Source organism: Herbaspirillum rhizosphaerae (assembly GCF_001189965.1).
Classification (GTDB): Bacteria; Pseudomonadota; Gammaproteobacteria; order Burkholderiales; family Burkholderiaceae_D; genus Herbaspirillum; species Herbaspirillum rhizosphaerae.
Genome location: NZ_LFLU01000002.1, coordinates 1 through 226,830 on the forward strand (window position 1 = coordinate 1; position 226,830 = coordinate 226,830).

Here is a 226,830-nt window from a genome sequence, read left to right on the forward strand (position 1 = left end):
CACGGTCGTCCGAAGAACAAACGATACAAACTACCAACAGAAGGCAAGTCGGAACAAAACACAAAGCAAAACACAAAACAAAAAACCAATCACCCCCCCATACTCTCCCTCCGAAACTCCTTAGGCGACACCCCCACCTGCCGCTTGAACAAGCGACTGAAATAAGCCGGATCCTGAAACCCCAGCTCATAAGCAATCGTCGCCACACTGGACGGCACATACGTCAGCTTGCGGCAAGCCTCCAGCATCAGCCGATGCTGCGTCATATCGAACGCCGACTGCCCCGCCAGCTTCAGGCACAGCCGATTCAGACGGCTCGGCGTCACATGCAACTGATCCGCATACGCGCCGACCAGCCACTGTTCCTTGTAATGCGTCTCCACCAGCGTGCGAAAGCGGCTGAACAGTTCAAAGTCGTTGCGCCCCGACAAATCCGCAGAACGATGATCCGCATCCAGCCGCACCAGCAGCAGCAGCACGCTGCGCGCCAGCCATTCCAGCATCAGCGTGTGGCCGAACAGCGGCCATGCGGATTCGGCGATCAGATGGCGCAGGATGGCTTCGATGCGCTCGCGGATTTCCGGCACGCCCGACAGGTCGATCGCCAGCGGTTGCAAAAACAGCGCCGAAAAAATGTCGCTGTGCAAACCGGCATCTTTGCGCTCGCCGACCGAAAACACCACGTTCTGATCCACCGTCAACACGAAACCGACCGCTTCTTCCGAGAAGTCGAAACCATGCTCGACCGAGGGGTGCAAGGTGATGACCACCGGGCCGTCACGCTCCCATACCTCGTCCTCGACCTCGGCGCGCACATGGCCTGACATTAAAAAAAGTACCTGAAAAAGGCCGCGATGCGTATGCCGCGCGATATGCCAGTCGTGGATGCGGCTGCGCGTTTCGATCAGTTCGATGTGGACGAACTCGGCGCCCTCGGCACGTACAGCCTCGCCGTAGAGAGAGAACTGAGGGACCTCGCTTGCGCGTGTTGCGGACTTCCTGGTTGCCATGCCGACACCGTTGGGAGAATTGTGAGTGTCAAAATAGTACAAGTAATTTTCGGATTCATCCATTCTTTCCCGATGCATCGGGGACTACGATGCAGGCATATAAAAAAGATTACTAACAGGAGATATGCCATGCGTACCCAAGTCGCCATCATCGGCGCCGGCCCCGCCGGTTTGCTGTTGTCCCATTTATTGCATCTGCAAGGCATCGAGTCCGTCGTGCTGGAAAGCCGCAGCCGCGCCGATATCGAAGCGACCATTCGCGCCGGCGTGCTGGAGCAGGGCACCATGGATATCCTCACCGAATCCGGTGTCGGCGAACGCATGCGCAAGGAAGGCGCCTTGCATCGCGGCATCGAACTGGCCTTCGGCGGCCGCCGCCATCGCATCGACCTGACCGAACTGACCGGCAAGGCGATCACCGTCTACGCCCAGCATGAAGTCATCAAGGATCTGGTCGCTGCGCGCCTGGCGGCGCAAGGGCAATTGCTGTTCGAAGTCAGCGAGGTCGTGCCGAAGGATGTGCAGACGGAGCAACCATCGGTCAGCTTCATGCACGGCGGGCAGGCGCAGCAATTGCAGGCCGACTTCGTGATCGGCTGCGACGGTTTCCACGGCGTGTCGCGCCCGCAGATTCCGGAAGGCGTGCGCCTGGACTATCAGCGCATCTATCCGTTCGGCTGGTTCGGCATCCTGGTGGAGTCGGCGCCGTCCTCGGACGAGCTGATCTATGCGCAACATGAGCGCGGCTTCGCGCTGGTGAGCACGCGCTCGCCGACGGTGCAACGCCTGTACTTCCAGTGCGATCCCAAGGACGACGTCAACAACTGGTCCGACGACCGTATCTGGAACGAGTTGCACACGCGGCTGGAAAGCAGCGACGGCTGGCGTCTCAAGGAAGGAAAGATTTTCCAGAAAGGCATCATCGGCATGCGCAGTTTCGTGTCGACGCCGATGCAGCACGGCCGCCTGTTCCTGGCCGGCGATGCGGCGCACATCGTGCCGCCGACCGGCGCCAAGGGCATGAACCTGGCCGTCGGCGATGTGAAGCTGCTGTCGCGCGCGCTGGATGATTTCTACAAAAAGGGCAGCAGCGACCAGCTCAATGCGTACTCGGAAACGGCGCTCAAGCGTATCTGGCGCGCGGAGTATTTTTCATGGTGGATGACCAGCATGTTGCACACCTTCGACGATGCCTCGCCGTTCCAGCAGCAGATCCAGCGCGCCGAACTGGAGAACGTCGTCAACTCGCGCGCCTTGTCGACGGCGCTGGCGGAGAACTACGTCGGGGCGTTCTAGCAAACAAAAACGGCGCATGCATGATCGCTCATGCATGCGCCACCACCTCAAGACCGAGGGACTTCACAACATCAGAAGGTGTGGCGGACGCCAGTCATCACACCGAACTGATTCATGCCGGTGCCGACGGTGCCGCCGACATCCAGAGGGATTGCCGCCGTACCGCCGTTCTTCATGTAGCCCAGCGAGGTGTACAGCGCAGTGCGTTTGGAGAGGTTGTAGGTCAGGCGCGCAACCGACAGCGTCGACTTGTTGGCAGATCCCTTGATATTCAGGCGCGCGACCTGCGCGTCCAGCACCAGCGCCGCGCTGAACGGCATCGAGAACCCCAGGTAATACAGATCGGAATTGGTGTTGACCGCTGCCGCTGCGCGCGTCTTGCGATCTATCACGCCGCCGCCGATCTTGGTGTCGCCCAGCATCGCATAGCCGTTCAGGGTAACGCGCTGATCCGTGTTGTCGCTGCTGGTGAGACCGTTGGCGGCGCCGGTATTGCCGTACATGATGTCGTAGGAGCTCGACACGCCAAAGCTTTGGCTGTCATAGGCAAGCATCGCGGTAACCTGGCGGCAGGCTTTCGCATTGCCCGCCACTTCGCCAGCACAACCGGTCGCGCTGGCGCCGCCGGCAGTGGAGGTATCGCGGCCGAAGCTGTAGGTCGCGCCTACCGTGACGCCCGAGAAGGTGCCGAGATAGCCGATGGCGTTGTCGCTGCGCGCATTCGGGATATAGGAATCGATGCTGCTGATCGAGAAGATGTTCGGTCCCATGACGTCCGACTTGGCGGTGACCAGATAAGTCATGTTGACCTGGCGGCCCAGCATCACGCTGCCGTAGTTGTTCTTCAGCCCGACGAAGGATTGGCGGCCGAACAGGCGATTGCCTTGTCCCATGCCGCCGGTGTCGACGGCAAAGCCGGACTCCAGCACGAACATCGCTTGCAGGCCGCCGCCCAGGTCCTCGCTGCCCTTGAAGCCGAGGCGCGACGGAAACGATGCCGTCAGCGTCGGCATCTTCATCACGGAGTTGCCGGCGGCATTGGCGTTGGTGGTGTAGACGACGCCCGTGTCGATAATGCCGTAAATCGTTACCTGGCTTTGCGCCATCGCCTGATGCGAGCACGCGGCGCCGAGCAGAACCAGGGTGCTGCAGACTGACTTGTTCATGATCTTCCCCATTTAAATGAAATTGCAGAATTAATGTCGGCGCCGCTGATGCCGTTGCGGGCCATTGCCGCCCGCGTTCGCCGCGCCGCCGCTATGCATCGGGCGATATTCGTCTCCATGCGCCGATGCAATGTTGTGCAAGGATTTCTGTTTTTTTGCGCTGCGTGTTGTGTGCTGCGTGCCTGCGCAATGTCGTCTCTTGTCGAAGCGATCTTAGATAAACGGGAGGATGAAAAATATCCGCCGCTTGCACGTCGGGGGCGCGCCAGTATCCGTTTTTTACGCAGATTTCAGCGCCGATGCATGGCGGTGCAAAATGTGATTTTTATGGTGCAGGAAAAAGGAAAAAACCGGTGTACGACATCAGGCTGCCGTCAGCAGCGCGACCGGCGTCTGCGCCAGCGTCAGTTGATGCAGGCGCGCATCGGACACCTTGAACGCCGACACCGAGTATTTCAGCCGCCCCGCCTGTTCCTCCAGCGATTGCGCTGCAGCGGCGACCTGTTCCACCATGGCCGCGTTCTGTTGTGTGCTCTGGTCCATCTGCGCAATGGCGGCGCCGATTTTTTCAATGCCGTGCCGCTGTTCCACCGATCCTGCGCTGATGGCGTTGACGATGTCGGAGACGGCGCTGATCGATTGCTGCACTTTGTCGACCGTGGTGCGGACATCGTGCGCCTGGCGCAAGCCGTCCTGCACCATGCCGACGGACGCATCGATGAGCACCTTGATTTCCTTCGCCGCTGCAGAAGAGCGATGCGCCAGATTGCGCACTTCGCTGGCGACCACCGCGAAACCGCGTCCCTGCGCACCGGCGCGCGCCGCTTCCACGGCGGCGTTGAGCGCCAGGATGTTGGTCTGGAAAGCGATGCCATCGATCAGCGCGGTGATCTCGGAAATCTGTTTCGAGCTCGCATCGAGTCGGCCGATGGTCTCGCTCATGGTTTGCATCGACCTGCTGCCGGACAGCGCCAGCGCGTGGGCGTCGTCGGCCAGGGTGTTGGCGCGCAGCGCGTTGTCGGTATTGCTGCGGATGGTTTCGGTCAGATGCCGCATGCTGTGCGCGGTCTGCTCCAGCGAGGCGGCCTGTTGTTCGGTGCGGATCGACAAATCCATGTTGCCGGCGGCGATCTCGCGTGTTGCGGCGGCGACCGAGGTGGTGGCGTGGACCACCTCGACCACCACGTCTTCGACGCGCTGGAGAAAGCCGTCAAAGGCGCGCGCCGAGGTGCCGAACTCATCCTTGCGCGGACTGGCGGAGCGCTTGGAAAAATCGAGGAACGACGCCATCTCGCCGAACTTGCCGGTCTGGCGATGCAAGCCGCCGCAGACCACCGTGATGAGATGGCGTGCGGCGATCAGCGCGATGCCTGCGCCGACGGTCAGGCCAGCGACGGCGACCCACAGCATCAGCGCGGCGAGCCGCCGGCCGTTTTCAGCCGCCTCGCTGGATAGGCCGGCCAGGTCCGCCGCCATCGCATGCGTGATGAAAACGGCGCAGGCTCCCAGTCCGGACAAGACCAGCGTCACCAGCAGGAACGCCAGCGTGACCTTGAATTGAATGCTGCGAAAGTAAGTGTGCATCGCGTGGTTTCCGTTCTTGTCTGATCGCGTCCTTGCCGTGGACGGCATGACGCCGCTCGTCGCCACGGACGATACAAGGGGGGTATCGTCGCGCTGATCTTAGAAGGAGTGCGCGGAAAGAAATATCCGGCGTTTGCAGATGCGTGGGGAGGCTTTGTCCGTTTTTTGCTCTTGCCTTGCTCTTGCGGGGAGTCGCGCGGAAATAAAAAATGGCATCTCGGCGATGCCATTTTTTCAAAGCGAAGATGCGCAAGAAATCAGCGCACGCAACCGCGCGTCTGCTTCGGCAACTCGCCGAAGCGTTCACGGTAATACGCCGAGAAGCGGCCGAGGTGGCCGAAGCCGAATTCGAAAGCGGTTTCGGTGATGTTGGCGCCCGGATGCGTGAGCAGGCGCTCGCGCGCGGCGTCGAGACGGATGTTGCGCAGCAGGTCCATCGGCGCCACGCCATGGTGTTGATGGCACAAGGCGTTGAGCGCACGCACGCTGACGCCGGCGGCATTGGCCAGATCGGCCAGCGCCAGCGGCGCGCACAGACGCGTGCGGATGTATTTCTCCAGCATGTCCAGGCGCTGCAGCTTGCCGGCGCCGACCAAGCCGTCGGCCGATTCGTCGGCGGCGATGCCGGCGGCAGTCGGACCGGCGGTATACGTGCTGGTCAGTTGCGACAACAGGAATTGCGCGGCGCCGCGTTCGAAATGGCTGATCCATTCGCTGTGGCCGTCGTTCTGTCCCGGCAGCGCCAGTACGCGCAATAGCGACTGGATCAGTAGATCCCAATGCGGCATCGCTTGCTCCGGCAGCAGGAACAGCGACGGCATGTTGGCAGGGCCAGGCTGGCCCTGCGCGCTGAGTTCTTCAAACAAGGCCAGCGGCACCTTCAGGATCAGCTGTTCCGAGCCTGCCTGCCACCACAGGCGCAAATTCCGTTTTGGTGCAATCAGCGCCGTCTTGCCTTGCGGGATGCACACTTTTTGGCCGTCGGATTCGATCTCGGCGGTGCCGCTCAAGGTCATGTGGACCAGTGCGAAACCGTTGAACAGGCGCGGCCGCACGATCACCTCGGCGCCGTATTTCAGCATGAAGATCTGCAACTGCCGTATCGCCGCCTTGAAGAGCACCGTATCGACGTCGTCGCCCTTCCAGAACAAATCGTGTTCCGACAATTCATTGGCGACCTGAGCGTGGCAATCCACCTTTCTGGTCGACTGGAATACACGATGTCGATAGAGCGGGGCCAGGCTGAGCGATTGGCTTATGTTCTGCATGTTAACCTCTTAACGATGTCCCGCCGAGTGGGATGGGAGGACGATAGAGACCGGGTGTTGCCGGATTGCCGGCGCGATATTTTCTGCGCCTGATCCGGGAAACGAAGATTGGATCGATGGCCGGTTCAGGTGTTCAACGACAACTGATCACGTAAAAATCAATCGGCAATCAGCCAACTGTCAGCAATTTTCATGCCCGGATTTTCGAGGGATCCCTGTGCGGGAATGGCGCACCGACCGGATTTGCGTCCGGGTGCGCGCCTGTGCGGGGAATCTGAAAGCTGCTTTTTTCCATGCTTGTCTCCTGAATGATTTTTCTTGTACGGCATTTTTTAAAACGTCGCCGGCGGCCTTGCACTGTCTTGTGCTGTCTTGTTATTGTCCATGCAGCGTTTAGATTTTATGCGCGGGTCGGTAAAACGTACAATATCAAATCGGCATCCCTGTATGCTCCGGAGGTATATTGGAACTTCGTCATCTCAAGTATTTCAACGCCGTCGCCAGCACGCTCAGTTTCAGCCGGGCGGCCGAATTGCTGCATATCGCCCAGCCGCCGCTGAGCCGGCAGATACGCCAACTGGAAGAACTGCTCGGCGCCGAACTGATCGATCGCGCATCGCGGCCGATTGCGCTGACCATGGCCGGAAAATTCTTCTACGAGCAGACCGTACAGGTATTGTCGCGGCTCGACCAGATCGAGGAAGGCACGCGCCGCATCGCCACCGGCCAGCAGCACTGGTTCAATATCGGCTTCGTGCCGTCGGCGCTGTACGGCCTGTTGCCGGAACTGATCAAACGCTTTCGCACCGAGTTGCCGGACATCGAAATCGGCTTCTCCGAAATCATGACCATGGAGCAGGTCGAGGCACTGAAGTCCGGGCGCATCGACGTCGGCTTCGGCCGCTTGCCGATCAACGATCCCGACATCGTGTGCGAAACCATCATCGAAGAGCCGCTGATGGCGGTCTTCCCGCTCGGCCATCCTTTGCTGAAAAAGACCAAGGTCGGGCTGGCCCAGCTCGCCGAAGAGAAGTTCATCCTGTATCCTGCCCGGCCGCGTCCCAGCTATGCCGACCAGGTGCTGGAAATCTTCGCCAGCCGCGGCCTGAAACCCACCATCGTCAAAGAAGCCAACGAGATGCAGACCGCCATCGGCCTGGTCGCCGCCGGCGTCGGCGTGGCCCTGGTGCCGCGCTCGGTGCAAGGTCTGCATCGCGCCGACGTGGTGTACCGGCCGCTGGCGAACAAGGGCGTGTTCTCGCCCGTCATCATGAACTTCCGCGCCAGCGACCGTTCCGTCTTGCTGGAAAAACTGCGTTCGACCGCAGCGCATATTGTGCAGCAGGACGTGCCGCAGGAGCGCGAGCAAGGACCATGACGCCCGGGTTCGGCGTGCTCAGGCCAGGAATCTTTCCAGACCCGCGGTGAATTCCTCGCTCGCTTCAACATTGGATAAATGCGAAGCCGCCAGTTCCAGATACTCCGCGCCGGCAATTTTGTCCTGCAGGAAACGGGCGTCGGCCACCGTCGTCACCGGATCGTGACGCCCGGCGACCAGCAAGGTCGGCGCTTCAATCCGGGACACCTGGTCGCGCAGATCGGCAACGGCCAGCGCCGTGCAGCAGGCGGCGTATCCGCGCGGCGAGCAATGACGCAGGTCGCTCACCATGGCGTCGACCAGAACCGGCGCACGGGCAATGAATTCCGGCGTGAACCAGCGTCCGGCGGCGCCGTCGGCGACACCGTCCATGCCATTGCCGGCGACTTGCGCCGCGCGGCTGCGCCATCCTTCTTCGGCGCCGATGCGCGCAGCGGAATTGGCGACGATCAGGCGCTGCAGGCGATCACCTGCATGGATGCCCAGCCACAAGCCGATGATGCCGCCCATGGAAATACCGCAGAAATTCACCTTGTCCAGTTTGAGCCGGTCCAGCAGATCGATCACGTCCTGCCCCAGTTGCGCCAGCGTCAGGGAATCGGCGGCGCCGGGACTTTCGCCATGGCCGCGGGTGTCGTAGCGCAAGATCCGGTAGTGCGCGCGCAAGGCGCGGGCCTGGCTTTCCCACAGCGACATGGTGGTTCCCAGCGAGTTGGAGAACATCAGGACCGGCGCATCCGGCGGGCCTTCCAGGGTATAAGACATCAGTGCTGCGGGCGTAGTCGTCATGGCTTTTCCTGCGTGCTGCTTTCATGTAAAACAAATCAGGCCATGCGCGGGCATGGCCTGATGTCGTATCGTGTGTTTTCCGTCCGGCTTATGCCGCGGCGCGATCGCGCTGGATCTCCGCCTTCGGCAAATCCGCCTGTTCGGCATGCAGCATGAAGTCGAAGTCGATGGAGTAAAACGGTGTATCCACTTCCTGCTTGCGGATCGCAGCAGGATCGGTGACATGCGTCATCTCCGGCACCAGGCCTTCGCGGGTGGCGAACGCGAAGTCGTCCCACAGGTATGGATCGCCGGCGATGTTGATCTGGGTGGTCAGCTTGCGATAGCCGGGGGCGGAGACAAAGAAATGGATGTGCGCAGGGCGGGTGCCGTGGCGTCCCAGTTTCTTGAGCAACTGATCGGTGGCGCCGCCCGGAGGAACGCTGTAGCCGACCGGTACGCGACTGCGCAAACGGTAGCGGCCTTCCGCATCGGTGCGGATGCTGCTGCGCAGATTGAACGGCGTCTGGCTCGGATCGAAGAAGGAATAGCTGCCCAGGTGATTGGCGTGCCAGACTTCCACCAGCGCATGCGCCAGCGGCTTGCCGTCCTTGTCGCGCACCTGGCCCTGCATGAACAGCGTCTCGCCCGGTTGCTCATCCTGGTCGAGGCGCGCAAAGCCTTTCTGCTCCGGCGCGCCGGCTACGTACAGCGGACCTTCGATGGTGCGCGGCGTGCCGCCGGCGATGCCCTGGCGCGCTTCCGCCTCATCCATGCGCAGGTCGAGGAAATGCTCGAAGCCCAGGCCGGCTGCGATCAGGCCGTATTCGCCGGATTGTCCGGCAGCGGTCAGATAATGAACGGCAGACCAAAATTCTTCAGGCTGGACATCAAGCTCTTCGATCGTGTGGAACAGATCGCGCACAATGCGGTTAACAATCTCTTTGACACGCTGGTCTCCTTGCCCGGTCTCGGTGCTTTCGATTTTTTGCAGTACGGCGTCTATCGTTTTCTTGTCCATGTTGGTCTCTCTCGTCTCTGATTGGCTTTTGGCTTGGTGCAGCTTGGTGTCTTGATCTCAGCGTTCGTCATCGTGAATCGAAGACGGGTGGCGGCACAGCGCCTCGACTTCGATTTTCATGTAGGGAAACAGCGGCAGGCTCAGCAGCAGCTCGTGCAGCTCGGTCGAACTGGCGACGTCGAAGATGCTGACGTTGGCGTAGCGTCCCACCACGCGCCACAGGTGACGCCATTTTCCGGCGCGCTGCAGACTCTGCGCCAGCTCGCGCTCGCGGCTCTTGAGCGCATCGGCGGTTTCCTTGGGCATGGTGTGCGGCAGCTGCACATCCATCGTGACTTTAAACAGCATATTGTCTCCTGTTCAGTGTAATGGGTGATGTCGGGGCGGCGCTCAGGACAGCGACACCAGCGTGGCTTTCCGGTCGCGCCGCAGGAAATTCACGCGCTCTTCGTCCAGCGTGATGCCAAGGCCGGGCCCGTCCGGCAGCTCCAGCGAAAAATCGCGATAGCGCAGCGGCACGGTGAGAATTTCTTCCGTCAGCAATAGCGGACCGAACAGTTCGGTGCCCCACGCCAAGTTGGAAAACGTCGAAAACAATTGCGCCGAGGCCATCGTGCCGATCGCGCCTTCGAGCATGGTGCCGCCGTACAGATCCACGCTGGCGGCCGTCGCGATGGCGGCGACCTGCTGGGCGCCGGTCAGGCCGCCCGACTGCGTGATCTTTACCGCAAAGACGTCGGCAGCGCCGCCTTGTGCGACCTTGTAGGCGTCGACCGGGCCGTGCAGGGTTTCGTCTGCCATCAGCGGAATCCGGTTCTTGTCGCGCAGGCGGCGCAGGCCGTCGAGATTGCCGGCGGCGATGGGTTGCTCCACCAGATCGACGCCGGCGTGTTCCAGCAACTGCATGCCGAGCATGGCGTCGGCTTCGCTCCAGGCCTGGTTGACGTCGACCCGCACGCTGGCGCGATCGCCGACGGCGCGCTTGATGGCGGCGACATGGGCGGCGTCGTCGCGCACCGCGCGCGCACCGATCTTCAGCTTGAAGATGTTATGCCGGCGCAGCGACAGCATTTTTTCCGCTTCGTCGATATCGCGTGCGGTGTCGCCGCTGGCCAGGGTCCAGGCAATCGGAAGAGAGTTACGCACACGGCCGCCGAACAGGCTGCTGAGCGGCACGCCGAGCCGCTTTGCCAGCGCATCGCTGAGCGCAGTTTCAATCGCACATTTGGCGAAGCGGTTGCCTTGCACGTTGTCATTCAGCGTCTGCATGCGTGCGGCGACCTGGTTGGCGTCGGCGCCGGTCAGCAGTGGCGTCATGTAGGTATCGATGTTGACCTTGATGCTTTCCGGGCTTTCTTCTCCATAGGCCAGTCCGCCGATGGTGGTGGCTTCGCCGCATCCCGTCACGCCGTCGTTGCCGGTAATGCGCACCAGCACCAGCGTCTGGCGATGCATGGTGGTCATCGACAGGCGATGCGGCCGGATGGTCGGGACGTCGAGCAGGATGACGTCGACGGTTTCGATGGAGGCGGGTGACAGGCTCAAGATAAAAATCCGGTTTCAGGTTGTTTGCCGAATCATAGGAACAAACCGGCGCGGCTGTCCAAGACCGATTTCGATACCTTGCATACCTGTTGGGTATAACGTGCACAGCCGGAACGCTTGCGGCGCTGCGCCGCGGTGCAGCAATAAAACCGGCGCTGCCGGCGCCTTGCAAGAAACGGATAGCGTAAGGGCCCAAGCTTGCAAATGGCGGATATTGCGGGGGAAGTGCTTTCCCTATGATGGGGCATCTGCTGGGTCAGGCATGGCCCGGTGTTTACCCAGGAATGAGGACACGCTTCATGAACAATACACCCCGGCTTGAGCAGCAAGGCTACGCCCCATTGCTGCAGTTCCCGCGCACGGACGGCTCGCGCACTCCTTATAAAGTGTTCAGCTCGCAGGAGGTCTACGACCTTGAGCAGGAGCGCATCTATCGCGGCGAGACCTGGAGCTTTCTCGCGCTGGAAGCGGAGATCCCCAACAACGGCGACTATAAAAGTACCTTCGTCGGCGACACGCCGGTAGTCGTCACGCGCACCGAAGACGGCGCGCTCGCGGCCTGGGTCAACAAGTGCGCGCACCGCGGCGCCATCGTCTGCCGCACGCCGCGCGGCAACGCCACCTCGCACAGCTGCGCCTATCACCAGTGGAGTTTCGACACGCGCGGCAACCTGCTGGGCGTGCCGTTCCGTCGCGGCCAGAAGGGCGCCGCCGGCATGGCCAAGGATTTCGATCCGAAATGCCACGGCCTGCGCCAGTTGCGCGTAGAAAGCTATCGCGGCCTGGTGTTCGCCAGCTTCAGCGCGACCGTCGAACCGCTGGCCGACTACATCGGTGCCGAAATGCGCCCGTGGATCGATCGCATCTTCCACAAGCCCATCGTCTACCTCGGCTGCACGCGCCAGTACTCCAAGTCGAACTGGAAGCTGTATCTGGAAAACGTCAAGGATCCCTACCACGCCAGCCTGCTGCACCTGTTCCACACCACGTTCAACATCTTCCGCGTGGGCATGAAGGCGCGTTCGATCGCCGACAAGCATCACGGCCTGCACAGCATCATCACGGCGACCAAGAACGAAACCGAAACTTCGGACGCCTACAAGCAACAGGCGATCCGTTCCTTCGATGAAGGCTTCCAGCTGGAAGATCCGTCGGTGCTCGGCCAGATCAAAGAGTACGAAGAGATGACCACCAACCACATCCAGCCGATCTTCCCGCAGCTGGTGGTGCAGCAGATCCACAACACGCTGGTGGCGCGCCAGTTGCTACCGAAGGGGCCGGGCAACTTCGAACTGATCTTCCATTTCTTCGGCTATGCCGACGACACGCCGGAGTTGCGCGCGCTGCGCATCAAGCAGGCCAACCTGGTGGGGCCGGCCGGTTACATCTCCATGGAAGACACCGAGGCAACGGAGCTGGTGCAGCGCGGCACTGCCCGTGATCCCAATGATTGCTCGGTAATGGACATGGCGAAAGACAGCCCCGATCAGGAAGACACGTTGATTACCGAGAGTCTGATTCGCAAGTTCTGGCTCGGCTATCAGAAGCTGATGGGCTTCGAGAGCATCGAAAAAGCATAACGACGCACAACAAAGCATTCACAGTATTCAGAGTATTAGCGAGGCATACAAGATGGAAAAAATGACACTGTGGTTTGAACTCCACCAATTGCAGGAAAACTATATCCACGCGCTCGACAACGACCGCCTGGAAGACTGGCCGGAATTCTTTACCGACGACTGCCTGTACGAGATCGTCCCGCGCGAGAACGCCGACGCCGGCCTGCCGATCGGCATCATCTATTGCGACAGCAAGAAGATGCTGCGCGACCGCGTGCTGTCGCTGCGCCACGCCAACATCTACGAAGAGCACACCTACCGCCACATGACCTCGGGCCTGATCTTCAAGCCGGTGGACGACAACACCGTGGAAGCCGAATCGAGTTACGTCGTGATCCAGACGCTGCAAAACGGCGAGTCTTTCGTGTACCAGGCCGGCCGCTATCTCGACCGCGTGGTCAGGACCGACGCCGGTTGGCGCTACGCCAGCCGCCGCGTGATTTACGACACGCTGCGCGTGCCGACTTTGCTGGCCACGCCGATCTGAGGAACGTCATGAGCGATTGGTTCGATGTCGGCAATGCCGATGATTTCGGCGATGGCGAGGTGGCGCCCGTCGTGGCCGGCGGCCAGCCGGTGGCGCTGTTTCGTCTCGGCGAGGATTTGTTTGCCCTGAAAGACCTGTGCACCCACGGCAACGCCAAATTGTCCGACGGCTATGTCGAGGACGGTTGTGTCGAGTGCCCGTTGCATCAGGGACTGTTCGACATCCGCAGCGGCGCGCCGCGCTGTGCGCCGGTGACCGAAGCGGTGCGCAGTTTTCCGGTGCGGGTGGTGGCAGGGCGAGTGGAGATCGGCATGGGCGCCGCCGCGCAGCAAGAGGCCGCTCCCGCAGTGCAAAAAATGCAGGCGACGATTTACGCCATCACGCGCGCTGCGCCGGATGTGGCGGTGCTGCAGCTGCGCTGCGACGGCGCCGAGCTGGCCTATCAGGCCGGGCAGTACATCGACGTACTGCTGGCCGACGGCCAGCGCCGCAGCTATTCGATGGCCACGCACGCTGACGGCAGCCCCGACATGCTGGAGCTGCATGTGCGCCATTTGCCGGGCGGTCTGTTCACCGACCGCGTCTTCGGCGGACTGCAAGAGGGCGAGATTTTGCAGCTCGAAGGACCGGGCGGCAATTTCTATTTGCGCGATGGCGCGAGCCCTGTCATTCTACTGGCCAGTGGCACGGGATTTGCTCCGATCAAAGCGCTGGTCGAAGAGGCAATCGCAAAGAACAACAACCGGCCGATGCGTCTGTATTGGGGAGGACGCAGACAGGCCGACCTGTACATGGATGCGCTGTGCCGCGACTGGGCGGCGCGCCTGCCGTGGTTTGAATACGTGCCGGTGCTATCCGAAGCGGACGGCGCCTCCGGCTCCGGCTGGAATGGGCGCACAGGCTTCGTTCATCAGGTCGTCATGCAAGACATCCCCGATATGCAGCAATACCAGGTCTACGCCTGCGGTGCGCCGGTGGTGGTCGAATCGGCACGGCGCGATTTCACCGGCAGTTGCGGTTTGCCTGAAACGGATTTTTTTGCAGATGCATTTTTGTCGAAGGCCGACAGCCGGAATTGACGGTTGAAGATTCACGGTTCTGCGTGCAAGCGCGTCTGCGAAACAGATTTTTACCACGTATCTTTCATCCACCATGGGGAGTTTTGGCATGAATCGAATAACAACAATGGCAGGCGCGGTCTTACTGGCGCTGGCGGCAGGTGCAAGCGTCGGCGCGCAGGCGGCGGACGTCGTCAAGATCGGCTTTCTGACCACCTTGAGCGGCCCGGCCAGCGCGCCCGGCGTCGACGAACGCGACGGCTTCATGCTGGCGTTGAAAACCCTGGGCGGCAAGCTCGGCGGCGTGCGCGCCGAAGTCATCACCGTGGATGACCAGTTCAGCCCCGACGCCGCCAAGCAAGGTGCGGATCGTCTGCTCAAGCGCGAGAAGGTCGATATCCTGACCGGCTTCGTGTATTCGAATATCTTGCTGGCCGTGGCGCCGGCGGCGTTCGCCAGCAAGACCGTGGTGATCAGCGCCAATGCCGGTCCGGCCCAGTTCGCCGGTGCCGGTTGCTCGCCGTATTTTTTCAGCGCCAGCTACCAGAACGACGCTACGCACGAAGCTGCCGGCAAGCTGATGGCCGACAAAGGTTACAAGCGCGTCGCCGTCATCGCGCCGAATTATCCCGCCGGCAAAGATGCCTCGGCCGGCTTCAAGCGCTTTCTGAAAAAGGAACCGGCGATCGAGTTGTTTCCCAAACTCGGCCAGCTGGATTTCGCCACTGAAATCGCCCAGCTGCGCGCCGCCAACATCGACGCCGTGTATTTCTTCCTGCCGGGCGGCATGGGCGTCAACTTCGTCAAGCAATACGCCGCAGCGGGCATGGATCCCAAGATTGTGCGCGTGATGCCGGCCTATGATGCCGACCAGCAGATGCTGTCCAATGGCGACCTGCTCGCGGGTGTGGCCAACACCGGTCAATGGTCGGCCGACTTGCCGAACGAACAGAACCGTGCATTCGTGGCGGCTTTCGTCAAGGAATACGGCCGTCAGCCGTCGATGTATTCCTCGCAGGCGTATGACGCCGCGATGCTGATCGACAGCGCCGTCAAGGCCGTCGGCGGCAAGGTGGAAAATCGTGAAGCGCTGATCGCCGCCATCAAGGCTGCCAACTTCAAGTCGGTGCGCGGCGGTTTCAAGTTTGCAGCCAACCACTATCCGATCCAGAATCAATATGCCCGCGTGATCACCAAAGCCGCCGACGGCAAATACATCAACAACATGACGCAGACGCTGATGACAGATCACGTCGACGCCTATGTCGGCGAATGCAAGATGCAATAAGGGACGATCTTGGCCAATCTGATTTTTGAGCAAGTGCTCAACAGCCTGCAGTTCGGCGTCATGCTGTTCCTGATCGCCTCGGGATTGACGCTGATCTTCGGCGTGATGAACTTCGTCAACCTGGCGCACGGCAGCTTCTTCATGATCGGCGCCTATCTGGCGGCGTACATCGCAGGTGCTACCGGTTCGTTCTGGCTTGGCTTGCTGGGCGCACTGCCGGCCACGGCCGCGATCGGCTTCCTGCTGGAGTGGCTGGTGTTCCGCCGGCTCTACAAGAAGGACCACATGGTGCATGTGCTGGCGACGTTCGCACTGATCCTGATCTTCAACGACGGCGTGCGCATGATCTGGGGGCCGCAGCCGCTGCCGCTGAATATGCCGGCGGCGTTTGCGGGTCCGGTGATGCTGTTCGGCTTGCCGTACTCCAGTTATCGTCTGCTGGTGATGGCGGTGGGCATCGTGGTGGCGATCGGCTTGTATCTGCTGATTAACCGCACCCGGCTCGGCATGTGGGTGCGCGCCGGTTCCAATAATCTGGAAATGGTCACGGCGATGGGCATCAACATCCGCCTGCTGTTTCGCCTGGTGTTCAGCTTCGGTCTGGTGCTGGCAGCGCTGGCCGGCATCATGCTCGGCCCGCTGGTGGCGGTGCAGGCCGGCATGGGCGACGACGTGCTGATCCTGGCCTTTGTGGTGGTGGTCATCGGCGGCATCGGTTCGGTGCCGGGGGCGGCGGTCGGCGCCCTGATCGTGGGTGTGGTCGACACGCTCGGCCGCGGCCTGCTGCCGCAACTGTTCGCTCTCTTTCTCAGCGCCGACGCCGCCGCATCGGTCGGTCCGGCGCTGGGCTCGATGATGATTTATCTGGTAATGATCGCGGTGCTGTTCTGGCGTCCCAGCGGTTTGTTCCCTGCTCGTTCCTGAGGATGTCCATGCAACGTTTGTTTTTGCTGTTCTTTGTCGTGCTGGCGGTGCTGCTGCCGGTGCTGGCGCAGGCCGCCGGGATGGAGTATTACATCGGCGTGCTGACGCGCATTCTGATTTTTGCGATTGTCGCTTCCAGCCTCAACTTCATCCTCGGCTACGGCGGCATGGTCAGTTTCGGCCATGCGGTGTTCTTCGGCCTGGGCGCTTATGTGACGGCGATCGCCAGTTTCCACGGCGTCACCAGCGCCTGGGTGATCTGGCTGTTCGCTGCGGTGGTGTCGGCGCTGGCGGGGCTGGCCATCGGCGCTATCGCACTGCGTACGCGCGCCGTTTACTTCATCATGATCACGATGGCGCTGGCGCAGCTGTTCTATTACTTCTTCGTCGGCTTCCGCTATTACGGCGGCGACGACGGCATCCAGATCAACGGCCGTCCGGTAATCGGGCTCGGCCTCGACATCAGCGGCGACAATGGCTTTTACTGGCTGGTGCTGGCCTGGCTGCTGGCGGTGCACGTGTTGCTGGCGCGCTTGCTGAAGTCGCGCTTCGGCCTGGCGCTCAATGCGATGCGCGAGAACGAGCGGCGCGCACAGGCCATCGGTTACCCGACCTTGCGCTACAAGCTGGCGGCATTCGTGATCGCCGCCGTGATCGCCGGCATCGCCGGCAGCCTGATCGGCATGAGCAATCTGTTCGCCAGCCCCAAACTGTTGCACTGGTCGCAGTCCGGTATTTTGCTGGTGATGGTGGCGCTGGGCGGCGTCGGTTATTTCTACGGCGGCCTGCTCGGTGCGGCGGTATTCCTGCTGCTGGAAGAAATCCTCTCCACGCATTTCGAATACTGGCAAATCTATGTCGGCCTGATCTTGCTGCTGGTGGTGATGGTGGCGCCGCGCGGCGTCAGCTCATTGATGAGCATCGGCAAGTCCTTGAAGCAGGGAGAACAACATGGCGCATGATGCATTCTTTGCCTTGTCTGTAAAGGGACTGAAAAAGAGCTACGGCGGCCTCGCCGCCACGCGCGATGTGGAACTCGATATCGCACAAGGCCATGTCCACGCCATCATCGGCCCCAACGGCGCCGGCAAGACGACCTTGTTGTCGCTGCTGTCGGGCGCGCTGGCGGCGGATGCGGGCGAGATCTTCCTGTTCGGCGAAGCGATGCACGGACGCGCCGAGCAATCGCGCGTCGGCGCCGGCCTGGCCCGTTCATTCCAGATCACCAGCGTGTTCGACGAACTGAGCGTGCTGGAGAATCTGCAAGTCGCCGTGCAGCGCCGCCAGCATGTCAGCTATGGATTCTTCCACAGCAGCGCGCAGGACCAAGAAGCACAGGAGACGGCGCTGATGGTCGCGCGCCGCGTCGGCCTGGAAAAATTCGCGCATCAGTTGGCGTCGCAGTTGTCGCATGGCGCGCGCCGTCGTCTCGACGTCGGCCTTGCCATCGCGTGCAAGCCGCGCGTGCTGCTGATGGATGAGCCGATGGCAGGCATGGGCCACGAAGAGTCGGGCGAGATGATTGCGTTGATCCAATCCCTGAAGCAGGAGCTGACCGTGGTGCTGGTCGAGCACGACATGGACGCCGTGTTCGCGCTGGCCGATCGCATCACGGTGCTGGTGCAGGGCGCGGTGCTGGCGACCGGCAGCGTGGACGAGATTCGCGCCAATGCCGAAGTCAAGCTGGCCTATCTCGGCGAAGAGGAAGGGGACGAAATGCGAGGGGAAACAGCATGAGCGCACTGTTGGAAGTGTCCGGACTGACCGGCGGCTATGGTTCCAGCCAGGTGCTGTTCGGCATCGATATGCGCGTCAACGAAGGCGAAGTCGTCACGCTGCTCGGCCGCAACGGCATGGGCAAGACCACCACCCTGCGCACCATCCTCGGGCTGAACCGTCCGACCGGCGGCGAGGTCTCGTTTCGCGGCCAGCCCATCCACGCGCACAGCGCCGACAACATCGCGCGCCGCGGCATCGCCATCGTTCCGGAAGGGCGGCAGATTTTCAAAAACCTCAGCGTCGAAGAAAACCTGTCCGCTTTTGCGGCGCGTCGCAACGGTCGCGACAATCCGTGGACGCTGGAGAAGATCTATCAGCAATTCCCGCGCCTGAAAGAACGCCGCAGCAACGGCGGCGCGCAGCTCTCCGGCGGCGAACAGCAGATGCTGGCCATCGGCCGCGCGCTGATGACCAATCCGCATCTGCTGATCCTGGATGAAGCCACCGAAGGCCTGGCGCCGCTGGTGCGCGAAGAAATCTGGTCTTGCCTGAAAGCCTTGCGCGAGTATGGCCTGACCATCATCGTCATCGACAAATACATCAAGCGCCTGATCGGTTTTGCCGACCAGCATACGATCCTGGAAAAGGGTAAAGTCGTCTGGCAGGGCGATTCGGCGCAACTCTCGGCGCAGCCGGATTTGTGGGATCGCTACCTGAGCGTTTAAATCATTTCAAGCCATGCAAGAGCGAGGAACAAGCGCATGAATCAAGCCGCAACGAAAGTGGAAACCGACGCCGTGCGCGTCATCTGCGCCGAGCAGGACTGCGAGGCCGGTTACAACCTGAAGGCGGCTTTCCCCGACTTCCCGCAAGTCTTGCAGGGCTGGCAAAAGGCCACCGCGGCGATACGCGAATCCATGCTCAGCGATGCAGACATCGCCTGCGGAGCGGGACCGCTGCAGAACTTCGACGTCTACCGCGCCGCCGGCGCCGATCGTCCTTTGCTGGTCTTCATCCATGGCGGCTACTGGCAAGGCGGCGACAAGAGCGATATCGGCTTCATCGCTGCACCGTATGTGCGCGCCGGCATCAGTGTCGCGGTCATGAACTATTCGCTGGCGCCGCAGGCGAGCATCGAGCAGATGGCGGAAGAGGTGCATGCCATGCTGAAGAAAATCAAGAGCATGGCCGGAGAATTGAATATCGATGTCCGGCGCATTTCGCTGATGGGGCATTCTGCGGGCGGGCATCTTGCTGCATACGTCGCTGCGCAACTGAAGGATGATCCGGTGCAGGCCGTATTCGCCGTCAGCGGCCTGTTCGATCTGGTGCCGCTGATCCCGACTTCGCTGAACAAGGCGCTGACGCTGGATCTGCAACGCGCCGAAAATCTGAGCCCGGTGTTGATGGATGGCCCGCCAGCCACGCGTGTGCACACCATCATCGGTGAACACGAAACCGGGCAATTCCACGTCCAGGCCGCGGTCATCGCCAACTGCTGGCCGCAGGTTGTGGCGCACCATGTCGTGCCGGAAACGCATCACTACACGGTGTTGTGGCCGCTCGCCGATGAGGGCAGTCCGGTTTGCAAGGCGGTGATCGCCGAGATTCTGCGCTAAGGAAGAGTACACATCTGATGCGCCTGCGCCAGCAGTTCGAATGAGCGCAGGCGATCTTGCAGCGCATAAGTCCACGCCGTGACGCCGATCTCGTCGGCGCCGGCGTTGTCTGCCAGGCGATGCAGCTTGCGCATCACGTCGTCGGCGGTGCCGACAAAGTTGCGTTCCAGCTGCAGTTCGATACGTTCCCGTTGCTGTGCCGTGTAGGCATAGGCCAGTGCCGTCTCAGGCGGCTCCAGCGGTTCCCGCACGCCGTCGTCGAGACGCGTGCGCCATCGGCCGCGCGAGGCAAACAGGCGGCGTGCTTCTTCTTCGGTATCCGCCGCCAGCGCCCACGCCATCATGGCGGCATACGGCGCTTCGCCGAACGCACCCGGACGAAACGCCGCGCGATAGGCATCGAAGGCCGCTTCCGAAATCCCTGCGCTTTGTTCCGCCGAATAGTTGAAGCACATCGGCAGGCCGAGTTCGCCTGCTGATCTTGCTCCGGCTACGGAGGTCACCAGTAACCACGGCTGTGGTTTGCCCGGATTGTGCGGGAGTGTCTTCAACCCGGCCAGTTTGTCGTCGTTGCCGGGAATGTCCTTGTTCAGCCACGCACACAGCTCGCGGATCTTCTGTTCGAACTTCAGGCGGTCGCCATCGCCGCCGGGATTGAGCGCACGGAAGGCATTGCCGTCGCCGCCCGGCGAGCGTCCCAGGCCGAGGTCGACGCGTCCCGGCGCCAGGGCTTCCAGCACGTTGAATTGCTCCGCCACTTTGAACGGTGCGTAGAACGGCAGCAGGATGCCGGCCGCACCCAGGCGGATGCGCGAGGTCAGCGCAGTGAGTGCGCCGAGCAAAATCTCCGGCGCGCTGCCGACGATGGCGGGATTGTTGTGATGCTCCGAGACCCAGAAACGGTGGTAGCCCAGGCGTTCGCAATGCTGCGCCAGCTGCAGCGTATTGCGCAGCGCTTCGGCGTGTGTCGTGCCGGCGGAGTATGCCGATTGGTCGAAGGCGATCAGGGGTTTGCGGGATGTACTCATGATTCTGTGGAGGCGCGCAGGGGAATCACGTAGGGAATATCGCCGTCGCTGCCGATACGCGCACTGACGCCGTAGACGGCTTCGATATGCTGCGGCGTGAGCACTTCGCGCCAATGTCCTTGCGCGACGATGCGTCCTTCTTTTAGCATCACCAGACGGTCGGCAAAGCGGCTGGCCAGTCCCAGATCGTGGATGGCGATCAGCACGCCGCTGCATTGGATGTCTGCGATTTCGCGCGCAGCGCTCATGGCTTCAAGCTGGTGATGCAGGTCGAGATCGCTGGTCGGTTCGTCCAGCAGCAACAGACGCCCTTGCTGCACCAGCGCGCGCGCCAGCAGCACGCGCTGGCGTTCCCCGCCGCTGAGCTCGTCGTAGGAGCGCAAGGCCAGCGTGTGCAGCTTCAGGCGCTCGATGACATCGAGCACGATGCGGCGATCCTGTTCGCTGCTGTTCCAGCTGCGATGCGGTGCGCGGCCGAGCGCGATCATGTCGGCCACGCGCAGCGACATGGCCGAGCCGGTGTGCTGCGGCACGTAGGCGACTGCACGCGCCAGATCTCGGCGCGACATGTCCTGCAGGTTTGCACCGTCGAGCGTCATGCCCGTGTGCTGCGACGACAGGATGCGGTTGACGCACTTGAGCAGCGTGCTCTTGCCGGCGCCGTTGGGGCCGACCAGGCAGACGATTTCACCGGCGCCGACTTGCAGGTCGATGTTGTCGAGGATGAGGCGATTGCCGTGGCGGTAGCGCAGTCCGGAAATAGTCAGCATTACAGCACCGCCTTGTGCCGGCTCGACAGCAACAGATGGAGGAATAAAGGCACGCCGACATATGCCACCACGATGCCGACCGGGATGATCACCGGCGCAAACAGCAGGCGTCCCGCCATGTCGGATAGCAGCACCAGCAGCGCGCCGACGATGGCGGAAAAGGGCAACAGCCAGCGATGGTCGCCGCCGATCAGCAGGCGCGCGATGTGCGGCGCCACCAGGCCGACGAAGCCGATCACGCCGGTGAAGCTGACCACGGCGGCGGTCATCATGACCGCGACGATGGTCACCACTGCGCGCACGCGGCCGACCGCAAAGCCGAGCGAGGCGGCGATGTCGTCGCCGCCGGCGGCAAACGCATTCAATGCCCAGGCATGCCATTGCAGCAGCGGCGTACCGAGCAACAGCACGCCGCCGGCGATGGCGACTTCGTTCCAGGTGCTGCCGTTGAGCGAGCCGAAGGTCCATTGCACGATGGCCGAGAGTTGCTGTTCGGTGGCGACGAACTGCACGCTCGCCGTCAGCGCGCTGAACAGATAAGTCAGGCCGACGCCGCCTAGCACCAGCATGGTGGCGCTGACGCCGCGCAAGGCCGAGAAGGCCAGCACCAGCGTCGCGCACAGGACGGCGCTGGCGAATGCGGCGGCGACCGTGAAATAGGGGCCGCTCCATGGATTGGCGGCGCCGGAGAGGATCGCCAGCGAGGCGCCGAAAGCGGCGGCGGGAGAGATGCCGACGGTATAGGGACTCACCAGCGGATTGCGCGTGATGCCTTGCATGGCGACGCCGGCCAGCGCCAGCCCGGCGCCGGCGATGACCGCCATGACGATGCGCGGCAGGCGCAGCTGTTGCAGCAGGCCGATCTGCCACGCCGGAATATCCGCCAGCCAGGCCGACGGCAACAGGGGCGCAAACAGGCCGCGCAGGCTGGTCGCGAGACTCAGTTTTTGCACGCCCAGTGCGCCCGATACGGTCATCGCGGCAATCAGCAAGAGCACGCCGGCCAGCATCGCCAGACGATTGCGCCAGCGCTGGCGCTGCAGCGCGTGCAGCAAGACCTGCCGCGATACCGGCGTCATGGCGTCGCTCACTTGCGCAACTCCGCCAGCGATGCGGTATAACCGCCCGGCGCCGGTACCTGTTGGAAGTCTTCCAGCCAGGTGCGCATCACCCGGTCGGGATCGATATCCCTGAAGCGATCCGGATACAGCCATTTGGCGATCTGCAGCGCGCCGATGATCTTGGAACAGCCGCCCGCCAGGTAATAACTGATGTGATACACCTGCCCGTTGCGCACCGCCGGCAGGCGGTCGAAGCCGGGTCGCGCGGCCAGCGCTTCCAGCACCTGCGAAGAGAAGGCGCGGCTGTGCGGTTCGTACTGTCCCGGCTCCAGCTTGACGATGACGTCGGGACGGCGTGCGATGATTTCTTCCGGATCGATGCTGAAGCCTTGCACGCTGCCGCGCGCCGACGATTGATTCAGGATGCGCACGTCGCCGAACACATTGATGCCGCCGCCGATCTCCACCATGTCGTGCCAGCCTGAGCCTTTGAGCAGAGTCTTGTAGGCGCCGACTTCTTCGATGTAGACGCGCTTGCGTTGCGCCATCGGCAAATTCTGCAGGCGCTGCGCCAGCAGGTCGCGGTAGCGGCGATAGAAGGCATTCAGTTTGGCCGCGCGTTGCGGCTGCCCGAACAGCTGGCCGAACAGCGTGACGTTTTCTTCATGCTTGAGCACGTCCCAGGCGGTGACCACCACCACCGGAATGCCGAAGCGTCCCAGCACCGTGGCCGCTTTTTGCCAGTCGCTGTTGCGCGGGAAAAAGACTGCATCCGGCTGCATCGCGACGATGGCTTCATAGTTGGGGCTGGTCTGGCCCTGGCCCGCCAGCATGGACGGCGTCACCGTCGGCCAGTAGCTGCGGCTGCGCGCGGAGTCGATGTCGACGCCGACCACTGGCTGCATGCCGGCGACGGCGCGCACGAATTCGGTGGTGTAGCGGTTGAAGACGACCACGCGTTTCAGCGGCGTCCTGAGCGTCAGTTCGCGGCCGACGTCGTCGCGGAAAGTGAGACTGTGACGATCGGTCTGCGCGTAAGTCAGCGTCGCCCATGTCAGCAATATCAATAGGAAAAGCAACCGCAAAGGCCGCAGCCCCTGCAGTTGTTGTCCATGATCAAATCGATCAGAACGCATAGTTCATGGTCATGGTGTAAGTGCGCGGCGCACCCAGGATCCACTGCGTCGCCGTACCGGCATAGGTCGATGCGGCGTAGACCTTGTCGGCGATGTTGTCGATGCGGAAGTCGAACTTCAGCTTGGGCGACACCTTCCAGGCCAGGCCGGCGTCGAGCACGGTGTAGGCCGGCAGGCGCGACTGGTCGGTGTTGTCGGAGTAGCGGTCGCTGACGTAATGGGCGCCGGTGCGGGTTTCCCACTGCGGCGTGACGTTCCACAGCACGAACAGATTGCCGGTGCGTTTCGGCACGAACTGCGGACGATAACCGGCCAGCGAGGTCGCCTTGCCGTTGACCGTGGCGACGAAGTTGTCGAAGCGCGCCTGCAGCACCGAGGCGTTGGCTTCCACGCGCCAGTCGTCGTTCAGCTTGAACGTCAGCGAGCCTTCCAGGCCGCGCGACGACTGCTGGCCCACCGTATCCGAGATGGTCGGCGTATTGATGTTGGGCGCCAGCAGGTTGTTCTTGATGATGCGGTAAGCCGCCAGCGTCCATTCCACGCGGCCGTTCCACAAAGCTTGCTTGACGCCGACTTCGGCTTGCTTGCCTTTGGAAACGCCGTACTGCATTTGCGCCGCGCTAATGCTCGCCAGCGAGGTGACCGGATCGGAGGCGACCGCATATTGCGCATACAGCGAGGTGTCGGCGACAGGAGTAAACACCACGCCGGTATTCCAGGACACTGCGTTCTGGTTGCCGTTGGCGCTGGTCAGCGTGAGGAAGTCGTCGCGCCTGGTCTGGTAGTTGTCGCCGCGCAGGCCGCCGGTGACGGCCCATTGCTTGCTCAACTGATAGCGGTCCTGCAGGAACAGGCCGGCCTGGTCGACCGTCACGCGATACAGGGCGCGGATGGACGGCGCGTTGCCTTGCGAGAAAACGCCGGGATTGAAATTGAGCGCGTTGACGGTGCTCGATCCGGCGAAGTTGCCGGCGGTGTTGGTGTTGTCGTTGCGGTCGTACAGCGAGCGGTTGAAGTCGAAACCGACCACCAGCTGGTTCTTGTTGCCGAACAGTTCGCTGTCGATGGCGGCGTAGCCGTGATCGCCGTACTGCGTCTGCGCGCCGACGATGTCGCGGTAGTTGGAGCGTGCGACGTTGCCGGTGGTGGGGTTGTAAGTATAGGTATAGGTTTCCTTGTAGCGGCGGTCGTGCTTGATCAGGTAGAGGTCGTTGCTGAGCACGACCTGGTCGCTGAGCGCGTAGCGCGCGCGCAGGTAGGTGCGGTTTTCGGTGAAGCGCACCTGGGCATCGTCGACGTTGTAGTTCTTGAAGCGCGTGCCGGGCACGATGGCGCCGTTGACGATGGGTGTGCCTTCGTAGCTGCCGGGATGGATGTCGGCGTAGTCGTTGGCCAGGGTCAGGGTCAGGTCGCGTGTGGCTTTCCACAACAGCGAGCCGGAGACCGTCAGGCTGTCGCTGCGGCCGCGGTCCATCCAGCCGTCGGAATTGATGTGGCTGACGTCGAGACGATAAGCCAGCGTGTCGCTGAGCGGGCCGGTGCTGTCGAAGGCCTTGCGATAGGTGCCGAAGGAGCCTGCCGAAAATTGCACTTCGTTGGATTGCTGCTTCAGGTCGGGGCGCTTGGGCACGACGTTGACCGCGCCGCCGACGAAGCCGGTGCCGTACAGCACCGATGCCGGGCCGTTGAGGAATTCCACCCGTTCTACGTTCCATGGGTCGACCGGGAAGGTCACCACGCCGCCGGCGTTGTACAGCTGCAAGCCGTCGTACAGCTGAGAAATCGAATTGGGACCGTAGAAGCCGCGCGCCGACAGCGAGTTATTGCCGTTGCCGGAGAACGGCACCGAGGTGATGCCGGGGGCGCGCGTTTCGGCGTCGAGCAGGGTTTGATAGCCGCGCTCGCGGATCGTGTCGCCCATGATGACGGCCACGCTGGCCGGCGTTTCCAGCGGCGTCAGGTTGAGCCGGCCGCCGGCGGTGGACGGCGTCTTCAGGTTGCCGCCGTCTTGTGCGGTGACGTTGATTTCGGGCAGCGTGGCGTTCGCGGTTTGATTCGTTTGATCCGCCGTCTGCGCCGAGACGGCGCCGGCGTTGATCACGGCGAATGTGCCGAAGGCGCTCGCGAGCGCGTACGACAGGTGGCGCAGTTTGCCCGCGCGCAGTGATGCAGAGTGTTTCATGAGACTTTCCCTTTGATGACCGCCATCTCCGTGTCGTGTGATGGCAGTCTGTTTTTGTACGGCGCGCATCCCCGCGCGCCGTGATCAAAGGAAGCCGGCAAACAAGAGTAAAAGTGAAAAGCGAAGAGGTGCGCAACGGACACCCGAGGCGACAAGCGCAACGGACCGGCGGCCTCGGGCGGGAGCCGGAGGGCAGGTGCGGCGGATCTCGGATTCGGTAGTCGTGTGCAGTGCTTCGCAGTTCACGGCATACCCCGGCCGTTCGCTTCCATCCGTTCTGGCCGGTATCCGGGCTAACAGGACCGATCGCCTCGCCTTCCCATGCCTGAAACGAGCGCACAGTGGACTATGGAGGCAATCTGCCATGCAACAACATCCTGCACGGCGCCTGTTTTACCGTTGCGGGGACAGCACACGTTTGCCGCTGCAATCATCGGATGGTTACCTGACTGGAGCGCGTGTTTCCCGTTTAACTGCAATCAAGGAATCTGATTGCGAGCACCAAAACTCCGCCATGATACTTGCGCAGGTGGGTTCCCGCAATCGCGGCGTCGGGCTTGTACGGGCCCGAGGGCGCGGTGGCTGCTTCGTGTTTTCTGTGCATTTTGTCGGCCCTCGCTATACTTGTCGTCTTTACAGGGAAGGACATCATGACTTCGCGCAATCGCTTCAATCTCACATACTCATTGCCGTTCACCATCGCTGCGGCGACCCTCGCTCTCGGCGCCGGCAGCTTTTCCGCCGCCGCCTCGGCGCAAGCCACCATCAAGATCGGCGAGATCAACAGCTACAAGGCGCAGCCGGCTTTTCTCGAGCCCTACCGCCAGGGTTGGGAAATGGCGCTGGAAGAAATCAACGGCAGCGGCGGCGTGCTGGGCAAGAAGCTTGAAGTGATTTCGCGCGACGACAACGGCAATCCGGGCGACTCGGTGCGCGTGGCCGAAGAACTGGTCAAGCGCGAACAGGTGTCGCTGCTGTTCGGCGGCTTTCTCTCCAACACTGGTCTGGCGCTGACCGACTACGCCAAGCAGCGCAAGATTTTCTTCCTTGCGGCCGAACCGCTGACCGACAAGATCGTCTGGCATAACGGCAACAAGTACACCTATCGCCTGCGTCCGTCGACCTACATGCTGGTGGCGTCGCTGGTGAAGGATGCCGCCAAGTTGAAGAAGAAGCGCTGGGCCATCGTCTATCCGAATTATGAATACGGCCAGTCCGCCGTGGCCAGCTTCAAGACGCTGATGAAAGCCGCGCAGCCGGACATCGAATTCGTCGCCGAACAAGCCACGCCGCTGGGCAAGATCGACGCCGGCGCCGTCACCCAGGCGCTGGCCGACGCCAAGCCGGACGCGATCTTCAATGTGCTGTTTGCCACCGACCTCGGCAAGTTCGTGCGCGACGGCAATACGCGCGGACTGTTTGAAGGCCGCGAAGTGGTGTCGATGCTGTCGGGCGAGCCGGAATACCTTGACCCGCTGCGCGGCGAAGCGCCCAGCAACTGGCTCGTCACCGGCTATCCCTGGTATGCCATCAACACGCCGGAACACAAGAAATTCGTCGACGCCTATCGCAAGAAATACAACGACTATCCGCGCAACGGATCGCTGGTCGGCTATAGCACGCTGATGTCGATCGCGGCGGGTCTGAAGAAGGCCGGCAGCGCCGATTCCGACAAGCTGGCGGCGGCGTTCTCCGGGCTGAAGGTGGAGACGCCGGTGGCGACGATCACCTATCGCGCGCAGGATCACCAGTCCACGCTGGGGGCCTTCGTCGGCCGCACCGGCGTCAAGGACGGCAAGGGCATCATGAGCAGCTTCGTGTACGTGGACGGCGCCACCCTGCAGCCTTCGGATGCGGAAGTGAAGAAGCTGCGTGCAGCGGATTGATCAATGCATGAATGAGGTACAGGCCGGCGCAGCGATTGCGTCAAGCCTGTGCCGCATTGTCGGTGCCGACGTTGCAGACCTGCTTGCCGTCGTTCGCCGGCAAGGAATTTTCTCCTGACGAAATCCGGTTGCGCCCGCTGTTCTTGGCGAGATAGAGCGCGCGGTCGGCGCGCGCGCTGAAGCGGTCCAGGCTTTCTTCGCGGATCGCCGTGGCGATGCCGATGCTGATGCTGTAGCGGCAGACGCCGAACTCGCCGCTCACCGCCTGTTGCTCCGCTTGCCGGCGCAAGGCTTCCGCAATGTGTGCGGCGTCCGTCAGCGGCGTGGCCGGCAACAGCAATCCGAACTCTTCTCCTCCCAGCCGTCCCAGCGTGTCGCCGGCACGCAGGCAACCGTGCGCCATCGTCACGAATGCGCGCAGCACCTGGTCGCCGCCGGCGTGGCCGTAGCTGTCGTTGATGCGTTTGAAATGATCCAGGTCGATCAGCAGCAGGCTCAGCGGGCTGGCCGGCTGCGCGCTTGCCAGTGCATCGCGCGCACCGCTCTCGAATCGCATGCGCGACAGGGCGCCGGTGAGGTGATCGTGATGCAGCGCGTGTTCAACCTTGGACAGCATGGCGTCGTGCACCATCATCACCGCAACCATGGTCATGGTCGGCATGACCACGGCGCCTACGGTCAGCAGGCCGATGTTCCAGATGTTGTTGAGCATTGCCGCCGACTCGTCCGGCGTCATGATCAGGAAGTACGCGCCGCGCGTCAGTTGGGTGGCCGCAAACAGCATGGCCAGCGCGGCAGCGAACCAGAAATTATAGGGACTGCGATTGGCCGGACGATGGCGCACCAGGATCACGCTGACGGCAGCGCAGACCGTGCCGTTGAACGCGGTGCTGGCCGCCACGCGCATGGCCAGGTTCTGGTCGACGTAACGCCAGATCACCATGGCGACGCCGACCAGCACCACGCCTGCGCCCATGCGCAGCCACGGTATCGGACGACCGAGAAAACGCGCGCAACCGGCGTAATAGAGTGCTCCCGCCATCGACAGCACGATGTTGGCGACGACGATGGAAATGAAATCCGGAATCGCGCCGCGCAGCGCCAGCAAAGGCAGCGACACCACCATCGCCAGGTTGGCGAAGAACCATTCGCGCACGCCGGCCACCGGCGAGCGCAGCAGCGATCCCAGCACCAGCAGCATGGCCAGGCTGAACAAGGCGGTGGTGGTCAGAATGGAGACGACGGTGAGCATGATAAGGGGCGGAAAAATGCGGCAGGGAACTGCACGGCCGCGTATTGTAATGCGCAACAACGGCGCGGGGCGCGCTCATACATTCTTTGCATGGCGTCGCCGGCGGATCTGCGCCAGATCCGTTTTCCTTGGGCAATATTTTGGCGCGCCATGTTGATGCGATTCTTGATGCGATTTTTGATGCAATTCAGCAACCTTGCCTGCGGTCGCGAAAAAAATCGCAAGACGGTGCCGCAGGCAAATCCTATGAGGCGGCGATGACGCACGCATGACATGGCTGCCGCCAATCAGGAGCGCGCGCGTATACCCGATTTTTTTGCGAGTGATTGTTTCTATTTATGGAATAACGTTTTTCCCTTGTCGCCATTTATTCTCGTATTGGCAAAGATTAAAGTACGGCCATCGATGAGCAGCACTAAACTCCCTTCATCGACAGGCGGCCCGAAGGGTGTTCATGTCCGTCGGACCGCCGTTCCTTAATCATCGTCAATCAACGAAAGAAAAAAATGGCTATCCATCCATTGGCGGCCGCTCTCTTTTTGACCGTTCTCAGCGGTTCCGTACTAGCAGAAGCGCCCAACCAACAATTCGCAACTCCCAAGACCCGTGCCGAAGTCGTGGCTGAACTGATCCAGGCCCGCGCCAACGGCGAGCTCAACATCAGCGACGCCGATTACCCGTCCACGCCGAAATTCGTCTCCACCAAAACCCGCGCCCAGGTCGTCGCCGAACTGGAGCAGGCCCGTGCACGCGGTGAGCTCAACGTCAACGATGCCGACTATCCGTACGCGCCGCCGTTCGTCTCCACCAAGACCCGCGCCCAGGTGCTGGCCGAGCTGGTCGAGTACAACAAGCATCCTGATCCGCAGGGCTTGTATCACGGCTATTGAGCAACGCGGGACACAAGACAGACAAGCAGCAACGCAAAAAATCCGATGACCTCGTCCATGCGCACAGCGCCCGACGACGCCGCAGAGGAAAAGCCGTCACGACGCCGCACAAGCCGCTGTCGTCGTGAGGCAGGCGGAGACAAGAATTCTTCCGAACACACAAGAAAATCGAGGTAAGCATGTATTCCCTGAGCGCAAACTATCTGGCCGGTCATGTCGATGAAGTGCTGGAGCTGGCCGGCTCCGATGAAATCCTGGTGACACTCGATTCCAGCGACAACCTGATGATCCTGAAGGAATCCACCTGGCGTTCGCTGCAAGACATCGTCCACCTGTTCGCCACCTCCGTGAACGCCGAGCGGCTGCAGCAGAGCCTGCAACAGGTGCGCGCCGAATATCTGGTCGAGGCCGTCGTTGAGTGAGCCCGCCATGAAGCTGCTCCTCACGCCGGGCGCCGCCGAAGACCTCGCCTACTGGGACGCCAGCGACAGCGCATTTGCCGGCAAGATCCGCCAGGTGCTGCACAAGCTCAAGCACGGCGAAGCCCTGCCCAGCCATCAGGTGACCAGCTTGCCGCTGAGTCTGAAAGGACTCAGCGCAGTGCGTTTGTCGGCCGAACATCGGGTCGTGTTCGAACGCCTGAACGGCGACATCATCGTGCACCAGTGCCGTTTCCACTACTGATTGCGGTCCCGCCTTTTCTCCTTAATCCCATGCATTCGCATCGGGCAATGCCCCTTCCTTCCGGCCGGGGCATTGCTGGTTTTGCTGAACACGCATCGTTGTATAAAAGATACAAATAACGCTGTTATCAGAGTAATTTAAAAATAAATCTTTGTTTTAAATTCCATTATTTGTTTAAATAAATAAAGTCTTCTTGCAATTTCCATCGAGAAGCATCGATTTCGACGTGTTTTCGCCACACCGCGATCGATCAATACTGGATGTCATTTCAACAATCTTTGGAGTTCTAAAAATGAGAAAGTCTCTTCTGGCGCTGGCCGTTATCGGTTCGCTCGGCTCTTTTGCCGGCATCGCCCATGCACAAAGCTCGGTCACGATCTACGGCATCATCGACGCCAGCGTCGGCTACAACAGCAAAGTGGCGACCGGCACAGGCCGCGTAACCGGCAACCGCGCCGGCGTCGATTCGGGCGCCATCAAGGGTTCCCGTCTGGGCTTCAAGGGTAGCGAAGACCTCGGTGGCGGCCTGAAAGCCCTGTTCAACCTGGAAAACGGCTTCAACGTCGACACCGGCGCCGCGGCGCAAAACGGCACGCTGTTCGGCCGTACCGCCACCGTCGGCCTGTCCGGCAACTTCGGTGCAGTGCTGCTCGGCCGTCAGAAGGATTTCATCGACGACATCGCCGCCTTCACCACCATCGACGATCTGGGCGGCATGGTCAGCAATGTCCACGCCAAGGATCTGGATCGCACCAACGGCGAGCGCGTCAACAACTCCATCCGCTACAACACGCCTAACGTCAACGGTTTCTACGGCAGCGTGATCTACGGCTTCGGCGAAACCGCCGGTTCGACTTCCACCGGCCAGTCCTACGGCATCGGCGGCGCCTACGCCAACGGTCCGTTCGGCATCGGTCTGGGCTACTTCCAGGCGAAGAAGGCCAGCAACGCCACCGGCGCCGTGGCTTCCAGCGACGTCAATTCGTCGTCGGCAACCACTTGCGCGACCGGCGCCGGCAATGTCGGCGACACTTGCCTGAAGACCTGGACACTGGCAGCCAGCTACCAGCTCGGCGCAGCCAAGCTGCACGGTTCGTGGTCGCAAGTGAAGCTGCCGCTGGCGCAAGCCGGCAGCGCGTCGTCGTTCTCGGCGGCATCGGCAGCCAGCTTCACGGGTGACACCACGGCGCAGTTCGCCGTCGGCGGCATCAACAACGACAAGACCAACATCTTCGACGTCGGCGTGAACTATGCGCTGACACCGTCGCTGTCCTTGCTCGGCAGCGTGCAGTATGCCCGCGTGAACTTCGTCAACGCCGCCAACGGCAAGATGACCCAGCTCAACCTCGGCGCCAAGTACGCCTTGTCCAAGCGCACCACGCTGTACGGCATCTACCGCAACCTGCGCGCATCCGACATGTATAACGTCGGCGTGAACAGCTCCAGCGTGCCGGGCGCGGACAACAGCCAGAACGCCCTGAACGTCGGCATCATCCACAACTTCTAATATAGAGGTGGAGGAAGAGCGCTTATTGATTCCCTCAATAAGCGCCTTCGTCAGGAGCAGAGGCGAGCGCAGCATCTCGCATCCCAAAAGCGCCGGTCTATCCCTGACCGGCGCTTTTTTCTGCCTGTTTGCAACTATTTCCGGCCATGTTTGCCGGGATGCCTGTGTGCAATCCGCTGCAAGCCGCGCGCTGCCTGTGTACCGGTAAAAAGCTATTGAATTGATGAAGACTATCAATTTTCCCTAAAGATTGAATTTCCCTAAGATTGCTCCATGTCCAGATCCAGCCACGCAGGAATGTGGACCGCAGGTAAGAAAAATACTGCGCCGGTCATCGGGCCGGCGCCAAACTTCAGGGAGCTTCACATGAACAATCCATCTCAGCCTGCCAAAGGAACCGCCGTCAGCGTCGCGGCCCGCCTCGGCATCAGCTTCGCCATCGTGCTGGCCATGATGCTGGCGCTGACCATCCTCAGCATCATGAAGGTCAACTCCATCGAAGGCAGCCTCAGCACCATCAGCGACGACAACAACGTCAAGCAGCGCTACGCCATCAACTTCCGCGGCAGCGTGCATGACCGCGCCATCGCCCTGCGCGACCTGACGCTGGTCGGCGACGGCGAAGTCAAAGACGTGATCGGCCTGATCAACAAGCTGGACAACGACTACCAGCAATCGGCCAAGCCGCTGGACGCCATCTTCGCCGGCGAACAGGGCAAGAAAGTGCGCGCCGAAGAACGCGCCGACCTCGACGTCATCAAGGCCATCGAAGCACGCGCCATGCCGCTGGTGCAAAAAATCATCGCCGCGCGCACCGCCGGCGACATCGACGGCGCGCGCCAGCTCATGCTGCAGCAAGGCAAACCGGCCTTCACCGAATGGCTGGCGTCGATCAATAAACTGATCGATCTGGAAGAACAGATGACGCAGGCAGAATCGGCCCGCGCACGCAGCCTGGCGCACGGCTTCCAGGCGCTGATGCTGACTTTCCTGGCGGTGGCGATGGTGGCCGGCGTGGTGCTGGCGACGCTGATCACACGCTACATCCGCCGCGCGCTGGGCGCCGAACCGGATGACGTCAAGGAACTGGCCTTTGCGGTCGATCGCGGCGAGTTGTATCACGCCGTTGACCTCAGCAAGGACGGCGTCGCCCGCAACAGCATCATGGCCGCCTTGTCGGAAATGAGCAGCAACCTGCGCAACACTGTCAGCGAAGTACGCGACGCCGCCGCCGGCGTGACCGAGATCAGCAGCCAGATCGCCGAAGGCAACCGCGACCTCGCCGCCCGCACTGAAGACCAGGCCGCCTCGCTGGAAGAAACCGCTTCGGCGATGGAGCAACTGACCTCGACCGTGAAGCAGAACGACGACAACGCACGCCAGGCCAACCAGCTGGCGCACAATGCCTCCGAAATCGCCCAGCAGGGCGGCGCCATTGTCGGCCAGGTGGTGCAGACCATGGATTCGATCAACACCTCCTCGCGCCGCATTGTCGACATCATCGGCGTGATCGACGGCATCGCCTTCCAGACCAATATCCTGGCCTTGAACGCGGCAGTCGAAGCAGCCCGCGCCGGCGAGCAGGGACGCGGTTTCGCGGTGGTGGCGACGGAAGTGCGCAGCCTCGCGCAGCGCAGCTCGGCCGCCGCCAAAGAGATCAAGCAACTGATCGACGACTCGGTGGAAAAGGTCGATACCGGCACCAAACTGGTCGAGCAAGCCGGCGACACCATGGAACAGATCGTCTCCAGCGTGAAGCGCGTGACCGACGTGATGGGTGAAATCTCCGCCGCCAGCCATGAGCAAAGCATAGGCATCGAAGAAGTACACCGCGCGATTGCGCTGATGGATCAGGTCACCCAGCAGAACGCCGCCCTGGTGGAGCAAGCCAGCGCCGCCGTCGGCACCTTGCAGGACCAGGCCGCCAGCCTCAACCATGCGGTCGGCGTGTTCAGCCTGGAAGCGCCGGGGGCGCAAGTTGTTTCACCGGTGAACATCGGCAACATCGTGCCGCTGCGTCCGCTCGGCGCCACGATCGTCAATCCTGCCCCGCAACTGAACGACCAGCGCAAACGCGCCTGATCGCCCGGCTCCCCACCCCGGCCCCGCCCGCCCCATGCAGTATGGTGGCCGGCGGGGCATCTTTTTGCGTGCTGAAAATTTCCTTCCGGCATCACTTCATTTTGCACATCCTGCTGCCGATAATCTTGGTGTGGGGCATTTGCCTGCCAAGCTTGCACAACATCAAGAATCAATAGAACAGAAATACAGACAGGGACGGCCCATGATTCATATACTCCGCTCATCATCGTCGCTGGCGAAGGTGCTGATTCTGCCGTTTGTCGTCCTCATCCTCGCGTTGTCGCTGCTGGTCGGATTGCTGTCTTATTTCGCCGGCCGCCATGCTGTCGTGTCGGTGGCCGAGCAAATGCTCGATCAGACCGCCGATCGTGTCGCGCTTACGGTGCAGCGCCATATCGATGGCGCCACGTCCGTGCTGGAAGCGGCGTTCCCGCGCGGCCTGCCGGTGACGACCGACATCAATACCGACCTCGATGGCATCCGCGCCCGCTTCTGGATCGCCACCTCGATGCATCCGGAACTGAACAACTACGTCTTTTACGGCAACCGCAGCGGCGACTTCGTCGGCCTGTTCCGCTATGGCGTCGAGGATGCGGAATTGCGCGTCAAGCGCGCGACGGTCAACTACCGCAGCGCCTATCGTTTCGACCGCATCGGCGGCCAGCTCAGCATGCCCAAGAACGACGAGACCAAATTCGATCCACGTACGCGGCCCTGGTACGCCGCCGGACAAAACAGCGACCGCGATGCCTGGAGCGAGATTTACATCAACTACTGGGACCGGGATCTGGTCGCCACCCGATCGCGGCGCGTGCTGGCGAAGAATGGCCAGTTCGAAGGCGTGGTCGCCACCGACGTCTCGCTCAAGGTGCTCAACGACTTCGTCCGCGATCTGCATGTCAGCGCGCGCGGCGTCGCGTTCATCATGGAGGCCAACGGCAACCTGATTGCCTCCTCCAGTGGCGAGAGCATCTTCACCGGCCAGCAAGAGCAAGTCGACCGCTTGCGCGCCGACGCCAGTCAGAACGAAATCATTCGCGACGCCTACGTCACCTTGCAACAGCATCTCGCCGAAGAAGAAAATCTCGGCGGCGCCAACACCACCTTTACGTTCGAGGGGCCGGGCGGCGAGACGATCTACGCTTCCTACTCGTGGGTGCGCGACAGCGCCGGGCTGTCCTGGATCACGGTGGTCGCGGTGCCGCGCGGCGACTTCCTCGATATACTCGACAAGAACGCACGCTGGACCGTCGTGATCGCCGTGTTGGCCGTCATCATTGCGCTGCTGCTGGGTTTGAGCGTGGTGCACTGGGTGGTGCGCGATGTGCGCCGGCTGTCGCGCGCGGCGGCGCGCATCGGCAAAGGGCAGATGAACGTCGCGCTGAAGATAGAGCGGCGCGACGAGATCGGCCAGCTTGCCGACAGTTTCATGCAGATGCAGAGCGAACTCAGCACCGACAAGCTCACCGGCGTCACCAGCCGCGCCGCTTTGCTGCGCTATCTGGATGCCGCCGTGCACAAGCGCGGCCGGCGCGCCGCCGAGTTGTTCGAACAGTTCACCGTGATGTTCATCGACCTCAATCGTTTCAAGGCCATCAACGACAAGCTCGGCCATGAATACGGCGACCTCACGCTGATCGAGGTCGGTCAGCGCCTGCGCACCATCATGCGCGAGGACGACGTGGTGGCGCGCTTCGGCGGCGATGAATTCGTGCTGGTGTTCTGGGGCATTGCCGAGGCCGCATTCGCCGACAAGGTGCGAAAGAAAATCGAAGATGTCCTCGCGCCGCCGCTGGAATGCCTGATGGAAGTCGAAGGCGCCGAAGGCATGACGGTGGGCGCCTCGATCGGCGTGTCTTTTTATCCGCAAGACGGCAAGGATGCGGAAACGCTGATCAAGCTTGCCGATCACGGCATGTACGAAGACAAGGCCGCCGGCCGTAAGAACGAGAAGGACGGCGGGCGCGATCATCGCTGACGGCGTGCAGGCGGCGTCAAGTAATGGCACACTGAGCGCCATCCGCCTGGCCATCCTTCAGGAAATCGTCCAACCATGATCGTCAACAATCTCTTGCGCCGGCTTGATCTCACCACCTTGCGCCTGTTCGTCTCGGTGCAGGAAGAGGGCACGCTCACGCGCGCCGCTGCACGCGAGGCCATCGCCGTCTCCGCGGCCAGCAAGCGCCTGGTGGAGCTGGAGCAAGCCATCGGCGTGGCGCTGTTCGTGCGTCATGCACGCGGCATGGAACTGACGCCGGCGGGAGAGACCTTGTTCACGCATGCGCGGCGCGTGCTGCTCAGCGTCGAGACCATCGGCCTCGAACTGGCCGAGCATGCGCAAGGGGTGCGCGGCTATGTACGCATGGTGGCGAACTTGTCGGCCATCGTCGAATTCCTCCCCGAAGACCTGATGGCGTTCACGCAATTGCACGAGCAGGTCAAGCTGGATCTGGAAGAGCGCCCCAGCGGCAGCGTCGTCAAAGGCGTGCAGGACAGCTGGGCCGACCTCGGCATCTGTTCCGGCGACACCGAGACCTACGATTTGCACACTACGCTGTACCGGCGCGACCGCCTGGTGCTGGTGATGCGCGACAGTCACGCATTGGCAAAACGCAAGAGCGTGAGCTTTGCCGATACGCTCGACTACGATCACGTCGGCCTGCATGCCGATAGTTCCATCAACGCGCGCACGCATCTGGCGGCGCGCTCCGGCGGCAAGTCGCTGAAGATGCGTATCCACGTGCCGGGCTTCGATGCCGTCTGCCGCATGGCGCAGGCGGGTATGGGGCTGGGCGTGATTCCTTCCGGCGTGTATGAAGCCATCGGCCGCTCGCTCGGTCTCACTGCGATGCCGCTCAGCGACGACTGGGCCAGCCGCGAATTGAAGATCGTGGTGCGCGATCCCAAGGGTTTGTCGCCGGTGTCGCAGGCCTTGTACGACTATCTCTGCGGCGCGGAAGAACGCGCTGCCGGTAACCTCAACGTCAAACTTAAAACAAGAAAAGCACAGTAACGACGAGCGTTCGCGTTTGGCGAACGCTGCTTGCCGACTTACGGTTGGACGTCGCAGGTATTCCCTTCTTATCCTGTAAAAAAGGAAGAAGGAGACTGCAATGAGTGGACCACTCACAGGAATACGCGTCATCGAAATCGGCACCCTCATCGCCGCGCCGTTTGCGGCGCGCGTGATGGCCGAGTTCGGCGCCGACGTCATCAAGATCGAAGCCCCCGTCAACGGGGATCCCATCCGCAAATGGCGCAAGCTGCACGAGGGCACCTCGCTGTGGTGGTACCTGCAATCGCGCAACAAGAAATCGCTGTCGGTCAATCTGAAATCGCCGCAGGGCATCGCGCTGATCAAGCAACTGGTGGCCGATGCCGACGTGCTGATCGAGAACATGAAGCCGGGTGCGCTGGAAAGCCTGGGTCTCGGCTGGGACGAGCTCAGCGCGCTCAATCCCAAACTGACGCTGGTGCGCATTTCCGGTTACGGCCAGACCGGCCCGTACAAAGACCGTCCCGGTTTCGGCGCCATCGGCGAAGCCATGGGCGGCATCCGCTACACCACCGGCGAACCGGACGGCGTGCCGGCGCGCGCGGGCATCAGCCTGGGCGACTCGCTGGCGTCGCTGCATGCAGTGATCGGCGCGCTGATGTCGCTGCTGCGCGTGAAGACCGGACAAGGCCTCGGCCAGGTGGTCGACGTGTCGCTGGTCGAGAGCGTGTTCAACCTGATGGAAAGCCTGGTGCCGGAATACGATCTGCTCGGCCACGTGCGCGAACGCAGCGGCGGCACCTTGCCCGGCATCGCGCCGTCCAATACCTATCCGACGCGCGACGCCGGCTACGTCGTCATCGCCGGCAACAGCAACCCGATTTTCAAGCGCCTGATGCACGCCATCGGTCGCGCCGACCTGGCTGAAGATCCCGCCTTCGAACACAACGACGGCCGCGTGCAGCAAGTTGCCCTGCTGGACGCCGCCATCGCCGGCTGGACCTCGCTGCACGGCATGGACCATGTGCTGGCCGTGCTGGAACAGGCCGGCGTGCCGTCCGGCCGCATCTATTCCGTGGCCGACATCGTCGCCGATCCGCACTACCAGGCGCGCGACATGATCCTGTCGGCGCAACTGCCCGGGGGCGTCAACGTCAAGATGCCAGGTATCGTGCCGAAGCTGTCCGACACGCCCGGCGAGATCCACTGGCAAGGTCCGGCGCTCGGTGCGCATACGGTGGAAGTGTTGTCGGGACTCGGACTCGGCGCAGAAGAAATCCGCCGTCTGCAGGAAGAAGGAGTGGTGCAATGAGTGCGCTTCAGAACCAGGCTTCCGAGCGTCTGATCGTGCAGGAAGTCTCGCCGCGCGACGGCTTGCAGATCGAACCGAGCTGGGTGCCGACCGAGGACAAGATCGCGCTGATCGACGGCCTGTCGCAGGCCGGATTCACGCGCATCGAAGCCGGCTCTTTCGTCTCGCCGAAAGCCATTCCGGCGCTGCGCGACGGCGATGAAGTATTCCGGCGCATCGCACGCAAGGATGGCGTGATCTACGTCGCATTGATTCCCAACGTCAAAGGTGCAGAACGCGCGCTGCTGGCCGGCGCCGACGAACTCAACATGGTCATGTCCGCCAGCCAGACGCACAACCGCGCCAACATGCGGATGAGCTGCGAAGCATCGCTGGCCGGTTTCAGCGATATCGTGGCTTTGGCCCGGGGCGTGGACGACGTGTCGCTCAACGCCACCGTCGCCACCGCCTTCGGTTGCCCCTTCGAAGGCAGGATCGACGAGGACCGCGTCATGCGTATCGTCGACGACTACCTGCAACTCGGCATCACCGGCATATCGCTGGCCGACACCACCGGCATGGCCAATCCGCGCCAGGTGGCGCGCATCGTAGGGCGCGTTCTGAAACGCCTGCCGGCAGCGGCGCTGACGCTGCATTTTCACAATACGCGCGGCCTCGGGCTGGTCAACGTGCTGGCCGCGTATGAAGCCGGCGCGCGCCGTTTCGACGCCGCGCTCGGCGGTCTCGGCGGCTGTCCGTTTGCGCCGGGAGCATCGGGCAACATCTGCACCGAAGACCTGGTCAACCTGTGCGAGGAAACCGGCATCGAGACCGGCATCGATCTGCCGCTGCTGATCGGCATGTCGCGCAAGTTGCCGGCGCTGCTGGGGCATGAGGTGCCGGGCCAGCTGGCCAAGGCGGGACGCAACTGCGACCTGCATCCGATACCGGCTGCCTTGCAGACCGCGGTTGAGAAGACATCCCCTGCGCATTCGCAATAACACGCAACAGCACGCACAAGAACAAGAGCACATCGCCTTTAACCAAGCGCGCGCCGAAAGTCTCAACAGAACATTCGGACGCCAACAGGAGACAACATGAACACCCATACCGCCGCGGGGCAGACCCCGCAAGAACTCGTCGCGCCTCAGGCCGACAGCAATCCCGCCGACATTGTCGCCATCGTGCGCAAAGCCGCCTGGCGCATCATGCCGCTGATCATGATCTGCTATCTGTTCGCCTTCTTCGATCGCATCAACATCAGCTTCGCCAAATTCCAGTTGCAGGGCGACCTCGGCCTGAGCGACACCGCCTACGGTCTCGGCGCCAGCCTGTTCGTGGTCGGTTACGTGCTGTTTGAAGTGCCGAGCAACATGTTCCTCTACAAAGTCGGCGCGCGCCGCTGGATCGCCCGCATCATGATTTCGTGGGGACTGGCGACGGCAGCCATGGTGTTCGTCTCCAGCGAGTGGCAGTTCTACGGATTGCGCTTTGTGATCGGCGCGATGGAAGCCGGGTTTGCGCCGGGCGTGCTGTATTACCTGACGCTGTGGTTCCCGTCTTCATATCGCGGACGCATCACCTCCATGCTGTTCCTGGCGTCGGCCTTCGCCGGGCTGATCGGCGCGCCGGTGTCGGGCATGATCCTCGGCCATATGGAAGGCGCCTTCGGCATCCGCGGCTGGCACTGGCTGTTCATGCTGGGCGGCTTGCCGTGCATAGGCCTCGGCCTGGTCGTGCTGTGGCAGTTGAAGGACAAGATCGAAGACGCCGGCTGGCTCAGCCAGCGCGAGCAGCAGATCCTTGCCGCCAACGTGTCGCGTCCGACGTCGCACGAACGCGGCCACTCGCTGCTGGGCGCGATCAGGACGCCGGGCTTCCTGATGCTGGGACTGGTGTACTTCCTGATCCAGGTCGGTTCCTACGGTCTCAACTTCTGGGCGCCGCATCTGATCCGCACCGCCGGCACGCAGAATCCGACCGTCATCGGCCTGCTGACTGCCGTGCCTTATATCTGCGGCGCGGCGGCGATGATCATCGTCGGTCGCTTATCCGACGCCAACGGCGAACGCCGCCGCTTCGTCATCGGTTTAATGATCCTGGCAACCGTCGGCTTCTTTGCCGCCGGCGTGTTCGAAAAGCAAACCGTCTTGCTGATCGTTGCACTGGGCGTCATGGGTGCCGGCGTGGTTGCCGCCATCCCCGCCTTCTGGGCGCTGCCGCCCAAACTGGTGACCGGCGCCGGCGCCGCTGCCGGCATCGCGCTGATTAATACGCTCGGCCAGCTCGGCGGCATCGTCAGCCCGGTGATGGTCGGACGCATCAAGGACCTGACCGGCAGCACCACGCCGGCCCTGTATGCGATAGGCGGCATGACCTTGCTGTGCGCCTTGCTGCTGATGTATGCGATGCCGGCGGCATTGCGCGAGAAGGAGTAAGTTCCGGCTGCCGATGCAAAGCCCCGTTCCCTTGAGCGGGGCTTTTTTCATGCGGCAATTTGTCTTCTAAAGTTATGCGAATTCCTTCTTGGACTCGCTTGTATCCCGCTTCCTATAATTGATCGCACCCACCATATCCGGCTGCCGCGATATGGTTTACATCGACGACCGGAGGCGACATGAACGCAATTGCAGGCAAGACTGTTCCGACTTACGAAAAGATTCGCGTAAAACCGCAGGCGGTGCATATCGGCGCAGAGATTTCCGGCGTCGATCTGCGCGCGCCGCTCGACCCGACCGCCGTCGCCGAGATCCGCGCGGCGCTGCTGCAATGGAAGGTGGTGTTCTTCCGCGATCAGCCGCTGGACCACGCGCAGCATGTGGCGTTCGGCAAGCAATTCGGCGACCTGACCGTGGGACATCCGGTGTTCGGTTATGAGGCGGGCCATCCGGAAATCTATTCGGTCGGCCGCGATCGTTTCAAGAGTCGTTTCGACGGCCCACGCCTGGTGCGTCCGTGGACCGGCTGGCACACCGACGTCACCGCCGCGGTCAATCCGCCGGCGGCATCGATACTGCGCGGCGTGACGATTCCGCCTTACGGCGGCGACACGCAATGGACCAATCTGGTGGCGGCCTACCAGGGTTTGTCGCCGGCGCTGCGCGCCTTCGTCGACACCTTGCAGGGCGAGCACCGCTTCACGCCGCCCGAAGGTAATCGCGCCACGCAGGACTTCGTCAACAAGGTCGCAGCGACGCCGCTGGTCAGTCATCATCCGCTGGTGCGCGTGCATCCCGAGACCGGCGAAAAGGCGCTGTATGTCAGCCCCGGTTTTCTCAAGAACATTGTCGGCCTGCATCCGCGCGAGAGCGAACAATTGCTGGCGCTGCTGTTCGAGCATGTGGTGCGTCCCGAGTACACGGTGCGCTTCAAATGGGAAGAGGGCTCGCTGGCGTTCTGGGACAACCGCTCCACCGCGCATCTGGCGCCGGTCGATATTTATGACACTGACTTTGAACGTCAGCTGTATCGCATCACATTGGTCGGCGATGTGCCGGTCGGCCCTGACGGCAGGTCTTCGGTCAGTATCGAAGGGCAACCGGTCGTCGCGCATAGCGTCGAGTAGGAGCGCCGATGCCACGCATTGAAATTTCGCCGCGCTCGGTGGCCATCATCGGCGGCGGCATGTCGGGAACGTTGGCGGCGATTCGCCTGATTCGCCAGGCGCGCAGCCCGTTGGTGATCCGCATCTTCGACCCCAATCCGGAACTGGGACGCGGCGTTGCCTATGGCACCACTGATTTCAGTCATCGTCTGAACGGGCCGGCCAAGGCCTTCAGCCTGCGGCCGGACGACGCCAGTCATTTTGCCGACTGGCTGCAGACACGCGCCAATCGTTCCGGCTGGCGCGATTTCGACGACCGGTTGCTGGCGTTTGCACCACGCTGGTTATATGGCGATTACATTCGCTCTGAACTCGCCGAAGCACTGAATGCCGCAGCGCCCGACGTCGAACTGGAGCATGTACTGGCGCGTGTCGACGACATTGTGCAGGAGCACAATCGGGTGCGCATCAAGGTCGATGCGCGTCGTGAATTTCTTGCCGATCATGTCTTGTTGGCGCCTGGTGTATTCAAGGCAAAACCGGGGTTTGCCGTTACGCCGGATCTGCACGATGACGGACGTTATCTCGCCGATCCGTGGCATCCCGAGGCGCTCGACAAATTGAGGAATGTCGAGGATGTGCTGCTGGTCGGGAGCAGTCTGACCATGATCGACGCGGTGGTGTCGCTGGAAGCCCGCGGCTATCGCGGAAACTATCAGGTTGTCTCGCGCCGCGGCCTGGTGCCGGTCGGACGCAATGAGGCGCAGGCATGGCCGGAATTCCTGACGGATGTGGCTGCGCCGGTTTCCGTACGTGCAGTGTTGCGCGCGGTGCGTGCGCAGATCGCCATAGCAAAAGCCCAAGGCGAAGACTGGCAGCGCGTGGTGCTTGCAGTACGGCCGCATCTGACGCGCCTGTGGCAGGGGGCGTCGCTGATCGAGCGACAACGTTTCATGCGTCATGTGCGTGCCTACTGGGACATGTTCCTGCACCGCGTGCCGCCGCCGAGCGCAGCCGTGTTCGATGCAGTGCGCGCAGCCGGTCGCGTGCGTTTGCATACGGGTACGCCGACTGCGGTTCATTCCGCCGAAGACGGCAGGCTGGATGTATCGGTGCGCCTGCGCGGGAAATCCGCAGAAATTGTCTTGCGTAGCGATGCCGTCATCAACTGCACCGGCTTTGAATATGTATGGAAGCGCGTGAGCGATCAGCCTTTGCTGGCGCGATTACTGGAAAAGGGATACGTGCGCCCGAGCGCGCTCGGACTCGGCATCGATGCGGATCCGCAGACGCTGGCGGTAATCGGCGTCGACGGCAAAACGTCGGACAATATTTCCACCATGGGTTTGCCGTTGCGTGGCGTGCTGTTCGAATCAGGCACCATTGCCGAATTGCTGCGGCAGGCGGTATTGCTGGCGCCGCTGCTGGATGCGGCTGGACAGTATGCGGATGAAGAGGCGCGCGACGCCGCCTGATCATGACAAATCCGAGCATGCATACTCGGATTGATTATTGGATGCGTTGAAGCAAGAGCGATATAGTGGAGTCTCTCCTCTCTGCTTCATGATTTGTGATGTTGCAATGTAGTTGCAGGAAGGACGGTGCTTACTCCCGCAGCATCGTCCTCATGTCGGCAGCGTCGACATGTGAGCAGATTCAAAGCGCGGCCACTTTGCAGATAGCACTGGGCCGCGCGAATCTACTCATGTGTCGGCGCTGTATTTTTTCGTACTGTATTTTTCTGCACCACAAATTCAAAAAGCCCCTCACGGCAACGTGCGGGGCTTTTATTGTTGAGCCGGACCGGCTCAAAGAAAATAATTTATTTTTTGTAACTGTAGATACCGATGCGCGCGTTCGGATCGATCTGGCGGATGTAAAGCTGATACGTATCGCCGCTGCTGGTTTTCAGTTTTGCCATCTTGCTTTGTTTGCAACACGACGGGCAGGCCACTTTCTTTTCCTGTATCGGGCGCGCGTCCGGAGACAGCTGCAGCATGAGCTGTCCGCAGTGCGGGCATGCCAGGCTGATGTCTTGCGCGAAGATGCTTGCGTGGGCGGGAGCTTTGCCGCCCGGGGTGTTCGATTTCATCGTCGATTATTCTTATAAGGGTTGCCGGTTATAACCAAAGCCGGGGAGCATAACTCCCCGAATCCAGGTGGAGCAAGTCGGTGAATGTATCACACTTTTATCGGCGCGCCAGCGAATCGCCATCGGCAATTTTTTGCACAATTCGTCACGTCATTTTTTCTGTGTGAACGGATGTCCAGGCGTTCGTGCGCGCACAGCGAGTATAAAAATCCGGCGTGATATTGGGAACGACTGTTTACGACTTTGCTTACGCGAAAAACGGAGAAAAAGAGAAGAAAAAACACGGGAGGAAAATCGGATGCGCTTGTTGCAGATAGCGTCACTGCAAGAAGGCGTACGTACGCATCTGCGCAAGACTCGGCAGACGGCGGCAGAAGAACAGGAAAAAGAAATCAACAAAGACAGTTCGCCGGCGGCATTACGCCGGGAGCGAACTGTCTGTCATCGACATGTGATGCAACCGATTAGTGTGTGGTGTCGAGGTAGTTGGCGCGGGCGATGTTACCGCCGCGGCCGAGTTCTGCGACGACTTCAGCACGGGTCTTGGACGACGCGACAGGTGCAGGGTTAAAAGTTTCCTGATAGTTGCGACGGCCCAGATCGCCACCGGCTTGCTTGACTTCAGCGACGACTTCGGCGCGAGTCTTGGTGGAAACGAAAGGCTTGTCGATCGGATATTGGGTTTCAGCAAAAGCGGAGCCGGCGGCGGCGATCAGGGCTGTAGCGGCGATAATTTTAGCGATGTTCATTTTATTCTCTCTGAGTAAATGGTTGATGCAAATGATGTAAATGCGGCAAAAAAGTGAAGCCATGAAGTGAAACCGGAAGGGTTCATCTGGGCTCACTACCGATCTGGGATCGGAGTTTTGTTTTGCAACCAGATATTTCAGCGATATCCGAAAATAGAATGACTGATATAAGCAGATCGTCTAACTGGAAGGCGCCGGCGGATGAGAAAAATACCGCCCGCGATAAGGGATATGTCGCCGCGATGCCTTGCCGGATAAGGCATTGCGGCGATCATGCTCAGAGGCTGACAACGATGCGCGAGAGCTGCATTCCCGATTGTTCCAGAAAGGCGAATACAGAATCTGCGCCGATGGTCTCTATGCGATCGCTGAAACGTTTCTCGTTGGGATGATCATCGAAGGCAATGTTGGCCTTGAACATCCTTGCGCCCAGCCGCGTCATCGGACCCAGCGTCAGCACCGTGGGCTGGTAGCCTTTGAACTTCAGCCACGCCTGTGCCTGCTCGCGATTGCGGATGGAAGATTCTTGCGCCATTGCCAGCGTTTCCAGCACCCATTGATTGGACTGTTGGTATCGCGTGCTCCACACATAGGACAGCATGTTGTAGTTAGGCGTATGTTCGGCCAGGACTTTCCGCGGATCGGTAAGCACGGCGCGCAGGCCTTGCTGTATTTCCGGTGTCGGCACCGCAATGGTCGTCTCGAAGCGGTACGGGTCGTCAAGGAAGAACTGGCCCATTCCCTGTTCATAAATATTGCTGAGCGCCGTGTCGCATTCGTTGAGCTTGTGCACGATGGTCCAGCTGCCGTTGTCCTTGTAGGCGAAGCCGAGATGTGAGTAATGCTGCTTGTATTTGCTCAGGTCCTGCCCGGCGCGCCCGATGATCACGACCTCGGCGCCGCTGGCGTCGAGTTGTTCGACGGTCTTGACCGCCAGCGCAATGCCCTGGGTGACCATGCCGGCGGCGGGCGGTTTCTGCTCGCATCCCTGTCCGGCATGGCCGAGCGCCGGCAGCAAGAGTGCGAGGGCCGTTGCGGCGGCGAGCAAGAGTTTCTTGTACATGTTGTTCTCCCTGTGGTGTGGCAGATGGCGACGATCGGCGATCAGGAAATTTTCCGGCTCTTCATGAGCGCCTTGCCCAGTTCATTGGGAATGATCGCCAGCACTTGTCCTGCACTGACCAGCAACATGCCGGCCGATGTCGCCGTAACCTTGATGCTGGCGCCGACGCCGACCGACACCGCGCCGCTGACATTGGTGCTGACGGTGACCGAGCCGCGCACGCCGGTGCCGATTTTTTCCAGCACGTAGACCGAACCCTTGCCTGATGCTTCCACGCCCTTGACCAGGTATTCGCCGCCTTCGGAAATGAACATCGCCGGCGCCACCACCGATGCCACGACCGAAATGGCGGAAGCGTCGCTGGCGGTCGATTGCGCAGCGGCCGGATTGGACAGCAGGCTGAATGACAGCGCGCAGCTCAGTGCAAGCGTGCGGAGGAAAGAAAAAGAAGAGGATGGATTGCTGCAGGACAGTGTCGGCTTGTTCATGTTGTTCTCTCTTGTTGAGTTATCGGGAAGCGCGTCGTTGAACGCAGGCGGACTGTAGCAGCGGTATTGGAATATGCGGAATTGACGCGAATGGAATCGTTAAATAATTAATTAAGTATTGGAATACGATACTATCGACAGATCGCTCCCCATTCACTGTCCAGAGAGAACGACATGGCCCAGGCAGACGCGCTCGTCGGCGCATTGAAAAACGTATTGAAAGCACGCGGCGTGACCTACGCCAAACTGGGGAAGGGGCTGGGGCTGAGCGAAGCCAGCGTCAAGCGCGTGTTCGCCGAAAAGAGTTTTACGCTGGAGCGCTTCGACCAGATCTGTTCGCTGCTGAACATACAGATCAGCGACCTGGCGCGCATGGTGGCGCACGAGTCCGCCGTGCCGGTGCAACTGACGCACGAGCAGGAGAGCAAGCTGGTCGCCGATCCGCGGCTATTGCTGATGGCGGTGCACGCGGTCAACCACTGGACTCTGGAAGAAATCATCGACGCCTTCGCCTTCACCAAGGCGGAATGCATCCGGCTGCTGGCGCGGCTGGACAAGCTGGGCATCATCGAGCTGCTGCCCAACAACAAGATCCGGGTGCGCGTGGCGCCGGATTTTCAATGGCTGCCGGGCGGCCCCATTCAGCAGTATTTCCGCGCGCAGCTGAAAAACGATTTCTTCAATTCGCGCTTCGACGGCAAGGGTGAACGGATGATGATGGTCAGCGGCATGCTGTCGCAGACCAGCAATGAGGTCATCCAGCAGCATATGCGCCGCCTGGGCGCCGAGTTCTCGGCGCTGCACCATCAGGATCTGGAACTGCCACTGGAACAGCGCTTCGGCACCAGCCTCATCGTGGCGCTAAGGCCCTGGACGCCGGAAGCGTTCAAGGCCTTGCAGCGCAAGCAAGGAAAATAATCCGGGCGACGAAGATCGGCTGCGACGGATATCAGTAGTTGATCGTGACGACTTTCGGCGCGCCGGCTCGCCGGTTTGGCGTCGCGGCCTGGGGGGGCGAGTTCGGTGTCGCCATCGCCATCGATTCGGGCACACGATCGAGATAGTACGGGTCGGCGCTGGCGTCCACGGCAATCAGTTCGCCGAGAACGTTGCTGGCTTTTTCCGATGCCTTGACGTCGATGCTGGAGCACGACTGGAAGTAATCGGCGCTGCCTTCGCTGAAGTCGACCCGGCATCGTTCGGTCACCATGGCCGATACGCCGAGTTGTCCGGATGCCGCGGCATGCACTGCCTTGGCCCAGTTCAGGTAGCCTCCTGCGAGGATCACAAGTGTTACTGCAACATGGATTTTCTTCATGGTTTTTCCCTCCGTTGAACCAACTCTAATTGAGCTGAAAAATCAACAAAATCAGGGAAATCCTGATGAGAAGGTTGGTAAGCGGCAGGGTGAGTCCGGGGGGCAATATTGTGCCGCCGGGTGCGTGCTGTCGGTCGGCCTGCAAGCCATGCTGGTGGCGGGTTTTGCCGTGATGAAACGGTCGTGCTAAATGATTGTCCGGGCGTGCATCCCAGCCAACAATTTTTCCTATCGGGTCGATAGCAATTGTTCAACATAGGCTATGAAGGCGCGCGCCTTGGCGCTGGCCATGCGTCCGCCCGGATAGACCGCCCACAAGTCGACCGGCGGCAAGGCCCATTCCGTCAGCACGCGTTGCAGCTCGCCGCTGGCGAGTTCCGGTTCGAACATCCATTCCGACGAAATCGCCAGCCCCATGTCCGCCAGCACGGCGGCGCGCACGCCTTCGGCGGCGTTGACCTTGATGCGGCCGCTGACGGCGACCGACACCTCGGTGCTGCCGCGCCGGAATTCCCAACTGCCGCCGCCGGCCTGGCCGTAGATCACGGCGCTGTGGCAACTCAGATCCGCCGGCGTGGCGGGCATGCCGTGTCTGGCAAAGTAGGACGGCGTGCCGACCACCGAGCGGGGGCTCTGCGCGATCTTGCGCGCCGTCATGCCGGAGTCGGTGAGCGCGCCCATGCGCAGCGCAACGTCGATGCCTTCTTCCAGCATGTCGATGTGGCGGTCGTCGAGCACGATGTCGAGGCTCAGCTGCGGATGCAGGTCAAGGAAAGGCTTGAGATAGGGCAGGATGCGCAGCCGGGTAAACGTCACTGCCGCACAGATGCGCAAGGGTCCCGACAAGCCGGTGCCGGCGTCGCGCGCGCTGCGCTCGGCTTCGTCGGCGTCTTCAATCGTGCGCAGGGCGCGTTCGTAAAAGCGCTGGCCGGCTTCGGTTGGCGTGAGGCCGCGGGTGGAGCGCAACAGCAGCCGCACGCCGAGGCGTTCTTCCAGTTGCGCGATCGTTTTGGATACGGCCGGCTGGCCTATCTCCAGCCGGCGCGCGGCGCCCGAGAACGAGCCCGATTCGACCACGTTGACGAAGGTTTCCATCGCATTCAGCCTGTCCATTTGTATTCCTCCATGGAATTCATCATAGCACCGGGACCGGCGATTTCGTTCTTGTCCGGCCTTCTGTATTCCTTGTGGGAATGAATCATATGCCGTCCGCCTGCGTTCCCAGGCTTGCCCGATTGGCAGAAGATGCCTCCGTCGATTGCATTTTCGCAATCCCGATCCCTAAGCCGGAGACTCACCATGACATTGCAAGCCAGGCTGGACGCCTTCAAAGCCGATTTCGTCGCCGGCAAGCCGCCTTACAACGCGCCCGCCGCCATCCACCCGGTCATGGCCCGCGCCACCGCCGAACTGATCGCCTCCGGCCAGGCCGGCCGCGCGCTGAAGGCCGGCGACAAGGCGCCGTCCTTCACGCTCAAGGATCCCGACGGCAAGCCGGTGTCGTCGGCGGCGTTGCTGGCGCAAGGTCCGCTGATCCTCAGTTTTTATCGCGGCGTCTGGTGCCCGTACTGCAATATGGAGTTGCAAGCCCTGCAGGAAGCATTGCCCGCCTTTCAGGCGGCCGGCGCGCAGCTGGTCGCAATCTCGCCGCAGACGGCGCCCAACAGCCGCAAGTCGGTGCGCAACAACAATCTGGAATTTCCCATCCTGAGCGATACGCACAACGACGTCGCTGCCACCTTCGGCCTGCGTTTTGCGCTGCCCGACTATCTGATCGAGTTGTACACCATGCGCAAGAACGACCTGCCGGCTTTCAACGGCGACGACAGCTGGACCTTGCCGATGCCGGCGCGCTACGTGATCGCCCAGGACGGCGCCATCCTGTACGCCGAGGTCAACCCCGACTACACCCAGCGTCCGGAACCGCAAGACATGCTGCATGTCCTGCAGGCCGCCTGAACGTTGCCGCATTGAACCGAAGGACGCCTGCGCTGCTGCAAGCGTCCCGATGAAGAAAGGAAGCATCATGAACATCATTCCCCTGGACACCGGTTTCGGCGCCCGCATCAACAACGTCGACCTGGCCCGCCTGGATGAAAATCCGGAGGCGCAACAAACGCTGCAGAACGCCTTGCTGGAATACGGCCTGCTGGTCATTCCCGGCCCGGTGCTGACGCCGCAGGCGCAGATCGCCGCCTCGGAAGTGTTCGGCGCGCTGGAAGAGTTTCCGCCGACCGCCAGCCAGATTCCCGGCTATCCGCAAATCTTCCGCGTCGCCAGCCGCGCCACCGAAGGCTACACTGGCGTGGGCCGCTACTGGCATTCGGACGGCTCCTTCCGCGCGGTGCCGACGCCGATCTCGCTATGGCATCTGGAAGCGCGTCCCGATGTCGGCGGCGATACTTTGTTCACCGATCTGCAGGCGGCTTATCGCAGCTTGCCGGACGAACTCAGGGCGCAAGTCCATGGCTTGCAGACCACGCATCGCAATCACGTGGTGCATCCGCTGGTGATGCCGCATCCGCATACCGGCGTGGAAGCTCTGTATCTGAACGTCGGCCTGACCGACAGCATCGTCGGCATGCCGCGGGACGAGACGGAAACGCTGATCGCGGCCATCGACCGCCACTTCTCGCGTGAAGGTGCGGTGTATCGTCATCAGTGGACGGAAGGCGACTTCGTGGTGGCGGACAATTTCCGCGTCGCGCATCGGGCCACGCCTTTGTCGCCGCTGCAGCGCCGGGTGCTCAATCGCACCACGGTGCGCGGCGACGGCGCGTTCTGGGAAGCGGAGCACGCCGATGCTGATGCCAGGCAGGCAGTCGCAGGCTGAGAGGGAGTGTCTGCCGGTTTGTACGTTCAGTCGGCGCGATCGAATTCGCGCCGTTCGACCTGGTCTTTGGCGATCTGTTTGATGAAGAAGCGAAACAGCAGCGCCACCAGCAGGCAGATGGCGCCGCTGATGGCGGTGCCCACGCTTTTCAGCGGAATGGCCGCCGCGATCGCGAAGACGGCGGCGGTGGCCGGAATCCAGAAGATCGTGGCCATGGCCAGGGAACAGAAAAATTCTTTCATGCGATTGCTGTCGGATGCTGATGCAAGAGAAATACGTCCGTTACTGTAACGGATCATGCTGCTTCTTGCCAGACGCATGTGCCTGAAAGCCGGCTTAAGCAAATCTCACTGCAGCATCCCGCTGCCGCTCCTCGGCGTCTGCTGCACGCCGCTCGCCATCACCGCCGCTGCCGACCTGGTCTCCACTCCGAGTTTGACGAAGATGTGTTCGAGGTGCTTGTTCACCGTGCGCGGACTCATGCCGAGGATGTCGGCGATGTCGCGGTTGGTCTTGCCTTTACCCAGCCACATCAGCACATCGCTTTCGCGCGGCGTCAGATGAAAGCTTCCCGGCGCCGGCGGATTGGCTGAGCCCTCGTTGGCAAGCGCCGGATGCATTGCCGCTACCGGCGTGCTGGTTGCGGCATCGGCGGCAAGGTTCTTTTCTTCCAGCAGCAAGGTGATCTCGTGACCCTGGCCGGCGGCGGAGAGGGCGATGCGCAGTTCGCAGCCGCCTTGCGTCATCACCAGCGGGCGGATGTCGCCATTGCCCTGACGCTGGCGCACCAGGCTTTCGTTGAGCCAGGATTGCAGCGTCATCGGCAATTTGTGCGTGGCGCCGGCCCCGGCGGGGAAATATTTCTCCAGCCACAGCGAAGCCTTGCTGGTCTGCCACAGCGGCAGGCCGTTGCCGCTCAGGACGATGACGGCATGCGCGGCGTGTTCCAGCATGCCGCGCGCCTGCGACATCATGCGCGCGGTCTTGATGTGGGCGCCGATGCGGGCTACTACCTCCTGCGGCTTGATCGGCTTGGTGACATAGTCGATGCCGCCGACCTCGAAGCCGCGCACCACATGTTCGGTTTCGGTCAGCCCGGTCATGAATACCACCGGCACGTGGTTGACGCTCTTGATCAGCTTGATGCGCTTGCAGGTTTCGAAACCGTCGATGCCGGGCATCATGGCGTCGAGCAGGATCAGGTCCGGCGTAATGTAGTCGAGCCGCTCCAGCGCGCTCATGCCGTCGGTGGCGACCAGCACGATGTGGCCGCTCTCGTCGAGCGAATCGGACAGCATGGCGAGGTTGTCGGGCTTGTCGTCGACGATCAGGACGACATGCCTATCGAACGTTGTTGACATCATGACGAATCATCTCCTTGATACGGGTGACATATTCATTCAGGCGAAACTGTTTGACCAGTTGCCGAAGTTCCGTGGTGAAGGGCAGGTAAGCGGAGTTCTGTTGTTCCATGTCGTCGAGCTTCTTGAGGATGCCCTTGGCGTAACCGATGTCGCCGAGCTCCAGCAGCGCCTGCAGTTTTTCCTGCGAGGGCACCAGCATCATCGGCTGGGCCGTGACGGCTTTTTTCTCAAGTACGGAGGGCGTGGAGAACGGTATGGGCGGCGGCGCCGATTCCGACGTCCCGGGCGACGACACCCAGTCGATGCGCAACTGCTGCTTGATCTTGGACAGCAGCTCGTTGTACGACACCGGCTTGACGACGAAGTCGTTGTACAGCGGCGGATCAATGCCGTCGTTGCTACGTTCGTGTCCGCTCTCAAAGGCGTTGGCCGAGACGATGATGATCGGCAACTGCGTCAGCCCGCGCGCACGGATGGCGCGCGCCACCGACCAGCCGTCCATCAGCGGCATGGCGATGTCGAGCAGCACCAGGTCCGGCGTGCGCCGTGCCAGCTCTTCCAGGCAGGCGATGCCGCCGTCGGCTTCCACCACGTCGAAGCCCAGCGGCAGCAGCATTTCCTTGAGCAGCAGGCGCTGCGAGGCCTGGTCATCCACCACCAGCACGCGTTTCGAGGGACCGATGTAGCCCGACATCTGGTCTTCCAGTTTCAGGCGCGGACGCGGCACGTGCACTTCCGGCAGGTAGATCTTCAGGTGGAAGCTGCTGCCGCTGCCGACCTTGCTCTTGACCGCCAGCTCGCCGCCCATGATGTGCGTGAGCATGCTGCTGATGGCAAGGCCCAGGCCGGTGCCGATGTCTTCCCGCAAATTGGCGGCGTTGCTGCGTTCGAACGGCAGGAAGATGCGTTCCAGATCGTTGTCGGCAATGCCGATGCCGGTGTCGATGATGTCGAAGTAGGCGATCTCGCGCATGTAGCGCACGTGTACCGTCACGCTGCCGCGGTCTGTGAACTTGACGGCGTTGCCGAGCAGGTTGATCAGGATCTGGCGCAGGCGCTTCTGGTCGGCGTGCACGATGTGCGGGATGCGGCCGGTTTTTTCGAAGCGGAAGCTCAGGCCTTTTTGTTCGGCTTGCGGGGCGAACATGCCGGCGATCTGTTCGAGGAATTCCGACAGCGCCAGTTCGTCCGAGGCCAGGCGCATCTTGCCGGCTTCGATCTTGGCGATGTCGAGCAGGCCGTCGATCAGGCTCAGCAGATGTTCGCCGCTGCGGCGGATCACGGCGATGGCATCCTTGCGCGCCGGCGGAATCGTCGCATCCACATGCAGGATTTGCGCATAGCCGAGGATGCTGTTGAGCGGCGTGCGCAGCTCATGGCTCATGCCGGTGACGAAGCGGCTCTTGGCCAGGTTGGCGGATTCGGCGGCTTCCTTGGCGCGTTGCAGTTCGGCGTCGGTCTGTTTGTGCGCCTCGATTTCCTGCAGCAGCAAATTGGTCTGGCGTTCCGATTCTTCATGCGCCACGCTGCGGCTTTCGTTGGTCAGGATCAGCCACCACGATCCGACGCCGATCAGCACCAGCAGCGTACAGAACAGCTTGATGAAAATGCTCTGGATGGAATCGGGACCGCTTGGCGTCAATCCGGAGATGCCGGCCATTTGCTGGAAATACAGCATCCACAGCACCACCGCCAGCCCGCCCGAGATCAGGCCGAACACGATCAGGTAGTGGCCGATGCGGGTGTTGAGCTTGAGCGTGACGCGCGCCGGCAGCAAGGCCTGCAAGGCGCTGAATACCTGGTTCGGCAGGCGCGCCGCCGGCGTCTTGCAGCGATCGTTGCAGCGCGCGTCGAGCGAACAGCACAGCGAGCAGATCGCGCCCTGATAGGCCGGGCAGTGCGCCATGTCCGGTGTTTCGAACTGGTTGCCGCAGATGACGCATTCGAGTTCGGCGTGATGATGATCCGAATCTTTTCCCGTATGAAGATGTTCAGGCAATGTGTCCTTGCGCGCGATGTAATAACGGCTCTTTGTCGCGAGGGCGATCAACGGCGCCATCAGCAAGGCGGTGCCGAGCGCGATGAACGGCGACATCGCCGCCGCCAGTTTGCCGAGCACGCCGGACATGGCAATCGCCGACAGGATGGACGCAATCGCCATGGCGCCGACGCCGACCGGATTGACGTCGTACAGATGCGCGCGCTTGAATTCGATGTGCGGCGGGCTCAGCTTCAGCGGCTTGTTGATCACCAGGTCCGACACCACCGCGCCGATCCACGAAATCGCCACCAGGCTGTATAGCGCCAGCACGTGTTCCAGTGCATTGAACACGCCGAGCTCCATCAGCAGCACCGCAATCAGCACATTGAACACCAGCCACACCACGCGGCCCGGATGGCTGTGCGTCAGCCGCGCAAAGAAGTTGGACCACGCCAGCGAACCGGCGTAAGCGTTGGTGACGTTGATCTTGATCTGCGACACCACCACGAACAGCGCGACCGCGCCCAGCACCAGCGCCGGATTGGAGAACACGTATTGATAGCCGATCAGGTACATCTGGGTCGGCTCCACCGCCTTGCCCATCGGCACTTCATGCTGGATCGCGAGGAAGGCCAGCAGCGCGCCGCCCAGCATCTTGGCGCCGCCCAGAAGGATCCATCCCGGCCCGGCCAGCAGCAGTGCGGTCCACCAGCGGCCGCGGTTGGCCGGCGTTTTCTCCGGCAGGAAGCGCAGGAAGTCGACCTGTTCGCCGATCTGGGCAATCAGCGAAAAAGCCACCGTCGCCGCCGCGCCGAACAGATAGATGTTGAAAGAACCGCCTTCCTCGGCGCGGCCGGCGAAGGTGATCAGGTTGGTGAGCGCTTCCGGTTCTTTATAGAGCACGCAGATATACGGCAGCGTCAGCAGCACGATCCACACCGGCTGCGTCCACATCTGCAGGCGGTTGATCAGCGTGATGCCGTAGGCCACCATGGGGATCACGATCAGCGAGCACAACACATAGCCGTACACCAGCGGCAGGCCGAAATAGATTTCGATGGCCTGCGCCATGATGGCCGCTTCCAGCGCAAAGAAGATGAAGGTGAAGCTGGCGTAGATCAGCGAGGTGACGGTCGAGCCGATGTAGCCGAAGCCGGCGCCGCGCGTAAGCAGATCCATATCGACGCCGTATTTGGCGGCGTAGTAGCTGATCGGCAAACCGGTCAGGAAGAACAGCACCACCACGCAGGCGATTGCCCAGAAGGTGTTGGTAAATCCATAACTCAGGGTGATGGCGCCGCTGATCGCTTCCAGCGCCAGGAACGAGGTCGCGCCCAGGGCCGTATTGGCCAGGCGGAACTCCGACCAGCGCCGGAACGAGCGCGGCGTATAGCGCAGCGCGTAGTCTTCCAGCGTCTCGTTGGCGACCCAGGTGTTGTAGTCGCGCCGGACTTTGACGATGCGTTGTATCGCGGGGTTGGTCACATTTTGCTCGCGTTCATGGTGGCGGCCGTCATCGCTGGGGCCATTGCCGTCTGCCGTGCAACATGGCGGCAGGACGAAACCCTTTGCAGGGCAGAGCAACATCCTTGCGACTGCCGCTCCGTGAAAGCAATTTTCAAACCAATCGGTATGTGAGGGCATACGTCAAATGACGTATGCCGCAACGCCGCTTCTGCCCCGATTCACCAAAACGCAGCACTCTTGCGGTCTCCAGGCAAGAGCCCGCAGACAGCGTCGCCGCAAAAACGCACCAATACCATGCCGCACGTGGGCAAAAGCTGTGCGGGTGGGCATGCTGTTCTGCGCCCGGCAGTCGTCGATTTTTACGTTAAACGACGTATTGTTGCGCCGCACCGCAAAACCTATTCTCCATCCCAGAACGAACGGAAAGAACCACCGGCAGGGAGAAAAAACTCGCATGCACTGCACTGAGATGCAATGCGCATGCGATGGCAACGGGCCGGCCTTTCCACTCGTTTTGAGGCCCTATGTGTTCTCTGACTTTTCTCTGACCAGCACAACAACCAATAACGCTCGAAAGGAGTACCGCATGTCGCACCATTCCTCTTCCAAACCGCCTTCATCGCAACGCCGCAAGATCATGATGGGCATTGTTGCAGGCGCCGCCGGTGCTGCCATGGCGCTCCCGGGCCTGGCCATGGCGCAGCAGTTCCCGACCGCCAAGGTCAACACCACCAAGCTCGCCATCACCGATACCGAAGTCACCGTCGGCCAGTTGCACTCGGCCACCGGCACCATGGCGATCAGCGAAACCGGCTCGATCCAGGCAGAGCGCCTGGCGATCGACCAGATCAACTCGATGGGCGGCATCCTCGGCCGCAAGATCAAGATCATCCAGGAAGACGGCGCCAGCGACTGGCCGACCTTCGCCGAAAAAGCCAAGAAGCTGCTCGAGAACGATCACGTCGCCGCCGTCTTCGGCTGCTGGACATCGGCCTCGCGCAAAGCCGTGCTGCCGGTCTTCGAAAAGGACAACGGCCTGCTCTACTACCCGACTTTCTATGAAGGCCTGGAGCAATCCAAGAACGTTTTCTACACCGGCCAGGAAGCCACGCAGCAAGTGCTGGCCGGCCTGAACTGGGTGGCCAAGGAGAAGAAGGCCAAGACCTTCTTCCTGATCGGTTCCGACTACATCTGGCCGCGCACCTCCAACAAGATCGCTCGCAAGCACATCGAAAACGTGCTCAAGGGTTCGGTGGTCGGCGAAGAGTACTACCCGCTGGGTAATACGCAATTTGGCTCGCTGATCAACAAGATCAAACTGAAGAAACCTGACGTCATCTTCGCCGACGTGGTCGGCGGCAGCAACGTCGCGTTCTACAAGCAACTGAAGGCAGCCGGCGTCACCGCCAAGACGCAGAACCTGCTGACCATCTCCGTGACCGAAGATGAAATGCTCGGCATCGGCGGCGAAAACGTCGAAGGCTTCTACGCCTCGATGAAATATTTCCAAAGTCTCGACAACCCGAACAACAAGAAATTCGTAGCCGAGTTCAAGGCCAAGTTCGGCGCCAATTCGGTGATCGGCGACGTCACGCAGGCAGCCTACCTCGGCCCATGGCTGTGGAAGGCTGCGGTTGAGAAGGCCGGCAGCTTCGACGTCGACAAGGTCGTCGCCGCGTCGCCAGGACTGGAGTTGAAGACTGCGCCGGAAGGCTACGTCAAGGTCCACGCCAACCATCACCTGTGGAGCAAGACCCGTATCGGCGAAGCGCAGAAGGACGGCCAGTTCAAGGTCATCTATGAATCCGATCTGATCGAGCCGAATCCTTTCCCTAAGGGTTATCAATAAGCATCCTCCGTCGTCCTGACGAAAGTCAGGACCCAGCGTCGTGAAGAAGGCGGTAGCGCAGAGCAGTTGGATGCGCTACCGCCACTGGGTCCCAGCGTTAGCTGGGACGACGGTAGTAGGGCAGCGGTCAATTGATTCTGATTTGTTGGCAGTAAAGCGGCGGCGTCTGTAGTGACATGCGGGCGCTGCCGCCCATGCAGTTGAGTAGTTGAAGTACCCAGACATTGTTTATCAATCACCCAGGGCGGGAGTCAACATGGTCTCACTAACGGAATTTTTCGCCATCTTCGCCATGCAGGGCTTCAACGGCCTGTCGGTGTTTTGCGTGTTGCTGCTGATGGCCCTGGGCCTGGCGATCATCTTCGGGCAGATGGGCGTGATCAACATGGCGCACGGCGAATTCCTGACCATCGGCGCTTATATCACCTACCTGCTGTCGCACCTGACTACGACCTACGCACCGAGCCTGCAGCCTTACTATTTCTTCGGCGCGGTGGTGCTGTCCTTCCTGGTCGCTTACGGTTTCGGCTACCTCACGGAATTGCTGCTGATCAGCCGCCTCTACAAACGCCCGCTCGACACGCTGCTGGCGACCTGGGGCCTGAGCCTGGCGATGCAGCAGACCTTCCGTTCCATCTTCGGCGCCAAGGAAGTCAGCGCCACCTTGCCCGACTGGCTGCTCGGTTCATTCAAGCCGACCGACGCCATCGACATCCCGATCAACGGCCTGTTCATGATGTGCCTGACGGTATTGCTGACCGGCGGCATCTTCATCCTGCTGTTCCGCTCGCGCTGGGGTTTGCAGGTGCGCGCCACGATGCAGAACCGCGTCATGAGCGGCGCCGTCGGCATCAATACCCGCAAGGTCGACCGCACTACCTTCGCCCTTGGTTGCGGCGTGGCGGGTGTGGCCGGTGCAGCTTTCACGACGATCGGTTCGACCGGTCCCACCAGCGGTTCGCTGTATATCGTCGACACCTTCCTGGTGGTCGTGTTCGGCGGTGCGCAAAGCCTGATCGGCACGATTGCCTCGGCCTTCTCGATTGCGCAGACGCAGTCCACCGCCGAGTTCTTCCTGACCGGTTCGATGGCCAAGGTGCTGACGCTGTCGGCGGTGATCCTGATCCTGATGCTGCGTCCGCAGGGCTTGTTCTCGGTGCGTGTACGTAAATAAATCGTCTTACAGATCTCTTCAGCGAGGCTCAACAATGAATGCAGCATACGAAAAAATATTGGGCGGCAGATCCGGATTGACCGGGTTGCTGATACTGGGCGTGCTGTTGCTGGTGATCTTCCCGCTGGGGCTGGACATCTTCCGTCTCAACCTGGTTGGCAAATATCTGTCCTACGCCTTCGTCGCCGTCGGCCTGGTGCTGTGCTGGGGCTACGGCGGCATCCTGAGCCTCGGCCAGGGCGTGTTCTTCGGCGTCGGCGGCTATTGCATGGCGATGTTCCTGAAGCTGGAAGCGTCGGACCCGATCAGCACCAAGATCCAGTCCACGCCCGGTATTCCCGACTTCATGGACTGGAACCAGATCACTTCGCTGCCGGCCATGTGGCAGCCCTTCCATAGCTTCAGTTTCACCGTGCTCGCCGTGCTGGCGGTGCCGACCTTGCTGGCGCTGATCATCGGCATGGCGATGTTCAAGCGCCGCGTCGGCGACGTGTACTTCTCGATCGTGACGCAGGCGATTGCGGCGATCCTGTCGATCCTGATCATCGGCCAGCAAGGCCTGACCGGCGGCGTCAACGGCATCACCGATCTGAAGACGCTGATGGGCTGGGATATCCGCACCGACAGCGCCAAGATGATCCTGTACTTCGTCAATGCCGGTCTGCTGTTCGCCTGCATCCTGTTCGGCCGCTACATCCTGACCTCCAAGCTCGGCCGCTTGCTGATGGCGATGCGCGACAAGGAAGAACGCGTGCGCTTCTCGGGCTACGACGTCGCCAGCTTCAAGGTGTTCGTGTTCTGCGTGGCGGCGATGTTCTCGGCCATCGGCGGCGCCATGTTCACCTTGCAGGTCGGCTTCATGTCGCCGTCCTTCGTCGGCATCGTGCCCTCGATCGAGATGGTGATCTACGCCGCAGTCGGCGGGCGCATGTCGCTGCTCGGCGCGGTGTACGGCACGCTGCTGGTCAATTTCGGCAAGACCTATTTCTCCGAAACCTTTCCCGAGCTGTGGCTGTTCCTGATGGGCGGTCTGTTCATCGCGGTGGTGATGTACTTCCCCAACGGCCTGGCCGGCGTGTATGAAAAGCAGGGCAAGCGACTGATGGAAAAATTCTCGCGCAAGCCAAAAAAGGCGGCAGAGCCCGAACCGGTGAAACCGAAAACCGTCATCAAACCTGATGCGACCGATATCGCCATCGACGGCGCCAACCTGGAGGCTAGCAAATGAGCAACGCACCTATCGGATTCGAATCCACCGATCACCCCGTGCTGGCGATCGAAGACCTGACGGTTTCCTTCGACGGTTTCAAGGCGGTCGACAAGCTCAACCTGTACGTCCAGCGCAATGAAGTGCGCGTGGTGATCGGCCCCAACGGCGCCGGCAAGACCACGGTGCTGGACCTGATCTGCGGCAAGACGCAGGCGACCTCGGGCAGCATCCGCTTCAACAACCACGAACTGACCAAGATGAGCGAGCACGCCATCGTGCGCGTCGGCGTCGGGCGCAAGTTCCAGACGCCGTCGATCTACGAAAACCTCAGCGTGTTCGAGAACCTGGAGATGTCCTTCCCTCGGGGACGCAAGGTGTTCGGCGCGCTGACCTTCAAGCGCTCGCCGGACGTGGTGGCGCGCGTGGAATCGGTGGCGGCGGAAATCTTCCTCGACCAGCATCTGTACACCCAGGCCGACCTGCTGTCGCACGGCCAGAAGCAGTGGCTGGAGATCGGCATGCTGCTGATGCAGGAGCCGGAACTGCTGATGCTGGATGAACCGGTGGCCGGCATGAGCGTGTCCGAGCGCGAGAAGACCGCGCAGTTGCTGGGCCGCATCAGCCAGGGGCGCTCGGTGGTGGTGATCGAGCACGACATGGATTTCGTCAAGAGCATCGCGCACAAGGTGACCGTGCTGCATCAGGGGAAAATTTTGGCCGAGGGCAGCATGGACAAGGTGCAGTCCGATCCAAAAGTTATCGACGTCTACCTGGGGCACTGACAGGAGTGACTGGAAAAACGCCGCTGGACTGCGTTGCTGCCTCCTTGCCGTGCTCACGCACTGTCTGCGTCGGCGCGCCTTGCCAGCGACGTTTTGCCAGCCACTCTGAGAATATTTGAGGAGAGCTTTATGTTTAACGTATCGAACCTCGCTTCAGGCTACGGCCAGAGCGCCGTCATCCATGACATCAACCTGTCGGTGGCGAAGGAAGAAATCGTCGCCGTCATGGGGCGCAACGGCATGGGCAAGACCACGCTGTTCAAGACGCTGATGGGCATCCTGCCGCTGCGCGACGGCAGCATCAAGATCGAGGGCATCGAACTGGGCGCGATGGAAAGCCATCAGCGCGTCTCGCGCGGCGTCGCCTATGTGCCGCAGGGCCGCATGATTTTCCCCGGCATGACGGTGCTGGAAAACATCCAGACCGGGCTCGCCGCCGATGCGCGCGGCAAGGTGCCGGACGAGCTGTACGCGCTGTTCCCGGTGTTGTACGACATGCGCAGCCGCAAGGGCGGCAACCTGTCGGGCGGGCAGCAGCAGCAACTGGCGATTGCGCGCGCGCTGGCGACCAATCCGCGCGTGCTGCTGCTGGACGAGCCGACCGAGGGCATACAGCCGTCCATCATCAAGGACATCGCGCGCAGCTTGAAAGAGATCCGCAAGATCCGCGAGCTCACCATCATCGTGTCGGAGCAGGTGCTGAGCTTCACGCTGGAAATCGCCGACCGTTTCCTGGTCATCGACAAGGGGCGCTTCGTCTACGAAGACACGCGCGCCAACGTCGATGCGCCGACCATCAGCAAGTATCTGTCTGTCTAATTTTGTGATTAGCAAAGTCTTTAAGGAGGAGCAGCACCATGAGGCACGGAGACATATCAAGCAGTAAAGACGCGGTGGGCGTGGCGGTTGTCAATTACAAGATGCCGCGCCTGCATAACCGCGCTGAAGTGATGGACAACGTCAACAAGATCGCGGCCATGCTGGTCGGCATGAAGCAGGGCTTGCCCGGCCTCGATCTTGTCATTTTTCCGGAGTACTCGACGCACGGCATCATGTACGACGAGAAGGAAATGTACGATACCGCCGCCACCGTGCCGGGCGAAGAGACGCGCGTGTTCTCGGAGGCCTGCCGCATCGCCGACGTCTGGGGCGTGTTCTCGCTGACCGGCGAACGCCACGAAGAACATCCGCACAAGGCGCCCTACAACACGCTGATCCTGATCAACAACCACGGCGAGATCGTGCAGAAGTACCGCAAGATCATGCCATGGACGCCGATCGAGGGCTGGTATCCGGGCGACACCACCTATGTCTGCGACGGCCCCAAGGGATTGAAGGTCAGCCTGATCATCTGCGACGACGGCAACTATCCGGAAATCTGGCGCGACTGCGCTATGAAGGGCGCCGAACTGATCGTGCGTTGCCAGGGTTACATGTACCCGGCCAAGGACCAGCAAGTGCTGGTCGCGAAGGCGATGGCCTGGATGAACAATGTCTACGTCGCCGTCGCCAACGCGGCCGGCTTCGACGGCGTGTATTCCTATTTCGGCCACTCGGCGATCGTCGGTTTCGACGGCCGCACGCTGGGCGAATGCGAGACCGAAGAGATGGGTATCCAGTACGCCGAACTGTCGGTCAGCGCGATCCGCGATGCGCGCCGCAACTGGCAGTCGCAGAACCATCTGTTCAAGCTGCTGCACCGCGGCTACACCGGCAAGATTAATTCCGGCGAATCGTCGGCCGGCGTGGCCGATTGCCCTTTCGACTTCTACAAGACCTGGGTCAACGATCCGCAGGCGGCGCGCGTCCAGGTCGAAGCGATCACGCGCAAGACCGCCGGCACGCCGGAGTGTCCGGTGCCGGGCATTCCCAACGAATAGCAAGGTTTTGCAGTTCATTCCAACGCAACAAAACAGCAAGCCAACACCAGGCACCAACACCACTAAACGAGAAGGAGAGTCGCATGCAACACTTCAAGATCAAGCCCGGCGTACCGCTGGCAGAGCAGCCTGAACTCGGACACAACCGCTGGCATCCCGACCTGCCGTTCCTGTCGTCGGTCAAGCCGGGCGAAGCGATCCTGATCGAATCGCTGGACTTCCTCGACGCCCAGATCAAGGACACCGACGACGTCGCCGACGTCAAGAACGTCGACCTCACGCGCGCCCATCCGCTGACAGGTCCTTTCCATGTCGAAGGCGCCGAGCCGGGCGACCTGCTGGTGATCGACCTGCTCGACATCAAGCCGGTGACGCCGGTCGGTTTCTCGGGCGTGTTCTCCAAGGAAAACGGCGGCGGTTTCCTGGCCGATTATTTTCCCGATGCCGACAAGGCGATCTGGGATCTCAAAGGCCTGTACGCCACCTCGCGCCACATCCCCGGCGTGCGCATCGCCGGTCTCACGCATCCGGGCCTGATGGGCTGTTTGCCGTCGCATGATTTGCTGGCCGAGTGGAATCGCCGCGAAGCGCCGCTGGCCGCCAAGGGCCTGGCCAAGCCGCCCGATCCAAGCACTGCGGTGTTGCGCGGCCTGACCGGCGCCAAGTTCGACGAGATGGCCAAGGTCGCTGCGCGTACCGTGCCGCCGCGTGAGCATGGCGGCAATACCGACATCAAGGACTTGTCGGCCGGCACGCGGATCTTCTTCCCGGTGTATGTGAAGGGGGCGGGTTTCTCGATGGGCGACCTGCACTTTTCGCAAGGCGACGGTGAAATCGGTTTCTGCGGCGCGATTGAAATGGACGGCGTCAGCCACGTCGGCTTCGACCTGATCAAGGGCGGCATGGCGAAGTACAACATCACCTCGCCGATCTTCATGCCGAGCGTGGTCAAGCCGCACTACGAGCAATGGCTGACCTTCGAAGGCATCAGCGTCGAAAACGGCGTCAACTATTACCTCGACGCCACCGTCGCCTATCGCCAGGCTTGCCTGAAAGCGATCGATTACCTGACCCACTTCGGCTACACCGGCAGCCAGGCCTACATGCTGCTGACCGCCGCGCCGGTGGAAGGACGCATCGGCGGCATCGTCGACATTCCGAACTGCGCGTGCACGGTGTCGTTGCCGACCTCGATCTTCGATCAGGACATCACGCCCAAGGGGATGCTCAACGACAAGTCGTATTGGGGTAGAAAGCCTTAGCCGTTCAGTCCGGTCGCGGGCGGAGATTTGTCTCTGTTCGCGATCCTCGCATCAAAGTCCTTTTCACACCGGAGCAGAACATGCCCTTATACGATATCCGCTGCAGCCACTGCGAAGGCATCTTCGAAAAATTCCTCAATATGCAGGCCTTGCATGGCCAGGTTGCGTGTCCCTATTGCAAAACGGATACCGTTGCTGCGCCATTGCTGACCGGCGGCCGCGTCGGCTTGCAGGTGACGGAGCGCTGGCGTCCGCGCAACGGCGCCGAGCAGCTGGCAGGACAGGGCGCAGCGGGGCCGGGTGCGCATGCGGGCGCGGCGCGCAGCAGCGTGCTGCACAATTGCAAGGGACACAGCTGCAGCATTTGCCTGACCTGAGCGTAGAGCGGCTAACAAAACGCCGCTCTCAATGTGAGGAGACAAACTGCGCGCCGTCATCCTGCGGCGGCAGTGCAAAACTCTTGCGCATGCGATCAACCTCGTCGACCGGCGTGCGGCCGAACAGGCGCTTGAATTCGCGGCTGAACTGCGATGCGCTTTCATAGCCGACCTGCGCACAGGCGGCGCCCGCCGTCATGCCATTACGCAGCATCAGCAGGCGCGCCTGGTGTAGCCGCGTTGATTTCAGATATTGCAGCGGCGAGGTGTCCGTCACCGTTTTGAAATGCGCGTGGAAGGTCGGCACGCTCATGCCGGCTTCCCTGGCCAGTTGCTCTATGCCGAGCGCTTCGTCATAGCTGCGATGGATCATGCTGATGGCGCGCGAGATCTTGCCGAATTGTCCTTGCATGGTCAGCGCGGCGCGCATCGATCCTCCCTGCTGGCCGGTCAGCACGCGAAAATAGATTTCGCGCCTCAGCGACGGTCCCAATAGCTCCGCTTCCAGCGGATTGCTCATCGCCTCGAGAAAGCGCAGCACCGAAACGCTCAGCGCCGTCTCCATCGGCGTCGACACCATGCCGCGCGGTTTGGCGGCGCTGGGGCCGACACAGTCGTCGATCTGCATCATCAGTTCGGCGGCGACCTTGAAATCGAGACGCAGGTAAATCGCCAGCATCGGCTCCTTCTCATTGGCATCGGTTTCCATCGAAAACGGCACCGGCACCGACACCGCCAGGTAGTGCTGGGCATCGTACAAATACACTTCCGAACCGAGATAGCCGCGCTTGCGTCCCTGCGCCACGATCACGATGCCGGGCTCGTACAGCACCGGCATGCGTTTCAACGGACGGTTCGAGCGCAGGAAACGGACGTCGGGCAGCGGCGACAGGTTATAGCCTTCCAGCGGCGTCAGCGCCGCCAGCAGCTCGACCATACGTTCGACCATGCGGCGGTTTTTCTTCGGTGTGCTGAGCGACAGGGCGGTTGGCATCTCATTGAATCCGGCTATTGGCGATGTCGCTACTGTGCCATTGTTTTCGTGTATCCGCAGACGACTCAGAGAATCAGGCAAACATGCGAGAACAACTGGCAACTGCAGTGTGCGTGGAAATCGATAATGGCCTTGTCGATTTTTGTTCTTGATTTTCACGCACAGCAAAGGAATTGCCATGTCCACATCCAAAACTTTTTTCATCACCGGCGTCAGCAGCGGCTTCGGCCATGCGCTTGCCGAGGCCGCCGTCGCGGCGGGTCATCGTGTGATCGGCACGGTGCGTACGGAGGACGCACGCCGCGCCTTCGAGCAGCAATTCGCCGGCCGGCCGGGGCAGGCGTTCGCCCGCCTGCTGGACGTTACCGATTTCGCCGCAGCGGAACGCATCGCCGCCGACGTCGAGTCTGAGATCGGCGCGGTCGACGTGCTGGTCAACAATGCCGGTTACGGTCATGAAGGTGTTTTCGAAGAATCCGGCATGGATGCGCTGCAACGCCAGTTCGACGTTAACGTGTTCGGCGCGGTGGCGGTGACGAAATCCTTCGTTCCCTTCATGCGCCGGCGCCGGCGCGGCCACATCATCAACATCACGTCGATGGGTGGTTTCATCACGATGCCGGGGATTGCGTATTACTGCGGCAGCAAGTTTGCGCTGGAAGGCATTTCAGAAACGCTGGGCAAGGAACTCAAAGCCTTCAATGTATATGTCACCGCCGTCGCGCCGGGATCGTTTCGCACCGATTGGGCGGGCCGTTCGATGGTGCGTTCGCCGCGCAGCATTGCCGATTACGACGCGCTGTTTGATCCCATCCGCAACACGCGCGCCGAGCGCAGCGGCAAGCAACCGGGCGATCCGCGCAAGGCGGCGCAGGCGATGCTGACGCTGGCGGAGAGTGCAGAGCCGCCGGCCCATCTTCTGCTGGGCAGCGATGCGCTGGAATTGGTCAGAAAGAAACTGGAAACAGTGCGTGCGGAGCTCGACAAATGGGAGAAGCTGACGCGTTCGACGGACGTTGCAGATGTCTGACAAATTGCTGAATCCGCTTACAGATTAATACAACTTTACAGTCTTCATTTTGCGGTCTCTCCCCGTTAAGTGGGTAACAGCCTTGTTGCGTCCGGCGTTTGTCCGGGTGCTCGATATGAGGCTGACATCATTATCCGATTTCCTAACGAGGAGCAAAAAAATGAATACCAGAATGATCAGGATCGCAGGCCTGTTGTCGGCCGCCGCGGCAGTGGTCGCCGTCAGCGGCTGCGTGGTGACGCCGCCGTCGGTGCGTCCGGCTTATGTCGAACCGGCTTACGCCGCGCCACCGGGCGTGGTGTATGTGCAGCCGACCTATGCATCGCCCGGCCCGGGCTATGTCTGGGAGTATCACGCGCACTACGGTTGGGGCTGGCATCATCCGCAATACGGCTGGCATCGCGGCTGGCGTTGAGTCGACGACGATGGCCTGAGCGCCGTCGCCGGTCTTGCGCCCTGCATTTCATGATTGGAATGCAGGGCGTTTTCATTTCTGATTTACTTTGCGGTCTTGCTATCCGCTCTCTGATCGAACTCGCGGCGCGCCTGTTCGATGCTTTGCAGGTTTTCCGCCGCCCAGATCCACACGCCGCAAAACGCTGCGCCCAGGCTCATGCCAAGTTCCGTCAGCTTGTATTCCACGCGCGGCGGCACCACCGGATGCACGCTGCGAATCAGTAAGCCGTCGCGTTCCATCTGGCGCAGCGTTTGCGTCAGCATCTTCTGGCTGATGCCGCCGACCAGTTCGCCGATGCGCGTGAAGCGCGACTCGCCGTGTTCCGACAACACTTCCAGTATCAGCATGGTCCACTTGTCGGCGACGCGGCCGATCACGTCGGTGACGAGCGCTTCCAGGCGCGGATCGATTTCTTGCGGCGGCGCCTGCGTGGCGTAGTAGTGCGCCTTGGCAATCTGTTCCTTGGTGGGCGGTGCGATCTTCATCTTCTTATTCCTTACTCTCTTTTTGGTAACTCTCGCACTTGATAGTGCCTACTTTCTAAAAGAGAGTGTAGTCCATATACTGGGTTTCAGCGGGTTTTCTGGCAAGCGAAACTTGCCGCTTATCTACCCCTTATCCATCGATCATCCATTGATTCAAGCAAGGACTTACATTCGGGAGCAGTCATGAAACTGAAGAATAAAACTATCCTCATCACCGGCGGCGGCAGCGGTATCGGCCTGGAACTGACGCGCCGTCTGATCGCGCTCGGCAACACCGTGATCATCACCGGTCGCGATATCGAAAAGCTGCACGCGGCAAAGCGCGCATTGCCGCAAGTGCACACCATACAGAGCGACGTCAGCGACGCCGGCGCGATCGCCGCCTTGCACGCACAGGTGACAGCGCAGTTTCCGGCGTTGGATGTATTGATCAACAACGCCGGCATCATGCGCAATCTCGATCTCAACGACACGCGTCACGGCGTTGCCGACATCACGCGCGAAATCGATATCAACCTGAGCGGACCGCTGCGCATGGTGCAGCAATTCTTGCCGCATCTGAAAACGCAGAAGGACGCCGCCATCGTCAACGTGTCGTCGGGACTGGCGTTCATCCCCTTCGTTTCTTCACCGGTGTACAGCGCCGCCAAGGCTGCGTTGCATTCCTATTCGCAAGCCTTGCGCGTGCAATTGCGCGGCAGCAGCGTGACGGTGATCGAACTGGCGCCGCCGGGGACCGAGACGCCCTTGTTCCGCGACGAGTTCAAGAAAGAAGTGAAAGACATGAAAGCGATGGACGTGAAAGAACTCGCCGATCATGCGATCAAAGGCATCGAAGCAGGAAAACTGGAAATCCGCCCGGGGTTGAGCAACGTGCTCAAGCTGATGAGCCGGCTGGCGCCGGAATTCATGCTGAATCAGCTGGCGAAGAGTTTCAGGCCGGCCCGGGTGTGAGGTGACGCGACCCGGGCGGCGCTGAAGAGGAGGCGCCGAAGTACGCGGGGATGCTGCGCACTTCGGTTTGCATCATGACGCCGATCAGACTATCAGAATGTGTAGCGGCCTTGCACGTAGATTGTGCGCGGCGCGCCGACCATGCGGCCGGGGTTGCCGTCGATGTTGCGCGTGTAGTAGCGGCGATCGGTCAGGTTGTTGACGCCGGCCATGACGTCGAAGCCCTTGGCGTTCGGCATCTTCCAGCTGACTTGCGCGTTCCAGGTGCGGAAGCCGGGGATCTCGCCGGTGGCGCCGTCTGCGCTTTCGGCGATGGTGTTGGCGACATCCATGAACTGGCGGCTCTGATGCGTGGTCGACAGATTGAATGCCCACGGACCTGTTTCGTAACGCGTGCCGATGGTGTCGGTCGTGCGCGAGTAGAACGGCACGTCGAGACCGGAGGTCGCGCCTGAGCGCTGCAGGGCGCGCGTGTAGGCATAGGTGGCGTACACATTCAGGCCGCGCAATGCGCCGTCCTTGTCGAAGCTGTAATCGACCGAGGTTTCCACGCCGTCGTGCTGGGTCTTGCCGATGTTCTGGAACAGCGCCGGATTGGTGCCCGGGATCTGTGAGATCTGGTTGTCGAAACGGATATCGAAAACGGTGACTTCAGCCGACAGATTGTTGCCCTTCCAGCGCGCGCCGGCTTCGACCGTTTTCGCCAGTTCCGGCGACAGCGGATTGCTGGCCGACAGCGAGTTGAGCTGGGTGTTCTGCACGACGCCGAAGGAAGTGTTGTAGTTGGTGAACAGCGTCAGTTCGGGTGAATACAGATATGCGATGTTGACCGATGGCAGCGGCTTGTTGTTGGTGACTTCGAACTTGCCGTTGGTGGTCGAATCGATGCGGGTGGAATTGATGTGCTCGTAGCGCACGCCCGGCGTGATGCGCCATGCGCCGATGGAGATCTTGTCGTCGAGGTAGACCGCATGCGCATCGGTGCTGTTCTTGAAGGAAGAAACTGCGCCGTTGACACCGGTTGCAATCGATTCGTTGTAGCTCTTGTCGGTGCCGCGCTCGCCGATATAGCGATAGCCGACCGTCACGTCGTTTGCGACCTTGCCGGCGATGAAGCGCTGCGTGTAGCGCGGCTCGATGCCGGTGGTCTGGTAGTCGCGCGGCTGATGCTGATAATTGGTGGTGGAACTGCCGATCAGCACGCTTTGACGGAAGCTCTCGACAAAGTAAGTGCGGATTTCAAATTCCTTGGTGTCCGAAATCGTATTCAGGTAACCGAAATCAACGGCCTTGCGATTGCCCGACCAGAAATCATGTTTGCGGGTGTTCTGGAACGGATTGGCATTGTATTGCGCGACGGTCAATCCACCCGGTGTACGCGACAGCACGTCGTAGTAGGACACCTTGCCGTAGATCTCGGAGTTCGGATCGATTTCAAAGCGGAACTTCAACGCGAAATCGTTCAGGCGTTCATTGCTGTTGTCGCGCCAGCCGGATCCTTCCGTACCCGAATACAACATCGCCAGGCCCAGGCCGTTGTCCAGCTGCGTGCCTGCGAAAGCGCTGTACTGCGTGCTGGAGCCGCCCTGGCCGTAGCTGTTGTAACGCACGCTGGCGTCGCTGGTCAGGCCCGGTTTGGTCGGGATCGAGCGGGTCTTGAAGTTGATGATGCCGCCGACGTTTTGCGGACCGTAGCGCACCGCGCCGCCGCCGCGTACCACATCGATTGCTTCGATGTTGTTGAGGCTGACCGGCGCAAACGAAATTTGCGGCTGGCCGTAAGGCGCGACCGACATCGGCAGGCCGTCGAGCAGGATGGTCGAACGCGGCGAATAGCGTCCGGTCAGGCCGCGCACGCCGATGTTGAGCGAGATGGCGCTGCCGGCGGTGCCGGAATTGTCCGTTGCCTGCACGCCGGGAATGCGGCGCATCACGTCGCCGATGTTGACGGCGCCGGTGCTTTCGATCTCGGTTTTCTTGACCACGGTGCGGGCGCCGGGGAAGGTCTTCACGCTGGTTTCCAGCGTATTGCTGCCCAGCCAGTCGCCGCTGACCTGGATCGATTCCAGGGTGTTGGGCGTGTCGCCGGCGGCTTGTTGCGCATACGACGCGCCGGACAGGGACAGCAAAGCGGTGGCAATGGCGACGGCGCAGCGGCTCGGCGTCGCGACGGTGCGCGGAAGAGTAAATAGAGTCATGGCGGTTTCGGTTGATATAAAAGCGAGTCGTGCTTCCGGCAGGCAGGGATGCGGCGCCGGCAAACAGGTAAAAAATTCTTTATAGATGTAACTAAATAAGAATCATAACCATTTGCGATATCGATACCAAGGGAAACATGCGGTTTGGTATGGGCTGGAAGGTCTTGCGGCGCCTGCTGTTGGTGGAAGTGTTGTTAAAAAATCACAGGCCTAATACGCGAGTCAAACGCAATTGTGGAAAACCGCAGGCCGCATTGCCGGGGTGAAAGACGAGGTCCGGCAAACCGGCCGACGATCGTGTACGCTGTCGCCTTCGACCGCAGCAGGCGGATCCCGCGAATTTCAGAAAGACGGAGCAGCAATGAACACAACAACCTCTGTAAAAACAGCCCTGGTCATCGGCGGCGGCAGCGGCATGGGCGCCGGCGTGGCGCAAAGACTGGCGGCCGACGGCTTCGGCGTCGCCATCCTGTCGTCGTCAGGCAAGGGCGAGGCGCTCGCCAACAGCCTCGGCGGCGTCGGCGTGACCGGCTCCAACCGTTCTTCGGATGATCTGCAAAAGGTGGTGGATGCCTGCCTCGCCCGCTGGGGTCGCATCGACGTGCTGGTCAACAGCGCCGGCCACGGACCGAAGGGAAAAGTGCTGGAGCTCACCGACGAAGAATGGCTGCTCGGCATGGAGGTCTACCTGATGAACGTGGTGCGCACCGCGCGCCTGGTCACGCCGCTGATGCAACAGCAGGGCGGCGGAACCATCATCAACATCTCCAGTTTCTCGGCGGTGGAGCCGTCGCAATCCTTCCCGACGTCGAGCGTGTTTCGCGCGGGGCTGGCGGCCTACACCAAGCTGTTCGCCGACAAGTACGCCGCAGAAAACATCCGCATGAACAACGTCCTGCCGGGTTTCATCGACAGCCTGCCGGAAAAGCCGGGCATCAGGGAACAGATCCCCATGGGCCGCTACGGCAAGGTCGCGGAGATCGCGGCGCTGGTGTCGCATCTGTCGTCGGATGATGCAGCGTACATCACCGGCCAGAATATCCGTATCGACGGCGGCATCACCCGCTCGCTGTAACGGGACGAAAATCGCCGCCGTCCGGCAAGGACGACGCGGCGCAGCTATCATGGTCTTCTTCGAAGAGGAGGTGCGCCATGGACAGCCAGACACTGAACGCCTACGACAACAATGCGGCCGCGTTCGCCGACGACTGGCTGGCGCAGCCGGCGCCGGACGACATGTACGCGTTGCTGACCGAACATTTTGCACCCGGCCCCACGGCCGACATCGGTTGCGGCGCAGGGCGCGACGTCGCCTGGCTCAATGCCAACGGTTTCGACGCGGTGGGTTATGACGGTTCCGCCGGCTTGCTGGAAGAAGCGCAGCGGCGTTATCCGACACTGACCTTTGAAAGCGCGCTGTTGCCGGCGCTCGACGGCGTGCCGACCGGACAGTTCCAGAACGTGCTGTGCGAGACCGTCATCATGCATCTCGAGCCTAGCGATGTTCCTGCTGCTACTGCGCGTTTGTTGGCCTTGCTGCGGCCGGGGGGAACTCTGTACCTGAGCTGGCGCGTTACCGACGACGCCTCGCAGCGCGACAAGCATCAGCGCCTGTACGCGGCCTTCGATGCGCAGTCGGTGCTGGATGCCTGCAGCGGCTATCAGCTGTTGTTCAACAAGACCGAAACCAGTCTGTCTTCAGGGAAAACGATTCAAAGGCTGATTGTCAGGAAGCCCTGAATCAGGAAAGGCCGGATGCAGGCGTACGCCGAGAGTCCGGACGCTGACGCAGCCCTGACACGCGGCTTGCGAACCCGCTTGTCGGGCATTGCTGCGATCCCGGCGACTTGCGGTCCTTTGAAAAGCCGTTAAAACGCCCCTTACACGCGTGGTTTGCCCTCTTGCCAGCGTGATATGATTTTCCTCTCTGTTTTCCCGTGTTGATGCGTGCCGGTCGCCATATTGCGGCACTGCCAGGCCACGCGATCGGCGTTGACGGAAGCGGAGCGAATACGATTCAATCCCGGGCGATCTGCAGCCCGGAGCACAAAGCCACGGAGGGCTTATGGCGGTACCGGAGTCGAACTCCTCATTGGATCCTGCAAACTGGAGCGAACTCCGGCAGCAGGGGCATAAAATGCTGGACGACATGTTCGACTACCTGGAGGGCGTCAGCGAACGCCCGGTGTGGCAGCCTATCCCGGATGCCGCGCGCCTGCCTTTCAGCGAACGCCTGCCTGCGCAAGGCAGCTCGCTCGACAGCGTCCATCAGGTCTTCATGGAAGGCATTTTGCCCTATGCGGTAGGCAACGCCCATCCCGGCTTCATGGGCTGGGTCCACGGCGGCGGCACGCCGGTCGGCATGCTGGCCGAGATGCTGGCCGCCGGCCTGAACGCCAATCTCGGCGGCCGCAACCAGATTCCCGTTGAAGTCGAACGCCAGATCGTGCGCTGGATGCGCGAGCTGTTTTCTTTTCCTGACAGCGCCAGCGGCTTGTTCGTCACCGGCACTTCGGCTGCCAACCTGATCGGCGTGCTGATCGCGCGCCGCCGCGCCTTCGGCGTCGAGGTGCGCGACGACGGCACGCAGACCAGCAATAACGTTGTCGCTTACACCTCCGCCGCCGCGCATGGCTGTATCGAACAGGCGATGGACATCGCCGGCCTCGGCCGCAAGCATCTGCGCAAGATTCCGATCCTGGCCGACGGCACCATGAACCTTGCGGTGCTGCAGCAATCCATCGCCGCCGACCGCGCCGCCGGGCTGCAGCCTTTCCTCGTGATCGGCACCGCGGGCTCGGTCGACATCGGCGCGATTGACGACCTCGAAGCCATTGCCGCACTGGCGCGTCGCGAGCAACTGCATTTCCACGTCGACGGCGCGTTCGGCGCGATGGCCATGCTGTCGCCCACGCACGGCGCCAAGCTCAAGGGTATCGAGCTCGCCGACAGCATCGCCATGGATTTCCACAAATGGCTGCAGGTTCCTTACGACGCCGGCTTCCTGCTGGCGCGCGACGGCGAATTGCACCTCAGCACTTTCGACGACGAGCAAAAGACTTATCTGGCGCGCGACACGCGCGGCATCGCCGCCGGTTCCCCCTGGCCCTGCGACCTCGGTCCAGATCTGTCGCGCAGCTTCCGCGCGCTCAAGACCTGGTTTACCTTCAAGGTCTACGGCGCAGGCAAACTGGGGCAGGTGATCGATCACAGCTGCGAACTGGCGCGTTATCTCGAACAACGCATCAAGGCCGATCCGACGTTGGAGATGATGGCGCCGGTCAACCTGAACATCGTCTGCTTCCGCCTGCGCTGTCCGGAAGAGGTGGCCGACGCGGTCAATCGCGAATTGCTGATCGCCATCCAGGAATCAGGCGCTGCGGCGCCGTCGTCCACCAAAGTCAACGGCCGTCTCGTCATTCGCGCCGCCCTCTTCAACCACCGGAGCACCACCGCGGATATGGATAAACTGCTGGCCGCCATTGCGCGACTGAGCCCGGGCATCCTTGCTGCGCATACACCTATGAGCCAGAACAGCCAGAGTACCCTGCCGTCCCTGCAAGACCTCACGCCGCAGTTCGATCCGGATTCTCCTTATCTGATCGGGTTGGCGAAGTTGCTGACGGCGGCCTACTTCGACGTCGACCTGGGCCCGATCGGCAATACGCTGATCCAGCACCTGCAGTCGGCGCCGGACGATCACAAGGCCATGATGGACTTGTCGACGATCCTGTACATCCGCGGCAACGACGAAGTCGCCGCCGCGACCCAGCTCGACGCCATCCAGATGCAGCAGCTCTACCATCTGCCGACCGCCGCGGGCGGCAAGCCCGGCCTGCGCCTGCTGGCGCTGATGGTGACCGGCGACTTCATGGCCAATACGCCGCTGGAGTTCATGCTCACCGGTTCCGACGTGGCGCTCGATGTGTTGTACGTCACGCCCTACGGCGACCTGCCGGCAGAATTGCCGCCGCACGACGTGCTGTTCGTGGCCGTCGGCGAATCCGACATGACGCGCGACCTGCTGGAAGAGTTGTGCGAAGCCGTGGAAGGCTGGGACACGCCGCTGCTCAATCATCCGCGGCCGTCGCTCAACCTGTCGCGCGACCGCGTGGGCGAACTGCTGCAAGACAAGCCTGAACTGTCGATTCCGCTGACGGCGCGCATCGATCGTTACGACCTGGAAGAGTTGCAGAACGGCGCCGCCGGATTGACGAGCTTCCTGTCCGACGGCGAGTTCCCGCTGATCATCCGTCCGATCGGCTCGCACGCCGGCAAGGGCCTGGAAAAGCTGCTCGCGCCTGCCGACATCGCCGCCTATCTGGAAGCCCACGACGGCGACGAGTTCTTCATCTCGCGCTTCGTCGACTACAGCAGCCCGGACGGCCTGTTCCGCAAATACCGCATCGTGCTGATCGAAGGTCGTCCGTTCCTGTGCCACATGGCCATCTCGGAAAACTGGATGGTGCATTACCTCAACGCCAACATGACCGGCGAGAACAGCTTCAAGCGCGACGAAGAAGCCGCCGTCATGCGCAATTTCGATCAGGATTTCGCCGAGCGCCACCAGGCGGCGTTCGACGTGCTGAACCAGACTTTCCCGCTGGACTATTACGGCCTCGATTGCGCCGAAACCAAGGACGGCCGTTTGCTGATCTTTGAAGTCGACACCGGCATGATCGTGCACGCGATGGATCCGGTGGACATGTTCCCTTACAAGCAGGACAACATGCGCAACGTGTTTGCCGCTTTCCAGAACATGCTGCACAAGGCGAAAGATTCTGCCAACGATTCGGCCGGATAATCCGGTAACCCCGATGCCAGCAGCCCCAGCCAAGCCGGGTAAGCTCTCTCCGATTTCCACCTTGTTGCTGCAGGGTGGCGACGACAGGATTCGTCTGCTCGACGGCGCGGCATTCAATAAATACGGGTGCCGTCCCTATCCGGTTGCGGGCTGCGTCGACTTCAGTTCATCGACGGCGTCGCATGTCTCGGCGTCCGCTTACGATGCGCTGGAGTTGCTCCGGTATCGTCTGGAGGAGGCGATCTCCGCGTCTTCTCCTGAGCAGGTGTACGCACGCGAGCTGCAGCAACTGCGCACGCGCTTTCTGTCGCTGTGGAATGTGCCGGCGACGACGGAGATGATCTTCTCCGCCTCCGGCACCGACGCGCATCTGATCGCAGCGAGTCTGGCGCAAACGCTGCATGAGACGCCGCTGTGCGCCATCATGATCCAGTGCGAAGAAAGCGGCAGCGGCGTTGCCGCGGCGTTGTGCGGCCAGCCGTTTTCTTCGCGTACCGCCACCGGCGATATTCCGCCTGCATGTGCGGCCGGCGATACATCCACGATCCATATCGACCTGCGCGCACCCGGCGGCAATGCGCGGTCCGCTGCTGAGGTCGATGCCGATTTCGAACGCGCCGCCGATCGCATTCTGGAGCAGGGTTTTCCGGTCTTGCTGGTCGCGGTGGACGTGTCGAAAACCGGCCTCGCCGCGCCCGGCATGGATGCGCTCGCCAGATTGAAGACTCGCTGGGGCCGGCAATTGACGGTGCTGGTCGACGCCTGCCAGTTCCGCCTCGACAGCGCCGCCTTGCATGCATATCTGGAGCTGGGCTGCATGGTTGCCATTACCGGTTCCAAGTTCTTTGCCGCGCCGTCCTTCTGCGGCGCCTTGCTGGTTCCGGCGGCGCTGGCGCAAGCAATGCAAGCACGGCCGATGCCGGCCTTGCTGCGCAGCTATTCCAGCAGCGCGGAATGGCCGGCGCACTGGCCGGGTGCCGGCGAACTCACGCGCGTTCCTAACCTCGGTTTGCTGTTGCGCTGGGAAGCCGCACTGCAAGAGATGCACGACTTCCTGCAAGTGCCCGCGGAGGAAGTGCAGCGCATCGTGTCGGCATGTGCAGAGGCGGTGCAGGGCAGACTGGCGTCGGATCCGCATTTTCAGGCGCCGGACGACAGCGCCGCCGTATCGGCATCGAACAAGCCGCCCACCATCCACGCCTTCATTCCCTGTAGACCGGCTCCGGATCGCAAGATGCTGGAGCGCAGCGAAGTGGAGCGTCTGTACCGGAGCTTGCAAAGCACGGTGCAGGCCGACGGTCGCATGTATCTGCTGGGGCAGCCGGTGCAGTGCGGCGGCTCAGGATCGTCCCCGGCATGGGCATTGCGCCTGTGCCTGAGCGCGCCGTTGATCGTCAATGCCTATCGCGGCGGCGAGGTCGGTCTGAGCACGCTGATCGAACAGGCGCTGGCTTGCCTGACGGCAGTGGCGGCGACCATCGATCAGTTGTAAGTGCTGGCCATCGACAAGGCCGCAAGAACGGATTCACCCCAGCATATCGTCAGGCCGGAATTTTTCTTCTTTCATGAACATGAACCCGTCACCCATTCACACCAGCGCATCGCCTGCAACAGAGATGCCGGTCGAAGTGCTTAACGAGGTACTTAAAGCCGTCGGCCTGCATTCGGTGCGCGCCGGTCCATATTCTTTCGCGCTCGCGCGCGGCCGCTGCCTGGTGGTCAGCGGCCCGTCCGGCGCCGGCAAAAGCCAGTTGCTGCGCATGATCGCCGATCTCGATGAGAATGCCGGCGAGATCAGTTTGCACGGCGTGCCGCGCGAACAGATGTTCGCCCCCGACTGGCGCCGTCAGGTGGTCTACCAGTCGGCTGAGCCGGCCTGGTGGGAGATCCATGTCAAAGACCATTTTCAGCAAACGCAACTGGCCGAGGCCCGCGCCTTGCTGGCGCAGCTGAATCTGCCGGCGGATATGCTCGACGCCGAAGTGTCGCGGCTGTCCACCGGCGAACGCCAGCGCATGGCACTGATCCGCTCGCTGCTCGTCAAGCCGGCGGTGCTGCTGCTGGACGAACCCACGGGCGCGCTCGACGAGAGCAATACGGCGGCGGTAGAAGCGGTGCTGAAAGCCCAACTGCAAGCCGGGCTGGCGCTGATCCTGGTGACGCACTCGACAGAACAGGCCGAGCGCCTGGCTGACGACAGGTTACACATTACCCGCCGGGAGGCCGCATGACTTTGCAGCCGATTTCCGCCGCCGATCTCGCCATCGCCTCGGTGCTGGTGATCATCAACGCGGTCATTTCCGTCTCGCTCGGCCTGCGCCTGCACAAGCCGGTGCTGCTGGCTGCGGCGCGCATGGTGGTGCAATTGCTGCTGGTCGGTTTGTTGTTGCGCTACGTGCTGGAATCGAAGTCGCCGCTGCTGACCACGCTGGTGATCGTCGCCATGATTCTGGCGGCGGCAAGGGAAGTTGCGGTGCGGCCGAAATGGCGCCTGAAAGGCTGGCAAAGCTACGGCATCAGCACCGCCATGGTGAGCGCGACATCGATCGCCACGGTGCTGCTGGCGCTGCTCACGGCGATTCGCCCCTCGCCCTGGTACGACGCCCACTACGCCGTGCCGCTGATGGGCATCGTGCTCGGCAGCGTGCTCAATTCGGCCAGCCTGGGACTCGATATTTTCTTCAGCGGCGTCATTGCGTCACGCAATGTCGTCGAAGGCCGCCTTGCACTTGGTGCCACGCGTTACGAGGCGCTCGCGCCCTATATGCGCAACGCCATCCGCAGCGGCCTGATTCCCGTGATCAACCAGATGTCGGCGGCCGGCATCATCACCTTGCCGGGCATCATGTCGGGCCAGATCCTGGCCGGCGTCGATGCGGTCGATGCGGCGAAATACCAGATCCTGCTGATGTTCATCCTCGCCGGCGGCAGCGGGCTGGCGGCAACCGGCAGCGTGTATCTGGCGGCGAAGGCAGTGACCGATGAGCGGCATCGCCTGCGCTGCGACCGGTTGAGAAATTAGTCAGCGCACGGTGCGTGGTGCTCAGGCACTGCCTCTGCCGAACATCGGCGAGCTGTTGCTGGCGGCGGCCAGTTCCGTTGCTGCCGCGAGCAGGGCGGGGCCGAGTTCCTGCATGCGTTTTTCGCTCAGCCGCATCAGCGGTCCTGCAATGCTGATGACGCCGATGGTGGGATAGCCCTTGCGCTGGATCGGCGCCGCCATGGCCGTCATGCCCGGCGCAAAGACTTCATTGATCATGGCGTAGCCGCGCTTTCTTCCTGCCTCCAGAAATCCCAGCAAGGCCTTGACCGTGGTCGGCGCATTCGGACCAAAGTCTTTGGGTTTGCCGAATCCTTGGCGCGACACCAGTTCCAGCGCACGCTCGTCGGACATGGTCAGCATCCAGGCGTGGCCGGTGGCGGAGCACGACAGGATCGTGTCCATCCCCATGTCCGGATCGTAGCGCAGCCCCTTGCGCGCACCCTGCGCCTTCGCGACCCAGGTCAGCCTGTCGCCGTCGACGATGGCCAGTCGCACCAGTTCTCCCGATAATTCGGCAAGGCGATCGAGCGTCGTCTGTGCAATGTCGACGATGCCCGAGGTCGCCAGAAAACTCAGCCCGAGACCGACCAGTTTGGTCGTCAGCACATAGTCGCCATGCTCGCGCACCTGGCGCACATAGCCGCAGCGCACCAGATCCGTCAGCAGCCGATGGCAGGCGCTGCGAGGGATTTCCAGTTCGTCGGCCAGCAGCGCAAGCGGTGTCGCCTCTGCCTGTGCGGCGAGGTATTCGAGTATTCCCAGGGTTCGTTCCAGCACGCCGTTCATGTGTCTCCATCATTCTGAAATTGGTCTGCAATTGGTTTGCGGATGCATGCAGATATGTTCTTTTAATTCATATTGTGAAATTAAATTCCAGTCTGGAATCCTGTTCTACATGCGTTGATATGATTCTACGCCAGCAGTGCAGGAATTCGTAAAGCAAACAAACGCAATACGCTGAACGCCAATGCCGACCTGCGTTTTCGTCCTGCTGGCGAAGACGGTGCAGATCAATGGCGCAATGCGAACGGTGCAGAAATATCTAATTGACTAGCGGGCCATAAGCCGCAGCATATTCTTACAGGAGACAACAATGGATACAGGAGTCAACGGCGCCGCTCATACCGCGATGGGGCCGCGGGCGGTGACCGCCGCCACCATCGGCACCGCGCTGGAGTGGTTCGATTTCACCTTGTACGGCGCCGTGTCGGCGACCGTGCTGCCCAAGCTGTATTTCCCTTCCATGGACCCGACCAACGCCCTGCTGGCGTCGCTCGGGACCTTCGGCGTCGGCCTTGCGGCGCGTCCGCTCGGCGCCATCATCTGCGGCCACCTCGGCGACAAGCTGGGGCGGCGCAACCTGATGCTCGGCACCGTCACCATCATGGGCCTGGCGTCGGTGCTGATGGGATTGCTGCCGACCTATGCGCAGATCGGCGTGTGGGCGCCGATCCTGCTGGTGCTGCTGCGGATCATCCAGGGTTTCGCGCTGGGCGGCGAGTCTACCGGCGCGCAACTGATGGCGCTGGAGCATGCCGCCGCCGATCGCCGCGGCAAGTATTCCGGCCTGCTCGGGTTGTGTTCGCCGCTCAGTCAGATCATGGCCAATGGCGTGCTGTTGCTGCTGGCTTCCATCCTGTCTGCGGACGCCTTTGAAAGCTACGGCTGGCGCATCCCCTTCGTGCTCAGTTTCATCCTCGTGATCGTCGGCATCTACATCCGCCTCAAGGTCAACGAGACGCCGGCCTTCGTCGAACTCAAACGCACGGCCGTCGCGCAGGCCGGCAGTCCGTTGAAGGATGCCGTGAAGTTCCACTACAAGACCGTGCTGCGCCTGATGTTTTTCTTCTGCGGCCCGGCAGCGATCTTTTATCTGATCGTGGTGTTCTCGCTGAGCTACATCACCAAGACGCTGGAAGTACCGAAGCAAACCGGCTTCCTGCTGCTGATGGGCGCCAACGTCTGCGCCATCTTCGGCGCGCTGGGCGGCGGCATCCTGAGCGACAGGATCGGCCGCAAGAAAGCGCTGGCGCTGGGCTCGATCGCGACCCTGCTGATCCTGTTCGTGTACTTCGCGATCCTCGACACCAAGAGTTTCGTGCCGATGCTGATCATCATGGGATTGTTTCTCGGCTTCACGCAATTCCAGAGCGGCATCCAGCCGGTGGCGTTTGCCGAAGCGTTTCCGACCAACGTGCGCTACTCCGGTTCGGCGCTGGCCTACACCGGCGCCAACCTGCTGACCGGCGGCCCGATGCCGGTGGTGGCAGTGTGGCTGCTCAGCGTATTCCACGGATCGCCGTGGGGCGTGGTGGGCGTGTGCGTTGCACTGAATCTGCTGTCGCTGGCGATGATTTTGATCGGACCGGAAACCAGGGGCATCGACATGAACCGGGTCGATCCGGTTGCGCAAGCCGGTGACACACATGCCGGCAACGTGATGTCCGCCGATGTGCACCGTCATCGCGCCACCTGAACCCTGTTTCGATTCACCGCACGCACTACATCTCTGAAGGATTGCATTTCATGACCAAGCTCGTTTATGTACTCAACGGCGCCAATCTCAACATGCTCGGCAAGCGTGAGCCGCATATCTACGGCACCACCACGCTGGCCGAAATCCAGCAGCGCACGCTGGCGACGGCGCGCGAGCTGGGTCTGGAATGCGAATTCCGCCAGACCAATCACGAAGGCGTCATGGTGGACTGGCTGCACGAAGCCTTCGAACGCGAAGCCGGCGTGATCATCAACCCGGCCGGTTTCTCGTTCTCGTCGATACCGGTGCTGGACGCCGTCAAGCTGTTGCACACGCCGGTGATCGAACTGCACATCACCAACATCCACCGGCGCGAAGAAACGCATCGCCACTCGCTGATTTCGCTGGCGGCGACCGGCGTGATCTGCGGGCTGGGGGCGGCCGGTTATCCGCTGGCGGTGCGCGCGATGGCGCAGGCTCTGGAGGATGCCGGCTGACACCTCGTCGCGGTGTCCGATTCTGTCCCAAGCTTGTCCGCCCGGCGTCTTGCCGCCGGGGATGGGGATCGTAAGATGAATGCCTGGCCGAAACGCAGACGATGAAGTCGGCACGGCAGAGGCGGGCGGTTTTTTGTAGAATGCCCGCTTCCCCTTCATTTTTGCATTCACCTAAGGCCCCTCATGCAAGCCCACCCCATGCGTTCCTCCCATCTGGCGCTCGTGCTGCTCGTCATCCTGGTCTGGGGCGTCAACTTCGCCATCATCAAGGTTGGCCTGAATGGTGTGCCGCCGATGCTGCTGGGCAGCCTGCGTTTCATCCTGGCGGCGTTTCCGGCCTTGCTGTTCCTGCGTCCGCCCAAGGTGCCGCTACGTCTCTACCTGGCCTTCGGTCTGACCATGTCGGTCGGCCAGTTCGCCTTCCTGTTCAGCGCGATTCATGTCGGCATGCCGTCCGGGCTGGCGTCGCTGGTTCTGCAGTCGCAATCCTTCTTCACGCTCTTGCTGACCGTATTGTGGCTGCGTGAAAAATGGCGCGCCAATCAACTCGCCGGGCTGTTGCTGGCGGCCGGCGGCCTGATGCTGATCGGCAGCGCGCACGGCGCTTCCATGCCCTTGCTGGGTTTCCTGCTGACGATTGCGGCGGCCGCCATGTGGGCGTGCGGCAATATCGTCAGCCGCGCGGTGGGACGTTACGGCCCGATGAATCAGCTGGCCTTCGTGGTGTGGGCCAGCCTGGTGCCGCCGTTGCCGATGTTCGCGTTATCGTGGGTGATGGAAGGCCCTGCCGCCATCGGCTCGGCGCTGCAGCACATGAGCTTGCAGTCGTTTGCGGCGGTGGCCTACATCGCCTGGGCGTCGACCTTGTTCGGCTATGCGGTGTGGAATTTCCTGATCGCGCGCTATTCGGTCAATCGCGTGGCGCCGTTCACCTTGCTGGTGCCGCTGGTGGGTTTGACCACCGGCTGGCTGGTCTTCGGCGAAGCGCTGCAGGCGATCCACTTTATCGGCGCCGCGCTGCTGATGGTGGGGCTGATCGTCAACCTGTTCGGCGCATCGCTGTTCGCGCGCCTGAACTGGAAAACCCGTCAATCCTGAGCGGGCTCATTCAATCTCATTTGTTCCAGAACGGACTCTGCCAGGCATCCAGCGCGTCGAGAAAGACGCGCAGCCTGGCCGGCAGGAACTTGCGCGTCGGGTAGAGCGCATGCACCGGGATCTTCGGTGAACTCCACTTCGGCAAGACGCGTTGCAAGCGGCCGTCGGCCAGCATCTCGTCGCAGTAATTGAAGGGCAGCAGGCCGATGCCGTGGCCCTTGTACGTGAAGTGGCTCACGCTGTTGAAATCGCGACTGGAGATCGCGCCGGAGACATGCACAGACGCCTGCTTCTTGCCGCTGACCAGATCCCACTTCGCCTCGTTGTTTTTTCCGTTCATCAGCACGCACTGATGCGCGCGCAGGTCTTCCGGCTTTACCGGCAGCGGCCGCCCCTCCAGATATGACGGCGTCGCCACCAGATAGCGGATGTTGGTACCCAACTTTTTCGCAATCAGGCTTGAGTCTTCCAGCTCGCCGAAGCGGATCCCGACGTCAATGTTCTGCGCAACGAAATTAACGAACTCATTCGTGATGAACAGATCGATCCGGATGCGCGGATAGTTCTTCAGAAAATCCGACACGAAGTTCAGAAACGCCTCTTCCCGCAGCACCACGGGAACGGTGATGCGCAGGATGCCTTCCGGTTTCTTCTGCGTCTGCGTCAGCACGCGCTCGGCATCGGCCAGGATGCTCAGCGGCTCCTGGCATTGATGGAAATAATCCAGTCCCTGCACCGTCAGCGTCAGCTTGCGCGTGGTCCGCTGCAGCAGGGTGACGCCCAGTTGCTGCTCCAGTTCCGAGATGCGGCGGCTGACCGTCGACACCGGCATGCCCAGCGCGTGCGCAGCCCGGCTGAAGCTCTCGAACTGAGCCACCTTCACAAATATCGCAATGTCGTTGAGATCCGCCATGCCGCGATATTTCCATAAATGGAAAAGAAATTCCACATATTTCCATCTAATCAGGCAAGCGCATTTGCTTCATTCTCCTGTCTACGCCATCCGGCATCCCCGCTGACGCAACACCGATAACCCTGAGTTTCTCCATGAAAACCCTGAAACCGCTCACCATCGAATCCGTGCCCGATAACGCCAGGGCGAGCATGGCGTTCGTGAAAAAACGGCTTGGATCGATTTCCAACCTGATGGCCACGCTCGGCAATTCGCCGGCGATGCTCAATGGCTATCTGGCGCTGGACGCCGCATGGGACACCACCGTGCTCACGGCGCGCGAGCGGCAACTGGTGCTGCTGACGGCCTCGGTCGAGAACAAATGCCTGTACTGCATCGCCGCACATTCCACCACGCTGGCCGGCATGCGCGTCGATGCGGAAATCATCAAGTCGGTGCGCAATCGTACGCCCTTGCAGCATGGCGGCCTGGACGCACTGGTCGGGTTGACACGCGAGCTGGTCAACGAGCGCGGCTTTGTCGGCGAGATCGCCAAGCAGAAATTCTTCGCAGCAGGCTATGACGAAATCGTCCTGATGGAAATCCTGATCGGGGTCGCGCTCAAGACCATGAGCAACTACCTCGATCATCTCAATCCCATCTCGATCGACACGGTCTTCCAGGAACAAGCCCAGGTGCGGTAGGGCCGGGGACGACAAGAACTTTTGCTTCACACACGCAGTTAGTCATCTACTTATTCAGTTATTCACAAGGAGCACTACCATGAGCACGAACAAAACCATCATCATCACCGGCGCATCGCAAGGCATCGGCGCCGGCCTGGTGCAGAACTTTCTCGACCGCGGGTACAACGTGGTCGCCACCTCGCGTAGCATCGTCCAGCGCGGCGCCTTCACGGCATCCGCCAATCTGGTGCTGGTTGACGGCGACATCGGCCAGGAAAAGACGGCGGCGCTCGTCGTCGCTGCCGCGCTGGAAAAATTCGGCCGCATTGACGCGCTGGTCAACAACGCCGGCATCTTCTACACCAAGCCCTTCGTCGACTACACGGAAGAAGACTTCCAGGCCTTCGTCTCGACCAATCTGCAAGGCTATCTCTACATCACCCAGCACGTCGTGCGCCAACTGCTCAAGCAAGGCACGGGCGGCAGCGTGGTCGGCATCACCACCTCGCTGCTGGAACATCCTATCGCCGGTGTAACGGCGTCGGTGCCGATGATCACCAAGGGCGGCATCAATTCGCTGTCGACCAACCTGGCGCTGGAATACGCCAAGGACGGCATTCGTTTCAACCTGGTCGCGCCCGGCATCGTCGACACGCCCATGCATGAAAAGAATCCAAAAGATTTCCTGAAGACCCTGTCGCCGATGGGCGTGATTTCCGACGTGCAGGACATCGCCGACGCCGTGGTCTATCTGACCGAAGCGCGCACCGTTACCGGAGAAGTGTTGCACGTCGATGGCGGCGCACACTCGGGCAAATGGTAAGCGCGCGCGGTATGGATACGCCGCCGGGCGGCGCGGAGCAACGCCTGAAGGAGCTCGGCATCGTGTTGCCGGCGGCGCCTTTGCCTCTCGGTGCTTACGTCGAAGCGGTGCAGACCGGCAAGCTGCTGTTCCTCAGCGGCATCCTGCCGGTGGTCGACGGTAAGCCCAGGCATGTCGGCCGGGTGGGTGTCGAGCTCGATCTGGAAGCCGGTCGCGACGCCGCTTTCACCGCCTGCCTGAATGCACTGGCGGTGGTGCGCGACGAGCTGGGTTCGCTCGACAAGGTGAGTCGGGTCGTGCGGCTTGCCGTCAGCATCGTGGCCGAGCCCGATTTCCGTTCGCACCCGCTGGTGGCGGACGGCGCATCGGAACTGCTGGAGGCAGTCTTCGGCAAAGACAAGACGTCGACGCGCAGAGCGCTCGGCGTGGTCTCGCTGCCGCTGGGCGCACCGCTCGAGCTGGAGCTGATCTTCGAAATCGGGCAGTAGGCAATCAAGTCACCAAGCAACCAAGGAGCCGAACATGAAAGACGCACTTGCCGTCGCGAGCAATTCCTACGCACGCGACAACGCCCTGCACTGGAAGCGCAATCTGATCGTCTGCGTGTTCGGCTCCTTCACGACGCTGGTGAGCCTGACGCTGTTGTTGCCCTTCCTCCCGGTCTACGTGGAGGAGTTGGGCGTCAAACAGAATTCCGCCATCGTCTGGTGGTCGGGGATCGCCTTCGGCGCGACCTTCCTCGGCACCGGCCTGACGGCGCCGCTGTGGGGCTACCTGAGCGACCGCTTCGGCCGCAAGCCCATGCTGGTGCGCGCCGCCATCGGCATGGCGATCTTGATGCCTCTGATCGGTTGCGCGCACAACGTCTATGAGCTGAGCTTGCTGCGTCTGCTGGCCGGTGTGATCGGCGGCTATGCATCGTCATCGACCTTGCTGATTGCCACCCAGACGCCTGCCGATAAATCCGGCTGGGCGCTGGGCATCCTGTCGACCGGCGCATTGGCGGGCACCTTGACCGGGCCGTTGATCGGCGGTCTGCTGCCCGGCTTGATCGGCATCCGTCATACTTTTTTTGCGACCGGCGCCATGATCGCGGTGGCAGCGCTGCTGACCATCGTGTTCGTGAAGGAAAACTTCGTACCGCGTCCGCGCAACAGCAATGCATCGGCGCCGGCAGCAACAAAGCATCTGCGTCTGGTCGTCGGCGCCATGTTTGCAACCGCCATGCTGGTGCTGTTCGCCAACATGTCGATCGAGCCGATCATCACGGTCTACTTGCAGGACATCCACGTTGACCGCAGCCATGTTGTGCTGGACGCCGGCATCGTGATGGCGTCATCCGCGCTCGGCAGCATCATCATGGCCGCGCCGATGGGCAGGCTGGCCGATCGCATCGGCGGCTGGCGCGTGATCGTGTATTGTCTGACGGCGGCCGGCTTGTTGATGATCCCGCAGGCGTTCGTGTCGGCCTGGTGGCAACTGGGGATCCTGCGATTCCTGCTGGGCGCGGCGCTGGCCGGATTGTTGCCGTCGATCGCCAAGCAGATCCGGCAATCCGTGCCGGAGAGCGCCTTGGGCAAAGTGCTGGGTTATTCGCAGTCGTCGCAATATGCAGGACAAGTGCTCGGCCCGCTGGCGGGCGGCGCGATGGGCGGCACGGTCGGCATGCGCTCGGTATTTTTTCTGACGAGCGGCATGTTGTTGTGGGGCGCCGCCGCCAATTTGTGGGCTTGCCGCAAGGTGCGCCTTTGATCCATCCGGGACACGCTGCCGCAATGGGCCGCTTCTACAGATCGCGGCCGAGAAACCGGGTGCCCGGAACCGGGTTGAAGGTGAACGGCGTTGTTTCGGTAAAGCCGAACGAGGCATAGATGTGCTGCGCGGCAGCAAACTCCGGCAACACGTCCAGACAGATGCGGACATACCCGGCGTCGCGCGCTTCCTGCAAAATGCGCTCGACCAGACGCCGGCCGAGTTGCTCGCCGCGCGCCTCCGGACGCACATAGACGCGTTTCATTTCGCAGATCCGGGCATCGACTTTGCGCAAGGCGACGCAGGCAAGCACGCGGTCGCCGCGCCAGGCGAGCAGCAGCCTGCCGTCGGGTGCGGCGTATTTTCCCGGCAGTGCAGCAAATTCGGTTTCGTAATCCTGAAAGCCGAGATCGACGCTGACGCTGGCTATGTATTCGCGAAAGATGTCGACGACGGCATCGCGGTCGTCAGGGAAGTGGGCGTGTCGGATTTCTGTCATGCAGGAATTTTAGCGCAGCTTGTCATCCCGGCATCTTTTTCGGAATCGATGAAATGCCGCCACAGAAAAAGCAGTTCTGGAAGTAGAATTCTCCGCAGCAGGCTGATCCGAAAGCATCACGTCTTTGTATGTCCTTTCAGGAGAACCGTGTCATGAATCTGTCCAAATTAAAAGTCGCCAGCCGTTTATATATCGGATTCGGCCTGGTCCTGGCACTGTTGCTGGGGATCGCCTTCTTCAGCTTCATGCGCATGGCGGTACTCAACGACAACATCAACTTCCTGGTGAACGATCGCTACGCCAAGATCGCGCTGGTGGATACGGTTTCCAATAACGTCAATCTGGTGGCGCGGGTGGTGCGCAATGTCGCGCTGTCCGACGACGAAGCAACGTCGAAGCAGGAGCTGGCGCGCATCACCAAAGCGCGCGCAGAAAACGACGCGACGCTGAAAAAACTCGGCGATGCGATCGTCACGCCCAAGGGCAAAGAGCTGATGGCGGCGCTCGATCGCACCGGCGCCGACTACTATGCAGAGCAGCAGAATCTGTTGAATCTGCTCACGCAGAACAAGATGGACGAAGTGAAGAAGTTATTGTTTGGCGCCATGCGGGTGAAACAGAATGCGATGTTCGAGGCGCTCAGGAATTTGTCCGATTATCAGCATGCCGCCATGGACAAGACCGTCGCCGACAGCCAGGACACTTATCACCACACCACGGCGCTGTTGTTCGCCGTCAGCGCTGCCGCATTCTTGCTGAGCCTGGTCGCCGCCTTGCTCATCACGCGCAGCATCATTCGCCAGCTTGGCGGCGAGCCCGATTATGCGATGGCGGTGGCCAGCGATATCGCCAACGGCAATCTGGCGACGTCGATCACCTTGCGCCAGGGCGACCAGACCAGCCTGATGGCATCGATACGCGTCATGCGCAACCGGCTGGCGGAGATCGTCGGCCACGTGCGCACCGGCACCGACACCATCGCCACGGCATCCAGCCAGATCGCCATGGGCAACCTGGATCTGTCGACGCGCACCGAGCAGCAGGCCAGCTCGCTGGAAGAAACTGCATCGGCGATGGAACAACTGACCTCGACCGTGAAGCAGAACGCCGACAACGCGCGCCAGGCCAATCAGCTGGCGGCCTCCGCCTCCGAAGTGGCGATCGCCGGCGGCGACGTGGTGGGCAAGGTGGTGGAAACCATGGGCACGATCCACGAGTCATCGAAGAAGATCGTCGACATCATCAGCGTCATCGACGGCATTGCCTTCCAGACCAATATCCTGGCATTGAATGCAGCGGTGGAAGCGGCGCGCGCCGGCGAACAGGGACGCGGCTTTGCGGTGGTGGCTTCCGAAGTGCGCGGACTGGCGCAACGCTCCGCTGCAGCAGCCAAGGAAATCAAGGCATTGATCGACAACTCGGTGGCGCAGGTCGACGCCGGCAGCAGGCTGGTGGAGCAGGCCGGCACCACCATGACCGACGTCGTCAACAGCGTCAGGCGCGTGACCGACATCGTGGGAGAGATCAGTTCAGCCAGCGAAGAACAGAGCGACGGCATCGAGCAGATCAACCTGGCCATCACGCAGATGGATGAAGTGACGCAAAAGAATGCGGCGCTGGTGGAAGAAGCGGCCGCAGCGGCGCAATCGATGCAGCATCAGGCCGGGACCTTGCTGGAAGTGGTGAGCATTTTCAAGCTCGGCGCTGAACACGGTGCTGCGCCGAAGCTGACGCATCAAAAGACGACTGTCGACATTACTCCCGCCGCGCCCAAGCTTCCGGCGCAGGCAGCGGCTAAACCGGCAGCAAAGCCAGTCGCAAAAGCAGTTCAAACCCCCGCTGCCGTTGCACAAGACAGCGAGGCGTCATGGGAGCAATTCTGAGCGTCGCTGCCGGGCCGGCCACACCAGCTTAGCTGTTCCAGCCCAGCCCCAGCGCCTTCTGTATGGCGACGAAGTTGCGCGTCAGATTGGCTTCGGCCTGCAGCAGGTTCTGCTGTGCGCTGAGTTGCTGGCGCGTGGTATCGAGCACGTCGACAAGCGTCGTCGTGCCCGCACGGTAGCGTTGCTGCGCCAGATCCAGCGCCTGATCCGCCGACACTTTGTTGCGCGCCAGCGTCGCCACGGTGATGCGGCCGTTGCGGAAGCGCGAGAGCGAATCTTCGGCGTCTCGCAGTGCTTCCAGCACGGTCTGGCGATATTTCATTTCCGCTTCATTGCGCACTTCTTCGGCTTGCGTCACGCGCGCGGCATTGCGGCCGAAGTCGAGGAAATTCCAGCTCAGCATCGGCGCCAGGATGGTGGCGAAATCATCCAGCTTGGTCAGGTCGGATGCGTGCGTGCCGCCGAGGCCGATCACGCCGAACAGCTTCAGGCTGGGGTAACGCGCGGCCTCGGCCTGGCCGATCTTGGCGGTGTCGGCGGCGAGCGTGCGTTCGGCGGCGCGGATGTCGGGGCGATGCCGCAGCAGCTCGGTCGGGTCGCCCACCGCCACCGCGGCCGGCGGCAAGGGCAGCGGCGTGGCGGCGCTCAGTTTGTCGTCGAGCGCGCCGGGTTCTTCACCCACCAGCGTCGCCAGCTGATTCAGATACGACTCCATGTCTGCACGCAGCGGCGTGAGATCGGCGCGTGTGCCTTCCAGTTGATTTTGCAGGCGCAGGATGTCGAGGTTCGACGCCGTGCCGCGTTCAAGACGCTGGCGCGCGAGCGTGATCATCTGTTCCTGCGCTGCGATCGATTGGTCGCCGAGTGCAATGCGTTGCTGGCGGTCGCGCAGGCTGATGTAGGCATTGGCGACTTCGGCGGCGAGGCTGACCTGGACATCTGCCAGCGAGGCTTCGGCCGCTTCCGAGGTGGCGCGCGCGGCCTGGATGCTGCGCTTGTTGGCGCCGAAGATATCGGCTTCCCACGAGGCGTCGAAACCGAGGTTGTAGAGATTCGTGGTGGTCGACGAGCCGCTTCCCGACAGCGACGGCAGCTTGGCATGCGCATACAGCGCCGATCCGCTGGCGCTCGGCATGGCGTTGGCTTGTTCCAGGTTCAGCGCCGCGCGCGATTGCTGCAGTCTGGCTTTGGCGATGTTCAGATTGGGATTGGCGGCGAGCGCGCGTTGCACCAGCTCGTTGAGCAGCGGATCGGACAAGCCTTCCCACCAGTTATTGCGTTGCGTGGCAGCTGTCTGCACGGCGTCGCCGCCGCGCAGGAAATGGCCGTTTTGCGCGGCGTGCGGTGCGACGTCGGGCGGGCCGGCGTATTCCGGACCGAGGGTGCAGGCCGACAGCAGTGCTGTCGCCGCGAGCGGAATGAGGTAAGAAGTAGGGCGCATAAGATTCATCAGTGAGTCGTAACCGGAGGCGCGTTGGTTGGCAGCGGGCGCAGGAAAAAGACGAGCGGCATCACGCAGAGAATGCCGACGCCGAGCAGCCAGAACAGATCGGCATAGGTCATCGTCAGGGCCTGCACCTGGATCGTGGCGCCCAGCGCCTGGAATGCGGTAGCTTGTCCGCCCAGCGCCGCGCTTTGCGAGGTCATGAAGGATTGCACCAGGTCGGAGTTGGCGGAGAGGCTCTCTTCGAGACGACGGCTGTGCAGCCAGATGCGCTGATCCTGGATCACCGCGATGCCGGCCAGCGCCAGCGAGCCGCCGAGATTGCGCGCGGCGCTGTACAGGCCGGCCGCATCGCCCGCCTGTGAGGCGGGCACCGAACGGATCGCCGCCTGGTTCAGGAAGATCATGGCCAGCACGGTGCCGAGGCCGCGCAGCAATTGCGACGCGATGAACGAGCCGCCGCTCGACAGCGGACTCAGGTCGGTTTCGATGAAGGCGCTGAAGGCCAGCATCAGCAGCCCGGCGCCGACCGCCAGGCGGATATCCACACGCCGCATCAGCATCGGCGTGAACGGCATCATCAGGATCATCGGCACGCCGGATAGCAACACGATCTGGCCGGATTGCAGCGAGTTGTAGTCGGCGATGCCGGACAGGAATTGCGGGATCACGTAAGCCGTGCCGTACAAGGCCACGCCGACCACCATCGCCATCGCCACCACCGAACCGAATTGCCGGTCGCGCAGCAGCCGCAGCTGGATCACCGGATGGCGCGCGCGTATCTGGCCGATCGCCAGCAGGATGAAGCCGATCACCGAAACCAGCGTCAGCCAGCGGATGTCGGTCGAGGCAAACCATTGCTCGCGCTCGCCTTCCTCCAGCACTACGGTCAGGCCGCCGAGCCCGAGCGCCATGCCGAGGATGCCGAACCAGTCGGCTTCGCGCAGCAGGTCGAATTTCGGTTTTGCATACGGCATCGCCACCAGCAACAGCGTGATCAGCGCGGCGCCGACCGGCACGTTGATGAAGAAGGAATAATGCCAGCTGACGTTCTCGGTCAGCCAGCCGCCCAGCACGGGTCCCAGCACCGGGCCGAGAATCGCCGTGGCGCCGAACATCGCATTGCCGACCGGCTGCTGCCAGCGCGGCAGGCGCGTGGCGATGATGGTCATCGCCGTCGGGATCAGCGCGCCGCCGGTGAAGCCCTGGCCGACGCGGCCGATGATCATCATCGGCAAGCTGTTGGCGAAGCCGCACAGGATGGAAAAGCCGGTGAACAGACTCGCCGCCAGCAACAAGAGCGTGCGCAGTCCCAGCAATTTTTCCAGCCAGCCCGACAGCGGGATGATGATGATTTCCGCGACCAGATAGGCGGTGGCGATCCACGTGCCCTCGGTGCCGCTGGCGCCGATTTCACCCTGGATGGTGGGCAGCGACGAGTTGACGATGGAAATGTCGAGCGTCGCCATCAGCGCGCCCAGCGTACCGGCGGCGACCGCCAGCCACGCGGCGGCGTCAGCGCGCGCAGGCGGCTGCAGCGGAGCCTGGGCCTGAGGCGTGCTCAAAGGTGCTTCCCTTCGCTGTCTTTGGCATTGATGGTGTTGACCTTGGCCGTCACCGACAGGCCGGCGACGAACAGGCGGCGCGTTTCAGGACCGACGTCGACGGCGATGCGCACCGGCACGCGCTGGACGATCTTGGTGAAATTGCCGGTCGCGTTTTGCGGCGGCAGCAGCGAGAACTGGGCGCCGGTGCCGGGCGAGATGCTCTCCACATGCGCCTGCAATTCCTGACCCGGCAGGGCATCGATTTCCACGGTTGCCGGCTGGCCGACGCGCATCAGGCCGATTTGCGTTTCCTTGAAATTGGCGACCACATAGAACGCCGTCGGCACCACCGACATCATGCGCGTGCCGGCCGAGACGAACTGGCCGACGCGCACCGACTTGTCGCCGATACGGCCGTCGGTGCTGGCCTTGATTTCGGTCGATCCCAGATTGACGTTGGCCGCGTCGAACTGCGCCTGGGCGTTTTCACCCTGGGCATGCGCCTGGCGGATTTGCGCCTGCATCGAATTCACCCGCAGTTGCGCGGCTTCCAGTGCGGCGCGGCGGGCCGCCACGGTGGCGCGCGACAAGGCCGCCTGGTTGCGCAGCGAGTTCAGCTTTTCTTTCGTCTCCGCGCCGGTGGCCGCCAGCGGCGTGTAGCGGTCGACTTCGCTGGCGGCGAAGCGCGCATCTTCTTCGGCCGACGCCAGTTGCGCCTGGGCCTGGGCGATGGCGCTGTTCTGCTCTTGCAGCGAAGCCTTGGCGGATTCTTCGCTGGCTGTCGCAGCGTCGATCTGCGCCCTGAACTGCGCGGTCTGCGCGGCATAGTCGCGCGGGTCGATGCGCACCAGCGGCTGGCCGGCCTTCACGTCCTGGTTGTCGGCGACGTAGACCTCTTCCACGTAGCCGGAAACCTTGGGCGAGACGGTCACGTTGTCGGCGTGGATGTAGGCGTCGTCGGTGCTCTCGATATATTTGCCGCGCGTTTCATGGTAAAAGAACCATCCTGCCACCGCGATCACGGCGACCAGCGCGACGCTGCGCAAGATCAACCTGGCGCGCGGGCTCATGCGTTTCTTTGGCTTTTCCGGAGTGGGGGCTGCTGGGGCTGGAGTATCCGCTGCGCTCATGCTTGTTCTGTCCTGGTCAGTGGGAAATTATCGGCACCCGACATGGAAATCGTTGGCGCCTCAAATTAATGGAGGTACCATATAATATGCCAATAGAGGAAAATATGTCCAACAGCTTTACACTCGCCTCCGAAAACGTCGAGGCCGGCGAAGCCTTGCGCGACTTTTACCTGACGTCGCAACGCACGCTGAACCGTTTGATGGCGGCGCAGGGCGCTTCGTTCGCAAAAACCAAAATGATGATTTTCATACATCGTCAGGGCAAGGTGCGTTCCACCGATCTGGTGGAAGCCTTCGGTTTCGCGCCGCGCACCATCACCGAAGCGGTGGACGCGATGGAAAAGGACGGCCTGGTGGAGCGCGTGGCGGACGCCAGCGATCGCCGCGTCAAGCACATCTCATTGACGGCGGCCGGCGTCGAGGTGGTGCAGTTGTCGGAACCGGTACGCAAGCGCTTCACCGATCAGCTGTTCGAAGTCCTGGACCCGGCGGAAAAGAAACAACTGGCGCAATTGATCGGGCGGCTCAATGTGCGTCTGCGCGAGCTGGGCGAAGAAGGCGTCGACGGCGACGGCGGCACGGACGGCTGCGCCTGATGACGCATCTGCCGTCTTCCCCGCCCCCTCGCCGCCGACAGCGCGCCTGAGCCGTCGCGCTCTTTATCAGCCGTTCCGCATTGGCGACCACCCTGGTTTGCATTGGGGAAAGTAAACTTTTCCGCCAGCAAATTACCCCTCGGAAATCAGGAATTTCCTGATTGGATAATTCCAACCTGATGAGTATGCTGTAGTCAGCATCAGGGGGATTTATTCAATGTGATCGGAACAGGGGGCTGCGATGAGCTACGGGATCAGTTTCACGAACATCGGCATTATTCTTCTCGACGTGTTGTTGGTCTGGGCTTGCCTGAGCGTCGACAAACATCTGAAACTTCTCGACTACGAGGACCAGAAACTGAAGGACCTCGACGAGTATCGCTATAAGCAGATTTCTCATCTTCACTGAGCGTTTGCCGCCGCTGTCGTTGCCGCAGAGACCCTCGCCGCAACGACAGTGACGCCGTCACGGCGAACCGGTATCCGTATCCGGATCATCAGGATCGAACTTCTTGCGCAGCGCCAGTTGTTGCCTCTCGCGAGCTTCCTTGTTGCGCTCAAAATTGGCGGCGTTGATTTTTGCCTGTTCCCGGGCGTGTTCGAACACCAGCTTTTCCATCGGACTTCGCTCGCACCCTGCCAGCAGAAAAAGCAGCAGTAAAAATACATAGATCGATCGCATGTTTCTACCCATCGAGACGGACATCGGTGATGTGTGCAGGGCATGTTGTTTTGCATGCAGATCCCCCTCGCCGATGTTCAGGCAATGCGTTCGAGGGGGATGCACGGCTTTGTTATTTGAATGCCGCTGCCGGGGGCCGCGCGGGAAGATCGGGGAGATGTAGCGCGGGCAGTCTTGATACTAGCGACTGCGCGTTGATATTGCTGTCGGGAAAGTATGACAAGTGCGGAAAAATAACCCGACACTTGCATCAACGGCAGAGCGCCGGCAGGGCAAGCTGAAGAAGCCGGCTACTCCAGCGAAATCAATCCGTGATGGATGGAGAATTTCACCAGGCTGGGCAAGTCGCTGACGCCGATCTTTTGCATCAGCCGGCTGCGATAGGTCTCGATGGATTTGGGCGACAGCGACAGCATCGCCGCCACCTGTGCGCTGGAGTGGCCTTCGGCCACCAGTTGCAAGACTTCACGTTCGCGCGCGCTCAGGGCGTCGAGCGGTCCCGAAGCGCGGTTGTCGAGCAGGTAATCGTCCACCACCGTGTCGGAAATCTTCTGGCTCAGATAACGCTGTCCGGCCTGCACGACGCGGATGGCGTTGAGCAGTTCCGAGCCTGCGGAATTCTTCAGCAAATAGCCGCGGGCGCCGGCTTGCAGCGCCCGGAAAATATGTTCCTTGGTCGCATACATCGAGAGCATGATGATCTTCACGCCCGGCGCCTCGTTCCTCAGCAGCAGGGTTGCTTCGATGCCGTTCAGGTTGGGCATGGCGATGTCCATGATCACGATGTCGGGACGCAGGCTCACCACCTCTTTCACGGCCTGCCGTCCGTCGCTGCCGGAGCCGACCACCTTGATGTCGCTATGCACCTGCAGCATCACCGCCAGGCCGTCCCTGACGATGGTGTGATCGTCGGCGATGTAGATGCGGATGGGCGCGGCGGCCGGCATGTTCATAATTCCACCACGACTTCGACGCAGGTGCCCTTGCCGGGTTCGGAAATGATTTTCAGATTGCCGCCCAACGCTTGTGCACGCTCGCGCATGGATACCAGGCCCCAGGTAGGCTTCGATTTCTGATCGCGATGCACGTTCGGTACAAAGCCGGCGCCGTCGTCCATGATGGTCAGCGTGACCGAGTTCTGCAAAATATTGAGCATCACTTCGACGTTGGTTGCATGCGCATGCTTGGCGATATTGGTGATGGCGCCCTGGGCGATGCGGAACAGCGAAATTTCCAGCTCCGGCTCCAGGCGATCGGCGATGCCGTAGACATCCACCGTGAACTGAAAACCGCAGCGTTCGGCGAACAGTTCGCACTGCCAGCGCAAGGCCGCTTCGAGTCCGTAATCGTCCAGCACCGGCGGCCGCAACTCCGCCATCAGGCGTCGCACGGCGTCGGTGGTGTCGTCGAGCAGGACGATGGAATCCTTCAGGCGCGCTTCCATGCCGGACGAACCTTCCCCGGCAATCTCGCCGCTCATGATGGTCATGTTGATGCTCAATGCCGCCAGCGCCGAACCGATGGTGTCGTGCAGTTCCTGCGCGAATCGCCGGCGCTCGGCTTCTTCCACCCTGGCCAGCTCGCGCGAGACGTCGCGCAGTTCGCGGGTCAGGGCCAGCAGGTTTTCCTCGGACTGTTTTCGCTCGGTGATGTCGACATGCGAACCTTGCAGGAAAATCGCCTTGTCGTTTTCATCCAGCATCGCCATCGAGCGCGACAGGATCCAGCGATAGCCGCCGTCGCGATGACGCATGCGGTATTCGATTTCCAGCGATTCCTTGGGCGCATCGAGATAAGACTCGGTCGCCGTTACCGCGCGTTCGCGGTCGTCGGGATGGATGCGGGCCACCAGCTCGTCCATGGAGTCGCCGATCTCGTGGTCGGCGTAGCCGATCTGGCGCTTCCACTCCGGCGAGAAGTAAAACTGATCGGTGCGCAGATTCCAGTTCCACAGTCCGGTGTTGGAGGCGCTTACGGCAAGCTTCAACTGGCCCAGCGTGAACTCCAGCTGGGCGGTGCGTTTGAAGATGCCTTTTTCGAGTTCGTGATGACGCTTTTCCAGCGCTTCTTCGGCTTCCTTGCGTTCGGTGATCTCGCGCAGGAAGGTGACCACGCCGATGAAATCCTTGCCGCGGTTGACCATGATCGGGCTGGCGCTTACCTCCAGCCAGCAGAAGCGGCCGTCCAGGCGCGTCATGCCCATCATCACATTGCTGACCGGCTGCAGCGAGGCGCCGGCAATCACCATGGGATATTCCGATTCGTCGAAAGCGGTGCCGTCGTTCTTCATGGCCTGGCGCTGGCGCAGCAATGCGGCCAGGTCGGTCATGGCTTCCTTCGGACATTCCAGGATGCCCTCGGCGACGCTATTGCAATCGAATACGGCGCCGTCTTCGTGCTGCATGACGATGCCGTCCGTGAACGCGTCTACCAGCGCCCGGTACAGGTCTTCCTTCTTGAGGCAATTGTCATCTGCCGATGTGCAAATCAGACTCTTCATATCTTTCGTATGGATTCTTATTTTTCTGTTCCGGCCGGCGGTCCCAGTCATCCGGGCCGATACCTGGCGCTTGCTGAGCGGCATCAGCATAACAGCAGACCCGGGCGTTTTAGCGTTCTTTACGCCTGCTGTACGCAAAAGAATTTGCGCGGTCTGCCGGCAGCAGCGGCGAAGAAAGTGTCTCCACGCTTTCTTCCCGTTTCAATATTGTCATTCGATCAAGATGCGTCGGCGCTCATGTTCTCCGAAATGCTGTCGCCCCATTCAAAGGCTTCCTTCTGCACGCTGTAAAACTCTTCGGCGGAGAGTTGAAGATTGTTTAACAGTTCGCTTAATTGTGCGGGGCTGAGCAGTTCCGGGTTCTCCGCCGACTCCACCAGTTGCAGCAGGCCGCCGTAGAATCCGGCGCGCGACAGCAGCGCTTCCCTGATCTCGATGGACACGCCGATCTGGCCGATCACGTCGGCGATTTCCAGATTGAACAGCGCATCCGTCAGCGACAGCACGCCGACCATGAAGGCCGTATCGGATTTGTTGGGGCGGCGCGGCTGGACTTTCTGCGACAGCAGCTCGCACATCTTGCCGCGCGTGGCGGCCAGGATCATCAGCGGCGATGTCGCGGCGTTGCGGTTGTTGTTGGGATTGGCGTACAGCAGGATCTGCAGCCAGCGTTTCAGCTGGCGGTCGCCGAGCACCAGCAAGGCCTGGCCCAGCGAAGCGATGTGCCGGCGGAATCCGCACAGCGGGGTATTCACCAGGCGCAGCAACATCAGGCTCAGCGCCACATCCTGTTTGATGAAGCGCACGATCTCGTAGTTGTTGGCGCCCTTGATGATCAGCGCCAGGATCTGCATGATGATCACGCAGGAGGCGCTCAGCTTTTTCCCCTGCAGCACATCCGGCCGGGCGAAGTAATAACCCTGGTAATAGTCGAAGCCGTGTGCGCGGCACAGCTTGAATTGCTCGATGGTCTCGACCTTTTCGGCCAGGATCTTCTTGCCCTTCAGCTTGAGGCTGCTGCTCAGGGCGGCAATGTCGGCAGCCGGCATCGCCAGCACGTCGACCTTGACGATGCCGGCAAACGGCATGAGCTGATCGGTGCGGGCGGATTCTTCCACCAGATCGTCGATGGCAAAGACATAACCCGCTTCGCTCAGGGTCTCGATGCGGCGCATCAGCGGCGGCGTCAGCTCCACCGTCTCCAGGATCTCCAGGATGACGTAGTCCTTGGGCAGCACAAAGACCACGTCGCTCATCAGGATCGCGGCATCGACATTGAGGAAGGCAGTGCGGGTGCCGATCACATTGTGCAGGCCCAGTTCGGCCGCATGCTCGATGACCGCGGCGGTGGCGGCTGCGTCGTCGGTGACGGTGGCGCGGTTGGCGGCGGTGCTGCGAAACAGCAGCTCGTAGCCGATCAGTTCTTGCTCGATGTTCAGAATCGGTTGCCGGGCGAGGAAAAATTCCTTCGCGCCCAGGTCCGGAACATCCATGGTCAAAGCAGCTACAGCCATCTTCTTGTCCTCCCTTATCCGCTGTTCACGCGCTTGCCGGGACACATGGCCGGGCGCAGTGCGCCGCGTCGTGTCTCGATCAAGCGCGATGTGAATAAACCGTCAACACAGGTGAAATGCTGCAGATCGGCTCTTGCGGACAAGCGCAGTCGCAAAAGCAATCGGCTCCTCCGGCGGCGATACCCCCGGAAGAGAAAATGCTGAACTGTAGAACGCGTTCTCGAGTAACTGGCGCGATCATAGCAACGCCGTTTGGCTTTGTATGTCAGGAAACCTTGATCGGCTTCCTCTACTTGATCGCAATATGCGGAGACGACGAAGGCTGATGATGCAAGTTTGTCATCAATAGCCGATGAGTGCGGAAGCGGAAGTAAAAACAAAAGCAGAAGCAAGAGCAGACGCTGGGGCAAGGCGCACCGGCGCGCCTTGCTCCGGGCAAGCCAGGCGCTCAGGTTTTTATCAGCGACGCCACGGCTTTTTCCGTGGTCCACAAAGCATGGGCGAGGAAGCGGTAGTTGACCAGCGCCGCCAGGTAGCCGTCGCCGTCGGGCAGCTTCGGTCCGGCGGTGGCGTCGCGCACCACGGCGACTTCAAAGCCTTGCTCGATGAATTCGCGCAGATGCGATTCCACGCAGAGGTTGGCCGCCATGCCGGCCAGCACGATTTGCGTGACGCCCTTCTTGCGCAGTTGCAGCGTCAGGTCGTTGGTCTCGGGGCCGTAGACTTTGTGCGGCGAGGCGATGATGGTCTTGCCGTCGAGGATGTAGGGCTTGAATTCCGGCATGAAGTCGGCGCCCGAGCCGTGGAAGCCGTCCAGCGTCAGCGGTCCCTTGCGGTCGAACATGCCGACCTTATGCATGACCTGTTCCAGCGGGCCGCCGAAATCCCAGTCGTGATCGACCGGGTAATAGTAATGCGGCGACACGGCCACGACGATGCCGGCTTGCTTGGCGGCGGCGAATAATTGGCCGATGTGTTTTACGGTGTCGTGCTCGACGATGCTCTCGCCGAAGATGCCCCAGGTCACGCCTTGCGGACTCAGGAAATCGATCTGCGGATCGATGACGACCAGCGCGGTGCGCGACAGGTCGAGTTGCATGTCCGGCACCGGCAGGGCGGGGTTGACAGGATCGGCGTAAGGCGAAATGTTGTTGGTGACAGCGGAGGCGTTCGAACTCATGGTGTGATTCCCGAAAGTGGATGGACGTGGTAGAAGCAGCATCGATGTGTCTGCATCGCCGGCCGATGAGGCGTAACATGCGACGGCTGCAGAACGGTGTTGAGCATATGTCGCCCCGCTACGCCGCTTTTCTCCCAACGTACGAGTTATTTACCCCGGCATCCAGAATGGACATGCTTTCCGAATTCTTTGAGCGCATCCACTTGCGCGGCCAGTTGTTTTACGCCGGCAAGGTGGACGGCACGCTGACCCTAGACCGCGCGCCGGGGACCGCCTTCATCCATATCCTGGAAGAAGGCGGCATCGATCTGGTCCGGCGCGGTATGCCGACCATACCGGTGCACCAGCCCAGTCTCCTGCTATGTCCCAGCACCTGCCGCTATCAGCTGCGCGCCAACAGGCGCGAAGGCGCGCGCCTCATCTGCGGCTCCTTCGAATTCGGCGCCAGCATGGGCAGCACCTTTCCGCTCGGCGTGACCGAAACCATGATCTTTCCCTTCGATCAGCTGGGGCCGGTGCAAGCGATCGTGTCGACCTTGATCGCGGAGTTCGGCAGCGGCGCGCCGGGACGCAACAAGGCGCTGAACGTCCTGTTTGAATACATCCTGATCCTGCTGATCCGCAAGGCCGTCGAAGACGAAAAAATCAAAGGCGGGATTTTGTTCGCCATGCTCGACGGCCGGCTGGCGGAAGTATTCGCTGCCATCCATCGGGAGCCCGAGCGCGACTGGACCGTGGAGGAGCTGGCACAGCTGGCCAACATGTCGCGCTCGGCATTTTCCGCCTGCTTCAGAAAAATGCTCGGCCTGTCGCCGATCGCCTATGTCACTGCATGGCGCATGCGGCTGGCGCAGGATCTGCTGCAGCAAGGCGTGCAGATGAAAGTCATCGCCGCGACGATAGGCTATAGCTCGCAGGCCGCTTTTACCCGTAGCTTCATCCACCAGTTCGGCATGCCGCCGTCGGAATGGCTGAAGACGGCTCGCGAGTAAACGGGCGATTGATGACGTATTTGTCCTGAATGTCAGGAACTGCGGCCTCTTTATCCCAGTCGCATGCATCCCTACCATGGCTACAACAGCGATTCGCCTGTATCCATCCGGGAGCATTTTCATGTCCACACTTTTTTCGCCGTTCCGACTCGGCCCTTACCAACTTGAACATCGTGTGGTGCACGCACCGACCACGCGCCTGCGCGCCAACGACGACGACAGCCCCAGCGAGCTGATGCTGGAGTACTACCGCCAGCGCGCTTCGCAGGGCGGCCTGATCATCACCGAGTCGACGCATGTCTCCTACGACAGCCGCGGCTATCTGGGCGCGCCCGGGATCTACGAGGATGCGCACATCCCCGGCTGGAAGAAGATCGCCGACGCCGTCCACGCCAAGGGCGGTGTCCTGTTCATGCAACTGGGACATGACGGCCGCCAGTCGCATGTCGACCTGACCGGCGGACCGCTGCCGATTGCGCCGTCGGTAGTGCCGTTTGAAACGGATGTCCTGACGCACAAGGGCTGGGTTCCTGCGTCGCCGCATCGCGCCATCGACATTGACGAAATCCAGCTGGTGATCGGCCACTACCGCAAAGCTGCCGAGCGCGCCAAGGCGGCCGGCCTGGACGGCGTTGAATTGCATTCGGCCAACGGCTATCTGTCCGACACCTTCCTGCAGGACGGCACCAACAAGCGCACCGACGCCTATGGCGGCAGCATCGAAAAACGCGCGCGCTTCATGCTCGAACTGGTGGAGACGCTGGTGTCGGTGTGGGGCGCCGATCGCGTCGGCGTGCGGCTCTCTCCGAGCGGGCAGTGGGGATCGATCTCCGATTCGAATCCCGAAGCGACCTTTACCTACGCGGCGCAGCAGCTCAACAAATTCGGCCTGGCCTATCTGCACATCATCGAACCGCGCGTCAAAGGCGTGGAAACCATCGATGAACATCAGCAGCCGGTTGCATCCGAGTTTCTGCGCAAGGTATTCACGGGACCGATTATTGCGGCAGGCGGTTTCAACGGCGAAGGTGCGGAAGCCATTTTGCAAAAAGGCGATGCCGACCTGGTGGCCTTCGGCCGCTTCTTCGCCTCCAACCCCGACCTGCCTTATCGCCTGCAGTACAAGTTGCCGCTCAATCACTACGACCGCTCGGCATTCTGGGGCGGAACGTCCGTGGGCTACACGGACTATCCCTATCATCAGGAAAATCAGGAGGATCAGGCCGCCTGACCGGTGTTCACAACGGAGAGCGCTGATCAGGGAATACTGATCAGGGAATCGTCCTGATACCGCAGCACCCGGTTGCGCCCGCCGTTCTTGGCCTGATAAAGCGCCTTGTCGGCTTTCGCCATGAGCAGGGTGCAGTCTTCCATCAGGTCAGGTTCCGTCGACACCAGCCCGCCGGAAAAGCTATAGGTGAAATCCGGCGCGATCTGCACGAGCTTTTCTTTGCGCAAGGTTTCGTTGATCCGGCTCAGGACCAGCAAGGCATCGTCCAGCTTGGTCTCCGGAAACAGGACGGCGAATTCTTCTCCGCCCAACCGGCCGACCATGTCCTGCGAGCGAAGATGCTCGCGCAAGAACCTGGAAAAATGCCGCAGCACCTCGTCGCCGACCGGGTGGCCGTATTTGTCGTTCACCAGTTTGAAATGGTCGATGTCGAGAATGCCGAAACAGAACTCATGCTTGTAGCGCGCCGAGCGCAGCAGCTCTTCATGGAAGCGGCTCAGGATATGGCGCCGGTTGGGCAGATTGGTGAGTTCGTCGGTCTGTGCGATGTGTTCGATCTTGGCGATGGCTTCCTTCAATTCCATCTCGGTCTTCTTCTGCAGCGTGATGTCGGCGAAGTGCAAAACCAGATGTCCGGAAGGATAGGTTTGCTCGCTGACCAGCAGCCATCGTCCATCCATCAGATCCGTCTCGAATCGCCGGAACGGTTTGGAGCGCGACACGCGATGCACATAGGCCAGCCAGGATTCAAGCGAATCCCACTCGATGTTGACGCCGCCCCGATGCACATACATCCAGGTCAGCCAGTCGTCTTGCGTCCAGCCGTCCATGGCGGCGGCGTCCAGGCCGAAGATGCAGTCGAAGGCGTGGTTGTGAAAGATGAAGCGGTCTTCCGCGTCGAAGACGGCAATGCCGTTTTCCGTAAACTGGATGTGATGCTCCATGACTTTCAGGAGCGTGGCTGGTTGGGATTTGAGCAAGGTCATGCCGACATCTCCGGTTGGCAGCGTTTCGTCCAGCGTAATCCGCGTCGTGTATCGATGTCAATCGGCTAACGCCGGGTGTTCTTTTGCGGTAACGCGCTTGGTTTTTTTCATGCGCGTTTCTATGCGTTATTTCATGCCAGCAAGCAATGAAAATCAGAAGGCATATTGCACGCGCATCGTGAAGCTCTTGGCCGAACGGCCGGAGTTCTTGCCGATCAGATAGGCCGTTTCGTACAGGAGCTTGTGTCCGTTTTCCAGATGCCAGGTGCCGAACAGCGCCGGGCCGGCGCGATGCGATTGGGTGGCGGTGCTGTTCCAGTTATCCCAGCGGCCCAGTTCGCCGAAACCCTGCAGGCCGAAGTTGAGCAGCGGCTTCCAGTGTTGCCGCACCTGCCATTGATAGACCAGCTGCGTGGCGTTGTTGCTGCCGGCAGTGCGATAGTCGCGTTGCAGGAACACGTTGGCGTTGAGCTGGGTGCGCCAGACCTCGGTCTGGAACACCGGTCCCCATTCCAGGCCGTAGCCGTCGCGGCGCGTGTACTGCTCGATATTGGTGTGGATGGCGAGGTCGAACCAGTATTGTCCCTGCGTCAGCAGGACATCGTTTTGCCAGTTGAGGCTGCTGAACTGGGTGCCTTGCGCGGCAGTTTGCGTATAGGTGCCGTAGACCTCGGTGTACCAGCGCGAAGTGACGCCGTAGCCGATGCCGATTTCGGGAGAACCCAGCGGCGCGGCGCCGTTTCTTTTGGCGTTCCAGTACTTGTAGTCGACGGAGATCTCGTTTTCGGCGCTGTAGACCGACACCAGGTAGTAACCGGTGGCGGCGTCGGCGCGCCTGCCGGCGAGCGCGCCGACGAGAAAGACCAACGCCATGGCGACGGCTTTCGCGGCGACGAGCAGCTGCGTTCTCTGCATCGGAATTCCCCCCCTGTTTTCCCGGTTTCGGCGCTTATGCTGTCATTTTTTACAGCATACCCCGGAACCCGTATTTGTTGCGGAGAAGATGCATCGCCGTGGTCGTACGCGGTGATGCTCGTTCGTGCCCGCAGGCACTTTTCTTTTTTCATGACCGGTTTGTGGCGAATCGTCACGACGGCTTGCTCGCTTTAGGGACAACTCAGCATCGTTTGGGGACAAGCGGGGGAAGAGCGCTCACAAGCCGCAAGCGCTCGGGCAGAATCAAAAGCGTCCAGCCACAGGGCGCGTATTTACATGCGTCAGATGCCTCACATGCCGGTCCGCAGCGACCGGCGCAAGTCGTCCAGTGGCGAATTCATTTACTCAATCAATGGAGTTGTCATGGAATCGTTCCATCCGAGTCGCGCCATCGCTGCCCGCGCGCAACCGTCTGTCCGTTATTTGCCCGTCAGCCTGTTCGGCTCGGTCATGAGTGTCGCCGGGCTCTCGCTGGCCTGGCGTCTGGCCCACAAGGCGTATGGCGCCGATCTCGCCGACCTTGCCATATCGCAGGCCATCGGCATGATCGCGCTGGCGATGTTCGTCATCCTTAGCCTGTCTTACCTGAGCAAGCTCATCAAACATCCTGAACTCGTGAAACAGGAATTCACACATCCCGTCATCGCCAGTTTCTTCGGCACGGTGAGCATCAGCATCCTGCTGCTGTCGAGCGTGATCGGCAGCTACAGCGCCTCGGCGCAGCTGGTCGTCTGGATCATCGGCACGGTCCTGACGCTGGTGCTGAGCGTCGTCATGATTTCCCGGATGCTGAACGGCAATGCCGCGCCCGCGACCGTCATGCCGGCCTGGCTGATCGCCGGCGTCGGCAGCCTCGATATCGTGGTCAGCGGCGGCGCCTTCATGGAAGGCTGGGCGTATCAGGTCAACCTGCTTGCCGCAGCCGTCGGCAGCATCAGCGCCATCGTCTTTTTCATCCTGATCTTTTCCCGGCTGATTCATCACGATCCGCTGGCGGACGGCATGCGGCCGTCGAAGATGATCTTGATGGCGCCGTTCAGCGTCGGCTTTATCGCTTATGTAAATCTGGTGCAAAGAGTCGACATGTTTGCGTCGCTGCTGTTTTACTTCGGGCTGTTCCTGTTCGTGATCATCTTCTATCGCCTGATGGTGAAACCGGCAGCGTTCTCGCCGTCGTGGTGGGCGATCGGCTTTCCGATGGCGGCCTTGACCAATGCCGCGTTCATCTACGCCGGCGCAGTCGGCGGAACAGGTCTGGCGCTGATCGCGGCAGCATTGTTATTCCTGCTCACGGTATCGATTGCGGTGCTGGCGTTTCGTACGCTGCACGGCTTGTTCACCGGCCGCCTGCTGACCGCCTGACGGGACTAGCGGGCAGATTTGGCGGCCCGCAAGGTGGCGGGAGGTTTTTTCTTCGGCGCCAGCGCGACCACTTTGACCTGGGGAACGTCGTCTGCACGGAAGCGCTCCCGATACAGCTTTGGGGTGGTCTGCAGCCGGCGCGAAAAGATCATCCGCATCTGCGTCGCGTTGTGAAAACCGCAGCGGAAGGCGACCGTCTTCAGCGGCACATCCGTTTCTTCCAGCAGCTTGCGGGCGAAATCGATACGCACCTGCTCCACAAACACCGAGGGCGTGACCTGCGCATGTTTGGCGAAGGCGCGCGCGAAGGTGCGGCGGCTGACGCCCACGGCGTCGGCGATATCCTCGATGGTCAAGGCTTCGCTGATGTGGTCGGTCACGTGTCTGAGCACCCTGGCCACCAGCGAGTCTTCATCCGGGCCGACCGCCAGATAAGGGCTGTATTGCGATTGCCCGCCGTCGCGGCGGATGTAGACGATCAGGCGCTTCGCCACCTTCACCGCCAGGTCGTGCCCCCAGTCTTCGGCCACCAGCGCCAGGCACAGGTCGATGCCGGCAGTGACGCCGCCGCAGGTGAACAGGTTGCCGTCGCGCACGAAGATCTTGTCCGGCCTGACATTCAGCTCCGGGAACCGGGCGGCAAGCCGTTCGGCATGATCCCAATGCGTGGTCACTTCCCGGCCCGCGAGCAAGCCGGCGTGTCCCAGCAGGAACACGCCATTGCAGACCGCGCCGAATTTCACGGCCTTGGACGCGCGCGCATTGAGCCAGTCCATGAACGCCGGATCAGGCCGGTAATCCGGCACGCGCGGGCCGCCAGCGACCAGCAGCAGCTCGCTCTCGGTGTGAAAATTCGGATAGTCGACGTGGACCTTGAATTCGATGCCGCTGGAACACATGACGCTGCCTGGGCGTTCGCCCACCAGCGTGATCTCGTAATGGTCTTTTTTGGGCAGCAGCAGATTGGCCTCGGCAAATACGTCCAGAGGACCGGCCACGTCGAGCGCCTGCACGCCGTCGAAAACCACCAGGGTCAGTTTCATTCTGTCTTTCCTTTTTCTTATTGTGCGTGCGTTGGAGATGCGCCATGTTCGCAGCGTGCAAGGATGAAGCATAGTGCATCAAAATGCAGCCGGATGCATGGCGGCATAAAAAAACCGCGCCTGGTTCGGCGCGGTTTTTTTGTTGTTGCGTGGCACTCAGTGCAGCAGCAGCACCAGCAGGATGATGACGGGAATAGGTACGCCCAGTAACCAGAGCAGAATGGCCGGCATGGTGATCTCCTAGGAAATGGTGACGGGTTCGGTGGAATCGGTGACGCGCGGTCCCACGGCGGTGAAGACAACGCGGTCGCGCAGACGGCCGCCATAGGTGGCGCTAAAGCTGGCGATGAAGGCGCCGCACAGCAGGGCCACGAACATCCACAGCGAGCCGTAGGCTGCTGCCTTGCGGGCCGAGTCGGCGGCATCCTTGGCTTTCAGGGCCGCATCGTCGATGTTCTTCTTGTAGGTGGCGTACGTATCGGCGACGCGCTTGTCGGCATCGGCCTGGCTCATGCCGGTGCGTCTTGCGACGACCTGGGCGACGTAGCTCTTGTCTGCGTCAGGCAAGGCGCCGGTGCGCAGGGCGTTGGCAAAGATGCGCATGACTTCGGCGCGTTGTGCAGGCGTGACGGCGGAGACAGCATTGTCGCGGCCATCAGCCAGCGGTGCGACCGCAGGCGCTGCATCCGAGCCGGGCGCAGCAGGCGCACCGGTCTGTGCCGAACCCGCGGCCGGGCGGAACAGCGTATCGATGAAATAGGCCGACATGCCGTCTGCGGCGTTGCCGTTCGCATTGTTGGCATCGGAGGCCATCGCTGCACCACCTGCAGCGCTGACGGTTGCTACTGCTGCACCGGCCGAGCCGGCAACCTTGGCGCCGCCGGACAGTACGCTGCCGACTGCGCTGCTCAGCAAGGCGGCGGTGGCAAGCGAGGCGACCGCCCACGCCAGGAAGCCATGCGCGGTGTCGCGAAAGTAGACTTCATCGGTATGCACGTTGGCCCACTTCACGCGCAGCCGGCCGGCGATATAGCCGCCGATCGCGGAGGCGGCGATCTGTGTGAAGGTGATCCACGCCACCGTCGAATAGCCGATAGTCTGAGCGCTGAGTCCGCTGCCCGACCACGGCGATACGGATGACAATCCCAGGCCGAAGCCCAGGATCACCAGAATGAACGACAACGCCGCGGCGGCAAATGCGCCCGCGATGATGGCGCCCCAGGACACGCCTGAAGAGGCGGATCCGCCCGCCTCGATGTCGGGGTCGTGCAAAGTACGATGTAGCATGGTGGTCTCCTGTGATTGACACGCCGCAGAGCACAGGCCAAGGCCTGCGCTATTGAACGGTTTATTGGTTCTTGTCTTGCGTCAAGACAAGGAAAATGTACCGGTGCCGAAACTTCCGGACCATAGGACGATGGCGGGACATCTCGTAGGACTTGCGGTAAGCGCGGCGGCGGATGCCAGGTCGCGCCCGGCCGGGACGAGTGAGTGAAGTTTGCCGGACAACGCCGGAACAAGATGGCGGTCGCGGGAGTCTGTCATGATGCATCTCCACGATGCTGCACTCGCAGCACACACCGCAGCGGCGGCACTTGTGTAACTACGCTGGCAAAAACAGGACAAGGCATGAAAACGTTCCATTGCGACAATTGCGCGCGCCAGGTTTTCTTTGAAAACAAGCGCTGCGAAAACTGCGGCTGGTTGCTCGGCTATCAGCCGGAGCTCCAGGTCGTCAGCAGCTTCACCCCGGAAGACGATGAACCGGTGGCGGACGGCGACGATGCCGGCGCGCTGCGCTGGCGCAGCATCAATCCGGTCAATCAGGGGCGCAGCTTCCGGCAATGCAGCAACTTTTCCCAGCAAGACGTCTGCAACTGGATGATCGACGCCGGCGACGACAACGCGTTTTGCGCATCCTGCCGGCTGACCACGGTCATTCCCTCGCTGGCGGTCGATCAGAATCGCATTCTCTGGCGGCGTCTGGAAGTGGCGAAGCGCCGCCTGCTGCATACGCTCTGGACCCTGCATTTGCAGCCTGTGCCCAAGCCCGAGGATAGCCAGGCCGGTCTCGCGTTTGAATTTCTGGAAGACGTGCCGCACGGACCGCGCGTCCTGACCGGCCATGCCGAAGGCGTCATCACGATCAACATCGCGGAAGCGGATCCGGCGTATCGCGAGAAGATGCGCGAGCAAATGGCGGAGCCGTATCGCACCCTGCTTGGTCATTTCCGGCATGAGAGCGGCCACTATTATTTCGACCGCCTGATCGCCGGCACGGGCAGGATCGATGCCTTCCGCCAGCTGTTCGGCGACGAAACCGTCAACTACGCCGAGAGCCTGCAACGCCACTATGACAACGGCGCAGCGCCGGACTGGAACCGGCAGTTCGTCAGCGTCTATGCCGGCAGCCATCCGTGGGAAGACTGGGCGGAAACCTGGGCCCACTATCTGCACATGTTCGATACGCTGGAGACCGCCTATTCCTGCGGCGTGCAGCTACGCCCCAAGAACCGCAGCGAACAAAAACTGACTATCGGCGCCTCACCGGTGGATGCGGCCTCATTCGAAGAGCTGATCAGCGAATGGTTTGCGCTGACCTACGTGCTCAACAGCCTGAACCGCAGCATCGGCATGCCCGATTCATATCCCTTCACCTTGTCGACGCCGGTGCTGGAGAAGCTGAAGTTCGTGCACGGCATCGTGATGCAGTGCGCACATGGGGAAGGCGGATGAAAGAGTTGATGGGGTGAAGCGGAGAGGACGCAGAAATGAGCGGAGGCAGGCATATCCGGTGATATGCAATACGAATCACAGGGCAGCCAATTATATATTGGACAACTGGTAACGAAAACGGCACCCTGCTGCTTCCATTTTCCGCTTTCATTTTTGGCGTTCGTTTTCGTTCGCTGCTCTGAGGAGACACCCACATGCCAGTTTATCGTTCCCGTACCACCACCCAAGGCCGCAACATGGCGGGCGCCCGCGCACTGTGGCGCGCTACCGGCATGAAGGATGGCGATTTCGACAAGCCCATCGTCGCCGTGGTCAACTCGTTCACGCAATTCGTGCCGGGCCACGTCCATCTGAAGGACCTGGGCCAGCTGGTGGCGCGCGAGATCGAAGCGTCCGGCGGCGTCGCGAAAGAATTCAACACCATCGCCGTCGACGACGGCATCGCCATGGGCCACGGCGGCATGCTGTACTCGCTGCCGTCGCGCGACCTGATCGCCGACTCGGTCGAATACATGGTCAATGCGCACTGCGCCGATGCGATGGTGTGCATCTCCAACTGCGACAAGATCACCCCCGGCATGCTGATGGCCGCCATGCGCCTGAACATTCCTGTCGTGTTCGTCTCCGGCGGTCCGATGGAAGCGGGCAAGGTGGTCAAGGTCGTCAACAACGACCGCAAGGTCATCAAGCTCGACCTGATCGACGCCATGATCAAGGCCGGCGACTCCACCGTGTCGGACGCCGACGTGGCCGAAATCGAACGCTCCGCCTGTCCGACCTGCGGTTCCTGTTCCGGCATGTTCACCGCCAATTCGATGAACTGCCTGACCGAAGCGCTGGGTCTCGCGCTGCCGGGCAACGGCACCATCGTGGCGACGCATGCCGACCGCAAGGAACTGTTCCTCGGCGCCGGCCGCCTGATCGTCGAGCTGGCCAAGCGCCACTACGAGCAGGACGATTACTCGGTCCTGCCGCGCAGCATCGCCAGCAAGGCCGCATTTGAAAACGCCATGGCGCTGGACGTCTCCATGGGCGGCTCCACCAACACCGTGCTGCACTTGCTGGCCGCCGCGCACGAAGCGCAGGTGGAATTCACCATGGCCGACATCGACCGCATCTCGCGCAAGGTGCCCTGCCTGTGCAAGGTCGCGCCGATGACCGACAAGTTCCACATCGAAGACGTGCACCGCGCCGGCGGCATCGTCGCCATCCTGGGCGAACTGGCGCGCGCCGGCCTGCTCGACACCTCGCTGCCGACCGTGCACAGCAAGACCCTGGGCGAAGCCATCGAGAAATACGACATCCGCGTCAGCAGCGATGCCGCCGTGCACAAGCTGTTCCGCGCAGCGCCGGGCGGCGTGCCGTCGCAGACTGCGTTCTCGCAGGCCGAGCGTTACGAACACGGCGATCTCGACCGCAGCCTCGGTTGCATCCGCGACCGCGAACACGCCTATTCGCAGGACGGCGGCCTCGCAGTCCTGTACGGCAACATCGCCGAAAAGGGCTGCATCGTCAAAACCGCCGGCGTGGATGAAAGCATCCTGAAGTTCTCCGGCAAGGCGCGCGTGTTCGAGAGCCAGGACGCCGCCGTCGAAGGCATCCTCGGCGACACTGTGCATGCCGGCGATGTCGTCATCATTCGCTACGAAGGTCCGAAGGGCGGCCCGGGCATGCAAGAGATGCTGTACCCGACTTCGTACATCAAGTCCAAGGGCCTGGGCAAGGCGTGCGCCTTGTTCACCGACGGCCGTTTCTCCGGCGGTTCCTCGGGCCTCGTGATCGGCCACGCGTCGCCGGAAGCGGCCGAAGGCGGCGCCATCGGCCTGGTGGAAGAGGGCGACATGATCGACATCGACATCCCGGCCCGCACCATCAACCTGCGCGTTGCCGCCGAAGATCTGGCGCAACGCCGTGTCAAGATGGAAGCACGCGGCCACGATGCATGGCAGCCGCAGGGCCGTGAGCGCGTGGTCTCGCAAGCGCTGCAAGCCTATGCCGCATTGACCACCTCGGCCGATCGCGGCGCGGTGCGCGACCTGTCGCAATTGAAGCGCTGATCGCTGGTCCTTAAGTCAGCACCTGCCCGTGCCGGAGCGTGTTTCCGGCACGGGCAGACACCTCGTCCCATGCCGCCATGGTTCCTCGCGAACCATCGTCTTTCTCCCTCGCTTCTCAATTCCAAACTGTCAGCGCAGATCAGTGCGAAGATCCCGCACGCCGCGTCCCAGCCGCTGACGCAAAAGCGTGCCCAATGTCGCGCCGTCGGCGTAACCGACTTCCGCCGCAATGGCGTCGAGATCGAGGCCGCTGCCGTGAAGCAGCGACTGCGCGCGCTCCACGCGCAGATCCTGGAAGTAGGCCAGCGGCGATTTTCCGAGGACCTCCTGGCAGCGCCGCTGCAATGACCGCGGACTGACTGCGAGCGTGTCCGCCGCTGCCTCCAGCGAAAATCCCTGCTTGAGACGATCGCGCGCCCAGCGTTCGAAACGCAAGATGAGAGGGTCGGCTTGCGCCAGGTGATTAGGGATGATGTAAGGCGCTTGCAGCGAGCGGATGTCGGCCAGCAGATAGCGTGAAACGAGGGCCGCCAGTTCCGGGCTGGCCTTGCGCACCAGCCACAGCGCCAGATCGAGATGGCCCATCGCCGCCCCTGCGGTCACGCCGACTTTCGACGGCACCAGCATGCGCGACTCGTCCAGCAAGACGCGCGGATAGCGTTGCCGGAACAGCGGCGCCAGCCACCAGGTTGTCGTTGCCTCCTGATGATCGAGCAGTCCGGCATCCGCCAGAAGAAACGTGCCGATGCAGGACGCGGCGATCTGCGCGCCGTCGGCATGCCACTGCAACAGTTGCTGCTTGGCTTGTTTCACATCGCGTCGTTCGAGCGCCGGGACCAGCACTTCAGGCGTGCCGGTATTGAGCGCCGGCACGATGACCCAGTCCGGTTTCAATTTTTCCGTCACCCCCTGCACCGGGATGATCAGCCCCTGGCCGGAGCGCACCTTCTTGCGCATGCCGACGATGGACATCTCGAAAGCGGGTTTGCCGCTTCTTTGCATGGCGGCGAATTTATTGGCGAGCGTGAACGTGTCGAGCGCGACTGTGAGTCCGGTATCGAACACGCCGTCGAGGGCGAGGATGGAAATGCGCATGGCGTAAATGACCTTGAAGTTGTCGCTTACGACTATACGGATTTTGCCGGCGGAGGTCTACACTGAGCCTCAATCGCACCTGTCGTGAATGATATGAAAACTGTCGTTTACGCCTGTGTGAGTTTTCGGCTTGAGAGACTATTCTCAGGCCGCGTCATCCATCCCGCACTTTGAAACGGAGATTCATCATGAAGGTCATGGCAATCGGAACAATCATTCAAGCACCCACCCCTGAACAGCGGCAGCAGATCATGCCGAAGGAAGTGCCCGCCACGCTCACGCTCTATCTCGACGGCAAGATCGAGCAATTCTGGCTGCGCGAGAATGCAGTCGGCGTGATCTTTCTCATGAACGTCGAGTCGCTCGAACAGGCCAAGGCAGCAGTGGATGCACTGCCGCTGACGGTCGCCGGATTGATGACTTTCGAGCTGATGCCGGTCGGTCCGCTGGCGCCGCTGGGCATACTGATCCAGGGCCAGTAGTTCGCAGGCGGAAAGGCGTGAGCGAAGGCCCGGGGCCAGGCCTTCGCCGCTGCCGGCCCTCAGAGCTTCGCCTGAAGAGCCGGATGGTGATGTCTAGTTGACAAACACGATATCGTCCTTGCCCTGAGGCGGGATCTTGATCGCCAGAGCCTTGACCGGTCCGCTGGCGACGACGGCGCCGGCATGCGGCGTGCCCTTGGGGATGACGATCAGCGTGCCAGGCTTGAATTCCTTGAGCTCGCCGCCCACCCACATCGAGCCGCTGCCTTCGATGATGTACTGGATCTCGTCGGTCTTGGCGTGGATGTGTTTGTTGACGTTGCCCGACTGAAGATTGATCGTGGCGTTTTCCGTATTGACCAGCGTCCTGGAGTTCAATTCGGGATACGGCGTTTTCGGCAGCATGGCATGGGTGATCGCATTGAGATCGATCACCGCCGGCGCCAGGGGCGCCTGTTCCGCATGCGCTGTGGAAATCGCGTGCTGCGCCCATGGCGATACTGCGATTCCTGCCGCGAATGCGCTGACAACGGCAATCGAGAGAACGATGATGTTTTGACGCATATAGGCTCCTTTTGTTTTAATCATGTCGGATTGTGCGAATGCTTCATGCAGGTGGGAGTGATCGCAACACGGCCACTGGCTCACAATTTACACGGTATCGCCATGGCATGCCTCACACTTATTCCCCCGATCGGTGATAAATTTCTTTCCGTAGCAATTGCGGGGTTCCCTCCCGGGGGCCATATGGAAAAGGAAGCAAGCATGCAAAGAAGTTCTTCAGCGTTCAGGTTGTGGTTCGCACTGGGCGTCGTTATTCTCATCGCCGGTTTTGCCGGCGCTTATCTGGTCAAGAGCAAGGCCGGCGAGAGCGCCTCGGCGCAGTACCGCCTGGTCGGCGGCCAGGCCTATCAAAGTGAAGAGTCGAAGCAGGACGTCGATGGGCTGCAGAGATATGGCGGCACGCCCGCTCTCATTGTCGCGGCGTACAAGCGCAAGCTGCACAATCTGTTTCAGGGAGAAAACCTGGCCTACGTGCTGGCGATTGCGGCCGTCGTCCTGGCAGGGCTCTGTTTTCGGGCGGCGCTGGATGCGGAAAGAGGGGACTGAAGAAACCGGCCTGCCAGCCGTGACGGCTGACAGGCCTACTACCGGCTATATCAGAGGTTTTCGTGCGGCGACACCTGCACGTTGCGGCGCAGGGAAATGTGCGGCACCACCATCGCGGCCAGCAGCACCGCGATCGCAATCACAAACATCATCACGAAGGTAATGTGCAGCGAATGATGCAAGGCGTCCTGCACCAGCGCATTCTGCAAGCCGCCGCCGGTTTGCGTATCCAGCAGATGCTTGATCTGGTCGGCGGTGACCGGGACTGAGCCCGGCGCATGCGCGAGGCCGTAGTTGAGCACTGCGCCGAACAGCGTCGCGCCCAGGGTATTGCCCAGATTGCGCGAGAACAGGTTCGACGCCGTCGCGCTGCCGCGCTGGCGCGGTTCGACGATTTCCTGGATCAGCACCAGCGAACTGACGCTGGCGATGCCCATGCCCAGCCCCATGATCAGCGAACCGATACCGGCCAGCAGCGGCGAGCTGTCGGGTGTGAGCAATACAAAGAACAGCGCGCCCAGCGGAATCACGCCGCTGCCGAACACCATCAGCTGGCGCAGGCCGAAGCGATGCAGCGACTTGGCCGTGGTGGTCGCACCGAGCGGCCAGCCGACCATCATCATGGTCAGCGCCAGACCGGCGACCACCGGCGTGCGATGCAGGACGCCCTGCACATACATCGGCAGGAAGGTCGTCAATCCCATCATCGCCATGCCCACGAATACCGTGGCGCAATTCGACGCCGCAATCGGACGATGGGCCCAGATGCTGAATGAAATCATGGGATCGGCCGCGCGCCGTTCCTGCCAGACGAACAGCACGGTACAGGCAATGAAGATCGCCAGTTCGATCACGGCATGTTCCGTATTGGAGGCGCCGATGTCGGTCAGCGCGAACATCAGCGCGCCGATCGCCGCCGTGAACAGCACGGCGCCGGGAATGTCGAGCGAGGGCTTTTCATGCTTGTCGCCTTCACGCAGGAACACCACAAAGCCGACCGCCGCCGCCAACCCGATCGGCACGTTCAGCCAGAAAATCCAGGCCCATGACATGTCGTGAATGATCAGGCTGCCGACCAGCGGGCCCAGCACCGCAGAAATCGCCCATACGCTGGCCAGGTAACCCTGGACCTTGCCGCGTTCGCGCGCCGGATACAGATCGGCGACGATGGTCATCGACACCGGCTGGATGGCGCCGGCGCCGACGCCCTGGATCAGGCGAAACACGATCATCGCCGGCATCGACCAGGCAAAGCCCGCCAGCACCGAGCCGAGCAGGAAGATGGCGATGCCGGCCAGCATCACCGGCTTGCGGCCGTACAGGTCGGAGAGCTTGCCGAACACCACCGTCATCGCCGTTTGCGTGAGCAGGAATGACGAGAAGACCCAGCTGTACAGATGCAAGCCGCCGAGTTGGGTGACGATCTGCGGCATTGCGGTGGCGACAATGGTCGCTTCAAGCGCGACCATTGCCATGGAAGCCATCACCGCAGCGATGACGAGGTGGCGTTTGGATTGAATGGATTCGGACATGGTGTCGGTATAGAGATGGCTGCCTGATTCACCGCAGCGTGGGCGGCGTCGTTCGGTGCAATGGCGACCGTCGGATGGGTGGCTGGTGTCGGGCATTATGCCGCGTCTGGGGGAAACGTGCTGGCAGGGGCATCAACGGCGGCGGAGCGGCGGCAAACCTGGAGGCGCCGGCGATGCCGGCTGCCGGTTGTGAAACCGGTTATGAAGAAGATTATGAATCTTCCCTGTCGAAAGCAAAGCACACGCGATTGCGTCCTTGCGTCTTGGCTTCATAGAGCGCTTTGTCCGCTTCGCGCAGCGCTACTTCCGGGGACGCATCGGCAGTGGGGACCACCGTCGCCACGCCGATGGAAACGGTGATGTGGGAAGCGGTCTGTGAATCCGCATGTTCCATGGCCATGTCTTCCACCGTCTGGCGCAATTTTTCCAGCACGGAGACGGCGCCCTTTTCCGGCGTGTTCGGCAGCAAGAGCACGAACTCTTCGCCGCCGTAACGGGCCAGCAGGTCGTGCGGTCGGCCGACCACGGCGCGCATGGCCCGGGCGATCTCCTGCAGGCACTGATCGCCCCGCAGATGTCCGTAGTGATCGTTGAACTGCTTGAAGTGATCGACGTCGATCAGCGCCAGCGTGAGCGGCAGCTGAAGCCGCGCACAAGTCAGCCACGCGCGTCTCAATTCTTCGTTGAATTTGCGCCGGTTGGCGAGGTCCGTCAATTCATCGCTTTGCGCCAGTTGCAGCAGCACGGTCTCTTTTTCTTTCAGCTGGGAGTTCGAACTCTGCAGTTGCGTGTTCAGTTCCTGCAGCGCATCGCGATCCTGGCGTTCTTTCGTCACGTCGCGCGCGTCGATGTAGATGAGCCCGCCCAGGGCGGCGACTTGCCCGAGGATATCGTGATAGACGCCGTCGGCGTCCCTCATCCGGCAGAGCATGTTCTGCGCCACGCCGGAGATCGCGAGCTGATGCTGCACCTGATGGACGATGTGGCCGTCGTCCGGATGGGCGTAGCGCTTGATGATGGGCTGGCCGATCAGTTCATGGAGCGGCCAGCCCATCAGCCTGCCCCATGCGGCGCTGATCCGCAGGCAACGTCCCTGCTGATCGAGCACCAGCAACAGGCTCAGCTTCGATTCGAAGATCTGGTCGATCTGGCGAATCTTCAGCTGTATCTCGTTGAACGCGCGGCGGCGACTTCTCTGCCAGCCCCACAGGCCCGCTATGCCGAGTACCCAGATGAGACCCAGCAAGGCGGCGCGCCCTCTTATCATGCTGTGCCACTCATTGAGCATGGTTTTCTCATCCCTGCCGGCCAGGATCACCAGCGCCTGATCCATATGCAGCGCCGCCGGTTGCAGGGTGAGCATGGCGACGATGCGCGTCGTCTTTACCGCGGGGGTCGCGCCGCGCATGACATTGCTGCTGCGTCCCGACTGCATGTGCCGGCTGAAGAAGGTTCCCGGAACGGCGGCGTTCATGCCCTGCGGCGTGAAATCCTTCGGCTCGTTGATGATCTGGATTCCTTGCCCGTGTATCAGCGCGATGAATTGATCGTCGACCGAGCGCACCGATGCCAGCAACAGCTTGTAATCTTCCAGGTCGATTGTGGCGGCCACCATGCCTGAAAACTTTCCGTCCGGCGTCAGCACCGCGCGCGACACGTTATACGTCCAGGCGCCCGCTTGCGATACGAACGGGGCGCTCACATACAAGGTGTCGCGATCGGGATGATCGCGCACCGTTCGGAAAAAGGGCATGTCGACGACCGTGATCTTGCGCGGAAGCCGGACTTTGTCGATCGCGCCTTGCGCAACGACGACGCCGTTGGCATCGATGATGAGCATGCTGCGCACGCTGGGCATTGCGTCCGAATACGCCTTCAGCCGTTGCGATGCGGCCGCCCAGCCAGGTTGCCGGCTGCGCCAGACCGGCAGATCGCCGACCACGTTCATGATGGCGCGATTCGTGGATTCCAGCGAGCGGCTGAGGCTTTGGCCCACGACCTGGGCCGCTTCCTGCAGACGCTCGGTTTCGCGCGCAATCGTGGCGTCGCGTTCCTGCCAGGCGGGAATCAGGAAAATCGACGTCACCAGCAGCAGGCAAAGCGTCAATGCCAGCCACTCGGCCACGTGAAGTTTTTTGCTGAATAAGGCTTGTTCGAGAATCTTGGTCGGCATGAATTCGTCCAGGAACATCTGTCGGTACGATGCGAACTAATTTAATCCATGCATGGCAAATTGGAAACGATCTCTGCAATCAAAAAATTAATTTTTTTGATTGCGGACAGACGGGAAAAATGCCAGATACGACGTGAATATTCAGCTTGGCTGGGAAGCGGACAGGAACGGACGCGGCGGCAGGTATAGGATGACCGGCGCCGGCAGCGGCGCGTGTCAGCCTGCAGCGGGCGGCCGGAGCGGTCGGCACAGCAGGGCGCCGGCAGGAAATTTCATGCAGGCAATGCGGATGCAAACCGAAAAGCGATCCGGGATTTTCTTTGCGGCATCAAAATGCGCTCGCAAGCTCGGGCCGCTTTGGTTCGCAGGTGAAACGGATGCCGGACTGTGCCGCTTGCCGGTGTTGCTTTTCCGGCGACGAACATCTTGCGTCGCGCCATCCGCCTCTTGCGCCGCCATGCCGTTCCGGCCTGCCCAAGGTCTCGCAGGAACGAGGCCGGCGACATTACAAATCAAACGGCGTCAGGACTTTGGACAGCCATTCCTGTTCCAGCTTGCCGTTGGCAATCTCCGCTTTGATTTTTTCTTCGTGCGCATGGGTCTTGCGCGCCGCTTCAATCAGCTTTTCCGTGTCTTGCAGCGGAAACGAAACGATGCCGTCTTCGTCTCCCACGATGACGTCGCCCGGACTGATGACCTGGCCGCCGACAGAGACCGGCACATTGATCTGCCCCGGACCGTTCTTGTAGGGGCCGCGATGGCTGACCGCCCTGGCGTAGCACGGGAAATCGGCTTCGTAAAAGGCGTTCGTGTCGCGCACCGCTGCGTCGATCACAAAGCCTGCGCAGCCGCGCTGCTGCGCATACAGCATGATCAGTTCGCCGACCAGGGCGTTCGTCGGATGGCCGGCGCCGTCGACGACCAGTACATGGCCCGGTTTCAGCAGCGTCAGCGCCTTGTAGATGAGGAGATTGTCGCCGGGACGGACCTTTACCGTGAACGCGGTGCCCAGCAATTTCTTCGAGCGGTGGATGCGCTGCAGTCCGCATATGCCGGACATGCGCTGAAGGTTGTCGCTCAGGTGAGAAACGACGATATGTTCCAGATCGGTGAGTTGCGCCTTCGACGCCACCGGCGCCCAGGGATTGATAAAGAATGCGGAATTGTTCATAGGTGTCGATAGAGTGAAAAAAAGATGTGTCAGAGGTGGCGTTTCCGGCGCGCCCGGGAGCGCAGATTTTTTAAATGCGAAATTTTCCCCAGGTGTTTTTTATTGACGGTTTGCAGACGGCGTCCAGCTGCTGTTCCGGCATGAGCCTGAGCAATGGCTGGCCCGCTTGAAGCGCTGCGGCGATGTCGGCCTTCTTGCGGAAGATGCGCTCGGCCGTTGCGACGACAGACTCGATCATGGCGACCGGAATGAACACCGTGCCGCAGCGATCGGCTATCACGTAGTCGCCCGGGTGCACCACCACGCCCGCGACAACCACCGGTATGCCGGAGGACACATGAGCGACTCTGCGTTCCCCGCTGATGGCGGTGAGGCCGGCGCCAAATACCGGATAAGCGTCCGCCGTGCCGTCGTCGACTTCGCGATACATCCCGTCGATCACCGAACCCAGGATGGCGCGCCTCGCCGCCAGCGCATTCAGGCTGCCGTCCCAGCAGGCGATGCCGTCGACGCCGCCGGCCACAACCAGGATCTGATCGCGCGCTTCGATGGCGTTGATCGCGGAGCTTAAAAAATGGCTTTGTCCCTTGCGCCTGGCGATCGCTTCAAGCTGCACCGTGCTGGCTTGTCCGACCATCTTCCTGCGATGGCCGAGCGGCAGCAAGCCGTTGGTCGCGCCGGTCAGTCCGTAGACGTCCAGGGCGTCGGAAACGGCGCCGGTGTTCAACCGCGCCAGGCGCGCCAGCAGAAGGTGGGACGGCATAAGAATTCCTCCAATGACCTGGCAGCCACTTTGCACGCGTCGGCGCCATACGTAAATTCTTATTCGGCTAAGCCATTTATACGGAGAGCCTATGGATGTGCGCGACTGCGGGAGGCAAGCAAAAAGGGAGGCAGCAGAGAAGAGAGGCGGATCCCGCAGAAATCGTCGCGTGACGCAAAACAGATCGCCGGGCCAGGGCCATTCTGGTGCGGCGCACTAAAACAAGACGCCGGATGCACAAGGAGAGTGATAGGTTTTATGTATATAAAACATACCAAAATGAGAATTTACATATACGTCGCGAACTTCGATATTGCACATCTGGATCGTCTCCATGTGGAGAAGATCGATAACACGTCATCGCCATCTCACAAGGGGATTCAAATGATTACCAAGTCTGCTTCATCACTGGCGCCGGTTCTTGCCACCTGTATTGCCGCCTGTATCGCAACCGCCACCCCGCTGCAAGTCAGCGCCGCGCAAAAAGGGACCCTGGACAAGATCGCGGCATCCAAGATCATCACGCTGGGCGTGCGCGATTCCTCGCCGCCGTTTTCCTATCTGGACGACAAGCAGTCGTACATCGGCTACTCGATCGATCTGTGCATGAAGATCGTGACGGCCGTTCAGAAGCAACTGGGTGCGAGCAGCCTGTCGGTGAAGATGCAACCGGTCACCTCATCGACGCGTATCCCCTTGCTGGCCAACGGCACCATCGATCTTGAATGCGGCTCGACGACCAACAACGAAGAACGGCAAAAGCAGGTCTCCTTTGCGCCCACCACCTTCGTGACGTCCAACCGGCTGCTGGCGAAGAAGAGCGCCAACATCAAGACGCTGGCCGACCTGAAAGGCAAGACGCTGGTCGCCACCGCCGGCACCACCAACATCAAGCAGGTGACGCAGCTTAACGCCGACAAATCGCTGGGAATCAACATCATCGCCTCCAAGGATATCGGCGAAGGCTTCCTGATGGTGGAGACCGGCCGCGCCGTCGCCTACTCGCTGGACGATGTCGTCCTCGCCGCCCTGGCGGCCAACTCCAAGTCGCCCGGCGATTACGGCATCAGCGCGGAAGCGATGTCTTTCGAGCCTTACGGCATCGTCTTGCGCAAGGATGATCCTGAGTTCAAGAAAGCCGTCGACGCCGCCATCACCGCAGTCTTCCGTTCCGGTGAAATCAACCGTATCTACGCCAAGTGGTTCCAGGCTGCGATTCCGCCCAAGGGCATCAACATGAACTGGCCGATGACGCCTCAGCTGCAAAAGGCGATTGCCCATCCCACCGACTCGGCCGATCCCGAAGTCTACAAATAAAGCGCCTGCGATCTCTTCAGGTTCTTTGCAACGCGACGGCATGTCGCATGTGAAATACGAAAGGTGACCGGGATCCGCGTCAGCGCGCAGGCGATGGCGAGGATGCCGGCATGAGCTATGAACTACAACTGGAATTGGCGCATTCTCCTGGAGCAGGCCCCCGATGGAACGGGGTCTTATTTGCATAGCCTGTTCGTCGGTTTGTGGTGGACGTTGTCTATCGCATTACTGGCGTGGCTCATCGCACTGGTGCTGGGGACGTTTATCGGCGTGATCCGCACGCACCCCAGCAAGGCATTGATGGCCGCAGGCAACGCCTACGTGGAGCTGTTCCGCAATATCCCGCTGATCGTGCAGATGTTCCTGTGGTATTTCGTGGTGCCGGAATTCCTGCCTGCCGGATTGGGCGACTGGATCAAGGCGCTGCCCAACAACGCGTTTTATACGGCCGTGATCTGCCTCGGATTTTTCACCTCGGCGCGCGTGGCTGTGCAACTGTCGGCGGGCATCAATACGCTCTCGCGCGGCCAGCGCATGGCCGGGCTGGCGTTGGGTATGACGCAAGGGCAGACCTATCGCTACGTGCTCCTGCCGATGGCGTTCCGCATCGTGGTCCCGCCGCTCACCAGCGAATTCCTCGGCGTTATCAAGAACAGCGCCGTGGCATTGACGATAGGCGTGATGGAACTGACCGCGCAGACCAGGTCCATGCAAGAGTTCACGTTCCAGGTGTTCGAGGCGTTCACCGTGGCGACGGTGTTGTACATCATCGTCAACGTGATCGTGGTGAACCTGATGCGCAAACTGGAAAACCGGATCGCGGTGCCCGGCTACATCTCCAACGCAAAGTGAGCGGATCATGAATTTCGATTTCGATGTCATACAGCGATCCTGGGTATACCTGTTTCAGGTCGGCATGGTGTTCACCCTCAAGCTCACCTTGCTGTCCCTGATCGGCGCGACGCTGCTCGGCACGCTGCTGGCGCTCATGAAGCTATCGGGCAATCGCATCGTCAGCAAAACGGCGACCGAATACGTGAACCTGGTGCGCTCGATTCCTCTGGTGCTGGTCATCTTCTGGTTCTACTTCCTGGTTCCCTACCTGGGCGCCTGGGTCATCGGTTCTTCCGAGCCGGTGCAGGTCGGCGCGTTCACCTCGTCGCTGGTGACCTTCGTGTTGTTCGAAGCGGCCTACTTCTGCGAAATCATTCGCGCCGGCATTCAGTCGATTCCGCGCGGCCAGGTCGGCGCGGCCTACGCGCTCGGGATGACTTACTGGCAATCGATGGGAAGCATCGTGCTGCCCCAGGCCTTCCGCATGATGATCCCGGTGTTGCTGACGCAAACCATCATCCTGTTCCAGGACGTATCCCTGGTCTACGTGCTGTCCATCACGGATTTCGTCGGCGCCGCATCCAAGGTGGCGCAACGGGACGGACGGCTGGTCGAAATGTATCTCTTCGTCGCCGTGGTCTATTTCATCATCAGCTTTTCCTTGTCTCTTCTGGTCAAGCGATTGAACCGGCGTCTGGCCTTTGTGCGCTGAAAAACCGGTCACCCCATTTTTATCAAATTCATCAAAAGGAAACAAAATGAACGACGCAAAATTGCTCGAACGCCTCTCCGCCCTCGATTCCAACACCATCTCCGACGCGCTGGATTTCATGGGTCTGCCCGGCGCGACTTACGGCATCCGTCCGCTTTGGAATTGCCCGAAGATCGTCGGCAAGGCCAGCACTATCCAGGTCGCTCCCAAAGAGGGGAAGACGCCGACCGTGCACATGCTCACCCCGGTGATCGCCGAGATCGAGGCGGATGACCGCGTGCTGGTGATTGCCGGCGGGCTGGAAGGCATCTCGTGCTGGGGCGACATCGTCGCCAATGCGGCAAAAATGAAAAAAATCCGCGGCACCGTGATTGACGGCATGAGCCGCGACATCGACGGCAGCGAGGCAATCGACTACCCGGTGTTCGGTCGCGGCGTGACCATGATCAGCGCGCGCAACCGTCTCATCCAGACCGGTTCGGGCGAAGCGATCACCTTTGCCGGCGTAGTGGTGAACCAGGACGACCTGGTCATTGCCGATCGTTGCGGCACGGTATTCATTCCAGCCGCCAAGGCGGAAGACATCATCGAACTGGCGGAGAAGATCAATGCGCGCCAGGAAGCCATGGTCAAGGCGGTGCGCAATGGCCGCTCCGTTGCGGAAGTGATGCACGACAAAGAGTTCGACCAGATCTATAAAAAATAAACGGGGGCGATGAAGGATATGTCAGAGGTGAACAAGGCAACGCAAAGGTGTACCGCATGATTGACATCGTCAACGTCAGCAAATGGTACGGCGATTTCCGGGTCCTGAACTCGTGCACGACGCATGCCAAGAAAGGCGATGTCGTCGTCGTGTGCGGTCCGTCAGGATCGGGGAAGTCGACCTTGATCAAGACCATCAACGGTCTGGAATCGTTCCAGCAGGGAGAGATCCGTGTCGACGGCATGTTGCTGCATCGCCGTCATACCAGCCTGGAGAAAATTCGCGCCCGCATCGGCATGGTGTTCCAGAACTTCGAGCTGTTTCCGCACCTGACGGTCTTCGAGAACATCCTGTTGGGCCAGGTCAAGGTCCTGGGGCGCAGCAGGGAGGAAGCGGGCGACAAGGCCGCGACCTACCTGGCGCGGGTTGGCATGGCCGCGCACAGGGATAAATTTCCGGGGCAGCTTTCCGGCGGGCAGCAACAGCGCATCGCCATCGCGCGTGCGCTGTCCATGGATCCGATCACCATGCTGTTCGACGAACCGACATCCGCGCTCGATCCGGAAATGGTCAACGAAGTGCTTGAAGTGATGATCTCGCTGGCGCAGGAGGGCATGACCATGATGGTCGTCACGCACGAGATGGGGTTTGCAAAACGCGTCGCCAGCCGGGTGATTTTCATGGATGAGGGCGCAATCATCGACGATTGCACCAAGGATGAATTCTTCGGCAGCAAGCGTTCAAGCCGGTCCCAGGATTTCCTCGCCAAGATCATTCATTAGGAAGATATTTCCACGCCACAGCGACGAAGAAAGACTGCGGAACCTTTAGCTGTTTGTCAGGCTGGTTCCGCAGCATTTTTCCTGGTCGGTTTCATGGCCGTGAGTACTGCAATGAATTGCTCAATGAAAGGATTGTTGCGCGAGGTATCCCACGCCATCGCCGTCGTCACCACATTCACGACTTCCTTCAGCGGACGCACGACGACGTTTTCGGGCGCCAGCTTTTTCATTGAGGCAGGCACCAGCGCAATGCCCTGACCGCAACCCACGAAGGCGATCTGGGACGACACCGTGCGCACTTCGTGCAGCACCCGCGGAGAAAATCCGCTCGCCCGGCAGGCGCTGATCAGGCAGTCGAAATACACCGGGCTGAGTTCGCGTGCAAACATCACGAAATCCTCCGCGGCCAGCGACGGCAATCGAATTCTGGTCGCGGAAGCAAGCGCATGGGTTCGCGGGATGGCGACCGCCAGCCGGTCTTCGGCCAGCGGAACCGATTTGATGGTCGGTCCCAGGTCGCCTTCCAGACGCGCGAAAGCAATGTCGATGTCCCCCGACAACAGCATGGGGACGGCGCTCACGCTGTCAATTTCCTTTACCGCGATGGTCATGTCCGGACGGTCCACGCGGAACTTGTCGAGCACCGGCGGAAGATTGTTCAGCAAGGCGAGACCGATCGCGCCGATCGTGAGCGTGCCGGTTTGCCCTGCTGCCGCTTCAGCGACGGCGAACTCCAGGCTCTTCATCTGCTCGACAAATTTTTTCACGGAAGGAAAAATCGCCGCCCCGGCTGGGGTGAGTTGCGCGCCCCTGCGCGAGCGGTCGAAGAGCTTGATCTTGAGCGCCTGTTCCAATACCTGGATGTTCTCGGTCAGCGGCGGCTGCGACATGCCGAGCCGGCGTGCGGCGCGGCTGAAACTTTGTTCTTCAGCGACCGCGAGGAACATCCACAGATGCCGGAGGAGTCGGAAATTGATCATGATTTTCTATAGGAATTTCTTAATGAAGCGTTAAAAGAATAAGAATTTACATATAGCTGCTTAGCTCCGATAGTAACCACATTGCGCTGATTTAGCGAGGCGCCGGTTCAAGTTTTTTAATGGAGATAAACATGAAGCAAGAGGACAAGGAACTCGTCGCATTATTCGCAGGCCTGGATACGCCCGGCGTGTCGGATGCGATGGACAAACTGGGATTGCCGGGCCAGTGCCTCGGCATCATGCCGCTGGATAATTACGTAGCGCCTGTCGTCGGTCCGGCCTTTACCGTGCGCTATGTGTCGGCCAGCGTGCCGCCCGGCAGCGTGGGCGATTTCATCGACGATGTGGCGCAAGGCGACATCATCGTCATCGACAACGACGGCCGTACCGACTGCACCGTGTGGGGCGACATCATGTCCCAGTACGCATCGATCCGGAACATCGCCGGCACCGTGATCGACGGCGTATGCCGTGACGTGAATCGCGCCTTGTCGGACCAGTATCCGATGTTTACGCGCGGCCGTTTCATGCGCACCGGCAAAGACCGTGTCCAGGTCGATAGCGTCAATACGCCGGTCTCCATCGGCACGGCGCGCGTCGTGGCGCGCGACATTATCGTCGCAGATGCGAACGGCGTGGTGGTGGTGCCGCGCGCACGCGCACAAGAAGTGGCCGAACTGGCGCACAAGATCGAGACAAGCGAATCGGCGATCCGCAAGCATATTGCGGAAGGCAAGACTCTGGGCGAGGCGCGCGCTCTTCTCGGGTATCACACCTTGCAGCGCAAGGCGTAATCCGTATTGAATTCCATGTCCAAATCTATCCTGGACCGGCTGGCCTCGGTCGATACCAACTCGGTTTCCGATGCACTGGACATCCTCGGTCTGGCGGGCGCCACATACGGTCTCTGGCCGCTATGGGGTTGCGGAAAAATCGTCGGCCGGGCAAGCACCATCCAGCTTGCCGCAAAGACGGCCGCGAAGCAGACGGCGCATGTGATCTCCCCCGTTATCGAAACGATCGTCACGGAGGATCGCGTGCTGGTCATCGCCGGCGGTCTTCACGGCGTCTCGTCGTGGGGCGACATCCTGGCAAACGCGGCGGAGTTCAGGCAGGTGCGCGCTTCCGTCATTGACGGGATGTGCCGCGACATCGACGGCAGCGAGCAGATCGCCTATCCGGTCTTCGGGCGCGGCGTGACCATGATCAGCGGGCGCAACCGGGCCATGCAAATCAGCGCCGGTGCGCCCGTCATGATGGCCGGCGTAGAAGTCAGCGAGGATGACTACGTGATTGCCGACCGGTGCGGAACGGCATTCATCGCCGCAGAGCGGGTGACCGAGGTTGTCGCTCTCGCTGAAACGATCCTGGCGGAACAGGACAAGATCATCCAGGCCATAGGCGACGGGGTCCCGTTGTCGCAACTGATGAAAACCGGGGAATTCAAGAAAGTCGCCGCTTACCCTTGAGGCTCGCATCGCCGCCGGATGCAGCCCAACACCTATCCTTAGAGAGAAGCATCACCATGTCAGACGTCAAGCCTGCAATCGAACGGCTCAACAAAAACCTTGCCGCCGCCAAGCCGTCGGCGACCTACAAGATGATGGACAGGGTGGCGGCGCGCCGGGCTGCCGGCGCCGCCATCATTTCGCTGAACGCCGGCGAGCCGGACTTCGCGACTCCCCAGCATATCTGCGAAGCCGCGATCATGGGGATCCGCACCGGACATACCCGCTACACGCAAGTGGCCGGCACGCGCGAGCTGCGCGAAGCCGTCGCCGAAAAATTCCGCAGCGAGAACGGACTGAACGTCACCTGGCAAGACACCATCGTCGGCACTGGGGGCAAGCAAGTGCTGTTCAATGCGCTGGCGGCGACCCTGAACGAAGGCGATGAAGTCATCATTCCCGCGCCGTACTGGGTGAGCTATCCGGAGATGGTGCAGCTGTCCGGCGGCAAAGCGGTCATCGTCGATTGCCCGGAAAGCGACGGCTTCAAATTGACGGCGTCAGCATTGGAAAACGCCATCACGCCGTCCACCAGATGGCTGCTGATCAACTCGCCATCCAATCCGACCGGCGCCGTCTATACCCGGGATGAGCTGCAGGCGCTGGCGCAGGTGCTGCTGAAGCATGAACACGTCCTCATCCTGGCCGACGACATTTACGAACACCTGACCTTCGATGCCGCCAGGTTCTACACGCTGGCGCAGGTGGAGCCGGCGCTGCAAAGCCGCACGCTGACGATGAACGGCGTCTCGAAGGCGTTTGCCATGACGGGCTGGCGCATCGGATTCGCCGCCGGTCCGCGCTGGCTGATCGATGCGATGACCAACCTGCAAGGGCAGCAGACTTCCGGGGCCAGCTCGGTGTCGCAGTTTGCCGCTGCCGCCGCCTTGTCCGGGCCGCGTGACGTACTGGAAGAGATGCGCAACACCTTCGAGCAGCGTCGCAATTTGCTGGTGGAATTGCTGAACGCGATTCCGGGATTGAGCTGCCCTGTGCCGGGCGGCGCCTTTTACGTGTTCGCGTCGTGCAAGGACTTGATCGGCAAGCGGACGCCGGCCGGTACGCGCATCGAGACCGATGAAGACTTTGCCATTGCGCTTCTGGAAGAAGCCGATGTCGCCGTGATGCCGGGCAGCGCATTCGGACTCGGTCCGTACGTGCGTATTGCCTATGCCCTGCATGAGACCTCGCTCAGGGCCGCATGCGCAGCCATCAGACAGTTTTGTTCGTCCCTCCGCTAGTGCACTTGTTTGGCGGATACGGTCATTGACCGTGTCCGCCTTTTTTCCGGGTTCTCTACCTCGGAAGCAAAACGAAGCACTCATCAAGACCTGAATGCCGTGTCATGCCTGTGTGGCGGACCTGCCGCTCATATTCCCTGAATACCTTCCTGAACATCGCCACCGACTCCGCTGAGCCGATGGCGTCGCCGGATCTATTGATGAGGCGTCTCCACCTCCAGCAGCGATCCCTCTTTGCTTTCCTTCATGAAGACATAGAAGATCAGGGAAATGCCGATGCACACGGACGCATAGACAAAGAACAAGGTCTCATGCCCCAGGGACTTGAACGTGAGCGCAACCATGTCGATGGTGCCGCCGAACAGCGAAACCGTGAGCGCGTAAGGGACGCCAACGCCAAGCGCTCTGACGGCGGTCGGGAAAAGTTCTGCCTTGACGATTGCCGACACAGACGTGTAACCCGTGACGATGACCCAGCCCAGGCACACCAGCAGCAAGGCCGTGTACGGGCTGGTCGTGTCTTTTAACGCGCTCAGCAGCGGGTAGGTGCCGAATGTCCCCAGTACGCCGAACCAGATGAGCAAAGGTTTGCGTCCGATCTTGTCGGAGATGGCGCCATATACGGGTTGCAGCAGGATGCCGAACAGCAGTGCGCCGCCCGATACCAGTGTGCTCTGGTATTCGCTCAGGCCGACCGACAGTCGCATGAACTTCTGCATGTAGGTGGTGTAGGTCCATACGGCGGACGTGCCGCCGACAGTCCACGCGACCACCAGCAGGCATTCCCTCCAATGCAGAATGAACGTCGACAAGGGGTTTTTAGTGGTCCCTTTCTTTTCCGCTTTTTTGAACTGCTCCGTCTCCGGCAATCCATTGCGCATATACATCGCAAAAATCGCCAGCGCCGCGCCGACCGCGAACGGAATCCGCCAGCCCCAGCTTCTCAGCTCCTCCACCGAGAGCAGACTCTGCAGCAATAGCAAAAGCATCAACGCCACCAGCTGGCCGCCCAGCAAGGTCATGTACCAGAGCCCGGAAAACAGGCCGCGGCGATGTTTGCCGGAGATCTCGCTCAGGTAGGTGACGCTCGATCCGTATTCCCCGCCCTGGCTCAGGCCTTGTATGACGCGCGCCAGGGCCATCAGTATCGGCGCCCATATCCCGACGCTCTGATAGGTCGGCAGGATGGCGATCATCAGCGAGCCCACGCTCATGACCGCGACCGAAAGAAGCAGCGAGCTTTTGCGCCCGAACTTGTCGGCCAGCAGGCCGAACAGCACGCCGCCTATCGGCCTCATGACGAAGGACACCGCGAAGAGCGCGGCGGCGGAAATCTGCTGCACGACGACGTCGCTGTTCGGGAAAAATGCGGGTGCGAAGTAAAGTGCAAACGCCGCGTAGACAAAGGCGTCGTAGTATTCGATCAGGTTGCCTAGCGCGGCAACCATGACCGGCCTGGTGTGCGACGCATTTTGCGGCGCGGTGTCGTGTGTTGCCATGATTTCTCCTCCGGATGATTTTTGATGTCGATGATCAATCGCACGCCGCCGGCAGAAACCGGCGAGCGCGATGCGGCGTGACCGCCGGCGATGCTTCAAGTGGATGTGTTGTGAGTGCCTGCTTTGCGGATGGGCAATTCAGTGCCGGCAAACGAGGGGAGGAAGTGCAGCCCTCTTCGTACGCTTGGTATGAGTGGGCAATTGATGCGGGCAAAAAAATAGCATGGTTGAAATCTCCTTGATTAGCTCTTTTGTATTGGTTATTGAGTAGAAGCTATAGGAATTTCAACGGCATTTAATGCTGAAAAACGTCGGTATGTATTTTGATGGCGGCATGATTTGCCGACAAAGCAAGTCTGTCGGCATATTGTTCTTGATACGGAGTTTGTTATTGCTTGCCCGTGACGCTGAGGGAAACCGATGCGCTCAGGAAAGTCCCGGGCTGCGGCGCCATGACATGCGCGGCAATGCCGGGATCAGCAGGCCGAGGCAGATCAGGGCCACGCCCATCAGCAGGTCGGCAGACAGCGCTTCGCCGAAGATGATCGACGACAGTGTGATGCCGACCACCGGCACGCCCAGCATGCATACCGACACCGTCACCGGCGACAGGCGCTGGGTCATTTGCAGCACGATCAGGAATGTCATTGCCGTCGCCAGCGGGCCGGTGTAGGCGATCACATACCAGGAATGCGATTCGGACAGAAAGGCCGGCGCGCCGTCGACGGCCAGCGCCAGTATGGTCAGCGGCACGGCGGCTACGAGCGTCTGCCAGGGCAGCAGGTCGAAGTCGAGCTTGACGCCCTTGGTCGATTTGATCTGCAGGATATTGATGGCCCAGGAGAGTGAGGCGGCGCCCAGCATCAGGTAGCCGATCATGCCGTGCAGGTCGGCGTGCAGCAACACCGGCAAGACGACGATGGCGATACCGGCATAGCTGAACACGGTCGCCAGTTGCTGCTGGCCGCTGAGACGTTGCTTGAGCACCAGCGACGCGCCCGGCACGACCCAGATCGAGGTCGCATAGGCGATCAGCGAAGCGCGTCCCGGCATCACGAAATGCAGCGCGCCGGTCACCAGCGCGGTGAACAGGCCCATCTGCAAAATGCCGACGCCCAGCACCACCGGCCATTCCTCGCGGCGCGGCAGGCGCAGTTTGCCGATGGCGGCGGCGATGGCGAAACTCAGCAAGGCCGCCGAAACGAAACGGCTGGCGGCGAACCACAGCGGCGGAATGTATTGGCTGCCGTATTTCATCACCGGCCAGTTGCCGCCCCAGATGCAGATCGCCAGCACCACGCACACGAGGAAGGGCCCGCTGATGGTTTTTGTTTTCTTGAGAGCGGCGGGCGAGCTGAGGGGCGACATGGGAGTTCCGGAAAAGAGATACAGGGCTGGAAGCGAGCGCTTGTGAAACCCGTGACGTCGTCAAGGACGGACGCGTTTTTCCGTATCGGGACTTCGTGTTGCACTGCATCCAATTTGACGCTTATGGTAGCGATTCAGGCGCAGGGAGTGCTGCCGTATTTTCGGAAATATCGACCTTTAAAAGCATAAATATCTTTGGATATTAATTTTTATTGATAAATATGCTTTTGCAATGATGAACGTCGAAATTTGTGGCGATGCGCAGCAGTGTTGCCCGGTGCTCTTTGCAGCGCGGAAATATCCACGCTATCGTCACGCCGGGCCGAACCTCTCGCGCCTCGGGCCAGGCAAATTGTTTGCGGTTTTTGCGGCTATCGCCGGCGCGTCTTCTTGCGTCCCTTGGCCTCGGCCATGGCCAGTTCTCCGGCATCCAGCACGTAGGCAGAAGATCCGGCCAGCCGTTCCACCGCCAGATCGATAAAGGCGCGCACCCGCGAGGGCTGCGCCGCGCGGCTTCCGTAGTAGATGTGGACGTTCATGTGATCGGCGGCATGCTCCGCGAGCAGCGGCACCAGTTGTCCCGAGCGGATCAGCGGGGCCGCCGACAAGCCCGACAACAAGCCGATCACCTGACCCGACAGCACGGCCTCGGTCTCGAGCTGGGCATCGTTGGTCGACAGTGTGGGAGACAGGTGATGCGAGATCACTTCGCTGCCGACTTTCAAAAGCCATGGCAGTACGCGGCCGGTGCCGGGGTGCCGGAACACGCTGCAGCGATGCGCGGCCAGTTGTTCGATTGACGCCGGCGCGCCATGTGCGGCGAGGTAAGCCGGCGCCGCACAGACGATCAGTTGCATGGCGAAGAGCCGGCGGGCGACCAGGCCGTCTTCCGGCGCCATGCCGATGCGAAAACCGACGTCGGCGCGGTCCTGCACCCAGTTGCCGATGCGGTCGTCGAGTTTGATGTCCGGCTGGACTTCGGGATAGCGCCGGCAGAACTCGTTGACCAGGGGCCACAGCAAGGGCAGGAAGGAATACTTCGGCGCGACGATGCGCAGCGGTCCGGCGATCTCGTCCTTTGCGGTGCGGATGCGATCGACGGCGCGTTCCAGCGCGGCCAGCGCGGGTTGGGATGCTTCGAGGAATTGCTGTCCTTCTGAGGTGAGCGCGATGCTCTTCGTCGTGCGATGCAACAGCCGCACGCCGAGCCGTTTCTCAAGCGCTGCGAGCGCCTGGCTCGCAGCTTGCGGGCTGATGCCTTGCGCCGCCGCCGCGCGCCGGATGCTGCCGAGCTCGATGGCCTTGGTGAAAATCTCGATGGCGCGAAGTTCGCTGATGGGCACGCAGTACTCCTCGAAATGGTGAGTCGACAGCGCCAGGCTGCGGCTGCGTGCGCAATCGGATCAGGGCGCAGTCCTGCAGTGGCGTGACTGCAGGCAGTCTATACGCTCAGGGTACCTGACGGGTTGGCCGGAACAGGATTTCGTTCACATCCATGTCGTCGGGCTGGTCGATGGCGAAGGCCAGGGCACGGGCGAAAGACTCGGCAGGGATGGCGTTGGCCTGGTAAAAATCCTGCATGCCTCGCGCCATGTCCGGCTCGGTGATGCTGCCCGGCAGTTCAGTGTCCACGGCGCCAGGCGACACGATGGTGGTGCGGATGTTCCAGGGCTTGACCTCCTGGCGCAAGCCTTCCGACAGAGCGCGCACAGCGTGCTTGGTTGCGGAATAGACGGCGCCGTTGAACATGACCTTGTGCCCGGCGACCGAGGAGACGTTGACCACATGTCCGGACATCTGGCGCTGCATATGGGGCAACGCCGCCGCGATGCCGTACAGCACGCCTTTCAGGTTGACGTCGATCATGCGGTCCCAGTCGTCGACCTTCAATCGTTCGAGCGCTGACAGCGGCATGAGTCCGGCGTTGTTCACCATCACGTCGATACGCCCGAAGGTTTGCACGGCGGTATCGACCAGGTTTTTGACATCGTCGAGCACGGTGACGTCGGTGGCGACGGCCAGCGCCCGTTGCCCCGCATGATTCAATTCGCCGGCCAGTTGCTGCAGGCGTTCGATGCGCCGTGCACCCAGAACGACGCGGGCGCCTTGCGCACTCAAGAGGCGCGCAGCCGCCTGGCCGAGGCCGCTGCTGGCGCCGGTAATGACAATGACCTTGCCTTGGATGGTATTGCTCATGGGACTCTCCTGATGATGTAGAGCCCGAGTGTAGATGGCGTGCCGTCAAGCCACTAGCAGGCCGTTCCTTGAACGGATCGCAAGCGCAGCTTGATACTGCCGATGTGTGGTCGTGTGCCGGATTGTGCCGGTGTGTGCAGCCGTCGCATCAGGCGGCCGGCGTCACTCTCACCCTGTCTCGTCCGCCGCGCTTGGACTCGTACAGCGCCGTGTCCCCCAGTTCGAGCAGCGCCGCCAGCCCGGCCGGCGGCCGGTCGAACAGCGTCGCGCCGACGCTCAGGGTCACCGCATCCGGCGTCGGAAACGTCTCCCGCGCGGTCTGTCCGAACACCTCGCGCAAGCCGTCGCCCAGCGCCACCACGCTGTCGCCGGAGGCTTCGCACAGCAGGATGACGAACTCGTCCCCGCCCAGTCGTGCAGCCAGGGAGCCGTGCGGCAGGGCGTCGCGGATCATTTCGCTCAGCGCCACCAGCAGTTTGTCGCCGGCGCTGTGGCCGTGCAGGTCGTTGACCTGCTTGAAGTTGTCGATGTCGATCAGCAGCAAGGCGCCGGGGTTTGCCGGCGAGGCCCGGTTGAGCAGCGCAGGCGCGCGCATGTCCAGCGCACGGCGGTTGAACAGGGCGGTGAGCGGGTCGCGGGCGGCGAGCTGTTCGATGCGCTCTTCGCGGCGGTGGCGTTCGGTGCCGGTCATGGACAAGGCGATCAGCATGATCGCCATGGCGCCTTCCACCAGCGAGACCTGGATCACGCCGCCGCGGAAGGCGGCCAGGTCGACGAAGGCATTCAGCGCGACGACGGAGCCGGCCTTGGCGACATAAAAAAGGCCGTGCGCCAGCAGCACATAGCGCAACTGCACCGCGCCCACGCTCAGGGAAACGCCATGAGGGCGCAGCAGGAAGCTGGCGCGCAGGGTGATGCCGGCGATCAGCAGCGACTGGATGCACAGCATCAGCCTGGACCACCAGGGCCAGGATTCATTGGGCGCCAGCAGCATGGCGAGCCAGATGACGGCGATCAGATACCAGGCGCGCGACAGCCTGGTCCGCGTGAAGCGGGCAACCCCGGCCAGGAACAGCCCGTGGGCGACGATCAGCAAGCCGTTGGCAAACCAGATGCCGATCAGCAGGAAGCCGTTGGTGCGCAGCAAGGCCAGGACGCAACCTACGGTAATGACGGCGAAGCCGGCGCTCCAGAACAGCAGCGACTTCTCGCGCACGCTATTCCACTCCACGGCCAGATAAAGCGCTGCCGCCGCGGCCAGGGCGGTGGTGAGAATGAGGATGGTGGACGGATCGAGTGCCATGGATAAGGGGTGCGCGTGGGCTTGCCCAAACAGACTGATGAAAACGGGGACGCTATTTTAGCGCCTGGCGGCCTCTTCAGCTCGCCGGGCGTTATCCGGCGGCCGGCTGACTGCCGGGTTCCCGGCCGACGATCATCCATCGGCGCCGGCTGCCGATGGCGAAAAAGCAAGCCTGTTTCGTTCAACGTCGATGCAGACGCTTGTCGCCGAGTCCGCCGATTCCCGTGCGCCAGGGTCAGAACTTGGTGGCGATACCCAGACCCCACTTGCGCTCGGGGTCGCCGGTGTCCGGCAGCAGGCCGTCGGAATAATCCAGGCTCAGCCCGACGCTCTGGTTGAAATTGTAAGTCAATGCGCCGCGCCAGTAATGGATGCTGCGCGACCCCTCCAGCGCCTTGAGGCCGGTATAGGTGGTGGTGAAGTCAAATGGCAGCCTGGGATTGGTCGACGCCAGCGTGAAACCGGCCTGCGCGCCCAGGCGGATGAAATCCTGGTGCTGGTCGTAGACGGCAGGGGTGCCCCGGTCGACGTACATACCGTTGCGGCTCTGACCGACAAGGATGGGTTTGAAGGCCAGGCCGTTGTTCCAGCGGATGAAATCGTTGAGGATGCCCGGGCGCACCATGGTGTAGGTAAAGTTGACGGTCATCAGGCGGCTGCCGTCGGAACTGTTGATGAGGTAATCCGGCCGCGCCGTCAGGTCCTCGGTGTTGGCCGATCCCGGATGCGCAAAGTGGAATGCCGACAGCATCCCGACCTGCCCGGTGCGGGTAGTGTCCACCGACACGGCGCCGCCGTTGTATGTGGTCACGCGGTTTTGCTTGAATCCGACGTAAGGCACCGCCTCGTAGGTGCTGCCGTTGCCGTCCATGGGACGCTTGTCGAAGGAATAGCCGGTATAGACCACGATGTCGTTGGTGCGGGACTGCGCCACGTCGTCGTTGGCCAGGGTCAGGTGGGCGCGGTCGACGGAAGCGTAGGCCGCCTGGTTGCTGCGATCGATGGACAACTGGTCGGGATTGCCGCGCACCCGGATCGGATCCATCCAACTGGGCTGATGCGCCGCCGCCGCGACGGTGGACGATCCTGTGCCGCCGGCGGCCACTGCCGGCGTGGTCATGGCGGCTGCCGATGCGGCATGCGGCAGGCTGAGCGCGGCGCCATGCTGCGCGCAGACCAGATCGCTCCGGTTGTCGGCATCGAAGAAGGCGGTAGCAGGGATGGCGGCGGCGGTCGGCTTGAACTGGGCGTCTTTACCGTCGAGCAGGCCTTGCAGGTCTTCAGCGATGTGGCCGGCGTTGCAACTGTCGCCCTTGCAGGCTCCTCCTGCGGATTTTTCGGCGGCATGCTTCCTGAGCAGCCATGCTGCCAGCGCGCGATATGACGACAATGGCGCCGGATGATCTCCCACCGACAAGTAGGCAGTGCTCACCGGATAGGCGGTCAGCAGGCGTGCCGCCAGCTTTTCCTTGTCTACCTTCAGGTCGGGGGCGCACAGCCCGGCATCGATCGCCTGAGCGTGGGTCAGCGGGGCAGCGCCGGAAGCGGACAGCAGTATTGCGGCGGCAAGCGTATGCATGCGACTTCGCATTGATATCCTTGTTGTTTTGGAAATAAACGGCATCGGCGCATGGCGACAACGGATGGCGCCGCCACGTCCGGACGATTGACCTGTCTTTCCGGTCAGAGAGTGGTATGAACGCGCTGCACCAAAAAATGTTCAATACCAATTGAAAATTTGTGTCGGGAAAATTTATGCCGGCGCTATGTTGGCGTCATGTCGGCGGCAAGGCTTATGCGGGCAGCGCCATCCATGCGGGGTGGACGGTGCGTTGTTGAAGCATGGTCAGCTTGCGTTGATCGGCGACGGCGTAGATCGTGGCGATGCCGTCCTCCTCCATTGCAAAGCTCAGCGCCAGCACGATCCGGCCATGGCAGGCGAGGGCGGCGCCCCAGCCGTCATTGATGGAGATGGCGCTGATTTGCATGCCGGAGGATGCTGGTGACATCAGCGATGACAAAGCGCCAACAAATTGACGGGCCGGCTGTGTCACAGAAAGATCCGCGAGACCCGCGATCGGCGTGTTGCCGATGCTGTCGCCCGCACTGTCGCCGATCACCACGGCATCGGGAGCCAGCAGTCGCAGCATCGCCTGTTTGTCCTGATGCGCTATCGCCGACAAAAAGTCTTGCACCAGCCGCTCGCAAAGCTGCTGATCGGCGATGCGACGTGTACGCCCGGATTGCACCCGCTCCCTGGCTCTGCGCACCAGTTGCCGGCAATGCACCGGCGTCTTGTCGAGGGTGGCGGCGATTTCCTCGTACTGGCAATCGAATACTTCGTGCAGCAACAAGGCCGCGCGTTCATCCGCACTCAGGCGCTCCAGCAACAACAGCACGCCGTAGGACAGATCCGACAGCATCGACACCGCATCTTCTGCCGAAGGAGCATGCCGGTCCAGCCACGGTTCGGGCAGCCACGGCACGGATTCCGCCGCGCGTTGACGCTGCAGATGCCGCAAGCGATCGATGGCGATGCGCGTCGCCACCGTGGTCAGCCAGGCGACCGGCGTCTTCAAGGTGCGGTGATCGGCGTCGCGCCAGCGCAGCCAGGTTTCCTGCACGACATCTTCAGCCTCGGCCAGGCTGCCCAGCATGCGATAGGAAATCGACAACAGCCGGCGGCGGGAAGCCTCAAAAAGAGAAGTGGATTCGGTCAGTGTTTCTTTCATGTATCTCTCCATGTCGGGACGGCGAGTGGAAGTCCGATGGCGGCGTGCCGTGTTCTGCGGCGCCATTTCAGCCTGCTCGTCTGCATGACGACGGCGCGCTGTAAAACGTGACAGGAGGTGAAAAATATTTTTCCTTTGTCACGGGCAACGCGTCGCCGGCGTCAGGTTGCTGTACCTACATTACCTGAAAGGAAAGACACATGCATGCATTCCATCCACGCGCCCTCGGCATGATTCCCACCGTCATCGAGCAGTCCGGCCGGTCCGAGCGCGCCTATGATATTTATTCACGGCTGCTGCGCGAGCGTATCGTGTTCCTGGTCGGCCCGGTCACGGACGAGTCGGCGAATCTGATCGTTGCGCAGCTGCTGTTCCTTGAATCGGAAGATCCCGACAAGGACATCTCGCTGTATATCAATTCCCCCGGCGGCGCGGTGTATGCCGGCCTGGCGATCTACGACACCATGCAATTCATCCGCCCGCAGGTATCGACCTTGTGCACCGGCTTCGCCGCGAGCATGGGCTCCATTCTGCTGGCCGCCGGCGCCAGGGGAAAGCGCCTGGCCTTGCCCAACGCCCGCATCATGATTCATCAGCCCTCGGGCGGTTCCCAGGGGACGGCCGCCGACGTGGCGATTCAGGCGCGCGAGATTCTGTACCTGCGCGAGCGCCTCAACAACATCCTCGCCGAGCGTTGTTCGCAACCGTTGGAAAAAGTTGCGAATGACTCGGAGCGCGATCATTTCATGTCGGCAGACGGCGCCAGGGATTACGGCTTGATCGACGAGGTCGTCTCGGGGCGGGGCGTGATGTAGGGAAACCTGGCAAAAGGAGAGTCGCGATTGTTTTGCTTCATTTGATGAAATGAGTTTTATAATTGCGGCCATGAACGATACTCAAAACCGCCCCCCGCTTCCCGACCGGCTCTCCATCGATCCGCGCAGCCCTTACTACAATGCCGCCATCTTTGAACACGATGTCGGCATCCGGCTTAACGACAGAGAACGCACCGACGTTGATGAATATTGCATCAGCGAAGGATGGATCAAAGTTCCGGCCGGCAAGGCGCTGGACCGGAAGGGCAATCCCCTGATGACCAAAGTCAAAGGCAAGGTCGAAGCTTTTTATCGTGAGGGATAGGCTCTCTTTCCTTCCTTGAGGACAGGCAAGGGCACGCGCGCTTATTTTTCCGATAGCGCTCGTGCCCTTTTTGCCGCCCGTAAATTTATTGCCCCTTGTTGCCGGCCAGCGGCAGGAAGATGTCGGTCAGCAGGTCGGCCGGCGCTGTGTCGCGCGGGCTGTTGAGATATTCCTCAAATACCGGATGGTCCGCCGGCGCATGGCCGGAGTTCGTCAGCCAGGCGCCGTACAGCCAGTGATAGGCCGCGCGCATGGTGGCGTAGGGACCGCGAAAACGCAACACGGCGCAAGGGCCCCCTCCCAGCGAGAACGTGATCAGCGGCGCCTTTGCCACCGCGCCCGCTGCGTCCGGCTCAATGGACAGCCCGGCGCGCGAATGCAGCTGTGCTTCGGGAACCGCAAAAGGATCGTCGAGATAAACCGCCAGCCAGCGCGTATCCGCTGTCATCAGATTCTGCGCCGCCATGTGGATCCGGCTGGCCTCGAACGCCTGCCCGATGCGCATGTAGGAGCCGCGATGATCGAGACCCGCCACCGTGATCTGCGGCACCTCGCGCACCTCGACCGGCCACGCGCCTGCGGCCGACGCGACCGGGGGCACCGCTTCAAACGGCGTCTCGGATGCGCTTTCCCGCCAGGCGCGGGGACTCTTGCCGTAAACCTGGCGGAATGCGCGCGTGAAAGACTGCGCATTCGGATAACCGCAGCGCCGTGCGATGTCCGCCACCGTGCGCGTTGATTGCGCCAGGTAGCCGGATCCCCTTTGCAACCGCAGCCGGAGCACGGTCGCCGCCAGGGTCTCGCCCTGCAAGGCGTGGTAGATGCGATGCCAATGGTAAGGAGACAAATTGGCGACTTCAGCCAGGCGATCCAGATCCAGCGGTTCGCTTAAATGATCGTGGATGTAGGCCGTCACCCTGGAGAGGTGGTTCTGGTAATCGCTCAAGTCGCGTGGTGGATTCACGGTGCGCTTATCGGACTGCTGACGCCGATGGAAATGTCGATGGTCCCGTCGCTGCTGCGGTAGCGTTCATAGTCGGCGATATAGGTTTTTGGGAAATCCGAATATTCCCATATTTTCTTCCATGCCTCGCCAACATTCTCGGGCCGGTTCGCCTCCACGGGGAAAACCACGCGATACGACGCCGGCACGACTGCCCTGGAAAAGCCCGCAGGCAGCGGCAGTTCGGCCCCCGGGTCGACGGCTAGCCCGATGACCAGGGAGTAGATGCCGTGATTATTGATTCCCGCATTCTGGAAGTGCGTGTAGACCGCATAGACATCGTCGGACATCTTCCCCTCGACGGCGGTCGTCACCTTCTCCTGAAAAAAGCGTTGCCAATGCAATGGAATCGTCTGAAACGCCTGTGCGTTGCCGGTTCGCAGTTCAATGCCGACAACATGGATGGCGTGGTCCTGATACGCTGGGGTCATGGCTGGTTCCTGAAACGATGAATGTGCGTCAAGTGTAGAGAACGGAACCGGACGTTTCTTGCGGAGTTCATCGGCGGCGGATTTGCTGACGATGCAGAAGACCGCGCTTGCCCGCATGCCTGCCCGTCAAGCTGTTGTCAGCAGGACATGCAAAGATAGCGCGAAGTCATGCCGGAAGATGCTTGTTGTCCTGTATTGCAATCCGGCCCGGCACAGGCGCCGTCGCAAGCTGAGATAAAATCCTGATTGCGGTTTTCAGCTATTCCACACCTTGCCCGAGTGCCCCATGCCAAGCAGACCATCTCCTGAACAACGACGCGAATTGGGCAGTTTCCTCAGCAGCCGGCGCGCGCGCCTGCAGCCCGATGAATACGGCTTGCCCAAAGGCCCGCGCCGCACGCCGGGTTTGCGCCGCGAAGAAGTCGCCGTGCTCGCCGGCGTGAGCGTCAGCTGGTACACCTGGCTGGAGCAGGGGCGCGAAATCCAGCCCTCGGCCGATGCCCTGCGCCGGATCTCGAAAGTGCTCAAGCTCGATCAGACGGAATCCACGCATCTGTTCGCGCTGTCCTCCCGCGAAGCGCCGGCGGTGGCGACCGGCGGACGTCTCAGCGACGGCCTCGAGATGCTGGTGCGGGCCATCCATGTGCCGGCCTATGTGCGCAACACGCGGCTCGATATCCTGGCATGGAATGATCCCATCGCCGACCTGTTCGTCGATTACGGCTTGCTGCAACCCCACGAACGCAACACGTTGCGCCTGCTGTTTCTCTACCCGCCTTACCGTACCCAGATCCTCGACTGGGAGCAGATGACGCGCGGCATGATCTCGGCCTTTCGCGCTGCACGTGCCCAGGCGCACGACAAGGCGCCGTTCGACAGCCTGATCGCCGAGCTGTCCGAGCTGAGCCCGGAGTTTCGTGCGTGGTGGCAAGACACCAACGTGAAGGGTTTCGACGAAGGCGCAAAACGCATGCGGCTGCCTTCGGGGGAAATCACGGCCTTTACCTATGTGGCATTGACGCCGGTCGGGCGGCCGGACCTGTCGCTGGTCACCTACATCCCCACACCGCCTGCCAGTGAGTGCGACTCATAGGATAACAAGACGCCTTCTTGAGATCGCCGTGCTTGCCTAAAGTGACGTCAGAGCAGTTCTTGAACACTGCTCTTTCGATCACGGAGGCAACACATGTCGCAACTCAATACCAATCCCGCTGCCAATGCAGTGTCCCGCAATCCGGCTACCGGCGAACTGATCGCCGCCTACGCGTTCCAGACGCCTGCCGAGGTGGAGCGCCTGCTCGACGATAACGCCGCCGCCTTCAGCATGTGGCGCGCCACCCCGATGGCGGCACGCGTCGCCGCCTATCGCCGCCTCGCCGTCGCCTTGCGCGAGAACGCCGAAGCACTCGCCGCCACCATCACTTCCGAAATGGGCAAGACCATCGCCGCCGCCCGCGCCGAGGTCGAAAAATGCGCCGTCACCATCGACTGGATTGCCGAACATGGCCCGGCCATCCTCGCCGATGAACCGGTCGCGGTGGACGGCGACGATCAGGTCCACGTGTCTTACCTGCCGATCGGTAGCATCCTGGCCGTCATGCCGTGGAATTTTCCGCTGTGGCAAGTGGTGCGCGCCTCCGGCCCGATCATGCTGTCCGGTAACGGCTTCATTCTCAAACACGCTCCCAATGTGATGGGGTCGGCCTATGCCCTGCAACGCATGTACGAGATCGCCGGTTTTCCGCAAGGCCTGTTCGCCAACCTGAATGCCGACAACGACACCGTCGCCCACGTGATCGAAGACCCTCGCGTCGCAGCCGTCACGCTCACCGGCAGCATGCGCGCCGGCGCCGCGGTGGCCTCCCTGGCCGGCAAGGCGCTCAAGAAGAGCCTGCTGGAACTGGGCGGCGCCGACGCCTTCATCGTGCTGGCCGACGCCAACATCGACCTGGCCGTGAAGGCGGCAATCGAAGCCCGCTTTCAAAATGCCGGCCAGGTCTGCCTCGCAGCCAAGCGCTTCATCCTCGAGAAACCCATCGCCGCCGAATTCACCCGCAAGTTCGTCGCCGCCGCCGGCCGCTTGACGACCGGCGATCCTCTGGATGCCTCGACCACGATGGGCCCGATGGCGCGCAGCGATTTGCGCGATGAATTGCACCGGCAGGTCGAACGCACGCTGGAAGCCGGCGCCACCCTGCTGCTCGGCGGCTACAAGATCGACGGGCCCGGCAACTTCTATGCGCCGACGGTGCTGGCCGATGTGACGCCCGGCATGGCCGCGTTCGATGAAGAAACCTTCGGCCCGGTCGCTCCCATTACGGTCGCCGAAGACGCGGAACACGCCATCGAGCTGGCCAACACCAGCGACTACGGCCTGGGCGGCAGCCTGTGGACCGGCGACGTCGCCCGCGCCCAGCGCATCGCCCGACGTCTGGAAACCGGCGGCGTGTTCATCAACGGCTTCTCGGCGTCGAACGCGCGCATTCCGGTCGGCGGCGTCAAGAAGAGCGGCTATGGACGCGAGCTGTCGCATTTCGGCCTGCGCGAATTCACCAATGCCCAGGCGGTCTGGGCCAAGACGGTCGGCTGATGCCGGGCTTGTCTCCACTCACATCCACCTCAAGGAAATCCATCATGTCAAACTTCTCCAGCCCGGTGTTGCAACCGGTCACGATCGGCGATCTGCAACTGAAAAACCGCATCGTCATGGCGCCGATGACCCGCAGTCGCGCGGACAACTTCGGCGTCCTTCCCGACTACGCCGCCGACTACTATGCCCAGCGCGCCGGCGCCGGCCTGATCGTTACCGAGGCGACCAACATCTCGGCCGAGGCACGCGGCTATCCGCGCACGCCGGGCATCTGGAGCGAGGCCCAGGTCGCGGCATGGAAGCATGTGACCGATGCCGTGCACCGCCGCGACGGAAAAATATTCCTGCAGCTCTGGCACACCGGGCGCATGTCGCATCCAGACATGCTGGCGGGCGCCTTGCCGGTCGCGCCGTCGGCGATCAAGCCGCACGGCCAGATCCGGGTGCATGACGGCATGAAGGATTTCGTGACGCCGCGTGCGCTGCGCACCGATGAGATTCCGGCGATCGTCGAAGACTATCGACGCGCAGCCGCCAACGCCAAGCGCGCCGGTTTCGACGGCGTGGAAATTCACTCGGCGAACAATTATCTGCTCGAGCAATTCGTGCGCGACAGCACCAATCGCCGCATCGACCAATACGGCGGCTCGCTGGAAAATCGCCTGCGTTTTCCGCTGGAAGTGGTCAAGGCGGTTCTCTCCGTGTGGGACGCGAAGCGCGTCGGCATCCGGATCTCGCCCACCACCACCGCGCCCGGCGACACCGCGCTCGACAGCGACACGATGGGGACCTTCAGCGCCTATGTCGATGCACTGTCTGCGCTGGACTTGCTCTACATCCACGACATCGAAGGCGTGACCCAGCTGAGCCGCGAGGCCGATGAAGGCATCAGCTTCGCCGCCCTGCGCCGACGCTTTAGCGGCGCCTATATCGGGAATAACCAATACACGCTGGCCCTGGCTGAAAAGACGCTGGCTGCCGGCGACGCCGATCTGTTCAGCATAGGGCGGCCTTTCATCGCCAATCCGGATCTGATCGACCGGCTGCGCAACAACGCACCGCTGGCCGAGGCGCCCAAAGAGTATTGGTACGGCGGCGATGCCAGAGGCTATTCCGACTGGCCGGCCATGCAGGCGGAGATCGCCGCTGCTGCCTGATTCACTGCCTGATTCACTGCCTGACCCACTGCCCGGGCAAGATTCCGCAAGCCATTTTTTACTTTGCAGTTTTCAATGACGTCATCCCACCTTACTTTTTTTGGAGAATCAACATGAACACAACGACCCGTATTGCATCCTCGCTTGCATCCGCATTCGCCCTCGCGGCAGCAGCAACATTCAGCAACGCCGCCATCGCCGCGCCCGTCAAGAACGTCGTGCTGGTCCACGGCTTTTTCGCCGACGGCTCCGGCTGGAAAGGCGTGGCCGACATCCTGACGCGCGACGGCTATAACGTCGCCGTGGTGCAGGAACCGGAAACCTCGTTCGCCGAAGACGTCCAAGTGACCACGCGCGCCATCAATGCCTTCGACGGCAAAAGCATCCTGGTCGGCCATAGTTATGGCGGCATGGTGATCACCGAAGCCGGCGTCAACGCCAAGGTCGCGGGCCTGGTCTACGTCTCGGCGTTCCAGCCCGAGGTCGGCGAGAGCCTGCTGAACCTGGTCAAGAAAATGCCGCCGGCCGGCGAATCCATCAAGCCCACCGGCGACGGCCATCTCCATGTCGATCAGGCGCTGTTCCATGCCGATTTCGCCGCCGACCTGCCGGCAGCGGAAGCCAGGTTCATGGCCATGTCGCAAGTGATGCCCGCAGTCCAGACGGCCGCCGCGCCGGTTACGCAGGCAGCGTGGAAGAGCAAGCCGAGCTGGGCGGTGATCACCACCGCCGACCGCACGGTCAATCCCGAGCTGCAGCGATTCATGGCGGCGCGCGCCGGCAGCAAGACGGTTGAGATCAACGGCAGCCACGCGGCGTTCATCGCGCATCCGGAGGACGTAGCGAAGGTCATCGAGAAAGCCGCCGACCTGGCCGACTGAACCCGGCCGCCATGCCGGCATGCTGCTGCCGGTGAGCGCCACTCATAGGATAACAAGACGCCTTCCTGAGATAGCAGGGCTTGCTTAAAGTGACATCAGAGCAGTTCAGGAACAAGGCTCTTTCATCTCACCCACATCGTTTTTTTAAAGGAAATCGCCATGAACGTTAAGCATGTATTGTTTGTTTTGACAAACACTCCCCAGATCGGTCCCAACAACCGCGCCACCGGTTATTTCTTCTCCGAGGTCGCCCATCCCTATGAAGTGTTCGACCATGCCGGCATCGCCATCGAATACGCTTCGCCGCTGGGCGGCACACCGCCCGAAGACGGCTTCGACGAAACGGATCCGGCCCAGCAAGCCTTCCGCGACAGCAAGGCAATCCGCCGCATGGCGCGCAGCCGCAAGCTGTCTGAAGTCGACGTCCTGGATTACGATGCCGTCTTTTTCCCGGGCGGCCTGGGACCGATGGTCGACATCGCGGTGGATCCCGAAGTGAAGCGCGTGGTCGCCCGCGCCTGGGAAGCCGGCAAGATCGTCGCCGCCGTGTGCCACGGCCCGGCGGCATTCCTGGGCGTAACGCTTGCCGACGGCACGCCGCTGATCCGCAATCGCAAGCTGACCTCGTTCTCCAACGACGAAGAAGCCGGCTACGCGCAAGCCGATGTCCCCTTCCTGCTGGAAGACGCCCTGCGTGCGGAAGGCGCCGACTATTCGGCAACGGACGTATGGCAATCCAGGGTCGTCGTCGACGGCCGTTTGTTCACCGGCCAGAATCCGGCATCCGCCGGCCCGCTGGCGCAGGCAATCGTTACCGCACTTCAAGGAGAAGCATGATGAGCGCAAGCACACCGATCACCATCGTCGCGCGTTGGCAGCCGGCCAGCGAATCCTATGACGACGTACTTGCCGTCATCCGCGAATTGCGTCCGAAGTCGCTGGCGGAACCGGGCTGCCTCGGCTACGAGGTGTATCAGGGCATGGACCAGCCGCGCACCGTGCTGCTGCTTGAGCACTACCGCGACGCGGAAGCGCTTGAAGCGCACAAGCAGTCCGAGCATTACCAGGCGCTGGTGGTGGGACGCGTGCTGCCCATGCTGGCCGATCGCAAGGTCGAGATCCTGCAGGCGCGTGCATGATGCTGCGGTTTTGTGTTGAGTCGGGAAAAAAGCCTGCGTGAGCGGGCTTTTTTTAGGCCGGTATTTTATGGCGTCCGGTTTGATAGTTGTTTTTTTATAACACTATTCTGCTCATCGCCATAAGCCCGAGATCGGAGTGATCGACGTGGCATTATTAGGTATTATTCGACGCTGGCACCTTCGCGACCAGCGTCCTGTGGCGAACGATTGCCAGGCGTTCAGGCATCTCGTACAACACCGTCGGACGGTATATTTGCGCAGCCTGTGCAGACAGGCGTCCTCGCAGTTCTCCGGACAAGTACACACTCAAACGCTGGTTCTGGTTAAAGACCGAAGCGGCCAGGTCCCGCAAGCAGCATCGATAGATTTTTGGAGTAGCAAATGGGTAAGATTTTGATTGTCGACGACCATCCGGTTGTCCGGATGGCAGTGCGTACTTTATTGGAACGCGAAAATCATACCGTCGTGGCGGAAACCAACAATGGCATTGACGCGTTGAGCCTGGTCAAGGAGTTTGAGCCTGATCTGATCGTCCTCGATCTCACTTTGCCCAAGCTGGATGGACTGGAAATCATTGAGCGCTTTCGCGGTTTTAAAACTCCTGCCCAGGTGCTGGTGCTGACTTCACGTAATCCGCTCCATTTTGCGCATCGTTGCAAGATGGCCGGCGCAGCAGGTTTCGTATGGAAGCAGGGCGATCTGGAAGACCTCATCGACGCTGTCAAGGCGATCCTGAAAGGTAATACTTACTTTCCCAATATGGCAGTGCAGGATGCCCGCCATAACGATCGCCTGGCAAACGAAACCGAACAACTGGCCAATTTATCCAACCGCGAAATGGAGGTGCTGCAATGCCTGGCCCAAGGCATGCTGAACCGGGATATCGCGGAACGCATGCTCATCAGCGACAAAACGGTGAGCACGTACAAGACGCGCCTGTTGCTCAAGCTGAACATGAGCACCTTGCTCGAACTGATCGAATTTGCCAAGCGCAACGGCGTTGTCAGCGAACAATGAAGAATGCTCTCTTTCGCTATGTGGCAGTGTTCTGCCTGTGCAGCATGGCGGCGCTCATGGCCAGGGCGGAAGACGATGCCGGAAAACTCTTGCAATTGCACGGTCGTTCGACGCTAAGCCACCTGGTCTTTCATCTCGACGGAAGCGACTGGAGCTGGCTCGGACGCAAACGGGAACTGGTGTTAGGCACCAGCCTGCCGGATGCGCCGCCGTTCGATATCAGTATCAGCGAACGGGATTATGAAGGCATATCGGCCGACTACATGGCCATCCTCGGAAAAATGATGGGGGTCAAGGTCAGTGTGCGTCGTTTCGAGACGCGCCAGGCCGCGCTGCAAGCCCTGGCGAACCAGCAGATCGATCTGCTGGCAAGGTCTAACGATATCGCCGGTTACGAAGATCGTTTTGTCCTGTCGTCGGCTTATGCTGCGGACATGCCGATGGAAGTAACGCGCACCGACGAGCAGGCAGGCGGCGCCGGCCAGCGTTTGCGCCTGGCGACGGTGGCGCACTATCGTCCGCTGCAGGTCATCCAGCAGCGCTACCCCAAGGCCCGGGTCGACACCTATCTCAGCTATCAGCAGGCGCTTGCCGCAGTGGCATTCGGTCAGGCCGACATGTTTCTGGGTAATGCCATCGCCGCAAACTACCTGATCTCCAAAAGCTACTACAACAATCTGCAGCTGGGTAATTTCAGTCCCCTGCCCGCCGGCAGCCTGAGATTTGTGCTGCGCAAAGAAGACCGGAATCTGCTGCGCAGCATCAACACTGTGCTGGCCGCCATTCCCGGCGAGGAAAGCAACCAGATACTGAGCCGCTGGAGCCTCGGCAGCGAAGTCTATTTGTCGAACACACGGCTGACCTTGACCCCGCGCGAGCAACGCTGGCTGGAACAGCATCCCAAAGTCCCGGTGCTGGTCGACGGCTTGTACGCTCCGCTGACCTTTTTTGACCAGGACGGCAAATTCAACGGCATCACTGCCGACATACTGCGCCTGATACGGATGCGCACCGGGCTGGAATTCGAAGCAGTGCGCACCGATTCGGCGGCGGATGCGGTCGACCTGCTGCGCACGGGCAAGCAATATGTGATCGGTGCCCTGAGCATCAGCGAACAGCGCCAGAAGGACATCGACTTTACCCGTCCCTACATGATCAATCCCTTTGTCCTGGTCACGCGTAACGTCGGCGATGCACCCGCCGGCCTGGCGCAGCTGGGCAAGGGGCCGTTGGCGCTGCCGTCCGGTAATTCGCTGATACCGCTGTTGCGCCGGCAGTACCCCGCCACGCAATTGATATTCGTCGACAGTACGATCGACGGCCTGGAGAAAGTCGCCAAAGGCGAGGCCGCCGCCACCATTACGCCACAGGCCGGCGCCGCTTATTTTGTCACGCGCCATTTCAGGAACGAGCTGAAGATCGCGGCCGCGGTAGGCGACGAGCCTGCGCGCATTGCCTTCGGCGTGAGCCACGACGCGCCGGAGCTGCTGACTATCCTGGACAAGGCCTTGCAGAGTATTCCGCCGGAAGAGTTGGCGCTGCTGACCAGCCGCTGGCGCAGCAATGCCGAGGTCGCGGTCAGTCCCTGGCACACCTACCGCACCTACGTGTTCCAGATCGCAGCCGCAGTGGTTTTCCTGGCGCTGGGCTTTCTCATCTGGATCGCTTACCTGCGCCGTCAGATCGGTCAGCGCAAGCGCGCCGAGCGCGCCCTGAGCGATCAGCTGGCGTTCATGAACACCCTGATCGACGACACGCCCCATCCGATCTATGTCCGCGATCGCCAGGCCCGACTGATCTTGTGCAATCCGGCGTACCTGAATTTCTTCGACGTCGAGCGGCAGCAGGTGATGGGCAAGACCCTGGAAGAAGCGGCGCTACACAGTAAAGAATTGCTGGAACGGTTCGGCCGCATCTATCGGGAAACGCTGCAAGCAGGCGCCCAGAGCGCCCAGGATATGGAAGTCGAAGTGCAGGGCAACCGCTTCCGCGTCTACCATTGGATCGGTCCCTACAAGGATTCGCACGGTCAGCTGGTCGGCGTCATCGGCGGCTGCATCGACATCACGGAACGCGACCGCCTGGTGCAGGAGCTGCTGAAATCCAAGGAACTGGCCGAAACCGCGAGCCAGGCCAAGAGCACTTTCCTGGCCACCATGAGCCATGAAATCCGCACTCCCATGAACGCCATCATCGGCATGCTGGAACTGGCGCTCAAATACGCCGACCAGGGCCGCTGGGAACGCTCGTCCATAGAGGTCGCCTACAGTTCGGCGCAGTCCTTGCTGGACCTGATCGGCGATATCCTGGACATCGCCAAGATCGAGTCCGGAAAACTCGATCTGTTTCCGCAACGCGCCAACCTGCGTGAATTGATGGAATCCGTGGTGCGCGTGTTCGACGGTCTGGCGCGGCAAAAAGGCTTGCAGCTGCGTCTGCAAATCGATGCGCAGATACAAGACGACGTGCTGATCGATCCGCAGCGCTTCAAGCAGATCGCCTTCAATCTGATCAGCAACGCCGTCAAATTTACCGAGCGCGGTTCGGTTGCGGTGCGGCTGGAAGGCGACATGCAGGAGGGCGACCGGCTGCAAGTCCGTTTGATCATCGAAGATAGCGGCATCGGCATCAGCGACGCCGACCAGGAAAAACTGTTCTCGCCGTTTGCCCAGGTAAACACCGCGAAAAACAACCTGCAGTCAGGCACCGGGCTGGGGCTGGTGATCAGCCGCAAGCTGACAGAAATGATGGGCGGCCGGCTGCAGCTTTCCAGCGAACCGGAGCTCGGGACCTTGGTCGTCGTATCGTTTTCGGTATCCACGCTTCCGCCGGTCGCCGCATCGGCGCCGGAGCAACTTGCCGACGATGAGAAAGCCGGAAAGAACCGCAGCCTGCGCGTCCTGGTGGCTGACGATCACGCGCCGAATCGCATGGTGATTGCGCAGCAACTGCGTTTCCTCGGCCATCAGGTGAGCGTCGCCGAGGATGGCGCCGGCGCATTGGATTTGTGGGCGCCGGGCGCATTCGATGTGGTTGTTACCGATTGCAATATGCCAGGCATTGACGGCTACCAATTGGCGAACATCATTCGCAGCAGCGAGCAAAATCAGCCGTATAGCGCTAAATGCATTATCTTCGGCTTTACCGCCAACGCCCAGGCGGAGGAAGTCGTGCGCTGCCGCAACGCCGGCATGGACGATTGCCTGTTCAAGCCGGTCGGCCTGGAGCTGTTGCGCCAGCGCCTGGGCCAGGCGGCCGGTACCGGGGAGCGGACCGCACCCGCCGCCGGTCAGCTTGCGACGCCGGCGCCTGCAGCAGCGCCGCAATTCGAACAACTGCATCGGCTGTCGGGCGGCGACGCTGCCATCAGCATTGACTTGCTGCACGCAATGCTAGCGACCAACCGCGAGGACGCGGCGCAGCTGCAGCAGTGCTTGCAGGGCGCGCAGTGGAGAGCGCTGGCTGACGTCGCGCATCGGATCAAAGGCGGCGCCCGCATCGCCAATGCCGAAGCCTTGATCCTTGCCTGCAGCGCCCTGGAACAAGCCTGTCATCAACTGATCGATATGCCTGACGTGCAGCGCAGGGCCGCTGCAGTGATGCGCGAAACGGCCGCACTGGAAGATCTGCTCAAGTCGGAACTGACCCGGCTGACGGCGATGCCGGATTAGCGCCTCCCGTCGATGCAGGGTAAGGCGCCAACCTGCCTGAGTGACTTTCTGTAAGCACCCGCGCGTTTTCATGCGGTCGGAACCTTGATCCGCGTACGCAGTGTTGAACTGCGTACGCCAGGTTCACACGCCGATGTCGCAATCGGTTTCCTTTTTCACATATTCCCCCCCCCACACCACACACACCACACACGACACTAAACAGCCGCGCCGGTCTTCATGCATTGAATACCGGCATCGCGCTGATAGGTATCGCTGCTTGGGCCGGAAAGCTGATGCTTGTCGCGCACATGTCATCCATCAAACGGCCTTTGCCTGGTGTCGACGCCAGGCCGATCACGCGCAATCTGACAATTTTTAACAAACATTTATCAATTTCAGATTCTTCGTCCCTGACTTGGAGAATTTTCCTACATACCGGCGAACGATCGTTCTTTAACATGCGGTCTTCCCTGGCGCTGAGCCGATCTGAAAAACCGGCATGAAGCCAAACGGCAAGCGTTCGTCCGCGTATCCCCGGCAGCAGCCTGTGCGCAGCAAGAATGGTTTTTCTACAACCCCGGCGGCTAAGCCAAGTCGCTTTATTTATCGATGGAGGTGCTATGAAACATATCACCGTGTTTGCTGCCCTTGCAGCGCTTTCTGTCTCTGCCTACAGCGCACCGAGCATCAGCATCGGCGCTTTGTATGAATATCTTGAGCCTGGCAAAAGCACCTTGCTCAAGCGTGTTCGCAACGGCGGCGACAGCACTGCTTTCGTCAAGGTCAGCGTCAATGAAATCGTCTATGAGGGCGACGCCCCCCCGACCGAAAAACCGGTACAGCCGGTAGTGCATGGCAAGGGCCACCAGGCCAATACCCTGGTGGCCAGCCCGGCGCGCTTGATCGTCCCTGCCGGCGGCATGCAAGCCACGCGCCTGCTCGCCATGGGGGAGCGTGACAAGGAGCGTTATTTTCGGGTCCGTTTCTCGCCGGTGATGCCGGAGCAGGGCGACGACTTCGGCGTGAGCGCAGAGCAGGCCGAGCAGTACAAGGAATCGCTGTCGGCCGGCTTCAATATCCTTGCCGGCTACGGTGCAGTGATGGTGGTGCGACCAGCCAAGGTGCATTACCAGACCGAACTGCAGGACGGGGCGACCACTTATACCGTCCACAACAAGGGCAATTCGATCATCGTGCTGGACGGCTTTCGCGATTGCAAAACGGTAGGCAGCGAATGCGCCACACCGACCATCTCTCACGTGCTGCCGCAACGCAGCCGTGTGTTTGAGAAAGAAGCGGGGCATCACTATCGTTTCGAACTCGTCGAAGGAGACCGCAAGCGCGCGGTCGAATTCGGGAAGTAGTTCCATCCTGGAGCTGTGTTTTACCTGTTCCGTGACGGGACGGTTTTTTTAATCTTTGGAGAAATAGTATGTTAGTAAAAAAAATCTTGATGGCTGCTTCTGTCGGCCTCGTGTTCGCTTCCGGCGCAGCGTTGGCTGAAAGAGTGGAGCATCAGGTGATCGTGGAAGCCCAGGTGCCTACCAGCAGCTTCCGGGCCGAACCAATTGGTCGCTGGATGGATAATCCGCTGCGAATGCAGTGGGATATGAATAGCGAGACCTTGCGGCCTGTTGCTGGCAACTATTTCGAGATGAAAAGCACCCTGGGTCCGATTACAGCGCATCTCGATCATCCGGCTGTCATGCGTAACGTTGCGGATGCCAGCAAAAGTTTTGACCTGACAGTCGACGTCGCTAACAAAACACTGGCTGTCGGTACGCCAGCAACCTTGTATACCGCACCAGAAGCGGCGAGCGGTCAAACGGCAGAATTGACGATTTCCGCAATTGCACCGGGTACCGGTTTTGAGCCTGGTATGTACGCCGGTGTTGTGGCGCTGACGTTTGAGAGCGAGGCGCCAACGCCCTAATTGTTGACAACGGGGGGCGGTGCGCCCTCCGTTTTCGACGAACCACAAGAAGCGGAGGCCACTTTTCACAGATTGTCCTGTGCAAGATAGATCGCATCCCGAATTCCTACTTTATATAGCTGGTATGGCATACAGATGCGCATGTCTTCACTACGGAAAATGGTCTCTTATGAACAACATCTTTACCTTCACAAGAATGGCAGGCGCCATGATCGTGGCCTGGAGCAGCAGCGTCGTGCTGGCAAATTCCGCCATGCCGGCCGCCGCCGGCGGCATGGCGATTCTCACTCAGGCCCAGGGCCTGCCGGCCGAATTCCGCGACCATTTCTTCGATACGCCGCTGGCGATCCGGGTCGAGCTGGATGGCAAGTTCCTGGGCGACGCCACCGTTCTGCTGACGCGTGAAGAAACCGTGCAACTGGTGAGTTTTACCGATGTGAGCGACAGCAAGCTCGGGCCGTCCGAGCGTCAGCGCTGGACGGATGTCTTGCAGGAACCGCGTCGCCTCGGCAGCTGCGAACGCGACTGCAGCAGCGGCTTGCTTGCCTTGCATTACAGCCTGGAAAATTCCGTACTTGCCATCGTCACTTCGGCGGCAGAGCGCGACGACGGCAACGCCCGCTTCCATGCGTTGCCGGAAGGCGGCAGCAGCGGCCTGATCCTGCGCAACTACCTCAATGCCGCCGGCGGCGCCGGCCAAAGCTGGGCCGGCCGCTATGCGGTCGAAGCGCAAGGCAGCATCGGCAACTGGACGGCGATGGGCAACCTGCAAGTCGACCAGAGCGCCGGCAACACCGGCAATCCGCGCCATTCCGTGCAGCGCCTGTTCCTGCAGCGCGAGCTGGACGGCCACTTTGTCCGCGCCGGCTATTTCTTGCCGGATGCGATCGGCGTCAGCCGCCAGCCGCGGGTTGCCGGCAGCCGCGCGTTTACCACATTGGGCGTGATGGCCGGCAGCTCCGACAGCCTCAGCGTCAACAGCGCCGCCGCCAGCGTCTACCCGGTCTACGTCACGGCCAACCGCGAAGGCATGGTGGAAATCTATCGCAACGGCACGCTGATCAATAGCCAGCCGGTGCAAGCCGGTTTGCAAGTGATCGACAGCCGCCAGCTGCCCGGCGGCATCTATGAAGTAGAGCTGCGGCTGGTGGAAGACGGCGTCGTGACCTCGCGCAGCACCGAGCTCATCTACAAGCCCAACAATTGGCGCGATCCGCAACAGCGCTGGCGCTACAGCGTGTTCGCCGGCCAGCAGCAATCGCTGTTCGACAGTGAACGCAATGAGCAGGCCGGCGATCTCGCCGCCGGCGGCGTGCTCAATTATCTGCTGCACCCGCGTGCTGTCGTGGGCTTGTCGACCCAGGTGGTCGGCAGCCAGCTCCAGTTAGGCACCTCGGTCGATTGGGATGTGGCGGATCGCACCCGGCTCTACGCCAACGTCTATCGCAGCGGCGGCTATGGCACCGGGGTCGACGCCCAATCCATTTTTTCCTACGCCAAAGGCAGCGTCGTGCTGAGTCACAATCGCGCCTGGCTGGATAATCTCGGCGTGAAGGACCGCGACCTGAACGGCGCCGCACGTTACCAGGGCATGAACCAGAACACCGCGCTGAGCCTCAACCATCGCCTGACCGACAAGAGCAACGGTTCGGCCCGGCTCTCGCACAGCGTCGGCGCCAGCAACGGCGTCGGCCTTGATCTGTCGCTGCACCATCGCGGCCAGGTGTATGGCAGCGACGGCGTCTGGCGTGTTTCCGTCTTCGATCGGCCCAACAACGCCAGCAACGGCGCCCGGCGCAACCGCGGTCTGGCGCTCACCCTGAATATCGCCCTCGGCAAAGAGGGCCGTCGCATCTCCGCCACCACCGGCACGCGCGCCGCCAGCCAGGGCAGCGGCCGCGATCAATATGCTTCGCTGAGTTACCAGCAGGAACTCAAGGACAGCTTGTTGCGCAATGTCGGCGCTACCGCCTCGGTAGACCGCTACGGCCTGGGCCTGTCCGGCAACGCCGATTTCAAGAGCGACATGGTGCGCGGCGACGGCTATGTGCAGCGTTCTTCGCTGCAGGGCGGCGCCAGCGGCGGCGTCAACCTCGAAAGCACAGTGGCGTTCGGCGCCGACCGCGTGGCGGCCACCGGCGAAGCATTGTCGGCCAACGCCGGCGTCATCGTCGACGTGGTCTCCGATGTGGCCGGCCTGGCGCTGCGCGCCGACGATAGCGGCGGCCACGGCATCGAACTGAAAACGGGGCGCAACTTCGTGCCGGTTGCGGCCTTCAAGGCCGGCACCCTGCAATTCGATTTCGACGGTCCGCACGCGCCGACCGCGGTCATCCAGCCGGCAGCCGCCAGCTATCACCTGAACAAGGGCGGTGTCGCTTATCAACAGATACGCATCATGCAAACCGTCACCGTCATGGGCCGCCTGGTCGATCATGAGGGCGTGCCGCTCAAGGGCGCTCACGTCATCAATCACGCCGGCCGCAGCGTCACCGAAGCCGACGGCTTCTTTGCGGTGGAAATGAGCGAAGCCGCGCCGTCGCTGGATATTCGCCATAAAGAACTGGGCGGCGGCTGCCAGTTTGCATTCGATACCGCGCAACACAAGCGCGAGGCAGGCGCCTTGATGGTGGGCGACGTTGCCTGCCGGGCCACCGTCGTGCAAGCGGCAACCGACGATCACCAGAGTTAAGGAATGCACATGAAATTACCACGATGGATGGGGCGCTCGGCGCTGTTACTTGCCGTACTGGCGCTGGGGGGCGGCTTTGCGGGTCATGCCATGGCAGTTGATATAAAGATTATCGCGAGATTTGAACCTTCAGCAGCCAATCCTTCGCACAATAAATTTGTGGACAAAACACCCCCATCGGGCCATTGTGTTGGATTTTTTTCTTATGTATGTCGTGATGGGGAATCTTCAACCATCATATCGGCGAATCCACGCCTAATGCACGTTCGGCAATTTCAAAGTCACGGATCAATCGATGAGCTGATTTATCAGCGTGTCGATGGTGGCTGGAAGGAAGTGCCTGTCTATGGCGATGATGGGGAGAGCGCTCTGGTTCGCTTTAGGTTGGCGACCCTATTTCAAAGAGCGGAGGGGGGGGCGGTCGATTTCGTCAGAATTATGGTCAATAATGCACACACCGAAGGCGCTTCTACAGGTGGCTGTTTGGGTCTCGGGGGATTCGTTGCTGCTGGTTCTAGCATTTGGTTCAATTGGTCTGTCCCTGAAGGTCATGTGGCATGCAGTCGCGAAAGCAATGGTGAATCCTTCTCGTCTGATGGCTTCGTTGAAGAGGCAAGTGTAGCTTATCTGCTTGAAACACCCAATCCTCTCGCGATGAAAAATGGCGTCTATACGGGCGAGCTCAGGTACTCCATTGGTTCGGGCCAACAAATCGATATAGGCAAGGGTCGCTACAATCATGACTCTATTACCTTCAAATTCGAACTGACCGTAGACCACAAATTCCAGCTGGACTTCCCTCCCGGCAGTGAGCGTGTCCTGTTGCAACCGCCAGGCGGCTGGAGCCAGTGGGCCAACCAGGGCAGGACGCCGCCGGCTTTGCGCCGCGAGATGCCGTTCAGGTTATGGTCGTCTGGGCCATTCATGGTGTATCTCAGCGATTGCGAGTACCGGGTGGCGGGGCAATGCGGCATACACAATACAAACGACAACCATACCGTCCCGCTTGAGGTCGCGGTCACCTTGCCCGGGATCATTGCCGAGTCCACCGGCAGCTTTGTACATAAACAGCTGCTGGGCACGGATAAATTCACTGCAGAACGTTTGTCCAGCGCGTCGTACATCGTCAATCAACGCTCGCTGCTGCACTTTGAAGTGGGGCAGGCCAGCGTCGCCGAAATGATGCGATATCCGGGCGGCAACTACAAAGGCAATGTCACCGTGATGTTCGATTCCGATTTCTAGCAAGCGCGGGCAGACGATGAGTTTTGGCGAGAAGGGAGAATGTCACGATGAATGAAATACCGGAGCACCGCATGCGACTGAACGACGAACAATGGCGGCAACTGGCGCCGCTGTTGACCGGGACGGAATACAGCCCCGGAGTGCGCGCAAAGAACAATCGCTTGTATATCGAGGCGGTATTGTGGGTGGTCACGCATCAACGGGCATGGCGCAATCTGCCGCCTGAATTCGGCAGGCCGTTTGCGGCGTATATGCGGTTCCGGCGCTGGAATGCGTCCGGCTTCTGGCACCAGTTGGCCCAGGCGCAATTGGCATGTTGTGAACTGCGAACCATGCTTGGCAAGATCGCGGATCACGGCGATTTGTATATGCAAAGAGCCGCACTGCGGCTGGCAAGGAAAGCCAACAGAATCGCGTATGGCGAGAAGAACCAGGCAACGGCAAACAGGCCGGAATGGGGGAGAACATCCCCGGAGACGAGCGACTCTTCGTTGCATTGGCTGGGCCTGGTCTTGTCGCCGGAGGAATTGGCTGCAGCAGTCGAGAGCTGATCCAATGGCTGCCGGCTTTCCACTGCGACGACCAGGTTTTGCCGGCGGTTTTGAACGCCCTTGAGTGAAAGGCTTTCTTTAAAAAAGGAAGCCTTTCATTTCCTAAAAAATACCAATTTCCCCCTCACTCAACTGTCACGGACTTCGCAAGGTTCCGCGGCTTATCGACGTCCGTCCCGCGCGCCAGCGCGGTGTGATACGCCAGCAGCTGCAAGGGCACCACGTGCAGGATCGGCGACAGCAGGCCGTAATGTTCCGGCAGGCGGATGACGTGCAGGCCTTCGCTGGAGGTGATGCTGGAGCCGGCGTCGGCGAAGACGTATAGCTGGCCGCCGCGGGCGCGGACTTCCTGCATGTTGGATTTCAGTTTTTCGATCAAGGCGTCGTTCGGCGCAATCGTGACGACCGGCATTTCTTCCGTGACCAGCGCCAGCGGGCCGTGCTTGAGTTCGCCGGCGGCATAGGCTTCGGCGTGGATGTAGGTGATTTCCTTGAGCTTCAGTGCGCCTTCGAGTGCGATCGGGTAGTGCAGGCCGCGGCCGAGGAAGAGGGCGTTTTCTTTGCGCGCGAATGCTTCGGCCCAGGCGACGATGCTGGGTTCCAGCGCGAGCACGCTTTGCAGTGCCGCCGGCAGATGGCGCATGGCCTTGAGATGGGCGGCTTCCTGTTCGTCGCTGAGCAGGCCGCGGGTTTGCGCCAGCGCCAGCGTCAGCAGGAACAGCGCCGCCAGCTGCGTGGTGAATGCCTTGGTGGAGGCCACGCCGACTTCGACGCCGGCGCGTGTGATGTAGGCCAGCTGCGACTCGCGCACCATGGCGCTGGTGGCGACGTTGCAGATGGTGAGTGTGTTGCTCATGCCTTGCGCGCGCGCGTGTTTCAGTGCGGCCAGCGTGTCGGCGGTTTCTCCGCTTTGCGAGATGGTGACGACCAGCGATTTCGGATTGGCGACGCTGTCGCGGTAGCGGTATTCGCTGGCGATTTCGACGTTGACCGGGATTTTGGCGATCGACTCGATCCAGTACTTGGCGGTCAGACCGGAGTAGTAGCTGGTGCCGCAGGCAAGGATGAGCACCGAATCGATGTGCTTGAACACCTTGTGGGCGCCGTCGCCGAACAGTTCCGGCATGATGCCGTCGACGCCTTCGAGCGTGTCGGCGATGGCGCGCGGCTGTTCGAAGATTTCCTTTTGCATGAAATGCTGGTACGGGCCGAGTTCGACGGCGCTGGTGAAGGCGTGCACGGTCTTGACTTCGCGTTCGGCCGGTTTGCCGTTGACGTCGACGATCCAGTAGCGTTGCAGTTGCAGGTCGACCACGTCGCCTTCTTCCAGGTAGACGATCTGGTCGGTGGTGCCGGCCAGCGCCATGGCGTCGGAGGCGACGAAGTTTTGTCCCTGGCCGACGCCGAGGATCAGCGGCGAACCTTGGCGCGCGGCGACCACGCGGTGCGGTTCGTCGACGCAGAAGACGGCGATGGCGTAGGCGCCGGTCAGGCGGCGTACGGCTTGTTGCACGGTGTCGAACAGGTCGCCGGTATACATGTGGTCGACCAGGTGGGCGATGACTTCGGTGTCGGTCTGGCTTTCAAAGACGTAGCCTGCGTCTTGCAATTCCTTGCGCAGTTCTTCGTAGTTCTCGATGATGCCGTTGTGGACCAGGGCGATGCGGTCGCGCGAAAAGTGCGGGTGTGCGTTGTGGGTAGCCGGCGCGCCGTGGGTGGCCCAGCGGGTGTGGGCGATGCCGGTGAAGCCGGCCAGGTGGGTCTCGGCGACTTGTTTTTGCAACTCGGCAACACGCGAGGTGCTGCGCGAGCGTTGCAGTTTGCCGTCCATGTGCACGGCCACGCCGCAGGAGTCATAGCCGCGGTATTCGAGGCGTTTCAATCCTTCCAGCAAAATTGGAGTGACATCCTTTTGCGCCACGGCGCCGACGATTCCGCACATATGCTGCCTTTCGTAATTGAGTGAGTGGGCTCATCTTAGGTCAGGCGATATGAAATAAGATTTCTAAATTTATTAATATTTGGATTATTATTCCAGTGTATATACGTGTTGAAATAATATTTCAAATATTGACTGTAAATGGAAAAAATAGATATCGACGACCTGGATAAGCGGATCCTGAACGCGCTGCAGGACGACGCCTCCCAGACCAATCACCAGTTGGCCGAGCGGGTGCACGCGTCGGCGCCGACTTGCCTGCGGCGGGTCAAGCGGCTGGTGGATGCCGGGGTGATTGCACGCCAGGTGGCCTTGCTGGCGCCGGAGAAACTCGGCCCTGCGCTGACGGCTGTCGTCGAGATCACGCTGGATCAGCAGGGCGACGAGCGGCAGGTCGAGTTTGAGGCGCTGGTGGCGGGCGAGGCGGCGGTGCTGCAGTGCTACCGCGTCTCGCCCGGGCCGGACTTCGTGCTGATGGTGCAGGTGGCGGACATGCCCGCCTATCACGCGTTGGCGCACCGGCTGTTCGCCACGCACAAGAACGTGCGCAACGTGCGCAGCTATTTCTCCATTCACCGCAGCAAGTTCGAAACGCGGATCGCGGTTTGAAGCAGGCGCAGCACGCTTGTCGCCTGGCTTCCTGAGTCTTACTTCTTGAGCTTTATTTCCTGAGCTTTACTTCTTGATCTTGACCGGGCGGGTCCAGCCGGGCAGCGACATCTGCTTGGCGCGCGACAGCGTCAACTGATCTGCCGGCGCATCCTTGGTCAGCGTGGTGCCGGCGCCGATGGTCGCGCCCTTGCCGATGCGCACCGGGGCGACCAGTTGGCTGTCGCTGCCGACGAAGACGTCGTCTTCGATGATGGTTTCGAATTTGTTGACGCCGTCGTAGTTGCAGGTAATGACGCCCGCGCCGACGTTGACGCCCGAGCCGATGGTCGCATCGCCGATATAGGCCAGGTGATTGGCCTTGCTGCGCGCGGCGATCTTGCTCTTTTTGACTTCCACGAAGTTGCCGATGTGCACATCTTCGCCCAGCTCGGTGCCGGGGCGCAGGCGCGCGTAGGGGCCGACTTGCGCCGCGGCGCCGACAACGGCGTCGTCGATGTGCGAAAACGGCTTGATCTGCGCGCCTTTGCCGATGCGGGCATTCCTGATGATGCAGTTGGCGCCGATGACGGCACCGTCTGCGATCTCGACCTTGCCTTCGAAGATGCAGTTGACATCGATGCTGACGTCGCGGCCGCAGGCCAGTGTGCCGCGCACATCCAGGCGCGCGGGGTCGAGCAGGGTGACGCCTTGTTCCAGCAGGGTGTTGGCGATGCGGCGCTGATAGGCGCGTTCGAGTTCGGCCAGCTGCACCTTGCTGTTGACGCCCAGGGTTTCCGCGATATCGGCCGGCTGGGCCGACACCACCTCGACGCCATCGGCAACGGCGGCGGCGATGACGTCGGTCAGGTAATACTCGCCCTGGGCATTGTCGTTGGACAGCGCCGCCAGCCAGGTGCGCAGCCTGGCGGTCGGGCCGGCGATGATGCCGGTGTTGACTTCCTGGATCGCGCGTTCAGCCTCGTTGGCGTCCTTTTGCTCGACGATGCGGGTGATCTTGCCGTGTTCGCGCACGATGCGGCCGTAGCCGGTCGGATCCGCCACGGTCACGGTCAGGACGGCCAGTTTGTCGTCGCCGGCCGCCGCCAGCAAACGCTGCAGCGTCGCCGGCGTGGTCAGCGGTACGTCGCCGTACAGCACCAGCGTCGGCGTGTTGTCATCGATAAAGGGCAGCGCCTGTGCGACCGCGTGACCGGTGCCGAGCTGCGGCTCCTGCAGGGCGAATGACAGGCCGGCATCGGCAAAGCTCGAGGGAACGGCGTCGCCGCCATGGCCGTAGACCACGCACAATGTGGAGGGCGCGAGCGTCTTTGCGGTGTCGACGACGTGCGCCAACAACGGCTTGCCGGCGAGAGGATGAAGCACTTTGGGAAGCGCGGATTGCATGCGTTTGCCCATGCCGGCGGCGAGGATGACGACGTTCATACGTTCAGGATCGGGGAGGAAAATAAGCTGAAAGTGTAGCACGCGCCTGCTTCTGCGACGGCTGAGAAAGCTTGTCCAAATGCAAAGTTGAGGGTCATTTCCGCATGTTCTCGACCCTTTGATGGCGGCTGTTCTCATTAAGATGGTAAGCGCCAAATGGCGGCTGATGATGCTGCCGATGGTGCGCATGAAGACTTGCCCTTGCAGAAGAAAACAGACAAGCGGGCGGCATCAGATCGCTATTGAAAACGGTTTTTTAAGGTTGTGCATGAAGATTCTCCTCCTGAATGACGAGTTTTACACCACCGGCGCCAGCATCGCCATGCTGCGTCTGGCCGAACGTCTGGTGCAGAACCATGAAGTGTCGGTCATGGCGCGTATCGACGGCGAAGGCGAGATCAAGAAGAAATTCGAAGAACTGGGCATTCCCATCGTCAAGGACATCCAGGCCGGCGCCATCGATCTGCTGATCGCCAATACGCTGTTGTCCGGTGCGCATGTTGCCCAGGCAGCGCCTAAAGTCCCCGTGATCTGGTGGATACACGAAGCGGAAGTCGGCCGCGACATGATCCTGCGCTTTCCTCAGCTCGCGGAAGGTTTCAAGCATGCGTCGCATATCGTGTTCCAGACTGAATTCCAGCGCATCGTGTATGGCAGCTTCCTGTTCGACAGTCCTGCCACGGTGCATGTCATGCCGTTCTGGAACGATGCGATCTACCGTCAGGAAAATCTCCAGCCGGAGTCGAAGCCGGCGAATAAAAAGCGCATTGTGAGTATCGGCACCATTGAGCCGCGCAAGCGCGTCGCCGACACCATCATGGCGATCGACAGTCTGGAGGCGGATCTGCGCAACCAGATCGAATGCGTTTTCATCGGCAAGTATTTGCAACTGGCGGAAGGCGCGCGCAAGCTCGCGGACGCTTTCCCGGAGCGCTATCGCATGCTCGGAGAATTGCCGAACGAAGTCGCCTTGTCGTACATGGCTTCCGCGGATCTGTTCGTGCTGGCCAGCGACAGCGAGTCGCAGCCGCTGACGATCTGGGAAGCGTTCGAGCTGGAAGTGCCGGTGTGCCTCTCCGACCTCGAGACCTACCGCCATGTCGGCCTGCGCCATGCGCGCAACGCCATGATGCATCCGGTCGGCAACGTCGATATCCTGGCGACCAACATCCGCATGATGTTGACCAACGACAGCCTGCGCAAGAGCGTCACTTCCGCCGGCAAGAGTTTGCTGCTGAAAAACCTGACCGACGACTGGACCGACCGTTTCGAACGTCTGGTGTATCGCGTCAACACCGAGACGGAAATCAAAAAACTGGGCTTTTGATCCGGCGCGGATGCCGGCTGCGATCACCGCCCCAACGACTTCAATGAGATCACTATGACTTTCAATCAACGCGCCACCACGGTGCTGCAATTGCCCGTATCGCCACTCACCTGGGATGGCATCCTGAAAGAATGCGATCGCCTGGAAGAGGAGTTCCTGCACATTCCCTCCGGCTATAAATGGGCGCTGGATTACAAGCGTTTTCAGGTCGAGCAGGCGCGCGGCAACGCCAGCGCCTCGCTGGCCTGGCTGAAGACCGCGATCGCCACCATGCCTTACAACAGCGAGATCATCGGCGACTACAAGAACGTCGTGAAGAAAAGCTCGGGCGTCAAGAATATCGTGATGATCGTCAGCAGCAAGAAGAGCGAGGCAAAGGCCTTGCGTCTGGCTGCGCAGTTTGATAATGCCAACATCGAATACATGATCGTCAGCGGATCTGATGCGCCGTCCATCAAACATGTGCGCGCATTGCAGGTGAGTGCTTCGGATGCCTACGAAGGCACGCCGAAAAAGGTGGCTGCGGCGCTGACCTGGGTCTACGAAAACATCGGCGACAACGTCGGCGTACTCAAGCTTGAAGACCGCATGAGTCTGCGCGAGCCGGAAAAACTGCGTCAAAGCCTGGCCGCGCTGGCTCAGGAAAACGCCTATGCCGGCGTACGCTCCGCCGATCTGGATCACGACCGTTGCCAGCACTGGGGCGAGTGCCGTGATCCGGCGTTGAATCGCCGCGTCTACGGCAAGCCGGTGTTGCGCCCGTGGGCGAACGGCGGCGCTTATTATCTCGGCGCCGGGCCGCTGGAAAAGGTCGTGATGGCGCTGATCCGCTTCCCCGGTTTGTTCGACGGCGAATATTACGAAGACAAGCTGATCGGCGATGCGCTGGTGTTTGAAGCGGTTGAGCCGAAGTTCGTCAACAGCTACGCAGACTTCGGCCTGGCTGAAGGTATTTGACGATCGTCGCTGTTCCTGCGCCTCAATGACGAAGCGCAGTAACGAGGAGCGTCGGTAGCGCTGCTTCCCGTCCGGGAAGCAGCAGGTCAGAAAAAGTCGGTCGCCTGCTCGGAGAAATATTCCGTATCGCAGCGACGCAACACCTCATGCCGCAGCGCGCGGAAGCGTTGCAGGTAGGCCGGATCGCCCGACTGGCTGTACGCCGTCTTGAGCGCATCGAGCATGACCATCTCATCGCGGCACGGATAGAACAGCGGATTGCCGATGCGCATGGCGCCGACTTGCAGATTGACGATCTGCAGTTCCGGCATCAATGCCAGCACCAGCGATGCGATGCGCTCCATGATGAACACTTTCATCTGCACCGTACTCTTGCCGTAGTCGGTGACTTCGGTCAGCTTTCTGGCCAGTGCGCTGTCGCCGGCTTCGGCGATTTCAAACATGCGCTCATTGATGGCAAACCACTTTTCCCAGAAGACCGGCTTGGCGACGACGTAGTTGCAATAGACCGTGGTGCGGAAATTATTGATCAGGTTCTGAATGTCGACTTCCAGGCCGACGGCGCGCATCAGTTCGATGGTGATCGGCAGCAGTTCGGGGTGGCGGCGGTTGCCCTGCTCGAACACGTTCAGGTAACACGCCGCATCGGACATGGTGGGCGAGAAGGTGTACACGTCGGCGCCGGGATTGCTGTCCATGAACGCATGCACCTGATGCGCCTGCAAGCCGCTCTTGTTGTGGAACTGCGGCGACAGGAAGCCGTAGTACTCGTCGGCATTGAGATCGTTGTTCAGGAAGTAGTCGCGGATGGCCCAGAATTCAAACCAGTCGGGACGCGGATTGCCGACCACTTCCAGCGGAATGAAGCCGGGATCCAGCGAGCGGCGGGTGGCTTCGTTGTAGTGGAGTTGCAGGATGTTCTTTTTCATCGCGATGGCATCCGAAGTTGGTGTGGTGGCGGCAGGGGCGGCGGCAGTCGCTGTTGCAGCTGCAGCCGGGTGGGCCGGGATTATCGTTTTCGGCCGGTCGACAAGGCTGCTGTAGACGCTGTTGTACAACGCGGCTTTTGCGCGCAGGTCGAAGTCGCGGCGGACTTCATCCTGTCCTGCCTGGGCGATGGCTTTCCGCTTTTCCTGCGATTCGATCAGCAGCGTGATGGTGTCCAGCCACGCCTGGTCGTCATTGGGCAGCAGGAATCCGGTCTGGTCGTGCGTGACGACCTGGTTGTACACCGAGACGTCGCTGAACGCCGACGCAATCCCGGCAGCGGAATAGTCCAGCCACTTGATGTAGCTCTTGCACTGGTTGTATTCGTCGCTGGCCAGCGGGATGAGCGCGATGTTCCAGGCCCATTGCTTGAGCTGGGCGGCGTAGTCGACATACTCGTGGATGAAGCTTTGGAAGATGGCGTTGGGATGGTTCTCCCAGCCTTTCGGGCATTCCCAGCCGACGAAATGGATCTTCAGTCGCGAACCGTAGCGCTCGCACAGCGTTCGCAGGGACTTGTCCACCAAGGCAAAGTTGGACGGCTGTATCGACGAGCCGAGCAGGCCGATGGTGATGGTGTCGTCCGGCAGCGGCGCCGGCACCGGACGGAAAAACAGATCGTAGTCCAGGTAATTCGGCAAGACATGGACGTGCGGATTGAGCGGCCGGTATTTTTCGGCAAGGAACTCGGTCGACACGACAATCGCTTTGGCGCGGCGCGCGGTGTACTCGATGCCCTCTTTCCAGCTGGCGCCGGCGGCCGCTTCCGGATGATCGTGCGGGATCTCGTTGAGCAGATCGTCCGATTCGTAGACCACCGGCTTGCCCAGTCTGAAGATCGCTTCCAGCGCCGAAATCGGCAGCAGGCCGGGTGTGAAGCGATGCAGCAGGATCAGATCCGCGCTTTCCACGGCGTCGGTCTGGAGCATGCCGTTTTGTATGCCCCAGATCAGTTCCCACTCGTCTTCCAGGTGCGCGAACGGACGGATCAGGCGGATCTGCGGGCAGGGGCTCCAGGTCGATTCGACGGTGTAGATCAGGATACGTTTTTTGCTTGTCGCGTTGCTAGTCACAGCGGCAGTCCTCGTTGTCTATTTGCGGCAGATATCTGTTCGTCCCGGCGGCCGGAAAGGCGCAGGCCGGGCACGACTAAAACCCGGCCGGCGCAAACCGCGCCGGCTGGGAATTATTGTGCAAAAACCCTGAAAAATCCTGCTGAAACGGGCGTTTTGCGACGCTTTCGGCGCCAAATATAACGTACAATTTTCGAAGAGTGGATACGGCGCCGGTGGCAGGCAATCCGGTTCGGTTCCAAGAAGATCGAAAACTACATTATGCCGTCGCCCGTGTCGGCACAATCTGTCGAAATGACCTATGTTTGGGGGTGTTTGTGAAAGTTGTGATTCTTGCTGGTGGTATGGGAACGCGTCTGGGCGAAGAAACCGATGTCCGTCCGAAACCGATGGTGGAAATCGGCGGCAAGCCTATCCTGTGGCACATCATGAAGAGCTACTCGCACTTCGGCTTCAATGAATTCGTGATCCTGCTCGGCTACAAGGGCTTCCTGATCAAGGAATATTTCGCCAATTACTTCCTGCACCAGGGCGACGTCACCATCGATCTGGTCGACAACAAGGTGGAAGTGCATCGCAACAAGTCCGAGCCGTGGAAAGTCACGCTGCTCGAAACCGGCCTGCACACCCAGACCGGCGGCCGCTTGCTGGCGGCGCGCGATTACCTGGGCGATGAAGATTTCATGCTGACCTACGGCGACGGCGTGGCCGATGTCGATATCAAGGCGCTGGTGGCGCATCACGACCGGCACAAGGCGCTGGTCACCATGACCACCGTGCAGCCGGAAGCGCGTTTCGGCATGGTCAATACCGACGAAAACGGCTACATCAACGATTTCCGCGAAAAACCGCCGGGCGACCTCGGCTGGATCAACGGCGGCTTCATGGTGTGCCGCGCCGGCGTGTTCGACTATCTGCAGGACGGCGAAGGCACCATTTTCGAACGTGCGCCGCTGGAAAACATCGCGCGCGACGGCATGCTGCTGAACTGGCAGCATCGCGGTTTCTGGAAGTGCATGGACACCTTGCGCGACAAGGTCCAGCTCAACCAGCTGTGGGACAACGGCGCGGCGCAATGGAAGACCTGGGCTTAAGCCTGTCAACATGAAGACGTTGCCCACCGACCTGCCCGGCGTGCTGCTGATCGAAACCGACCGCCGTCGCGACGAGCGCGGCGGCTTCGCCCGCTGGTTCTGCGACAGCGACCTGGCCGATGCGCTGCAGGGCGCGACCATCCGCCAGATCAATCACTCCCATACAGTGCAACGCGGCAGCGTGCGCGGCATGCATTTTCAGCACGCGCCGCATGCAGAGAAAAAAATCATCCGCTGCCTGACCGGGAAAATCTTCGACGTCGTCGTCGACCTGCGCCGCGGCTCGCCGACCTTTCTGGCCTGGCGCGGCTTCGAGCTGGAAGCGGGGGACGACCGCGCCTTGCTGATTCCCGAGGGATGCGCCCACGGTTTCCAGGCGCTGACCGATGAAGTGCAGATGCTGTATCTGCATACCGCGCCTTATACGCCGGCAGCCGAGGGCGCGCTGCGTTACGACGACCCTCGCGTTGCCATCGCCTGGCCCTTGCCGCCACAGAATTTATCCGAACGCGACCTGCAGCATCCCCTGCTGGGCGCCGATTTTTCCGGGATCAGCTTATGAAATGCCGTCATTGCCAGACCGACCTGCACGATACGTTTATCGATCTGGGTTTCTCACCGCCCTCGAATGCCTATCTGCGTCAGGAAGACCTGATGCGGCCGGAAACCTACTACCCGCTGCGCGTGATGGTGTGCCGCTCCTGCTGGCTGGTGCAGACGCAGGATTACGCGCATTACGACCAGTTGTTTGAATCCGACTATGCGTATTTTTCGTCGACGTCGACCACCTGGCTCAAGCACGCCGCCGACTACGTCGAGATGATCGCAGCGCGACTGGCGCTGGACCAGAATTCGCTGGTGGTCGAACTCGCCGCCAACGACGGCTACCTGCTGCAATACGTGCAGCAGCGCGGCATTCCCTGCCTTGGCGTGGAGCCGACCACCAGCACGGCAGATGCGGCGCGCGCCAAGGGTATTCCGATTGTCGAAGCGTTCTTCGGCGTGAAGCTGGCGCAGGACATTGCGGCGCGCGACGGCAAGGCCGACCTGATTGCGGCCAACAACGTGCTGGCGCACGTGCCGGACATCAACGATTTCCTGGGCGGCATGGCAGTGTTGCTGAAGGATGAAGGCAGCATTACGATCGAATTCCCGCATCTGCTGAATCTGATCGGGCAAAGCCAGTTCGATACGATTTATCACGAGCATTTTTCCTATCTGGCGCTGGGCAGCGTGGACCGCATGATGCGCACGCTGGGTTTGCGCGTGTACGACGTGGACCAGATCCCGACCCACGGCGGCAGCCTGCGCGTGTATGCCTGCCACGACAAGGCTGCGCATCAGCCCACCGCTGCATTGCGCCGCGTACAGCAGCAGGAGCTGGATTTCGGCCTGGAGACGATCGCGACCTACCAGGGCTTCCAAGCGCGCGCCGAAAAGATCAAGCTGGATCTGCTGCAATTCCTGCTCGAGCAAAAACGCCTCGGCAAAAAGGTGATGGCCTACGGCGCTGCCGCCAAGGGCAACACGCTGCTGAATTATTCCGGCGTGCATGCCGACCTGCTGCCGCTGGTGGCGGATGCCGCAGCGTCCAAGCAGGACAAGTACATGCCGGGCAGCCATGTGCCTATCGTCTCGCCGGCGGCATTGCTGGCGGCGCGGCCGGATTATGTGCTGATCCTGCCCTGGAACCTGAAAGCGGAAGTGGAAGCGCAGCTTGCCGAGATTCGCAGCTGGGGCGGACGTTTTGCGATTGCCGTGCCGCACATGCAGGTGTGGTAATTCTGAAGCTCGCATAGACGCTCTCCCGGGCGCATGAATGCACTGATACGTACTGACTATTCCATGAACATTTACCTGTACCAGATAGCGCGCAACGCCGACACCGGCTTCATGGCCTTGCCTCGCGAAGGTAGCGACGGTCGCGAAGACTGGGGCGACTACGCCGCCATTCGCGCCTATTTCATGAACGAAGCCGTCGACGAAGAAGCACTGTACGGTTTTGTCCCGGCCGACTTCGTTCAGAAGACCGGTCTGGGCGCGGAGCAGATTGCCGCTTTCGTCGATCAGAATCCGGACAAGGACGCCTATCTTTTCTTTCCGTTCACCCGTGATGCGGCGTGTTTCCTGAACGTGTTTGAAGAAGGCGAGTTCCGCCATCCCGGCCTGCAGCAACTTGCGCAAGATTATCTGGAGGCCGTCGGCCTGTCGCTCGACTTGCGCGAATTCGTCACCGATTTTCGCGCGGTCGCGCATACCGGCTATGTCGTCGCCAAGCCGGTGTTCTGGAAGACCTGGTTCGACCTGGCGGAAAAAGTATTTGAGCTGGCTGAGTCCGGCAACGATGCGCTGGCAGCTCGACTCAACGCTCCGTCTGCCGGTGCCGGCGCGCCGCAAGCGACGATGAAGTCCCTGCTGACGGAGCGCATCGCATCGCTGGTGCTGGCGCTGGATCAGCAACTGCGCATCGCTGTGTTCGATCATGCGAAGTTGCCGTTGTCCGATCTGAGTTTGCTCGCGTATCAGGACCAGCTGTCCGAACTCGACGGCATGAAGCGGGACTATCTCGCGACCGGCGACATTGCCTGCATCGACAAATTCCTGGCGCTGCGCAACAGCATCCTGCAATTCTCCAAGCAGGAAAAAGCGACGGCAGCAGAATCAGCGGCAGAGTCGGCAGTCGAATCGGCCGCGCCGCAAACCGTCGCCGGCGGACATGACGCCGAGCTGGTCTATGGCTGCATCACGCACGTCGAGTTGCCGATTCGCTTCCCCGATTTCGTCACGCCGATTTATCTCGGCGAATCGCAGGCGGAAGGACGCCTCAATCTGCGCGAGCTGGCGCCGCAGTGGGTGCCTTATCACCCTATCGTCGGCGGCATGGTGGGCAACTTCGCTCTGCGCAATCACATCCTCAAGAACTACCCGAACGTCAAACGCATCGGCGTCTGCATGTACCGGAAATTCATCTCGCGCGACCGTATCAGCGGCGTGCCGGCGGAAGACAACTGGATGATGGATGTGGTGTCGAACAAGGACCTGGCGCAGCGGACTTTCGACAGCATGCTCGATCCCGGTTCAAGCACGCTGCTGGTCGGCAAGACCTGCGGCTTTCTCGCCGACGGCCAGAGCGCCGGCTACCTGAAACACTATGCGCGCGCGCATCATGTGGAAGACATGTTGCGTTTCGCGGCGGAAGCGGTCGAGCTGGGCGTCCTGCACAGCAACGAAGTCGAACTCTTTTTCGACGAGCGCGTGTTCTTCATGGGCGGCGTCGAACTGGGCGTGTTTCCGGCTGACTTCTGGCTCAAGAGCATTGCCGATATTGAAGCGGTGGCATGGGCCTGCGTGCAGCGCTATCAGGTCAAGCGCGAAGGCTATCAGTCGCGCGCCTGGGCGTTCTGCGCCGAGCGCCTAGGCAGCTATTTGCTGTTGCGTTACCTGCGATCGATTTGCGGCGGCGATAATTTCGAGCAGTTCATGGGACAACTGAACCTGATCACGCAAGGCGATCAGACTTTGTACGTGCCGAGCAACTGACTTCCTCCAGCCTGCCGGAGCGATGCTCGCGGCAGGCATTCTTCTTTTTTATCAAACCAGCTTGCGCCCGTCTTCCAGACTATATGCGCGGATAATTTCGTCGAGACAGGTGGCGACATCGGTCTGCCATTGCGGCATGCTCACGCCGAAAGTCGACGCCAGTTTTGCGCCCGACAATCGCGAATTCTTGGGGCGATGCGGCGGCACGGGATAGGTGCTGGACGGCACCGGTGTGATGACGCCGGGGCCGCCGACTTTCACCGGTATCTGCAAGGCTTGCAAGCGTTCGACGATGAAGGAGGCATAGCCATGCCAGGACGTCTCGCCCGCGGCGGTGAGGTTGTAGATGCCGCTGGTGCGGCGCAGATGGTCGAGGTCGATCAGCGTGCCGGGCGTGGCTTGCTGATTGACCAGCAGGCGGCGCGTGACGTCGCTGATGGTCTTCGACCACGTCGGCGCGCCGAACTGGTCGCCGACGATGGTGAATTTTTCCTGTTCCTGCGCGAGGCGGATCACAGTCTTGAGGAAGTTGCCGCCACCGACGCTGTAGACCCAGCTGGTGCGCAGGATCCAGTATGCCTCGCAGTGCCGCGCGATGGCTTCTTCGCCGGCGCATTTGCTCTGGCCGTAGACATTGATCGGATGCGTCGGCGTTGCTTCGTCGTAAGGCGTATCCTGCGTGCCGTCGAAGACGTAGTCGGTCGAGTAGTGCACCACCGGCGCGCCAAGGCGCTGCGCTTCTTCCGCGATCACGCCGGGCGCTTCGCCGTTGATGCGCATGGCCAGCTCCGGTTCGCTCTCGGCCTTGACCACGGCGGTGTAGGCCGCCGGGTTGACGATCAGGTCGGGACGCGCGGCGCGGATGGCGTCGCGAATCTGGTCCAGATCCGACAGGTCCATTTGCTGACGCGAGAACGAGACTATCTCGCCAAGACCTTGCAGGCTTTGCGCCAGCTCATTGCCGATCTGGCCGCTCTGGCCGGTGAGCAGGATTTTCATGCGAACACCTCGGCGTCGGCCAGCAGTTTGCCGTTGACGTCCTTGGCCGACAGCAAGGGGGCGGCTTCCGCGCGCCAGTCGATGTCGATGGCCGGATCGTTCCACAGGATGCAGCGTTCGTGCTCGGCCATCCAGTAATCGGTAGTCTTGTAGAGAAATTCGGCGTACTCGCTGCGGACCAGGAATCCATGTGCAAAGCCGGGCGGGATCCACATCTGCAACTTGTTTTCCGCCGACAGAATGGTGCCTGTCCATTTGCCGAAAGTGGGCGAGTTCTTGCGGATGTCGACAGCGATATCCAGCACTTCGCCGACGGTAACGCGCACCAGTTTTCCTTGCGGATGCTGAATCTGATAATGCAGTCCGCGCAAGACGTTGCGCGCCGAGCGCGAATGGTTGTCTTGTACGAAATTTGCCGTGATGCCGGTCAGTTCCGCAAAGCGGCGCGTATTGAAACTTTCGAAGAAGAAGCCGCGCGCATCGCCGAACACCGTCGGTTCGACAACCATGACATCGGGAATTTCAGTGGGAATAATTTTCATGTCAACGTTCAGTAACTCATGTCTGTCAGCAGGCGCAGCAGGTATTGACCGTATGCGTTTTTCTTCAAGGGTGCAGCCAATGCTTCCAGCTGTTCCGCATTGATATAGCCGCGCCGATAAGCGATTTCTTCGGGACAGGCAACTTTCAGGCCCTGCCGCTTTTCGATGGTGGCGATGAATTGGCCGGCTTCCAGCAGCGAGTCGTGGGTGCCGGTATCGAGCCATGCGATGCCGCGCCCCATCAATTCCACCTGCAACTGATTGCGTTCCAGGTAGGTGCGATTGACGTCGGTGATTTCGAGTTCGCCGCGCGCCGAGGGTTTGATGTTGTCGGCAATATCGCAGACCTGGTTGTCATAGAAGTACAGGCCGGTCACCGCGTAATTCGATTTCGGTGTAACTGGTTTTTCGACGATGTCGATGGCGCGGCGCTGGCGATCGAATTCGACGACGCCGTAACGCTCGGGGTCGGTCACGTGATAGGCGAAGACTGTGGCGCCGTCAGGCGCTGCCGCTGCCGCGCGCAACTGGTTTTCAAAATCGCGGCCGTAAAAAATATTGTCGCCGAGGATCAGCGCCGAGGGTGCGTTGTCGATGAAGTTGCGGCCGATGATGAAGGCCTGCGCCAGGCCGTCCGGCGATGGTTGCACCGCGTAGCTGAGGTTGAGTCCCCACTGCGAGCCGTCGCCCAGCAATTCCGTGAAACGCGGCGTGTCCTGCGGCGTCGAGATGATCAGTATGTCGCGAATGCCGGCCAGCATCAGGCTGGTCAGCGGGTAGTACACCATGGGCTTGTCGTAGATCGGCATGAGCTGCTTCGACATGACCGTCGTCGCCGGGTACAGGCGTGTGCCGGATCCGCCGGCCAGGATGATGCCTTTGCGTTCCGGCATCAGGCGTTCGGTTGAGTTCATGCGTTCTCCTCGTCGTCATCTCCGGCGCCGTAATGCAGCTCAATCCATTTCAGATAGCCGCCGGTGCGGATGTTGGTGACCCAATGCGGATGATCGAGATACCAGCGCACGGTCTTGGCGATGCCGGTTTCGAACGTCTCGACAGGTCGCCAGCCCAGTTCGCGTTCCAGCTTGCGGGCATCGATGGCGTAGCGGCGATCGTGTCCGGGACGGTCCTGCACAAAGGTGATCTGGTCGCGATAGCTGCCTGCGGGTTTTGGTTTTTGCTGATCGAGCATGTCGCACAAGGTGTGGACGACGTCGAGGTTGGCTTTTTCGTTCCAGCCGCCGATGTTGTAGGTCTCGCCGATCTTGCCGCGCGCCAGCACCTGGCGGATGGCGGCGCAGTGATCGCCGACGAACAGCCAGTCGCGGATCTGCTGGCCGTCGCCATAGATGGGTAGCGGCTTGCCGTCGAGTGCGTTGAGGATGACCAGCGGGATCAGCTTCTCGGGAAAATGATAAGGCCCGTAGTTGTTGGAGCAGTTGGTCGTCAGCGTCGGCAGGCCGTAGGTGTGGTGATAGGCGCGCACCAGATGGTCCGAGGCCGCCTTGGACGCAGAGTACGGGCTATTGGGCGCATAAGGCGTGGTTTCGCTGAACGGCGGATCGTCCGGCCCGAGGGTGCCGTAGACTTCGTCGGTCGATACATGCAGGAAGCGGAAGGCCGCCTTGCTGCCGGCATCCTGCGTCGACCAGTAAACCCGTGCGGCTTCCAGCAGGCTGAAGGTGCCGTTGACGTTGGTGTGGATGAATTCGCCGGGGCTGTGGATCGAACGGTCGACGTGGCTTTCCGCCGCGAAGTGAATGATGGCGCGCGGCTGGTATTGCGCGAACAGCCCGGCGATTGTTTCGCGATCGGCAATGTCGGCCTGCACGAAGTGATAGCGTTCATCGCCGTCGAGGCTGGTCAGGTTGTACGGATTGCCGGCGTAAGTCAGCTTGTCGATATTGAGGACATGCTCGTCCTGGCTTGCCAGGAAGTCCAGAATGAAATTGCTGCCGATGAAGCCGGCGCCGCCTGTTACAAATATCATGGCCTAATCCGTCGTTTGTTCGTTTCGTTGTTTGTCCCGCATTGATCGCACATTCCGGCTATACCGGCAGGCATCGTCAGGCGCTAATCATCAGGCATTATGTGCGAAAGCCGTTGGGATTCCCCATTTGCCAGCGCCAGCTGTCTGCGCACATGGTTTCCAGCGAGCGTGTCGGTTCCCATCCCAACATGGACTTCGCCAAGGTCACGTCGGCATAGTAGGTCGACAGATCGCCGGGGCGACGCGGTTCGATGGTGTAGGGGATGTTCTTGCCGCTGGCTTTCTCGAACGCTTTGACGACGTCCAGCACGCTATGGCCCTGGCCGCTGCCGAGATTGAGCGCGAAACATTGCGGCTGACGGAGATATTGCAGCGCTTTGACATGGCCGATCGCCAGATCCTGCACGTGGATATAGTCGCGTACGCCGGTGCCGTCGGGCGTATCGTAGTCGCCGCCCCAGATGCTGAGTTTTTCGCGCTTGCCGATGGCGACTTGCGTGACGAAAGGCATCAGATTGTTGGGCGTGCCTTGCGGGTCTTCACCGATCAGGCCGCTCTCGTGTGCGCCGACCGGGTTGAAGTAGCGCAGCAGCGCGATGCGCGTATCTGGCTGGGCCACATGAAGGTCGCGCAAAATGTCTTCGACCATGAGCTTGCAGCGTCCATAAGGACTGGTGGACGACAGCGGATGATCTTCCCGGTACGGCAAAAATTGCGGATTGCCGTAGACCGTCGCCGATGAGCTGAACACCAGCGTCTTTACGCCGGCAGCTTGCATCGCTTCCAGCAAGCGCACGGTGCCGACGACGTTGTTGTCGTAGTACTCCAGTGGTTTTGCGACCGACTCGCCGACCGCCTTCAGTCCGGCAAAATGGATGACGGCGTCGCATTGATATTGGCGCAAAGCCTGTTCCAGCGCAGCGCGGTCGCGGATGTCGCCTTCAATCAGCGTCAAAGTCTTGCCGGTGATTTTTTCGACGCGCCGCGAGGCTTCCGGAAAGCTGTTGCAGAAATTGTCGAAAACCACGACCTGGTGTCCGGCGTTGAGCAATTCCACGCAGGTATGTGAACCGATATAGCCTGCGCCGCCTGTGACGAGAATATTCATCTTAATTCCGACCTGATTGATAGAGCCGAGAATTATGTCAGATTCTGGTAGAACTCAATCTGGCTTTCGCTCAGGGTGCGCATGTCTTCATTGTTGATATAGCCGCTATACCACTGCGCCGTGAGTTCCAGCGCGGTGTAGAGCTCCATCTTGGGAATCCAGTCCAGGCGCTGGCGCGCCTTGGAAATGTCCAGGCGCAGGAAGGCCGCCTCGTGCGGCGCATTGGCCTGGCTTTCCAGTCGTACTTCGACCGGCGTCACGTCGTTCTTTTGCAACGAATGGTTGAAGGTCGCGCACAACTGGCTGACGGTTTGCAGATCGGTGTCGGCCGGGCCGAAATTCCAGCCTTCGGCGAACTGCTGCCCGGACTCGAACAGGCGCTGGGCGACGGACAGGTATCCCGACAGCGGCTCCAGCACGAATTGCCATGGACGAATGGCGTGCGGATTGCGGATGCTGACGGCTTCTTCTTTTTCCAGCGCGCGGATGAAGTCGGGGATCAGGCGGTCATTGGCAAAATCGCCGCCGCCGATGACGTTGCCGGCGCGCACGCTGGCAATCGCTGCCTGCGATTCTTTGCCGTGCTGGAAATACGAGCGGCGATACGCCGAGGTCACCAGTTCGGCGGCGCCCTTGCTGCTGCTGTACGGGTCATGGCCGCCCATCGGATCGTCTTCGCGATAGCCCCACAGCCATTCGCGGTTTTCATAGCATTTGTCGCTGGTCACGACGATGACCGAGCGCACGCTCGGGGTCTGGCGCACGGCTTCGAGCACATGCGCGGTGCCCATGACATTGATGGCGAAAGTATCGATCGGCGAGTTATACGAGTCGCGCACCAGCGGCTGCGCCGCCAGGTGAAACACGATGTCCGGCTGGACTGCCGCCATGGTTTCGCTCAGATGCTTCAGGTCGCGCACGTCGCCGGTGGTGGTTTGCACGCAATTCTGGATGCGAGCCAGATGGAACAGGCTCGGATTGGTCGGCGCCGGCAGCGAATAGCCGTAGACCTTGGCGCCCCAGCGGTGCAGCCATAAGGTCAGCCAGCTTCCCTTGAAGCCGGTGTGACCGGTAATGAAGACGCGCTTGTCGCGCCAGAATTGTGCTGCCATCAAACTTCCTCATGCACGAAATAAGCAGTGTCGGGCATGTGCAGAGGTGTGGATGCTATCCATCACGGCGGAGGAAGTCCTGAATATCGGGCTTCCTTTTCTGAGGTTTGCTACCTCAGCCCCCTGCGGCTGTCGCGACTTTCTTGATTTGATTGATATCGTCGTCCGGGTGCGTATTTCAAAAATGACGCGAATTACGTATCCGACGAGCAAATTAAATCATGATGCTCAGTCGCTTCAAGCGATGATCAGGAGGGTATTTGGCATCTAATCCGTACGACTATCGGCTTTGTAAATTTTATTTACACGTGCCGCCGGAAAAAAGCACGCAGGCGCTGCCTGCGCGGATTTGCGCAGCATTCTCAATCTGCGGGATGCAGCGAGATGACATTCTGCGCAGTAGGGTTGCTCGTGGAGCAAGGATCTTCGTCGAAGGCGATATCGCCGTCCGCATTGGCCACGCCGGTCGCTTTCAGATTGGCGAAATCAAACAGATTCCTGTCCATCAGATGCGATGGCGCCACGGTCGACAGCGAGGCAAAGATATTGTCCACCCGGCCTGGAAACTTCTTTTCCCATTCGCGCATCAAGCCCTTGATCTGCTTGCGTTGCAGGTTTTCCTGGCTGCCGCACAGGTCACAGGGAATGATGGGGAATTCTTTGACTTCCGCGTAACGGGTGAGGTCGGCTTCTTTCACATACGCCAGCGGGCGGATGACGATTTGCTTGCCGTCGTCGGACTGCAGTTTGGGCGGCATGCCTTTGAGTTTTCCGCCGAAAAACATGTTCAGGAAGAAGGTTTCCAGGATGTCGTCGCGATGATGCCCCAGGGCAATTTTTGTCGCGCCGAGTTCTGTTGCAACGCGGTAGAGAATGCCGCGGCGCAGGCGTGAGCATAACGCGCAGGTGGTCTTGCCCTCCGGCACCACGCGCTTGACGATGCTGTAGGTGTCCTGGTTTTCGATGTGATACGCCACGCCCAGTTTTTCCAGATAAGCCGGCAGCACATCGGCCGGAAAATTCGGCTGCTTCTGATCGAGATTGACCGCGACGATGTCGAAGTGAATCGGCGCACGCTCGCGCAGGGTCAGCAGGATGTCGAGCAGGGCGTAGCTGTCCTTGCCGCCGGACAGGCACACCATGATCTTGTCGCCGTCTTCGATCATGTTGTAGTCGCCGATGGCCTGGCCGGTCAGGCGGCACAGGCGCTTGTGCAGCTTGTTGTTTTCGTAGGCGATTTTCTCGGCCTGTTTCAGATCTGGGATCATAGAGGGCCCGGTTCGGTATTGGTGTAAAGACGGATGTTATGGCGGACTGCCGTACGGATGACCGATTGCGTCATCATGGCGATATCTTGCACCCAGAACAATTGCTCGGCAGGATTTCCCAGAATGGCGTTGTCGGCCATGGCTGTAGACCAGATGGAAACTATTTTTTCGCCGTCGATTTCAGCATATTCGAAATTGGTTTCATAGCCGACCTTGGCGGCGCCGCCGAAGGTAAAGCGGAAAATCCTGGCCAATTCATCGACCTGCTGCTCCGAGTCGACTTTCACAAAGTAGATTGTGCTCAGGCGCTTGACGTTGATGCCGACCCAAAAGCGCATCTGGAACTGCTCCATGAAGATGTGATAGTTGGCGCCATAGATATCTTTGCGACCGCCATGTATGCCATCTTCCCGTTTGAGAACATTGACGTTGACCGTTTGACCCCGCTTGATCTGAGGGATCTCAATCTTGGATAGCGACTCAAGAACTTGTTTTTCCAGAAACTCGTCAGTTTTATCATGCAAGCGCTTGGTGCTTAACTGGCGCTCGGCGAACAGAACAAACAGAACCACGGCAAAACCGCCGGCCGCAGTTTGAGCAATGGACAGAACCGCCGTAATTTCTTCGCGATGTTCTGGCCAAAACAGAAAACTGATTGCGGTGATGCAAGCTGCAGTTGCCAGCAGGGCAAGGATGGCCATGATGCCGAATCGTGCCCATTTTGGCAGGTAGACAACCTGTTTCGCATCCAGATATTTCGGTTTTTGTTCTTCTTCGCTCATGCGTTGTCGTCCCTGAATTTGAATACCTCGATACCGGCGCATTCGCAATCCGGGTAGACCTCGCGTTTCTCGGTGGAAACACGCGCTGCAACGACCAGCGGGTGGGTAAAGCACAAGTCGACAATGGCGTCGCACAGCGTTTCTTGCAGATTGATATGGCCGCGCTCGATGATTTTCTGGATGCCGGGGCGCACGAAGTCGTGATTGACGACCTCATCGATGTGGTCTCTTGTCGGCGAGGTTTGCGCAAGCGGCACCCAGAATTCGATATTTACCAGCACATATTGGTGCTTGTTTTGTTCGTGGGCATAAATGCCGATATGCATATCCAGACGATAGTTGCGGATGAATACGCGGCGGCATTTTGCTAATTTTGGATGAAGAAAAAACATTAATCCCTCTTAATAAAACTAAAGTCTCGCGACATCGGCATCAGGTGCTGACCGGCGTCGACCAGAATGGTGGATCCCGTCAAGGCCCGGTTCTTCACTGCGAACAGGACCGCGTCGGCAACTTCTTCCGGGCGACTTGACTCACCTAGCGGAGACAGCGAGTGTGTTGCAGCGAATTGTTCGTCGGATTGCATATGGCTGATCATGGTCAATCCCAGGGCAACGCCGACGACACGGACTTTCGGAGCGAAGGCCTGCGCAAGAAGTGTTGTTGCACTATGAAGAGCGGCCTTCGACAAGGTGTAGGAAAGAAAATCAGGATTGGGATTGTACAGCTTTTGGTCCAGCAGATTAATGACGACCGAGCAGGCGCCGACTGGTGTGGCAGCGTGCAGCGCCCGTGCCAACAGCAAAGGCGCTGCCAGATTGGTATGCATATGCGCATCCAGCTTTTGCCATGAGAAATCGCTCGCGACGTCGTGCTCAAACAGGGCGGCGCTGTTGATCACGCAACTGACCGGGCCCAGTGCGCTTGCATTGGTAAACAGTCCCTGTACGGCTTGCTCGTCCATGAGATCGCACTGAACGGCGATCGCACGCCGGCCCCTATGATGAATTTCTGCGACGACTTCTTGCGCCTCGCGCTCTGAGCGGCCGTAGTGTACGGCGATATCCCAGCCGTCGTCAGCCAGCGCAAGTGCGATCGTTCGGCCAATACGTTTGGCCGCGCCGGTAACCAGCGCAATTTTTTGTGGATGTTGTTTCATAAAAGTGATTATGTCTGAAGATGAGGCAGGGTTTGCCTTGCATGGGAAGGAGGCAGCAAGCTGCCGCCGTATTCAAATACAATACTGCCCATGCAACTGCAATTACCCGAACCATCCACCGACGCGCTTGCCGCTTCCCGTTCCCTCCAGCACCTGATCGCCGACGAAATCCGGCGCAGCGATGGCTGGATTTCGTTTGCTCGCTACATGGAGCTGGTGTTGTACGCGCCCGGGCTGGGTTATTACAGCGGCGGCGCGACGAAATTGGGCAAAGAGGGGGATTTTACAACCGCACCGGAAATTTCGCCGCTTTTCGGCGCAACTTTGGCGCATTTGGCGACAGAATTGTTCGATCAGACCGATGCCGCCATCATGGAGTTCGGCGCCGGCACCGGCAAACTGGCGTTCGACATCCTGAGCGAATTGCGCGATGCAGGCCGTCTGCCGACCCACTATTTCATCGTCGAGATTTCGACGCAGTTGCGCGCGCGACAACAAGAGACGCTGCGCGACTTCCCGCAGGTGCGCTGGCTCGACAGCCTGCCGCCATCGTTTTCCGGTGTGGTGATCGGCAATGAAGTGCTCGACGCCATGCCGGTGCAACTGGTCGTCCGCGGCGAGCAGGCGTGGCTGGAACGCGGCGTGGCGCTGGATGCGGCCGGCGCCTTTGCCTATGTCGACCGCCCTTGCGACGGCAGCCTGGTGGCGCAGATCCCGGACGCCGAAGAGCTGGCCGTGGGCTATCTGACGGAAGTGCATCCCATCGCGGTTGGCTTCATGCAATCGCTGGGCACGATGTTGCAAAACGGAAAGGGCGCCGCCTTGCTGTTCGACTACGGTTTCCCGGCGCATGAATATTATCTCCATGAGCGCGGCCAGGGCACGCTGATGTGCCATTACCGTCATCACTCCCATTCCGACCCCTTCTATTTGCCGGGTCTGCAGGATGTGACCGCGCACGTCGACTTCACTGCGATGGCAAAGGCCGCCATCGACGGCGGCCTGGATGTGTTCGGCTACACGAGCCAGGCCGCTTTCCTGCTTGGCGCCGGCATCGGCGACTTGTTGCTGCGCACGTCGCCGGAACAGAGCCGGGCGTATCTGCCGCAATCCAATGCCGTGCAAAAACTGATTTCGCCGGCCGAGATGGGCGAGTTGTTCAAGGTGCTGGCGGTGGGAAAAAATGTCGACTGGCCGGCGCGTCTGCATGCACACGACCGCACGCATCGTCTATAACCAAAGAAGCACAACAACAAAAGAGTCCGCACATGATTCGCTGGGTCGTCGTTATCTTCCTCGCCGTGATTGTTTTCTCCAGTCTGCTGCCATGGCTGGAAAAGCTCGGCATCGGCCGTCTCCCCGGCGACTTGCGTTTCAAGCTGTTCGGGCGCGTGTTTTCGCTGCCGTTTGCATCGACTATCCTGATTTCGCTGGTGGTGTTTTTGCTGGCGCGCTTCCTCTAGGACAAGAACATGCGCATCCTGCTGGTCGAAGATGATCTGATGGTGGGCGAAGCGGTGCGCAAGGGTTTGCGCCAGGACGGTTTCGCCATCGACTGGGTGCAGGACGGCAAGGCCGCCGAACTGGCCCTGGAGCAGGAAGAATATGCGCTGGTGCTGCTCGATCTCGGGCTGCCGCAAAAGAACGGCCTGGCGGTGCTGCAGGCCCTGCGCGCCGACGGCAACAGCATCCCGGTCCTGGTCACCACCGCGCGCGACGCCGTGGCCGATCGCGTCGCCGGGCTGGACGCCGGCGCCGACGACTATCTGATCAAACCTTACGACCTGGAAGAACTTTCCGCCCGCATGCGTGCCTTACTGCGCAGGCAGTCGGGCCGCGTCGACAGCCTGATCCAGGTGCGTGAGGTGACGCTGAATCCGGCCACGCATGAAGTATTCCTGCAAGGCCAGCCGGTGAATCTGTCGGTACGCGAGTTTGCGTTGCTGCGCGCTTTTCTGGATCGTCCGGGCGTCGTCTTGTCGCGTGCGCAGCTGGAAGAGAAACTGTACGGCTGGGAAGACAGCATCGACAGCAACGCCGTCGAAGTGCACATCCACGCCTTGCGCAAGAAGCTCGGCAGCGACTTCATCAAGAACGTGCGCGGCATCGGCTATCTGGTGCCTAAATAAATCCATCAAACAATGAATTCGATTCGACGACAATTGTTGCTGTGGCTTGCAGTCGGTCTGAGCGGCGGCATTCTGCTAGCCGGCATCGTGCTGTACTTCCAGGCGCGCGATGAGGCTAACGACATCTTCGATTACCAGATGCGCCAGATCGCCGCATCGCTGCCGCGCCAGGCTTTCGCGCCGATCACGCCGGGGCAGGATTTGCCCGGTCTCGACGATGAAATCATGATGCAGATCTGGGACAGCACCGGCACCGTCATCTATCACTCGCACTCGCGCAGCGTCATGCCGCAACAGGCCGAACTCGGCTTTATCGACGTGCCCGGGCCGGGCGGCATGTGGCGCGTCTACAGTGCGCAGATCGGCAACACCGTGGTGCAGGTGTCGCAGCCGCAAAGCGCACGCAAGGAGATCGCCGCGCAGATGGCGGTGAAGACGGTGATGCCCTTGCTGCTGCTGTTTCCTTTCCTCGGCGCGCTGATCTGGGTGGCGGTCGGACACGGCCTGGCGCCGGTGCGGCGCGCGGCGGCCGATGTGCAGTTGCGCGACATGAATACGCTGACGCCGATTGCCGACCAGAGCCTGCCGCAGGAAATCCGCCCGCTCACACAGGCATTCAACGACTTGCTGGACCGTCTGCAGCAAGCCATGCAGGCGCAACGCGCTTTCGTCGCCGACGCCGCGCATGAGCTGCGTACGCCGTTGACGGCCCTGCGTTTGCAGGCGCAACTGGCCGAACGCGCCGATAACGACGAAGAGCGCCGTGCCGCTTTCGCCGATCTGAAAAACGGTCTGGAGCGCGCCACGCATCTGGTGCATCAGCTGCTCACGCTGGCGCGGCAGGAGCCGGGCGTGCAGGAGCATGCGCCGGTCGATGTGGCGGCGTTGCTGCGCAGCGTGGTGCTGGATCTGTCGCCCCTGGCGGAGCACAAGAACGTTGATCTTGGCATCACGGAAGAAGCTGCCGGCAGCGTTTCCGGCAATGCCGATGCCTTGCGCATCCTGTTCAGCAACCTGTTGTCGAATGCGGTGCAATACAGCCCGTCCGGCGGCACCGTGGATGTCGGCATGCAGGTGCAGGGCGAGCAGCTGACGGTCACGATTCAGGACAGCGGACCGGGGATTCCGGAGAAGGATCTGGCGCGCGTCTTCGATCGCTTCTATCGCGCCGACAACGTCCAGTCGACGGTGCTCGGCAGCGGGCTCGGACTTGCCATCGTCAGGCAGATCGCCGATTTGCACGATGCCGCGGTATCGCTGCGCAACACTGCCAAGGGCCTGCAGGCGCAGGTCAGCCTGCGCTTCAGCTAGCTTTTCTGTAACAGATTGTTTCCTTAAGTCTGCCTTAATTTTCGCGATTTACGATGCATTCCATCGGGTGAGAGGTCACCCATTCTGCAAGGAGTGCTTCCATGAATCGCCGTACCGTCTTTGTTCGCAATACGCTCGCCGTCATGCTGGCCGCTATCGTCGGCGGCAGTTATGTGTACTTCCGCGGCGCCGACCTTCCTGCCGCACAAGCCTCCAACCTACCGGTGCAGGCGGCAGCGCCGCTGGCGGCGGCAACGTCTTCGCTGGCCACGCCGACCGACTTCTCCGGCATCGTTGAACGCGCCGGTCCTGCGGTGGTGAACATCAGCGTCACCGGCAAGGCCAAGCCCAGCGCGGATCAGGCCGCCGACGTCGATCCCAACGATCCGTTCTACGAATTCTTCAAACGCTTCGGACCACAATTCCAGCAGCAGCCACGCGGCCCGCAAATCATGCGCGGCCTGGGTTCGGGTTTCATCATCAATTCGGATGGCCTGATCCTGACCAATGCCCACGTGGTCGACGGTGCGCAGGAAGTGACGGTCAAGCTGACCGATCGCCGCGAGTTCAAGGCCAAGGTGCTGGGCGTGGACAAGCAAAGCGACATCGCCGTGATCCGCATCGCGGCCAAGGACTTGCCGACGGTGCAGATCGGTAATCCGGCGCTGATGAAGGTCGGCGAGCCGGTGCTGGCGATCGGCTCGCCTTACGGCTTCGACAACACGGCGACCGCCGGCATCGTCAGCGCCAAATCGCGCAGTCTGCCGGACGACAACTACGTGCCGTTCATCCAGACCGACGTTGCAGTCAACCCCGGCAATTCGGGCGGGCCGCTGTTCAATCTGAAAGGGCAAGTGGTCGGCATCAATTCGCAGATCTACAGCCAGACCGGCGGCTACCAGGGTTTGTCGTTCTCGATTCCCATCGACGTGGCGATGAAGGTCGAACAGCAACTGGTTCAGCACGGCAAGGTGACACGCGGCCGTCTCGGTGTGTCGGTGCAGGAAGTGAATCAGGCGCTGGCGGAGTCGTTCGGGATGAAGAAGTCCGAAGGCGCGCTGGTGAGTTCGGTGGAGAAGGGTAGCCCCGCCGAGAAGGCCGGCGTGCTGCCGGGCGACGTGATCCTGCGCTTCAACAGCCAGCCTATCGATCACTCGGTCGACTTGCCGACCTTGGTCGCCGACACGGCTCCCGGCACGACGCAAAAGATGGACGTCATGCGCAACGGCTCGATCAAATCGCTGAGTGTGGTGGTGGGCGAGATGAAGGTGGCGAAGGACGCCATCGGCAAGAACGGCGCCGAGCAGCAAGGTCGTCTGGGGTTGGCGGTGCGTCCGCTGGACAAGGATGAGCAACAGCAGATCGGCGTGCACGGCGGACTGGTGGTGGAAGACGTCAACGGCCCCGCGGCGATTGCCGGCATCCAGAGCGGCGACGTGATTCTGTCGCTCAACGGTAATGCAGTGACCAGCGTCGAGCAGTTGCGCAGTCTGGTGAGCAAGGCCGGCAAGAGTGTGGCCTTGCTGGTGGAACGCGGCGACGACAAGATCTTCGTGCCGGTGTATCTGAATTAAGCGGTGTTTCTCGTGGTGTTGTAGGTAGGTGCAGCAAGCAAGTGCAGTGAAGCAAGTGTAGTAGGCAAGAGCAGTAAGTAAGAGCAGTAAATAAGTGAAGTGGGCAGGACGGCCGGACAGATGTTTTGTCCGGCCTTTTTACATCTCAATCCCAGCGATGCTTGTCGCCGCTGGCAATGGCGTCCTTGTCGCTGGCGAACATGGCTTCCAGTTCTTCGCGCGCCTGTACCGCCATCGACACCAGCTGCTGCTGGTCCTTGTAGTGCGGATACAGCTTGTTGAGCGTTTCGATATTGTGGGCGCGGAATTTCATCGCCGCACGATGCGCGCGGTAGGCGCCGAAGTCGAGCTGGCGCAGCACCTGGCGACCCATTTGCAAGGCGCTTTCGAAGGTTTCGCGTTCCAGCACGGTGACGCCACGATCCATCAGGTCGTACAGATGGGTGACGTTGCGTGCGCGTGCGGCGATCTTCAGATGCGGGAAGGCGCGTTGCACTGCTTCCACCAGTTTCAGGCTGGCGGGCGCATCGTCGATGGCGATCAACAGCAAGCGCGCCTTATCGGCGCCGGCAGTACGCAGCAGGTCGATGCGGGTGGCGTCGCCGTAGAACACCTTGAAGCCGAATTTGCGCAGCGATTCGATCTGATCCGGATCGTGATCGAGTATCGTCAGGCCGATGCCGTTGGCGTGCAACAGACGGCCGACGATCTGGCCGAAGCGGCCGAAGCCGGCGATGATCACGGGGTTGTCTTGCGGCTCGATCTCGTCTTCGGCGCGCTTTCCTTTGGCCAGCAGTCGCGGCAGCAGTACGCGGTCGTGCAGCAGGAGCAGCAAGGGCGTGATCACCATCGACAGCGCCACGACCACCACCAGAATCGACGAGACGCGCGGCGTCAGCACCTGCGCCGTGGCGGCGGCGCCGAACACCACAAACGCAAATTCACCGCCTTGCGACAACAGGAAGGAGAAAAACACCTGCTGGTCGCGCGGGATGCGAAAAGCCTTGGCCAGGCCGAACAGCACCGCAATCTTGATGACCAGAAAACCGGCGACGAGGCCGAGGATCAGCCATGGTTGTTCAAGAAAAATGCCGAAGTCGACCGACATGCCGACGGCAATGAAAAACAGCCCGAGCAACAGGCCCTTGAACGGTTCCAGATCGCTCTCCAGTGCGTGGCGATATTCGGAATCGGCCAGCAGCACGCCGGCCAGGAAGGTGCCGAGCGCCATCGACATGCCGACCGATTGCATCAGCAGGCAAGTGGCGATCACCAGCAGCAGCGCGAAGGCGGTGAAGATTTCGCGCATGTCGGTCTTGGCGATGATGCGCAGGATGGGGCGGATCAGGAAACGGCCGCCGAAGATCAGCAGCGCGATCACGGCAACCACTTGTCCGGTGTGCAGCCAGCCTTGTCCGCTGCCCTGGGCCACGGCCACGCCGAGCAACGGCACCGCCGCCATCATCGGGATCGCGGCGATATCCTGGAACAGCAAGATCGCAAAGCCGGCCGAGCCCGCCGGTGTGGCGGTCAGCTTGCGCTCGCCCAGCGTCGCGAGGGCGATCGCGGTGGACGACAGCGACATGCCGAGCGCGCCGATCAGCGCCACGCGCCAGTCGATGCCGCAGGCCAGCGCTGCGCCGAACAGCGCCAGGCTGACCAGCGCGACTTGCGCGCCGCCCCAGCCGAAGATGCGCTGGCGCAGCGACCACAGGCGTTTCGGATCGAGCTCCAGCCCGATCAGGAACAACAGCAACACCACGCCGAATTCGGAAAAATGCAGGATGTCTTCGACCTGGCTGATCAGGCCCAGGCCCCAGGGGCCGATGGCGATGCCGGCCAGCAGATAGCCGAGCACGGCGCCCAGCCCCAGCTTCTTGGCAATCGGCACGGCGATGACTGCCGCCAGCAGGTAGATCAGCGGATTGAGCAGGTGTTGTTCCATGGTGTCGTCGTGTCGTTGATCTTGATCGGGGTTTTATTACGGCGCGTCGGCGGCAGGCCAGTCGGGATAACTGTCGAGCCGGGCGCGATAGTTGGCGGCGTGCATGAGCAGCGCTTCCTTGCTCAGATGGTGGGCGCCGTACAGGATGTTCGGTGTCTGCCAGCGCATGCCGCACAGGCGTGCGGTCTGCTGGTAAGGCGGCAGGAAATCGCTGAAGGGATGGCCATGGCGACCGCCGGCCTGGTAGGCGTCGGCGTCGCCGCCGGTGGTTGCGACCAGCCAGAAATCTTTGCCGTGCAAGGCATCGCCGCCGGGACCGAAAGCCCATCCGCGTTGCAGCACCAGATCGATCCATTCCTTTTGCAGCGCCGGCATGCTGTACCAGTGGATCGGGTGGTGCAGCACCACCAGGTCGGCTTCATGCAACTGCGCCTGTTCGTACTCGACATCGATGTGGAAGTCGGGATAGCACTCGTACAAATCATGGACGCGCACTTGCGGCAGGCTGCGCGCCGCTTCGATCATGGTGCGGTTGGTGTGGGAGTGGTCACCGCCCGGGTGTGCGTAGAGGATAAGAATGCGTGAAGTGGTCATGTAGGAGCATGCCTGAAGATGAAAGAAGTCAGGAGAGATTGGAACATATATTGCTAATCTGCTGTCTGGATTAAACGGGGGCAATCGCAGCAGCAATGAAAATCCGCTGCGTCAGCCCCACGTTATGCTTCATCAAGCAGGCATCGCCAAGATGCCCAAATTCAAATCAATGCGCTTATACTTTGCCAATCCTGTTCGCGGGTGTTGTACTTGGTTACCGCCATTGATTTCAACTCTACATAGCCGCCATGTCCGATATTAGCGATTCCGAAGCCCATCAGTCGAGTTCTCCGCCACCGCCGCGTCAGGGCGCGGCACAGTCCGGTGCACAGTCAACGCCGCAGGCAGCGCAACAGGCCGGCGCGCAACCGGGGCAACAGCAAGCTCCCCAGTCGCCGCCACCGCATTACCCGTCATTCTCGCCGCCGCCTCTGGAAACGCCCTGGGCGCAAACCTGGAAGCTGCTGGCCGCGCGTTTCAAGGCGATGTCGGACAAGGCCGGCCGTCGCATCATGCAGCGCACGCTCAAGATCGGCATCTCGGCGCGCATCTTCCATCCGGAAACCGGCGCCAAGGGTTTGCGCGGCAAGACCTTGCAATATCTTGAAGAATCCATCGCCCAGTGGGTCATGTCGCGCGACGTGCTGGTGTTCATGATCCCGACCGTCAATACCAACGGCCTGGTCCACCCCAGCAATATCCGTTTGCGCGATTACGCCAAGCATCTGGACGGGCTGGTGCTGCAAGGCGGCGCCGACGTCTCGCCGCAAAGCTATGCGGAGGCGGCCACCCGGCCCGAATGGAACGGCGATCGCGTGCGCGACATGTACGAGCTCGAGCTGCTGCATGAATTTATCGAGGCCGGCAAGCCGGTGCTGGGCATCTGCCGCGGTTGCCAGCTGATCAACGTCGCCTTCGGCGGCACGCTGTATCAGGATATTGCGACCGACGTGCCGACCGCGATTGCGCACGTCAATGATTTGTACGACAGCAACTACCATGAGCTGAGCTTTCCGGCGGGCTCCACGCTGGCGTCGCTGGTGAATACGCAAAGCGCCGTGGTCAATTCCATCCACCATCAGGCGGTCAAGGATCTGGGACGCGATCTGTCGGTGGAAGCCGTCTCGGGCAACGACAACATCGTCGAAGCGATCCGTTATCGCAAGGCGCCGTTTGTCATGGGTTTGCAGTGGCATCCGGAGTTCCACCGCGCCGGCGGCCCCGAATTGCTGGATTGCATGCCCATCCTCGACAGTTTCCTGCGCACGGCGCGCGAAACGCGCTTCTGAGATTGGCAGAAATGAACGTTTTGGCCGGTTGAGAAACTTATATAGAGAGAAGCTATCAAAAAGGGCCTGCGTTGCCGAGTTTGAGCGGTGCGCGAGTGAAATCGCAATCCGGACGGCGCGCAATGTCGTCAACGTAGTCGTACCGGCGTTATTGTTCCGTAACGCCATGCTCTGGATGATGCTGTAAATTGGCCGTCAAGCTGGCCGCAGGCACCGTTATTACCCGCAGGAGCACTTAATAAAAGGAGAATTCCCCATGACAAAATCCGCCTACAAAACAGTGAGAAACGATATGAAAACTCTGGTCAAAGATGCGCAAGAACTGTTCCGCGAAGCCGCTTCCGCCACCGGCGACAAGGCCGATGAGCTGCGCAGCAAGGGGTTGACCATGCTGGAGGCTGCGGTTGAAGCCGCCCAGAACGCCCAGGCCGTGGCCATCGAAAAAGGCAAGGAAGTTGCTGCCCGCACCGACGACTACGTCCACGAAAACCCATGGCGCGCCGTGGCGATTTCGGCCGGCGTCGGTCTGCTGGTCGGTCTGGTCATCGGCCGCAGCAAATAAGCGCCGCACGCACCGGGACCGACATGGAGCACAAACAAGAGCAGGCTCAACCCGCCAACCCCGGCCTGACGGCCGGGTTGCTGGGCATCGCCAGGAATCTTCTTGGTCTGATTATCAACCGTATCGAACTGGCTTCTCTGGAGCTGTCCGGGATCGGCGGCAATCTGATCAAGTTCCTGACGCTGTTCACGCTCGCGGCAATCGCGTTGTGGTTTGCGGTGGCGTTCTGGACGGTGCTGGCGGTTTACCTTGCCTGGGATTCCTGGGGCTGGAAGGTGCTCATCGCATTCGGCATCTTCTTCTCTCTGGTGACCGCCGCGATCGTCTGGTACGCCTATGCCATTTTGCGCCAGGGGAAATTGTCCCTGCCTGCAACCATGGCCGAGCTGCGTAAAGACCGCGACGCCTTGCTATAAAGGGAAATCATGGCGCATACCGATTGGAAACCCGACGTTCCTCTGGACGAACGCAAGCGCAGGTTGCTTGCCGAGGGGGCGTTGTTTCGCATCGGCATCCTGGAAAGCCGCAGTATCGTGCGCGCCAACCTGAATGCCGAATCGCTGGCCAAAGGCGCTGTCAGTCGTATCGTCGGCGCAGTGTCTTCAACCTTCACCGGCGCGTTTTCCGGCAAGGGCGGCGGCAACCTGCAATCCTTGTCGCCGCTGCTGATCGGCGGCATTTCGCTGATCTCGAAGCGCTATCTGCGCAAGCCGCTTTTGTACGGCGCCGTCATCAGCGCCGGCGCGGCGTTTGCGTACTATCTGACGCGCAGGCAAGACCGTGCGCAAAGCGGGGAAGATACTTCCGACAATCCGGAAGCTTCCACGCCGGACGGCGAATAAACATCTCAAATGTAAGCATCTCAAATAACGCAGGGCCCGGCGGCAGACACCCATGTTTGCCGCCATCAAAGCAAAGAAGAAAGAAGGAATCACTATGCGTAAATTGACTATTGGTGCATTGGCGCTGGCCTTGGCGGCGACCGGCTGCGCCGACATGTCCGCGACCCAGCGTGGCACGGCGACCGGCGCCGGCGTGGGCGCGGGTATCGGCGGCATTCTCGGTGCGGCAACGGGTGGCGGCGGTGGCGGGCGTACCGCTGCAGGCGCTGCGATCGGCGCCGGTCTTGGTGCGGTGATCGGGAACGTCTGGTCGACACGCATGGAAAATCAGAAGCGCGCCATGGAGCAGGCTACCCAAGGCACCGGCGTGCAAGTCACGCAGACTCAGGACAATCGTCTGAAGCTGGAAATCCCCAGCGATATCTCTTTCAACACCGGCCGTGCCGACATCCAGCCGAACTTCCGCGCCGTGCTGGATAAGTTTGCCGCCACCTTGAATGAAAATCCTGCAACCAACGTGACGATCATCGGCCACACCGACAGCACCGGCAGCGATGCCATCAACAATCCGCTGTCGATGGAGCGCGCCGCCCGCACACGTGACTACCTGACTGCGCGCGGCGTGTCGCCGGGACGTTTCAATATTGACGGTCGTGGTTCGCATGAGCCGCTGGTAGCCAATACCACCGAAGCCAACCGCGCCCGGAATCGCCGCGTGGAGATTTTCGTCGCGGAGCCGCAACAGCGTTGATCGGATTTGATTGCCGATTGAGTCGTCAAGACGATTTCGGTAACCGGTGACGGCAATAAAAAAGCCCCGCATTGCGGGGCTTTTTACTAGCTGTCGACGCCGGGATCAGCGCGATGTGATCGCGCCAGATGAGGGCAATCGACTTATTTCTTTGGTTCTGCGGCTAGCGCTGCCGGGGCTGCAGCATCGGCTGCCGGAGCAGCAGCGCCTGCAGCCGGAGCGGCGGGAGCCGGAGTCGCCGGTTCCTTGAACTGGGCGCCGGACTGATTGGCCATGTACACCACGGTGCGGGCGATTTCGACGTCATCCAGGTCGGGATTGCCGCCCTTGGCCGGCATGGCGTTGAGACCGTTGAGCGCATGCGACAAGAGCTTTTCGTAACCTTCGCTGATGCGTGCCTTCCAGGCTGCCGGATCGCCGACTTTCGGCGCACCCGCAACACCTGCTGCGTGGCAGGCGGCACACGTGGATTTGAATACTTCTTCGCCGCTCAGCAACTGCTTGGGAGCGTTGGCATCGCGGAAGGTGAAGCCGTCGTCGGCGACCGGCTTGATGCGCGCGGCGACCATTTCAGGCGTCTGACTGGCCGAGCCGGCGCCGGTCTTTTGAGCGTTTGTGACGTATTGCACCAGGAGTACGATGCAGATGATGGGGACTAAAAAACCGGCCAATACAGCGGCAATCAGTTGTTTTGGCGTCTTGATTGCGGATTCGTGCTCTTGATGTGCGTCGCTCATGTTTCGTTCCCTCAGTGCAATATTCTTCGAAAGCGTTATCCTGATTTTGTGCTGCAAATCAGTGTCTATTACTGTTTAGAGAAGCGTTGTCTCGCCCAACCTTTGATTATAGACACAATGTAATTCGTTGGGAACGGAAAATAGTTGCTATGCGTGGACGCGCCAAGGGAAAAACTGTATCCTTCATCCCTCTTCGACGTTCACGTCCGATGCGGCTGTAGCTCAGTGGATAGAGTATTGGCCTCCGAAGCCAAGGGTCGTGGGTTCGATCCCCGCCAGCCGCGCCAACCTGATGTGTTGCGATTCCAATAATAATAGTCTCATCTGTATTTGCTTATCGTTTTTCCTGCCGAATGATCGCGTTTTTGTCAGTCGGGTGTCAGATTATTCGGTGATCTTCGTAGTCGTCCGCATTACCTTGCAGGTAATCGCGATTTGCCCAATTTTGCCCCATTATGCAGCTGTGTGTTAAAGCTCACATCTGACATGCAACTTGACGATATAACGCCTTGATCGTGCGTTAAAAGTTTGACGAATCCGGACGCAAGCAATTATAATCGCCGGGCTTCTAAACCGCCGTCTGCTCATAATGAGTGCGGCTTGCACGATATTGGATATATATGCTGCGCATCATCCTTCTGCAGCTTGTGGCCATGGTCGTCGCTGCATGTACAGCTGGTTTGTTGGGCGGCGTATCTGCGTTATGGTCGGCATTGCTGGGGGGGATCTGCTGCTTTGTCCCCAACGGCCTGTTCGCCCTGCGTCTCTATACAAGTGCTCGCAAGCCTGGTGGGGCTAACCCGATGACGTTTTTGTTCGGGGAATTTATCAAGATTGCTACGACTCTTGCGCTCATGGGCGCAGTTGTTTGGTTGTATCGCGATGTGAATTGGCTCGCATTTGTGCTGAGCTTCATCGTGGTGCTTAAAAGTTACTTAATTTTACTGTTTAGACATCGACCATGACCGCAGCCGATCACGCGCCCACAGCTTCAGAATACATCGTCCACCATCTCGGACACTTCTCTTCGCAACACCAAAGCAAGATCGTCGATTTCTCGATCATCAACGTGGACACCATCTTCTGGTCGGTGTTCTGCGGCGTGGTCGGTTGCCTGCTGATGTATGTGGCTGCGCGCAAGGCGACTTCGGGTGTGCCGGGCCGCTTCCAGGCTTTCGTCGAAATGGTTGTCGAAATGGTTGAGGACCAATCCAAGGCCATCGTGCACGGCGACCGTACTTTCATCGCGCCGCTCGCATTGACCGTGTTCGTCTGGGTTGCGCTGATGAACTCGCTGGACTTTCTGCCTGTCGACCTGGTGTCGGGCATCATGCGTCTGGCCGGCATGGAAGAAATCCATCACCGCATCGTTCCTACCGCCGACCTGAATGGTACGCTGGGCATCGCTCTGGGCGTGCTGGCGCTGATGCTGTATTACAGTGTCAAGATCAAGGGTGCAGGCGGCTTTATCCATGAATTGTTTGCTGCGCCGTTCGGCATCTGGCTGGCGCCTTTCAATCTGCTTCTGAATATTATTGAATTTGCTGCAAAGACCGTGTCGCTGGGCATGCGGTTGTTCGGCAACATGTATGCGGGTGAGCTGTTGTTCTTGCTGATCGCATTGCTGGGTTCGGCTGCTACGGCGTTCGGCTTTGTCGGCCACGTCATCGCAGGTTCGATCTGGGCAATTTTCCACATCCTGATCGTGTTGCTGCAAGCATTCATTTTCATGATGTTGACACTGGTTTACCTCGGCCAGGCGCATGAGGCGCACTAACAAGGCTGCTGTACGGTTTTAGCTTTTTGGTTTGTTTTTGATTTTTGTATTAACTTTTAACTTTCTAAGGAATTGTCATGACTGATGTCTCTTTCGTTGCTTTGGCTTGCGGTTTGATCATTGGCCTGGGTGCTATCGGTGCTTGTATCGGTATCGCTATCATGGGCGGTAAGTACCTCGAAGCATCTGCACGTCAGCCAGAACTGATGAACACACTGCAAACCAAGATGTTCCTGCTGGCCGGTCTGATCGACGCTGCGTTCCTGATCGGTGTTGGTATCGCCATGTTGTTCGCATTTGCAAATCCGTTCATCGCGAAGTAATTCGGGCGGCATAGCCGATTCTCACTTTTGCCGGATTGCTTGATTCGGCACACGATATTCTGAGAAGGAAATTACCGTGAACTTAAATGCAACATTGTTTGCGCAGTTCGTGGTCTTCTTCATCCTCGCCGGCTTTACGATGAAATTCGTTTGGCCGCCGTTGATCAAGGCGCTCGACGAGCGCGCGAAGAAGATTGCGGACGGCTTGGCTGCTGCTGACCGCGGCAAGGCTGACCTGGCTGCCGCTGAAAAGCGCGTTCAGGCAGAGCTGGCAACAGCACGCGACGAAGGCCAGAAACGTATCGGTGACGCTGAAAAGCGTGCTCAGCTGATTATTGAAGAAGCAAAGAAGACCGCTTCCGAAGAAGCAGCGCGCATCATCGCCAATGCTAAGGCGGATGCAGAGCAGCAAGTGACCAAAGCGCGTGAAGGCTTGCGTGGCGAAGTTGCGACCCTCGCGGTCAAAGGCGCCGAGCAGATCCTCAAGCGTGAAGTCAATGCAGCGGCGCATGCCGAATTGCTGAACCAACTGAAAACAGAGCTGTAATATGGCCGAACTCGCAACGATTGCTCGCCCTTATGCAGAAGCCCTGTTCCGCGTGGCCAAAGCCGGCAGTCTGTCGGCTTGGGCTGATCTCGTTTCCGAGATGGCGCAAGCTGCAGCGCATCCTGACGTGAAAGCCATTGCGCAAAACCCGGCACTGTCGGATGCGCAGATTGCTTCCACGTTTGCGTCCGTTCTGAAAACACCATTGAGCGTCGAAGCGAACAACTTCGTCGGCGCACTGGTGGCGAACGGACGTCTGACGCTGTTGCCTGAAATCGCCACACAATTCCATACGCTGAAAAACGCACAGGAAGGCGCCGCTGATGCAGAAATCACCAGCGCGTTTGAATTGTCCGATGCGCAGTTGAAGGATGTGGTCGCCACGCTGGAAAAGAAATTCGGTCGCAAGCTGACGCCAACCGTCAAGGTGGACAATGCTTTGATCGGCGGGGTGCGCGTAGTGGTCGGTGACGAAGTATTCGATACCTCGGTGCGCGCGAAGCTGCAACAGTTACATGTTGCTTTGGCTGCGTAATTAATTGCCAGGGCCTTGGCGTAACAGCCTAAGCGATAGAAAATTTTTTAGGAGTTAGTATGCAACTCAACGCATCTGAAATCAGCGAGCTGATCAAGAGCCGGATTCAAGGCCTTGGCGATACCGCTGAGATTCGCAATCAAGGCACGGTTATTTCCGTGTCCGACGGTATCTGCCGTATCCATGGTCTGTCTGACGTGATGCAAGGTGAGATGCTGGAATTCCCAGGCAACACTTTCGGTCTGGCGCTGAACCTCGAGCGCGATTCCGTGGGCGCCGTTATTCTGGGCGAGTACGAACACATTTCTGAAGGCGACACTGTCAAGTGCACCGGTCGTATTCTGGAAGTGCCTATCGGTCCTGAACTGCGCGGCCGTGTGGTCAACGCGCTGGGTCAGCCGATCGACGGCAAGGGTCCGGTCAACGCCAAGCTGACAGCCCCGATCGAAAAAATCGCTCCGGGCGTTATCGCCCGTCAATCGGTTTCCGAGCCGATGCAAACCGGCCTGAAGTCGATCGACTCGATGGTGCCTATCGGCCGCGGTCAACGCGAACTGATCATCGGTGACCGTCAAACCGGCAAGACTGCTGTTGCGATTGATGCGATCATCAATCAAAAGGGCCAGAACGTGACATGTATCTACGTCGCGATCGGTCAAAAAGCATCGTCGATCAAGAACATCGTGCGCTCGCTGGAGTCGCACGGCGCGATGGATTACACCATCGTCGTGGCAGCTTCGGCTTCGGAATCGGCAGCGATGCAATACGTGTCGGCCTACTCCGGCTGCGCCATGGGCGAATACTTCCGCGATCGCGGTCAAGACGCGCTGATCGTGTATGACGATCTGTCCAAGCAAGCGGTTGCTTACCGTCAGGTTTCCCTGCTGCTGCGCCGTCCACCTGGCCGTGAAGCGTATCCAGGCGACGTGTTCTACCTCCACAGCCGCCTCCTCGAGCGCGCAGCACGCGTCAACCCTGACTACGTCGAGAAGTTCACCAACGGCGAAGTCAAGGGCAAGACCGGTTCGCTGACAGCGTTGCCTATCATTGAAACACAAGCCGGCGACGTGTCCGCATTCGTTCCGACCAACGTGATTTCGATTACCGACGGTCAGATCTTCCTGGAAACATCGCTGTTCAACGCCGGTATCCGTCCTGCGATCAACGCCGGTATTTCGGTGTCGCGCGTCGGTGGCGCTGCTCAGACCAAGGTCATCAAGAGCCTGTCCGGCGGTATCCGTACCGACCTGGCGCAGTACCGTGAACTGGCTGCGTTCGCGCAGTTCGCTTCCGACCTGGACGAAGCAACCCGCAAGCAGCTGGACCGCGGTGCACGCGTGACCGAACTGTTGAAGCAGGCACAATACTCGCCGCTGTCGATTTCCCTGATGGCTGTGACATTGTTCGCCGTCAACAAGGGTTTCCTGGACGACGTCGAAGTCAAGAAGGTGCTGGCATTCGAAGCCGGTGTTCACAGCTTTGTGAAGACCAGCCACGCTGCCCTGCTGCAAAAGATCGAAGACACCAAGCAACTCGATAAAGATGCTGAAGCAGCATTGGCCGCTGCGATTGCCGATTTCAAAAAATCCGGCGCGTACTAATCTCAACTGAAGCTATAAGGAGTCAATCTCATGGCTACAGGTAAAGAGATACGTGGCAAGATCAAAAGCGTAGAAAATACGAAGAAGATCACCAAGGCGATGGAAATGGTCGCAGCATCCAAAATGCGCAAGGCGCAGGACCGGATGCATGCGGCGCGTCCCTACAGTGACAAGATTCGTAATATCGCTTCCAATCTGTCGCGGGCCAATCCGGAGTACACGCATCCGTTCATGGTCAAGCAGGACAGCGCCAAGAAGGTGGGTTTCATCATCGTCACGACCGATAAAGGTCTGTGCGGCGGCATGAACACCAACTCTCTGCGTCTGACCACTGCGAAGATCCGTGAACTGGAAGCGCAAGGCAATGCAGTCGAAACCGTTGCAATCGGCAACAAGGGCTTTGGTTTCCTGAACCGTATCGGCGCCAAAGTGGTGTCGCACGTGGTTCAGGTCGGCGACACGCCGCACCTGGAAAAGCTGATCGGCCCCGTCAAGGTGCTGCTCGATGCTTACCAGGAAGGCAAGCTGGATGCGGTTTATTTGGTCTATACCAAATTCATCAACACGATGCGCCAGGAACCGACCTTGCAGCAACTGTTGCCGCTCTCGAGCGACCAGTTGCAGGCAGACGAAGGCGCGCATTCGTGGGACTACATCTACGAACCCGATGTGCAAAGCGTGGTGGACGAGTTGCTGGTGCGTTATGTTGAAGCACTGATCTACCAGGCGGTGGCTGAAAATATGGCGTCCGAACAATCGGCCCGTATGGTGGCGATGAAGGCAGCAAGCGATAACGCCGGTAACGTGATCGGCGAGTTGAAGTTGGTCTACAACAAAACTCGTCAGGCAGCGATTACCAAGGAACTGTCCGAAATCGTCGCCGGTGCGGCAGCGGTCTAACGACGTAATGCAGAGATGCGTAACAGTATTTAATTTTATATATTGAAGGAACGAAAATGGCTGATGGCAAAATCGTTCAGTGTATCGGCGCTGTTGTGGACGTTGAATTTCCACGCGACGCGATGCCTAAGATTTACGACGCCTTGAAGATGGAAGGCTCGGAACTGACGCTGGAAGTGCAACAACAGCTCGGTGACGGTGTCGTGCGTACCATTGCACTGGGTACTTCGGATGGTCTGCGTCGCGGCATGACAATCAAGAACACCGGCAAGGGCATCACTGTGCCGGTCGGTAAGGCTACTCTGGGTCGTATCATGGACGTGCTGGGTAACCCGATCGACGAATGCGGTCCGGTGAGCCACGCACAAACAGCAACGATTCACCGCAAGGCTCCTGCATACGACGAACTGTCGCCATCGCAAGAACTGCTGGAAACCGGCATCAAGGTTATCGACCTGGTTTGCCCGTTCGCCAAGGGCGGTAAAGTTGGTCTGTTCGGCGGCGCGGGTGTGGGCAAGACCGTGAACATGATGGAACTGATCAACAACATCGCCAAGGCGCACAGCGGCTTGTCCGTGTTTGCCGGTGTCGGTGAGCGTACCCGTGAAGGTAACGACTTCTATCACGAAATGGCCGACGCCAAGGTTGTGGATCTGGAAACTCCGGAAAACTCCAAGGTCGCCATGGTCTACGGTCAGATGAACGAACCGCCGGGCAACCGTCTGCGCGTGGCGTTGACCGGTCTGACGATCGCTGAAGGCTTCCGTGATGAAGGCAAGGACGTTCTGTTCTTCGTCGACAACATCTACCGTTACACACTGGCCGGTACCGAAGTTTCCGCGCTGCTGGGCCGTATGCCTTCCGCAGTGGGTTACCAACCTACCCTGGCTGAAGAAATGGGCCGTCTGCAAGAGCGTATTACGTCGACCAAGACCGGTTCGATCACCTCGATCCAGGCCGTCTACGTTCCAGCGGATGACTTGACCGACCCGTCGCCTGCAACCACGTTTGCCCACTTGGATTCGACCGTCGTTCTGTCGCGTGACATCGCTTCGCTGGGTATCTACCCTGCGGTCGATCCGCTCGATTCGACATCGCGCCAGCTGGATCCGCAAGTCGTTGGTCAGGAACACTACGAAACAGCACGCGCTGTTCAAGGTATTCTGCAACGCTACAAGGAATTGCGCGACATTATCGCGATTCTGGGTATGGACGAACTGGCTCCGGAAGACAAGCTGCTGGTCGCGCGTGCTCGCAAGATGCAGCGTTTCCTGTCGCAACCGTTCCACGTCGCTGAAGTGTTTACCGGTTCCCCAGGTAAATACGTTTCGCTGAAAGACACGATCAAGGGCTTCAAGATGATCGCTAGCGGCGAACTCGATCACCTGCCGGAACAAGCGTTCTACATGGTTGGCACGATCGAAGAAGCAATCGAAAAGGCCAAGAAGATCAACTAAGATCTCTTGATTCTCGTGATGTCGCCCTTGCCTGAAATCCGGGCAAGGCGGCTGAACGGATAGGAAACGACATGGCACATACTATTCACGTTGACGTAGTCTCCGCCGAAGAAGAAATCTTCTCCGGCGAGGCAGAATTCGTCGCGTTGCCGGGTGAAGCGGGTGAGCTGGGGATTTATCCTCGCCACACCCCCTTGATCACGCGCATCAAGCCAGGTGCGGTACGCATCAAGATTCCTGGCCAGGCGCAAGACGAATTCGTTTTCGTCGCCGGCGGTTTGCTGGAAGTGCAACCTGACTGCGTGACCGTTCTGGCCGATACCGCAATCCGCGGTTCGGATCTGGACGAAGCCAAGGCAAGCGCTGCGAAGAAACTCGCAGAAGAAGCTCTGGCAAACCGCGATTCCAAGATCGATTACGCCGCAGCACAAGCCGAACTGGCGACTGCAGTAGCGCAATTGGCTGCGATTCAACGTCTGCGTCAGAAGCGTTAATTCGCTAGGCACTGCAAGCATTTCGCGATCAGTCATCAGCATCAATGAGAAAGGCAGCTTCGGCTGCCTTTTTTATTTTCCGCATCATTGCGCCAGGATTCTTGCCATCAGCGTTTGTTTCTTCAGCGTCCTGACTATGCGTGCTGGCAATTGCATGCACGCCGGCTTGCATGGGCTAGGCAGGGAGAGGGCGCTGCAGGCTGATTGCTGATGAGGTACAGTGGAACGCCGTGCACCATGAAGAAAGCCATCATCCATGAATGCAAGTACCGCATCAAAACCTGTCATCGCCGTCGTCGGGCTCTCGAATCGCCCCGACCGTCCCAGCTACGACGTCAGCGCCTATATGCAACACCACGGCTACCGCATCGTCGCGGTCAATCCCATGTACGCCGGTACGCAGATACTGGGCGAATATTGTCATGCGAATTTGCAGGACGCGGCACAGGCGCTCGCCGCTGCCGGCCTGAAAATCGACATCGTCGATTGTTTCCGCAAGTCGGCCGATATCCCGCCGGTGGTCGACGAGGCGATTGCCATCGGCGCCGCCTGCGTCTGGATGCAGCAGGGGATCGTCAACGAAGCCGCTGCGGCCAAGGCGCAAGCGGCAGGCCTGATAGTCGTCATGGACCGCTGCATCAAGATCGATCACGCCATGGGAATCACGCACGGCGTGTTGTAGTCCAAGCGCTTCCATGGGTTGAATGACCCGTATCCATCCGCAATCAAGGAGACCAGTGTGAGCATCCGCGAGCAATTCCGAGCGACAAAGAAAACCGAGATCAAAGACGAGAACGCAGCGCTCAAATCTCTTTCCAGCGGCGACAAAGCAGCCGACAAGTTGCAGGTCCAGAGTATCGCGGGGCAGATCGGCGAATTGCAGGCTAAGCTGTACGCTGCGAACGACAAGAAGGTGCTGGTGGTGCTGCAAGGCATGGACACCAGCGGCAAGGACGGCGCCGTCAGCGGCGTGTTCGGCAGCGTCAATCCGCAGGGCATACGGGTCGTCAGCTACAAGGCGCCCAGCACGCTGGAGAAGCAGCACGACTATCTCTGGCGCATCCATCAGCAGGTGCCGAAACAAGGCGAGCTGGCCGTCTTCAATCGCAGCCACTACGAAGACGTGCTGATCACGCGCGTGCACGACTGGATCGATGCGGCGGAATGCAAGCGCCGTTACGCGCACATCAACGACTTCGAGCGCATGCTCAGCGAGACCGGCACCGTCATCATCAAATGCTTCCTGCACATCTCCAAGGAAGAGCAGCGCGTGCGTCTGCAGGAGCGCGTTGACGATCCGACCAAGCATTGGAAATTCGAACTCGGCGATCTCGAAGAGCGCAAGAGCTGGGACGACTATCAGAAGGTTTATAGCCAGGCGATTCAGGCCACCGACGCCGATCACGCGCCCTGGTATGTGGTGCCGGCCAACTCCAAGACGCATCGCAACCTGGTGATCGCCAACATCGTGCTCGAGACCCTGCAAGACATGCAGCTGACCTATCCGCCGGCCAAGAAGGAACTCCTCGACCTCAAGGTCAAATAAGCATGCGACGTTGGCTGCCGGAAATCCTCGCGCTGCCCCTGTTGCCCTGGCTGCTGGTGCAGGGCAAACGCACGCGGCGTGTTACGCCGCGCATGCCGGAAGCGGCGGGCGAGCGTCATGGAGTCGGTCTTCCTGCGCAATCGATGTCGCCCGAAGCTGCGCCGTATTCGCTGCTCGCCATCGGCGAGTCGCCGGTGGCCGGTGTCGGCGTCGACACCCAGGAACAGGCGATCACTGCGCAACTGGCGCACAAGCTGGCAAGGCACTGGCAGCGTCCGGTAAGCTGGACTGCTTTCGGTAAAAACGGCGCGACAGTTGCAGACGCCATCCGTGACGTCGCGCCGCAACTGCCGGACAAGAAGGTGAATGTGGTGCTGATTGCCTTTGGCGTGAACGACAGCACCGCCTTTCGCAGCAGCGCCCGTTACCGGGACGATCTGGCGACCTTGATGCAACTGGTGCAGCAGCGCCTGCAGCCTGACTTGCTGGTCATCGCCGGCGTGCCGCCGCTGCATCTGTTTCCGGCGCTGCCGCAGCCCTTGCGTCACGTGCTCGGATTGAAGGCGAGCGCGCTCAGTGCGGCTGCAAAGTCGCTGGCGACAGCGCGGCCGCAGACGATTTTCGTTCCCGTGCAAAGCAATGCGCGCGACCGTTCGCTGATGGCAATCGACGGCTATCATCCGTCGGCGTCCGGCGTACTGTTATGGGCGGATCAACTTGCTGCGGCCATCGACGGCAGCATGGGCAAGCACGCTCGCTTCAAATACTGACAGGGTGCGCCGAAGCAGGAGCAAGGTCGCCGATGCCAGGCGGCCAGGCCGAACCCGGAATACCTGCGAGGGATTCGACCGGTCGACCTGCTACAAGAAGCTCAATGCAGCCACTTGTTGACGATGCGCTCGTAGTCGCCGGTCGCTTTGAGCATGTGCATCCAGGCATCCACGAATTCCTTGAAGGCGACATCCGCGCGCGGCAGCATGAAGGCCTTTTCGGCAAACTGCAGCGGCTTGTCCGGATTGATCGGGCAAAGCTCGGGATGCAGCTTGGCTTGCCACAGGACTTCGCTGGAATCGGTCACCATCACGTCGGCCTTGCCGTCGACGATCTGCTGGAAAATCGTCACGTTGTCCGGATGCAAGACCAGTTGCGCCTGCTTGAAGTTGGCGCGTGCAAAACGTTCGTTGGTGCCGCCCGGATTGAAGATCGCACGCGTTGCCGGCTTGTCGATCATGTCCAGCGTCTGGAATTTCGCAGCGTCTGCACAGCGCACGATAGGCGCCTTGCCGTCGACCATGTGCGCCGCGGCGAACGACGCCTTCTTCAGACGGTCCAGCGTGACCGATACGCCGCCCATGGCGACATCGCACTTGGACAGGAAATCGTTCATCAACGTCGGCCAGGACGTCTTGACGAACTGGACTTCAACGCCGAGCGCCTTGCCCAGCGATTGCGCCAGATCGACGTCGATGCCTTCAAAGCTGTTGTCTGTTTTGAAATAAGTGAACGGCTTGTAATCGCCGGTCATGCACACGCGCAACTTGCCGGTCTTGAGTATTTCGTCGAGACGGCTGCCTTCCGCCGCCTGTGCCGTCTGCATGGATAAGCCGGCGCACAGCAAGCCGAACGCAATCAACCATTTTTTCATGTCATCCTCCTGATTATTTTATTGAGCGACGACGATATCACGCAGGTTTCCCGTCATCAATCCGTCAGGCCAAAATGATTGCATGGCCGGCCGGGGCAAGGTCTCTGATTTGCCGTTTGAGTGCGATAATAGCGGATTGCCGACTTGCTCCACACGATCGCTCATGTCCCAATTTGCTCCGCTGAAAAACGATACCTTCCTGCGCGCCTTGCTGCGTCAGCCGACCGATTACACGCCGCTGTGGCTGATGCGTCAGGCCGGCCGCTATTTGCCGGAATACCGCGCCACGCGCGCGCGCGCCGGTTCCTTTCTGGGGCTGGCGAAGAATCCTGATTACGCCACCGAAGTCACGCTGCAACCGCTGGAGCGTTATCCGCTGGACGCCGCGATTCTGTTCTCCGATATCCTGACCGTGCCGGATGCGATGGGACTGGGCCTGTTCTTCGCCGACGGCGAAGGCCCGAAATTCGAGCGCCCGTTGCGCGACGAAAAAGCCGTCATGGCCTTGCAGGCGCCCGAACCGGGCAGTCTGCAATACGTGTTCGACGCCGTGACGCAGATCCGCACCGAGCTGAACGGCCGCGTGCCGCTGATCGGTTTTTCCGGCAGCCCCTGGACCCTGGCTTGCTACATGGTCGAAGGCGGCGGTTCGGACGACTTCCGCACCGTCAAGACCATGCTCTACGACCGTCCGGATCTGATGCATCACATCCTCAAGACCAATGCCGCTGCGGTGGCGGCCTACCTGAACGCGCAGATCGACGCCGGCGCGCAGGCCGTGATGATCTTCGACACCTGGGGCGGTGCGCTGGCCGACGGCATTTATCAGGAGTTTTCGCTCCAGTACATGGCCGAGGTCATGCGCCAGCTCAAGCGCGAAAAAGATGGCGTCACGATTCCTGCGATCGTGTTTACCAAGGGCGGCGGTCTCTGGCTGGAGCAAATTGCGGCGATCGGCACCGATGCCGTCGGTCTCGACTGGACCGTCAATCTGGCGGACGCGCGTCGCCGGGTCGGCGACAAGGTCGCTTTGCAAGGCAATCTGGATCCGAACGTCCTGTTTGCCGGCCACGCGCAGATCCAGGCGGAGGTTCGCAAGTTGCTGGCTTCGTTCGGCGCACCGTCGGCCGGCAACGGCCACGTCTTCAACCTCGGCCACGGTATTTCGCAATTCACGCCTCCCGAAGCCGTCACCGTGCTGGTGGAAGCCGTCCACAGCATCAGCCGCGAGCTGCGCCAATAAGGTGAAGATTCCTGGCGGAAGACGAGCACATACTCACCCGCATGAAAACGAGGCGAATTTTGATAATTTGCCATCACTTATGCACAAAGCCGGGGCTTTTCTTAGCAGGAATCATTCATATCCATATTTATAATTCCTTCGATTTGTGAATCGCCCAAGTCATTGATTTTAAACGTGTTTGTTTCTTGCATGGGTTTTGTGCAAACTATCGAGACCCGCATGAAATGTGGGCCGCAGGGCTGTCAAGAGGGACTTGCCCACAAAGTTATCCACAGGATTTGTGGATAGTTGAAAAAGCACTTATGAAACCGTGGGTTACGTGTACTTTTCAAGTTTTACTTGAGAAATATTCAGGAATTCCTACCGGCTTGTCGGGAGTTTACTGACAAATTTTGCTTGACAGAAACTGGTGCGGACGATCTCGCGGTGATGCCGTTTTAGTGCGGAATATCTGGACTTATGCACAAAATTACTTTGATGCGCGGCAATAATAAAAAATTAAAAATTATTTTTATGGCTGGCAGCGAGTTTTGTAAACGATTGATTTTAAAGGAATTAAATTTTGCTTTTGATTTAGGCAATTTATTGAAACCCGCATCCAGTCTGGGGAAAACCTTGTCAAGGCCGAGTTGTGCACAAAGTTATCCACAGCTTGTGTGGATAGTTGAAAAAGTAGTTATGAAACCGTTAGTTAGGTCACCTTTTCAGGAATTACATTAAGTTCGTGGAACAACGCATCCTTCAGATCGCCCTCGATACTCCCCTTGACAGAGTTTTCGATTATCGCTGGCAGCGGGTCGCCGACGAGGCCGAACCGCAAGTCGGGCAATTGGCGATCGTGCCCTTCGGTCGGCGTGAGGTGGCGGGGCTGATCGTCGGCCTGGCGGACCGGACCGACGTACCGCAGGACAAACTCAAGGACGTCATCGCCGTACGCAGCCAACTGTCGCCGTTGTCGGCGCAATGGCGGGCGCTGTGCAGCTTCGCCGCCGATTACTACCAGCGCCCGCTGGGCGAGGTCGCGCTGCCCGGCCTGCCGAAGAATCTGCGCACCCTCACCACGACCGCTCTGGATCGCGCCCTGAAGAAACTGGGCAAGCTGAGCGCCGGCCATGACGGCAGTCCGGTCAATACGCCGCAATTGAAGCCGGAACAGCAGGAGGCCGTCGACGCCATCGCCACGGCGCAGGGTTTTGCGCCTTTGCTGCTGTACGGCGTGACCGGCAGCGGCAAGACCGAGGTCTACCTGCAGGCGGCGGCGCGCATCCTGGCGCAAAGCGAAGCGGCGGGCGAGGTCGCACAGATTCTCGTGCTGGTGCCGGAAATCAACCTGACGCCCCAGCTCGAATCGAATATCCGCGCCCGGTTTCCCGGCGTGCACGTGGTCAGCCTGCATAGCGGCCTGGCCGAGGGCGAGCGTACGCTCAGCTGGCTGGCCGCGCATCAGGGGCAGGCGCGCATCGTGCTCGGCACGCGGCTGGCGATCCTGTCTTCGCTGCCGCATCTCAAACTGATCGTCATCGACGAAGAGCACGACCCGTCCTACAAGCAGCAGGAAGGCTTGCGCTATTCCGCGCGCGACCTGGCGGTGTGGCGCGCGCATCAACTGGGGATTCCGGTGGTGCTGGGCTCGGCCACGCCGTCGCTGGAAACCTGGCAGCACACGCAGGCCGGGCGCTATCGCAAATTGCAACTGCGCGAACGCGCGGTGCGCGACGCCGTCCTGCCCAAAGTGAAAATGATCGACATGGAGCGCGATCGTCCCAACGACGGTCTGACGTCGACCCTGGTCGCGGCGCTGAAGCTGCGGCTGGAACGCGGCGAGCAATCGCTGCTGTTTCTCAACCGCCGCGGCTATGCGCCGGTGCTCAACTGCGACGCTTGCGGCTGGATCAGCAATTGCATGCGCTGCACCTCGTTCATGGTGTTGCACAAGCCGGAGCGGCGCCTGCGCTGCCACCATTGCAGCCTCGAGTTGTACATCCCCAAAGCCTGCCCGACCTGCGGCAACGTCGACCTGCAACCGCTGGGGCGCGGTACGCAGCGCGTCGAGGAAGGCTTGCAGGCGATGTTCCCCGAGGCGCGCGTCTTGCGCATCGACGCCGATTCCACCCGGCTCAAAGGCGCGGCGCAGAATGCATTCGACAGCGTGCATCGCGGCGAAGTCGATATCCTGATCGGCACGCAGATGGTCGCCAAGGGCCACGACTTCAAGCGCCTGACCCTGGTCGGCGTGATGAACCCGGACACGGCGCTGTTTTCGCACGACTATCGCGCCAGCGAGCGCCTGTTCGCGCAACTGATGCAGGTCGCCGGCCGCGCCGGCCGGGCTGGGCAAAAAGAAGGCGGCTCGCCCAGCGAGGTGCTGATCCAGAGCCGCTATCCGCATCACCCGCTCTACGGCGCAGTGGCCGCGCACGATTACGACGGTTTTGCTACCCAACTGCTGGAAGAACGCCAGCAGGCGGCGTTGCCGCCATTCATCTACCAGGCGCTGCTGCGTGCGGAAGCCGCCGAGATCGATACCGCCCTGAGCTTCCTGAAAGACGCCGCCGGCTGCCTGGAGCATCCCGGCATCACCATCAACGACCCGATTCCCATGACCATGACGCGTGTGGCCAATGTGGAGCGCGCGCAATTGCTGATCGAATGCGCCTCGCGGCCGGCGTTGCAAGCCTTCCTGCGCGACTGGCTGGATGTGCTGCGGCAGATGAAGACGCGCGCCAAATGGTCGCTGGAAGTGGATCCGGTTGATATATGATGGTCGCCGGTGGCGCTCCTGCCGCGTAGCGCCGGCAGTCTTGCTTTTGCGTTCAGCTTGCATCGCCGTTTTGTTGGCGACATATAAAAATAAAAAGACGGCGCGTTCGGAATTCAGGGAGGGGAATCATTTTATGGATCCTTTAATTTATGTCTCTCTTGCCCTCATGGCCCTCTCATCCCGATCCTTATTTATCGCTTGAAACCGATACGCCGGCGTCGCTGGCGTGGATCGCACAACAGAATCAACGCACGCGCGAGCGCTGGCAAGATGCGCCTGTCTTCGAACAGATCAGGCCGCGGCTGGAACGTGCTTACCTGCCCAGGGATTTGCCCGTCACGCCGCAACGCGAACAAGACTACGCCTACGATGTCCTGGTAGATGGCGACCATCCCAGGGGATTGTGGCGTCGCATGCGGTGGGATGACTGGCGCGCCGGCGCCGGACAGTGGCAGGACCTGCTGGATATCGATGCGCTGGGCGAGAGCGAAGGCGTCGAATGGCAACTGATTGATTGCCAGATTCTTTATCCGGACGGCGACCGGGCGCTGGTCATCCTTTCTCCCGGCGGATCGGATGCGACCGTCATGCGTGAATTCGATATCGATGCCCGCGCCTTTGTCGACAACGGCTTTTCCCTGCCGCACGCCGGGAATCATTCGGCATCATGGATAGACAGAAATACGCTCTATGTCCTGTGGGATGCGGGCGACGATACGCAGTCGCCGCTCACGCATTGCGGCTTTCCGTATCAAGCCAGGCGCTGGTCGCGGGGAACCGCAGTGCAGGACGCCGCCGTTGTGTTCAGCGGCGAAGCGAAGGACGATTCAGTGTATGTCTGGTTCGATCCGCATACGCAGCGCCACGAGGCCTTGCGCGGTGTCGATTTCTTCGACCAGCATGCGTACTACATGGACGCGGACGGTCAGTGGCAGGCTTATGCATTGCCGGCCTGGGTGCATGGCGGATACTGGAACGGCTGGCTGATTCTCTCGCTGCGGCAGGAATGGGAGTGCCAGGGTGTGTCATACCCCGGCGGCACGCTGCTGGCGGTGCGGGACAAAGAATTCCTCGCACATGACTGGTCGTCCCTCACCGTTTTATTCTCGCCCACCGACGAGACGTCGGCAGCAAACTGGCAAGGCGCCAAACATCATTTGCTGGTGTCTTATCTGAACGATCTGCAGAGCATGGTGCTTATCCACAGCCCGCTCCAGGGGGCCGATGGTGCATGGACATGGACGCGCTGCGACCTGGCCTTGCCCGGTCATGCGCATGTCACGGTCTCGGCGGTCGCTCCCGAGCTCAATGACGATGTCTATGTCAGCCTGACCGGCTATCTGGCGCCGGCGCAATACTGGCTGGCCGACCTGGTTGCGCCTGTCGCGTGGGATCATTTGAACGCGCGCACCCTGATCGGCAGCGATCCGGCCCCGTTCGACGCAAGCACATTGGATATCTGCCGCCGCAATGCCCGTTCCGCCGACGGCACGCGCATACCGTATGTCGTGGTCGGGGCGCGCGGGCGGCTGGCGGGGGAGACCGCGTCGCCCTGCCTGCTGACCGGATACGGCGGCTTCGGCGTCATCCTCGAGCCGCATCATCTGGTCGGCCCCGCCATCGGCTGGCTCGAGGCGGGCGGCATCTACGTCGAGGCGCACATCCGCGGCGGCGGCGAATTCGGCGAACAATGGCATCAGGCTGCGCAACGGGACATGCGTCAGCGTTGTTTCGACGATTTCATTGCCGTCGCCGAGGATCTCATTGCCGCCGGCCTGACGACGCCGGCGCAACTCGGTATCCAGGGTGCCAGCAACGGCGGTTTGCTGGTAGCGGCGTGCATGGTGCAGCGCCCCGATCTGTTCGGCGCGGTGGTGTGCGAGGGCGCCTTGCTGGACATGCAGCGTTACCCGCACCTGCATATGGGGTCGGTCTGGATTGACGAGTATGGCGACCCGGACGACGAGCAAGAGGCGGTCACCTTGATCGCCTATTCTCCGTACCACCGGGTGGACGCCGCCGCAGCTTATCCGCCGGTACTGTTCACCACCAGCGCCAACGACGACCGCGTGCATCCCGGCCACGCCCGCAAGATGGCGGCATTGATGCACGGCCAGGGGCACCGGGATGTCTGGTACCTGGAGAAGCAGGACGGCGGGCACGGGATGCTCGACGCGCGTCAGTATGCGCAGTCCGAGGCATTGGTCTTCAGCTTCTTGCAGCAACTTCTGATGCGACGGCGATAAATACGGCACAGGATTTGTTGTTCCCATGGCAACGCGGATAACCGGTTTTGTAATCGCATCTGCTGCATATGAGTAGCGCCAAGCCGGTATAATCCGGGGTTTATATATTCCTGTGCGCAGTGCGTTGCCGGTTTCCGGGCAGCCTCGTCGCCGACCCCATCTGTTCCCATGCTTGCTCAACAAAAACAACGCATCACCGAATTATTCCAGGCCGCGCTGGCGCCGCTGATCGCCGGCACCGACCTGACGCCGACCGTCACGCTGGAGCGCCCGCGCGACCCGTCGCATGGCGATATCGCCTGCAACCTGGCCATGCAACTGGCCAAGCCGCTCAAGAAAAACCCGCGCGAACTGGCGCAGGCGCTGGTGGATGGCGTGCTGTCCCAGCCCGGCCGCGAAGAGCTGATTTCGTCGGCCGACATCGCCGGCCCCGGTTTCATCAACCTGCGCGTGGCCGACGCCGCCAAGCAGGCCGTGGTCAAGACCATCCTGGCCGAGGGCGCGCAATACGGCAAGAGCACGGCCGGCGCCGGCAAGAAGGTGCTGGTCGAATTCGTCTCCGCCAATCCGACCGGTCCGCTGCACGTCGGTCACGGCCGCCAGGGCGCGCTGGGCGACGCCATGTCGGCGCTGCTGCAATCGCAGGGCTACGACGTCTTGCGCGAGTTCTACTACAACGACGCCGGCGTGCAGATCGCCACGCTGGCCACTTCCGTGCAGGCGCGCGCCAAGGGCTTCAAGCCGGGCGACGCCGAATGGCCGGAATCGGCCTACAACGGCGACTACATTGCCGACATCGCCGACGACTTCAAAGCCAAGAAAACCGTCTCCGCCAGCGATGGCGAACCGGCCACCGCCAGCGGCGACGTCGAAGATATCGAATCGATCCGCCGTTTTGCCGTGGCCTATCTGCGCCGCGAGCAGGATCTGGACTTGCAGGCTTTCGGCGTCAAGTTCGACAACTACTATCTGGAGTCTTCGCTCTACACCGAGGGCAAGGTGACGGCCGCGGTCGAGGCGCTGATCAAGGCCGGCAAGACCTATGAGCTGGACGGCGCGCTGTGGCTCAAGACCACCGACTACGGCGACGACAAAGACCGCGTCATGAAAAAGACCGACGGCACCTATACCTATTTCGTGCCCGACGTCGCCTACCACATCACCAAATGGCAGCGCGGTTACGGCAAGGTCATCAACGTCCAGGGCAGCGACCACCACGGCACCATCGCGCGCGTGCGCGCCGGTCTGCAGGCGGCCAATGTCGGCATTCCGCAAGGCTATCCCGACTACGTGCTGCACAAGATGGTCACCGTGATGAAGAACGGCGAAGAGGTGAAGATTTCCAAACGCGCCGGTTCCTATGTCACCTTGCGCGATCTGATCGAATGGTCGAACGGCGCTGAAGCGGACGCTGGCGATCTGACGCGCGGCCGCGACGCCGTGCGCTTCTTCCTGATCTCGCGCAAGGCCGACAGCGAATTCGTGTTCGACGTCGACGTCGCGCTGACCCGTAACGATGAAAACCCGGTCTACTACGTGCAGTACGCGCATGCGCGCATCTGCTCGGTGCTGGCGCAATGGGCCGGCGACGACGCCACGCTGGACCAGGTCTCCGACCTGTCGCCGCTGACCGCTCCGCGCGAAGTCAGCCTGCTGGCCAAGCTGGCCGAATATCCGGAAGCGCTGGCGCATGCCCTGCAAGAGCTGGGGCCGCATCAGGTGGCTTTCTATCTGCGCGATCTGGCAGGCGAGTTGCATAGCTACTACAATGCAGAACGCGTGCTGGTCGACGACGTCCCTACCAAGATGGCGCGTCTGGCATTGATGAGCGCCACGCGCCAGGTGTTGCGCAATGGTCTGGCGCTGATCGGCGTATCCGCTCCGTCAAGAATGTAACTCTGCAGATGAATACACAAGTGAAACAACACCAAGCAAATCTTCGCAAGCAAGCCGGCGGCACCTTCCTCGGTCTCATTCTCGGTCTCATCGTCGGCCTCGGCATTGCCGTGGTGGTGGCGCTGATGATCACCAAGTCGCCGATCCCCTTCGTCAACAAGGTGACCAAGCAGGAACGCACCGAACTGTCGCCGGGCCAGGCCGCCGATCCGAACAAGCCGCTGTACGGCAACAAGGACGTTACCAAGGAAGCGCCACCGGCGCCGAAGGATCCGGATCAGAAGCCGGCTGCCGACGCCAAGAAACCGGACACGCCGCCAAAGACGACAGATGCGCCGAAGACCGCCGACGTGCCGAAAGACAAGGACAAGCTGGCCGCCATCACCAAGGATCAGCCTGCCAAATCGGAAAGCGCCGCCGACGACAAGTGGACCTATTTCCTGCAGACCGGCGCCTTCCGTGAACAGGCCGACGCCGAGAACGCACGCGCCAAGCTGGCGCTGCTGGGATTCGAAGCCAAGGTCAGCGAGCGTCCGTCCGACAACGGCACCTTGTATCGCGTGCGTATCGGCCCCATCGGACAATCGGAAACAGTGAACCGGATGCGCAGCAAGTTGTCTGACAGCGGCATCGATGCAGCCATCGTGCGCATTCCAAAATAATTTTTAATTGATCGTTTATTTGCGCTTCGCCACTGTCGGGATCTGTTTGCTTCCACAGTGCTTGCGCACCTTGAGAAGGGGTTAAGTTTATGCGTTTGTTCCGCCATGCTCTCGCTGCCATCAGCCTGGGTTTGCTGGCCGTTTCGGTCAGCGCGTCTCCTGCCAATCCGCAAAACGGCACTGATTATCGTACGCTGGAGCAAGCCCAGCCGACCGATTCCGGCAAGAAGATCGAAGTCACCGAATTCTTCTGGTACAGCTGCCCGCACTGCGCAGCCTTTGATCCGTCGCTGAGCGCCTGGGTCAAAAAGCAGGGCGACAAGATTGTCTTCAAGCAAGTGCCGGTTGCCTTCCGCGAGTCCTTCATTCCCCAGCAAAAGCTCTACTACACGCTGGAAGCCATGGGCAAGACGGCGGAAATGAATCCGAAGATTTTCCAGGCCATCCACGTTGATCGCCAACGCGTCGACACCGACAAGACCATCCTGGAATTCATCGAGAAACAGGGCATCGACAAGCAGAAGTTCCTCGACCTGTACAACTCCTTCGGCGTGCAGACCAAGGTCCGCCGCGCCGCGCAATTGCAGGAGGCCTACAAGATCGACGGCGTGCCGACGATCGCCATCGACGGCCGTTTCCTGACCTCGCCTTCGATCGCCGGCACCTCGATGGCCAATCAGCCTGAGTCCATGCAACAAGCTGCATCCCTGCAAGTCATGGATCATCTGGTGGCCAAGCTGGCTGCGGAAAAAGGCAGCGAAAAGCCGGCTGAAGCGGCCAAGCCAGCCAAGAAGAAATAAGCTTCACCGTACCGAACACGGTCCGTCGCTCGCGAGAGGACGGGCCGTTTTTATTGGCTGTCGCGGTATCTGCGTTGTATTGACGCCGTCTTTATTGTTCCGCCCGCATCATTTCAGTGTTGCGTCATTGTGAACTATCGAACTGAGGGGATTTCATGCAGCGAGTCTTCATCACCGGCGCCTCCAGCGGCATCGGCGCCGCCCTGGCGAAAGCTTACGCGCAGCAGGGCGCCGTGCTCGGCCTGGTCGCGCGCCGCAAGGAAACGCTGGCGCAGATCCGCGCCGGCCTGGCCAACCCCGAACGGCATCACCTCTACGCGCTGGACGTCACCGATCACGCTGCCTTGCATCAGGCCGCACAGGACTTCATCGGCGCGACCGGCGGCGCCGATGTGGTGATCGCCAACGCCGGGGTATCGCAAGGCACGCTGACCGAATATGTCGAAGACATTCCGGTCTTCGAACGCATCATCGCCACCAACGTGACCGCCACCGTCGCCACCTTCCATCCTTTCATCGTCGGCATGAAAGCTTCGCCGCAGCCGCAGCAATGCCGCCTGGTCGGCATCGGCAGCGTCGCCGGCATTCGCGGCCTGCCCGGCGCGGAGGCGTATAGTGCATCGAAGGCTGCGGTGATCAGCTATTGCGAATCGCTGCGCATCGAATTGCGCGCCAGCGGCATCAAGGTCGTGACGATTGCGCCGGGCTACATCGATACGCCGATGACGCAGGTCAATCACTACCGCATGCCTTTCCTGATGCCGGTTGAAAAATTCGCCGTGCAGGCATTGGCGGCCATCGCGGCAGGCGACAGCTATCGCGTGATCCCCTGGCAAATGGGCGTGGTCGCCAAAATGCTGCGCCTGTTGCCCAACAGCGTCTACGACTTTGCGTTTTCCAAAGCGCCGCACAAGAAACGCCATCTTTGAACGAGTCTGATCGAGTAATAACGCCATGAAAATCATCTACGCCGGAACCCCCGAATTCGCCGCCGCTGCGCTCGAAGCGCTGTACGCGGCAGGCCACGACATCACACTGGTCCTGACCCAGCCTGATCGCCCTGCCGGCCGCGGCATGCAGCTGCACGCTTCGCCGGTCAAGCAATGCGCGTTCGCGCACGGCACGCCGGTGGCGCAGCCGGTGTCGCTGCGCCTGGACGGCAAATATCCCGAGGTCGCGCGCGAAGCGCACGAACTGCTGCGCAATACGCCGCACGACATCATGATCGTCGCCGCCTACGGCCTGATCCTGCCGCGCAGCGTGCTGGATATCCCGCGCCTGGGCTGCATCAATATCCATGGTTCCCTGCTGCCGCGCTGGCGCGGCGCGGCGCCGATCCATCGCGCCATCGAAGCGGGCGACAGCGAAACCGGCATCACCATCATGCAAATGGAAGAAGGCCTCGACACCGGACCGATGCTGTTGATGGAAGCCTTGCCGATTGCCGAGGATGACACCACCGGCACCCTGCACGACAAGCTCGCCGCATTGGGTGCGAGGATGATCGTCGATGCCGTGCAAAAACTGGAGCAGGGCCAATTGCCGGCAACGTCGCAACCGGAAGAGGGCGCCAACTACGCCGCCAAAATCAGCAAGGAAGAAGCCGCGCTCGACTTCACCCAAACGGCGCAGGTGCTGGCGCGCAAGGTTCGCGCGTTCAATCCCTTTCCCGGCGCTTCGGCGCAGTTCGGCGACGTCACGGTCAAGCTGTGGCAGGCGCAGGCCGTCGATGAAACGACCTCGGCCGCACCGGGCAGCATCCTCGCCGCCAACGCCCACGACGGCGTCAAAGTGGCTTGCGGCACCGGCGTGCTGCAGATCACGGAACTGCAAAAACCCGGCGGCAAGCGTTTGCCCGCAGCGGAATTCCTCAAGGGATTTCCGCTGGCGGACGGCATATTTCGATAGGTAGTCGAGGCGACCGATAAACAGGGGGATTCATGGACCAACTGGCGGCAATGCGCATCTTCAGACGCGTGGTCGAAAACGGCGGTTTTTCTGCCGCAGCTGATGCGCTGGACATTTCTCATACGGTCGTCTCGCGCCAGGTGCGCCAGCTCGAAGACCTGCTCGGCGCACAATTGCTCAACCGCACCACGCGGCGCTTTTCCCTGACCGAAGTCGGGCAGTTGTACTACCAGCGCTGCATCGACATCATCGATCAGGTGGAAGACGCCACGCGCATCGTGTCGCATCATCAGGCGCGTCCGGCAGGCGTGCTGCGCGTCAATGCGCCGATGGTGTTCGGCACGCTGGAAGTGCCGAACTGGCTGCCGCAATTCATGCAAGCCTATCCCGAGCTGAAGATCGACCTGGTGTGCAACGACCGCTTCGTCGATCTCATCAGCGAAGAGTTCGACGTCGGACTGCGCATCACGCGCAGCCTGCCTGACTCGACCTTGGTCGCCAAACGCCTGGCGACCAGCGACATGGCCCTGGTCGCCTCGCCGGCCTATCTGAAAAAACACGGCGTGCCGCGCGAGCCCGGGGATCTGTTGCAGCACAACTACCTGGCGTATTCGCTGGCGCTGCAGACCACCGAACTGGTGTTCGTCGGACCTGACGGCAAAGAGCAACTGGTGAGCCTGGCCGGCAACGTACAGGCCAACACCGGCCTGATCGTCTGCGCGGCGGCGCGCGCCGGCATGGGCTTGACGGCGTCGGCGACTTTCGTCGTGCATGAGGATATCAAGCGCGGCGACCTGGTGGAGGTCATGCCCGAATACCGGTTGCAGTCGCGCGACCTCTATGTACTGTACCCGCAGAATCATCACCTGTCGCCGAAGGTGCGCGCCTTCGTCGATTTCCTGACGGCGTATTACGCCACGCCGCGCTGGGAGTTCTGAGAACCTGTTTGCGATCTTACTGCGAGGCCATGATCCGGCGTCGGGCGGTGCTCAGAATCCTCATGGTCTCAAGACCACTCCGGTTCTTCCGCTCCGTCCGCCACCGGCTGATGGCCTCTCGCTACAGATCGCAAACAGGTTCTGAGCGGCCGGAAAGCAAAAAGGCTACACCCGCAAAGGTGAAGCCTTTTTTATCGCAATGCGAACTTACTTTTTTTCAACCGGCACCAGGTCGAAATGATTGTCCTGGTATTGGAACAGCAGGCAGTCTTCGGCCTTGGTGCAACCGCTGTAGTGCGGCATGTCTGCCGGCAGGTTGTAGAAAGAACCGGCCGGATACTCAATGCGCTTGCCGTCGATGACCGCATAGAACGTGCCCTTGAGCACGACGGTCGGCAGATTGCGTGTATGCAGGTGATAGGGGTTGTCTTTGCCGGCAGGGAAAATCACGAAGGCGTCATAAGGACCCTTGCCGGTGATGCTGCCGCGCAGGTCTGCAACCTTGATGCCGCCGGTACCCGGCAACTCGCGCCATTTCAGGTCGGCTGCCGGGAAAGAGACCAGCGGCTGCGGGATGGCCTTGGCCGTTTTTGCCACGCTGCTTGTTGCGATACCGGCCGCAGCCAGGAGCAGTAATGCTGTTGCGAGATATTTCATGGTGATGATCCTTAATGTAAGCGTCCAGAAACCGGCGTTGCCGCCGGGTTTGTCTTATTTCACTGCCAATTCGAGAACGGCGTTGGTGCTCAGCACATCGCCGAAGGTATCGGCAACAGTCGTCAGCGCGGTGCGATGCAGGACATCATGGGCAATCACGCCGCCGCCGGGTGCATCGATGTCGCGCGTCGCCGAGGCGTCGGACACGACAATCACGTCATAACCGGCAGGGGCGGCGTCGCGGGCGGCGCCGGCGACGCAAGCGTGCGTCATCAGGCCGCTGATGATCAGCGTCTTGATACCGGCTGCTTTCAGGCGCGCATCGATATCGGTGGTCGGAAACACGCTGACCGAGCTTTTTTGCACCAGGGCATGGTGGGCTGCAGGCTGGATGTCCTTGTGGATGGCAACCGTAGCGCCGTCAACGGCAAAGACCGGTGTGCCGGCTGGCGTGACGTGCTGTACGTGAAACACCGGCATCTTGTGCTGATCGGCGAAAGCGATCAGACGTTTGGCGTTGTTCAGCGCCGCCATGCCGTCGGGAATCGGCATCTTGCCGGTGAAATACTCGTCCTGGAAATCAATCACCAGCAGCGCGGTGCCGGCAGCTTGAAGCGAGACGGGCGCAGAGGCGCCGGCGATGGTGCGAATGGTGGGATGCAACATGCTTTCTTCTCCTGTGGTGATAAGCGACAGGACGAAGAATAAAGGGAGTGCGGTGCGAGCAACAGTAGCGCGAGCTCACAAGATATGTGCGTAATCAGCACATATGGACATCACCGTTGTCCTCGTAGAGATAAACCTGCATGTCGGCTGAGGATGGGATCCTCAGCAAGGACGATAGGGTGTCAGAGCAACTCTTGTGGTAAGTCGAATCCCAGCTGCCTCAGCATGTCTTTCCTGCGGGCTTTGATCGTGTCGTCCGGGATGGGCCATTTCCGATAGATCGACAAGAAATCGAGCGCAATCGAGCCGCTAGCTTTGGCGTCGTTGTTTCTGCTTTCGCCTTCGTTGATATGTACAACGGGGCCGGAAATATTGAGGTGGTTGAAGTCGTGTTTCAACACCAGCGACAGCAGGTAATCCCAGTCTTCGTGGCTGTTCAGATTGGCATCGACACGATGCATCCTGGCCATCGCTGCGGGTAAGATGATGGCGTTGTTGGGGATGAAATTGCAGACCAGCAGCGAACCGATTTCTGTGTCGCCGAGGTGCATTTCGGTCGACGAGATCGTCTGGATTTCTTGTGGCGAACGAAGCTCTTTCAACTGCGTGTAGTTGACGTAATTGACGGCGTCGCTGCGGAAACCGACTGTGTCGGCGATGTCGGCCAGATAGCTCTCGCGGAAACTGTCGTCGTCGTCCAGATAGAGGATGTAGCTGCCCCTGGCATGGTAGACGCCGGCATTGCGGCTCTCCGCCGGGCCCTTGACGTGAGGCAGTACCAGGAAAATATCGTCTTCGCGCAGTAACCGGGCCGCTGCTTCCTTGGTTTCCAGGCTGCCCTCGTCGGTCACCAGGACAATCTCGAAATCGGTGAAGGTCTGGGCGAGCAGCGATCTCAGCGCCCGCGTCAGCGTTTGCGGTCTCTTGTGCGTGGTGACCACAATGGAAAACAGAGGTGTCTTATTCATGACTCAGTTGGGTTGATCTCGGCGAAACCGCATGATGGTGAAAATCCAGTTTCTCACGATTTTTTGTCGTGAATCCTTGCGATTTCAAGGTAAAAGCCGCTGTGTTTATTGGTTTGCTCGCTTTTTGGGAGCGCTCTCATACGTCAACTCACGCGTCAATTCGCCAGAATCCTGTCCAAAGCCTGCCAAAACAGCGCCGCGCCCCGATGCACGTTGTCGTTCCAGTGGTCGGCTGCATCGTCATCGGCGGAATCGGTGATGAACTTGAACGCGCGCCAAGGGACCCCATATCGATGACAGGTGTGGGCGATGGCAAATAGTTCCATATCGACAACATCTACGCCTTGTTCGACCAGCCATGGGTCGCTGGTGGTGACGAAGCTGTCCCCGGTGCCGCAAACGGCGTTGCCGTGGCCGGAGGCGTAACGGCCGGGCTCATCCGACAAGGGCGTGACGCCGCGCGCGGCCAGCGGGATCGCCAGCATGTCGCGCTGGATGACGCCGGCGATGTCGAGCAGGCCGTCCACTGCGGGATTGATCTTGCCGGCAGTGCCGAAGTTGATGATCAACTGAGGCTGACGCTGCAGGATGGCGGCGGTGGCCGTCGCGGCGGCGTTGATCTTGCCGACTCCGGTATAGATGACTTCAACGCCGTCGGGAGCATCGACGGCGTTCAGTTCGGAGGCGAGAGCGGTCAGGATCAGGATTTTCCGGGTCATTGTTCTATAAAAAGGTAACGGCAGATTGGGTAAGTCAGCAGCGGGCCGAACGGGCGTTTCACGTATAATTTCAAGACTTTACCAATTTGATAAACCCGGCATGCTGCGTGACCGGGTTTTTGCATTGGGTTATTGCATTATTTCATACTGAAGAACCGAGCCATGAAGCCAAACGATCTGTGCCAAACCGAACTGCTGTTGCGCGACCTGATGTCGCAGCGCATCCTTATTCTGGATGGCGCGATGGGCACCATGATCCAGCAATACAAGCTGACGGAAGAGGACTATCGCGGCGAGCGCTTCATGGACTTCAGCGTGCCGGGCAAGGAGTTGTTCGTCAAGGGCAACAATGAGTTGCTGAGCCTGACCCAGCCGCACATCATCCAGGAAATCCACGAGAAATACCTGGCGGCCGGCGCCGACCTGATCGAAACCAATACCTTCGGCGCCACCGGCGTCGCACAGGACGATTACCACATGGCGCATCTCGTCTACGAGATGAACGTGCAATCGGCCAGGCTGGCGCGCGCCGCCTGCGACAAGTATTCAACGCCCGACAAGCCGCGCTTCGTCGCCGGCGCGCTCGGGCCGACACCGAAGACCGCCTCCATTTCGCCCGACGTCAATGATCCGGCTGCGCGCAACGTCACCTTCGATCAACTGGTGACTTCGTATCTGGAGCAAACACGCGCGCTGGTCGAAGGCGGGGCCGACGTGCTGCTGGTCGAGACCATTTTCGATACGCTCAATTGCAAGGCCGCCTTGTTTGCGATCGACTTGTTCTTTGAAGAGTCGGGCAAGCGTTTGCCGATCATGATCTCCGGCACCGTCACCGATGCGTCGGGACGTATTCTGTCCGGCCAGACCGTACCGGCATTCTGGCATTCCATCCGCCACGCGCGTCCGCTGACCGTCGGCCTGAACTGCGCGCTGGGCGCAGCGCTGATGCGTCCTTATGCCGAAGAATTGTCCAGGATCGCCGACACCTTCGTCTGCATTTATCCGAACGCGGGTTTGCCTAATCCGATGAGCGACACCGGCTTCGACGAGACGCCCGACGTCACTTCGTCGCTGCTGAAAGATTTCGCCGAAAGCGGTTTCGTCAACGTCGCCGGCGGCTGCTGCGGCACCACGCCTGCGCACATCAAGGCGATCGCCGACACCGTCGCCGCCATCGCGCCGCGTAAGCTCCCGGAAAGCAAGCACGAGATGCTGCTGTCGGGCCTGGAACCGTTCATCATCAACGATGAATCGCTGTATGTGAACGTCGGCGAGCGCACCAACGTCACCGGTTCCAAGGCCTTCGCGCGCCTGATTCTCAACGAGCAGTACGACGAGGCCCTGGCCGTCGCGCGCCAGCAGGTCGAAAACGGCGCCCAGATCATCGACATCAACATGGACGAAGCGATGCTCGATTCGCAGGCGGCCATGACGCGCTTCCTGAACCTGATCGCCTCCGAGCCGGACATCGCGCGCGTGCCGATCATGATCGATTCGTCCAAATGGTCGGTTATCGAAGCCGGTCTCAAATGCGTGCAGGGCAAGGCCATCGTCAACTCGATTTCGATGAAGGAAGGCGAAGAGAAATTCCTGCACGAAGCCAAGCTGTGCCGTCGCTACGGCGCTGCCGTGATCGTCATGGCCTTCGATGAAGTCGGCCAGGCCGACACCTTCGAACGCAAGATCGAAATCTGCGAGCGCGCCTATCGCCTGCTGGTCGACAAGGTCGGCTTCCCGCCGGAAGACATTGTGTTCGACCCGAATATCTTTGCGGTCGCGACCGGTATCGAAGAACACAACAACTACGCCGTCGATTTCATCGAAGCGACGCGCTGGATCCATCAGAACCTGCCCTACGCCAAGATCAGCGGCGGCGTGTCCAACGTCAGCTTCAGCTTCCGCGGCAACGACCCGGCGCGTGAAGCGATTCACACCGTGTTCCTGTATCACGCCATCAAGGCCGGCATGACCATGGGCATCGTCAACGCCGGCATGATAGGCGTCTACGACGACCTGCCTGCCGAGCTGCGCGATGCGGTCGAAGACGTGGTGCTGAACCGCCGTCCGGATGCCACCGAACGCATGATCGAGATCGCCGCCACGCTGAAGGCCGGCGACAAGAAGGAAGAAGCCACGCTGGAATGGCGCAGCGAGCCGGTCGAAAAACGCCTGGCGCATGCGCTGGTGCACGGCATCACGCAATGGATCGTCGAAGACACCGAAGAAGCGCGCCAGAATCTGTTGAAGAGCGGCGGCCGTCCTATCCACGTGATCGAAGGTCCGCTGATGGACGGCATGAACGTGGTCGGCGACTTGTTCGGCCAGGGCAAGATGTTCCTGCCGCAGGTGGTGAAATCGGCGCGCGTGATGAAGCAGGCCGTGGCGCATCTGATTCCCTTCATCGAAGAAGAGAAGCGCCTGATCGAACAGGAAACCGGCGTCGTCGCCAAGCCCAAGGGCAAGATCGTCATCGCCACGGTCAAGGGCGACGTTCACGACATCGGTAAGAACATCGTCTCGGTGGTCCTGCAATGCAACAACTTCGAAGTCGTCAACATGGGCGTGATGGTGCCGTGTTCGCAAATCCTGGCCAAGGCCAAGGAAGAGAACGCCGACATCATCGGCCTGTCCGGCCTGATCACGCCGTCGCTTGAAGAGATGGCCTACGTCGCCAAGGAAATGCAGCGCGACAGCTACTTCAGCGGCGTCAAGATGCCGCTGCTGATCGGCGGCGCCACGACTTCGCGCGCGCATACCGCGGTCAAGATCGCGCCGAATTATTCCGGCCCGGTGGTCTACGTGCCGGATGCTTCGCGTGCGGTTTCGGTGGCGCAATCGTTGTTGACGCCCGAGAGCAAAGATCAGTACATCACCGACATCGAGACAGACTACGAACGCATCCGCGAGCAGCACGCCAACAAGAAGGCGGTGCCGCTGGTGACCATCGCTGCGGCGCGCGACAACAAGATGCAGCTGGAATTCGCACCGGTCAAACCGAAGTTCATCGGCCGTCGCGTGTTCAAGAATGTGGATCTGGCGACGCTGGCCAAATACATCGACTGGGGCCCGTTCTTCCAGACCTGGGATCTGGCCGGTCCGTATCCTGCGATCTTGAAAGACGAAGTGGTCGGCGAGGCCGCCACCAAGGTATTCGAAGAAGCGCAAGCCCTGCTGAAGAAAGTCATCGACGGTCGCTGGCTGACCGCCAACGGCATCGTCTCGCTGCTGCCGGCCAATACCGTCAATGACGACGACATTGAAATCTATACTGACGACACGCGTACGCAAGTTGCACTGACTTACTACGGCGTGCGCCAGCAGACCGAGAAACCGGTGATCGATGGCGTGGCGCGTCCGAACCAGTGCCTGGCCGACTTCATCGCACCGAAGGAATCCGGCATCGCCGACTACATCGGCATGTTCGCGGTGACTTCCGGTCTTGGTATCGAGAAGTACGAGAAACGTTTTGAAGATGCGCATGACGACTATTCCTCGATCATGTTGAAGGCGCTGGCCGATCGTCTGGCGGAAGCCTTCGCCGAGTATCTGCACGAGCGCGTGCGTACCGATTTGTGGGGCTATGTGTCGCAGGAGTCGCTGACTGCTGAAGAGCTGATCAAGGAAAAATACGTCGGCATCCGTCCAGCCGCCGGTTATCCGGCCTGCCCGGAACATACGGTCAAGGCCGAGGCGTTCAAGGTCATGCAATGCGACGAGATCGGCATGACCGTCACCGAGTCGTACGCCATGTTCCCGGGCGCATCGGTGTCGGGCTTTTACTTCGCGCATCCGGAATCGAAGTACTTTGTGGTCGGCAAGATCGGCGACGATCAGGTGACCGACATGGCCGAACGCCGCGGCGTCGCCAAGGAAGACGTGGAGCGCTGGCTGGCGCCGAACTTGTCCTGACGGCTGTTTTTACGTACTCTTTTCTTCGACTTTTTATTTCGTTTCCTTATTTTCATTATTTTCTTTTTCTTGCGCCATGATCGATTCCGCCGACAACGTCACCCACATGTTGCCCGTCACCGGGCCGATGCGCCTGAATTTTCACACCGATCAGCCGGATGCGGCACGGGTATTCGTCGCTGACCTGAACCAGGACCTGCTGGGCGACTGGATCGTCACGCTGAGCTGGGACGGCAAGCCGCAAGTCCGCGGCGGCGGTCGCGTCACGGTGGTCAACGATCAGGAAGCCGGCTTTAAAATGATCCAGAAGATCGCGCAGAAGAAAGAGAAAAGCGGCTATCGTCTGGTGTAATCGATTAACTGATACATGTAGAAAATACGCGGCAATTCATCCCTGAACCATCCCGAAACGCGCAGGCATGTTCCTGCGCGTTTTGCTTTGCAGTCCCCTGCCTGCATCCTTGTTCGTCTCGTGTTAGGCTGTCCTCCGCCGTGCCCGGACGAAAATATTGCCGTATTGATCATCTCAACATGATCGCGCCATCGTCTGTCGCGGCAGGAGACCAGACACATCAATCAACGAGACGGAGAACCCGCGCGTGACTTCCACCCCAGCCGCATCCACCAACTACCCACCGTCGGAAACCGACTCTTCCTACGCCGTCGTGCGCCTGCTGATCACGCTGGTGCTGATGGTCATCGGCGCCAGCGGCATGTATGTCGTGGCCGTCGTGCTGCCGGCGGTGCAGGCGGAATTCGGCGTCGCGCGCGGCGTGGCGTCGATGCCTTATACCTTGTCGATGATCGGCTTCGGCATCGGCGGCATGCTGATGGGCAAACTGGCGGACCGTTTCGGCGTGATGATTCCCTTGCTGGTGGGCGCGGTCTGTCTGGGACTCGGCTTCATCCTCGCCGCCATGGCGCCGAACATTATTGTCTTCACGCTGGCGCACGGTTTGCTGATCGGCTTGTGCGGCAGCTCGGCGACGTTTTCGCCGCTGATCGCCGACACCTCGCTGTGGTTCGTGCGCCGTCGCGGCATTGCCGTGGCCGTCTGCGCCAGCGGCAACTATCTGGGCGGCGCCATCTGGCCGCCTGTCGTGCAACACTTTGTCGAGACGGTCGGCTGGCGTCAGACTTACATCGGCCTGGGCATCGTCTGCTTCATCGTCATGGGCGGCCTTGCCTTGCTGATGCGTCGTCGTCCGCCGATTGCGACCGTGGCGGCTGCGCGCGGCGGCGTCGATCTGTCCTCCGAGCGGCCCTTCGGTTTGCCGATGGGCAAAGCCCAGTTGCTGCTGTGCGTGGCTGGCGTGGCCTGTTGCGTGGCGATGGCGATGCCGCAGGTGCACATCGTTGCGTACTGCGGCGACCTCGGCTACGGCGCCGCGCGCGGCGCGCAAATGCTGTCGCTGATGCTGGCGTGCGGCGTGGTCAGCCGCCTGATCTCGGGGCTGATCTGCGATCGCATCGGCGGCTTGCGCACGCTGTTGCTTGGCTCGGCGTTGCAGGGGATCGCCTTGCTGCTGTTCCTGCCGTTCGACGGACTGGCCTCGCTTTACGTCATCTCAGCATTGTTCGGCTTGTTCCAGGGCGGCATCGTGCCGTCCTACGCGATCATCGTGCGCGAGTATTTCCCGGCGCGCGAAGCCGGCGGCCGGGTCGGCGCCGTCATCATGTGCACCATGCTGGGCATGGCGCTGGGCGGCTGGATGTCGGGCCAGATCTTCGATCTGACCGGCTCGTATCACGCCGCCTTCCTCAACGGCATCGTCTGGAATCTGCTCAACCTGAGCATCGGCTTTTTCTTGCTGCGCCGGACATTGCGCAAGCACGATGGCGGCAATAGCAGCAACAGCGGCAGCCTGCAAGGCGCAAGCGCGTAAGCACAAAGACACGCAAGCGGTCGCACGGACATATTGGTTTGATTTAGCGGAGCGCCTGCATTACGCTATCGGCATTGCAGGCAGCCGCCTGCGAGCGTTTGTCTTTTTCGCTGGCCGCCGCGCCGGAAAGCTCCACCATGCTGATCATTTTTCTCAAGGCCGTCCTGCTGATACCGGTGACCTTGCTGCCGATCCTCAATCCTTTCGGGATTGCGCCGGTCTTCGCCAATCTGCTCGGCGACGTGCCGCGCCAGGTCGAGAATCGCGTCGCGCGCCAGGTGGCGATCAATTGCTGGTTCTTGCTGGTCGGTGCGATTTTCATCGGCTCGCACGTGCTGAGCTTCTTCGGCATCTCGCTGCCCATCGTGCGCATCGGCGGCGGGATTCTGGTGGCGGTGTCGGGCTGGCGTTTGTTGAGCGACAACGAGCAAGAGTCATCGATCAAGACGCAGGTCGCCAAAACCTACGATGATGAATCCAATGAAGAATTGAAGGCGCGCAGTTTCTATCCGATCAGCTTCCCATTGACGGTCGGTCCCGGCACGATTGCCGCTTCCATCACACTTGGCGCAAACACGCCGGCACGGCTGGTGGACTGGGTCATGTCGATCGGCAGCGCCGCGCTGGGATCGGCCTTGACGGTGCTGGTGGTGTATCTGTGCTATCGCTCGGCCAACAAGATCGTCAGTCTGCTCGGACGGCTGGGCACCATGGTGGTGTTGCGTCTGTCCGCGTTCATCTTGTTGTGCATCGGGATACAGATTTTCTGGTCCGGCTTCACCGGCTTGCTGGTCGAAACCGGATTGATGCCACCCTGAACGGGCCAAGAAACTTCAGTGCAGCAGGCCGCGCTCGCCGAGCAGATCCTGCACCAGTTCCAGCCGCAGCACGGGATTGTCGAGTGCCAGCAGGTTTTGCTTTTGCTCCACGCTCATCGGCAGCATTTCGCTCCAGCGATTGGCGACCCAGCCGCAGTCGTCCAGCCGGTAAGGCGCCGCGACCGGGATCTCGCTTTCCGGAATCGCATGGTTCTTCAGCGACGCCAACAAATTCATCAGCGCCGTCACGGTGTTTTGCAATTCTTCCGGCACGGCCACGGCCTGGTCTTTTTCCAGCGGTTCGACCTGCGCCATCCACAAGCCGTGCTTGAGTTGCTCCTTGGACGTCACGCGAAAACGCGTGGTGCCGCTGCAGGAAATACGCAGCAGGCCCTGCACCGGCGCCGACCATTCATTGATATGCGCCAGCGTGCCGACGGACACGAAGGTTTCCACCTGGCCGGGCCGGCGCACTTCATTGCCCGAGGTCAGCGCCACCACGCCAAACGAGGTGCCGTTGGCGATGCACTTGTTGATCATGTCCAGATAACGCACTTCAAAGATCTGCAAGGGCAGGCGGCCGTCCGGAAAAAGGGCGGAACCCAGCGGAAAAAGCGGGATGGTGTTCATGAACTGGATTTGCCGGATGATGTTCAAAGGTCACCTGTGTGCGCTGGATAGTCGCCTAAGTGCGCAAAACGTAGCGGTTTTCGCTGATGCATTCGTAACGCTGCACGATGTAGCCGTTGTCGTCCACGCTTTCCAGATAGACATCGAATTGCCACAGCCGCGCCATGTGGCGCAGGACTTCATTGGTGCTGTCCCCTAGCGAGCGGCCGTCGCTGCGGAAATGCCGCAAGGTCAGGCTGCGGTTGCCGCGCGTATTGACCGACCACACCTGGATGTTGGGTTCGCGGTGGTTGATATCGTACTGGCGCGACAGGGCTTGCCGCACGTACTGATAGCCGCTTTGATTGTGGATCGCCGAAACTTCCAGTTCGCTGCGGCTTTCGTCGTCGAGCACCGCAAACATGCGCATGTCGCGCATCAGTTTGGGCGACAGGTATTGCGCGACGAAACTCTCGTCCTTGAAATTGCGCATGACGTAGTGCAGCGTATCCAGCCAGTTGCTGCCGGCCATGTCGGGAAACCATTCGCGGTCTTCGTCGGTCGGGTTTTCGCAGATGCGGCGGATATCGCTCATCATCGAAAAGCCCAGCGCGTAAGGATTGATGCCGTTGTAATACGGCTTGGTGATCGGCGGCTGGAACACCACGTTGCTGTGCGAATGCAGGAACTCCATCATGAAGCCGTCGGTCAGCTTGCCCTGGTCGTACATGGTGTTGAGCAGGGTGTAATGCCAGAACGTCGCCCAGCCTTCGTTCATGACCTGGGTTTGCCGCTGCGGGTAAAAATACTGGCCGACCTTGCGCACGATGCGGATGACTTCGCGCTCCCACGACTCCAGCAGCGGCGCATTCTTTTCGGCGAAATACAAAAGGTTTTCCTGCGGTTCCGGCGGGAAACGTTCTTCGACTTGCGTGGCGGCGGTTTCTTTCTTCGCCGGCAAGGTCCGCCACAGTTCATTGACTTGCGATTGCGCATAGGCTTCGCGCTCGCGCTGCTGCGCGCGCTCCTGGGCGAGCGACATGCGCTGCGGGCGTTTGTAGCGGTCGACGCCGTAGTTCATCAGGGCGTGGCAGGAATCCAGCAGCTCTTCGACGCGGTCGAAGCCGTAGCGCTCTTCGCATTCAGCGATGTAGCCTTTGGCATAGACCAGGTAGTCGATGATCGCGCTGGCATCGGTCCACAGCTGGAACAGGTAGTTGCCCTTGAAAAAGGAATTGTGCCCGTACGCCGCGTGCGCCACCACCAGCGCCTGCATCGTCATCGTGTTTTCTTCCATCAGATACGCGATGCAGGGATTGGAGTTGATCACGATTTCATAAGCCAGGCCCATCTGGCCGCGCTTGTAGTCGCGCTCGGTCGACAGGAAATGCTTGCCGAACGACCAGTGGCGGTAATTCACCGGCATGCCCGAGGAGGCATAGGCATCCATCATCTGCTCGGCGGAAATGATCTCCAGCTGGATCGGATAGATATCCAGCTTGTAGCTTGCCGCCACCTTGGCGATCTCTTCGTTGTAGCGTTCGATCAGCTCGAAGCTCCAGTCCGACGGGCAAGGCAGGGGATCATGTTTGGTAGGCGGCGTGAGCGGCGTATTCAGTCGCGTATTCATGCATGGACCTGCTTTTCAAAAAGTTCGCGGAAGACCGGATAGATTTCAGCCGCCGATTGCACTTTCTTCATCGCAAAATGGGGATGCTCGGACAGCAACTGGGTGTATTCCGTCCACAGATTCTGTTCCGGCTCGGCCACCTGGATATAGGCGAAGTAGCGGCACATCGGCAGGATTTCCTGTTCCAGAATGGCGCGGCACTTCGGTGAATCGTCGTTCCAGTTGTCGCCGTCGGAGGCTTGCGCGCCGTAGATGTTCCATTCGCCGGAGGGATAGCGTTCCTTGATGATCTGCTGCATGAGTTCCAGCGCACTCGACACCACGGTGCCGCCGCTTTCCTGCGAGTGGAAGAAGGTGTCTTCATCGACTTCGTCGGCGCGCGTGTGATGGCGGATGAAGACCACTTCGATATGTTCGTAATTGCGCGTCAGGAACAGATACAGCAGGATGAAAAAACGCTTCGACAAATCCTTGCGCTGCTCATCCATCGAACCCGACACGTCCATGACGCAAAACATCACGGCGCGGCTCGACGGTTGCGGCTGGCGCACGCGGTTGACGTAGCGCAGGTCGAACGGATCAATAAACGGGATGCGCCAGATGCGGCCCTTGAGATGATGGATTTCTTCTTCCAGCAGCAGGATTTCCGGGCGCCTGTCGTCGGGATCCTTCTTCATGTCGCACAATTGCTCTTCCAGCTCGCGCAGCTTGGCCACCAGCGGGCCGCCCAGCGCAATACGCCGGCCCAGCGAGCTGCGTAGCGAACGCACGATGTCGATGTTGGCGGGAGAGCCGTCGACCGAATAACCGGCGCGCATGTTCTTCCAATTGGGAATCGACATGAGGTTGGTCTGGATCAGGCGCGGCAACTCCAGGTCTTCGAAGAAGTACTGCATGAATTCTTCGCGCGACAATTCGAAGGTGAATTCGTCCTGGCCTTCGCCCTCATTGCTGGCGGTGCTGCCGCCGTCGCCGGAACCGCCGCTGCGGCGCGGGATGCGGTCGCCCTGCAGGTAGTCCTGGTTGCCGGGATGCACGATTTCACGCTTGCCGCCGCGGCCGTGATGGAAGGCCGGTTCGGAAATATCCTTGCGTGGAATGCTGATGCTCTTGGAGCTTTCGATGTCCTTGATGCTGCGATCGCGCACCGCTTCGGTAACGGAACGCCGGATATCGCTGCGAAAACGGCGTAGAAACCGTTCCCGGTTGGCGATGCTTTTATTCTTGCCAGCTAGCCTACGGTCGATGATCTGATGAAGCAAATCCGTTCTCCTGCTGGTGAGAATCTGTTTTGGATCCTACTGCGAGGCCATGATCCGATGCCGTACGATGCTCGGAATCCTCATGTACTTAAGTACACTCCGGTATCCCGTGCTCCGGTCGTCATCGGCTGATGGCCTCTCGCTACGGATCGAAAACAGATTCCGAAGGCAGATTGCCATTTAAATGCCGTTGCATTTCCTGGGCAAGCCGCTCCCTTATTTCAAGAGGATTTGCGCACGCGCAAATACCATTCGCACAGCAGCCGCACCTGCTTCGGTGTGTAGCCTTTGCTGACCATGCGATTGACGAAGTCTTCGTGCTTTTGCATTTCCTCGGTCGAACCCTTGGCGTTGAAGGAGATCACCGGCAACAGGTCCTCGGTGTTGGAGAACATCTTCTTCTCGATCACCACGCGCAGTTTTTCGTAACTGGTCCACAGCGGGTTCTTGCCGCCGTTGTTCACGCGTGCGCGCAGGACGAAGTTGACGATCTCGTTGCGGAAGTCCTTCGGATTGCTGATGCCGGCCGGTTTCTCGATCTTTTCCAGCTCCGCGTTCAGCGATGCGCGGTCGAAACTCTCGCCGGTATCGTGATCGCGGAATTCCTGGTCCTGGATCCAGAAGTCGGCGTAGGTGACATAGCGGTCGAACACGTTCTGGCCGTATTCGGAATACGACTCCAGGTAAGCGGTCTGAATTTCCTTGCCGATGAATTCCGCATAGCGCGAGGCCAGCGTGTCCTTGACGAAGGACAGGTATTTTTGCTCCTGTTCGGGCGGGAATTGCTCGCGCTCGATCTGCTGCTCCAGTATGTACATCAGGTGCACCGGATTGGCGGCGATTTCGGTGGTGTCGAAGTTGAACACGCGCGACAGGATCTTGAACGCGAAGCGCGTCGAGATGCCGGTCATGCCTTCGTCGACGCCGGCGTAGTCGCGGTATTCCTGATACGACTTGGCCTTGGGATCGGTGTCTTTCAGGTTCTCGCCGTCATACACCTGCATCTTGGAAATCAGGCTGGAGTTTTCCGGTTCGCCCAGGCGTGTGAGGATGGAGAACTGCGCCATCATTTTCAGCGTTCCCGGCGCGCAAATAGCCTTGGCCAGCGAGGAAGTGCGCAGCAATTTATCGTAGATGCGGATTTCTTCCGACACGCGCAGGCAATACGGCACCTTGACGATATAGATACGGTCGAGCAGCGCTTCGTTGTTCTTGTTGTTGCGGAAGGCTTTCCACTCCGATTCGTTGGAGTGGGCCAGGATGACGCCGTCGAAGGGAATCGCGCCGAAACCTTCGGTGCCCTTGAAGTTGCCTTCCTGGGTCGCGGTCAGCAGCGGATGCAAGACCTTGATCGGCGCCTTGAACATTTCGACGAATTCCAGCAAGCCCTGG

General features: G+C 60.8%; 212 protein-coding genes, 1 tRNA gene, 1 other RNA gene and 1 riboswitch (1 of these 215 only partly in view). Of the genes, 130 read left to right on the forward strand and 84 right to left on the reverse strand.

The annotated features are described in order from the left end of the window. Positions 1-89: 89 nt before the first annotated feature. Positions 90-1,010: a helix-turn-helix domain-containing protein gene (locus AKL25_RS02745; protein ID WP_050476593.1), complete on the reverse strand. Its 921-nt coding sequence runs from the start codon at positions 1,008-1,010 to the stop codon at positions 90-92. 129 nt (positions 1,011-1,139) lie between these two features. Between AKL25_RS02745 and AKL25_RS02750 the strand changes: the two genes are divergently transcribed. Then, the gene (locus tag AKL25_RS02750; RefSeq protein WP_050476132.1) at positions 1,140-2,306 is read left to right on the forward strand and encodes a 4-hydroxybenzoate 3-monooxygenase; all 1,167 of its coding nucleotides are present in this window, start codon (positions 1,140-1,142) and stop codon (positions 2,304-2,306) included. 71 nt (positions 2,307-2,377) lie between these two features. Here the strand turns inward: AKL25_RS02750 and AKL25_RS02755 are convergent, their stop codons facing one another. The 3 genes from AKL25_RS02755 to AKL25_RS02765 form a co-directional block, all read right to left on the reverse strand. Continuing rightward, a complete protein-coding gene (locus AKL25_RS02755) occupies positions 2,378-3,472 on the reverse strand; it encodes a porin (RefSeq protein WP_050476594.1) in 1,095 nt (364 codons plus the stop codon). Between the two features lie 363 nt (positions 3,473-3,835). After that, positions 3,836-5,056: a methyl-accepting chemotaxis protein gene (locus tag AKL25_RS02760; RefSeq protein WP_050476133.1), complete on the reverse strand. Its 1,221-nt coding sequence runs from the start codon at positions 5,054-5,056 to the stop codon at positions 3,836-3,838. A gap of 257 nt (positions 5,057-5,313) precedes the next feature. Further along, positions 5,314-6,324 carry an AraC family transcriptional regulator gene (locus AKL25_RS02765; protein WP_050476134.1) on the reverse strand — a complete coding sequence of 337 codons (1,011 nt, stop codon included), beginning with the start codon at positions 6,322-6,324 and terminating at the stop codon, positions 5,314-5,316. 463 nt (positions 6,325-6,787) lie between these two features. Between AKL25_RS02765 and AKL25_RS02770 the strand changes: the two genes are divergently transcribed. After that, positions 6,788-7,702: a LysR family transcriptional regulator gene (locus AKL25_RS02770; RefSeq protein ID WP_050476135.1), complete on the forward strand. Its 915-nt coding sequence runs from the start codon at positions 6,788-6,790 to the stop codon at positions 7,700-7,702. Positions 7,703-7,720: 18 nt separating this feature from the next. On the opposite strand, the gene pcaD is transcribed toward AKL25_RS02770, so the two are convergent. From pcaD to AKL25_RS02790, 4 genes are all read right to left on the reverse strand, one after another. Next, on the reverse strand, positions 7,721-8,491 hold the full coding sequence (pcaD, locus tag AKL25_RS02775) for a 3-oxoadipate enol-lactonase (protein ID WP_050476136.1): 771 nt from the start codon (positions 8,489-8,491) through the stop codon (positions 7,721-7,723). 88 nt (positions 8,492-8,579) lie between these two features. Then, on the reverse strand, positions 8,580-9,491 hold the full coding sequence (gene catA / locus AKL25_RS02780) for a catechol 1,2-dioxygenase (RefSeq protein ID WP_050476137.1): 912 nt from the start codon (positions 9,489-9,491) through the stop codon (positions 8,580-8,582). 57 nt (positions 9,492-9,548) lie between these two features. Continuing rightward, positions 9,549-9,839, reverse strand: a complete 291-nt coding sequence (catC, locus tag AKL25_RS02785) for a muconolactone Delta-isomerase (protein WP_050476138.1) — start codon at positions 9,837-9,839, stop codon at positions 9,549-9,551. A 42-nt stretch (positions 9,840-9,881) separates the two neighbouring features. After that, positions 9,882-11,036 (reverse strand): muconate/chloromuconate family cycloisomerase, encoded by a 1,155-nt coding sequence (locus AKL25_RS02790; protein WP_050476139.1) that lies wholly within the window; start codon positions 11,034-11,036, stop codon positions 9,882-9,884. A 299-nt stretch (positions 11,037-11,335) separates the two neighbouring features. Here AKL25_RS02790 and andAc point away from each other — a divergent pair, with 299 nt between their 5' ends. The 9 genes from andAc to AKL25_RS02835 all read left to right on the forward strand — a co-directional run bounded on the left by andAc (position 11,336) and on the right by AKL25_RS02835 (position 19,750). Further along, positions 11,336-12,616, forward strand: a complete 1,281-nt coding sequence (andAc, locus tag AKL25_RS02795; protein WP_050476140.1) for an anthranilate 1,2-dioxygenase large subunit AndAc — start codon at positions 11,336-11,338, stop codon at positions 12,614-12,616. Between the two features lie 52 nt (positions 12,617-12,668). Beyond that, on the forward strand, positions 12,669-13,142 hold the full coding sequence (gene andAd, locus AKL25_RS02800) for an anthranilate 1,2-dioxygenase small subunit AndAd (protein WP_050476141.1): 474 nt from the start codon (positions 12,669-12,671) through the stop codon (positions 13,140-13,142). An 8-nt stretch (positions 13,143-13,150) separates the two neighbouring features. Continuing rightward, a complete protein-coding gene (andAb, locus tag AKL25_RS02805) occupies positions 13,151-14,221 on the forward strand; it encodes an anthranilate 1,2-dioxygenase ferredoxin subunit AndAb (protein WP_050476142.1) in 1,071 nt (356 codons plus the stop codon). 88 nt (positions 14,222-14,309) lie between these two features. Continuing rightward, positions 14,310-15,488 (forward strand): ABC transporter substrate-binding protein, encoded by a 1,179-nt coding sequence (locus tag AKL25_RS02810; RefSeq protein WP_050476143.1) that lies wholly within the window; start codon positions 14,310-14,312, stop codon positions 15,486-15,488. Between the two features lie 9 nt (positions 15,489-15,497). Continuing rightward, entirely contained in the window at positions 15,498-16,412 is a 915-nt protein-coding gene (locus tag AKL25_RS02815) for a branched-chain amino acid ABC transporter permease (RefSeq protein WP_083444552.1), read from the forward strand. A gap of 8 nt (positions 16,413-16,420) precedes the next feature. Next, complete coding sequence (locus AKL25_RS02820; protein ID WP_050476596.1) at positions 16,421-17,374, forward strand: branched-chain amino acid ABC transporter permease; 954 nt, start codon at positions 16,421-16,423, stop codon at positions 17,372-17,374. Then, positions 17,364-18,149, forward strand: coding sequence for an ABC transporter ATP-binding protein (locus AKL25_RS02825; RefSeq protein WP_050476144.1), 786 nt, complete (start codon positions 17,364-17,366; stop codon positions 18,147-18,149). The genes AKL25_RS02820 and AKL25_RS02825 overlap by 11 nt, the downstream gene beginning before the upstream one ends. After that, a complete protein-coding gene (locus AKL25_RS02830) occupies positions 18,146-18,856 on the forward strand; it encodes an ABC transporter ATP-binding protein (RefSeq protein ID WP_050476145.1) in 711 nt (236 codons plus the stop codon). The genes AKL25_RS02825 and AKL25_RS02830 overlap by 4 nt, the downstream gene beginning before the upstream one ends. Before the next feature lie 36 nt (positions 18,857-18,892). Beyond that, the gene (locus AKL25_RS02835; protein ID WP_050476146.1) at positions 18,893-19,750 is read left to right on the forward strand and encodes an alpha/beta hydrolase; all 858 of its coding nucleotides are present in this window, start codon (positions 18,893-18,895) and stop codon (positions 19,748-19,750) included. Here AKL25_RS02835 and AKL25_RS02840 read toward each other — a convergent pair. The 5 genes from AKL25_RS02840 to AKL25_RS02860 are packed head-to-tail and all read right to left on the reverse strand — an operon-like array spanning position 19,747 to position 25,927. Further along, complete coding sequence (locus AKL25_RS02840; protein WP_050476147.1) at positions 19,747-20,778, reverse strand: LLM class flavin-dependent oxidoreductase; 1,032 nt, start codon at positions 20,776-20,778, stop codon at positions 19,747-19,749. The two genes, AKL25_RS02835 and AKL25_RS02840, sit on opposite strands and share 4 nt — an antisense overlap. Further along, positions 20,775-21,548 (reverse strand): ABC transporter ATP-binding protein, encoded by a 774-nt coding sequence (locus AKL25_RS02845; RefSeq protein WP_050476148.1) that lies wholly within the window; start codon positions 21,546-21,548, stop codon positions 20,775-20,777. The genes AKL25_RS02840 and AKL25_RS02845 overlap by 4 nt, the downstream gene beginning before the upstream one ends. After that, the gene (locus AKL25_RS02850; RefSeq protein WP_240475630.1) at positions 21,548-22,639 is read right to left on the reverse strand and encodes a FecCD family ABC transporter permease; all 1,092 of its coding nucleotides are present in this window, start codon (positions 22,637-22,639) and stop codon (positions 21,548-21,550) included. Before AKL25_RS02850 ends, AKL25_RS02845 begins: the two co-directional genes overlap by 1 nt. After that, the gene (locus AKL25_RS02855; protein ID WP_240475631.1) at positions 22,636-23,694 is read right to left on the reverse strand and encodes an ABC transporter substrate-binding protein; all 1,059 of its coding nucleotides are present in this window, start codon (positions 23,692-23,694) and stop codon (positions 22,636-22,638) included. The genes AKL25_RS02850 and AKL25_RS02855 overlap by 4 nt, the downstream gene beginning before the upstream one ends. A gap of 40 nt (positions 23,695-23,734) precedes the next feature. After that, positions 23,735-25,927 carry a TonB-dependent receptor gene (locus AKL25_RS02860; protein WP_050476150.1) on the reverse strand — a complete coding sequence of 731 codons (2,193 nt, stop codon included), beginning with the start codon at positions 25,925-25,927 and terminating at the stop codon, positions 23,735-23,737. A gap of 262 nt (positions 25,928-26,189) precedes the next feature. Then, a riboswitch (cobalamin riboswitch) is annotated at positions 26,190-26,448 on the reverse strand. A gap of 129 nt (positions 26,449-26,577) precedes the next feature. On the opposite strand from AKL25_RS02860, the gene AKL25_RS02870 reads away from it, so the two are divergent. Beyond that, positions 26,578-27,813, forward strand: coding sequence for an ABC transporter substrate-binding protein (locus AKL25_RS02870; RefSeq protein ID WP_050476152.1), 1,236 nt, complete (start codon positions 26,578-26,580; stop codon positions 27,811-27,813). 40 nt (positions 27,814-27,853) lie between these two features. Here the strand turns inward: AKL25_RS02870 and AKL25_RS02875 are convergent, their stop codons facing one another. After that, on the reverse strand, positions 27,854-29,065 hold the full coding sequence (locus tag AKL25_RS02875; protein WP_050476153.1) for a GGDEF domain-containing protein: 1,212 nt from the start codon (positions 29,063-29,065) through the stop codon (positions 27,854-27,856). A gap of 506 nt (positions 29,066-29,571) precedes the next feature. Here AKL25_RS02875 and AKL25_RS02880 point away from each other — a divergent pair. From AKL25_RS02880 to AKL25_RS02935, 12 genes are all read left to right on the forward strand, one after another. Next, entirely contained in the window at positions 29,572-29,955 is a 384-nt protein-coding gene (locus tag AKL25_RS02880) for a DUF4148 domain-containing protein (protein ID WP_050476154.1), read from the forward strand. Positions 29,956-30,134: 179 nt separating this feature from the next. Then, on the forward strand, positions 30,135-30,377 hold the full coding sequence (locus AKL25_RS02885) for a hypothetical protein (RefSeq protein ID WP_050476155.1): 243 nt from the start codon (positions 30,135-30,137) through the stop codon (positions 30,375-30,377). A gap of 7 nt (positions 30,378-30,384) precedes the next feature. Beyond that, positions 30,385-30,639 carry a type II toxin-antitoxin system YoeB family toxin gene (locus AKL25_RS02890; RefSeq protein ID WP_050476156.1) on the forward strand — a complete coding sequence of 85 codons (255 nt, stop codon included), beginning with the start codon at positions 30,385-30,387 and terminating at the stop codon, positions 30,637-30,639. Between the two features lie 292 nt (positions 30,640-30,931). Beyond that, entirely contained in the window at positions 30,932-32,146 is a 1,215-nt protein-coding gene (locus tag AKL25_RS02895; RefSeq protein WP_050476157.1) for a porin, read from the forward strand. A gap of 366 nt (positions 32,147-32,512) precedes the next feature. Beyond that, complete coding sequence (locus AKL25_RS02900) at positions 32,513-34,228, forward strand: methyl-accepting chemotaxis protein (protein ID WP_050476158.1); 1,716 nt, start codon at positions 32,513-32,515, stop codon at positions 34,226-34,228. Between the two features lie 202 nt (positions 34,229-34,430). Beyond that, the gene (locus AKL25_RS02905) at positions 34,431-36,206 is read left to right on the forward strand and encodes a sensor domain-containing diguanylate cyclase (RefSeq protein ID WP_050476159.1); all 1,776 of its coding nucleotides are present in this window, start codon (positions 34,431-34,433) and stop codon (positions 36,204-36,206) included. 75 nt (positions 36,207-36,281) lie between these two features. Next, entirely contained in the window at positions 36,282-37,241 is a 960-nt protein-coding gene (locus AKL25_RS02910; protein WP_050476160.1) for a LysR family transcriptional regulator, read from the forward strand. 100 nt (positions 37,242-37,341) lie between these two features. Beyond that, positions 37,342-38,535 carry a CaiB/BaiF CoA transferase family protein gene (locus tag AKL25_RS02915; RefSeq protein ID WP_050476161.1) on the forward strand — a complete coding sequence of 398 codons (1,194 nt, stop codon included), beginning with the start codon at positions 37,342-37,344 and terminating at the stop codon, positions 38,533-38,535. Further along, the gene (locus AKL25_RS02920; RefSeq protein WP_050476162.1) at positions 38,532-39,515 is read left to right on the forward strand and encodes a hydroxymethylglutaryl-CoA lyase; all 984 of its coding nucleotides are present in this window, start codon (positions 38,532-38,534) and stop codon (positions 39,513-39,515) included. Before AKL25_RS02915 ends, AKL25_RS02920 begins: the two co-directional genes overlap by 4 nt. A 96-nt stretch (positions 39,516-39,611) precedes the next feature. Further along, entirely contained in the window at positions 39,612-40,952 is a 1,341-nt protein-coding gene (locus AKL25_RS02925; RefSeq protein WP_240475632.1) for an MFS transporter, read from the forward strand. A gap of 188 nt (positions 40,953-41,140) precedes the next feature. After that, entirely contained in the window at positions 41,141-42,079 is a 939-nt protein-coding gene (locus tag AKL25_RS02930) for a TauD/TfdA dioxygenase family protein (protein ID WP_420840699.1), read from the forward strand. Between the two features lie 8 nt (positions 42,080-42,087). Further along, positions 42,088-43,533 carry an FAD/NAD(P)-binding protein gene (locus AKL25_RS02935; RefSeq protein ID WP_050476164.1) on the forward strand — a complete coding sequence of 482 codons (1,446 nt, stop codon included), beginning with the start codon at positions 42,088-42,090 and terminating at the stop codon, positions 43,531-43,533. Between the two features lie 347 nt (positions 43,534-43,880). Here AKL25_RS02935 and AKL25_RS02940 read toward each other — a convergent pair whose 3' ends face one another. From AKL25_RS02940 to AKL25_RS02955, 4 genes are all read right to left on the reverse strand, one after another. Beyond that, positions 43,881-44,150 (reverse strand): hypothetical protein, encoded by a 270-nt coding sequence (locus AKL25_RS02940; RefSeq protein WP_050476165.1) that lies wholly within the window; start codon positions 44,148-44,150, stop codon positions 43,881-43,883. A 464-nt stretch (positions 44,151-44,614) separates the two neighbouring features. Further along, positions 44,615-44,899 (reverse strand): DUF4148 domain-containing protein, encoded by a 285-nt coding sequence (locus tag AKL25_RS02945; protein ID WP_050476166.1) that lies wholly within the window; start codon positions 44,897-44,899, stop codon positions 44,615-44,617. Positions 44,900-45,176: 277 nt separating this feature from the next. Next, positions 45,177-45,962, reverse strand: a complete 786-nt coding sequence (locus AKL25_RS02950; RefSeq protein ID WP_050476167.1) for a DUF2145 domain-containing protein — start codon at positions 45,960-45,962, stop codon at positions 45,177-45,179. 41 nt (positions 45,963-46,003) lie between these two features. Continuing rightward, on the reverse strand, positions 46,004-46,450 hold the full coding sequence (locus AKL25_RS02955) for a hypothetical protein (protein ID WP_050476168.1): 447 nt from the start codon (positions 46,448-46,450) through the stop codon (positions 46,004-46,006). Positions 46,451-46,624: 174 nt separating this feature from the next. Here AKL25_RS02955 and AKL25_RS02960 point away from each other — a divergent pair, with 174 nt between their 5' ends. After that, the gene (locus tag AKL25_RS02960; protein ID WP_050476169.1) at positions 46,625-47,368 is read left to right on the forward strand and encodes a helix-turn-helix domain-containing protein; all 744 of its coding nucleotides are present in this window, start codon (positions 46,625-46,627) and stop codon (positions 47,366-47,368) included. A 31-nt stretch (positions 47,369-47,399) separates the two neighbouring features. On the opposite strand, the gene AKL25_RS02965 is transcribed toward AKL25_RS02960, so the two are convergent. Beyond that, the gene (locus AKL25_RS02965; protein WP_050476170.1) at positions 47,400-47,768 is read right to left on the reverse strand and encodes a hypothetical protein; all 369 of its coding nucleotides are present in this window, start codon (positions 47,766-47,768) and stop codon (positions 47,400-47,402) included. Here AKL25_RS02965 and AKL25_RS02970 point away from each other — a divergent pair. Beyond that, the gene (locus AKL25_RS02970; RefSeq protein WP_050476171.1) at positions 47,767-47,958 is read left to right on the forward strand and encodes a hypothetical protein; all 192 of its coding nucleotides are present in this window, start codon (positions 47,767-47,769) and stop codon (positions 47,956-47,958) included. The genes AKL25_RS02965 and AKL25_RS02970 overlap by 2 nt on opposite strands. A 38-nt stretch (positions 47,959-47,996) precedes the next feature. On the opposite strand, the gene AKL25_RS02975 is transcribed toward AKL25_RS02970, so the two are convergent. Continuing rightward, entirely contained in the window at positions 47,997-48,881 is an 885-nt protein-coding gene (locus tag AKL25_RS02975) for a LysR family transcriptional regulator (RefSeq protein WP_050476172.1), read from the reverse strand. Positions 48,882-49,067: 186 nt separating this feature from the next. Here AKL25_RS02975 and AKL25_RS02985 point away from each other — a divergent pair, with 186 nt between their 5' ends. After that, complete coding sequence (locus AKL25_RS02985; protein WP_050476174.1) at positions 49,068-49,727, forward strand: peroxiredoxin-like family protein; 660 nt, start codon at positions 49,068-49,070, stop codon at positions 49,725-49,727. A gap of 67 nt (positions 49,728-49,794) precedes the next feature. Then, positions 49,795-50,601, forward strand: coding sequence for a TauD/TfdA dioxygenase family protein (locus tag AKL25_RS02990; RefSeq protein ID WP_167541848.1), 807 nt, complete (start codon positions 49,795-49,797; stop codon positions 50,599-50,601). Between the two features lie 26 nt (positions 50,602-50,627). On the opposite strand, the gene AKL25_RS02995 is transcribed toward AKL25_RS02990, so the two are convergent. From AKL25_RS02995 to AKL25_RS03005, 3 genes are all read right to left on the reverse strand, one after another. Next, on the reverse strand, positions 50,628-50,843 hold the full coding sequence (locus AKL25_RS02995) for a hypothetical protein (RefSeq protein ID WP_050476176.1): 216 nt from the start codon (positions 50,841-50,843) through the stop codon (positions 50,628-50,630). A 105-nt stretch (positions 50,844-50,948) separates the two neighbouring features. Further along, on the reverse strand, positions 50,949-51,965 hold the full coding sequence (locus tag AKL25_RS03000; protein ID WP_050476177.1) for a response regulator transcription factor: 1,017 nt from the start codon (positions 51,963-51,965) through the stop codon (positions 50,949-50,951). Continuing rightward, positions 51,943-55,431, reverse strand: a complete 3,489-nt coding sequence (locus AKL25_RS03005; protein WP_050476599.1) for an ATP-binding protein — start codon at positions 55,429-55,431, stop codon at positions 51,943-51,945. Before AKL25_RS03005 ends, AKL25_RS03000 begins: the two co-directional genes overlap by 23 nt. A gap of 568 nt (positions 55,432-55,999) precedes the next feature. On the opposite strand from AKL25_RS03005, the gene urtA reads away from it, so the two are divergent. The 8 genes from urtA (at position 56,000) to AKL25_RS03045 (ending at position 63,947) form a co-directional block, all read left to right on the forward strand. Beyond that, positions 56,000-57,262, forward strand: coding sequence for an urea ABC transporter substrate-binding protein (gene urtA / locus AKL25_RS03010; protein ID WP_050476178.1), 1,263 nt, complete (start codon positions 56,000-56,002; stop codon positions 57,260-57,262). A gap of 256 nt (positions 57,263-57,518) precedes the next feature. Next, positions 57,519-58,436 carry an urea ABC transporter permease subunit UrtB gene (urtB, locus tag AKL25_RS03015; RefSeq protein ID WP_050476179.1) on the forward strand — a complete coding sequence of 306 codons (918 nt, stop codon included), beginning with the start codon at positions 57,519-57,521 and terminating at the stop codon, positions 58,434-58,436. Between the two features lie 34 nt (positions 58,437-58,470). Then, a complete protein-coding gene (gene urtC, locus AKL25_RS03020; RefSeq protein ID WP_050476180.1) occupies positions 58,471-59,664 on the forward strand; it encodes an urea ABC transporter permease subunit UrtC in 1,194 nt (397 codons plus the stop codon). Further along, positions 59,661-60,428 (forward strand): urea ABC transporter ATP-binding protein UrtD, encoded by a 768-nt coding sequence (gene urtD / locus AKL25_RS03025; protein ID WP_050476181.1) that lies wholly within the window; start codon positions 59,661-59,663, stop codon positions 60,426-60,428. The genes urtC and urtD overlap by 4 nt, the downstream gene beginning before the upstream one ends. Before the next feature lie 129 nt (positions 60,429-60,557). Next, positions 60,558-61,247, forward strand: a complete 690-nt coding sequence (gene urtE, locus AKL25_RS03030; protein WP_050476182.1) for an urea ABC transporter ATP-binding subunit UrtE — start codon at positions 60,558-60,560, stop codon at positions 61,245-61,247. A gap of 38 nt (positions 61,248-61,285) precedes the next feature. Continuing rightward, positions 61,286-62,308 (forward strand): aliphatic amidase, encoded by a 1,023-nt coding sequence (locus AKL25_RS03035; RefSeq protein ID WP_050476183.1) that lies wholly within the window; start codon positions 61,286-61,288, stop codon positions 62,306-62,308. A gap of 83 nt (positions 62,309-62,391) precedes the next feature. After that, on the forward strand, positions 62,392-63,570 hold the full coding sequence (gene fmdA, locus AKL25_RS03040) for a formamidase (protein WP_050476184.1): 1,179 nt from the start codon (positions 62,392-62,394) through the stop codon (positions 63,568-63,570). 80 nt (positions 63,571-63,650) lie between these two features. Next, complete coding sequence (locus AKL25_RS03045) at positions 63,651-63,947, forward strand: FmdB family zinc ribbon protein (protein WP_050476185.1); 297 nt, start codon at positions 63,651-63,653, stop codon at positions 63,945-63,947. Positions 63,948-63,975: 28 nt separating this feature from the next. Here AKL25_RS03045 and AKL25_RS03050 read toward each other — a convergent pair whose 3' ends face one another. Continuing rightward, positions 63,976-64,941 (reverse strand): AraC family transcriptional regulator, encoded by a 966-nt coding sequence (locus AKL25_RS03050; protein WP_240475633.1) that lies wholly within the window; start codon positions 64,939-64,941, stop codon positions 63,976-63,978. 178 nt (positions 64,942-65,119) lie between these two features. Between AKL25_RS03050 and AKL25_RS03055 the strand changes: the two genes are divergently transcribed. Further along, a complete protein-coding gene (locus AKL25_RS03055) occupies positions 65,120-65,971 on the forward strand; it encodes an oxidoreductase (protein ID WP_050476601.1) in 852 nt (283 codons plus the stop codon). A gap of 160 nt (positions 65,972-66,131) precedes the next feature. Beyond that, complete coding sequence (locus tag AKL25_RS03060) at positions 66,132-66,386, forward strand: hypothetical protein (protein ID WP_205627206.1); 255 nt, start codon at positions 66,132-66,134, stop codon at positions 66,384-66,386. 83 nt (positions 66,387-66,469) lie between these two features. Here the strand turns inward: AKL25_RS03060 and AKL25_RS03065 are convergent, their stop codons facing one another. Further along, complete coding sequence (locus tag AKL25_RS03065; protein WP_050476186.1) at positions 66,470-66,913, reverse strand: winged helix-turn-helix transcriptional regulator; 444 nt, start codon at positions 66,911-66,913, stop codon at positions 66,470-66,472. A 183-nt stretch (positions 66,914-67,096) separates the two neighbouring features. On the opposite strand from AKL25_RS03065, the gene AKL25_RS03070 reads away from it, so the two are divergent. Further along, positions 67,097-67,867: an SDR family oxidoreductase gene (locus AKL25_RS03070; protein WP_050476187.1), complete on the forward strand. Its 771-nt coding sequence runs from the start codon at positions 67,097-67,099 to the stop codon at positions 67,865-67,867. A 92-nt stretch (positions 67,868-67,959) separates the two neighbouring features. Here the strand turns inward: AKL25_RS03070 and AKL25_RS03075 are convergent, their stop codons facing one another. After that, positions 67,960-70,065 carry a TonB-dependent receptor family protein gene (locus AKL25_RS03075; protein ID WP_050476188.1) on the reverse strand — a complete coding sequence of 702 codons (2,106 nt, stop codon included), beginning with the start codon at positions 70,063-70,065 and terminating at the stop codon, positions 67,960-67,962. Positions 70,066-70,426: 361 nt separating this feature from the next. Here AKL25_RS03075 and AKL25_RS03080 point away from each other — a divergent pair, with 361 nt between their 5' ends. From AKL25_RS03080 to AKL25_RS03105, 6 genes are all read left to right on the forward strand, one after another. Continuing rightward, entirely contained in the window at positions 70,427-71,140 is a 714-nt protein-coding gene (locus AKL25_RS03080) for an SDR family oxidoreductase (protein ID WP_050476189.1), read from the forward strand. A 77-nt stretch (positions 71,141-71,217) separates the two neighbouring features. Next, positions 71,218-71,805 (forward strand): class I SAM-dependent methyltransferase, encoded by a 588-nt coding sequence (locus tag AKL25_RS03085; protein WP_050476190.1) that lies wholly within the window; start codon positions 71,218-71,220, stop codon positions 71,803-71,805. 325 nt (positions 71,806-72,130) lie between these two features. After that, the gene (locus AKL25_RS24525) at positions 72,131-74,869 is read left to right on the forward strand and encodes a pyridoxal-dependent decarboxylase (protein WP_240475634.1); all 2,739 of its coding nucleotides are present in this window, start codon (positions 72,131-72,133) and stop codon (positions 74,867-74,869) included. Between the two features lie 13 nt (positions 74,870-74,882). Next, positions 74,883-76,361: a hypothetical protein gene (locus AKL25_RS03095; protein WP_157050458.1), complete on the forward strand. Its 1,479-nt coding sequence runs from the start codon at positions 74,883-74,885 to the stop codon at positions 76,359-76,361. A gap of 79 nt (positions 76,362-76,440) precedes the next feature. Then, positions 76,441-77,100, forward strand: a complete 660-nt coding sequence (locus AKL25_RS03100; protein WP_083444583.1) for an ABC transporter ATP-binding protein — start codon at positions 76,441-76,443, stop codon at positions 77,098-77,100. Beyond that, positions 77,097-77,891, forward strand: a complete 795-nt coding sequence (locus AKL25_RS03105) for an ABC transporter permease (protein WP_050476193.1) — start codon at positions 77,097-77,099, stop codon at positions 77,889-77,891. Before AKL25_RS03100 ends, AKL25_RS03105 begins: the two co-directional genes overlap by 4 nt. A 21-nt stretch (positions 77,892-77,912) precedes the next feature. Here AKL25_RS03105 and AKL25_RS03110 read toward each other — a convergent pair whose 3' ends face one another. Continuing rightward, the gene (locus AKL25_RS03110) at positions 77,913-78,698 is read right to left on the reverse strand and encodes an IclR family transcriptional regulator (protein WP_050476194.1); all 786 of its coding nucleotides are present in this window, start codon (positions 78,696-78,698) and stop codon (positions 77,913-77,915) included. Positions 78,699-79,005: 307 nt separating this feature from the next. On the opposite strand from AKL25_RS03110, the gene AKL25_RS03115 reads away from it, so the two are divergent. The 3 genes from AKL25_RS03115 (at position 79,006) to AKL25_RS03125 (ending at position 81,983) form a co-directional block, all read left to right on the forward strand. Next, entirely contained in the window at positions 79,006-80,388 is a 1,383-nt protein-coding gene (locus AKL25_RS03115; RefSeq protein WP_050476195.1) for an MFS transporter, read from the forward strand. Between the two features lie 50 nt (positions 80,389-80,438). Further along, positions 80,439-80,885, forward strand: coding sequence for a type II 3-dehydroquinate dehydratase (locus AKL25_RS03120; protein WP_050476196.1), 447 nt, complete (start codon positions 80,439-80,441; stop codon positions 80,883-80,885). A gap of 198 nt (positions 80,886-81,083) precedes the next feature. Beyond that, positions 81,084-81,983: an EamA family transporter gene (locus tag AKL25_RS03125; RefSeq protein WP_050476197.1), complete on the forward strand. Its 900-nt coding sequence runs from the start codon at positions 81,084-81,086 to the stop codon at positions 81,981-81,983. Positions 81,984-81,999: 16 nt separating this feature from the next. Here the strand turns inward: AKL25_RS03125 and AKL25_RS03130 are convergent, their stop codons facing one another. Then, positions 82,000-82,896, reverse strand: a complete 897-nt coding sequence (locus AKL25_RS03130) for a LysR family transcriptional regulator (RefSeq protein ID WP_050476198.1) — start codon at positions 82,894-82,896, stop codon at positions 82,000-82,002. Positions 82,897-83,030: 134 nt separating this feature from the next. On the opposite strand from AKL25_RS03130, the gene AKL25_RS03135 reads away from it, so the two are divergent. From AKL25_RS03135 to AKL25_RS03150, 4 genes are all read left to right on the forward strand, one after another. After that, positions 83,031-83,579, forward strand: coding sequence for a carboxymuconolactone decarboxylase family protein (locus tag AKL25_RS03135; RefSeq protein ID WP_083444557.1), 549 nt, complete (start codon positions 83,031-83,033; stop codon positions 83,577-83,579). 79 nt (positions 83,580-83,658) lie between these two features. Further along, positions 83,659-84,384 carry an SDR family NAD(P)-dependent oxidoreductase gene (locus AKL25_RS03140; protein ID WP_050476200.1) on the forward strand — a complete coding sequence of 242 codons (726 nt, stop codon included), beginning with the start codon at positions 83,659-83,661 and terminating at the stop codon, positions 84,382-84,384. An 11-nt stretch (positions 84,385-84,395) separates the two neighbouring features. Continuing rightward, positions 84,396-84,872: a RidA family protein gene (locus AKL25_RS03145; RefSeq protein ID WP_157050460.1), complete on the forward strand. Its 477-nt coding sequence runs from the start codon at positions 84,396-84,398 to the stop codon at positions 84,870-84,872. Positions 84,873-84,906: 34 nt separating this feature from the next. Further along, on the forward strand, positions 84,907-86,136 hold the full coding sequence (locus tag AKL25_RS03150) for an MFS transporter (RefSeq protein ID WP_050476202.1): 1,230 nt from the start codon (positions 84,907-84,909) through the stop codon (positions 86,134-86,136). Between the two features lie 34 nt (positions 86,137-86,170). Here the strand turns inward: AKL25_RS03150 and AKL25_RS03155 are convergent, their stop codons facing one another. Beyond that, a complete protein-coding gene (locus tag AKL25_RS03155; RefSeq protein ID WP_050476203.1) occupies positions 86,171-86,635 on the reverse strand; it encodes a GNAT family N-acetyltransferase in 465 nt (154 codons plus the stop codon). 152 nt (positions 86,636-86,787) lie between these two features. On the opposite strand from AKL25_RS03155, the gene AKL25_RS03160 reads away from it, so the two are divergent. Next, entirely contained in the window at positions 86,788-88,518 is a 1,731-nt protein-coding gene (locus AKL25_RS03160; protein ID WP_050476204.1) for a methyl-accepting chemotaxis protein, read from the forward strand. 28 nt (positions 88,519-88,546) lie between these two features. On the opposite strand, the gene AKL25_RS03165 is transcribed toward AKL25_RS03160, so the two are convergent. Genes AKL25_RS03165 through AKL25_RS03175 form a run of 3 tightly spaced genes read right to left on the reverse strand, consistent with a single transcriptional unit; the run spans position 88,547 to position 92,639 of the window. After that, entirely contained in the window at positions 88,547-89,959 is a 1,413-nt protein-coding gene (locus AKL25_RS03165; protein WP_050476205.1) for an efflux transporter outer membrane subunit, read from the reverse strand. Positions 89,960-89,967: 8 nt separating this feature from the next. Next, the gene (locus tag AKL25_RS03170) at positions 89,968-91,527 is read right to left on the reverse strand and encodes an MDR family MFS transporter (protein ID WP_050476206.1); all 1,560 of its coding nucleotides are present in this window, start codon (positions 91,525-91,527) and stop codon (positions 89,968-89,970) included. Continuing rightward, complete coding sequence (locus AKL25_RS03175) at positions 91,524-92,639, reverse strand: HlyD family secretion protein (protein WP_050476207.1); 1,116 nt, start codon at positions 92,637-92,639, stop codon at positions 91,524-91,526. The genes AKL25_RS03170 and AKL25_RS03175 overlap by 4 nt, the downstream gene beginning before the upstream one ends. A 104-nt stretch (positions 92,640-92,743) precedes the next feature. Between AKL25_RS03175 and AKL25_RS03180 the strand changes: the two genes are divergently transcribed. Together AKL25_RS03180 and AKL25_RS24060 are read left to right on the forward strand one after the other, a co-directional pair. Further along, positions 92,744-93,235: a MarR family winged helix-turn-helix transcriptional regulator gene (locus tag AKL25_RS03180; RefSeq protein WP_050476208.1), complete on the forward strand. Its 492-nt coding sequence runs from the start codon at positions 92,744-92,746 to the stop codon at positions 93,233-93,235. A 241-nt stretch (positions 93,236-93,476) separates the two neighbouring features. Further along, positions 93,477-93,644 carry a hypothetical protein gene (locus tag AKL25_RS24060; RefSeq protein WP_157050462.1) on the forward strand — a complete coding sequence of 56 codons (168 nt, stop codon included), beginning with the start codon at positions 93,477-93,479 and terminating at the stop codon, positions 93,642-93,644. A gap of 57 nt (positions 93,645-93,701) precedes the next feature. Here AKL25_RS24060 and AKL25_RS24065 read toward each other — a convergent pair whose 3' ends face one another. The 5 genes from AKL25_RS24065 to AKL25_RS03200 form a co-directional block, all read right to left on the reverse strand. Continuing rightward, on the reverse strand, positions 93,702-93,854 hold the full coding sequence (locus tag AKL25_RS24065; RefSeq protein ID WP_157050464.1) for a hypothetical protein: 153 nt from the start codon (positions 93,852-93,854) through the stop codon (positions 93,702-93,704). 353 nt (positions 93,855-94,207) lie between these two features. Then, complete coding sequence (locus AKL25_RS03185; RefSeq protein WP_240475635.1) at positions 94,208-94,870, reverse strand: response regulator; 663 nt, start codon at positions 94,868-94,870, stop codon at positions 94,208-94,210. Further along, complete coding sequence (locus AKL25_RS03190; RefSeq protein WP_240475636.1) at positions 94,867-96,417, reverse strand: PAS domain-containing sensor histidine kinase; 1,551 nt, start codon at positions 96,415-96,417, stop codon at positions 94,867-94,869. The genes AKL25_RS03185 and AKL25_RS03190 overlap by 4 nt, the downstream gene beginning before the upstream one ends. Positions 96,418-96,635: 218 nt before the next feature. Further along, positions 96,636-97,931, reverse strand: coding sequence for an EAL and HDOD domain-containing protein (locus AKL25_RS03195; protein ID WP_050476209.1), 1,296 nt, complete (start codon positions 97,929-97,931; stop codon positions 96,636-96,638). 448 nt (positions 97,932-98,379) lie between these two features. After that, positions 98,380-99,111 carry a cysteine hydrolase family protein gene (locus AKL25_RS03200; RefSeq protein ID WP_050476210.1) on the reverse strand — a complete coding sequence of 244 codons (732 nt, stop codon included), beginning with the start codon at positions 99,109-99,111 and terminating at the stop codon, positions 98,380-98,382. Between the two features lie 167 nt (positions 99,112-99,278). On the opposite strand from AKL25_RS03200, the gene AKL25_RS03205 reads away from it, so the two are divergent. Then, the gene (locus tag AKL25_RS03205; RefSeq protein WP_050476211.1) at positions 99,279-100,103 is read left to right on the forward strand and encodes a helix-turn-helix transcriptional regulator; all 825 of its coding nucleotides are present in this window, start codon (positions 99,279-99,281) and stop codon (positions 100,101-100,103) included. Between the two features lie 121 nt (positions 100,104-100,224). Continuing rightward, positions 100,225-101,334 carry an alkene reductase gene (locus tag AKL25_RS03210; protein WP_050476212.1) on the forward strand — a complete coding sequence of 370 codons (1,110 nt, stop codon included), beginning with the start codon at positions 100,225-100,227 and terminating at the stop codon, positions 101,332-101,334. A 26-nt stretch (positions 101,335-101,360) separates the two neighbouring features. Here the strand turns inward: AKL25_RS03210 and AKL25_RS03215 are convergent, their stop codons facing one another. Continuing rightward, complete coding sequence (locus AKL25_RS03215; protein ID WP_050476213.1) at positions 101,361-102,320, reverse strand: GGDEF domain-containing protein; 960 nt, start codon at positions 102,318-102,320, stop codon at positions 101,361-101,363. A gap of 153 nt (positions 102,321-102,473) precedes the next feature. Next, on the reverse strand, positions 102,474-103,235 hold the full coding sequence (locus AKL25_RS03220; RefSeq protein ID WP_083444559.1) for a hypothetical protein: 762 nt from the start codon (positions 103,233-103,235) through the stop codon (positions 102,474-102,476). 384 nt (positions 103,236-103,619) lie between these two features. Between AKL25_RS03220 and AKL25_RS03225 the strand changes: the two genes are divergently transcribed. Next, positions 103,620-104,618 (forward strand): SLAC1 anion channel family protein, encoded by a 999-nt coding sequence (locus AKL25_RS03225; RefSeq protein ID WP_050476214.1) that lies wholly within the window; start codon positions 103,620-103,622, stop codon positions 104,616-104,618. A 5-nt stretch (positions 104,619-104,623) separates the two neighbouring features. Here AKL25_RS03225 and AKL25_RS03230 read toward each other — a convergent pair whose 3' ends face one another. Together AKL25_RS03230 and AKL25_RS03235 are read right to left on the reverse strand one after the other, a co-directional pair. Then, positions 104,624-105,661 (reverse strand): GlxA family transcriptional regulator, encoded by a 1,038-nt coding sequence (locus AKL25_RS03230; protein ID WP_050476215.1) that lies wholly within the window; start codon positions 105,659-105,661, stop codon positions 104,624-104,626. A gap of 240 nt (positions 105,662-105,901) precedes the next feature. Continuing rightward, the gene (locus tag AKL25_RS03235; protein ID WP_050476216.1) at positions 105,902-106,948 is read right to left on the reverse strand and encodes a hypothetical protein; all 1,047 of its coding nucleotides are present in this window, start codon (positions 106,946-106,948) and stop codon (positions 105,902-105,904) included. 342 nt (positions 106,949-107,290) lie between these two features. Here AKL25_RS03235 and AKL25_RS03240 point away from each other — a divergent pair, with 342 nt between their 5' ends. Both AKL25_RS03240 and ilvD read left to right on the forward strand, forming a co-directional pair. After that, the gene (locus AKL25_RS03240) at positions 107,291-108,397 is read left to right on the forward strand and encodes a zinc-binding metallopeptidase family protein (protein ID WP_050476217.1); all 1,107 of its coding nucleotides are present in this window, start codon (positions 107,291-107,293) and stop codon (positions 108,395-108,397) included. Positions 108,398-108,591: 194 nt separating this feature from the next. Continuing rightward, positions 108,592-110,454 carry a dihydroxy-acid dehydratase gene (ilvD, locus tag AKL25_RS03245; RefSeq protein WP_050476218.1) on the forward strand — a complete coding sequence of 621 codons (1,863 nt, stop codon included), beginning with the start codon at positions 108,592-108,594 and terminating at the stop codon, positions 110,452-110,454. Positions 110,455-110,583: 129 nt separating this feature from the next. On the opposite strand, the gene AKL25_RS03250 is transcribed toward ilvD, so the two are convergent. Continuing rightward, the gene (locus AKL25_RS03250) at positions 110,584-111,549 is read right to left on the reverse strand and encodes a GlxA family transcriptional regulator (RefSeq protein ID WP_050476219.1); all 966 of its coding nucleotides are present in this window, start codon (positions 111,547-111,549) and stop codon (positions 110,584-110,586) included. Positions 111,550-111,746: 197 nt separating this feature from the next. Between AKL25_RS03250 and AKL25_RS03255 the strand changes: the two genes are divergently transcribed. Beyond that, positions 111,747-112,031 carry a hypothetical protein gene (locus tag AKL25_RS03255; RefSeq protein WP_338034463.1) on the forward strand — a complete coding sequence of 95 codons (285 nt, stop codon included), beginning with the start codon at positions 111,747-111,749 and terminating at the stop codon, positions 112,029-112,031. Between the two features lie 93 nt (positions 112,032-112,124). Here AKL25_RS03255 and AKL25_RS03260 read toward each other — a convergent pair whose 3' ends face one another. After that, positions 112,125-112,595 carry a cupin domain-containing protein gene (locus AKL25_RS03260; RefSeq protein WP_050476221.1) on the reverse strand — a complete coding sequence of 157 codons (471 nt, stop codon included), beginning with the start codon at positions 112,593-112,595 and terminating at the stop codon, positions 112,125-112,127. Positions 112,596-112,796: 201 nt separating this feature from the next. Here AKL25_RS03260 and AKL25_RS03265 point away from each other — a divergent pair, with 201 nt between their 5' ends. Further along, positions 112,797-113,141: a hypothetical protein gene (locus tag AKL25_RS03265; RefSeq protein ID WP_157050466.1), complete on the forward strand. Its 345-nt coding sequence runs from the start codon at positions 112,797-112,799 to the stop codon at positions 113,139-113,141. 50 nt (positions 113,142-113,191) lie between these two features. Here the strand turns inward: AKL25_RS03265 and AKL25_RS03270 are convergent, their stop codons facing one another. The 4 genes from AKL25_RS03270 to AKL25_RS03285 form a co-directional block, all read right to left on the reverse strand. Continuing rightward, positions 113,192-114,673, reverse strand: coding sequence for an MDR family MFS transporter (locus tag AKL25_RS03270; RefSeq protein WP_050476223.1), 1,482 nt, complete (start codon positions 114,671-114,673; stop codon positions 113,192-113,194). A 211-nt stretch (positions 114,674-114,884) separates the two neighbouring features. Continuing rightward, entirely contained in the window at positions 114,885-116,846 is a 1,962-nt protein-coding gene (locus AKL25_RS03275; RefSeq protein WP_167541850.1) for a diguanylate cyclase domain-containing protein, read from the reverse strand. Between the two features lie 505 nt (positions 116,847-117,351). Then, complete coding sequence (locus AKL25_RS03280) at positions 117,352-118,017, reverse strand: RraA family protein (RefSeq protein ID WP_050476225.1); 666 nt, start codon at positions 118,015-118,017, stop codon at positions 117,352-117,354. A 70-nt stretch (positions 118,018-118,087) separates the two neighbouring features. Continuing rightward, positions 118,088-118,780 (reverse strand): RraA family protein, encoded by a 693-nt coding sequence (locus AKL25_RS03285; RefSeq protein ID WP_050476226.1) that lies wholly within the window; start codon positions 118,778-118,780, stop codon positions 118,088-118,090. A 384-nt stretch (positions 118,781-119,164) separates the two neighbouring features. Between AKL25_RS03285 and AKL25_RS03290 the strand changes: the two genes are divergently transcribed. The 5 genes from AKL25_RS03290 (at position 119,165) to AKL25_RS03310 (ending at position 123,131) form a co-directional block, all read left to right on the forward strand. Then, positions 119,165-120,097, forward strand: coding sequence for an amino acid ABC transporter substrate-binding protein (locus tag AKL25_RS03290; RefSeq protein ID WP_420840696.1), 933 nt, complete (start codon positions 119,165-119,167; stop codon positions 120,095-120,097). A 117-nt stretch (positions 120,098-120,214) separates the two neighbouring features. After that, on the forward strand, positions 120,215-120,949 hold the full coding sequence (locus tag AKL25_RS03295) for an amino acid ABC transporter permease (RefSeq protein ID WP_050476227.1): 735 nt from the start codon (positions 120,215-120,217) through the stop codon (positions 120,947-120,949). Positions 120,950-120,956: 7 nt separating this feature from the next. After that, positions 120,957-121,643 carry an amino acid ABC transporter permease gene (locus AKL25_RS03300; RefSeq protein WP_050476228.1) on the forward strand — a complete coding sequence of 229 codons (687 nt, stop codon included), beginning with the start codon at positions 120,957-120,959 and terminating at the stop codon, positions 121,641-121,643. 46 nt (positions 121,644-121,689) lie between these two features. Further along, complete coding sequence (locus tag AKL25_RS03305) at positions 121,690-122,349, forward strand: RraA family protein (RefSeq protein ID WP_050476229.1); 660 nt, start codon at positions 121,690-121,692, stop codon at positions 122,347-122,349. 56 nt (positions 122,350-122,405) lie between these two features. Further along, complete coding sequence (locus tag AKL25_RS03310; RefSeq protein WP_050476230.1) at positions 122,406-123,131, forward strand: amino acid ABC transporter ATP-binding protein; 726 nt, start codon at positions 122,406-122,408, stop codon at positions 123,129-123,131. 56 nt (positions 123,132-123,187) lie between these two features. On the opposite strand, the gene AKL25_RS03315 is transcribed toward AKL25_RS03310, so the two are convergent. After that, on the reverse strand, positions 123,188-124,111 hold the full coding sequence (locus AKL25_RS03315; RefSeq protein ID WP_050476231.1) for a LysR family transcriptional regulator: 924 nt from the start codon (positions 124,109-124,111) through the stop codon (positions 123,188-123,190). A 131-nt stretch (positions 124,112-124,242) separates the two neighbouring features. Here AKL25_RS03315 and AKL25_RS03320 point away from each other — a divergent pair, with 131 nt between their 5' ends. The 3 genes from AKL25_RS03320 to AKL25_RS03330 are packed head-to-tail and all read left to right on the forward strand — an operon-like array spanning position 124,243 to position 126,860. Continuing rightward, the gene (locus tag AKL25_RS03320; protein ID WP_050476232.1) at positions 124,243-124,905 is read left to right on the forward strand and encodes an RraA family protein; all 663 of its coding nucleotides are present in this window, start codon (positions 124,243-124,245) and stop codon (positions 124,903-124,905) included. A 15-nt stretch (positions 124,906-124,920) separates the two neighbouring features. Then, positions 124,921-125,580 carry an RraA family protein gene (locus AKL25_RS03325; protein WP_050476233.1) on the forward strand — a complete coding sequence of 220 codons (660 nt, stop codon included), beginning with the start codon at positions 124,921-124,923 and terminating at the stop codon, positions 125,578-125,580. Between the two features lie 56 nt (positions 125,581-125,636). Next, positions 125,637-126,860 (forward strand): pyridoxal phosphate-dependent aminotransferase, encoded by a 1,224-nt coding sequence (locus tag AKL25_RS03330; RefSeq protein WP_050476234.1) that lies wholly within the window; start codon positions 125,637-125,639, stop codon positions 126,858-126,860. A 194-nt stretch (positions 126,861-127,054) separates the two neighbouring features. Here AKL25_RS03330 and AKL25_RS03335 read toward each other — a convergent pair whose 3' ends face one another. The 7 genes from AKL25_RS03335 to AKL25_RS03365 all read right to left on the reverse strand — a co-directional run bounded on the left by AKL25_RS03335 (position 127,055) and on the right by AKL25_RS03365 (position 135,958). Next, positions 127,055-128,359: an MFS transporter gene (locus tag AKL25_RS03335; RefSeq protein ID WP_050476235.1), complete on the reverse strand. Its 1,305-nt coding sequence runs from the start codon at positions 128,357-128,359 to the stop codon at positions 127,055-127,057. 426 nt (positions 128,360-128,785) lie between these two features. Beyond that, positions 128,786-129,727, reverse strand: coding sequence for a DMT family transporter (locus AKL25_RS03340; RefSeq protein WP_050476236.1), 942 nt, complete (start codon positions 129,725-129,727; stop codon positions 128,786-128,788). Between the two features lie 371 nt (positions 129,728-130,098). After that, positions 130,099-131,070: a LysR family transcriptional regulator gene (locus AKL25_RS03345; protein ID WP_050476237.1), complete on the reverse strand. Its 972-nt coding sequence runs from the start codon at positions 131,068-131,070 to the stop codon at positions 130,099-130,101. 106 nt (positions 131,071-131,176) lie between these two features. Beyond that, positions 131,177-131,923: an SDR family oxidoreductase gene (locus AKL25_RS03350; protein ID WP_050476238.1), complete on the reverse strand. Its 747-nt coding sequence runs from the start codon at positions 131,921-131,923 to the stop codon at positions 131,177-131,179. Between the two features lie 148 nt (positions 131,924-132,071). Further along, on the reverse strand, positions 132,072-133,226 hold the full coding sequence (locus tag AKL25_RS03355; protein WP_050476239.1) for a GGDEF domain-containing protein: 1,155 nt from the start codon (positions 133,224-133,226) through the stop codon (positions 132,072-132,074). Between the two features lie 235 nt (positions 133,227-133,461). Further along, a complete protein-coding gene (locus AKL25_RS03360; protein WP_157050468.1) occupies positions 133,462-134,805 on the reverse strand; it encodes a hypothetical protein in 1,344 nt (447 codons plus the stop codon). 214 nt (positions 134,806-135,019) lie between these two features. Further along, the gene (locus AKL25_RS03365) at positions 135,020-135,958 is read right to left on the reverse strand and encodes a sigma-70 family RNA polymerase sigma factor (protein ID WP_050476240.1); all 939 of its coding nucleotides are present in this window, start codon (positions 135,956-135,958) and stop codon (positions 135,020-135,022) included. A 200-nt stretch (positions 135,959-136,158) separates the two neighbouring features. Between AKL25_RS03365 and clpP the strand changes: the two genes are divergently transcribed. Both clpP and AKL25_RS03375 read left to right on the forward strand, forming a co-directional pair. Next, positions 136,159-136,773 carry an ATP-dependent Clp endopeptidase proteolytic subunit ClpP gene (gene clpP, locus AKL25_RS03370; protein WP_050476241.1) on the forward strand — a complete coding sequence of 205 codons (615 nt, stop codon included), beginning with the start codon at positions 136,159-136,161 and terminating at the stop codon, positions 136,771-136,773. Between the two features lie 70 nt (positions 136,774-136,843). Next, positions 136,844-137,098, forward strand: a complete 255-nt coding sequence (locus AKL25_RS03375) for a DUF3297 family protein (protein WP_050476242.1) — start codon at positions 136,844-136,846, stop codon at positions 137,096-137,098. A gap of 85 nt (positions 137,099-137,183) precedes the next feature. Here AKL25_RS03375 and AKL25_RS03380 read toward each other — a convergent pair whose 3' ends face one another. Continuing rightward, positions 137,184-138,062, reverse strand: coding sequence for an AraC family transcriptional regulator (locus tag AKL25_RS03380; protein ID WP_050476243.1), 879 nt, complete (start codon positions 138,060-138,062; stop codon positions 137,184-137,186). Next, positions 138,059-138,532 carry a GyrI-like domain-containing protein gene (locus tag AKL25_RS03385; RefSeq protein WP_050476244.1) on the reverse strand — a complete coding sequence of 158 codons (474 nt, stop codon included), beginning with the start codon at positions 138,530-138,532 and terminating at the stop codon, positions 138,059-138,061. Before AKL25_RS03385 ends, AKL25_RS03380 begins: the two co-directional genes overlap by 4 nt. 286 nt (positions 138,533-138,818) lie before the next feature. On the opposite strand from AKL25_RS03385, the gene AKL25_RS03390 reads away from it, so the two are divergent. The 8 genes from AKL25_RS03390 to AKL25_RS03425 all read left to right on the forward strand — a co-directional run bounded on the left by AKL25_RS03390 (position 138,819) and on the right by AKL25_RS03425 (position 148,987). Further along, positions 138,819-139,625 carry a helix-turn-helix transcriptional regulator gene (locus AKL25_RS03390; RefSeq protein ID WP_050476245.1) on the forward strand — a complete coding sequence of 269 codons (807 nt, stop codon included), beginning with the start codon at positions 138,819-138,821 and terminating at the stop codon, positions 139,623-139,625. Between the two features lie 93 nt (positions 139,626-139,718). Next, positions 139,719-141,122: an NAD-dependent succinate-semialdehyde dehydrogenase gene (locus AKL25_RS03395; protein WP_050476246.1), complete on the forward strand. Its 1,404-nt coding sequence runs from the start codon at positions 139,719-139,721 to the stop codon at positions 141,120-141,122. A 44-nt stretch (positions 141,123-141,166) separates the two neighbouring features. Then, entirely contained in the window at positions 141,167-142,279 is a 1,113-nt protein-coding gene (locus tag AKL25_RS03400; RefSeq protein WP_050476247.1) for an alkene reductase, read from the forward strand. A gap of 113 nt (positions 142,280-142,392) precedes the next feature. Further along, positions 142,393-143,160 carry an alpha/beta hydrolase gene (locus tag AKL25_RS03405; RefSeq protein ID WP_050476248.1) on the forward strand — a complete coding sequence of 256 codons (768 nt, stop codon included), beginning with the start codon at positions 142,393-142,395 and terminating at the stop codon, positions 143,158-143,160. A gap of 159 nt (positions 143,161-143,319) precedes the next feature. Further along, a complete protein-coding gene (locus AKL25_RS03410) occupies positions 143,320-143,997 on the forward strand; it encodes a type 1 glutamine amidotransferase domain-containing protein (protein WP_050476249.1) in 678 nt (225 codons plus the stop codon). Then, a complete protein-coding gene (locus AKL25_RS03415; RefSeq protein ID WP_083444563.1) occupies positions 143,997-144,299 on the forward strand; it encodes a putative quinol monooxygenase in 303 nt (100 codons plus the stop codon). Before AKL25_RS03410 ends, AKL25_RS03415 begins: the two co-directional genes overlap by 1 nt. Positions 144,300-144,680: 381 nt before the next feature. Beyond that, on the forward strand, positions 144,681-145,316 hold the full coding sequence (locus AKL25_RS03420; RefSeq protein WP_050476251.1) for a response regulator transcription factor: 636 nt from the start codon (positions 144,681-144,683) through the stop codon (positions 145,314-145,316). Then, positions 145,313-148,987 (forward strand): transporter substrate-binding domain-containing protein, encoded by a 3,675-nt coding sequence (locus AKL25_RS03425; protein ID WP_050476252.1) that lies wholly within the window; start codon positions 145,313-145,315, stop codon positions 148,985-148,987. Before AKL25_RS03420 ends, AKL25_RS03425 begins: the two co-directional genes overlap by 4 nt. Positions 148,988-149,204: 217 nt before the next feature. Here AKL25_RS03425 and AKL25_RS24070 read toward each other — a convergent pair whose 3' ends face one another. After that, a complete protein-coding gene (locus tag AKL25_RS24070; RefSeq protein WP_157050470.1) occupies positions 149,205-149,429 on the reverse strand; it encodes a hypothetical protein in 225 nt (74 codons plus the stop codon). A 160-nt stretch (positions 149,430-149,589) separates the two neighbouring features. On the opposite strand from AKL25_RS24070, the gene AKL25_RS03430 reads away from it, so the two are divergent. The 5 genes from AKL25_RS03430 to AKL25_RS03455 all read left to right on the forward strand — a co-directional run bounded on the left by AKL25_RS03430 (position 149,590) and on the right by AKL25_RS03455 (position 155,390). Beyond that, positions 149,590-150,333 (forward strand): pilus assembly protein, encoded by a 744-nt coding sequence (locus AKL25_RS03430; RefSeq protein ID WP_050476253.1) that lies wholly within the window; start codon positions 149,590-149,592, stop codon positions 150,331-150,333. A 68-nt stretch (positions 150,334-150,401) separates the two neighbouring features. Continuing rightward, complete coding sequence (locus tag AKL25_RS03435) at positions 150,402-150,902, forward strand: CS1 type fimbrial major subunit (protein WP_050476254.1); 501 nt, start codon at positions 150,402-150,404, stop codon at positions 150,900-150,902. Between the two features lie 169 nt (positions 150,903-151,071). Beyond that, positions 151,072-153,594: a CS1-pili formation C-terminal domain-containing protein gene (locus AKL25_RS03440; protein ID WP_205627207.1), complete on the forward strand. Its 2,523-nt coding sequence runs from the start codon at positions 151,072-151,074 to the stop codon at positions 153,592-153,594. Positions 153,595-153,603: 9 nt separating this feature from the next. Beyond that, entirely contained in the window at positions 153,604-154,839 is a 1,236-nt protein-coding gene (locus AKL25_RS24075; protein WP_157050472.1) for a hypothetical protein, read from the forward strand. Between the two features lie 71 nt (positions 154,840-154,910). Then, positions 154,911-155,390: a transposase gene (locus AKL25_RS03455; RefSeq protein ID WP_050476257.1), complete on the forward strand. Its 480-nt coding sequence runs from the start codon at positions 154,911-154,913 to the stop codon at positions 155,388-155,390. A gap of 124 nt (positions 155,391-155,514) precedes the next feature. Here AKL25_RS03455 and glmS read toward each other — a convergent pair whose 3' ends face one another. Then, complete coding sequence (gene glmS / locus AKL25_RS03460; RefSeq protein WP_050476258.1) at positions 155,515-157,332, reverse strand: glutamine--fructose-6-phosphate transaminase (isomerizing); 1,818 nt, start codon at positions 157,330-157,332, stop codon at positions 155,515-155,517. A 138-nt stretch (positions 157,333-157,470) separates the two neighbouring features. Here glmS and AKL25_RS03465 point away from each other — a divergent pair, with 138 nt between their 5' ends. Beyond that, positions 157,471-157,938 carry an Lrp/AsnC family transcriptional regulator gene (locus AKL25_RS03465; protein ID WP_050476259.1) on the forward strand — a complete coding sequence of 156 codons (468 nt, stop codon included), beginning with the start codon at positions 157,471-157,473 and terminating at the stop codon, positions 157,936-157,938. A 66-nt stretch (positions 157,939-158,004) separates the two neighbouring features. Here AKL25_RS03465 and glmU read toward each other — a convergent pair whose 3' ends face one another. Then, positions 158,005-159,363 (reverse strand): bifunctional UDP-N-acetylglucosamine diphosphorylase/glucosamine-1-phosphate N-acetyltransferase GlmU, encoded by a 1,359-nt coding sequence (gene glmU, locus AKL25_RS03470; protein ID WP_050476260.1) that lies wholly within the window; start codon positions 159,361-159,363, stop codon positions 158,005-158,007. Between the two features lie 268 nt (positions 159,364-159,631). On the opposite strand from glmU, the gene AKL25_RS03475 reads away from it, so the two are divergent. Together AKL25_RS03475 and AKL25_RS03480 are read left to right on the forward strand one after the other, a co-directional pair. Next, entirely contained in the window at positions 159,632-160,690 is a 1,059-nt protein-coding gene (locus tag AKL25_RS03475; protein ID WP_050476261.1) for a glycosyltransferase family 4 protein, read from the forward strand. Positions 160,691-160,744: 54 nt separating this feature from the next. Continuing rightward, positions 160,745-161,647: a hypothetical protein gene (locus AKL25_RS03480; protein ID WP_050476262.1), complete on the forward strand. Its 903-nt coding sequence runs from the start codon at positions 160,745-160,747 to the stop codon at positions 161,645-161,647. Between the two features lie 86 nt (positions 161,648-161,733). Here the strand turns inward: AKL25_RS03480 and AKL25_RS24595 are convergent, their stop codons facing one another. After that, positions 161,734-163,707, reverse strand: a complete 1,974-nt coding sequence (locus AKL25_RS24595; RefSeq protein ID WP_240475637.1) for a glycosyltransferase family protein — start codon at positions 163,705-163,707, stop codon at positions 161,734-161,736. A 317-nt stretch (positions 163,708-164,024) separates the two neighbouring features. Between AKL25_RS24595 and rfbF the strand changes: the two genes are divergently transcribed. The 4 genes from rfbF to AKL25_RS03510 all read left to right on the forward strand — a co-directional run bounded on the left by rfbF (position 164,025) and on the right by AKL25_RS03510 (position 168,341). Beyond that, positions 164,025-164,801: a glucose-1-phosphate cytidylyltransferase gene (gene rfbF, locus AKL25_RS03495; protein WP_050476610.1), complete on the forward strand. Its 777-nt coding sequence runs from the start codon at positions 164,025-164,027 to the stop codon at positions 164,799-164,801. 10 nt (positions 164,802-164,811) lie between these two features. Beyond that, a complete protein-coding gene (locus AKL25_RS03500; protein ID WP_050476263.1) occupies positions 164,812-165,363 on the forward strand; it encodes a dTDP-4-dehydrorhamnose 3,5-epimerase family protein in 552 nt (183 codons plus the stop codon). Then, a complete protein-coding gene (locus AKL25_RS03505; RefSeq protein ID WP_050476264.1) occupies positions 165,360-166,583 on the forward strand; it encodes a class I SAM-dependent methyltransferase in 1,224 nt (407 codons plus the stop codon). Before AKL25_RS03500 ends, AKL25_RS03505 begins: the two co-directional genes overlap by 4 nt. Positions 166,584-166,646: 63 nt before the next feature. Beyond that, positions 166,647-168,341, forward strand: coding sequence for a hypothetical protein (locus AKL25_RS03510; RefSeq protein WP_050476265.1), 1,695 nt, complete (start codon positions 166,647-166,649; stop codon positions 168,339-168,341). A 51-nt stretch (positions 168,342-168,392) separates the two neighbouring features. Here the strand turns inward: AKL25_RS03510 and rfbD are convergent, their stop codons facing one another. The 10 genes from rfbD to AKL25_RS03565 all read right to left on the reverse strand — a co-directional run bounded on the left by rfbD (position 168,393) and on the right by AKL25_RS03565 (position 177,301). After that, complete coding sequence (gene rfbD, locus AKL25_RS03515; protein ID WP_050476266.1) at positions 168,393-169,340, reverse strand: dTDP-4-dehydrorhamnose reductase; 948 nt, start codon at positions 169,338-169,340, stop codon at positions 168,393-168,395. Continuing rightward, entirely contained in the window at positions 169,337-169,882 is a 546-nt protein-coding gene (gene rfbC, locus AKL25_RS03520) for a dTDP-4-dehydrorhamnose 3,5-epimerase (RefSeq protein ID WP_050476267.1), read from the reverse strand. Before rfbC ends, rfbD begins: the two co-directional genes overlap by 4 nt. An 8-nt stretch (positions 169,883-169,890) precedes the next feature. Continuing rightward, positions 169,891-170,796 carry a glucose-1-phosphate thymidylyltransferase RfbA gene (gene rfbA, locus AKL25_RS03525; RefSeq protein ID WP_050476268.1) on the reverse strand — a complete coding sequence of 302 codons (906 nt, stop codon included), beginning with the start codon at positions 170,794-170,796 and terminating at the stop codon, positions 169,891-169,893. Beyond that, positions 170,793-171,872, reverse strand: coding sequence for a dTDP-glucose 4,6-dehydratase (gene rfbB / locus AKL25_RS03530; RefSeq protein WP_050476269.1), 1,080 nt, complete (start codon positions 171,870-171,872; stop codon positions 170,793-170,795). The genes rfbA and rfbB overlap by 4 nt, the downstream gene beginning before the upstream one ends. Before the next feature lie 97 nt (positions 171,873-171,969). Next, positions 171,970-172,980, reverse strand: a complete 1,011-nt coding sequence (gene galE / locus AKL25_RS03535; RefSeq protein WP_050476270.1) for a UDP-glucose 4-epimerase GalE — start codon at positions 172,978-172,980, stop codon at positions 171,970-171,972. A 32-nt stretch (positions 172,981-173,012) separates the two neighbouring features. Beyond that, positions 173,013-174,092, reverse strand: a complete 1,080-nt coding sequence (gene rfbG, locus AKL25_RS03540; RefSeq protein ID WP_050476271.1) for a CDP-glucose 4,6-dehydratase — start codon at positions 174,090-174,092, stop codon at positions 173,013-173,015. Positions 174,093-174,454: 362 nt separating this feature from the next. Then, on the reverse strand, positions 174,455-175,360 hold the full coding sequence (gene ttcA / locus AKL25_RS03550) for a tRNA 2-thiocytidine(32) synthetase TtcA (RefSeq protein ID WP_050476273.1): 906 nt from the start codon (positions 175,358-175,360) through the stop codon (positions 174,455-174,457). After that, positions 175,357-176,142, reverse strand: a complete 786-nt coding sequence (locus AKL25_RS03555) for a hypothetical protein (RefSeq protein WP_050476274.1) — start codon at positions 176,140-176,142, stop codon at positions 175,357-175,359. The genes ttcA and AKL25_RS03555 overlap by 4 nt, the downstream gene beginning before the upstream one ends. Next, on the reverse strand, positions 176,139-176,534 hold the full coding sequence (locus AKL25_RS03560) for a dihydroneopterin aldolase (protein ID WP_050476275.1): 396 nt from the start codon (positions 176,532-176,534) through the stop codon (positions 176,139-176,141). Before AKL25_RS03560 ends, AKL25_RS03555 begins: the two co-directional genes overlap by 4 nt. After that, positions 176,534-177,301, reverse strand: coding sequence for an SDR family oxidoreductase (locus AKL25_RS03565; RefSeq protein WP_050476276.1), 768 nt, complete (start codon positions 177,299-177,301; stop codon positions 176,534-176,536). Before AKL25_RS03565 ends, AKL25_RS03560 begins: the two co-directional genes overlap by 1 nt. 90 nt (positions 177,302-177,391) lie before the next feature. Here AKL25_RS03565 and AKL25_RS03570 point away from each other — a divergent pair, with 90 nt between their 5' ends. From AKL25_RS03570 to AKL25_RS03590, 5 genes are all read left to right on the forward strand, one after another. Continuing rightward, complete coding sequence (locus AKL25_RS03570) at positions 177,392-178,537, forward strand: class I SAM-dependent methyltransferase (protein ID WP_050476277.1); 1,146 nt, start codon at positions 177,392-177,394, stop codon at positions 178,535-178,537. A 32-nt stretch (positions 178,538-178,569) separates the two neighbouring features. Beyond that, positions 178,570-178,764, forward strand: coding sequence for a DUF2905 domain-containing protein (locus AKL25_RS03575; RefSeq protein ID WP_007883080.1), 195 nt, complete (start codon positions 178,570-178,572; stop codon positions 178,762-178,764). A 9-nt stretch (positions 178,765-178,773) separates the two neighbouring features. Beyond that, positions 178,774-179,430, forward strand: coding sequence for a response regulator (locus tag AKL25_RS03580; RefSeq protein ID WP_050476278.1), 657 nt, complete (start codon positions 178,774-178,776; stop codon positions 179,428-179,430). A gap of 12 nt (positions 179,431-179,442) precedes the next feature. After that, positions 179,443-180,741 (forward strand): ATP-binding protein, encoded by a 1,299-nt coding sequence (locus AKL25_RS03585; RefSeq protein WP_050476279.1) that lies wholly within the window; start codon positions 179,443-179,445, stop codon positions 180,739-180,741. Positions 180,742-180,842: 101 nt separating this feature from the next. After that, positions 180,843-182,315 (forward strand): DegQ family serine endoprotease, encoded by a 1,473-nt coding sequence (locus AKL25_RS03590; RefSeq protein ID WP_050476280.1) that lies wholly within the window; start codon positions 180,843-180,845, stop codon positions 182,313-182,315. A gap of 145 nt (positions 182,316-182,460) precedes the next feature. Here the strand turns inward: AKL25_RS03590 and kefC are convergent, their stop codons facing one another. Both kefC and kefF read right to left on the reverse strand, forming a co-directional pair. After that, positions 182,461-184,260, reverse strand: coding sequence for a glutathione-regulated potassium-efflux system protein KefC (gene kefC / locus AKL25_RS03595; RefSeq protein ID WP_050476281.1), 1,800 nt, complete (start codon positions 184,258-184,260; stop codon positions 182,461-182,463). A gap of 36 nt (positions 184,261-184,296) precedes the next feature. Continuing rightward, on the reverse strand, positions 184,297-184,854 hold the full coding sequence (gene kefF / locus AKL25_RS03600) for a glutathione-regulated potassium-efflux system oxidoreductase KefF (RefSeq protein WP_050476282.1): 558 nt from the start codon (positions 184,852-184,854) through the stop codon (positions 184,297-184,299). Between the two features lie 248 nt (positions 184,855-185,102). Between kefF and AKL25_RS03605 the strand changes: the two genes are divergently transcribed. The 5 genes from AKL25_RS03605 to AKL25_RS03625 all read left to right on the forward strand — a co-directional run bounded on the left by AKL25_RS03605 (position 185,103) and on the right by AKL25_RS03625 (position 188,298). Continuing rightward, complete coding sequence (locus AKL25_RS03605) at positions 185,103-186,143, forward strand: gamma-glutamyl-gamma-aminobutyrate hydrolase family protein (protein WP_050476283.1); 1,041 nt, start codon at positions 185,103-185,105, stop codon at positions 186,141-186,143. 256 nt (positions 186,144-186,399) lie between these two features. After that, positions 186,400-186,705: an ElaB/YgaM/YqjD family protein gene (locus tag AKL25_RS03610; RefSeq protein WP_007883091.1), complete on the forward strand. Its 306-nt coding sequence runs from the start codon at positions 186,400-186,402 to the stop codon at positions 186,703-186,705. Positions 186,706-186,728: 23 nt separating this feature from the next. Continuing rightward, on the forward strand, positions 186,729-187,121 hold the full coding sequence (locus AKL25_RS03615) for a phage holin family protein (protein ID WP_050476284.1): 393 nt from the start codon (positions 186,729-186,731) through the stop codon (positions 187,119-187,121). A 9-nt stretch (positions 187,122-187,130) separates the two neighbouring features. Further along, the gene (locus tag AKL25_RS03620; RefSeq protein WP_050476285.1) at positions 187,131-187,547 is read left to right on the forward strand and encodes a hypothetical protein; all 417 of its coding nucleotides are present in this window, start codon (positions 187,131-187,133) and stop codon (positions 187,545-187,547) included. A 94-nt stretch (positions 187,548-187,641) separates the two neighbouring features. Continuing rightward, positions 187,642-188,298, forward strand: a complete 657-nt coding sequence (locus AKL25_RS03625; RefSeq protein WP_050476611.1) for a YiaD family glycine zipper/OmpA-like lipoprotein — start codon at positions 187,642-187,644, stop codon at positions 188,296-188,298. Between the two features lie 143 nt (positions 188,299-188,441). Here AKL25_RS03625 and AKL25_RS03630 read toward each other — a convergent pair whose 3' ends face one another. Next, positions 188,442-189,035: a c-type cytochrome gene (locus tag AKL25_RS03630; protein ID WP_050476286.1), complete on the reverse strand. Its 594-nt coding sequence runs from the start codon at positions 189,033-189,035 to the stop codon at positions 188,442-188,444. Between the two features lie 211 nt (positions 189,036-189,246). On the opposite strand from AKL25_RS03630, the gene AKL25_RS03635 reads away from it, so the two are divergent. The 10 genes from AKL25_RS03635 to AKL25_RS03680 all read left to right on the forward strand — a co-directional run bounded on the left by AKL25_RS03635 (position 189,247) and on the right by AKL25_RS03680 (position 196,669). Next, positions 189,247-189,322 (forward strand) — tRNA-Arg (locus AKL25_RS03635). Between the two features lie 333 nt (positions 189,323-189,655). Then, positions 189,656-190,000: an ATP synthase subunit I gene (locus AKL25_RS03640; RefSeq protein WP_050476287.1), complete on the forward strand. Its 345-nt coding sequence runs from the start codon at positions 189,656-189,658 to the stop codon at positions 189,998-190,000. After that, positions 189,997-190,812: a F0F1 ATP synthase subunit A gene (atpB, locus tag AKL25_RS03645; RefSeq protein ID WP_050476288.1), complete on the forward strand. Its 816-nt coding sequence runs from the start codon at positions 189,997-189,999 to the stop codon at positions 190,810-190,812. Before AKL25_RS03640 ends, atpB begins: the two co-directional genes overlap by 4 nt. 77 nt (positions 190,813-190,889) lie before the next feature. Beyond that, positions 190,890-191,135: a F0F1 ATP synthase subunit C gene (gene atpE, locus AKL25_RS03650; RefSeq protein WP_006461334.1), complete on the forward strand. Its 246-nt coding sequence runs from the start codon at positions 190,890-190,892 to the stop codon at positions 191,133-191,135. Between the two features lie 76 nt (positions 191,136-191,211). Then, positions 191,212-191,682, forward strand: a complete 471-nt coding sequence (locus AKL25_RS03655) for a F0F1 ATP synthase subunit B (RefSeq protein ID WP_007883107.1) — start codon at positions 191,212-191,214, stop codon at positions 191,680-191,682. A 1-nt stretch (position 191,683) separates the two neighbouring features. Next, positions 191,684-192,217, forward strand: a complete 534-nt coding sequence (locus AKL25_RS03660; protein WP_050476289.1) for a F0F1 ATP synthase subunit delta — start codon at positions 191,684-191,686, stop codon at positions 192,215-192,217. A 59-nt stretch (positions 192,218-192,276) separates the two neighbouring features. Then, a complete protein-coding gene (gene atpA / locus AKL25_RS03665; RefSeq protein WP_050476290.1) occupies positions 192,277-193,818 on the forward strand; it encodes a F0F1 ATP synthase subunit alpha in 1,542 nt (513 codons plus the stop codon). A gap of 30 nt (positions 193,819-193,848) precedes the next feature. Further along, entirely contained in the window at positions 193,849-194,718 is an 870-nt protein-coding gene (gene atpG / locus AKL25_RS03670; RefSeq protein WP_007883111.1) for a F0F1 ATP synthase subunit gamma, read from the forward strand. A gap of 56 nt (positions 194,719-194,774) precedes the next feature. Further along, positions 194,775-196,175 (forward strand): F0F1 ATP synthase subunit beta, encoded by a 1,401-nt coding sequence (gene atpD / locus AKL25_RS03675; RefSeq protein ID WP_050476291.1) that lies wholly within the window; start codon positions 194,775-194,777, stop codon positions 196,173-196,175. 71 nt (positions 196,176-196,246) lie between these two features. After that, positions 196,247-196,669, forward strand: a complete 423-nt coding sequence (locus tag AKL25_RS03680) for a F0F1 ATP synthase subunit epsilon (protein ID WP_050476292.1) — start codon at positions 196,247-196,249, stop codon at positions 196,667-196,669. A 28-nt stretch (positions 196,670-196,697) separates the two neighbouring features. Here the strand turns inward: AKL25_RS03680 and AKL25_RS24530 are convergent, their stop codons facing one another. Continuing rightward, positions 196,698-196,841, reverse strand: a complete 144-nt coding sequence (locus AKL25_RS24530; protein ID WP_157050473.1) for a hypothetical protein — start codon at positions 196,839-196,841, stop codon at positions 196,698-196,700. Positions 196,842-196,925: 84 nt separating this feature from the next. Here AKL25_RS24530 and AKL25_RS03685 point away from each other — a divergent pair, with 84 nt between their 5' ends. From AKL25_RS03685 to AKL25_RS03695, 3 genes are read left to right on the forward strand one after another with little or no spacing between them, the layout of a single operon-like run. Further along, entirely contained in the window at positions 196,926-197,351 is a 426-nt protein-coding gene (locus tag AKL25_RS03685; protein ID WP_050476293.1) for a CoA-binding protein, read from the forward strand. 57 nt (positions 197,352-197,408) lie between these two features. Next, complete coding sequence (locus AKL25_RS03690; protein ID WP_050476294.1) at positions 197,409-198,215, forward strand: PPK2 family polyphosphate kinase; 807 nt, start codon at positions 197,409-197,411, stop codon at positions 198,213-198,215. 2 nt (positions 198,216-198,217) lie between these two features. Further along, positions 198,218-198,985: an SGNH/GDSL hydrolase family protein gene (locus tag AKL25_RS03695; RefSeq protein WP_050476295.1), complete on the forward strand. Its 768-nt coding sequence runs from the start codon at positions 198,218-198,220 to the stop codon at positions 198,983-198,985. A 101-nt stretch (positions 198,986-199,086) separates the two neighbouring features. On the opposite strand, the gene AKL25_RS03700 is transcribed toward AKL25_RS03695, so the two are convergent. Next, complete coding sequence (locus AKL25_RS03700) at positions 199,087-199,860, reverse strand: transporter substrate-binding domain-containing protein (protein WP_050476296.1); 774 nt, start codon at positions 199,858-199,860, stop codon at positions 199,087-199,089. Between the two features lie 163 nt (positions 199,861-200,023). Here AKL25_RS03700 and hemE point away from each other — a divergent pair, with 163 nt between their 5' ends. The 11 genes from hemE (at position 200,024) to AKL25_RS23645 (ending at position 212,462) form a co-directional block, all read left to right on the forward strand. Beyond that, the gene (hemE, locus tag AKL25_RS03705; RefSeq protein WP_050476297.1) at positions 200,024-201,103 is read left to right on the forward strand and encodes a uroporphyrinogen decarboxylase; all 1,080 of its coding nucleotides are present in this window, start codon (positions 200,024-200,026) and stop codon (positions 201,101-201,103) included. Between the two features lie 459 nt (positions 201,104-201,562). Further along, a complete protein-coding gene (locus tag AKL25_RS24085) occupies positions 201,563-201,823 on the forward strand; it encodes a hypothetical protein (RefSeq protein WP_157050474.1) in 261 nt (86 codons plus the stop codon). 4 nt (positions 201,824-201,827) lie between these two features. Next, positions 201,828-203,864, forward strand: a complete 2,037-nt coding sequence (locus AKL25_RS03710) for a primosomal protein N' (protein WP_050476298.1) — start codon at positions 201,828-201,830, stop codon at positions 203,862-203,864. A 149-nt stretch (positions 203,865-204,013) separates the two neighbouring features. Beyond that, the gene (locus AKL25_RS03715) at positions 204,014-206,110 is read left to right on the forward strand and encodes a prolyl oligopeptidase family serine peptidase (protein WP_050476299.1); all 2,097 of its coding nucleotides are present in this window, start codon (positions 204,014-204,016) and stop codon (positions 206,108-206,110) included. A 168-nt stretch (positions 206,111-206,278) separates the two neighbouring features. Continuing rightward, entirely contained in the window at positions 206,279-208,006 is a 1,728-nt protein-coding gene (gene argS, locus AKL25_RS03720) for an arginine--tRNA ligase (RefSeq protein WP_050476300.1), read from the forward strand. Between the two features lie 8 nt (positions 208,007-208,014). Further along, positions 208,015-208,668, forward strand: coding sequence for an SPOR domain-containing protein (locus AKL25_RS03725; protein WP_050476301.1), 654 nt, complete (start codon positions 208,015-208,017; stop codon positions 208,666-208,668). Positions 208,669-208,757: 89 nt separating this feature from the next. Then, on the forward strand, positions 208,758-209,468 hold the full coding sequence (locus tag AKL25_RS03730) for a thiol:disulfide interchange protein DsbA/DsbL (RefSeq protein ID WP_050476302.1): 711 nt from the start codon (positions 208,758-208,760) through the stop codon (positions 209,466-209,468). A 155-nt stretch (positions 209,469-209,623) separates the two neighbouring features. Then, positions 209,624-210,397, forward strand: coding sequence for an SDR family oxidoreductase (locus AKL25_RS03735; protein ID WP_050476303.1), 774 nt, complete (start codon positions 209,624-209,626; stop codon positions 210,395-210,397). Between the two features lie 25 nt (positions 210,398-210,422). Next, the gene (gene fmt / locus AKL25_RS03740; RefSeq protein ID WP_050476304.1) at positions 210,423-211,376 is read left to right on the forward strand and encodes a methionyl-tRNA formyltransferase; all 954 of its coding nucleotides are present in this window, start codon (positions 210,423-210,425) and stop codon (positions 211,374-211,376) included. A 32-nt stretch (positions 211,377-211,408) separates the two neighbouring features. Next, the gene (locus AKL25_RS03745) at positions 211,409-212,314 is read left to right on the forward strand and encodes a LysR family transcriptional regulator (RefSeq protein ID WP_050476305.1); all 906 of its coding nucleotides are present in this window, start codon (positions 211,409-211,411) and stop codon (positions 212,312-212,314) included. Positions 212,315-212,376: 62 nt separating this feature from the next. Continuing rightward, positions 212,377-212,462: non-coding RNA, sX9 sRNA (locus AKL25_RS23645), on the forward strand. A 59-nt stretch (positions 212,463-212,521) separates the two neighbouring features. Here the strand turns inward: AKL25_RS23645 and AKL25_RS03750 are convergent. The 4 genes from AKL25_RS03750 to AKL25_RS03765 form a co-directional block, all read right to left on the reverse strand. Then, positions 212,522-212,971, reverse strand: a complete 450-nt coding sequence (locus AKL25_RS03750; RefSeq protein ID WP_050476306.1) for a cupin domain-containing protein — start codon at positions 212,969-212,971, stop codon at positions 212,522-212,524. A gap of 54 nt (positions 212,972-213,025) precedes the next feature. Then, on the reverse strand, positions 213,026-213,637 hold the full coding sequence (locus AKL25_RS03755) for an isochorismatase family protein (RefSeq protein ID WP_050476307.1): 612 nt from the start codon (positions 213,635-213,637) through the stop codon (positions 213,026-213,028). 182 nt (positions 213,638-213,819) lie between these two features. Further along, on the reverse strand, positions 213,820-214,605 hold the full coding sequence (locus tag AKL25_RS03760) for a glycosyltransferase family 2 protein (protein WP_050476308.1): 786 nt from the start codon (positions 214,603-214,605) through the stop codon (positions 213,820-213,822). Positions 214,606-214,760: 155 nt separating this feature from the next. Further along, entirely contained in the window at positions 214,761-215,324 is a 564-nt protein-coding gene (locus tag AKL25_RS03765) for a phosphorylase family protein (RefSeq protein ID WP_050476309.1), read from the reverse strand. Positions 215,325-215,486: 162 nt separating this feature from the next. Here AKL25_RS03765 and metH point away from each other — a divergent pair, with 162 nt between their 5' ends. The 4 genes from metH to AKL25_RS03785 all read left to right on the forward strand — a co-directional run bounded on the left by metH (position 215,487) and on the right by AKL25_RS03785 (position 221,937). Continuing rightward, complete coding sequence (metH, locus tag AKL25_RS03770; protein ID WP_050476310.1) at positions 215,487-219,233, forward strand: methionine synthase; 3,747 nt, start codon at positions 215,487-215,489, stop codon at positions 219,231-219,233. A 76-nt stretch (positions 219,234-219,309) separates the two neighbouring features. Next, the gene (locus AKL25_RS03775) at positions 219,310-219,585 is read left to right on the forward strand and encodes a hypothetical protein (protein ID WP_050476311.1); all 276 of its coding nucleotides are present in this window, start codon (positions 219,310-219,312) and stop codon (positions 219,583-219,585) included. Between the two features lie 247 nt (positions 219,586-219,832). Next, the gene (locus AKL25_RS03780; RefSeq protein WP_050476312.1) at positions 219,833-221,119 is read left to right on the forward strand and encodes an MFS transporter; all 1,287 of its coding nucleotides are present in this window, start codon (positions 219,833-219,835) and stop codon (positions 221,117-221,119) included. Positions 221,120-221,256: 137 nt separating this feature from the next. Beyond that, positions 221,257-221,937 carry a MarC family protein gene (locus AKL25_RS03785; RefSeq protein WP_050476313.1) on the forward strand — a complete coding sequence of 227 codons (681 nt, stop codon included), beginning with the start codon at positions 221,257-221,259 and terminating at the stop codon, positions 221,935-221,937. A gap of 15 nt (positions 221,938-221,952) precedes the next feature. Here AKL25_RS03785 and AKL25_RS03790 read toward each other — a convergent pair whose 3' ends face one another. The 4 genes from AKL25_RS03790 to AKL25_RS03805 form a co-directional block, all read right to left on the reverse strand. Continuing rightward, on the reverse strand, positions 221,953-222,567 hold the full coding sequence (locus tag AKL25_RS03790) for an LON peptidase substrate-binding domain-containing protein (RefSeq protein WP_050476612.1): 615 nt from the start codon (positions 222,565-222,567) through the stop codon (positions 221,953-221,955). A gap of 55 nt (positions 222,568-222,622) precedes the next feature. Further along, positions 222,623-224,176, reverse strand: coding sequence for a SpoVR family protein (locus tag AKL25_RS03795; protein ID WP_050476314.1), 1,554 nt, complete (start codon positions 224,174-224,176; stop codon positions 222,623-222,625). Further along, on the reverse strand, positions 224,173-225,438 hold the full coding sequence (locus tag AKL25_RS03800; RefSeq protein WP_050476315.1) for a YeaH/YhbH family protein: 1,266 nt from the start codon (positions 225,436-225,438) through the stop codon (positions 224,173-224,175). Before AKL25_RS03800 ends, AKL25_RS03795 begins: the two co-directional genes overlap by 4 nt. Before the next feature lie 221 nt (positions 225,439-225,659). Next, positions 225,660-226,830 carry the 3' portion of a PrkA family serine protein kinase gene (locus AKL25_RS03805; protein WP_050476316.1) on the reverse strand. The gene runs 752 nt beyond the window's last position, so 1,171 of the gene's 1,923 nt are visible here — the last part of the coding sequence; its start codon lies off the right edge, out of view — the gene reads right to left on this strand; its stop codon occupies positions 225,660-225,662.

Excerpts from the sequence above, each read along its gene's own strand:
- AKL25_RS02745 (WP_050476593.1), bottom strand. The coding sequence starts at position 1,010 with ATGGCAACCAGGAAGTCCGCAACACGCGCAAGCGAGGTCCCTCAGTTC.
- AKL25_RS02750 (WP_050476132.1), top strand. The coding sequence starts at position 1,140 with ATGCGTACCCAAGTCGCCATCATCGGCGCCGGCCCCGCCGGTTTGCTG.
- AKL25_RS02755 (WP_050476594.1), bottom strand. The coding sequence starts at position 3,472 with ATGAACAAGTCAGTCTGCAGCACCCTGGTTCTGCTCGGCGCCGCGTGC.
- AKL25_RS02760 (WP_050476133.1), bottom strand. The coding sequence starts at position 5,056 with ATGCACACTTACTTTCGCAGCATTCAATTCAAGGTCACGCTGGCGTTC.
- AKL25_RS02765 (WP_050476134.1), bottom strand. The coding sequence starts at position 6,324 with ATGCAGAACATAAGCCAATCGCTCAGCCTGGCCCCGCTCTATCGACAT.
- pcaD (WP_050476136.1), bottom strand. The coding sequence starts at position 8,491 with ATGACGACTACGCCCGCAGCACTGATGTCTTATACCCTGGAAGGCCCG.
- catA (WP_050476137.1), bottom strand. The coding sequence starts at position 9,491 with ATGGACAAGAAAACGATAGACGCCGTACTGCAAAAAATCGAAAGCACC.
- catC (WP_050476138.1), bottom strand. The coding sequence starts at position 9,839 with ATGCTGTTTAAAGTCACGATGGATGTGCAGCTGCCGCACACCATGCCC.
- andAc (WP_050476140.1), top strand. The coding sequence starts at position 11,336 with ATGAACAATACACCCCGGCTTGAGCAGCAAGGCTACGCCCCATTGCTG.
- andAd (WP_050476141.1), top strand. The coding sequence starts at position 12,669 with ATGGAAAAAATGACACTGTGGTTTGAACTCCACCAATTGCAGGAAAAC.
- andAb (WP_050476142.1), top strand. The coding sequence starts at position 13,151 with ATGAGCGATTGGTTCGATGTCGGCAATGCCGATGATTTCGGCGATGGC.
- AKL25_RS02810 (WP_050476143.1), top strand. The coding sequence starts at position 14,310 with ATGAATCGAATAACAACAATGGCAGGCGCGGTCTTACTGGCGCTGGCG.
- AKL25_RS02820 (WP_050476596.1), top strand. The coding sequence starts at position 16,421 with ATGCAACGTTTGTTTTTGCTGTTCTTTGTCGTGCTGGCGGTGCTGCTG.
- AKL25_RS02825 (WP_050476144.1), top strand. The coding sequence starts at position 17,364 with ATGGCGCATGATGCATTCTTTGCCTTGTCTGTAAAGGGACTGAAAAAG.
- AKL25_RS02830 (WP_050476145.1), top strand. The coding sequence starts at position 18,146 with ATGAGCGCACTGTTGGAAGTGTCCGGACTGACCGGCGGCTATGGTTCC.
- AKL25_RS02835 (WP_050476146.1), top strand. The coding sequence starts at position 18,893 with ATGAATCAAGCCGCAACGAAAGTGGAAACCGACGCCGTGCGCGTCATC.
- AKL25_RS02840 (WP_050476147.1), bottom strand. The coding sequence starts at position 20,778 with ATGAGTACATCCCGCAAACCCCTGATCGCCTTCGACCAATCGGCATAC.
- AKL25_RS02845 (WP_050476148.1), bottom strand. The coding sequence starts at position 21,548 with ATGCTGACTATTTCCGGACTGCGCTACCGCCACGGCAATCGCCTCATC.
- AKL25_RS02860 (WP_050476150.1), bottom strand. The coding sequence starts at position 25,927 with ATGAAACACTCTGCATCACTGCGCGCGGGCAAACTGCGCCACCTGTCG.
- AKL25_RS02870 (WP_050476152.1), top strand. The coding sequence starts at position 26,578 with ATGACTTCGCGCAATCGCTTCAATCTCACATACTCATTGCCGTTCACC.
- AKL25_RS02875 (WP_050476153.1), bottom strand. The coding sequence starts at position 29,065 with ATGCTCACCGTCGTCTCCATTCTGACCACCACCGCCTTGTTCAGCCTG.
- AKL25_RS02880 (WP_050476154.1), top strand. The coding sequence starts at position 29,572 with ATGGCTATCCATCCATTGGCGGCCGCTCTCTTTTTGACCGTTCTCAGC.
- AKL25_RS02885 (WP_050476155.1), top strand. The coding sequence starts at position 30,135 with ATGTATTCCCTGAGCGCAAACTATCTGGCCGGTCATGTCGATGAAGTG.
- AKL25_RS02890 (WP_050476156.1), top strand. The coding sequence starts at position 30,385 with ATGAAGCTGCTCCTCACGCCGGGCGCCGCCGAAGACCTCGCCTACTGG.
- AKL25_RS02895 (WP_050476157.1), top strand. The coding sequence starts at position 30,932 with ATGAGAAAGTCTCTTCTGGCGCTGGCCGTTATCGGTTCGCTCGGCTCT.
- AKL25_RS02900 (WP_050476158.1), top strand. The coding sequence starts at position 32,513 with ATGAACAATCCATCTCAGCCTGCCAAAGGAACCGCCGTCAGCGTCGCG.
- AKL25_RS02905 (WP_050476159.1), top strand. The coding sequence starts at position 34,431 with ATGATTCATATACTCCGCTCATCATCGTCGCTGGCGAAGGTGCTGATT.
- AKL25_RS02910 (WP_050476160.1), top strand. The coding sequence starts at position 36,282 with ATGATCGTCAACAATCTCTTGCGCCGGCTTGATCTCACCACCTTGCGC.
- AKL25_RS02915 (WP_050476161.1), top strand. The coding sequence starts at position 37,342 with ATGAGTGGACCACTCACAGGAATACGCGTCATCGAAATCGGCACCCTC.
- AKL25_RS02920 (WP_050476162.1), top strand. The coding sequence starts at position 38,532 with ATGAGTGCGCTTCAGAACCAGGCTTCCGAGCGTCTGATCGTGCAGGAA.
- AKL25_RS02925 (WP_240475632.1), top strand. The coding sequence starts at position 39,612 with ATGAACACCCATACCGCCGCGGGGCAGACCCCGCAAGAACTCGTCGCG.
- AKL25_RS02935 (WP_050476164.1), top strand. The coding sequence starts at position 42,088 with ATGCCACGCATTGAAATTTCGCCGCGCTCGGTGGCCATCATCGGCGGC.
- AKL25_RS02940 (WP_050476165.1), bottom strand. The coding sequence starts at position 44,150 with ATGAAATCGAACACCCCGGGCGGCAAAGCTCCCGCCCACGCAAGCATC.
- AKL25_RS02945 (WP_050476166.1), bottom strand. The coding sequence starts at position 44,899 with ATGAACATCGCTAAAATTATCGCCGCTACAGCCCTGATCGCCGCCGCC.
- AKL25_RS02950 (WP_050476167.1), bottom strand. The coding sequence starts at position 45,962 with ATGTACAAGAAACTCTTGCTCGCCGCCGCAACGGCCCTCGCACTCTTG.
- AKL25_RS02955 (WP_050476168.1), bottom strand. The coding sequence starts at position 46,450 with ATGAACAAGCCGACACTGTCCTGCAGCAATCCATCCTCTTCTTTTTCT.
- AKL25_RS02960 (WP_050476169.1), top strand. The coding sequence starts at position 46,625 with ATGGCCCAGGCAGACGCGCTCGTCGGCGCATTGAAAAACGTATTGAAA.
- AKL25_RS02970 (WP_050476171.1), top strand. The coding sequence starts at position 47,767 with ATGGTTTTTCCCTCCGTTGAACCAACTCTAATTGAGCTGAAAAATCAA.
- AKL25_RS02965 (WP_050476170.1), bottom strand. The coding sequence starts at position 47,768 with ATGAAGAAAATCCATGTTGCAGTAACACTTGTGATCCTCGCAGGAGGC.
- AKL25_RS02975 (WP_050476172.1), bottom strand. The coding sequence starts at position 48,881 with ATGGACAGGCTGAATGCGATGGAAACCTTCGTCAACGTGGTCGAATCG.
- AKL25_RS02985 (WP_050476174.1), top strand. The coding sequence starts at position 49,068 with ATGACATTGCAAGCCAGGCTGGACGCCTTCAAAGCCGATTTCGTCGCC.
- AKL25_RS02990 (WP_167541848.1), top strand. The coding sequence starts at position 49,795 with ATGAACATCATTCCCCTGGACACCGGTTTCGGCGCCCGCATCAACAAC.
- AKL25_RS02995 (WP_050476176.1), bottom strand. The coding sequence starts at position 50,843 with ATGAAAGAATTTTTCTGTTCCCTGGCCATGGCCACGATCTTCTGGATT.
- AKL25_RS03000 (WP_050476177.1), bottom strand. The coding sequence starts at position 51,965 with ATGATGTCAACAACGTTCGATAGGCATGTCGTCCTGATCGTCGACGAC.
- urtA (WP_050476178.1), top strand. The coding sequence starts at position 56,000 with ATGTCGCACCATTCCTCTTCCAAACCGCCTTCATCGCAACGCCGCAAG.
- urtB (WP_050476179.1), top strand. The coding sequence starts at position 57,519 with ATGGTCTCACTAACGGAATTTTTCGCCATCTTCGCCATGCAGGGCTTC.
- urtC (WP_050476180.1), top strand. The coding sequence starts at position 58,471 with ATGAATGCAGCATACGAAAAAATATTGGGCGGCAGATCCGGATTGACC.
- urtD (WP_050476181.1), top strand. The coding sequence starts at position 59,661 with ATGAGCAACGCACCTATCGGATTCGAATCCACCGATCACCCCGTGCTG.
- urtE (WP_050476182.1), top strand. The coding sequence starts at position 60,558 with ATGTTTAACGTATCGAACCTCGCTTCAGGCTACGGCCAGAGCGCCGTC.
- AKL25_RS03035 (WP_050476183.1), top strand. The coding sequence starts at position 61,286 with ATGAGGCACGGAGACATATCAAGCAGTAAAGACGCGGTGGGCGTGGCG.
- fmdA (WP_050476184.1), top strand. The coding sequence starts at position 62,392 with ATGCAACACTTCAAGATCAAGCCCGGCGTACCGCTGGCAGAGCAGCCT.
- AKL25_RS03045 (WP_050476185.1), top strand. The coding sequence starts at position 63,651 with ATGCCCTTATACGATATCCGCTGCAGCCACTGCGAAGGCATCTTCGAA.
- AKL25_RS03050 (WP_240475633.1), bottom strand. The coding sequence starts at position 64,941 with ATGCCAACCGCCCTGTCGCTCAGCACACCGAAGAAAAACCGCCGCATG.
- AKL25_RS03055 (WP_050476601.1), top strand. The coding sequence starts at position 65,120 with ATGTCCACATCCAAAACTTTTTTCATCACCGGCGTCAGCAGCGGCTTC.
- AKL25_RS03060 (WP_205627206.1), top strand. The coding sequence starts at position 66,132 with ATGAATACCAGAATGATCAGGATCGCAGGCCTGTTGTCGGCCGCCGCG.
- AKL25_RS03065 (WP_050476186.1), bottom strand. The coding sequence starts at position 66,913 with ATGAAGATCGCACCGCCCACCAAGGAACAGATTGCCAAGGCGCACTAC.
- AKL25_RS03070 (WP_050476187.1), top strand. The coding sequence starts at position 67,097 with ATGAAACTGAAGAATAAAACTATCCTCATCACCGGCGGCGGCAGCGGT.
- AKL25_RS03075 (WP_050476188.1), bottom strand. The coding sequence starts at position 70,065 with ATGACTCTATTTACTCTTCCGCGCACCGTCGCGACGCCGAGCCGCTGC.
- AKL25_RS03080 (WP_050476189.1), top strand. The coding sequence starts at position 70,427 with ATGAACACAACAACCTCTGTAAAAACAGCCCTGGTCATCGGCGGCGGC.
- AKL25_RS03085 (WP_050476190.1), top strand. The coding sequence starts at position 71,218 with ATGGACAGCCAGACACTGAACGCCTACGACAACAATGCGGCCGCGTTC.
- AKL25_RS24525 (WP_240475634.1), top strand. The coding sequence starts at position 72,131 with ATGGCGGTACCGGAGTCGAACTCCTCATTGGATCCTGCAAACTGGAGC.
- AKL25_RS03095 (WP_157050458.1), top strand. The coding sequence starts at position 74,883 with ATGCCAGCAGCCCCAGCCAAGCCGGGTAAGCTCTCTCCGATTTCCACC.
- AKL25_RS03100 (WP_083444583.1), top strand. The coding sequence starts at position 76,441 with ATGAACCCGTCACCCATTCACACCAGCGCATCGCCTGCAACAGAGATG.
- AKL25_RS03105 (WP_050476193.1), top strand. The coding sequence starts at position 77,097 with ATGACTTTGCAGCCGATTTCCGCCGCCGATCTCGCCATCGCCTCGGTG.
- AKL25_RS03110 (WP_050476194.1), bottom strand. The coding sequence starts at position 78,698 with ATGAACGGCGTGCTGGAACGAACCCTGGGAATACTCGAATACCTCGCC.
- AKL25_RS03115 (WP_050476195.1), top strand. The coding sequence starts at position 79,006 with ATGGATACAGGAGTCAACGGCGCCGCTCATACCGCGATGGGGCCGCGG.
- AKL25_RS03120 (WP_050476196.1), top strand. The coding sequence starts at position 80,439 with ATGACCAAGCTCGTTTATGTACTCAACGGCGCCAATCTCAACATGCTC.
- AKL25_RS03125 (WP_050476197.1), top strand. The coding sequence starts at position 81,084 with ATGCGTTCCTCCCATCTGGCGCTCGTGCTGCTCGTCATCCTGGTCTGG.
- AKL25_RS03130 (WP_050476198.1), bottom strand. The coding sequence starts at position 82,896 with ATGGCGGATCTCAACGACATTGCGATATTTGTGAAGGTGGCTCAGTTC.
- AKL25_RS03135 (WP_083444557.1), top strand. The coding sequence starts at position 83,031 with ATGAAAACCCTGAAACCGCTCACCATCGAATCCGTGCCCGATAACGCC.
- AKL25_RS03140 (WP_050476200.1), top strand. The coding sequence starts at position 83,659 with ATGAGCACGAACAAAACCATCATCATCACCGGCGCATCGCAAGGCATC.
- AKL25_RS03145 (WP_157050460.1), top strand. The coding sequence starts at position 84,396 with ATGGATACGCCGCCGGGCGGCGCGGAGCAACGCCTGAAGGAGCTCGGC.
- AKL25_RS03150 (WP_050476202.1), top strand. The coding sequence starts at position 84,907 with ATGAAAGACGCACTTGCCGTCGCGAGCAATTCCTACGCACGCGACAAC.
- AKL25_RS03155 (WP_050476203.1), bottom strand. The coding sequence starts at position 86,635 with ATGACAGAAATCCGACACGCCCACTTCCCTGACGACCGCGATGCCGTC.
- AKL25_RS03160 (WP_050476204.1), top strand. The coding sequence starts at position 86,788 with ATGAATCTGTCCAAATTAAAAGTCGCCAGCCGTTTATATATCGGATTC.
- AKL25_RS03165 (WP_050476205.1), bottom strand. The coding sequence starts at position 89,959 with ATGCGCCCTACTTCTTACCTCATTCCGCTCGCGGCGACAGCACTGCTG.
- AKL25_RS03175 (WP_050476207.1), bottom strand. The coding sequence starts at position 92,639 with ATGAGCGCAGCGGATACTCCAGCCCCAGCAGCCCCCACTCCGGAAAAG.
- AKL25_RS03180 (WP_050476208.1), top strand. The coding sequence starts at position 92,744 with ATGTCCAACAGCTTTACACTCGCCTCCGAAAACGTCGAGGCCGGCGAA.
- AKL25_RS24060 (WP_157050462.1), top strand. The coding sequence starts at position 93,477 with ATGAGCTACGGGATCAGTTTCACGAACATCGGCATTATTCTTCTCGAC.
- AKL25_RS24065 (WP_157050464.1), bottom strand. The coding sequence starts at position 93,854 with ATGGAAAAGCTGGTGTTCGAACACGCCCGGGAACAGGCAAAAATCAAC.
- AKL25_RS03185 (WP_240475635.1), bottom strand. The coding sequence starts at position 94,870 with ATGAACATGCCGGCCGCCGCGCCCATCCGCATCTACATCGCCGACGAT.
- AKL25_RS03190 (WP_240475636.1), bottom strand. The coding sequence starts at position 96,417 with ATGAAGAGTCTGATTTGCACATCGGCAGATGACAATTGCCTCAAGAAG.
- AKL25_RS03195 (WP_050476209.1), bottom strand. The coding sequence starts at position 97,931 with ATGGCTGTAGCTGCTTTGACCATGGATGTTCCGGACCTGGGCGCGAAG.
- AKL25_RS03200 (WP_050476210.1), bottom strand. The coding sequence starts at position 99,111 with ATGAGTTCGAACGCCTCCGCTGTCACCAACAACATTTCGCCTTACGCC.
- AKL25_RS03205 (WP_050476211.1), top strand. The coding sequence starts at position 99,279 with ATGGACATGCTTTCCGAATTCTTTGAGCGCATCCACTTGCGCGGCCAG.
- AKL25_RS03210 (WP_050476212.1), top strand. The coding sequence starts at position 100,225 with ATGTCCACACTTTTTTCGCCGTTCCGACTCGGCCCTTACCAACTTGAA.
- AKL25_RS03215 (WP_050476213.1), bottom strand. The coding sequence starts at position 102,320 with ATGACCTTGCTCAAATCCCAACCAGCCACGCTCCTGAAAGTCATGGAG.
- AKL25_RS03220 (WP_083444559.1), bottom strand. The coding sequence starts at position 103,235 with ATGCAGAGAACGCAGCTGCTCGTCGCCGCGAAAGCCGTCGCCATGGCG.
- AKL25_RS03225 (WP_050476214.1), top strand. The coding sequence starts at position 103,620 with ATGGAATCGTTCCATCCGAGTCGCGCCATCGCTGCCCGCGCGCAACCG.
- AKL25_RS03230 (WP_050476215.1), bottom strand. The coding sequence starts at position 105,661 with ATGAAACTGACCCTGGTGGTTTTCGACGGCGTGCAGGCGCTCGACGTG.
- AKL25_RS03235 (WP_050476216.1), bottom strand. The coding sequence starts at position 106,948 with ATGCTACATCGTACTTTGCACGACCCCGACATCGAGGCGGGCGGATCC.
- AKL25_RS03240 (WP_050476217.1), top strand. The coding sequence starts at position 107,291 with ATGAAAACGTTCCATTGCGACAATTGCGCGCGCCAGGTTTTCTTTGAA.
- ilvD (WP_050476218.1), top strand. The coding sequence starts at position 108,592 with ATGCCAGTTTATCGTTCCCGTACCACCACCCAAGGCCGCAACATGGCG.
- AKL25_RS03250 (WP_050476219.1), bottom strand. The coding sequence starts at position 111,549 with ATGCGCATTTCCATCCTCGCCCTCGACGGCGTGTTCGATACCGGACTC.
- AKL25_RS03255 (WP_338034463.1), top strand. The coding sequence starts at position 111,747 with ATGGCAATCGGAACAATCATTCAAGCACCCACCCCTGAACAGCGGCAG.
- AKL25_RS03260 (WP_050476221.1), bottom strand. The coding sequence starts at position 112,595 with ATGCGTCAAAACATCATCGTTCTCTCGATTGCCGTTGTCAGCGCATTC.
- AKL25_RS03265 (WP_157050466.1), top strand. The coding sequence starts at position 112,797 with ATGCAAAGAAGTTCTTCAGCGTTCAGGTTGTGGTTCGCACTGGGCGTC.
- AKL25_RS03270 (WP_050476223.1), bottom strand. The coding sequence starts at position 114,673 with ATGTCCGAATCCATTCAATCCAAACGCCACCTCGTCATCGCTGCGGTG.
- AKL25_RS03275 (WP_167541850.1), bottom strand. The coding sequence starts at position 116,846 with ATGCCGACCAAGATTCTCGAACAAGCCTTATTCAGCAAAAAACTTCAC.
- AKL25_RS03280 (WP_050476225.1), bottom strand. The coding sequence starts at position 118,017 with ATGAACAATTCCGCATTCTTTATCAATCCCTGGGCGCCGGTGGCGTCG.
- AKL25_RS03285 (WP_050476226.1), bottom strand. The coding sequence starts at position 118,780 with ATGCCGTCCCACCTTCTGCTGGCGCGCCTGGCGCGGTTGAACACCGGC.
- AKL25_RS03290 (WP_420840696.1), top strand. The coding sequence starts at position 119,165 with ATGATTACCAAGTCTGCTTCATCACTGGCGCCGGTTCTTGCCACCTGT.
- AKL25_RS03295 (WP_050476227.1), top strand. The coding sequence starts at position 120,215 with ATGAACTACAACTGGAATTGGCGCATTCTCCTGGAGCAGGCCCCCGAT.
- AKL25_RS03300 (WP_050476228.1), top strand. The coding sequence starts at position 120,957 with ATGAATTTCGATTTCGATGTCATACAGCGATCCTGGGTATACCTGTTT.
- AKL25_RS03305 (WP_050476229.1), top strand. The coding sequence starts at position 121,690 with ATGAACGACGCAAAATTGCTCGAACGCCTCTCCGCCCTCGATTCCAAC.
- AKL25_RS03310 (WP_050476230.1), top strand. The coding sequence starts at position 122,406 with ATGATTGACATCGTCAACGTCAGCAAATGGTACGGCGATTTCCGGGTC.
- AKL25_RS03315 (WP_050476231.1), bottom strand. The coding sequence starts at position 124,111 with ATGATCAATTTCCGACTCCTCCGGCATCTGTGGATGTTCCTCGCGGTC.
- AKL25_RS03320 (WP_050476232.1), top strand. The coding sequence starts at position 124,243 with ATGAAGCAAGAGGACAAGGAACTCGTCGCATTATTCGCAGGCCTGGAT.
- AKL25_RS03325 (WP_050476233.1), top strand. The coding sequence starts at position 124,921 with ATGTCCAAATCTATCCTGGACCGGCTGGCCTCGGTCGATACCAACTCG.
- AKL25_RS03330 (WP_050476234.1), top strand. The coding sequence starts at position 125,637 with ATGTCAGACGTCAAGCCTGCAATCGAACGGCTCAACAAAAACCTTGCC.
- AKL25_RS03335 (WP_050476235.1), bottom strand. The coding sequence starts at position 128,359 with ATGGCAACACACGACACCGCGCCGCAAAATGCGTCGCACACCAGGCCG.
- AKL25_RS03340 (WP_050476236.1), bottom strand. The coding sequence starts at position 129,727 with ATGTCGCCCCTCAGCTCGCCCGCCGCTCTCAAGAAAACAAAAACCATC.
- AKL25_RS03350 (WP_050476238.1), bottom strand. The coding sequence starts at position 131,923 with ATGAGCAATACCATCCAAGGCAAGGTCATTGTCATTACCGGCGCCAGC.
- AKL25_RS03355 (WP_050476239.1), bottom strand. The coding sequence starts at position 133,226 with ATGGCACTCGATCCGTCCACCATCCTCATTCTCACCACCGCCCTGGCC.
- AKL25_RS03360 (WP_157050468.1), bottom strand. The coding sequence starts at position 134,805 with ATGCATACGCTTGCCGCCGCAATACTGCTGTCCGCTTCCGGCGCTGCC.
- AKL25_RS03365 (WP_050476240.1), bottom strand. The coding sequence starts at position 135,958 with ATGAAAGAAACACTGACCGAATCCACTTCTCTTTTTGAGGCTTCCCGC.
- clpP (WP_050476241.1), top strand. The coding sequence starts at position 136,159 with ATGCATGCATTCCATCCACGCGCCCTCGGCATGATTCCCACCGTCATC.
- AKL25_RS03375 (WP_050476242.1), top strand. The coding sequence starts at position 136,844 with ATGAACGATACTCAAAACCGCCCCCCGCTTCCCGACCGGCTCTCCATC.
- AKL25_RS03385 (WP_050476244.1), bottom strand. The coding sequence starts at position 138,532 with ATGACCCCAGCGTATCAGGACCACGCCATCCATGTTGTCGGCATTGAA.
- AKL25_RS03390 (WP_050476245.1), top strand. The coding sequence starts at position 138,819 with ATGCCAAGCAGACCATCTCCTGAACAACGACGCGAATTGGGCAGTTTC.
- AKL25_RS03395 (WP_050476246.1), top strand. The coding sequence starts at position 139,719 with ATGTCGCAACTCAATACCAATCCCGCTGCCAATGCAGTGTCCCGCAAT.
- AKL25_RS03400 (WP_050476247.1), top strand. The coding sequence starts at position 141,167 with ATGTCAAACTTCTCCAGCCCGGTGTTGCAACCGGTCACGATCGGCGAT.
- AKL25_RS03405 (WP_050476248.1), top strand. The coding sequence starts at position 142,393 with ATGAACACAACGACCCGTATTGCATCCTCGCTTGCATCCGCATTCGCC.
- AKL25_RS03410 (WP_050476249.1), top strand. The coding sequence starts at position 143,320 with ATGAACGTTAAGCATGTATTGTTTGTTTTGACAAACACTCCCCAGATC.
- AKL25_RS03415 (WP_083444563.1), top strand. The coding sequence starts at position 143,997 with ATGAGCGCAAGCACACCGATCACCATCGTCGCGCGTTGGCAGCCGGCC.
- AKL25_RS03420 (WP_050476251.1), top strand. The coding sequence starts at position 144,681 with ATGGGTAAGATTTTGATTGTCGACGACCATCCGGTTGTCCGGATGGCA.
- AKL25_RS03425 (WP_050476252.1), top strand. The coding sequence starts at position 145,313 with ATGAAGAATGCTCTCTTTCGCTATGTGGCAGTGTTCTGCCTGTGCAGC.
- AKL25_RS24070 (WP_157050470.1), bottom strand. The coding sequence starts at position 149,429 with ATGTTAAAGAACGATCGTTCGCCGGTATGTAGGAAAATTCTCCAAGTC.
- AKL25_RS03430 (WP_050476253.1), top strand. The coding sequence starts at position 149,590 with ATGAAACATATCACCGTGTTTGCTGCCCTTGCAGCGCTTTCTGTCTCT.
- AKL25_RS03435 (WP_050476254.1), top strand. The coding sequence starts at position 150,402 with ATGTTAGTAAAAAAAATCTTGATGGCTGCTTCTGTCGGCCTCGTGTTC.
- AKL25_RS03440 (WP_205627207.1), top strand. The coding sequence starts at position 151,072 with ATGAACAACATCTTTACCTTCACAAGAATGGCAGGCGCCATGATCGTG.
- AKL25_RS24075 (WP_157050472.1), top strand. The coding sequence starts at position 153,604 with ATGAAATTACCACGATGGATGGGGCGCTCGGCGCTGTTACTTGCCGTA.
- AKL25_RS03455 (WP_050476257.1), top strand. The coding sequence starts at position 154,911 with ATGCGACTGAACGACGAACAATGGCGGCAACTGGCGCCGCTGTTGACC.
- glmS (WP_050476258.1), bottom strand. The coding sequence starts at position 157,332 with ATGTGCGGAATCGTCGGCGCCGTGGCGCAAAAGGATGTCACTCCAATT.
- AKL25_RS03465 (WP_050476259.1), top strand. The coding sequence starts at position 157,471 with ATGGAAAAAATAGATATCGACGACCTGGATAAGCGGATCCTGAACGCG.
- glmU (WP_050476260.1), bottom strand. The coding sequence starts at position 159,363 with ATGAACGTCGTCATCCTCGCCGCCGGCATGGGCAAACGCATGCAATCC.
- AKL25_RS03475 (WP_050476261.1), top strand. The coding sequence starts at position 159,632 with ATGAAGATTCTCCTCCTGAATGACGAGTTTTACACCACCGGCGCCAGC.
- AKL25_RS03480 (WP_050476262.1), top strand. The coding sequence starts at position 160,745 with ATGACTTTCAATCAACGCGCCACCACGGTGCTGCAATTGCCCGTATCG.
- AKL25_RS03500 (WP_050476263.1), top strand. The coding sequence starts at position 164,812 with ATGAAGACGTTGCCCACCGACCTGCCCGGCGTGCTGCTGATCGAAACC.
- AKL25_RS03505 (WP_050476264.1), top strand. The coding sequence starts at position 165,360 with ATGAAATGCCGTCATTGCCAGACCGACCTGCACGATACGTTTATCGAT.
- AKL25_RS03510 (WP_050476265.1), top strand. The coding sequence starts at position 166,647 with ATGAACATTTACCTGTACCAGATAGCGCGCAACGCCGACACCGGCTTC.
- rfbD (WP_050476266.1), bottom strand. The coding sequence starts at position 169,340 with ATGAAAATCCTGCTCACCGGCCAGAGCGGCCAGATCGGCAATGAGCTG.
- rfbC (WP_050476267.1), bottom strand. The coding sequence starts at position 169,882 with ATGAAAATTATTCCCACTGAAATTCCCGATGTCATGGTTGTCGAACCG.
- rfbA (WP_050476268.1), bottom strand. The coding sequence starts at position 170,796 with ATGAACTCAACCGAACGCCTGATGCCGGAACGCAAAGGCATCATCCTG.
- rfbB (WP_050476269.1), bottom strand. The coding sequence starts at position 171,872 with ATGATATTTGTAACAGGCGGCGCCGGCTTCATCGGCAGCAATTTCATT.
- galE (WP_050476270.1), bottom strand. The coding sequence starts at position 172,980 with ATGAATATTCTCGTCACAGGCGGCGCAGGCTATATCGGTTCACATACC.
- rfbG (WP_050476271.1), bottom strand. The coding sequence starts at position 174,092 with ATGGCAGCACAATTCTGGCGCGACAAGCGCGTCTTCATTACCGGTCAC.
- ttcA (WP_050476273.1), bottom strand. The coding sequence starts at position 175,360 with ATGATCCCAGATCTGAAACAGGCCGAGAAAATCGCCTACGAAAACAAC.
- AKL25_RS03555 (WP_050476274.1), bottom strand. The coding sequence starts at position 176,142 with ATGAGCGAAGAAGAACAAAAACCGAAATATCTGGATGCGAAACAGGTT.
- AKL25_RS03560 (WP_050476275.1), bottom strand. The coding sequence starts at position 176,534 with ATGTTTTTTCTTCATCCAAAATTAGCAAAATGCCGCCGCGTATTCATC.
- AKL25_RS03565 (WP_050476276.1), bottom strand. The coding sequence starts at position 177,301 with ATGAAACAACATCCACAAAAAATTGCGCTGGTTACCGGCGCGGCCAAA.
- AKL25_RS03570 (WP_050476277.1), top strand. The coding sequence starts at position 177,392 with ATGCAACTGCAATTACCCGAACCATCCACCGACGCGCTTGCCGCTTCC.
- AKL25_RS03575 (WP_007883080.1), top strand. The coding sequence starts at position 178,570 with ATGATTCGCTGGGTCGTCGTTATCTTCCTCGCCGTGATTGTTTTCTCC.
- AKL25_RS03580 (WP_050476278.1), top strand. The coding sequence starts at position 178,774 with ATGCGCATCCTGCTGGTCGAAGATGATCTGATGGTGGGCGAAGCGGTG.
- AKL25_RS03585 (WP_050476279.1), top strand. The coding sequence starts at position 179,443 with ATGAATTCGATTCGACGACAATTGTTGCTGTGGCTTGCAGTCGGTCTG.
- AKL25_RS03590 (WP_050476280.1), top strand. The coding sequence starts at position 180,843 with ATGAATCGCCGTACCGTCTTTGTTCGCAATACGCTCGCCGTCATGCTG.
- kefC (WP_050476281.1), bottom strand. The coding sequence starts at position 184,260 with ATGGAACAACACCTGCTCAATCCGCTGATCTACCTGCTGGCGGCAGTC.
- kefF (WP_050476282.1), bottom strand. The coding sequence starts at position 184,854 with ATGACCACTTCACGCATTCTTATCCTCTACGCACACCCGGGCGGTGAC.
- AKL25_RS03605 (WP_050476283.1), top strand. The coding sequence starts at position 185,103 with ATGTCCGATATTAGCGATTCCGAAGCCCATCAGTCGAGTTCTCCGCCA.
- AKL25_RS03610 (WP_007883091.1), top strand. The coding sequence starts at position 186,400 with ATGACAAAATCCGCCTACAAAACAGTGAGAAACGATATGAAAACTCTG.
- AKL25_RS03615 (WP_050476284.1), top strand. The coding sequence starts at position 186,729 with ATGGAGCACAAACAAGAGCAGGCTCAACCCGCCAACCCCGGCCTGACG.
- AKL25_RS03620 (WP_050476285.1), top strand. The coding sequence starts at position 187,131 with ATGGCGCATACCGATTGGAAACCCGACGTTCCTCTGGACGAACGCAAG.
- AKL25_RS03625 (WP_050476611.1), top strand. The coding sequence starts at position 187,642 with ATGCGTAAATTGACTATTGGTGCATTGGCGCTGGCCTTGGCGGCGACC.
- AKL25_RS03630 (WP_050476286.1), bottom strand. The coding sequence starts at position 189,035 with ATGAGCGACGCACATCAAGAGCACGAATCCGCAATCAAGACGCCAAAA.
- AKL25_RS03640 (WP_050476287.1), top strand. The coding sequence starts at position 189,656 with ATGCTGCGCATCATCCTTCTGCAGCTTGTGGCCATGGTCGTCGCTGCA.
- atpB (WP_050476288.1), top strand. The coding sequence starts at position 189,997 with ATGACCGCAGCCGATCACGCGCCCACAGCTTCAGAATACATCGTCCAC.
- atpE (WP_006461334.1), top strand. The coding sequence starts at position 190,890 with ATGACTGATGTCTCTTTCGTTGCTTTGGCTTGCGGTTTGATCATTGGC.
- AKL25_RS03660 (WP_050476289.1), top strand. The coding sequence starts at position 191,684 with ATGGCCGAACTCGCAACGATTGCTCGCCCTTATGCAGAAGCCCTGTTC.
- atpA (WP_050476290.1), top strand. The coding sequence starts at position 192,277 with ATGCAACTCAACGCATCTGAAATCAGCGAGCTGATCAAGAGCCGGATT.
- atpG (WP_007883111.1), top strand. The coding sequence starts at position 193,849 with ATGGCTACAGGTAAAGAGATACGTGGCAAGATCAAAAGCGTAGAAAAT.
- atpD (WP_050476291.1), top strand. The coding sequence starts at position 194,775 with ATGGCTGATGGCAAAATCGTTCAGTGTATCGGCGCTGTTGTGGACGTT.
- AKL25_RS03680 (WP_050476292.1), top strand. The coding sequence starts at position 196,247 with ATGGCACATACTATTCACGTTGACGTAGTCTCCGCCGAAGAAGAAATC.
- AKL25_RS24530 (WP_157050473.1), bottom strand. The coding sequence starts at position 196,841 with ATGCAAGCCGGCGTGCATGCAATTGCCAGCACGCATAGTCAGGACGCT.
- AKL25_RS03685 (WP_050476293.1), top strand. The coding sequence starts at position 196,926 with ATGAATGCAAGTACCGCATCAAAACCTGTCATCGCCGTCGTCGGGCTC.
- AKL25_RS03695 (WP_050476295.1), top strand. The coding sequence starts at position 198,218 with ATGCGACGTTGGCTGCCGGAAATCCTCGCGCTGCCCCTGTTGCCCTGG.
- AKL25_RS03700 (WP_050476296.1), bottom strand. The coding sequence starts at position 199,860 with ATGAAAAAATGGTTGATTGCGTTCGGCTTGCTGTGCGCCGGCTTATCC.
- hemE (WP_050476297.1), top strand. The coding sequence starts at position 200,024 with ATGTCCCAATTTGCTCCGCTGAAAAACGATACCTTCCTGCGCGCCTTG.
- AKL25_RS24085 (WP_157050474.1), top strand. The coding sequence starts at position 201,563 with ATGCACAAAATTACTTTGATGCGCGGCAATAATAAAAAATTAAAAATT.
- AKL25_RS03715 (WP_050476299.1), top strand. The coding sequence starts at position 204,014 with ATGTCTCTCTTGCCCTCATGGCCCTCTCATCCCGATCCTTATTTATCG.
- argS (WP_050476300.1), top strand. The coding sequence starts at position 206,279 with ATGCTTGCTCAACAAAAACAACGCATCACCGAATTATTCCAGGCCGCG.
- AKL25_RS03725 (WP_050476301.1), top strand. The coding sequence starts at position 208,015 with ATGAATACACAAGTGAAACAACACCAAGCAAATCTTCGCAAGCAAGCC.
- AKL25_RS03730 (WP_050476302.1), top strand. The coding sequence starts at position 208,758 with ATGCGTTTGTTCCGCCATGCTCTCGCTGCCATCAGCCTGGGTTTGCTG.
- AKL25_RS03735 (WP_050476303.1), top strand. The coding sequence starts at position 209,624 with ATGCAGCGAGTCTTCATCACCGGCGCCTCCAGCGGCATCGGCGCCGCC.
- fmt (WP_050476304.1), top strand. The coding sequence starts at position 210,423 with ATGAAAATCATCTACGCCGGAACCCCCGAATTCGCCGCCGCTGCGCTC.
- AKL25_RS03745 (WP_050476305.1), top strand. The coding sequence starts at position 211,409 with ATGGACCAACTGGCGGCAATGCGCATCTTCAGACGCGTGGTCGAAAAC.
- AKL25_RS03750 (WP_050476306.1), bottom strand. The coding sequence starts at position 212,971 with ATGAAATATCTCGCAACAGCATTACTGCTCCTGGCTGCGGCCGGTATC.
- AKL25_RS03755 (WP_050476307.1), bottom strand. The coding sequence starts at position 213,637 with ATGTTGCATCCCACCATTCGCACCATCGCCGGCGCCTCTGCGCCCGTC.
- AKL25_RS03760 (WP_050476308.1), bottom strand. The coding sequence starts at position 214,605 with ATGAATAAGACACCTCTGTTTTCCATTGTGGTCACCACGCACAAGAGA.
- AKL25_RS03765 (WP_050476309.1), bottom strand. The coding sequence starts at position 215,324 with ATGACCCGGAAAATCCTGATCCTGACCGCTCTCGCCTCCGAACTGAAC.
- metH (WP_050476310.1), top strand. The coding sequence starts at position 215,487 with ATGAAGCCAAACGATCTGTGCCAAACCGAACTGCTGTTGCGCGACCTG.
- AKL25_RS03775 (WP_050476311.1), top strand. The coding sequence starts at position 219,310 with ATGATCGATTCCGCCGACAACGTCACCCACATGTTGCCCGTCACCGGG.
- AKL25_RS03785 (WP_050476313.1), top strand. The coding sequence starts at position 221,257 with ATGCTGATCATTTTTCTCAAGGCCGTCCTGCTGATACCGGTGACCTTG.
- AKL25_RS03790 (WP_050476612.1), bottom strand. The coding sequence starts at position 222,567 with ATGAACACCATCCCGCTTTTTCCGCTGGGTTCCGCCCTTTTTCCGGAC.
- AKL25_RS03795 (WP_050476314.1), bottom strand. The coding sequence starts at position 224,176 with ATGAATACGCGACTGAATACGCCGCTCACGCCGCCTACCAAACATGAT.